Consider the following 230,686-nt stretch of genomic DNA (forward strand, 5'->3'; position numbering starts at 1 on the left):
AAAGGGTTAAAATCAATTAGCTAAAATTAGGATGTGACAAATGACACACCACCTATATGTGTATAAAATCAAAGATTTTTTCCCCATCTGAATTTCCCAATATTTTTAAAAATATCAGATTAATAAGGTTACAAGCAATGTTTTGAGTATAAAGAGAATATAAAGTTCTTAATTGATAGAGAATTGTTGATACATTTATTTTTATAATAATTAAAGTAAATGATATTTTTCGTATTTTGTTGATTATTAACCTATAACATCGTACATGCACATCGAATTACTTGTTCCTCCTTAACAATAAAATATTGAGTTATTTTATAATGATTTGCCTAAAATCCAGACTTTGCAGATCATATTTACAAACTAATTAGTAATTCGTATCATTTTTAAATTATAATATGAAATGGAAAATAAAGAATTGTTCAGACTGCTAGCAGGAAAGAATTCTTTGCGTTTAGAGTTAGAATTAAAACTCAACGAAATGATTAAGAGGGAGTATTATGCTAAAAGTCAGATTATCTTAAAGCCAGGACAAATCCCTAACCGGGCCTGGTTTATTGAAAAAGGATCTGCGATGGGATTTGTTTTTAAAGAAGAAAAGAAAGTACCTTTTTGGTTCTGGAATGAGAATGATATTATGGTGCCGCTCAACAGCTTTTTTAATCAGATTCCCTCAGAGACTTATATAGAACTTCTGGAACCTAGCGTCCTTGTGTCCATATCTTTTGATGACGTACAAGAAATATTGCTTGGTTTCCCGGAATCGAACGACTATGTGCGTAAGATTATGCAGGACTATCAGCAAATGAGCGAAAAAAGAATTCTTGAATTCGCTGCTTATACACCCGAAGAACACTATTTGCACTTAATGAGAGACTGTCCTGCAATTTTCAGGAAAGCATCAGTAGAAAGTATTGCCGCCTATCTTGGCATATCCCGAAAAACATTAAACCGCATAAGATCCAGAACAAGGAGATTTTAGATTTAGCAGTTTAACCACGCCGTTCCCTTTCATACTTTCTTAAGCTATTGACCAGCTGGTATATTACCGGCCTTTTTGAGCTGTACCCCTTTCCCCGGGGGTTACAGCTTTTTTTTTGCACTATAAATTTAATCCTTTTGGGACATTTGTCCCTTTTTTAGAGCAAAATCCATCCGTAAATTGCCTTCATCAAACAAGATAAATTAACGCGCTCTATTAATTGCAGGCTGACAAAAATATGTCCTTACGTGTCTTTCCTTAGAATGACTATTTCGTTCAGTCCTGCAATTAATTGATTTGGAATTAACCTAATGTATAAAATTATGAACCTACATCCTTTTATTATCATCATTACCGGAGTGCTCGTTTTATTATGGGCCTATGCAGCTTTATCAAAATTATTCAACCTGCATCAGTTCCATCATGCGCTTATGACTCAGGTCTTCCCCAGATGGGTTGGAAAGATCCTGCTTTATGCTTTGCCTTTATCTGAACTTATATTAGTTGGATTATTGATTATCCCACAAACCAGGTTAACAGGCATGTATTCGTCCCTGTTAATGATGGGCGCATTTACACTCTATGTAGGTGGAGCAGTTTTTAAGATCTATGACCAGTATCCTTGTGCTTGTGGTGGATTATTTGCCAGATTAGGCTGGTACAACCACTTTAAAGTAAATATTGTACTTACACTTATTGCCCTTGCAGGCGTAATATTGATGGAAATGTAAGAAATCAGTCCTTAAGTTCCTCTAACCTGTCCTTTAACTGATGTAAACGATGAATAAACACTTCAGCAGATCTCAACTCATGATTTATCTTTATATAGGTTAAATGTGACTCCAAAAAAAGAGGTAAATTCATGACCATGACACCACGTTCCAGTTCAATCTGCTCAGGTAAATTTATTCCAGTAAAATAGGCTTCTAATTCTTCTATTGACATCCTGCGAAGTTAAAAGAAATATCTAAAAAAACAGCCTTCATAATTATATGAAGGCTGTTTTTTTAGATATAAATAGGAAGATTAGAAATTAGGGTCGTCTGCACTTGGCCCATAGCTACCTGGAATAGGTATATCCAGTAAACGAAGATAAACTCCTAACTGAGCACGATGATGGACAATCTGACTTATAGAATGCCGGATAACCTCACCCTTAGTTTTTAACAGGAGCACCTGTTCCCCATTTTTCAATGTCCAGTTTGGCAGCAAATCTTCTTCTTTTGCAACCTGGAGTGCTGCTGTTGCTTCCGCCAATGACTTTTCAAAGATTCCGAGCAGCTCTGCATTGGAACTCCATGCAGGAGCTTGATAAGTCTGGTCCGCAAAATTTAGTCCATCAGTTTTCAAAACCATGCTCACCCAGCCCGGTAATTCAGCAATATGTGCAGCAAGGTTCCTCATAGGCATACTTTTTTCATGAGGTCGCCAATCCTGCTGAGCAACCGGAACAAGTTTCAGCATTTTACGGGTAACTACCGATTCTTCGGTTATCTCTTTTAGTAAATTTTGAATGGTTGACATTGTATTTTGTTTTATTTGTTCAGTCAAAGAAACAAATGCCAGGTGACAACCCTATGTCAGCAGCTCTATTTATTGCGCGAGTTTTTTACCAATACCGGAATAAATACATTTCACTTTAGCCAGTAAAGCCTCCGGTTGTAAAATAACAGCATGATCAGCGAAGGCAATAAACCAGCGGGCAAACCCCTCTAAAGAATTGGTGAGAAACTGTATTTCAATACCATCTTCCAGATGAGTTTCAGTTACATATCCATGATAATACTTTTGCTGTCCAAGATGCGGGTAAGCATACTGATCTACTTTGATAAGTACTTCTTCCAATTTAACTTCTTTGAACATATCACGAAGATAATCCTTCAGCGATGGATGACAGTCACTATAGATTTCCACACACTTACTGATGTCTGTAATCCTGTCAAAACGAAAATCCCTATACGCTTCTCTTTCTCTGCAATACGCAATCAGGTGCCAGTAATTATCAAGATAAAATACCCCAACCGGTTCAATTAACCTGAGTGTATGTTCCTGCCTGTAATAAGCGAAATAATTTAACTGCATTACATTTTTCCCTGCAATGGCATTCAGAATAGTTTGCAAAGGATTGTGATGCGAATGAAGTGCAGGAGAAACATGTGTAGCCTTCAACACCTCTATCCTGTCATCGAGATTTTCGAGATAATCCTTATCAGCACTTTTTAAAACAGCTCTTACCTTATAAAGTGCATTGCTATAAGAATTCCCATTGGCCGTATCAGTCAGATTTACCACCAGTTTTTCTGCAGTAATGAATGCTGTGGCTTCCTCACGGGTAAACATAATCGGTGGTAACCTGTAGCCATCTGTCAGGGAATAACCCACTCCTGCCTCCCCAATAATTGGTATTCCGGCTTCTTCCAGCGACCTTACGTCTCTGTAAACAGTTCGCAAACTAATCTGAAAACGCTCAGCAATATCCTGTGCTCTGATCGTTCTGCGTGATTGTAATTGAATAAGTATAGCAGAGAGGCGGTCTATTCGGTTCATAGCTCAAAGCTATAAATTTAGCTAATAAAATTAGCATACCAAAGACAACTATTGTCCACAGATGCACAGTACCTGTTCATTTACGAACAATTATTTTTTACTTAATTTAGAAAACGCGGTTTATTGCTACTCAATTAACATTTTTTTTATTGGCATATCCTTAGCTAAACGATCAATTCATAACCGGTCCTTATTTAACACAAGATATGTTTAAACTGAATTTCAAAATAGCACTTCGTAATCTCTGGAAAAACAAGGTATTTACCTTTATTAATATTGGTGGTTTAGCAATTGGTCTGGCCAGTTGTCTCATTTTATTACTGTATGTCGCCTATGAAATGAGTTATGATAAGCAGTTTACCCAGCGGGAGAAAACCTATATCGCGATCGATAACATCACTGCCAATGGGCAGATTACAAGCTGGTCATGGACTCCCGCACCAATGGCCAGAGAAATAAGAGATAAAATACCCGGAGTAGCTTACACTTCGCACTATAACCCTGCTGGACGCACATTAATCAGTTATAAGCAGAATAATTTCAAGAAAGCAGCCACTTATGCCGAACCTTCTTTCCTTAAAATACTGGACTATAAATTTATCAAAGGTAATCCAGCCAGTGCCTTACAACAAGTAAACACAGTAATTCTGACCGAAACACTAGCTAAAAGTCTGTTCGGCAGCGAAGACCCGATCAATAAAATAGTAAAACTCGGAAACACTGAAAACCTGAAAGTAGAAGCTGTTATTGAAGATATTCCTATGAACAATAGTATCAGGTTCGACTACCTGTTACCCTGGGCATTAAATAAAAAACACAACCCATCGCTCAAAGAATCAAACTGGAAAAGCAATGTCTGCATGACCCTGGTACAACTCAAAGACAATCAGTCCCTTGATCAGGTTAACAGCCAGATGAAAGGGATTTATAAAAGAAACAGACCCATATCTTCCAGTGAAGCCTTTTTGCATCCTGTTTCTAAAATGCACTTATATGATAAATTTGAAAACGGAAAATCCACAGGTGGTAAAATTGATCAGCTCAGGATCTTCCTGATGCTCGCTTTTTCTATTTTGCTGATTGCCTGCGTAAACTTTATGAACCTCTCTACCGCAAGGTCTGAAAAAAGGGCAAAAGAAGTTGGTGTGCGTAAAGCCATTGGCTCTTCCAGAAAATCCCTGATCAGTCAGTTTATGCTGGAATCCATGTTATTAGCATTTATTGGCATGCTGATAGCCTTTACCTTACTGGAAATCAGCCTCCCATATTTTAATGGACTACTTCATATTGAGCTGACTATTGACTATAAAGACTGGAAATTCTGGTCAGCATTGGTTAGTTTAGCCCTATTAACCGGATTTGTAGCAGGCAGCTACCCTGCATTTTATCTTTCTTCTTTTGAACCAGTTAAAGTATTGAAAGGATTTAATGTAGCAGGAAACTCTTCACTTTCAATCCGTAAAATACTCGTTGTCTTTCAGTTTGTCTTTGCCGCCTGCCTGATAATTTGCACTGCAGTAATCTATCAGCAATTGAATTATGTAAGAAATAAACCGATCGGATATAATAAGGCCGGACTCATAGATATAGCTGTTGAAGGGAAACTAAGGACTAAATCACAATTACTTTTAATCAAAGATCAGCTCCTTAAATCCGGTGCAGTCACTGAGGTCACTTATTTCAGTCAGCCACTCGACCAGGGAGGGAATAATACCAGTGATTTTAGCTGGGCAGGCAAAAAACCAAATGATGTATTCGTCTTTAATTATCGGCAAACAGGTTATGACTTCACTAAAACTACGGGTGCAAAAATTCTGTCAGGAAGAGACTTCTCCCCTGAATTTAAAGACTCAGCAACAATTATTCTGAATCAGGCAGCAGTCAAAATAATAGGCCTCAAAAACCCTGTAGGCAGCATAATTCACTATGAAAAACGGCCGCTTACAGTTATAGGTGTAATGGAAGATATGGTGATGGAATCACCCTATAAAAGTGCTGAACCGATGGCTATTAGTTACAACATGGAAGAAATCTATACACTCATTGCCCGGTTAAACCCTAACGAGAATATAAGTAATTCAGTCAATAAGATAGACCATATAGTAAAAATGATGAATCCGGATTTCCCGGTTGAAAGACACTTTGTAGATGAAAGTTTCGAATTGAAATTTCAGAATGAGAAGCTATTAGGTACTTTATCCAATTGGTTTGGAGGATTTGCCATTTTCATATCCTGCCTTGGGCTTTTGGGGCTGGCTTTATTTATGGCCGAACAACGAAAAAGAGAAATAAGTATTCGTAAAGTACTGGGAGCAAGCAACCTGAATATTATAACCCTATTAAACAAAGATTTTATTAAGTTGGTAGCTATAGGTAACTTAATCGCATTTCCAGTTGCTTATCTCCTGATAAACAACTGGCTGGACTCCTATAGCTTCAGAGTATCTATCTCTATTTTACCATTTGCCATTGCAATTGGGCTTTCGCTGATAATTACCATCCTGACAGTAAGCCTTCAATCCATTAAAGTGGTGAAATCAAACCCTGTAGATGCCCTTAAATACGAGTAATTATGGCTTGTTGAGCGGCTTAAATTATCGGTTCTTTTTAAGCTGCTCAAGCCTTTCTTTTTGTTCTTTAATACGAATCTCAAGGCGCTCCTGTTTTTCTTGTGAGTGAGCCTCTAAAGTACCCCTGTCCGCATTATGCTGATGATGGTTATCTACCCAGCGCGACAATTGATTTTCCCGCAGTGCAACCAATTTTGCCGGCGCAGCGATAAAGACCTCATCATCTACACTTGTCCTGGTAATATCCTGGGTTAATGGCTCTAAAACAGTGTTTACAGGCGTTTCCCAATCTTCCCAAATATGAACAATCAGCAGAAATTTACCCTTGGGGATATTTACAGATACTTTATCCAGATAATCTGAAACCCCTTCTGCCCTCACTGTATCACCAACCGATCCTGCAACCATACCAGAACCTATACCAACCAGTAAACCAAGCGGTCCGGCTAATAAACCGATCAATCCGCCAATTATCCCTCCCCCTATTGCGCTGTAACCTTCCGCTTCATCTTTAGCAGAACGAATTGCCGTATTGCCATCCTCATCCTTGCTGAGGATATAAGACTCACCTAAAGAAATTTCCTGTGAATGATCTAATTCTTGTATAGCCTTCATGGCATTAAATGCCTCTGGTTCAGTGCTGAACAGAGCCTGTATTATCTTTTCCATAATTGATAGTTTATTGAGTCAAACCTATACCTATACCTATACCTATAAAAGCAATCAAAAAGTCGTTTTGTTTGGTACAGAAGGTTTAATATATAACATATCAACCATTTAATATAAATTTCTTGAAGAGCCTGAAGCCACTGCTTAAGTTTATAGTATGAGATACTTAGCTATTAACATCAATTACAAACTAAATCAGGATTGGTACTGCAGATTAGGATCTATAGTAGACTGTCATAAATACTTTAGCGATCTTGGACCAGCACATGGCCCGGGTATTGCAATTTATGATACAGAAATGGGCAAATATATCTGGCTGAATGAGGCATACAAAGATGATAACGTCCGTTTAAATGAAATTATACAAGACGCAACCAGAGCTTAATTGCTTCAAATCAATTATCCTAAAGGACAATTATCGCAGCGTTTCCCCTTTTTATACTTTTCACAGCATTCCTTTTTCTTTTTAGAATTCGATTTGGAATGCTTTTTATCTTTATGTTTTTTCTTATCCACGGTACAGATCTTACAGCCCTAAAAACAACAATAAGATACAAAATTACAATTAATTAATGGAAAGATAATCAGACAAGTTTAATACTGTTAAACCACTTATCATGAATGGAATCATAAACTCCATTCTGTCTTAACAGATCAAGCGTTTCATTAATCTGATGCTGGAGTGCAAGGTCGCCTTTTTTCATAGCGATAGCATATTCAGACTCGGTTACCGGCATAAACATACCGATCTTTAAACTTTGATGTTTCGCTAAAAAGCCGCCTACAATCGGGGAATCGTCTATCAGCACATCTATTTTATGCGCAAGAAGTTTTTTATAAAGCTCATCATTTGTGTCCGTATGCACAGTAGCATTACCAGGAAACTGCGCCATTACATACTTTTCTGCTTCTGTAGCTGTCCTGATTCCTATTTTTTTATCCTTAAAACTACTCAGATCTATCAGACCGTCCCCCCCGTTAACCACAGCACACAATTGAAATTGTAAATAGGGCTTACTGAATTCCAGAATCATTTGTCTGGAAGTAGTCATGGTTACCGCTGAACAAATCATGTCCAGCTCACCTTTATATAATTTTTCGAGGATAGTTTTCCATAATGAAACCTCATAATGTAATTCGAGGTCCAGAACTTCAGCAACTGCCCGGATCATATCTACCTCAAATCCTTCAAATACAGATGAATTATAATCGCTGTGTAAAGGAAAAGGCGCTGCAGAATCCAGTCCTATCTTCAATATTCGTTTCATTTATTTATTGTTTTTGTCAGACGAGCCTGACATAATTTATTATTTCAATTCTCAGGGGCTGTATATTTGTATCAATCCCTTCTTTTAATCATTTTTTTCCATTGAAGATTAATAACCCGGGCCAACCCGTTATTTATACTGACAATTTTAGTTAATTTTAAGGGTCTTTTTCAATAATCTCCAATATAAATATTTCATTTGACGATCAGAAAATTAAAACCATCAGAAAACACTGATTAATAATAGAGTTATGCCCGCAGCAAATAACGTACTTAGAAAATTTACCCCATCATTACTCAGAAAATTGCGGCGTTCTAAACTCGCACCCAGCACTGAATCTGAAAAATTCCCTGCAAAACCTGCAAAAACAAGAATAAGCACATACGCGCTATCTCCTGTAAACAATCTGTGAATTAATGCAATTAATACCGCTCCGGCCACACCTATCAATGTGCCCTCCAAACTGATTGCCCCGTCAAGCCCCTTTGCCTCTTTTCTCCAGCTCAGACAATTATAAAATCTTTTGCCATACAATACCCCTAACTCAGAGGATAAAGTATCTGCTGTAGCAGATGCAAAACTACCAGCTGTCATTGCCAGTAAAACCGCTTTATAGTCAGGAAAAACTATCACTGCACAAGAAAGGATTGTTGCTGTTCCAGCATTGGCCAGTACCTGTCCCGGCTTCCTTTGTATAGAATCGCCCGGCTTATCCAGTTGAATTTTTGCTTTCCTGCCCCAGATTGTGGCTAGTGTTCCGCATAGAAAAAATGCAGCCAGTAAAGCAAGGCCTGCATCACCAATTCCAAGATAAATAAGTATTCCGCAAAGCACTCCGGTAATTGCTGCACCTACCGTTAATTTCCGGAAGCGGACACTAAAATATCCGCCAGCCATCAGTAAAATAGCAACAGAAAGAGCGGTACGTTGAATCAACATGGCTAAAAGTAATAAAATTTATGAGACAGCATTGACAAGATTGAAGATATTCTTTGTAATTTTAAAAAATATATGTCTCGTTATTTTCTGGTTGCTTTATTTCTTTTTCTGAGTACTCCCTATGCATTATTCGCACAGGAAAAAATGCCTTTAAAAGACACTGTAGCCCAACAGGATGTAAACGATATATTCAGGATATTGTTTAAAAAAAACACAAAAACAGATACAACTTCCAAAAAGACAAGCAGCCTGGCGATACTCCCTTCCATTGGTTATACCCCAAGTACAGGCTTTATGTTTGGCGCGGATGTGGCGGTAACGAAAGTATTTGGCAATCCTAAAACAACCACAATATCAATCTTTGATGCCTTTGGAGCTGTTTCCACAAACCAGTTAGCTTTAATACAATTGAAACATAATGTCTATTCAGAAGCCAATAAATGGTACCTGGAAGGCAGCTGGGAATTTGGAAAAACTGTTGTCCTTGACCATGGTATTGGCACTGGGAAAGATGACCCCGGAATATCCCCTATCAAGTATACCTATGCAAAATTATACGAAAACATATACCATAAGATATTTGATAACTTTTACGCTGGTGCAGGTTTTGCCTTTAATTACTATACTAATATTGACGACGAACGTGAAAATTCGGCGAAGTCAAAAACCAGGAATCACTTCTACAGCGTTAAAAATGGTTTTCCCACCTATGGCTATACTGCCAGCGGATTATCGGTGAACCTGCAATATGACACCCGTGACCAACCCTTTCGTGCCTATAAAGGGGTTTATGTCAATCTATCATTCCGATCAAACAGACAATGGCTTGGAAGCGACCAGAATGGTACACAATTAAAAACAGAATTAAGGAAATACTGGTCACTCTCTAAAAAGAACCCTGAACATGTGCTGGCCTTCTGGTTATGGGGCTCTTACCTTTTAAAAGGAAATATCCCTTATTTAGAATTACCAGGTACAGGAAGTGATAACTATCAGCGCCTTGGCCGCGGTTACACCATCGCACGTTTTAAAGGCCCCTCTTACTTTTACAATGAACTGGAATACCGGTTCCCTATTACAGCCAATAAATTAATCAGTGGTGTGACCTTTTTCAATATGCAAACTGCCAACAACCAGTTCCGCACACGCCTGTTTGAATATTGGGAACCAGGCGGAGGAGCTGGATTACGTATCTTATTCAATAAACATACAAGAACCAACCTGTGTCTTGATTATGGTATTGGTAAAGGATCAAACGGCGTTTTTGTTGGCATCAACGAAGCCTTCTAAAACTCAAACTGAACTTTTGCCCTTAACCCATACTTAGAAATCCCCGGATTATCCAGATAATTGAATCTTCTTACTAAATCCAGGCGAACAACCTTAAAGATATTCCCAATCCCTATACTGCCTTCTATATAAGGCAATTTACCCAATGAATAGGTCGTTTTAACACCCTCGTTATTGACAGGAAACTGTAATAAAGAAGCATCATGATTTGGGTCATTCTCTTTTCTCAAACCACCATATAAACCTTTGAAAGTAATATATTCCCTCAATTTCAACTTTTTGATCAATGGTATTCTATTTAATATCAATCCATTGAAATTATGATCAATATTCAAACTCACATAATGATCACTCACAAACTCCATGAAATTCATCAAATTATAAGCGTAAATCTGGTAAGAATAACTTTGGTTTGCCCTATGAATATCCAGCAAAGGAAAAGGAACCTTGCCCGCTATATAACCACCCTCCACACGTACATCTGAACGCCCGAACTGTGAAAAATAGAAACGCTTATCAATGCTTCCCATGATATTATGATAATTGTATTGTCCACCAAATAATCCCTTTACCCCTCTTGAATAATTCAGGTTAAATACCGGGTATTTTTCGATAATCCTTTCCCGGAAAGTTTTACCCTGATAAAACTTCTCATATGGAGCATAGCGAAGATCCAGACTCAACTCAGAACTAGTCACCTGATCAGTCAATATCGCTTTATTGTCTACATAATTGGCGAATATCAGCGATCCGGCCGGAGTTTGTGACCATTTCTTAAAGCCCAGGTTAAAAGAAAAGTGATTGCTGTACTCCTGCATATAATTGACTCTGTAATAATCACTATATAAAAACTGGTTGCTTTCTCCACGTTTAAAAGAAGCGACAAAATTATCTTCCGGAATTATATTTTTCGCCCCATCACCCGGAATATCCACATCACGCTGGAAGCTCGCCCTGATAAAGCTCTGCGGAAAAGTATAAATAGATTTATTATTAAAGGCATAAGCAGCACTCAGATACCCCTTCATTTTTTCATCCTTAAAACCATAAGCAGCATAAGTATCAAAATAAAATCTTTTGCTGAAGTCTGTAGTTGTACGGCCTCCAAACCTCAATCTGAAGCCCTCCAGGCTATTGAAACTATAAAAACTATAAATAGGGCCAACTTCTGTCTTTCCATACTTTTTATAACCTATAAAAAGAATAGAAGCCACATCCATCAAACGCTTAAAAGACTTCATTTGACCCAGACTATCCATATTATGATAGATTTTGATCTTTTCCTTCGCTAAAGTATCCAGCCTGTTATTTGCCCAGAATTGATCAGATCTGCTCTCTGCTTCCGGAACCACAACCAGACTTTCCCCTTTATAAATGGCATCCGGCTGTACAACATTCGTTTTATAATCTTTGATTACAACTGTCCGTTCCCCTTTAAAGCCTCTTCCTCCATCATTTCCTAATCCGAAATCCACCAACAAATGACTTTTACTAAGGTGGAATTTGCCTAAAGAATCTTGTTCAAAATTCAGCTTCACTTCCATAGCCCGGACGAAATTTATGTTTACATCCTTAGCCGTTTTCAATAAAGCATTCTGGACAGCGTATTTTCCATCCATGGTGATATAAATCTTTCCCTCAAATAATAACGCATTCTTATTACGCGGGACAAAAGAAAGCTCAATTAAATTAGGTTTGGAAGTTTTGATCGTATCCGTGATAAAAAACTTATAAAACGTAGGCGCGCCATCAGCAATAGGGCTCAAAAACTGGCTATTTGTAAAAATGATATTATTATCATAAATATTTACATCCGCATACATTCTTTCGAAATAATTACCAATCGCATTATTATCCACAAGCCCGTTATCAAAATTCACATGCTTATCAGCCAGCATAATCACCTTTTTCTTCTCAGGATTTTTACGGTAGTAATTTTGAGAAAACCGTTCACGAAGATAAATAGGCAAAATATTCTTTCCCCCTATCTCAGATGAATCCTGCTGATCAAATAAGAACTGATACTTGCGGAAAAGCTTTTTATTTTTGAATTTCTCTGATAAATTACTCAGTGAAAACTGCATCCAGTCATACTGCTGATATTGTACCTCATTGGCACTTTCAAGCCTGTTCATAGCCTTATGCTCGATCACTTTCCTGATCAGTTCTACAGCCGGATTACCTTTATTCTTGTAAGGAGCCTTTTTATTCGAGCTGATCTTTACTTCGTTCAGGTTCTGTGACTCTTCCTGTAATTTAATATTCAGTACTTGCGACTGGCCGGCAACTACAGGAAAAAAGCGTGTTTTAAAGCCAACATACTCCACTTGTAACTGGGTATAAGGCTCAGTCGTACTGATCTCATATTTCCCGTCTATATCCGTTCTGGCCATTACTTTAGACCCTTTGAACAAAACCGTAACATAAGGAATAGGAGTTCTGTCCTTACTATTTGTTATAGCTCCTGAAATTACGGTACGCTGGGCCGCAGCCTGGAGTGTAAAAAGAAAAACAAGTACAGTCAGTACACAAAAAGACTTCTTCTGGATATTAATCATAATCTAAAACGCCTGGCCTAAGTCTTTTTGTTAATATTTATGCAAATAACTGCTTAATCATACACTGATCAGCGCTGTATTATATGATAACTACGTGTATATCATATAATAACTCTAATTAACCAAATGTTTCCCAATTAAGATGTTAATGTATGTTAAAAATCATACCAAATCATGATCATCAAATAAAAAAAATCAAAAACATACGTTTATAAGCATACTGCAGGGCTATAGGCCGCAGCGAAACAACACTAACTTAAGCCAATTGTTTTCTCACGGAATGCTTTTGGTGCAGCCATGGTCTGGCGTTTGAAAAAAAGATTAAAATTTGCAGGATATTCAAAGCCCAGGCAATAGCCGATTTCCGAAATATTCCATTCCGTATGTTTAAGCAGGGCGATGGCCTCATTGGCGATACGTCCTGAAATATGCTCAGAAGTAGTTTTACCAGTCACTTCCTTCACCGCATGGTTCAGATGGTTCACATGGATAGACAACCGTGCAGCAAAATCATTCGCAGTACGCAGCGGTAATACATGATCAGGAGAATAAATAGGGAATTGTCTTTCCAGCAATTCAAAAAACAAAGAAGCAATACGGGAAGACGCATTATTTGACTTAACCTGCGCCTCACAAGGCTGCATTTTCATAGCCTCATGAATAAGCAAATTGACATAATTACGGATCAGATCATACTTATAAGTATAATCACTTTCCATTTCTGCCAGCATTTTTTCAAAGATCCTGGCCACATGTTCCTGCTGCTCCTTATCGATATAAAACACAGGATTATCCTGTATCCTGGCCAGCAGAGAATTCTTTAGCGGTTCTGTTCGCTGGCGCATGAAATTTTCGGTAAACAAGCAAAAGTAGCCTGATTGAAATTCAGAAGTTGACTGCCACGAATATGGGATAGTCTGGTTGGTAATCATCAATGCACAACCATCAATCTCTATCTGCCGGTCTGGATAATGAAGTACCCCTTTACCAATGATATAAGCAATTTTATAAAAATCTCTTCTATTATAAGGAGAAGGATTTAAGGTGCAGTAACCGAACCTTTTAAATACATTAAAATGTCCGGTATGTGCATCAAGTATTGTATTGGGAATAGTGACATCTGGTCGGTTAACAGCAAACATCTCATAAAACTCCTGAAGGGACATACTTTTTTTCACGCATTAAAATTGCATAAATTTTAAGATGTCCCTATATTTTTATTGTAATATTATGGTTTGATAGCATCTCCAGGATGAATTTCTTCATTTGCCTGACTAACCAGCACGTCCCCTTCCTTAATATCACCGAAGATCTCTATCCTGTCATCGGTTTCACGGCCTTTTTTAACCGTTATCTTTTCTGCTTTTCCAGCATTAGAACGGATCACATATATACCTTCAGCACTCTCCACCAAAGCGGCTTTTGGCACAGTAAAAGTACTCGCATTTGCTGGCAAAGGAATCGAAACATCTGCTACCATTCCTGGTAAAAGCTGCTTTAATAAATTAGGTACATCCATTTCCACTCTCTCTGAACGTAAACGCTGATCCAGCGCACCAGATAACCTTTTTACTTTGGCAGTAAACAATAGATCAGGTTGTGATTTTACGGTAAAAGTAACCGCATCCCCTTCTTTAAGATAACCCGTATATAACTCTGGAATAGAGATCGCCAGACGCAAATGCTTCTGCTGCTGTAAAGTGAATAAAGGAAATTCAGATCCTTTTCCCGAAGGCCCTACATAAGCGCCCAGATTCACATTTCTCGAAGAAATTATCCCATCAAAAGGAGCACGGATTTCCAGGTAATTCTGAATAGACCCTACTTCTTTATAAGCGGCCTTTGCCGCGTTAAACTGCGCAAGATCTGAGTTTCTTTTAGCGATTGCCTGATCCAGGTCATTCTTTGAAATTGTTCCGGGAGTTTTACTGGTTTCAAACAAACGGTCATAATTCGCTTTACTCGCCGTATAAACAGCTTCCTGAGATTTCAGACGGGACTCCGCAGCAGCAAGCTGTGAAGCCAGTTCTGGTGCTTCCAAAGTCATCAATAACTGTCCCTGCTTAACCTCAGATCCAATATCTGCTTTTAACGTTCTTACAAAACTGCTTACCTTAGCATAAAGATCAACCTGTTGATAAGCAATCAGCTCACCCGGCATTTTCAGGGTAGTCGCCATTTTCTCTTTACTCAGCACAAAAGTCTTGAGCTCTGCTTTTTTATCAGCAGCTTTATTTTCTTTTTTCTCCTCGTGGTGGCAACTGCTCAGCAAGGCGGCCAATGCAATACTGCTTAAAAAAAAGGAAGTCCGGCGGAATATGTCTTTGTTCATTATATGAGATGCTATGTATCTGTTTTTAGTTGTACTTAAGGTGTTCAACACCTGATTATGATTATTTACCTTCATGTAATCCTCTAATAAAATGTGCACTTTCTTCATCTTCCGGATCTAAGGATAGGGACTGCGTAGAAACTTTACCCTGTACCCAGGCAAATACCAGCGGTAAGATAATTAATACGGCGAAAGTAGAAGCAATTAATCCTCCAATTACCGCTCTTCCCAATGGAGATACCTGATCACCACCCTCTCCATGACCAATAGCCATCGGTAACATACCCGCTACCATCGCCACACTGGTCATAATGATTGGACGTAAACGTAACCCTGCAGCCTCTCTGGCAGATTGCAGTGCATTTCCATTGTGTTTTCTTAACTCTTCAGCATTTGTAATTAACAGAACCGCATTGGCGATAGATACCCCTACTGACATGATAATTCCCATATAAGACTGTAAGTTAAGCGTAGAACCCGTTAGCTTTAACAATAACAACGAGCCTAATATTACTGCCGGTACTGTTGCCAAAATAACAAGCGGTACTCTGAACGATTGGAAATTAGCCGATAACATTAAGAAAATAACTATAATAGCCACTAATAAACCAGTCTGCAAACTGCTCAGCGTTTCATCAAGCACCTTGCCCAGGCCAATTTGTTCTACCACAACTCCCCTTGGCAATTCACCTACATTTTTGATAGCTAAAGCAACATCTTTATTAGCTGATCCCAAATCTTTATCATTCAGATTGGCAGTTACTGATAAGTATGGTGTAGCCCCAAGGTTATCATTTTCACCATAGGTCGTATCAGCCTTGATCGTAGCCACATCACTTAATACAGGTCTGCTGCTATTCTTAAGCAATGGGATCTCTCCAAGCTCATCCTTACTGTTCATTTCATTTAAAGGGACCTGCACCTGAACACCATAAGATAACCCGATCTTTTCATCTACCCAGTTATTCTTATCTGTATAACGTGAAGACGAAGTAGAAGCAATCAGTGATTTAGAAATATCATTTAAATCAATTCCAAGCTGCGCCGCACGTACCCTGTCAATATTAATATTTAAAGAAGGATATTTAATCGGCTGTGCAATCTGAACATCCCTCATATAATCGATTCTCTTTAACTCAGCAACGATTTTACCCGCATATTCTTCATTTATCTTTTTGTTTTTACCCGCAATCCTTACTTCAACCGGAGTTGGAGAACCCTGACTCAATACCTTATCAGTTAATTCGATAGGCTCAAATGATAACTTTACATCAGGAATCTCTTTTTTAACCGCATCACGCAACTTATCTTTCAACTCATCCATGTTCACATGATAATCTTTCAATGCGATCTGGAAAACAGCCTCATGAGGCCCGCCCATAAACAGATAGATTGGATTCACAGAGAAAAGCGCAGGATGCTGACCCACATAAACAGACGTAATACCCACATGCTCAGGTCCTACTAATTTTTTCAGCACCTTCAATATCATGTTTGCTTTTTCTTCCGTCCTTTCTAAACGTGTACCATCAGGAGCGCGCATCCTCAGCTGAAACTGACTTGAATTCACTTTAGGCAATACATCACGACCGATATTAGACAACATTAAGATTGCAGAACCGATAATAACGATCAGATAAATGATAACTACCGGCTTGCGGATCAGGAATAAACGATCAATGAAACGCATAAACCTGTTTCTGAACTTATCAAATAAGGTCACTTTTCCACCTTCATCATAACACTCACGCTCTACCAGAATTTTCTTCTGATTCAGAGTTTCCTGCTCAGATTCCAACGTCAAACCTGTCTGGTTAAAAGCATCCTCATCCTCAGTAATTGCAGGATCAGTTTTTACATGTTTGTGCGGATGCGCTACCATCAGCCAATTGGCCAGGATAGGTACAAAAGTCTGAGACAATAAGAACGAAATGATCATGGAGAACCCAATAGCCAGCGCTAAAGGTAAAAACAAAGCTCCAGGTATACCTGTCATCGTAAAAGCAGGCGCAAATACAGCCAGGATACATAATAAGATCAGCAACTTAGGAAAAGCGATCTCCTTACAAGCATCCCATATCGCCAGCGCTTTAGGTTTCCCCATATCAAAATGCTGGTGAATATTCTCTATGGTTACCGTAGACTCATCTACCAGGATACCAATGGCCAGTGCCAGCCCTGAAAGTGACATGATATTAATCGTCTGTCCGAATAATTTCAGGAACAATACACCTGCAATGATGGACGTAGGGATCGTTAGAATAACAATTAAAGCTGCTCTTTTATCTCCCAAAAACAACAACACCATTAATCCCGTCAGAATAGCACCAATAGCCCCCTCACTGATTAAACTTTCTACCGCATTAATAACCGATACAGACTGGTCAAATTCATAAGATAACTTTACGTCTTCAGGTAATGTATTTTGAATTTTCGGCAAATTAGCTTTCAAATTCTTTACCACATCCCATGTCGAAGCATCCCCCGATTTGGCAATACTCAGGTAAACAGAACGCTTACCATTAATCAGCGCATAACCATTCGTTACATCCGCACCATCCTTTACACTCGCAACATCACGTAAATAAAGATTCTGAACCCCTCCTTTAAACAATGGGATATTTTCAAAATCTTTGATTTCTTTAATCGTATAATTAGTTGGTGTAATATAATTTTTATTACCTATACGCACATTTCCCGAAGGGGCCGTTTGGTTATTCGTACTGATTGCACTTACAATCTGCTCTACCGTAAGGTTATGCGAACGCATTAAACCCGGATTCACATTAATCTCTACCGTACGCGGACTACCCCCAAAAGGTGCCGGAGCCAGTAAGCCTGGAATAGCAGTAAAAGAAGCACGAACATAGGTATTCGCTAAATCCTGCAATTCATTATTACTGCGGGTTGGACTGCTTAATACCAGCTGCCCAATAGGTAATGACGAAGCGTCAAACCTGATAATAAAGGGGGGCTGGGACCCGGGGGGGAAGATGGCCTGGGCCCGATTGGACAGCGCACTCAACTCTGAGGCTGCCTGTGCCATGTTCGTTCCCTCATAATAGGTCAGCTTCATCAGCATCAACCCCTGTGTATTTTTAGTTTCAATGCTTTTTATACCATTTGCAAAAAGCAGGATATTGACATAGTTTTTAGCAAAATAAGACTCCATTTGAGTTGGTGTATATCCCCCAAACGGGTGGGCAATATAAATAACCGGCAAATTCATCTGAGGTAAAATATCGACCTTGATACTGGTCATGGCACTGATACCAAAGAACAGTAAACCGGCAACAAACACCATTATTGAAATGGGTTTTCGCAATGCAAAACGTATTAAATTCATATTCGGGTAGCAGCTTAAAATTCGTTAATAAATAGATTATAATCACCCATTGCAGCTGATTTCAATAATAAAGCCTGCCATACATTGGTATAAGCAATATCACGATCGGTTTCTGCCCTGTTCAGCGCATAAAGTGCCTGCGTTAAATCAACAATCGTTGTCAACCCATTTTTATACAAAGTACTCTTCTGCAAATACGCCTCACTCGCTGCCTTCACTTGCACAGGAGCTTCATTATAATTGTCCATTGCATTTTTAATCTTGGTTTCAGCCAGCGCCAGCTGCGCATGTAATTGCTGATCAACCAGCTCATACTCATTCTGCAGACCACTGGAGATATAGCGCTGCGCTTTAACCTGCGGAGAATTGCGCAGGATCGTTGTTAAATTCCAGGTTACCCCAACACCGAATAAATAATTACCCCGGGTTGGATTCACACCATCGCCATAACTATGAGAATAAGCATTCAGGTTATTTGGATAATTAGCATCAAAACCTGACCCTCTGCCCTGTAAAATCCCAATTAAAGAAAAAGTCGGGTACGCCAGCTTTTTATAATAATTCAATTGCTGATTACTCACCTCTATCCTGTTCTTATAGAACTTCAAAAGCGGATGTTCATTGAAATTTACGTTCGTATCCGCTACTAAAATTGATTTCGGAACATGGTTAATCGAGGCCGTATCTACTTTAAAATCAGTAGCGGTAACTCCCATCAAAACACCCAGCTTATTTGCCTGCTCCTGTTCCAGGTCAATGGACTTGGTTAGCGAAATCTTGGCATTAGAAACTTCAGCGGCAGCTAATGCAGAATCTACACCAGCGATCAGTCCGTTTTTTGCGCGCAGTGCAGCATTGTCTTTAAAAATCGTTGCTCTTTCCAGGTTCTTCTGCTGAGACTTGGTTAACCGCTGTGCTGCGAGCAAATTCAGATAAGCTGCAGACACCCGCACCTCATGCTGGAATATCTCCTGGCTCAGGTCATTCTGGTCCCTTTTGAGGATTTCTTTCGAAACTTTGATCTTTTCACGGATTCTCCCGAAGCTGAAAAAATCCCAGTTTATATTACTGAGATACAACGCTCCAAAAGCAGCATTCCAATTTTGCTGGGCGAGCGCCGGGCCAGACGAAGCCGTGCTTAATCCGCCTAAAGCAGAAAGCGGTCCGTTCTGACCATTAATTGTTCCATAATCTTGCTGTGCAGCAAGAGTGAAATTTGGGAGATACTCCCTTCTGGCCTGTTCAACTGATTGTTTAGAGGCACTCACGTAATTGCCTTTTGCCTTTATCGTTCCATAGTTTGTAATTGCCGCATTCACCGCGTCCTTCATATTTAAGGTTTGCGCGTCAGCGGTTATAGCAGTACACAGGAAAGAGGAAAAAAGAATGGTAGAAAATGATAATCGGGGCATTAGATTGATGTTAAATTAAATCTATAATCTACTTAGTGTTTGTTGTACATGACAAAAGTATCTGTTAGAACATCAACCGGAAATATTCAGTTCAAATCAATACTTATTAAATTCAAACAATTAACCCAAAAACTGCTTATTTAAGGCTATTTAGAACGAAATACGGGCTTCGCAGTGGAAATAAAGGAGCAATTACGCAGCTATCAGCTTTAAAAATCTTTTAAATGACAATAGACTGACGCTCAAAGCCGCAAAATCAGCCCCTTTTCTCGCTTTATGGCCCATTAGACCTATAAATCGACCATAATCTGACCAGGTTTCTGATAAATGATTGTTTTAATAAAACCCCCATAATAAAAATCTGTTTTTAAGATACTATAGCGCTGTTCTTCAAAAAAATGCTCCGTATTTACCAATGTTTTTGCTTCTACGGATGAAATCTTACTGAAAAACAAGTACATAGACTTTAACAATAACAATTGCCAATGTTTACCCGCTTTTTCCGTGTAATAAAAATCCGCAAAAAGCCATTTTCCTCCAGATTTAAGCAAACCATGGAGCTGATTGAAGATCAACTGGATACTAGCCGCCGAAAAATTATCAAAAAAGAAAGCAGTGATCAGCACATCATAAACCCCTGATGGCTTAAAATCTTCCATTGCCGCATGAATATATTCTACTTTATTCCCTTTGACCGCTCTTTTTTTTGACAGCTCAAGCATTTTGGATGAAATCTCGATATAGGTAATACTTAAACCAGAAGAATGAACCTTAGCTATTTCCTCCAGAATCCACCCTGTCCCCCCCCCTGCTATCAAAACAGTACTGTTTGCAGGAATTGCACTCAACTGCTGAATCTGTGCTTTGACCTGTGACCGGAAAAAGATCATCCTGCTCAGTACATCGTAATACCCCGCAATACTGTCGTAATTATTCTTCATTTCCGTCTGTTAAAAGCAAATTAAATAAACTGCATGGCAATAATACCACAGATCGCCTTCACCATAATCAGCCCGTCGATGACGATAAGATAATAAAATATTTTCTTTCTTTTGTTCATCGAATAAGCAACCCATGCAGTTAAGAAAAAAGGAATCAGGTTAAAAATGATCCTGGATGGCGGAAAATGTTCAATACGGGCAAAAACCAGCAGCGATATTATTCCCGTTACCAGCAGCGGAATGAGTACATAAAATATTGTTTTTTTAAGCCCAATTCTAACCACAAAGGTCTTCAGCTGATTGTTTGAATCAATTGCATAATCCTTCATATCAAACATGATCGCGTTTACCGTACAGAACATCCAGTTTTTTACAAAAAGAAAATACCACAGCGTGGTTCTGGTTACATCAATGCCGGACTCTATTTTCAGCAAGATCAGCGGCAATAAATTTGCAGTGGCCGCCCATACAAACCCGATAATGAAAGGCTTCAGCCAGCCCGTATTTCGTAAATTGAGGTTAAAGAAAAATACAGGCACTAAACCATAGTATAAAATAGCCATGGCCAGGATGATACCAACAACCATCCAGTATTCAAACGGTAAATGTAAAATTGCCTCAAAATTACTGAGTACCATATAGAAAATCAGTCCTCCGCAAACCATACTCAGCAAAAGCTGGCTTAACCGTATAAAATTACGATGTTCCCCATACCATGCCGTTCTGGGATTTTGAGTTTTCTGACTATTGGTCGCCCCCATATACGCATAAGTATAATAGATTATTGGAGCAAGAAATAACAAAATGTAGTAATTTAAGGAGTTAAAAGGTACTTTTAACTGTAAAGTCGACTCTATAGTTAAGGCTACGGCCAGTAAACCAATAAAATAATTGCCAAAAAATATAAACTTTATAATTTTTAAACCCATTATAAGATTTCCTGAGCTGGTTTGAGAATCTGCATTAATTTGTAATTGCTATTTAATGGTATTTTTTAAGAATATCTTCTATTCTGGCATCAGGAACGAGATCCGTTACTGCAATTAACTTAATCTTTTTAAAATCAGGATGTAAAGTATTGATTACATAATTATTGCACTCGGGCATTACAGCCGATGGGACTTTCAAAACAGGTACCCTTAAATCATCAAACCACTTATTGCCAATCGGCTGACAATGACTATAATCATAAGGATCACGCCAATCCGGGTCCAGTTTACTTTCTTCGACCGTACTGATCAGCAAATCATCAGGAATTTCAATAAAAACAGTTCTAAAGTCCTGATTGAATCCCACTCCCTGTCGTCTTACCATATTTTCCATGAAAGCCAGCGGAATATTTTCTGCGCAGTAAATTACAGGCTTTCCTGTAGAAGCCCACCGCCCATTGGCACCAGAAGCAGTAAGTGAACCCGCATAATTTTTATGCCCTATTCTGAATACGATCATTTGTCTACTTAAACAGCGTCACCATAAGCCATTTTCAAGAGTTCATCTGCAACCAGATCTACCCCACCCGGAGTTGTTAACCAGTCCATAGGACGCTCTTTTGAATTCCAGAAAGGCTTATTTAACCAGTAGCTAAACTCGTCTACAGTGCCAAATAACTCCACTCCTTTTTTATAAAGGCCTATGAGTTTAAGCAAATGCTCCCCATAAACAGGCTCTAATAATTTCTTCTGCTCTTTATAATTGCTGATGGTCCGGGATGATATATTAATCAGGTCTGCCAATGATTTATTTGAAATATTAATCGCTTCCGCAAAATCATAGAATAAACCGGGTTTTAATCCCTGTCTCGCATATTGAAAGACCTTCATATCATCACTTACATCGATGGCATTAAACTTAACGCGAAGTGTCTCTGTACGTTTATCCGAAAGTAATACACTTGTAGCTGACATATCCTTGAGTTTTAGAACACTAATATACGAATTTTTTCAATATCAGTGTTGAAAATATTCGTACATCCATTTAGCTTCTGCACTAAACAGTCTTATTTACTTCGCTGTGACGATAAACGCGCTGCCCGGGCTAAATTATCCGTTGCCTGTAAGATTTTCGCCTTCAGACGCGGATTATAATCCGGATGATTTTTAAGAAAATCACGTACTATACCCGCAGCTGCTGCACTTTGATAATATCCGAATGTAGCTTGTAACCACGACTGTGGAAAGAAAATATCACCAGTAGCCTGAATTTCCGCTAACAACTCGAGGCTTTTCTCTAAATAAACGACACTATGCTGCTGACGCAAAGGATGATGCAAATAGTATAAAGCAGCCAGCACATTAGACTCTTTTGCCCTGTTTGCAGGAAATCTCAAACTATCAAAAAAATCATCCCTCACCCCTTGTTTTGCCGAAACAGCCGGCATAATGAACTCAAAGCGCTTTTTACGGTCAGGATTTGTAATTCTGGACTCCTGTATCGGTAAAATGGCAATATCAGCATCATCCCTTACCGCCAGAGAAAGTGCCAGGCTGGTATAATCATCCTCAGAAAGCGTGATGCCCGGAGGTGCTTTCTGGCTTTTCCAGATCTGATACAACTTATTTCTTGCCGCCGGACTTAGAAAAATGTCCTGATAGGCTTTAAAAAGTTGTTTTTTATTGTTGCTGCTTTTTTGCTGCAGCATCGCATCCCATAATTTATTTTCCAGCGCAGCTGATAAAAGCTGTCTTTCTTTAACAGCACTGAATTGCCAGTAAATTGTGCTGATATAATTGCTGAGCAACCTGACATTCAGCTCCTCCCCCTCTTTAGCCAATCCCTGGCTAAACAGCGTTAATAAAGCAGCAGGCTGAATATTTTTACCACTTAACATCTGCTCATATAAAGAGATATAGGCAACCGCGCGATGCAATGGCTTTTCCAGACCAAACAAATACTGCTGAACAGCAGGATCAACCGGCCACTCTCCATACCCATCACCAGCCGAGTTAAAAAGAATAAATAATGGCTTATCTAACCCTGCAGCCTCTTTAAGTTCCAGCTGTGCCGTTACTAAATCCGCACTGATCACTTTAACACGGTCAGGATAAAACAAAGTTACCTCAAAACTTTGCGGCCATACCCTTTGCGCTCCCAGCTCAGCTTGCTGGGTAATGATTAAACTGCTGATTTTATCTCCCTGGTAAATGATCTTATAATCAATTACAGGTCTGCCGTTCTCATTTACCCATACTTTATTCCATTTCTCCAGATCAACAGGCGTATGGCTATCCAGAATCCGGATCAGGTCCGGCCATGAAGCATTGCTATTTGCAAATTTCTTTAAATATTCTCTGACCCCTTGCTGAAACTTATCTTTTCCCATCAGCTTTTCCAGCTGCTGCATCATAATCGGAGCCTTATGGTAAATGATATTCCCATAAAGTGTGCCCGCATCCTTTAAATTATCCAGCGGCTGACGAATAGGATTAGCGCCTGCAGTACGATCAACCGCATAAGCTGCAGGAAAATGATCAATCAGGAACTTAAGCGCATAATTATCCTTCCCATCTGCTTCCTCCGCACTTTTATCTGCCATAAAATTGGCAAAAACCTCCTTCATCCAAACATCAGAAAACCAGTCCATCGTGACCAGATCGCCAAACCACATATGGGCAGTTTCATGTGAAATCAGGTTATTACGCGCATTCAGCTGATCTTTAGTTGCACCAGCATCCAAAAACAAACTAGCCGCTTTATACTGTATGGCACCCGGATGTTCCATTCCGCCAAACTGAAAATCAGGAATAGCTACAAATCCGAATTTCTGGAAAGGATAAGGAATCCCGGTCCAGTCTTCCAGGTATTTTAAAGCCGCAGAATGAATCGCATATATTGCAGGCAAACTGGGTTTAATTTTGGCAGCATCCGTTTCCCGGTATAGAAAACTTGCCCGTTGTGTATTTACAATCCCTTTGTCAAGCTGAAACTTACCCGCTGCAAATGCAAACAAATAAGTACTTAACAGATCAGAAGTTTTATAATGGTAAGTTTTACGCTCCTGTTTCTGCACCGTATCTTTCAGCTCCGCATTCGCTATTGCTTTCCAATCTTTAGGTAAATGAAGCGTTAAAGTATAAGTAGCCTTCAAATCAGGCTGATCAAAACAAGGAAAAACCGTTCTTGCCCTGTCCGGCACAAATAAAGTATACAGATAATCAGTATTCCTGTTTAATGCGCCATCACCTGCCCGGAATAGAATCCGGACCTCATTGTCCCCTTTCTTTAAAAACTCAGGAAGAAGGATCAGATGTTCTTTACTATGGGTTACCGGAGCTGTTTTACCGTTAATAGTCAGTAAGCTGATTTTTGCAGGATCTTCTTTAAAATCAAGCTGCAAAGGTGTTCTGACACTACTCAGCTTAAAATTCAGAATTTCATGTGCAGCAATCCCTTTATTCTTTTCAGCTGGAATATCAAGTTCAAGCGTATAATGAATAGCCGTCAGCACAGCTTTACGATAAAGTGCCAGTGACCTGCTCACCCCATTTTCCACTACAGGGACCACAGGCCCTGCTTTTCGCGAAGAACAGGAAGTCAATACAATAACCAGGAATAACAATATTTTGTAGCGAAAAACCATGCCGGCAATTTACTATTTTAGTTCAGATTCAGAATATAAACAAGTACGAAACATTTTATCGAAACCGAACACTTTAAGCCCTTTCCCAATCACAACAATCTTTGTTTCTTTAATTTCATCAGGTAACCAGTTCTCTCCAAGTGTGATAGAAAGTGATTTTCCTACAGTTTGCAAGATGATCCTGCTTTGAAAAAGATGGCTGTAAATAACTCCCTTGATCCGGTATACATTGGCCGACTGTACAATCAGAAAAACCATCATCCGATGCTCCAGCTCTTCAATATTTAAACTCTCTTTATACTTTAAAAGGATAGTTTCAATATCACTATGCTCATGTTTTTGATGAGAAGCAGTAAAAGCCATCAGAGGCTGCTTTTCATCCGTGCCATTACTCAGACTGAACATTCCTTTTGGCGTTGAAACAGGCTTTGGATTGCTGTAGAAATTGGCAAAACGCTCTCTGGCAAACAGTTTACGTACCTGGAAATCATCCTGGGTGGCAATTAATATCTCTGCAAACGGATTGATAGCTTTCAAAACAGCCTGCAACTCTTTCAGATAATCCGCACTCACCCGCTCTATCTTATTTAATAAGATACTATCACTAAAGGCGATCTGTTTAATCGCTTCCGGGCGCTCCTTTAACTGATCTTCAATCAATTCCGCATCGACAATACAAATGACCCTTTTTAAATCATATCCCCTTTTCACCTGGTCCATCGTTAAAAAAGGATGCGCAATATTTGCAGGGTCAGCAATTCCTGTAGCCTCTATAATCAAATGATCCCAGGAATCCTTTTTATCCCATAAATTATTTAAAATCTCAAAAAGGTCATCATTCAGCGTACAGCAAATACACCCATTATTCAATTCCACGATCTCTTCGTCCCCTTTAATAATCAGTCCGGCATCAATACTTTCTGAACCGATCTCATTCTCAATGATCGCAAAACGGGTATCCTTCATCTTTGAAATTACCGCATTCAGGACTGTTGTTTTTCCCGCACCTAAAAATCCTGTGAGGATCGTTACTTCTTTTGCCTTCATATAATCATTGAAATTTGAGCTGCCTGCTGATTTACAAACTTACTATTTACACCCTGTTTTTGCCAAATAAAATAATGTTCCATACTGCACTTTGTAAATTTTATGTGGTTCGGGATATTTTCCCGGTAATATTTTTTCAATATTGCCTAAAAGATGTACATTGCCAGACAAAGATACGCAAATGCAATATTGTTGCGAAATAAATATTACGTTGAATACTAATCAAACACACAATAATGAATAAATCAATATTTAAACCTTTAGTCTTCGCCTCAGGACTATTACTAACATCCACTTTTGGATTTGCTCAGGATAACCTGGTAAATTCTTTAAAAAACAATCAATCTGCAAACAGTACTTCAGGATTTAAATTCACAGATGTGATTAACCTTGAAAATACTTCTGTTAAAAACCAGGGGTCTTCAGGAACTTGCTGGAGCTACTCTACAAACTCTTTCCTGGAATCAGAAATGATCAGAATGGGTAAACAGCCTGTAGCTTTATCAGAAATGTTCTCCGCACGTAACGTTTATGTAGAAAAAGGTAAGAACTACGTACGTATGCACGGTGCAGTTTCTTTAGGAGACGGTGGTGCTTTGCATGATGTAATCAATATGTACAGAAAATACGGTGCAGTTCCACAAGTAAACTACACAGGATTAAACTATGGTACTAAAATCAATAAGCTGAGTGAAATGGGTTCAATCACTACCGGCATATTAGAAGCTGTAGTTAAAAACAAAACCTTGACACCAAACTGGCAGAAAGCTTATACAGGAGCAATTGACTCTTATTTAGGCCAGGTTCCGGAAAAATTCGATTACAAAGGTAAAAGCTATACCCCGCAAACTTTTGCAAAACAAGTAGTAGGTATTAATCCTGATGACTATGTAGAATTGTCTTCTTTCAACGATTATCCTTTTTACAGTAAATTCACTTTATTAGTACAAGATAACTGGTCATTTGACCAGGTTTACAACGTTCAAGTAAATGAAATCACTGACATCATTGATAACGCATTGAAAAACGGTTACTCTGTAGCCTGGGCTACTGATGTAAGTGAGAAATCTTTCTCTTACAAAAATGGTGTAGCTTATGTTCCTGCTAAACCCTATGAAGAAATGAATGAGCAGGAAAAAGCAACAATGTTCAGTGAGCCAAAACCAGAAATGGAAATTACTCAAGAGAACCGTCAGTTAGCTTTTGACAACTATGAAACTACAGATGATCACGGTATGCACATCGTTGGATCAGCTAAAGATCAAAATGGTAAAGAATACTATATTGTTAAAAATTCATGGGGCGTAACCAATGACTACAAAGGTTATTTATACGTAACCAAGAACTATGTTAAATATAAAACTACTGCTTTCTTATTAAACAAAGGTGGTATACCAGCAGCAATCAGAAAAAACCTGGGTATTTAATCCATTATAACAATACATAAAAAAGGGGTTAAAAGTATCATATGATACTTTTAACCCCTTTTTTATGTATTGTTATTAACCCTTGCTGATCACCCGCGTTCCACCCGATCCGGCAATTACCGCTTTAGCAGCCATTCCATAAAACAGCGAATGATCCACCACACCCGGGATCATTTTTATCGCCACATTTAAGGCACTTAATTCAGGCAGTTCCGTAAAATGAATATCTGCCAGTAAATTACCATGATCAGAAATCAGCGCCCCATCTTTTTGACTGCTCATTCTTAATTTTACAACTGACTCCGGATAAACTGAATGAATATGTTTCAGAACAACCGGTAACGCTTCCTGCAGAATTTCTATAACCAAAGGATAAGTATGATCCAGCTTAGTGACCATTTTACCCTCATCCCCTATTAAAATAAAGGTGGAAGCCATGGAGGCAAGGATCTTTTCACTCGTATGGATCCCCCCGCCGCTTTTCAATGCGTTCAGCGCAGAATCAAACTGATCACAACCATCAAAGTAAATATCCAGCTTTGACAATGCACTGGAATACAATACATTCAAACCTTTTTCAAGCAGGTAAGCGCGCGTTTTAAACGAAGAAGAGACAAACTTCAAAGATGCGGCAAATTCCTGCTGCGCGCTGATTACATTCACTAAATGTACAATCGTACTGCCAGCGCCTAAACCAATAGTTTGTCCCTCTTTTATAAAATCTAAAGAAGCTTTAGCAGCTTCCAATTTGTAATCAATCATCTGAATCGAATTAGTATCCGCGCTAAATTTAATATATTTATCCATGCAAGAACCTATAAAAACAGGCATATTATCCTTTGGAATGTCTGGAAAGTTATTTCACGCCCCATTCGTCGCTGCACATCCCGGATTTGAATTGTACGCAGTAGTAGAAAGATCAGAAAAAACAGCGCAGCTCCGTTTTCCGGAAATCAAGAGCTATAACACTGTAGATGAACTTATTGCAGACCCGTCCATCGAACTGGTCATCATCAACACTCCAAACTACACCCACTTTGAATTTGCGCAAAAAGCCCTTCGTGCCGGTAAACATGTTTTAGTAGAAAAACCATTTACAGTGACCGTAGCAGAAGCCAAATTGCTTTTTAAAGAGGCAAAAGAACATAACCTTCATATCCTTCCCTACCAAAACCGCCGTTACGACAGCGATTTTTTAGCCGCAAAAGAGATCGTAGAAAGTAAAAAACTAGGACAACTCGTGGAAGCGCATATCCGTTACGACAGATACCGGTATACCATCGGGCCTAAAGTATTTAAAGAAACACCAATGCCAGGCAGCGGTTTATTATATGACCTTGGCCCTCACCTGCTGGATATGGTATTTGCCCTGTTCGGAGAGCCATTATCCTGGACTAAAACATTAGGCTACTACCGTCCTGGCACACAAGTAGATGATTATGCCTGTCTGCATTTAAAATATTCTGATAACCTGCAGGTATTTATTACCATGAGTATGCTCGTTGTAGAACAGCAGCCCGCATTTGTGATCAACGGAACAAAAGGTTCTTATTTCAAACACCGTTCAGACATACAGGAAACGCAGCTGTTAAAAAACATGGACCCTAATGATCCTTTATATGGTATTGAATTGCCAGGAAAAGAAGGTATTCTGAGTACGATTGATGCAGGTGGCCAAATCACAAAAATCAGCATTCCGCCAGGCAAAGCATCCTATCTGAACTTATTCGAGGCAGTTTATCAAACCATAAGGGCAAATCAACCCTATCCCGTACAACAAGAACAGATTATCCGCCAGTTGACCATACTGGAAAGTAAATAACAACAAAAGGGCCGTATTATTCAAAAAATACGGCCCTTTTTACGAAACAACAATAAAACTTATTTAATAATTGCTGTAGGTTTTTTATGTTCATCAATCGCTACAAAGGAGAATTCACCAGTCACCGCTTTTTCACGATCCTCACAATACATCTGCTCCACATAGATCTCCACCTTTACTTTCATACTAGTATTTCCAATATGACTTACCGTACCAACCAGTTCAACAATTGTTCCGGCAGGAATAGGCATTTTAAAATCTATACGGTCACTGCTTACGGTAACCATTCTCTGGCGGCTGAATCTTGTGGCGGTGATAAAGGCCACCTCGTCCATCATGTGCATGGCTGTTCCGCCAAATAAAGTATCATAGTGATTGGTAGTATTAGGGAATACGGCTTTAAAAATTCGGGTTTCTGATGCTTTAATCTTTTCTTCTATAGTCATTTTTGTATTTTATATATATTAAAAAACGGATGACCTGCAAACAGACCACCCGTTTAAGGCTACAAACTTACTGGTTCTTTTACAGATAAACGCAATTCTTTTGCAGCTTCAACCATTTCGATCAAGGCTTTTTTAGTTTCATCCCAATGGCGTGTTTTTAAACCACAATCCGGATTAACCCATAACTGGGCAGCCGGGATCACAGCTTTTGCTTTTTTCAGTAAATTGACCATTTCTTCCTTCGAAGGAACCCTTGGCGAGTGAATATCGTAAACGCCCGGGCCAATTTCATTCGGATAATTGAAATCTGCAAAAGCATCCAGCAATTCCATTTGTGAGCGTGAACATTCAATTGTGATTACATCTGCATCCATGTCTGCGATATGCTGAATAATATCATTGAACTCTGAATAACACATATGCGTGTGAATCTGTGTTTCATCACGTACCCCGCTTGCAGAAATCCGGAAAGCCTGAACTGCCCACTTCAAATAGTCCTGCCAATCTGATTTGCGCAAAGGTAAACCCTCACGAATTGCAGGCTCATCAATCTGAATGATCTTAATACCAGCAGTTTCCAGATCACAAACCTCATCACGGATAGCTAAAGCAATTTGCTTACAAGTCAGTGAACGCGGCTGATCGTTTCTTACAAATGACCACTGTAAAATAGTTACAGGCCCCGTTAACATCCCTTTAACCCATTTACTGGTCAGCGACTGCGCATAAGAAGACCACCTTACGGTCATTGGCGCAGGGCGATACACATCCCCAAATATAATCGGAGGTTTCACGCAGCGGCTGCCATAACTCTGTACCCAGCCATTTTTAGTGAAAACAAATCCAGCAAGCTGTTCCCCAAAATATTCAACCATGTCATTCCGCTCAAACTCCCCGTGAACAAGCACATCAATGCCCGTATCTTCCTGAAAACGGATTGTTTCTTCGGTTTCTTCTTCAATCAGCTTATCATATTCTGCCTGCGTTAAATCACCCTTCTTGAATTTAGCTCTCCAGCTGCGCACCTCAGGAGTCTGCGGGAAAGAACCAATTGTAGTGGTTGGGAATAATGGCAAGTTTAAAGCCTGCTGTTGTGCAATTTTACGGTTTGAATAAGCAGTTAACCTGTTCTCTTGCTTTTCAGTTACTCCAGCAACACGGTTTTTCACCGCATCATTATGAATTAAGGCTGAAGTTCTGCGGCTTTGATTTGCAGTTACATTAGCCTTTAAAGCTGTAATTGCAGCAGCAGCAGGATCCTGACCGGCCAATTGTTTCAAATGAACAATTTCGTCCACTTTCTGACGGGCAAAAGCAAGCCATTGTTTAACCTCAGGTTTCAGCGTTTTCTCATTCGTCTCTAAAGTTAAATCACATGGAGAGTGAATCAACGAACAAGAAGGAGAAACTAAAATCCTGTCCGCCCCTATTTTTTCTACAGCCAGATTTAACTGTGAAAGTGACTGCTGGAAATCATTTTTCCAGATATTTCTTCCATCCACTACCCCCAAAGACAATTGTAAATGGTTAGGAATAGCTGCCAGCACACGCTCTAATTGCTCAGGAGCTCTCACCAGGTCAATATGTAATGCAGTAACCGGCAATGACGCTGCAAGCTCCAGGTTATCTTTTAAGCCTTCAAAATAAGTAGCTAAAAGAACCTTCACCTTTGGAAACTGTTTTTTGATCTCCTGATAAACATAAGTATAAGCATCTTTTTCCTGCTGCGTTAAATCCAGCACAAGGAAAGGCTCATCAAACTGTACCCACTCTACCTGCTGGTCCGCTAACTCTTTTAAGATTTCCAGGTATACTGGTAACAGGTTTTTGATCAGTTCAATTCTGTGGAAACCTTCTTGTTTTTCTTTACCTAAAAGCAAATAAGAAACAGGGCCGATAATTACCGGTTTGGTTTTTATACCCAAACGTTTCGCCTCATTATATTCATTGATGATTTTCTGAGAAAAAAGCTTGAAGGTCTGATCCTTATGGAATTCCGGCACAATATAATGGTAGTTGGTATCAAACCACTTGGTCATTTCCATGGCAGTAATATCAATACCATCTTTCTGATACCCCCTTGCCATGGCAAAATAAAGATCCAGCTCCGTATTGGCCTTGTTTAAAATAACTTCCTGATAGCGTTTTGGAATTGCGCCTACTGTTAGAGAAAGATCCAGTACCTGGTCATAAAAAGAGAAATCATTGGAAGGAACAAGATCTATTCCTGCTTCCTGCTGAAGCTTCCAGTTCGTGGTACGGATTTCTTTTCCTGCTTGTAACAGGTTTTCGATAGGTGTTTTGCCCGACCAGTAAAGTTCACTGGCTTTTTTGAGTTCTCTGCTGCTACCTATTCGCGGATAGCCAAGATTGTTTGTTAGCATTTTCATTGCTTTTTAAATGATAAAAAAATCAGTTAAAAGCTCTTTAAGCTAAATGTTCACAATGTTTTACAAAGAAGGAGAGATTAAATATATACGCACCAGCAACCATTAAACGTAATACATACGCTGACAGCAGCAATTAAAAACGCATCATATCTGATCAAAAGCTTCAATTCGCGAAAGCATTGTCAATTCGAAACAGGCAGGTCTCCTGACTTGTAACATTTTTGCCATCCTTCCCATCTTTAAAAGACAGTGGATATTATTCCGGCAAAAACTGTGAAGTTACTTACAGTTGCGCGACAGCTCGTGATTTGCACACGATTCCCTATTAATCTGCGTTAAGCAGAACCTTTTCCGGTTGATGAAGAAAAAATAGTAAAGAACTTAATCAACTCAAATATAAATGAAATTAGATTGCGTTGGTCAGGAAAATCAGTTTTTCTCTGAATTAGCTAAAACACGTTCAATCAAACTTAACTCATCTGCGCTAAACGAAAGCTGATCAAGACATTTAATTGAATCCGCAAGCTGTTCAGGTCTGCTGGCCCCTACCAAAACAGAAGTGATCCGCTCGTCTCTCAAAATCCAGGATAGTGCCATTTGTGCCAGGCTCTGTCCACGTTTAACCGCGAGAGTATTTAATTCCTGTAACTGCTGAAGACGTTCGCCAGTAATCTGATTTTCCTGTAAGAACCCATGCGGTTTTGCCGCTCTTGAATCTTCAGGAATACCGTGCAGGTATTTATTGGTCAGTAAGCCTTGAGCTAATGGCGAGAAAGGAATACATCCTACCCCCTGTTCACCCAGCAAATCCAATAACCCACCTTCTATCCATCTTTCAAACATAGAATATTTAGGCTGATGGATTAAGCAGGGTGTACCCAGCTCTTTCAAAATGCGTAAAGCTTCAGCCGCCTCAGCTGCAGGATAATTTGAAATCCCAACATAGAGCGCTTTGCCCTGGCGCACCATCAAATCAAGTGTACCCATGGTTTCCTCCAGTGGTGTTTCAGGGTCCGGACGATGGTGATAAAAAATATCAACATAATCAAGCCCCATACGTTTTAAACTCTGGTCAAGGCTGGAAACTAAATATTTTTTAGAACCCCAGTCCCCATAAGGGCCATCCCACATCGTATAACCCGCTTTAGAAGAAATGATCAGTTCATCCCGGTAAGCCGGGAAATCCTGTTTGAAGATCGTACCGAAGTTTTCTTCTGCCGATCCCGGAGGCGGGCCATAATTATTGGCGAGGTCAAAATGTGTGATTCCACTATCAAAAGCGAGTTTCAGAATATTTCTGGAATTTTCCAGCTGATCCACGTATCCGAAATTATGCCACAATCCTAAAGATATGGCAGGTAATTTTAAACCGCTTTTACCGCAACGGCGGTATTGCATTTTGGTATAACGTTCAGGGTTGGCAATATATGGCATAAAAAAAGGGTCAAAAAAAAGAGGGTAATGAAACCCCCTCTTCCGGTAAGGTTGTGCTAAATTTATTTAGCTGTGTTTTTTTTCTCAGTTACTTCAGCACGAATGTCCTGAGCAAGAACTTTTAAATCCTGCATCGCTTTACGTACTCTTGTCCCTGCTGCACTGTTACCTGCAGAATAAAACTTCTCAGCATCAACTTCAACAGAAGCAAGCAATTCTTTTAGTTTTGAAAATTTTTCCATGTTTTAATTTTTTATACAGCGCCAAATATATAACTTTTGAGAAATAAACACATAGAACATCATTTTAATTGCCATTATATTGATAAATAAGCTATAAACGTCTTTTTCAGGTATCAGAAAAATGACGCTGTAATTTCATACCATTCACATATTGTAGCTATTTTTGTTCACAGAATAATCAATGATCTTCAACAAAACAAAGAACAGGATATAAAGCCTTATGAATAAAAAGATATTAGTATTGGAGAAGAACAGAGATATTCTTGAACTGATTAATATTGTGCTTACTGAGGAAGGTTATGATGTTGACTTATTGTCGTCAGAAAAAGAAATATTTGACCATATCAGAGATTTTCAGCCCGATATTATTCTGCTCGATGTGATCAGCCCGACCGAAGAAGGAACAGCCTTATGCAAGACTATCAAAGCTGCAGAAGCTTCCAGCCATATTCCTGTCATCGTTTTATCGACTCATCCTAAATCAGAGGTAGTGAAAGAGATATGTGCAGATGAAGTTGTTGCTAAACCTTTTGATATCTCTTTCTTACTCTCTACTATAGAACACTATTTGATCAGTGCCTAAAGTTTATGTTGTGTTTTAAGGAACTCCAGATATTTCTGCTCATCCTCAAAAAGCTCAGCACCTTCCATTTCATAAGCAGCCAGTAAATTTGCAGTTGCATTTTTATGATCTTCAAGCTCAAAATAAGTCTCTCCCAATCTCAGCAATACAAACGGATTTACTTCTTCCTCACTGGTATAGATACTATGTGCAACCAGTAAATGTTCCAAAGCTTCCTTGTACTTACCTGCACTGAAATAGGCATCACCGCATGAAGCTGAAACCCAGCCTGCAGCTTCCCAATCTTCTTTAGGCGCAGGTAATACATCCAGTGCTTTCTGGAACCATTCCGCAGCTTTATCGAAATGCTCTGCATCCATTTCCAGGTTTCCCTGATCACAGTATTCTTCCATCAGATCCTGCTGCTCATCAGTCAGTTCTTCCTGTTGTGAACTATCCACAGGAACGAAATTCTGTTTGAATTCTTCAAATTCCACATCAGATGTGACTGCCATATGCAGGAAATCTGCATTAAAATCGTGGAAAATACTGTTTTTCCCTAAACCATGGGCAATTTTAAAATATACTCTCGCTTTGTCAAGGTCACCAAGCGCATAATAAATGCTGCCAGTGGTAATAAAATGACCAGAACTTTTTACAGTTTCCGACTTCATTTTTTCCTGCAGGTACTCAGTTTCTTTTAAAAAATAAGGCAATGCCTTTTCAACCTGACCGGTCTGCTCATAAAAAGAGAAAATACTGTCCAGCAATATGCCGCCAACACTGCAATTTTCTTTAGGATGAGGGATCGATTCATTAATCTCTAACAAAAGCTGTTCAGCTTCTTCTAAATTTTGTGACTCAGTCAGTGTATAAACCTGATCAATCTGATCAAAAAATACTTCTTCTTCTTCTGGACTATAAACTAACATGGCTGATTTTTTTTTAAATTAAACGGTGGACGAAGGTAACTATAAGGGTTGGTTTTCCATCTGCTTTATAATTTTGTTGACTTCAGTCTCAGTAGACCTTAATTTTGTCTGACAAAAAGCAATCAGTTCGGAAGCCCGTTTTACTTTTTCGGCAAGTACATCTACGGAAACCGCTTCAGTTTCTATTTCCTGGGCAATTTGTGTCAATTCACTATAAGCCGCTTCATAATTCAAATTCTTTTCCATTGCGGGATGTTTTAGATAAAACTTTTGTATTGATCTCTGCTGAACTCAAAGCTATGGTCAGCTCCGTTCCAGGTTCAATCGCATCGGCATTACTTACAATCTGACCATTTATTTTTACAATGGCAAATCCTTTGTTCAAAATATTCTCAGGGCTCATGATCCGCACCACAGCTTCGAAATGACTGATATACCGCGCATGGTTCACAAAATACATCCGGTTAAAGGATTTAAAGTTTGCCAGCAGGTTTTTCAGGTCTTTGCGCTTATTGGAGATAATAATTTTAGGATTGGTCAGCACCATGCCCGAAAGATTCAGGATGTCCCTGTGTTTTTCGTGCAGCAGATTTTTCGATGAATTGATAATAGTCTGGTTCAGCCTGGTCAGCAGTTCCTTATGCTGATTCATCATTTGAAAGGTCCTGATCACCAGATGCTGCTGAACCGATAATACAGCTTCTTCAAAATTCCTGTTGTGTGCAATCAGCATTTCTGCCGCCTTTGTTGGCGTTTTTGTAGAAGTATGTGCCATTAAATCGGCAATCGTTTCATTCTTCTGGTGGCCGATTCCAGTGATGACAGGTATCGGGAACTTCGCAATCGCACGATTCAGTTCATAGTTATCAAAAATAAGAAAATCAGTTTGGGCACCTCCACCCCTGATTATCACTAACGCATCATACGCTTTGCCTGAACCAAATACCTGGATAAGCTTGGTTAAAAACTGCCCCGCATTACCTTCCCCCTGAACCAGCGCAAAATAATCATCCACTTCAAAATGATACCCGAAAGTATTATTCTCCAGTGTATGCCTGAAATCATGATAACCAGCAGAAGTATCAGAGGAGATCACTGCGATATGCTGCAATACCCTGTTCAACGGCAACTCATTGTTCCTGGTGCGGTATTGCCCGTCTGTTAAACGAATAAATGAAGGATTATCGCGTACCAGTCTGTCCAGCGTTTCTTTGCGCTGCTGTTCAAAACGGCCTAAAGTAAACGTGGTATCAATATCCAGCAGATTCAGCTGTAACCCAAAAGAAGGATTATACTGCACTGCAACCTGGATCAGCACGTTAATATCATTTTTAAACTGCTGCCCTGTGGCCTTTTCGAAATTAGCAATATTCACGGAAGCATTCCCCCACGCTCTCCCGCCAATTTTAGCCAGGATCTTTGCAGAGGACTTATCTTTTTCAACCAGTTCAAAATAATGGAAATTACTTTGAGGTTTATAAGTATAATTTGTGATGTCAGCAATTACCCAAAATGTTTTCGAGCCAAATACACCGTTGATCGTATCATGAATCTGACGGGTAAGTTCGGATAATTTTATAGCGGGTATTGCTGCCAATTTTTCTGGGGTGTTACAAATAAGATCAGGAAGTAACCAGGTAATGGGTAAGCGCCGAAAAATCTTTAATTTCCTCATCAGCAACGACACCATTCGTATTAGACGCACTCAGGTGGTCATCATCTTCCCAGCCGATACCGTTAAGCCATACCGTGCGGCATCCAATTTCTTTAGCGGGAATAATATCTTTGCTGAAAGAATCTCCGATCACCAGGCATTCCTCCGGCTTAAAACCTAAAGCTTTTACACCCAGTCCATAAATTGCAGGATCAGGTTTCCTTACCCCTACCACAGCAGATTCCACAACCTGTGCGAAAAGATGTCTGATTCCAAAGTCTTCCAAAACTGCATTCAGATTTCCATAGAAATTGGAAACCATAACCAAAGGATAGATAGCAGCCAGTTCTTCCAGCACAACTTTGGCATTTTGAACAGTCTGTTTTGCAAATTCGTTACAATCAGTGGCAATCAGTTCAATGTATTTTTTGTCAATTTGAAAATCGTTCTCTGCTAAAAAAGCAAACTGCTGCTCAATTTTTGAACGTAATACCTGTAAAAAGGTAAAAGAAGGCTGTACAATCGGATGAATAGCCAGGCTTCTTTCACCATAAGAATAAGCCTTGAAGAATAAATCCTTTGGTATTTGTATATCGAATTTTTGATAGCTATTTTTTAATACTACTGCCCAATGAAGGCCATTGGTATCAATCGTCCCGCCGTAATCAAATAAGAGTCCTTTTATCATATGATTGAATATTTTATTCCTGACAAAAGTACATGATATTTTCAAATTATCTTTTTGAAACTCTCATTAAAATAAAGCCAAAGATAATCCATACTATTTCTCTGATCCTCATGATGATCCCTATGAAAATACCCGCTTCTGCTGGTAAACCCACACTTCGAAGCGCTAAGGCCAGCCCGCCTTCTCTTACCCCAAGCTGCATCGGGAAGAAGAAAATGATATTTGCAAATAACGAAGAAGCCGAACTGATAATCAGCGCCTGCGAAACCGTCATATCCAGACCAATCGCAACAGCTGTAAAATAAATCTCTGCGCAGGTGACTACCCTGGCCAGGATTTCATAAAGAAGCGCCATCAAAAAACGCGGCTTCCGCTGCTCATATAACATTCTGATCTGATCATCCACCTCATGCAGCGATTCAGATTTTTCCTTTAAAAAGTTAGTCGCAAATTTCTTTACAAAAGGAAGCTTTTGCAAGAGCAGGAAAGTATTGACCGTGAACCCTTTTTTATAGATACTTAAAAACCATAAAATAATCAGGATACCTGCAATAAAGCCCACAATACATCCGATAACCATCGTTGATTCCAGCGGCAATACTGCAAGGATCAGCAAGATCGAAAGCACCCAGAAAACGATGTGTGAAAACACGTGCATCATCCCATATAACAAAACAGAAGAAGTTGCTTTATGGATGCCCATAAACTTTTTCAATTCCATGATCCGGTAAGGCTCACCACCCAAGGCCACAAAAGGCGTAACGTAATTGATGGCATACCCGGTAACCGTTAACCGCAATACCGTTGAAAAAGGCAAATTGCTCTCAGGTAATGCAGGCTCCTGGATAATCTGACGAAATGCAAGCGCATTCAGTCCGTAAATAACCAGCCAGCTCCCTATAATAGGGATGAACCAGCCGCCTGTTTTCTCTATATTTCCAAGAATTTCCTGGAAACCCAGTTTGTAGATCATAAACCCGAGCGTAACAATGCCCAGTGCCATGAAAATCACTTTATAAGCCTTACTGTTCATTGAATTATGCTTTAACTGAAAGACGTTCGAAAAACATGCGGCTTATTTTTTCCTGTCTGTTCACCATGTAAATTAAGATCGAGTTTAAAACAACCAGGTCAAATACGAAATAAACCCAGGTTTCATTCATAAACAACCACAGAAACAAAAAGATTACCCGGGTATTGAACTGGATAATATTTGTATACTTCATCAATGGCTTATTCAGCGTACGAAATTCACTGATTAAATCTGCAGGTAACTCAGCAGCATATTTTTTCTTGACAAGCTTGAGAAATTTCTGCAGATAAGGAGAACACCTTTCCTGCAAATGCGTATAATTGATATATCCCTTACCGACGATCCGCAAAAACAAACTGGTTTGTTTAGCATCCCTGTCGTACTCTCTTTGTAAATCGGTTGTATTATCCAGCTCACTGCCAGACACCCCTTTAATAAAGAACAAATGAACATTGCGGTAATAATCTGCCATAGCAGACTGGAACACATGAGAAACACCTGCACCAACCCCTAATACCCAGATCCATGCAGGCCAGCCTTCATTCTGCAAACGAAGACAAATGGCAATATGAATGGATGCAAACCAAAAGTCTCCCGCGAAACCATCAAGGATCCTCCCCAAACGGCTTTTATTATTGGTAATCCTGGCCAGTTGTCCATCTGCACTATCCAGGGAATTAGCAAAAACTAACAGGCCCATTCCGATTACATTCAGCCATAAGCTTGGAAAATAGAACATGATCCCCGCCCCTACACCAAAAAAGATACTTACAATCGTAACAGTATTTGGGGTGATATTCAGCTTTGCACAAAAAAGTGCGATCTGATAACCAATAGGACGGTAAAAGTATATATCTATTTTTTCTTCTGTATCATTGGATTTCAGTGTATTCTCAAATGATACTTTTGACTGTTCTTCAGTCAGGTTAAATTCTTTCATCAACTTTTAATGTAAAATTTTCTATCAAACAATTTGCGATAAAGGGCGCAGCTTGTTCTCTGCAGGGTGCAAAACTAGGCCAGTCATTAAAATCAATGATACGAAATGTTCCATCCTTGCTCACGATAGCATCACCACCGTAAACAAATATGTTTAAAGCTTCAGCAGCAGTATTGGCTACATTTTTCAACAGCTCCTGATCAAAAGGATAATGGAAAGTTTTTCCATTGGTTTGTTCATATTCCGCATACTTATGGTGGTTATGGTCATAAGGATAAAACAAGTAGAAGAACTCACTTCCCCTGATTCCGTAAAACTTAACGAGATCACCCAGCAAATTCTGAGAAATCAGCGCATTAGGTATTCCACGCAAGCTGAATTCTTTTAAAATATATCTTCCCTGCTCTTCAGATTCAACGTAAGTTACGTCTTCTTTATGAATGGCATGGAAATCACCTCTTTTGATCCAGAATCCGTCTCCGGGTAAATCCTGAAACAAATCTGCTGCAGGTGCATCAGTTGTGGTAATTTTACTTTTAGGATAAGGTACATTTGCCTTAATCAGGGCATTTGTCATATTATTCCTGAAACAATTCTCAATACCAAATCCAGAATTGATCACCGTTTTCCCGGAACGTTCCAGTACTTGCAGCTTTAAGATCACATCTTTTTCCCTGGCCATTGTAAAAATAAATTCTTCCTTCACCTCAGTCATGGTCAGAAATTCATTCTCAGTACAAACTGTAACCTGGTGACCCAGTTTTTGCAGTTCTAAAAGGGTAAGATTAAAGATTGCCTCATCATTACCAATATGGTTAGGAGAAAATATACTTCCTCTTTTAACCCCAAGAAGGGTCATTTTATTTACGTTTTCGTCCACTTATCTCTCTACCTCGCTTAAAAAGTGTTCAGCTTTCTCAATATCTGAAACATGATCAACATCCATAATTTTATTAAAACTATGCGCTCTTACCACCAGGTTATTTTGTATTAAAAGTCTTTGAAAATTTCTCATCCGGTGAAGTCCGCTATTAATTGCTACAGGAACCAGCTCAAGTGCTTTCTTACGCAGGCAATAGATCCCGCCAGAAACAAATGATTTTTCCTGAGTTGCCTGGTCAGTAATTTGTTTAATTACATTGTTATCATCAAAATTAATATACAATGGGGTCTCGTCATCAATGAATGACGTAACTGCTAACAGCCCATCGTCGTTTTTGTTTGCTTTAAAATCTTCGATGTAATGCTGAAACTCCTCTTTTTCAAAAACCGAATCCGTTGTGGTGAGGCATAATTCTTCTATATCCTTAAATTCATCCAGCAATTCATGGAAACTGTGTAAAGAGCTTTCCGTGGTTTTGGTAACGATTTTAAGCGGTACTGCAGAGACATAATTTTTTAAATATTCAGCTAGTTCAGAAGAATTTTCATTAATTATAATATAGATTACCTCCGCGTCGTTATTAATAAAAATCCTTATCAACCGGTCAATCAGCATTTCTCCATTGATTCTAACCATAGGCTTTAAACCTATATAGCCTTCATTGGAAAGGCGGGAGCCTTCTCCTGCAGCGATTATTGCATATAACATAAAACTTATCGTATTTTTTATTTTATCAAATTAAGAGGCACTAAGTAAATTTAACTGAAAAACTTCAAAAATTAAGAATTCCTTATTTACATTCTATACAATTCAAAAACAGTACTTTAAATAAAAATTAAACCGCCAGAATTTAAATTAACAGACGAAATTAGTAAAATAGTCAGGATTATAGCGTGTTAAGAAAATATTATGGCAATAATAAGACAGATTTTATTGAATTAATATTAATATAAAAAGGCATCCGGATAACCAATTATCACCGATGCCTTTTGAAAATCAGTATTTTAAAAACAGGCCGTTAAGTATTTACTTTCTTGTCAAAATCCGAACCTAAAACCTTATCCCATAAGGCCGAGCTTACCCCGTAACCTTTAGTAGAATCAGAATAATGATGCAGCATATGATGTTGTTTCAGCTTCTTCCAGAAAGGGTTTTTAAAGTTAGCATGGTGTAAAGCATAATGCGCCATATCATAAACCAGGTATCCGATTAAGAACCCTGCAAAGAAGGCGTATATAGTGCCCTCAGGCAGCAGATATAAAAACAAGTAGTAAAGTGCCAGTGCCATAGGAATACTCGCTGAAGGAGGCATAACCAGGCGTTTGCTGTCATTTGGATAATCATGGTGAACACCATGGAAAATAAAATGTATTCTCTTCCCGATACTGGACTTCGGATAAAAATGGAAAATATAACGATGCAGAATATATTCAGCAATAGTCCATAGAAACAGCCCCAGGGCTACCCATCCGATGAAGCTGAAAAAATTCATATGCACTTCAGCAAAAGCAAACCAGCATAGATAGCCGATAACCGGGATATAAACAATCAGGGGCACGTAAAAATGAACTTTTGACAAGCTCTCTAAAAATCCGCTTTTGAACATTCTGATAGATTCAGAAGAGTTCGAAATAAAATTTTTCTTCATGGCAATATAATTAAGAGTATTATTTTTAAATTTTGATTCGTTCAGTAATAACCGTATTTGTTGAAGTATTGATCCCTTTGATTTCGGCGTACTTCACATTAGGTAACCAGAACGATCCACCTTCTATCCGCAAAAATATGCGTTCTATTTGTATTTTCTTATTATTCACTGTCACATAAACATGATATTTCTTATCTTCTTCAGATTTCACCAGGTACATCGGTAATTTCTTATGGGAAACAAAACGTAATTCATACTGATCTTTGCCGATTGCTTTACTGCCAATCCCATAGGCAAATTTGCGTTGTACATAACCCAATTCTTTTTTCCCGCCATCTTCATCATAACGAAGCCAGTATACCAGAATAGGCTCATCTTTATTCACCTGTCCTTTAGCATCGACATTTAATTCACAGATAATGGTATTGGTATTCGGGTCCCGCTGTAAATAGAAAAGCTGGTTGCTGATTCCTTTAGGCACCGGGAATTTCAGCGGCGAAGGGTTACTTTGATCCTGAGTTTGTGAAAAAGCAGTCGCAACGCTACTTAAAGCTATTGCTGCTGACAGAAAAAACAAACGAAACGATAATGCTTTCATAATTAAAATATATACGCTATTTCTTTTTTTTTAAAAATCGAATTTAACTCTCGCACGAAGACCCCATTTCGATACACCAGGGTTATCCAGGTAATTAAATCTTCTTACCATATCCACGCGCAGTAACTTAAAGATATTACCCACACCGACACTTCCCTCAATATAAGGAGTACTGCTTAATCCGTTTGTTGTAGCTACTCCCTGGTCATTTTTAGGGAACTGGAACTGCGAAGGATTAAGGTTTGGATTATTCTCATTTCTCAAACCACCATACAAGGCTTTAAAGGAAACCAGCTCTCTGAATTTCAATTCCTTAAGCAAAGGTATTTTATTAAAGAAGAATCCATTGAAATTGTGGTCGATCATGATACTTGCATAATGATCACTCACAAACTCCAGGAAGTTCATTAAATTGTAGGACATCAATTGATAAGCATAAGTCTGGTTCGCTCTGTGGATAGTCAATAAAGGAAAAGGGACCTTTCCGATGATATACCCGCCCTCTGCGGTCACATCTGTATAGCCTAATTGCGACAGATAGAATCTCTTATCAATACTGGCTACGAAATTGTGATAATTATACTGACCGCCCAATACGCCTTTCAAGCCTGCAGTATAACGCAGATTGAAAATAGGATATTTATCAATAATGGGTGTTCTGTATACTTTTCCCTGGTAAAACTTCTCATAAGGCGCATAACGCAAACTTACAGTCAGCTCAGTGGTATTGATTTTATCAATCGGGGTAATCACATTGTCTGCATTAAAGCTATTAAAGCCTAATGAACCTGCTGGTCTTTGTGTCCATTTACGGAAACTAAATCCATAAGAAAAATGGTTTTCAAACTCCTTGGTATAATCAATCTTATAAATATCATTATAAGTCATCATATTATTCTCCCCGCGTTTGAAAGACAGCAGGAAGTTATCCTCCTGTACAAACTGGAGTTCCTGACCAGGGATCTTGGTGTCTCTCTGGAAACTTGCGCGGACAAAGTTCTGAGGAAAGGCATAAATTGACTTATTGTTCAGAGAATAAGTTCCGCTTAAGAAATACTTCCACTTCTCATCTTTAAAACCATAGGCTGTATAAGTCTCAAAATAATATCTTTTACTTAGTGCAGGAGTGGTACGCCCGCCCAGACGTAAACGGAAACCCTCTACACTGTTGAAACTGTAAAACGTATTGACAGGTCCCATTTCGAATGGTCCGAAATCCTTGTAACCTGCAAAGAACAAAGTAACAATATCCATCGTCCTTTTAAAGGATGGGATGGTTTGTAAAGTATCAATATTCTTATAAATTTTCAGATTGGCCCCTACTAAAGTATCACTCTGTCTCTGGCTATCCCAGAACTGTTCCGAACGTAATCCGGCCTGTGGATTAACCACCAGCGCTGCCCCCCTGTAAACAGAGTCTGGCTGAGGGTTATTGATCTTGTAATTGTTAAACTTGACCGTACGCTGCCCGGTAAAACCTCCGCCTCTTTTCTTATTGATACCAAAATCAATAATCAGGTTGGTTTTGGACAAATGATACCTGCCGTCCGGGTTTTTATCAAAATCAAGTTTAGCCTCCAATGCCCTCACGAAGTTAAGATTGATATTTTTATTCACCGTCAGAAAAGCATCCTGAACCGCATAATTACCATCCATAGTGACGTAGATCTTACCTTCAAATAAAAGATCTGAATTGTTCCTTGGAATAAAAGAAAGCTCAATCAGCTGAGGACTATGTGTTTTTATAGTATCAGTAATAAAAAACTTATAAAAAGTAGGTGCAGAATCAGCAATCGGACTCAAAAACTGGTTACTTACAATAGAAATATTGCTGTCATAAATATTAATGTCTGCATACATCCTTTCAAAGTACTTGCTCAGTCCTTCGGTGTCAATAAATTTACTATCATAATTCACGTGCTTATCACCAGTAAGAATCGTCTTTTTCTTATCCGGAGACTTCTGCAGGTAAATCTGTGATACCTTTTCCTCCATAAAAACAGGAAGTGTTAATTTACCGCCAATCTTGGTAGAATCCTGTTTTTCAAAAAGGAACTGGTAGTTTTTGAAAATACGTTTGTTCTGGAATTTTTCAGACAGATTACTTAAAGAGAACAGCATTTGTTCATATTGCTGATATTCTACATGATCATAATTCTTGTTCTGATTCTTAGCTTTATTTTCAATTACTTTTCTGATCAGCTCTACCGCCGGATTATTCTTATTTCTATAAGCAGGTCTTTTGTTAGAACTGATCACAACCTCGGTCAATTTTTGAGATTCTGATTGCAGCTTAACATTAACCACTTGTGTTTGTCCAGGCTTGATAGTCACGTAAGAGGTCTGATAACCTACATAACTAATTTGTAACTGCGTATGTGCTTCACTGGTGGAAATGGTAAACTTACCATCCACATCCGTTTTAGTAATGATCCCTGTTCCTTTAAACAGAATGGTAGCATAAGGAACCGGGTCTTTATCTGTAGCATCAGATACTATACCTGTAATCACGGTACGTGAAGCAGGTACAGGTTGCTGAGCCGCAGCTTTAAATGCGAAAAATGGCATTACCAAAGCACAGATCAGTATGATTTTTTTAAGGTGTGGTTTCATAATTATATAAGAGCAAATTTCAAAAAAAATACCTGCGGACGGACTAATGCAGTAAAAAAGTCAATAATTAGAGCAAAAAAAAGATCCATTTTATATTCCACAAACACCTTCATATCAACAAATAACAATTTAAAACTAATATTATAAATATTTCTGTTTAACTATCGCAGCTATTTATAGCCATTTATTATTCTTGTACCAATCTACCGTTTCAACTAATCCTTTTTCCAGATTATAAACAGGTTTGAATCCAAAATCTTTCTGGAGCCTTTCAATACTGCATGCCCAATTGATGGCAGTCAGCTCATTCATTTTTTCTTTATTCAAGGTAGGTGCACCTGCAGCATTTTTATAAATCCATTCCATCAATGCTGCAAGGGCAGCAACTGCAGGAACAGGCAGGTGAAACTTCCATGTTTTTTTATGCAGGGCCTTCTTCACCCCTTCTGCTAAAGCGTATCTGCTATAGATACCACCATCAGACACATTGTACTGTTTGTTTGTTACAGCAGAGAACAATGCTTCTACAATAATCCTGGCCAGATCTTTCACATAAATGAAACTGATCTGTTGTTTAAAGCTGCCAATATGCGGCTCCAGTCCTTTGTTAATAGTTTGCAATAAGATAAAAATATCCTTTTCCCTGGGTCCGTAAACCGCTGTCGGGCGGATCACCAAAAGCGGCAACCCCTTAATCTCTTCCAGGTACTGCTCTGCCAATAACTTGCTTGCGCCGTAATTAGTGACCGGATGAGCAGGAGAATTATCCTCAATCAAACCAGCCAGGTCCTTTAAAGGTCCCAGCGCCGCAAGACTGCTCACAAAGATGAATTTCTCCAGCTTAATATTTGCCGCTATGGCTGCCAAAGCAAGATTCTGAGTATATACGGCATTAACCATATTGTACTCTTCCCTGGTTTTGGCACTGGTAATACCAGCAGCATGAATGATGTAACTGTATTGTTTTTCTTCTAATTCTTTTTGAAGTGAATTGGTATCACTGAAATCAGGATGCGTATATTGTATACCAAATTCCTGAAGATGTTTAATATCACTAGTTGGCCTTACCGCTGCAAAAACCTCTAAATCAGAAGCTATGGCTGCAGCAATCAAATGGAATCCAACGAAACCACTTGCCCCAGTTATCAATACACGCTTTTTCATATCGCTTTTTCAAATAACTGCGAATAATAAGTAATACCGCTTTTTAACGCTTGTTCCCCAAAAGGATGCAGTCCGGAACTCAGCATATGTTCCTGAGTTATAAATAAGTCAGGAACACTACTAAAATCCTTTTTGCCATTACGGGCAACGCTCTGTTTCATAGCTTAGATACTAACCTTAACCGGGGTTAGCTGAACCTCTTTAAAAGCAGCATAAAGTTTATCTACCGCCTCCTCAATCTGAGCAAAGGTATGTGTAGCCATCAGAGAGAATCTGATCAGAGACGAATCTGAAGGTACAGCTGGTGAAACAACAGGGTTAACAAATATCCCGTTCCTGTGTAAAATATTGGTGATCAGGAAAGTTTTATCGTTATCTCTGATATAAACCGGTATGATTGGACTATCGGTATGACCAATATCAAATCCCGCATCTAAAAGTAGTTTTTTTGCATAGTTCGTGTTATCCCAAAGTTTATCAATACGTTCTGGTTCTGATTCTATAATATCCAATGCAGCAATTACACTTGCAACTGCAGAAGGAGTCATACTTGCACTAAACATCAATGAGCGTGCTCTGTGTTTAATGTATTCTACCGTTTCTTCCGTTCCTGCAATAAATCCACCTAACGAAGCAAATGATTTACTGAAAGTACCCATGATCAGATCTACATCATCGGTCAGGTTAAAGTGAGAAGCCACTCCTGAACCGTTAAAGCCGATCACGCCAAGACTATGTGCGTCATCCATCATGATATTCGCTCCGAATTCTTCTGCAAGCTGTACAATCTCCGGAAGTTTGACAATGTCACCTTCCATACTGAAAATACCATCTGCAACAATCAGTTTTGCAGCATCTTCAGGTAATCTGCTTAATTTCTTACGCAGATCGTCCATATCATTGTGCGCATACTTGATTGTACGCGAAAACGACAAGCGGCTACCATCAATGATAGAAGCGTGGTCATATTCGTCCAGAATCAGATAATCGTTTCTTTCCAGTAAGCAGGATATAACCCCAAGGTTAACCTGAAAGCCTGTACTGAATAATACAGCAGCCTCTTTACCTACATATGCTGCAAGTCTTCTTTCCAGTTCCAGGTGAATATCAAGTGTTCCGTTCAGAAATCTTGATCCGGCACAACCAGTTCCGTATTTATCAACAGCAAGTTTTGCAGCTTCTTTAATCTTCGGATGGTTAGTTAACCCCAGATAAGAATTTGACCCGAACATCAAAACTTTTTTCCCTTCAATGATGACCTCAGTGTCTTGTGCCGACTCTATCGATCTGAAATAAGGGTATAATCCTTTTTCCTTAATTGCATTTGCATCTTTAAATGCCGCAATCCTATCGCCCAATTTTTTACGCATGCCTGAATTGTATAATGTTTACTTCAGATAGATTCATAATTTATTTTATTCATACACAGCTTAATACAAAAAATACCGCAATGAAACATGATCTAATATATTAAAAATATGTTAATTTTAAGATAGACAAAAGTAAATTATTCTTAGACCATAACCGTATTTTAGTCTATAATATTATTGTCAAATAAATAATTACACCTTTTATCTCTTATTTTATTGTTTAAATCTTCTTTATATTTCCAGTTAAAACAAGAAATACCTTTCAGATTAATTGCTCTCCGTCTTCTTTTTTAAAGCATCCTTACCTATCCCTGTAATTAGCATATCGATCATTTCATCAAAATATTCATGTGTCCGCTGTTCAGAAAGTTCTATGGATAAAGGGAAATGCAGGCCGCGAAAAACGGTGACCATCACAAAAGAGATTTTGTTCATTCTTTCCAATGTCATTTCTTTAAATTCGCCCGACTGGCTCCCTCCAAGGAGGATTTCCGTAATCATATCTATCTGAATCTGCTCGTACCTTGATTTGATACAAATCAGCATCCTCATGCTATCTAAAACATCATCAAACAAAACCTCTCTAAAGCTATGAAAACCTATTATAGAGGTGATTTGTGCTTGTAAATAAGCTTTTAGTTTTTCTTTGGCAGTTAATGAAACATTGACAGCTTCGCGTATCCGCTTCACTACGTTTTTCATTTCATCTTCAACAACTGCCTCGAAAATCTCAATTTTACTTGGAAAATAATAATAGAGCGTACTCTTTCCTTTACCAGCTGCAGTAGCTATCTCTTCCATGGTTGTTTTTTTCAATCCATGTTTTCCGAATAACTTCTTTGCCCCTGATAATATCTCCTCTATTACAATCTCATCCTTTTCCATTCAAAACTGCTAATAAATAATTAGACCGAAATTCAATTATGGTCCAAAAGTATTGTAATTTTTTCATTCCGCAATCTTTCCATATCAAATCCGACATTGAAATGATAATGATATTAAATTAAAAATAAAAGTGGCTTTAAGGTTTATCTCTTATTTTGACTGCCCTGGTTTAACGCGAAGGTCTTCTTTATCGTAAAGATCGATTAATTTACTCTGCAAACGGATTACACTTGTTTCCAATTCTGTAACTTTTTGTTTTAAGCGTTCGTTCTCTTCTCCTACCTCGCTTTTATCGTCCTCGCCTGTATTCAATAATTGTCTGATGTCCAAACCATGTACTTTCGCAATCTGGTGGATCCTGCTAAAATTCGGATCAGTAATACCTGTTTCCAATTTTGAGTATGCAGGAATAGATACCTTTAATAACTCGGCCATAGTTTTTTGATTAAGACCTCTTTTTTGACGGAGAATTTTGAATTTCTGTCCCAGTGTTTTCATTGTATGATATTTATGTGTGTGAGTTTGTTTTGAAATAAAAATAGAAATTATTTAACATAATTTTTACATTATATAGTGATTTTTTAAGCTAAAACATTATAGTATATTACAAATAATGATAAATAAATACATTTCGCAGAAAAAAGAAAATGATTTTCGCAAATTTCCAGAAATAGCTACCTGACAAGCAAAATATATTGCTTAAACAATTTGAGAGGAAAGGTAGTTAAATGTACTGCCCCTTACACGTCAAACATCAGGCCATAAAATGAATAAATCAGAAAACTATCAAAATGACAGTTGAAACTTGATACCACTATTTGTTAAATTCAAATCCTCTGAAGAAAGTTTACCCACGGGGATTTTAATAAATGGTTCGATGCGGACTTTGTATTTATTAAAAATATGCTGTTGACGGCCAACCGAGAAATTAAAATAACCGATATAACTATTTCCCTTTAAATGTTTTTCTACAGTAGGTTCTTCTACGTGCTCCACTGCTACTGCCTTAAAAGTAGAAGGGCCGCCAGTTTGAAAGTCATAACCGTTCAGATCTACCTGCGATGTTTGTTCAAAAGTATTATTTCTTTTTTCACTGAGTACGCTGAAAAAAGAAACACCTGCACTCGTGTAAAAACTTTTATTCAATTTATAGACCAGTGCAATCGGAATATCTATAGCTTTCAGATTAGCGTCCACAGAGACTAATTTTTTATTAGAAAATGAGCTTACCCCCACCCCGCTGTTCCCTTGTCCGGGAACCGCACCGGCTGCCTGCATTTGCAGGTATGAAATTCCGGAGCTTAAAGAAAACTTATCAGAAAGCCTGTAAGCAGTGGTCAGCCCTCCGCCTACATTCATTTTATCACTGGTAGCGGTAGGCATCACCTGTAATCCAAAATCCCAGTCAGATCCTTTTTCTTCTTTCTTTTTTAAAGTTTTACCAGAGTTCCTGGATTCAGCCAGCAGGAATTCTGCCGTAGTCAATTTTTCATGCGGTATGTGGTTCGCTGTGTCTTTAGCACCCGCAGCAATAAAAGGTTTAGTTTCTTTTTGAGCATATTGCTGTACCGGTTTTTTCTGCTGTAAACTTAACTCCTGCTGCAATTGCACCGGTTGCACTTTTCCGGCAGCAACCCCATCAGCAGCCCGTTGTGTGTTAATTTCAGTAATTACAGGTACTGCATCTGACCGGAGTATTCCCGAAGGATGACTATTGTTTACTGCAATTCTGCCAGCAGACTGCGGAACAGCAGCAGACTGGACCTGTTCAATAACCAGCCCTTCATTACCGGCAGCCCCGCCTCTCGAACCGGCAATGGCCTGCCCGGATATAGCTGGAACAGGCGGCTTCACTACAGCTACTTGCGGAACAACGGATTTCACAATACTTCCCTGCGGAACAGCTGACTTCACAACAGCCACCTGACCCGTCTTTTGCCGCGGAAAAAATTGCTTGAATACAAAAGGCAATACAGAAGCCATCAGTACAAATACTGCTGCAATTCTGATCCAGTTTGCCAAAAACGGGTACTTCTTCTTTTTAACCTTCGAAAATGACTCCCATTCTCCCGGCACATAGGTTTCCTGATAATCTTCGAAAAGATCAGCAATCTCCTTTATCAGTTCTTTCTTAGGATATTCCATCAGTAATTTCAATACTTTTTTTATAAAGTTCCCTCAACTTTTGCTTTGCCCGGGTAAGATAAGTCCGGCTCGAGCTGACCGGGATCGTTAATAACGAAGCTATTTCATCATGACTGAAGCCCTCTATCTCATAAAGATTGAAAACTGTACGGTGTAAATCAGGAAGACTATGAAGGAGCCTGAGAATATCCTGTGCAAACAGTTTCTCCTCTACTTCCACATATCCTACAGTACCATCTTCATATTCATCTACATAGCTCAGCACAGATTTACTGGCCCTGAGCTTATCCAGCGCAGTACGAACAGTTATTTTGGCCAGCCATGCTTTAAAAGTTTTTTGAAAATCCAGAAGGTTGTGGTCATGCCTGAAGTCGTACATGGTTTTAAATGCCTTCATAAAACTATCGTTGACCACCTCCTTAGCAGCGTTTCTATCCTTAAAATAACGTGTTGATATACCCATCAGATAACCCCAGTAGTGGACATAAATACGTTCTTGTATGCGCTCATCACGCGCACCAAGACCCGCAATGATCTCCTGGAACATTGTATTTTTATTATCCACGCTTCGCTAAACCTATCTTATAAGTCAATATATCTATTTTTATACTCTGCCTGAACACAGATTGCAACCATCTCTATTTATTTAACAGAACCGGATTAACAGGATAAACGCAGCTCACCGGCATAACGCTACAGCAACATTCAATAAAACTATAAATATCGGCTTTTTCTTTCATTTTCAATATTTATCTAAAATCGTTGTAGCGTTTTCTATTCCAGCTACGTTTTACCTCCAAAAACACATAATAAATCTTATCAAAACATTTAAGACATGAAATTTAATCTTACTTCATTTTCGAAAAACATCAAAAGAACTTTAGTAGTTACGGCGGTTGCTGGTGCTGTTCTTTCTTTTAATGCTTGTAAAAAAGACACTCCTATTCAGCAGGACCGTTCAGCATTATCAATTACCAATGCTTCACCACTGAATGATTCGGTTGACTTTATTCTGAATAACAGAAGAATAACCTCAGGTTCTTTACCTTTTGGAAAGAGCTATAATTATTTTACGCTGACTTCAGGAACACAATTGGGAGCTTTAGCAAAACCGGGTTCAGTAGAAACTTTTTACAAGGCTAATTTTGACCTGGCTACCAACCAGTATCACTCGCTTTATATCACTACCCAGACGCTTGCTAAAGCGGATAGTTCTGCTTTCCTTGTGATTAAGGATGACTTTACTGCACCGGCTGCGGGAAATGGTAAAATACGTTTTATCAATCTTTCTTCAGATTCTCCTGCTTATGACCTGGTGATTGAGGGCGATACAACTTCTTTCAAAAACAGAGCTTTCAAAGAATATACCGTGTTTAAAAATCTTAAACCAGCTAAATATAAAGTATCTGTAGTGAATACCACAACTAAAGCAGTTGCTGCTACCCTGGCAGATGTGGAGATCACTGCAGGAAACTTCTATACGATTTATGCTAAAGGCTTACTGGGAGCAACAGTTCCTGCGAAGCAATTAAGCATCACTTCAAGCCTGCACAGGTTCTAAACCTGTACCCCTATCAGTTAATGTTTAAAACCATCTGCGCTTTAACAGCCAGGTGGTTTTTTTTTACCTGCTTCCCTGGCGTAAGATAAATGCGCCCAGCATTAATGCCACTGCGACACCAGATATACCCGGAAACAAAATAAAAAGATAAAGTATAGCACTAATCCCTGCAACGGCAAGAACAAACAGCAACCCTTTTAAAGGGGTTTCCATTTTAAAAGCGGCTATAACTGTAAATAAGTAAAACGTGGCAGCGAGTATCGGTAAGAACATTTACAAATATGCCAACCTAATGTTAAGTTAATGTTAAGCATTCTTCATAATTTCATTTCAATGACAATATAGAATCGCTATAAGCTAAACCAATAAATAAGGCCGCTCCTGGTATATTTTCCATAAAAACTCTGCAAACAGGCTATTAGCTCTCGAATAAGGAGAACCAGTGAACTGTTTTGGATTATCAGGGTCAAAAGATTCATGTAAAACGCCGGTATCTCCATGACATTTTTGCAGCATTTTCAGGCAAAGTTTAATCTCCTCGTCATCCGTACTGGTTAATCCCCTGGCAATAATACTCATGGGCCAGATCAGATGTTTAGTGACCCGCGGACTTCCTATACCTTCTGCCAGGCTGCCTTTATAAAAAAACGGGTTATCCGCTGAAAGTACCATTTTGCGTGTATTCAGGTACACCGGATCAGTCATCGAAATTGCGCCCAGGTAAGGCAATGCCAGTAAACTGGGTACATTTGCATCATCCATCAGGTTGTAACTCCCCATTCCATTTACTTCATAGGCGTAGACCTTACCATAGGTGGCATGCTCTACAATCGCATATTTTTGTAAGGCCTGTCTGACTTCCAGTGCAAGCGCTTCCATTTCTTTAGCCACAGCCTCATCCGCTTTAATAATCCTGAATAATTCTGCAGCCTGTCGCAGACTCACTACGGCAAAGAAATTCGAAGGAACCAGGAAAGAGAAAACGGTCGCATCCTCACTTGGCCGGAAAGCTGAACAAATCAGCCCGACGGGTTTTACCGGGTAACCAAAACCCTCCATTGGCAAACTATCAGTGGCCCATAAAGTGGTACGCTGGAAGTGATAAGGTCCAGCATTTTCTTTACGCTGCTGTTCTTTAAAAGTTTTCAGAATAGTTTTAACCGCGTCCTGCCATTTGGAATCAAAAAAACTGGTGTCTTTGGTTTGCTGCCAGTACCGGTAAGACAAACGAATAGGATAACACAGGGAATCGAGCTCCCATTTGCGTTCATGCACACCTGGCAGCATGGTAGTCAGGTCATCTTTCATAGCCCCCACCTTCGTTGGGTCATTATAAAAAGAACTTGCATAAGGGTCTTTAAGTACATAAGAAACCTGTCTGCTGATGACTCCCCCAACCAGGTTTCTCAAGCCTTTATCTCTTCTTAAAAATGGCAAATAAGTCCACATATGCACACTGCTGTCTCTCAGCCACATCGCATCTACGTCTCCGGTACTTAAAAAAGTATCTGGTTTTCCATTAAACTCTGTATAAGTAACCAGGTTGTCCAGCGCATTTGGGAAACAGTTATTAAATAACCAGCCCAACTCTTTATTTTTCACCTTATCGGTAAACTCGATAATCGCATTTTCAACCGATCTGCTGGTGAAACGACGTAGCTCGATTGGTTTTCTTACGATTGGAAACCCGGTATCAGCAGCAAATGACAACATTTTTCCCGACACCAGGGCGGCTGTTAAAAGCCCCGCTTTCTGCACAAATGATCTTCTCTTCATTAATTATCTATCAGATTAACTTCGTGTCTGTAAAATCAGGCAACGGACACTTCAGGTTAAAAGCATTCAAACAATCTGCCAATATTATATATTTTTTTTTAAATATCGGAGTGTCTTTGTATTTTAATATAAAACGGTACAGCATAAATGTCTAGTATTTTAATAGTCCTTTTATCTCAATAAAAACTATATTAGCCCTATGAACAGCTTCTATAAGAGTTATAAAGGGATTATCTGGCTGATAGCTGGTATCATTGCCGGTAGTTTAGCCGGCTTAATATTCGGCGATCGTGTTAAAGTTTTAAAACCCATAGGGGAAATATTCCTTAATCTTTTATTTACCGCTGTAATCCCTCTGGTCTTTTTCTCTATTTCATCAGCCATTGGCGGACTGAAGGAAACTAATAAGCTCAGTAAAATGATGGCAGTCATGGTATTGGTGTTTTTATCTACCGTACTGATTGCTGCCTCTTTAACGATTCTGGCGGTCAGGATTTTCCCGGTTCATGAGCACATGACCAGTGCCCCGCTGACAGAAACTATAGTTAAAAAACCTTTTGGAGATCAGATTACCCAATTGCTGACCACCAGTGAATTCTTTGAGCTGTTATCCAGAAAAAGTATGCTGGCGATGATTATCTTTTCTGTGCTGACGGGTTTTGCGACTTTACGCTCAGGAGCTTATGGAACAGCCTTTTCGAATTTCCTGAATGCAGGGAATGAAGTCTTCAAAAATGTGTTCATTATTATCATGAAACTTGCTCCTCTAGGGCTTGGGGCTTATTTTGCTTACCAGGTGGGTGTTTTTGGCCCCCAGTTATTCGGCACCTATGCCAGGTCCCTCGGACTCTATTATGGAACAGGAGCTTTTTATTTTGTGGTTATTTTCACCCTTTACGCATTCGTGGCCGGGGGGATGAAAGGTATTAAAAAGTATTGGAACAACAACATTATCCCATCGGCCACTGCCATAGGTACCTGCAGCAGTATTGCCAACATACCTGCCAATTTAGAGGCAGCAGAAAAAATAGGAATCCCTTCTTATATTGCAAATGTAACTATCCCGCTGGGCGCGACGCTGCACAAAGACGGCTCAAGTATTTCTTCCATTATCAAAATGGCGGTTGTATTCGCGATGTTCGGTAAGGGTTTTGATAATATAGAAACGATAACCATCGCCCTGGGGATGACAGTACTGGTCAGTATTGTGGAGGGAGGTATTCCAAATGGCGGTTACGTAGGTGAATTGTTATTCATTTCCGCTTATGGCTTCCCCCCTGAGGCTTTACCACCGGCGATGATCATCGGAACGTTAGTAGATCCGATGGCCACCTTGTTAAATTCTACCGGCGACACCGTAGCGGCCATGTTAGTGGCACGTTTTACGGAGGGAAAAAATTGGTTAGCTACAAAGGCATAAAACCATTTTCAATATTATCATCATGTAAACCAATTACAGAGTAGTGTCTTGGCAGATACCAGGTAACGGTTTGCATCATATTTCTATAGTGAGTTTCCGTCTCAAAACGATCCGGGGTAATATTAAATGCCAGATCCTGTTTAAGTTCCTCACCTACTGTGCGGGCCATTAACAAAACTTTAGGGCCTTCAATACCATTTAGTTCAAAGAAATCTTTCAGGAGTTTTCTTGTGGAAGACGGAAGGATAGTTTCGGCAGGTTGTCCAACCATAATCTCTTCCCCTTCAGCAACGACCTCTTCGGTGTTGCTGCTAATGCTGAACTGGCTGTCTTCGGCTGTAAAGAAACTGCCATTCAGGTTATAATTTAAAAGATCTCCGTAAGAAAGTACCCAATCAGGTTGTCCTTCTCCAGGATTAATCACGACACCGTATCCTCTTTCCAGCAAAAAATCAGTAATCATTCTTTCAATATAAAAAGATTGATATTCTTCACCAGGTTCAGGAACAAATAATTGAAAATAAGGGAACCCATCAGGTCCGGCTATAATTTGCGGTGTTCCGCAACGTAAGCTGGCCAGAGGCAGATCGGCCAAAAAGCGGCTTACCCATTCCTCATCTCTATGCTCCATTGGTACAGCTAAAAGTATAGCCAGCATCTTTGTTTTTTCTAAATCTCCAAGATACTCCTCAGGAACCTGTTGTTTTCCTGCTCCGGCAACTGACTCATTCTTAACCGTTTTCCCAGTTTCCGTTTCCTTTGCTGTCTCAGTCTTTTTGAAAATATCGAATAATCCCATGTAATATAAAATTGCTAACCCGTCCGGTGTATCCTTTAAGCGCAACCCAAATTTAGCAAAATATAGATAAATAGGGCGTTAATTGTACATATTGTGTCAATATCTCATTTTTTACTTTTAAAAAATCATTTAAAAACCAGATAACCAAGCAACTAATATGCTTTAAAAATGCCATCCAGAATTTCATTGTTTTTTGGAGCTGCTGACTGAGTATTAGCGCGTAATTGTAGAATTAAAAGATTGGCAATAGAATTAAGAGCAGCCTGTAGATAAATCTGGATGGCAATAGCAATTTACGCACAAATCTTTGGAGAAACCAGGGTCAGCTGTCTCAAAAATACAAATCTCGAAACAGGTAGTTTTATTACAAAAACAAGCCAATATTTAAAGCTCAGGACATGTCTGCAAACAATGCTGCTAAGTCTGTGAATATGAAGCATGCCATTAAAGGGGAGTTTCCTGAGCAACAGATTAACTGGGATACTATACTGGTTGCAGACGGAGAACTGGTTAAACCGGAAAATGTAGTGGTAAAAGTCGCAAACAATACCTTTAATTTTACCTGGGATGAAGATAAAACAGGTTTGGCTTCTCCGAATGACAGAACCATGATCCTGTTATATAACCAGGAATACCAGCATTTCTTTGCCAATTATAGCCTTTAAAGATGTCATGAGCGATGAGGTTTCAAAAAGCATTTATTGCGGAAGCTTTTTAAACTAAGTACAAATTAAACGCTTTGTGCTTCAGGAAATAGAAAGCCTGAAAACCTCTCCCATTTCAATTTTTAAGCTAAAAGAATCTTTTAGAGCGATCTGGCGGTAATGTGCCAGAATGACTCGGATTACCCCACCATGAGTGACTATTGCGACCTTTTGAAAAGGCTGTAGTAAAACTTCCTTCAGGAATGACATTACCCTATGCTCCATTTCCAGCATGGTTTCTCCATTAGGTGGAGCAAGGTTTACAAAATCTTCCATCCAGATCCCGCATTCAGTCCGGTCTATGGTATCCCAGGTATCCCCTTCCCAATCTCCAAAATTCAGTTCATATAAGGCTTCATTTTGCACATAAGCTGCCGAAATCTCAGCAGCCATTACCTGGCACCTGAAAGAAGGACTCGAATACACTTTATCCAGATCAGCTGGAATTTGCTGCAGCACTGCCTGCTTCTCCTGTGCAAAGCTTTCGGCAACTGGAACATTCATCCGGCCATAAATCAATCCTTTGGAAATGAGCGGAGTGGTGTGCCGGATCAGATAAACTTCCATATCAAAATATAAGTTAAGTAAACTGTCACTTCAGTAAGCTGCTGTACTGCGCCCAGACAATCACCAGTATATCCGCCAATCCATTTGTTAAAATAAGCGCCCAGATAAAAACTAAAAAGCAGTACAGGGATTACCAGCAGTAATAGCAGAGGCTGACCCAGGTAAACTGTTAACCCAATCAGTGGGATCAGGGTAAAAACACCGGCAATAACCAGGTTCATCACGCTACCTTTAGCTACTGCGCCGCTTGCTTTACTTTCTTCAATACGGGCATAGTTATGGTTAAAAACCAGTGTGATTGCCGCAAATCTGCTCAGGGAGTGTGCCACTATAAATAATCCGGCAATAGTGATGACATTTGCAGCGATGAAGGTTTCGGTAAATAACTGCATTAAAGCAGCGAATTTAAGCCCCATTAATAAAATCAAACCGACCACACCGTAAGTACCTAAACGGCTGTCTTTCATGATCGTCAGAATTTTCTCTTTTGCCCATCCGCCTCCAAAGCCATCACATACGTCCGCAAAACCATCTTCATGAAAGCCTCCCGTTAACAAAACAGAAGCTACCATAGCCAGTAAAATTGCTAAGGCCTCACCAAACAGGTAAGTTGCGCCAATAAAAACACCCGCAGTAACCAGCCCGATAATCCAGCCTACAACAGGTAAATAACGGATCGAATCTGGCAGGTTATGGGAGTTGTCCTGATGTACGTAAGCTGGCCCGGGTAACCTGGAATAGAAAGATAAGGCAGTAAAAAAGAGTTTTAGTTCTTGATTCATCAGGATTTATTAGAAATCGCCGCACTTTGAAAACTAGCCATTTCATTTAAAAAGTTCACCGCACTTTTAAGCAGCGGATAAGCTAGTGCGCAACCAGTACCCTCTCCCAAACGCAGATGAAGGCTTAACAAAGGCTTTGCACCAAGGTAAGATAATAATAAACGGTGTCCTTTTTCCTCAGACTCATGGCAGAAAACAGCATTGTTTTTTATACTTTGATCTATATGATAAGCACAAAGATAAGCTGCCGTTGCAATGAACCCGTCTATCATGACGATCATTTTTCTTTTCCCTGCGGCCAGTATAGCACCTGTCATTTCCAGCAATTCAAATCCACCGAAATAGGCCATCAATTTAAAAATGTCATGATCTCCTTTATAGTTAGCAACTGCCTGTTCCAGAATCTGCTGTTTTTTAAGCAGCTGCTCATCATTTAATCCTGTACCTCTGCCAATACAATCTGAGAGTGGTAAATCACAAATTAAACTCATCAGTACCGCAGCGCTGGAAGTATTACCGATGCCCATTTCTCCGAAACCGATCACATTACATCCTTTGGCAGCTATCTCAGCCACTACGGCCTCCCCTTTTAATAAACAAAGTTCTGCTTGAAAGTTAGTCATTGCAGGGCCGTGTAAAAAGGACGAAGTCCCTTTGGCAATTTTTCCGTCACCCAATGGTAATCCATCTTTAAAATCATAATTCACTCCTGCATCAACCACCTGGAGAATGATCGCATGCTGTTTACAAAAAACATTGATTGCAGCCCCTCCGTCAAGAAAATTAAACACCATTTGCCGGGTTACTTCCTGGGGAAAGGCACTGACTCCTTCTTTAGCAATTCCATGGTCTGCTGCAAAAACAACCAGGTGAGGTTTGAGGAGTTGCGGGCTCGTTGTTCCCAATACTGAGCCTATTTGCAAGGCAAGGTCTTCCAGTACGCCCAAAGATCCCGGAGGCTTCGTTTTGTTATCTATTAATATTTTTAAATCTTCAATGATCATATATTTTTATCAAATTGGCAATTTCCTGTTTTAAGCATTTTTAATTTTAAAACAGTTTCCAATATACTTAGTATTGTTTCAAAAACAAAGGAAGTCCTGACACCATAAATACGGCCTGATCGGCTTTTGCTGCCACATATTGGTTTGCCCAACCTTGAAGATCAGCGAATTTACGTCCTATCGGAGTATCCGCATGTAACCCCATCCCGAGTTCATTGGAAATTATAAAAAAAGTACCGGGCATTTCAAGCAGCTGATCAATTTCCTTTTTGAAGTCAGCCAGTGCAAGATCAATATCGTTATTGTGGTCCATAAAGAAATTAGTTAACCATAACGTTACACAATCAATCACTACAAAACGTCCCTGCAAGGGTAAAAGGTGTAAATCACGGTAAGCTTCAAAATTTGTCCATTCTGGCCCGCGGTCATCCTGATGCCGTTTTACTCTTTCCTGAAAATCATCATCCCATATTTTAGCAGTCGCCACATATACCGGATCGGAACAAAGTTCTTTTACCCGCTGCTGTGCATAGCCACTTTTACCGCTGCGCACTCCTCCTGTGATAAAAATCAGCATAGGTTAAGGTTTTACGGCTGGATCAGTATTCTTAAATCGCTTATAAAGAAATAGTTGCCATTTCTCTTCTGCTACACCCGCCTTATCCATTTCAGCGCGTGACAGCGTAAAAAATAAATCAGATAAACGGTTGATATACGCAGGAATAGTGTCATCAACTTCATCTGTTTTAATCAGACTGACCAATCTTCTTTCGCCTCTTCTCATTTGTGTTCTGACCATATGGCAAAGCGCAGAAATCTCGTTCCCTCCAGGCAGAATGAAATAATCTGAAGGATGGGTCATTGCGTTTTCCAGTTCATCAATCCATGTTTCACAAAATACCGGGCCATCGGCAGGCATTGGATTGGTATTGATTTTTGCCGCATCAGACGGACGTGCCAGGTGGGACATCATATCCATCAGGTCTTTCTGAATTTTATGCAGGTTAGTTTGCCATTCATGGGTAGTACCGAGTTTCACTCTGAGCATGCCTATAGTAGAATTGACCTCATCAAGCGTCCCTACACATTCTACCCGTACATCGTCTTTATCTACACGTTTCCCTCCAAAAAGCCCGGTGGTTCCCTTATCTCCTTTTTTAGTATATATCTTCATGAGTTTGTTTTTAATGGTGACAAGCTATCCGGATAATCTTCCGGCTGATCAGCAGCACAATTTTAACAAATAAAATCCAGAAAGCGTCCTTCGGTACCCGGGCATTGCAAATTGAACAGAAGTCCGCAAGGAGACAAATTGCCTGAAAAAATTATTTATTCACAATTAAGATATTTATTACCTTTTAAATATAAAACAGAGGTAGCTTGCTTTAAATCATTAAGAATTATGTCAGCTAGTACAAATAAATACATTGATCCATTATCAGATTTTGGATTCAAACATCTTTTTGGCGGTGAACCTAACAAAGAGATCATGATTGCCTTTTTAAACGCACTGTTTGAGGGAGAAAAACACATTACCGATATTGTCTATAACCCAACTGAACTTGCCGGGGAGGACAAGGCGCATAAAAAAGTCTTCTTCGATTTGTTATGTACCGGGGACCAGGGCGAGCAGTTCATTGTAGAAATGCAGCGGGCAGACCATGATAATTTTGAGGACCGCTGCATTTTTTACCTGAGCCGCCTGATCCACCAGCAAAAGCGAAAGGGTAACCGGCAATGGGATGTGAAACTGAAAGAGGTTTTCCTGGTTGCAATACTGGATTTTAACATGAAAAACTGCCTGAGTGACCATTATTTGCAAAGCATTTCACTGATGAACACAGGGACTGGTAAAGTATTCCACAATGGACTGGGATTTAAGTTCCTGGAACTGCCTAAGTTTGAGAAGAAAGAAGATGAACTGGAAAATGAACTGGACAAATGGGTTTATCTGCTTAAACACATGCACAGCCTGAATCAGATTCCTAAGTATCTGGATAAACGTGTTTTTGAAAAAATCTTTAATATCGCTGAAATGAAAAAACTATCACCAGAACAACAATTTATACACGACTCGATTTTACAGCGGGAAGAAGATGATTACGGCCGGATTAAATTTGCAGAACGCAAAGGGACGGAAAAAGGATTGGAATTGGGTTTAGAACAAGGTTTAGAAAAGGGTTTACAACAGGGTTTGGAACAGGGAAGGGACGAAGGATTGGAAAAGGGGCTGCTGCAGGGAAAACACGAAACTGCACTGGCTATCGCAAGAAAAATGAAAGAAGAAAATTTTGATCCGGATAAAATTGCCGGTTTTACTGCGCTCTCCATGGAAGAAATAGAAAGCCTTTAAAACACAAAAAAGGATACTATGATCAACATAGTATCCTTTTCAACAGCAATTATTTTAGAAACTGATATTATATCTCAGCGCAAAATTCCTGCCTGCAAGATTAAACCCACGTTTTTCATAATAATTCTCATCTGTCAGGTTATTCACAAGAAATGTAACCGTATGTCTCTTTTTATAAGTATAACTGGCTGAAAAATCTGCCGTCATAAATTCAGGATAAACAATTTCAGGAAATTGAGGATCATTAAAATCAGTGTCCTTACGTTTACCAACGTATCTGCCGCTTAATCTTAAGTCAAGTCCTTTCAGGTTGTTGAACTCAAAACCATAACTTGCAGTGAAGTTAGGTACGTTATAAATATCCTTAGTCGATTCAGTACCATTTGCTGCAATAGTAACCTCTTTAGCTTTTGATGACTTAGTCGCATTACCAAAAACTTTTAAAGAATAGTCCTTTGCTGTCAGTGTTCCGAAATCCCATGCCACCTCAGCTTCAAATCCATTGATATTTGCTTTGTTTGCATTGATATAGGTCATACGGCTGCTGATCGGAAAACCGCTTGGTGTAGTTTCAGTTGGCACCGGTACGGTAGTCTGCGTGGTGATCCTATCCTTAACATAGGTATTATAATAAGTAAAATCAGCGGTCAGTCCCCAGTCTGATTTATTGAATCTCAGACCTGCATCCCATGAAATACTATTTTCATTTTTCAGGTTAGCATTTCCCTGGATCACACTCGCTTTACCAGCATTAACTTTTTCAGAGTAACCAGCTACATTGTAAGCATCCGGCGTTACAAAAGCACGTCCTGTGGTTGCATGTACAGTAAATAGCTTGTTGAGCGAATATTGAGCAGCCAGACTCGGACTAAAGAAAGGATTTGTTTTTTTACCAGCTGCATAAGTAGTTAACAATGGAGTTTGTTTCACGTCATAGGTAATCAGATCTAAACGTACACCTGGGTTAATGATTAATTTATTGTCCAGGAAATTTAATTGTCCCTGAATATAAGCCGCAGCAGAGGAAAGACTATAATTTGGAGAATACGGAGCAGATTCAGAGCCATTAGGGTTAAAAGACTGGGAGCGCGTTGAGGCATTGCTGTAATCCAGACCAAAAACGACGGAATGATTTCCTAACTGATAAGCATCTTTTGCTTGTATACCTTTCCAGCTGGTCGTACTTTTATAAGAAGCATAAGGTGCCACAAGTCCATTTACAGTCAATAAAGTATTGTTCAGGTTATTTTCTTGTGAAGTATAGCCTTTCAAAGTTAAATGGTGCTGATCGATAGTACCCGAAAGCGTTGCCTCCTCATTGTGACGTTCAATATCTTTTGTACTCGGTTGTCCGTTTCCAAATTGTATATCACTTGGAGATTCTACATTTTTCGCTACAAAGCGTTCTCCGCGAACATCCAGTCTCCAGTTGGCATCAAACTGATAACCTAATCTCAAACTTCCTGTATTGTAGTTCAGTTTCGTATAGTCCCTTCTTAATCCATCAGAACGTTTATCATCCATTTCAACAGGACCAGTGGTATAATTATAAAGTGCAGAATTGGCACCCAGCATCTTTCTGAATAAATTGCCATTCCCTAATTTCATGTTTTTAGCTCTGTCGTAATTCAGGAAAGACAGATCAAAGTCTAATTGCTTCGTGATATTTCCTCCCGCTGAAGCGCCTAATTTAGTCGTTTCATAAGATCCATATTCAGCAAAAACATTTCCATGAATATCTCCTGAAGATTTTTTAGTAATGATATTCACCACCCCGCCCATAGCCGATGAGCCATATAAAGCAGAAGCAGGCCCTTTTAGTACTTCAATACGCTCAATATCTGATGGATTGATCGTGGCAATACTTACTGTACCTGCCGGGCGGCCGTCTACCAATAATAAGGAACGCTGATTCAGACCGCTTGTTTGTGGCCTGAAACCACGAATACCAATTCCAGAAGACAAGCCTGGATATTGTACAATACTGATGGAAGAATTCTTTTTCAACAGATCAGTTACTTCCTGCGAAGAGGTCATGTCGATAACGGCTTTATTGATTACCGTCATACTTTGGGGTACATGCCGTCTTTTAATCTCTGTCCTTGAAGAGGTGACCACCACTTCATCAAGGGCGTTTGTTTTAATGGAATCAGCTTTTTTTTCCTGCGCCATCGCAGAACTGCTGAGTAAAACCGTGCCTATCAGCAGGTTTCTAAATGATAAAGGTAAATTTTTATTCATATAATTAGTCTTGGTGTGTTTTCGAAAGAAAGGATCGGAATATTATAGCGTATGGAGAAACCCACGCAACGAAGTATAAGCAACTAGCTCCTTATTTTTTTGTACGGTCCAAAGCGTATCTGCTCCTTCACCGCTCACAGTAACCATCAGATCATCAGCTGCTGCAGATATACTAAAGCCATTTCTGACCAAAGCTTTTTTAGTCCAGAAGGCAGCAACGCCCTCCCCTGTCACTTTGATATTGCGTTTCCCTGCATGATGAATATTAAAGGTGCCGCTCGCCGCATCAAAGGCAATCCCGTCCTTATCAAAAGCATGCTGGAAAGCTCCGTTCAAAACCAGTTCTTCTGGTAATCCGGCATCCAGCTGTCCGCCTTTGCTCATCAGCCAGATCTGGTCGGCAACCTGCAGAGCTAAATCAAGTTCATGTGTAGAAAGCAAAATTGCTTTGTTAGTTTCTTTGGCTAACTGGTGCAGCAAACGCATCAGTTGTATCCGGCTGGGTAAATCAAGGTGAGCAGTAGGTTCATCGAGGATAATCAGCGGTGTATCTTGCGCCATTGCCCTGGCCAGCATCACTTTCTGACATTCTCCATCACTCAGGCTGTCCATTTTTCTACCGATAAAAGCTCCGGTATCTGTAGCTTTTATAGCCTGATCGATCACCTGTTTATCTTGTTCAGTCAAAATACCTAACCATCCTGAATAAGGATAGCGCCCCAATGAAATGAGCGAATAAACATCCAGGTTACCAGCTCTGACGTTATCAGTTAAGACCAGGCTTATTTTTTTTGCCACCTGCGCTGGTTTCAATTGGTGAAGTGCCGCTCCGTCTAAGTTAATTTCACCCTTCAGCGGATTTTGTAATCCGGATATTGTTCGCAGCAGTGTAGATTTACCGCAGCCGTTCGGCCCTAAAAGGCAAATGAGCTGCCCTGCATGAAGTTCTAAATCCAGGGGTCCGGAAATGACTTTAGTCTTCCCTTTTCCTGCCTGGTAACCGATGGTTAAGCCTGAGGTATATAACAAGGTAGTTTGCGCTTCCATTAGAATCCTCTTAATTTAGTAGGCCCTGCAATAATCCAGATCACAACAGGTGAGCCTACTAATGCAGTAATTACATTAATAGGTAAAACAGTCTGGCTTCCTGGCAACTGCGCAACCAGATCACAAATCAGCATCAGGACAGTTCCGATCAGACAGCAGGCAGGAATTAAAATACGATGACTCGAAGTATTAAACAAAGCTCTTGCTAAATGCGGTACTGCTATACCAATAAATCCGATTGGGCCGCAAAAAGCAGTGATCCCTCCTGCCAGAATACTTGTACTGCCAATAATGAGAATCCGCGCACGTTTTACGGTCAGCCCCATACTCCTGGCGTAATTGTCGCCCAGCAGTAAAGCATCAAGTAATTTAGAAGACAAAAATGAAATTAGTAAGCCTGCAAAAACGACTACCGCCAGTATGAGCAACTGCGAGCCTGTTACCCCGCCCAAAGAGCCAAAAGTCCAGAGCAGGTAGTCTTTAATCAGTTCGGGCGAGCTAAAATACTGCCAGATACTAATTACAGAGAGGGTGATATTGCCAATCATTACCCCAACAATCAGGACGATCACATTGTCTTTTAAAGAAGAGGAAATGGAGACGATCAGTATCATAATCAGTGCTGCGCCTAAAGAAGAAGCTACAATAATTAACCAGCTTCCGGAAATACCCAGCTCTTTAATCGTATATAAACTCGTAATACTTCCTGCGGAAAGCATAACCAGCGCCACGCCTAAACTAGCTCCTGCGGTTATCCCTAAAACAGAGGGGCCTGCAAGCGGATTACGGAAAAGTGTTTGCATTTGTAAGCCGCTTACCGATAACCCACAACCTACAATAATAGCTGTCAGCGCTTTAGGAAGCCTGATTTTTTCAATGATATAAACCCAGGTATCATTTCCGGCATCCGGGGTAAATAAAACTTTAATCACGTCCTTCAAAGGAATATGGACGGAACCGAGGGCTACATCAAGCAGGAAAGCCACAAATAATATGACTAACAGTACTAAAACTTTTATCTTGTTCAATTTCTTAAAGAATTAATTCAATTGCTTGTAGTAAACCAGCTGGTGATCCGGTAGTAATCCGGGATGAAAGATCTTGATTAAGTCACCTAAGATCAGCTGTGGATTAACAGCTCCGGATTCCCAATAATCATTGGAACCAATGTCATTTACCTTTTTATTGAAGTTAAAGATATGGCTGTCCTTGAATGGCTTAAAGTCTGTGTAACGGCTGTCAATTGCTTTAATATCATTTTTACTGTCTACTGTTCCCACGTTCAGCCAAAAATCTGCCTGAAGTGCAACTGGAGCAACAGTTTCAAAATTAAGTGGTAAACTGCCTTTTCCGTGGACATTTGCCCATTTATAATTGGTACCGGCATCTTTCAGAAATTGAACCATATAGCTATCACCATCTGGCACATACCATGTCCCTTTATAAGGCATACCGCAAACCAGACTAGGTTTAGTGACCGCTTTTTTACCTATAGCTGCCAAACGGTGATATTCTTTCTCGACTGCATCAAATTTAGTATTGACGTACTCTTCTTTGTCCATCAGGGCGGCCATTAATTTAACCCATTCTGCCCGGCCAAGGGGCGTGGTTTCCAACCATTCAGAGTTCAGCATAACAGGTACGCCTGCCCCGGTCAGTGTTTCGTATTTACTGAATTTAGCATCCGGACTTCCCATCACCATCACCAGCCCCGGTTTCATACTAATCAGCATTTCATCGTTCATAGTGCCGTCTATGCCGACTTCTTTGACTTTACCCGCAGCTATGTTCTTTCTTACCGTTGGTGAACTTACATATTGTAAGCTCCCTAAACCTGTGATTGCATTTGCTGCACCTGCAAAATCAGCCAGTGCAATGTGCATAGATGACATGGCTATTAAACTTTGAACGGGAATTTGTATCAGCTGTGCTTTTTTAAAACCTTCAGGTGCCTTCGCCCCTTTAGCTAACAATACGTATTGAACGGTATCTGCATGGGGGCCCATCCCAGAATAGATGCTGACCAGTTTATAGTCATCATAATAATCGATATTAAAGCCTTTGGCATACTTGATCGTTGCACTGCCGGTTTTTGCGGAGGTATGCTTTTGACCAGACTGGTTCTGCTTGCAGGAGGTAATCAGCAACAGAGAAACTATCAGACAGGGGAATATCCCTCTGAATGAACGAGAATTCATTTTTTTCATCATAAAGTTTAGCCTTTCTTCCGAAAGCATTTAATAACTATTGATAAGGCAGGTCTTCTGACTTCCTCAAACTGGCAACCTTCCCTTCTTTACGAAAGTGGCTTTTATAGCAGTTCAATAACGAGGTTTACAGCAGCGGAGACTGTTCCGGATTTGCGCCGGGATTCCCTTAAAGCATTTTTACTGGCGACTGTTCAGGTTTTAATTTGCCTGAAACAGGTGCTTCGCTAAAATGCAGCCTTAAGAATGCAAACCTAGATAAAATCGAGGATAAATGCAACGCGCTCTGTCTGTGAGTTTTTGGGAACATCAATAAGCTCAAATCCGCAGTCCAGATAAGCCTTCCGGATAGCCTTATTAATGACAACAGCCTCTTCAAAGGTTTGCCAGCGCTCGCTGTCATTCACATAAATAGCTTCCCATGGCGGGAGTATAAAAACCTGTTTGTGGTAAGGATAACTTGCTAAAGCGGAATAATATTCTGCTGGAACTGGTACTTCAGCAACCTGCAGATAGGCGATAATATCAGGGATAGCACGGTCGAAAAAAACCAAGTTATCGGTAGGGGCCTGATTCCAGGAAACAATCATTTCCTGCAAAACTTTCGCTGAAAAACAGGAAATATCAATCCAGGGTAAACAGAATGATCCCTTCGCTGTTTCCTGAATAATCATTTTTCTGGATATTTCTTCAGCACAAAAATATCCTTGTTGCTTTAATCCGTTTATTAAAGTCGTTTTCCCTGAACCCGGGCCCCCGCTAATAATATATTTTGGTGCTGAACTGGTCATGGTATAATTAGAGCTGAAAGAAATAAATGCTGATGGACAAGACCATGAGCAAACAAACACCTTGATTGATGCTGCTCACTATTTTAAATTCTTCATGTTTAATCTCCCGGCTATTGCTGCCGATCAGTGGTTTGTTCACCAATATTCCATGGTAAACATTCGGGCCGCCAAATTGCACGTCCAGAATACCGGCGAGTGCCGCTTCAGGATAACCCGCATTCGGGCTTTTATGCTGATGTCCGTATTTTAACACATATTGCCAGCCCCGCAGACTAAAAGTTACCATCAGCATCAGTATTGTTGTGATCCTTGCAGGAATAAAGTTTGCCACATCGTCCAGACGTGCTGCAAATTTCCCAAAATACTCATATTTTTCGCTGCGGTAACCAATCATAGAATCCAGCGTATTAATCATTTTATAAGTCAGCATACCAGGAACACCGGCTATAAAGTAGAAAAATAAAGGGGCAATAACGCCGTCACTCAGGTTCTCTGACATGGTTTCAAACACGGCCACACGGATCTGTTGTTCGTCCAGATTAGAGGTATCTCTCCCTACAATACGGGATAAGCGCTTCCGCCCGGCTTCGAGCCCTTTATATTTCAAAGTATCAAAAACTTGCTTACCTTCTGTAATGAGCCCTTTATTTGCCATGGCATAATAGACAAAGGCAGTGGCAAAAAGGAAGTATACGGGCACGCTGTGACTCAGCATAAAATGAATTGCGCCGTAAAAGACTAAAAATGTTCCTGAGCATAAAACCAGCGTCAGGATCATTCCTTTAATAAACCGGAACTTCCCCTGATTGAAGTGTTGCTCGCCGAAAGTAATCAGGCTGCCAAAAAACCGGACAGGATGTGGTAACCCTTCAGGGTCACCAAAGATCAAATCCAGCAGATAACCTGCAAGCAAGGGAATTACAATGATTATATAGGTTTCCATTCGGCTAAAGCATTGAGCAGCAATTGATTTTTATTTGGATTTAAAGTGGCGATACGGATATGTTTTTCGGTAAGCCCTCTGAAATTTCCTGCATCACGGATCAATATATTAAATTCTTTTAGTAAAAACTGTTTTAATATCGCAGCAGTATGCTGATTTATAGTGGCCAGAAAAAAGTGAGTATGGCTGGGATAGACTTTCAACGGACTGCCTTCCAGTTTTTTAATAAATTCATCCCGGTCTGTTAACAATTGATTTAGCGGGATTTGTAGGGTATGAATATGATCAAAAATAAAATGACCGGCTGCTATTGCCATTGCATTCACTGCCCATGGTAATTTAAAAGTTCTTAACCGATCAATCAGGGCAGCATTGGCAGCTATATAACCTAACCTTAAACCCGGAATAGCATAAGCTTTGGTCATAGAGCGTAAAACAATCAGGTTGCTATATTTTTCAATTAAAGGGAGCACTGAAGTAATCGATAAAGTAAATTCAATAAAAGCTTCATCAACAACAAACAGCACCTCAGGATGTTTAAAGATTAAGGTTTCCAACTCTTTAAAAACCGCTCCGGTAGGATTATTCGGGTTACAGATAAACAGTAATCCGGTATCAGCAGAAATCCCGGTTTGCAGTTCCTCCCAGTGCAGCAGATTTACATGGTGGCCGAACATTTTGCAAGCGTCTTCATATTCTGCAAAAGCTGGAATGGTTATCGTGGATTTCCCATTTTTAAAAGCCTGGGCAACCAAATAGATACTTTCAGTACTGCCATTGGTGACTAATATATTTTCGGCTTCAAACCCATAGCAAGCAGCTATCTTTTGAGTAAGGCTTTCTGCCAGGACTTCAGGATAGCGCTGTACGTGGTCCCATTGTGTAAAAAGGTGTTCTTTTAAACCTTTTGGCGCTCCTCCGTACCATACGTTTGTACTAAAGTCGGCTGCTAATGTTTGCTGATGTAAATATCCATCGTCTCCGTGTCCCTGAAACATTTGATTAATCTTTTATATGCTGATATACCTGTTCAATATCCAGATTTTCTCTTAACAATACAGCTAATTTATCATATTGTTCACTGCGGAATTCCAGATAATCTACATAGGGTACTTGCAAATCGGTATAAGGGGCAACCAAATCATTGATGACTACCTGGTTATCCAGAATGCCGTGAAGGTACGAGCCCCAGCATTTTTCTGATAAAAAATAACCATCAGTATGGTTTTCTACTAAATAAGCGACAGGTTGTGGTGCTCCCTGAACTTTAGTCTCCCCCATGTGGATCTCATATCCTATACAGTTTTCAGCGAAATTACGGTACGTAAAACTACATTGCCTGGTGGTTTTTTCTCCAAGTATTGTGGTTTCTACGGGTAAAATACCCAGGCCTTCAGCTTCTCCTGCAACTGACTCTATTTGCCCGGGGTCTTGAATAGTTTTACCCATCATTTGATAGCCTCCGCAGATGCCAATTACCGTTTTTGCATTTTGATGCGCCAGGATAATCGCTGTTGCAAGCCCGTTCTCCCGGAGCTCAATCAGATCTTCAATGGTATTTTTACTGCCGGGCAGAATCACAATATCTGCCTGAGCAATTCCTGCTGCAGTATGGGTATAATAAAGATTGACGCGGCTATCTTTATCCAAACGGTCAAAATCAGTAAAATTAGACATCCTGCTTAGCAAAACTACCGCAATATTGACTTTACCTGCCACAGGTTGATTTCTTTTCAGTTTCAGAGAAACGGCATCTTCTTCTTCGATAAAAATATCCTTGAAGTAAGGAATAATTCCGATGACCGGAACTCCGCACAAATCTTCAATCATCTTTTTCCCCTCTTGGAAAAGATCCGGGTCGCCTCGGAATTTATTGATAATAATACCTTTAATACATACTTTTTCTTCTGGTTCCAGCAATTGCATCGTTCCATAAAGACTGGCAAAAATACCACCTTTATCAATATCTGTAACCAGGTAAGTTGCTGCGCCGGCTGCTATAGCCATCCTCATATTGGTAATATCCCTTTTTTTGAGGTTCAATTCAGAGATACTCCCCGCTCCTTCCATCACGATAGGTGAATAACGGGAGGCCAGCCTTTGATAAGCGCGTTTAACTTCTTCAAAAAGCGTAGCACGATCATTTGATAAAAAGTATTCTTTTGCGCTTTGATTGCCTATTGATTTTCCGTTCAGGATCACTTGTGCAGTTTGATCATTTGTGGGTTTAAGCAACACAGGGTTCATATCAGTATGGCAGGGAATCCCGGCAGCTTCTGCTTGTACGGCCTGTGCGCGCCCTATTTCCAGGCCCTCGGGAGTAGCATAACTATTAAGTGACATATTCTGCGCTTTAAAGGGTGCTGGTGTATAGCCGTCTTGCTTAAAGATCCGGCAGAATCCGGCAGTAATTACACTTTTACCTACATCAGATGAGGTTCCAACAAACATAACTGGCCTGAGCTTCCTTTGATTTTCCATGGATTGCAAGCTTACACAATTTATCAGAGCTTAACAATGCAATTTATTCTCCTCAGCTGGCAAATCCTGATACTGCTGATCAGTAAAATCTAATTCCTTTCCATTATCTTAATGTTCAATTAACAACTACACCTGATACTTGAAAAACAATAATTTAACCATGAAAAGATCAATTTTAATGATGACTCTGCCAGTCTTACTGGCTTTATCCTGCAAGAAGGACCATGTACTGCAGCAGCAAAAAACCAGTTCAGTAAAAAATGATGCAGTAGAAATTGCCAGGGATACCGCGGATATTACTTTGTCCTGGGATAAAACCTACCAAAAGATAGAAGGATTTGGTGCATTTGGTGGCAGAATTACTCCTTTTTTCGAATCTCCAAAACGCGATAGTATCATGGATCAGTTATGGGGACAAAAGGGTCTGCAGCTGACGATCATCCGCGGAAAAATTATCCGCAGTTATCCTTTTGATAAACAGAATGGCGTGGTGAGCATCAAACCTGCTGGTGCTGATATTGATATGGATGTAAACAGCGCTGCTTATCAAAAGCTGACAGCAGATGAAAAGGAACAAATCGGTCAGTTATGGATCCTGAAAAAGGCTAAAGAGCGTTATCAATTGCCAATTATGTTTGCGAGTGCGTGGACACCACCGCTTTATATGAAGACTAATCCTGCGAGTGAAAGCGGCAAAAATTTTAACGGGCTTAATTTTAAATGCTGTTCAACAGATTTCGCACGTTATTTGTCCGGGTTTACTAAAGCTTATCAGAATGAGGGCATCAATTTCTACGCGATTTCGCCAACGAATGAACCTGAGAATATATTTTCAGACTGGGATGCTTCTTATTGGGATGCAAAACATCTGGGCGAATTTGTTTCCGGCAACCTCCGTCCTGCTTTAAATGCCGCCGGATTAACTGCTACAAAAATCATTTCTTCTGAGAATGCAGCCTGGGGAACAGCAAATTCTTTTCTTTCAGGGATGGATAAAAGTAATGTCAATATTTTAGCGGGACATGGATACGTGGAAATAGGAGATCTTATTTTTGGCAAACGCGGACTCAACCAGGATCCCAAACCCTGGTCTTTTGCGACGGGCAATAAACCGGTCTGGTTAACAGAAACATCGGATGATGGGGGCACTTATGATGGAACAATTACTGGTGGCCTTAAATTAGCAACGAGTATACATAAGTTTTTGGCAGAATGTAATATCAATGCCTTTGTGTATTGGCTGGGGATGCTCGCTATTAAAAATAATGAGTCACTGATCGGAACCAATAGTGATGGCAGCCTGGAGTTTCCTAAAACCTACGAGGTAATGGGCCAATTTTCAAGGGCCATTCATCCTGGTTATGTTCGTTTTGATTCCAAACTGCAGAATAATTCAACGTTAAAGGTATCAGCTTATAAGGACCCTGTGTCTGGAAAGTTCAGTTTGGTCGCCATCAATCCGGGTCAGCAAGCTGTGGTTTGTAAAGTAAGGTTAACTGGTTTTAATGCCGGACTGCTTAATTCTTATCAAACAACTGCCGGTCATATCAGGTGGCAGAATGGTGATGCCATTGCTGTAAAAGCCAATGGTATTTTTGAAGTACTGGTTCCTGCTTCAGGTGTGATTACTTTTACGGGTATTAAAGGATAACCAGAAATTATCATTATGTTACCTACTGTAATACCCTGATCAAAATGCCTTTTAAAAAGATAACCACAGAAAGACTTTATTTAATTCCTTTTACGCGGTCCATTTGCGAAGGATTATTGCATGATGATTTGACCAGTTTAACAGCGCTGGGTATAAAACCAGCTCAGGGATGGCCGGATGAAGATATGCTGGATACGTTGCCCAGAATCATGAATAAACTGAACCTGGTCCCCTCACCGTCTGGTTTTGAATCGTGGATGATTATTGAAAAGCAAAATCACACGATCATTGGGGATACGGGTTTTAAAGGTTTACCTGATTCAAATGGAGCAGCCGATGTGGGTTATGGAATAATAGAGAGTGCAAGGCGTAACGGCTATGCAACAGAAGCAGTGAAAGGCTTGATCAACTGGGCATTTCAACAACCTGGTTTACTGGTGATAACAGCGAGTTGTGATCCCCTGAATACAGGTTCACAACAAGTATTGAGCGCTATTGGGTTTAGTTTTAAAGGAACGCATGAAGGCTTTTTTCAATGGGAACTCAGGCCGTCTGCCTGATAATTTGACGATATTGTTACTCTACAGAGTTAGTAGATTTTAATTACATATAGTATATTCGCCGTATTATGATAACAATTGATCCAAAATTAATTATGCACAGGTACAAAAAGGTCCTTGCAATAGGTTTATTCACTCTTTTATCTGTTGGCGCTTCTGCGCAGACTTCTCTTCAGCATGGTGCATGGCGCGCTGCACTGCTAAGGAATGATGGAAACAAGATTATTTTCAATCTTGATATTCAGCAGCTCAAAGGAAAAACGGTATTCTATATCGTCAATGAGCCTGAAAAAATGCTGGCCGACGATGTGACTATTGTTAAGGATTCTGTATTTATTAATATGCCGGTTTTTGAATCTGCTTTCAGGTTAAAGATAATATCAAAAGATAGCCTGTCGGGAACATGGATCAGAAAGACAACTTCAAAAGATATTGTTATGCCTTTTACTGCTACCACTAAACAAGCTTACCGCTTCCCTGCTGTAAAGGGAAATGCAACCGAAAGTGCTGATGGTAAATGGAAAATTGATTTTACAAGAAGTAACAATTCTGAGCGGGAAGCAATCGGACAGTTTTCACAAAAAGGAAACCAGGTGACCGGGTCTATCCTCACCCCTTCTGGTGATTACCGCTATCTTTCGGGAATAGTAACGGGTGATTCACTTCAAGTCTCTACTTTTGACGGTATCCATGCGATGGTATTCACTGGAAAGATCAATAAGGGCAAGATTACAAATGGTAATTTATATAGCGGCCCGGTTTCCAAAGAGGTATGGACTGCGCAAAAAGATGATCAGGCAGCTTTATCTGCTGAGCAGGTTACCAAACTTAAAGATGGGGAAGATGGCCGTTTAAATTTCAGCTTTCCTGATCTTGACGGAAAACAGGTTTCTATTACAGACAAAAGATTTAAAAATAAAGTGGTGATCATACAGTTAATGGGCTCGTGGTGCCCGAACTGCATGGACGAAACAGCATTTTTGAGCGAGTATTATGACAAGAACAGCAAGAAAGGCGTAGAAGTTCTTGGACTTGCTTACGAATACACGACGGACTTCAAACGTTCTGCGGCAAGTTTGCGTAAATTTCAAAAAAGATTTAATGTAAAATACCCTTTGTTGATTACCCCGACAACGGTTTCTGATTCTTTACATACGGAAAAAACGCTACCGCAGCTTACAGCAATCAAAGTTTTTCCAACTACGCTGATTTTAGATAAGAGCGGAAAAGTAACGGAAATTACCACAGACTTTTACGGTCCGGGAACCGGAGATTATTATACCAGGTATAAGGAAGCTTTTGAGAAAAAGATTAATGAGCTGCTTGAAAAATAAGCGCTCGATATAGCTTCAGCACCGGTGCTGAAAAATGGGACACGATGTTTTTACATCGTGTCCCATTTTTTTTAGAGCTACAGGGAGTTTTTTACCACCTTCAGGAATATCGGCCAAAAGTCTTTTAGTCCACATTTTTGTAGAATCCAAATTACTATAATGTTTTAGCATTTATTTACAAGGACAGACATCTGAATTTTACACCATAAAAAACTACAAATGAGTGTATTACATACAAATAATATTGATGAATTTTATCATTAGATTCGGTCAGATTTAGAAAAAAAGGACTTGAAAGCTGTACAATTTTGTGGATTACCAGGATATAAATTTATCTATATTCTTCTTTTATATTGTAGTGTAAGTTTACCACAAAAAGTATTTTCACAGATCTGTACAGGCAGTTTAGGTGACCCTGCGGTAAGTATTGATTTTGGAAGAGGAACGGATAATTTCGGCCCGGCTTTAGGTGCGGCTACAAATTATCAGTATGTAGCTTCATTAAATCCGGGCGATGGTTCTTATACCATTGTAAAAAGTATTGGTGGCGGGGCATGGTTTAAGACAGTCAATCATACGCCAAATGATCCGGATGGTTATATGATGATGATCAATGCCAGCTACCAGCCAGGGGTTTTCTATGAAACAGCCATTCAGACAGACCTGTGCCCGAACACGACTTATGAATTTGCAGCCTGGGTAACAAATTTACTGACCTATTCAGGTAAAAAGCCGAACCTGACTTTCTCGGTGCTCACACCAGACGATCAGCTTTTAGGGACATACACGACCGGAGATATTCCGGAAAACCCGGTATCCACCTGGAAACAGTATGGCTTTTTATTCACGACCAGCAATGTGAACAGGGTCAAGATCAGAATCGTCAATAATGGACCGGGAGGTGATGGAAATGATCTGGCACTGGATGACATTACTTTCAGAGCCTGCGGACCTAAAATCAGCACTATGATAGACCATACGAATCAGGCGGAAAAGACAATTTGTAAAGAAGATGGGGTAGTCTTGTCTGCAGATGTCCAGGGGTCTGCTACTTTGCAGTATCAATGGCAAAAAACAGTAAATGGCCAGTGGACAGACCTGAATGGGGAAACCTCCACACAATTAAACCTGGCTGCGGGATCTTTACAGACAGGAGATTTTCAATATCGCCTGGTGGCAGCTGAAGCTACCAACTTTAATTCACCGGCCTGCAGAACTGCATCACAGCCCATCAGCATTCACGTAAAAACTTTATCAATACCTGTTGTAACGTCCACATTAGCTATTTGTGAAGGGGGTACGATCTACCTGGATGTAACGGGTACGGATGGCCCCTATTTATGGACTGGCCCGGGTAATTTTAGTTCAACAGAAAAATCACCAGTTATTGCAAACGCTGTTTTAACGCAGAGTGGTGATTACCAGGTAACGACTATGCTGGGTAATTGTACGGCTTCTGCAAAGACCAAAGTGAGCGTACTGCCTTTTCCTGTTCCGGTTGTTGATCCTGCCGAGCCGATCTGCAGCGGGAGTTCGGTCATGCTCCATGCTGCCGGGGGAACGCAGTATAACTGGACACCGGCCACTGGTTTATCAGCTACTGATATTTCCAATCCGGTTGCCAGTCCTGTTCAAACTACTTTATATACAGTGACTATTTCTAATGGGACCTGTGAAAAGCAGGCGAATGTTACTGTAGAGGTATTAAAAAAGATAACGGCAAATGCGGGACGTAACCGTGTAATCATTGAAGGACAAGCGATTACGCTTGAAGGAGAAATTTCCGGGGATCATGTTAAGTATCTATGGTCACCTGCTGATGGGCTGGACGACCCGGCAAAGCTGAACCCTGTAGCTACCCCTGTTCAGGATGTAACCTATACTTTGACTGCCTGGTCAGCAGATGGTTGTACGGGCGCATCGGCAGATGTTACGATTAAAGTACTGAAGAAAATCGTGATCCCGAATACCATCACTCCAAATGGGGATGGCGTGAATGATTTATGGAACATTGCGGCACTGGATAACTACCCTGCTGCTGCGGTTATGGTTTTTAACAGGTATGGAGAGAAAGTTTATACAGGAACTGGCGATGGAAAGAGCTGGGATGGGAAATACAAAGGTACGTATGTGCCTGTAGGGGTTTATTATTATGTAATTGATTTACACGACGGGCAAAAGATAATGTCGGGCTCTTTAACGGTTTTAAGGTAATTTATGAGAAAATTTTTCCTGATTGCAATGGGTGTTTTTTTATTTGAGGTCAGCGATGCGCAGCAGCGTCCTCAGTATACGCAGTATATTTTCAATAATTATCTGCTCAACCCGGCACTTTCAGGAATAGAAAATTATACGGATGTAAGAGTGGGTTCAAGGGTGCAATGGACCGGAATAAACGATGGCCCGGTTACTTCTTTTTTTTCTGTGAATGCGCCGTTAGGTAAGCAGTATTTGTATGGAAATGCAAATTCTTTTGCTGAAAAAGGGGAAAATCCTATGGAACGAAGTTATCTGCAGAATTATATGGCTGCTGAACCGCATCATGGGATTGGCATTTCCGGAACATTTGACAAAACCGGCCCCATCAAAACAATGGATATAAAGGCCAGTTATGCTTACCACCTGGGGTTAAGTTCAAAAATGAACCTGAGTTTGGGAGTAGCTGCGGGAATTTCAAAAATATCACTGGATGTTTCGAAACTAACTTTGGAAAATAGTCTTGATCCTGCAATTAATGCGGATTATAATACCAGAACACAGCCTGATCTTGATGCTGGGATCTGGTTATATGGTCCTGATTATTTTGCAGGGGTATCGGTTCAGCAACTGCTGAATAAACCAATTAGTTTTTCTGATGCACAAGCAGCGGTTGAGGGCAAACAGGTGCCTCATTTGTTTGTGACGGCTGGTTATAAGTTTTTTATCAGCGAGCAGGTGTCGGTAATGCCTTCGGTAATGTTTAAAAAGGTACAGCCTGCGCCTTTATCAGCAGATATAAATTTTAAAGTAGCTTTTAAGGATAAGTTATGGATCGGTGGTAGTTATCGCCCGCAGGATGCGGTATCTGCGATGGCTGGTTTTAATATCAGCTCACTGTTTGTGTTAAGTTATGCCTATGATTTCACAACTTCCGAACTGCGTTCGGTCAGCAATGGTACGCATGAGATTGTATTGGGTATTTTACTGAATAACAGGTATAAAGTGACTTGCCCGCAAAGAAACTGGTAATTTCACAGACATAAAAAAACCGCTTAAACTTAATGGTTTAAGCGGTTTTTTAATAGGTATAATTTCTATTTTTTTAATTGTTTTCTTGTGGATGCTGTAAGCTCACGTTTAGCTAAGGCATGACATTCATAAATAGCATCACTGAACATCATTTGCTCTGGCGGAGTTTTCTGAGTAGAGGCTGATGGTCCTCTAAGGGCACCTACCAGGCCTAATTCTCTGGCCACATAAACGTATCTGATCGCATCAATAACCACACCTGCAGAGTTAGGGGAATCCTGAACGGAGAGTTGTGCGTCGAAGATTACAGGTGCCCCCATAAAGCCTTCTAATTCCAGACGGAAGTTCGCAACTTTATTGTCTCCGTAATAGGCGATATATTCTGATGGACCTGCATGAAGGAAGCTGTCTTCGGTAGAGATACCTCTGATGTCATTCTGTGCACGGATTACATTTTCTTTAGAGATCTTTTTAGATTTCAGACGATTTTTGTCTTCCATGTTAAGGAAATCTGTATTTCCGCCAACATTTCTCTGAATGTGGGCTTTGACATGGTGTCCTCTTTCGAAAGCTAATTCCTGAAGCATCTGAGAAACGATACTTGCGCCAAACTGACTACGCATGTCGTCTCCGATAATCGGAATACCTGCATCAATAAAACGCTGCTCCCATGCTGGGTCTGAAGCGATAAATACTGGGATACAGTTCACTAAAGAGATACCTAATTCAATACAGATTTCTGCATAGAATTCTGTAGCCAGCTGTGATCCAACCGGAAGGTAATTGATCAGCACTTCAGCTTCGTGTTTACGCAATTGCGCAACAATTTCAGCACGTAAGGCAGTTACCTGAGCCTGATCGTAGGTTACACTATCAATCAAAATATCAGTATTCTTTAATTCGTCTTTGATAACGAACCTGTTAGCTTCAGGATAAGCGGTCATCTGTGGAGATACACCATCAATAACTGGTGATCTGTAGATAGGAGCTTCTGATTCTATGTCAGCATTCAGTATAATCGTACAATTTGGCTTCGCAAAAATGGCATCCTTTAATGGCTGGCCGATTTTTCTTTCATCTACATCAAATCCGCAAACGAATTCAATGTTAGCTGCTTTATATCCACCGATGTCATTAGCCATCAATCCTGATGTCTTTTCTGCGTGTTTAGTGTAAAATTCTACGCCTTGTACTAATGAGCTGGCGCAATTACCTACGCCTAAAATTGCAACTCTGATTTTCTTTCCTTGGTTATGCATTGTTTGAACTTGGGTTATTCTAATTTTATGAGACGGAGAGCTTAAAGGCAGAATTCATCCATCTAAATCTCCGCAAAAATAGAAATCCGATTATTATTTCCAGTATAGTTTTGAGCAATATAGAGATAATTATGGTAAGATGATTAAATTTTACATTCTGACAACTTTAAGAACATAGTCAGTTTTTAGGAAAAGACCAAAAGCTGTTGGTTTCTTATGGTTATACATTTATATTCTATATGATTAAAATCATATTTTTTACACGTATATTAAGTTATTAATAAGATTTCAGGCTATTGGCAGGAATAAAAAACTGCTGGTCGCCTTATTTGTTAACTTATCATCTTGCCAATTTAAGAACAGCAGGTATAACGAAAAAATTACGTCCATGAATAATTATAAGGATCAACATACGACTCTCCCTTATCTGATGCTCGAAAATGCAATAGAATTTATTGAATTCGCCAAAATTGTTTTCAATGCGGAGATAAATTCGCTGAACATGGCGGAAGACAACAGAACAGTTTTATCTGCGGAAATTAAAGTCGGACATAGTATTTTACTTCTTTCGGAGGCGGCGGACAGGTATGGAAAGGCAGTGGGAAATCTTTTTATATATGTGGGGGATGCGGATGAAACGTTTCAACGGGCTATTTTTCACGGGGCTTCTGTGGTGAGTGAGGTAGCTGATATGGATTATGGAAGATGTGGAGGTATCCAGGACCCTTTTGGGAATACCTGGTGGTTAACCTCCACGCCTTAATTTTATTGGGGCAGTTTTTTGAAAATATTACTGATAACATTGGGGATTTGATTGATTGCTTTTTCAGGGTTATCGACTTCTCCTTCTGCCCAGCCTCTCCAGATTACTTTAGATGATTTACGGTCGATAATATCAATCATGATACTGTTGGCTTTAATTCTTATACTTCTTTCTCTGTCGCCTACGTAAATTGGCAGCGGGTTATAGTAGGAGTAGTAATAAACCCTCCTGCCTCCGTAATAGGATACGCGTGGTAATATTCTTGATGGTGGGTTGTAATAAACGGGATCGGTGTAATCTTTTATTTCTTTATTGACAACCGCGGTATACCTGAGTAACAGGTCAGGGTTATCACTTTGCAGGTTAAAGCCTCTGTTTTTCATTTCCTGACTTGCGGATTCTACAATTTTATCGGTAGCTACGTCATTGTCGTATATGGAGGTTGATTTTGATTTTCCTTCGGGAATCCAGGCGAAGGTTTTATATTTTGCGGGGTCAAGTGGTTTATGAGCGACCGCGTAATAGTTGTATGAGGAGCATCCTGAAAATTCAACGGCTGTAATAAACAGCATTAAAATTAGCTTTTTCATGTTCATATCATTTAATATCAAACAAATGTTATGTTTAGTGATATGGACAGTGAAAAGGCGTTATAGTTTAATGTCATTTATTGCTACGGGCTCAGGGATTGGTGTATATTTTTTAGTACAGTTATTTTTGCAAATCTCAAATTACTCCTAATAGTTTTAAATATTTTTTAATAGTGTTATAAGTAGCTGATTATCTGATAAATATATTTGATGTATTAATTTTTTATTTTTTAGGTCTGGTTTGCCGGAGTAATTGTTGCCAAGGCTAAATCGTAACAATAATGTTATTAAAATTTATTACCTATTTAATTGAAATCAGTTTATGAAAACAAGTTCATTTTTAAAAAATTTAGTGAAGGGCGCAGCTATTTTATCTGTTGCTGTATTGGTAACTTCTTGTAAGAAAAACGATGTTGATAGTTCGGGATCGGCAAATGTTAAGGTGGTCAATGCTTCTCCAACTTCTCCAAATCAGGGTTTTTACCTGGCAAATAATGCTGTGGTAACTGGTGGGTTAGCTTTTGCAAATGCGTCGGCTTATATTTCTACTAATTCTGGTAATAACCTGGTTACTGAGTTTAGAAGTGATGGTTCTTCTACGGCTTTTGCTACGGGGAAATCGGATTTTAAAAACGGTTCTAGTTATACTGTTTTTTTAGCCGGTGATGGGCAGTCTGCAAGGGTAAAGGTTTATGAGGATGACAGAAGTGCGCCGGTTAGCGGACAGGCGAAAGTAAGGTTCGTTCATTTGAGTGATGCGGCTCCGGCTAATATTGACATCAGACGTGCGTCTGGTGAAAATCTGGCGGCAAATCTTGGTCGTGATGTGGCTACGAATTTTGCAACTATTGCGCCTGGGATTTTATCGCTGCAGGTTTATGGTGCGGGTCAGTCTACGAGTTTAGGGAATTTTGATTTAACAGCGCTTGTGGCGAATAAGATTTACACGGTTTATATTACTGGATCTACTGCGAATTCAATTTCGGTTCGCCAGATTACGCAGGAGTAATTTATTGTGTGTTTGATGGCATGAGTGTTTGTTAAGAGGAGAAGTGTTTGTTGAGAGCACATTTTTTAAAAGCATGAATGTTTGTTAAGAGCACAAATGTTTGTTAAGAGCATAGGTGTTTGTTAAGAGCACGAATGTGGGTTCCTTCGAAGAAACTGACTTCGTGCTTTTAAATAAAACAGGCTAAGCTATTTCAAGTCGACGCCCGTCTGAAGGGACGGCCAATGTCTTGAAATAGCTTAGCCTGTTTTATTTAAGATTGGTCTGGTGCTATAAGAATGCGAAAATCTTAGAAGAAGTACTTTAAGTTTAGTCCTGCATACCCGTTTCTTTTGGGCGAAGGGTTAAAGTAGGCTGGTTGCGCACCGCCGTAACCAATTGCATTTAATGATAGAATTGAGCTGTAGGATTCATTAAAAAGATTATCAATACCTCCGTAGATATTCACCTCGAATGCTTTTCCTAATTTTTTCTTATAGCCAGCTTTAAGCCCGACTACCTGATATGCAGCGTTATAGTCTGAGTTCTTATCATTTAATGGCATTTTATCATTGTAGTAATAATTCAGATAACCATATAATCCAAAACGAGTCTCCAGATCAAGGCCGGCACTGATCACCCATGGGGAAATCCCAGTTAGTGCATTTCCATTGTAGGACGCTGTTACTGCATTATTTGCATCCAGAATTTGATAGTCCTTGAATTTAAAAGCTGAATAGGTCAGGGCAACGAAAGGTCTTAGACTGGCTATTTCCTGGTTGTCTTCTGGTTTTAGAATTTGCCATGATAGGGCAAGCTCTGCTCCGTTATGGGTTGTTTTTCCGGAATTGTTATAAATGGTAATACCTTGTTGTACGGATTGCCCGATCAACTCCCCTTTCATGTCCATTTTAAATAGGGAAAGGTCATAGCTGAAACGTGAATTCAAGAGGTTCCCTTTGGCGTTGATTTCATAATTTATTGCTTTTTCTGCTTGTAGGGTTGGGTTGATCGAGCCGTCAACGTTCTTCACTTCTGAGCTGGATGGTGGAGAAAAACCGGTACTCACACTTCCATGTAAGCTTAGGGCTTCAGAAAAGTTATGACTGATGGCAATCCTTGGGGTAGCTTGTGGCTTAAAGTCCTTGATCCCGCTTTGTGCTGGCACGAGATAGTTTGAGACATCATATTTCAGACTGTTATAGCTTAGGCCTAAGGTAAGCAGGGTCTTTGGTCCTAGTTGTGTCTCGGATTGATAAAATAAGGAGTATAGTGTATTACGGTAATCGATATTTCCATTGAGCGCACCTTCTGTCCCTTTGTTATTGACGTATTGCGTGCCTTTAGTCAGGCCTTCGTTAAATTCTGCACCTACGATAAATTTAGTTGGTAATTGGGAGAAACCAGGGTTATAGGTGAAGCTGGTCCTTCCGCCGTAACTTTGATAGTAGTTTCTCAGGTAGGCATAGGGTAAGGGGTGACTGAGGTCATAGGAATAGGTAAAGACACTGGTGCTGTTAGACAATTGATCATTGATTTGATATTGTTGTCCTAAGCCGACACGAGTCCAGGTTTGATAGCGTCCGGCTTGTTTATCAAGGTTACTTGCGTTGGCTTGCAGGGGATTTGCAGCCACCTGGTCTGCGGTTAGCGATCCTGGAATTTGTGAGTATTGTGTTGTTCTGTTGAGTAGCAGGGTAATGATGCGTTTGTCGCTTGGAAAAAGCTGGAAGTTACCGGACAGGAATCTGCGCATGTCATTGCTGTGGTCCCTGTAGCCGTCATATTCCTGCCATCCGTAGGAAACATAACTGTTAATTTTATCTCCGCCGTTACGGTAAGTGGCCGCCAGTCTATGTAGTCCGTAGCTTCCTGCCATGCCTGAGGCTTCCAGACTTTGTTCCTGGTAGGGTGAGCGCTGTAATTGAAAATTGATTACTCCACCGGTTCCTGCACCATAAATGCTTGATGCGGGCCCCTTGATTACTTCGGCCCTGCCTATGCTGTTTACGTCCAGGGCTTCAATCCGGGTTGTTCCGTCGGCCTCAGTAATTGGAATATCATTGAGATAGACTTTGATGTTTCTTAGGCCGTAAGAGGATCTGACCCCGTTCCCGCGGATTGCTATTCTGGCTTCAGAGAGGGTACTTTGATCCATTCTCACGCCGGGAATGGAGTTGAGGGCAGATTGAAAGGAAAGCCCGCTGCCACGGTTGAGGTCTGCACTGGTGATCATCCCTATAGAGCCTGCGGTTTCTTTTTTGGTACGGTTGCCGGCAAAACCTGTTACGCGTACTTCATTCAGGCTGGATTCATCGGCATCAAGCTGGATATTCAGACTTCCTTCTTTTTTGCTGTAATCGACTTCTTGTGGTTTGAATCCGACCAGGGTAAATTTATAGTGCTGGTCGGGGGTTGTATTTTCAATTTTAAAGTACCCGTTTTTATCGGATAGGGTCAGCAGTTTGTTATCGGATGTTTTAATACTTACACCGGCAAGGGCCTGCCTGGTTTGAGAGTCGTATATGGTACCTGTTATGGATATGGGGTTTTGCGCCTGAACATTCTGCTTAAAAAGGGCAAGGCAAGCCAATAGCAGCATTAGTCTGAAAAGTTTCATTAATTGGGAAATTATAATTCATATAAATATTGCCCGTATCAATATGCTCCTTCGCTATAATTTGAAATTATAGTTATCTCATTATAGCGTTATAGCGTTATAACATTATAATTATATAATGCCATAATGTTAAGCGTCATAATGTTAAACGCTATAGTGATAATGTTGTAACACTATGTGCTCGAAGGATGTACTGATCGGAATGTCATACCGGTTCCCTGGATTTCTCTTTGAAATCATCGGGGTTTCGGTTCAATAAGAATAGAGTTATAGACGGGGCGGCTGAAAGATGTCAGCGGCGTAGGCTGGCAGACGGAAAGGTAATTCTTCCTGGTACTCCGGCATCACAAGGGTGGTGTCAGGATTAAAAGATAGTTTTTCAACGACTACACCCAGTTGGTGCATACCCCTTTGGGTTTCGCGTTCTCTGCTTTTTTCCTTTTGCTCGGCTTGTTTTAGTTTACGCATCAGGTAACATTTACCGTTGCAGTGCATTTGCGGCTTATCGCGGTTAATACAGAGTTTGGAGACGATATAGTTCTCGTTCAGCTCAAACCCTGCCTGCACAAAGACCTGGCTAAAGTTAGCGGTCAGTGTGGTTAGAATCAGCAGATGTACAAGAATGCTTCTGAACATTTTGCAAATATAGAAATCTTGGGGGCTGTTTAGAGCTTCTGCTGCAAAATATCTCAGGAACTGATGGAACGGTCAAGGTGAACATAACCTCCGTCAACATAAAGGAGCTGGCCCGTGGTATGACTTGAGCGTGGGGAAAGCAGGAATACGACGGTATTTGCAACCTCTTGGGCGGTGGTCATGCGCTGTTCAAAGGGGATTTTAGCGGTAATGTCTTTTAGCTTTTTTTCGGGCTCAGGCAGTGTGCTGATCCAGGTTTGATATAAGGGGGTGTAGCATTCTGCTACAATTACTGCGTTTACACGGATACTGTAAGGCAATAGTTCCACAGCCCATTCTCTGGTGAGTGCGTTTCTTGCGCCGTTGGATGCGGCATAGGCCGAGGTTCCACCCTGCCCTGTATCGGCCACTTTTGAACCGATGTTTACAATTGAGCCTTTGCTTTTCTTCAGGTAAGGGAGTGCATGATGGGCCATCAGGTAATAGTGGATTACATTTTTATGCAGACTGGCCACAAAATCCTCATAGTTCCCGCTCTCCAGCCCTACCCCATCATTCACTCCGGCATTATTCACCAAACCGTCTATCCGGCCAAAGATCTGGATAATGGTATGGATGGCCTGTTCTGCAATTAGTGGATCTGTCAGTTCTGCAACGACCTGGAAGGCTTGTTTTCCTTCGCTGGTAATTTCATTGACGAGCTTCAGGTTATCGGCTTCTTTCCTGCCGATGATGATGGGAATTGCACCTTCATTTGCCAATTGACGAACGATTGCTTCGCCAATACCTTTTGCGCCGCCGGTAACAATGACTATTTTATCTTTTAATTGCAGATCCATATTGTTTAGTAAATGATATTAATTTTTGTTTTTGACGTAGGCTTTAACTTCTTGTCTGGAGGTTCCAAGGCCATCTATACCGAGTTCTACGACATCACCTGCTTTCAGGTAAATTGGCGGGTTAAATCCAAGTCCGACTCCGGCAGGCGTTCCTGTAGAAATAACGTCTCCGGGAAGCAGGGTCATAAACTGGCTTACGTAAGCGATGACGAACGGAATGTTAAAGATAAAGTTGGAGGTGTTGCCGTCCTGCATCATTTTGTCGTTTACTTTCAGCCACAAGCGCAATTTGTTGAGGTCACCCAATTCATCTGGGGTCGCCAAAAAAGGGCCCAAGGGGGCAAATGTATCACAGCCTTTGCCTTTATCCCAGGTTCCGTTCCGCTCAATTTGAAATTCACGTTCGGAAACATCATTGTGTAAGGTATAGCCTGCAACGTAGTCCAGGGCCTCAGCTTCTTCAACGTAGGATGCTTTTTTACCAATGATCACCGCGAGCTCAACTTCCCAGTCTGTTTTTACGGAGTTTTTAGGGGTAATGATTGCATCGTTTGGCCCGGCCAGTGCTGTAGTCGATTTCATGAAAATGATAGGTTCAACTGGCAGCGCGGCATTGGTTTCTTTAGCGTGGTCCGCGTAATTTAATCCTATACATATAATTTTAGAGGGCCGCGCAATGGGTGAGCCCAAGCGTTCTGAGCCTGGAATTTCAATTAGTTTGCCTGCATTTGCTTTGACAAATTCGGCTAGTCTGGCCAGCCCGTTATTCTCAAAAAAAGCTTCATTGTAATCGCCTCCGAAAGCAGAGGTGTCATATTTAATGGCATTGATAATCACGCCTGTCTTTTCCCGGCCGGCTTCGCCCCATCTTATTAATTTCATAAATGATCTTTAGTTGTTAAGTTTTATAAATCCTCCGTCAATAGGGTAATCATTTCCGGTAATAAATCCGGATTCTTCTGCGCACAGGTATAAAGCCAGCGCAGCTACTTCTTCGGGTTTGCCCATTCTTCCGATAGGCTGGCTTTTAGATAATTTTTCAAATACTTCTTCTTCCTGTCCGGCATAATTCTTTGAGATAAAGCCGTCTACAAAGGGTGTATGAACTCTTGCCGGGGAAATACTGTTGCATCGGATACCGTCTTCCAGGTAATCACGCGCCACAGACATAGTCATGGCATAAATCGCCCCTTTACTCATGGAATAGGCAAAACGATCGGTGATACCCACTACGGCAGCTATCGAGGCCATATTCAAAATCACCGGGCTTTTACTTTCTTTGAGTAAGGGAATAGCTGCGAATAAAGCGTTGTAGGCTCCTTTCACATTTACGGCAAATACCTTATCAAAGTCTACTTCGCTTGTGGTACCGGCCTTTCCGATGTGGGCTATACCTGCGTTATTCACCAGGATGTCTACTGAACCAATCTGATGAAATATATCAAGGACGTGGTTTTGATTACTCACATCACAGCTGTGACCACGGGCCTGCCCTTTATTTTGCTGGATTTCAATAACAGTTTCTTCTGCTGCTTCTGCGTTGAGTTCGATAATATGTACAGTTGCACCTTGTTTGGCGAACAGTATAGCGATAGCTTTTCCTATCCCACTTCCTCCTCCGGTAATAACGGCTATTTTTCCTTCTAGACTAAACATATATTAAATTATAATGAAACACCTCTTTTCCATGGTATAAAATCATCCTGGCCTAGTTCTACAGCCTTAGGTTTGATCAGCCCGCTGGCCACATCAATAACATAATTCAGGATGCGCTCCCCTGCTTGTTCGATACTTTCAGTGCCTTCAATGATAGTACCGCAGTTAATATCAATAATATCAGGCATTTTATTAAATAAAACTGTATTTGTAGAAAGTTTAATCACGGGCGCAATCGGATTTCCTGTTGGTGTTCCCAAACCTGTAGTGAAAAGTACAATATTTGCGCCGGAACCCACCTCGGCAGTAGTACTTTCGACATCGCTGCCTGGTGTACACAGGAGGTTCAGCCCTGGCTTGGTTACTTTCTCCGGATAATCCAAAACAGCAATTACCGGAGAGTTACCGCCTTTTTTTGCCGCTCCTGCAGATTTGATAGCATCTGTGATTAAACCATCTTTTATATTTCCGGGAGAAGGATTGGCATAGAACCCTGAACCTGTAGCTTCGGCAAGGGCGTTATAGGTGCTCATCAGGCCCATAAACCGATTGGCGGTATCAATGTCTATACAGCGGTCACTGAGTTCTTGTTCAACTCCGCATAGTTCTGGAAATTCAGCCAGAATAACACTTCCGCCCATCGTAACCAGCAGATCTGATAGATGACCCAGTGCGGGGTTCGCCGAGATTCCGGAAAAACCATCTGATCCGCCACATTCCAGACCTATACAGAGTTTAGATAAGGGTGCGGGTGTTCTCTCTTCCTGGTTTGCGCGGATTAAACCGGTAAAGGTTTGTTTAAGTGCTTCTTGTAATAGTTTACTTTCGGTACCTAATTTTTGCTGTTCGAGCACAACCAGAGGTTTACTGAATCCGGGATCTCTTTTTTTAATTTCTGCATCCAGAATACTGATCTGTGCATGCTGACAACCTAAACTGAGCACAGTTGCCCCGGCCACATTAGGATGGGTAATATAACCGGCGAGCAAACCACAAAGTGCATCGGAATCCATCCTCGTTCCACCGCAGCCCATGTCGTGGTTCAGAAACTTAATGCCGTCTATATTCGGAAATAGTTTATTAGCGGGTGCTGCTGCAGCTGTATCCTGCAGGTCTGCCTGCAAAATGTCTTCTATACTCTTCCCGGTTTTATAGAGCGCAATCAGCCCGTCTACTTCATTTTCATAACTTTTAGTCTTTTTAAAGCCCAATTTATCAATCAGGGCCTCTTTAAGAACTTCTACGTTGCGGTTTTCGCAAAATACAAGTGGGATCACAATCCAGTAGTTGGCGGTCCCTACTGAACCGTCTTTCCGGTGGAAACCCATAAAGGTCTTATCCCGGAAAGCAGTGGAATCTGGTTGTTGCCACGAGGTTTTTCTTTCTCCTAATTGATAGTCCCCCGCTGCATGTTTTACGTTATTTACGGTAATGGCCTGCCCGGCAGGAATTGCCTCGCTCGCTTTACCCACCAGCACGCCATACATGAAAATGCTGTTCCCTTCAGACAGATCATGTATGGTAAATTTGTGCTTGGCGGCTATCGGTGCGATAATATCAAAGGTCAGCGCATTAAACTTTACTTTAAATCCTGCGGGCAAATCTACCAGCGCAACCAATACATTGTCTGATGGATGGATCTGTATAAAGTAAGTTGTTTCTAAAAACGCCATATTATTCAAGTTCAAAAATTTGAGTCATTAACATCCATTTCTCCCCGGGCTTTGCGCCTGGCAGGGCTTGCTGATATTTCCACATCAGCTTTTCCCATTCTTGTACCCGTTCATTTTCTGCATCCAAAGCTGCTTTGTATTCAAAGCTGAAAGTATCATTCACTTCCATCCGCATGACCAGCCGGTTGGAAAAACGATAAATCTGCATTTTGGTTATTCCCGAGTTTTTAATACTGGTATAGATTTCAGGCCATATTTTCTGATGACATTTCTCGTATTCCCGGATTAATTCCGGATCATTAATCAAATCAAGGGTTAAACAATAGGTCTTCATTTATCTATTTTCAATTTTTAGAGCGTGGGTATGTTTGTTTACTCAAAGGAAAGTATTTTTGATTTTATTTATTTTATCATTTGAACGAAAGATTAAATGATTTTGGCATATTTACCTTTCATCAGCCATCATTTGTAACAAAAAAATGAAACCTCAACTTTTAAAAGCATCCCCGAACCCAATTCATTCTTTCAATGCGAGGCAGGATAATGTGCCTTATATCAATAACCGATGGCATTATCATACGGAAGTAGAGTTGATTCATTTTAAAAAAGGTAATGGTACTCAGTTTATTGGAGATAGTATTAAACGATTCCGATCGGGTGACGTGATTTTAATCGGCGCGCACCTGCCGCATTACTGGAGATTTGATGATGTCTATTTTGATGAGCAGGTAAACACGAGTGCTGATGTACGTGTAATCCATTTCAATGAGAATTTCTGGGGTGATGTTTTTCTCAATCTGCCGGAAAACAAATTGATTAAAAATACACTGGAAAAGGCCAGAAGGGGTATCCAGGTTGGCGGGCAGATGAAAAACAATATCGCAGAGTTACTGGAACAGCTTTTACAGGCGGAGGGCTCAAAAAAGATCATTTTGTTAATGGAAGCGTTAACTGCAATCGGTAATTGCACAAAAACAAGATTGCTTTCTTCTATAGGCTTTAAACATAATTTTGAAGACTCTGAAAATGACAGGATACATGCGATCTATGAGTTCTCTTTAGCCAATTTTAAACGTAAAATACAAACGCAGGAGGTAGCGGATATTGCGCATGTGAGTGTAAATTATTTTTGCAGATATTTTAAATCAAGAACAAGAAAGACCTATTCTCAGTTCATTAATGAGATCAGAATAGGTCATGCTTGTAAGTTGTTAATTGAAAATAAGATTAACGTGAAGCAGATTTGTTATGAGAGCGGCTTCTATAATTTCGCCAGTTTCCATAAGTACTTCAAGGCTATCACAGCCAAAAGCCCGCTGAATTATCAGCGTGAATTTTTAAGCGACCGCCAGGCATAGTTATTTCTTTTCAGGTACTTTGGCACCCGCTTTTCTGGCTTCAGAAAGCCCGATAGCTACTGCTTGTTTTTTGGAGGTCACTTTTGCTCCGCTTCCTGATTTCAGTTTGCCTTCTTTCAGCTCGTGCATAGTTTCTTCAACTTTCTCGCTTGCTTTTTTTGAATATTTAGCCATGATCTTAAAATTTAAATTTAAAACAGGACTATAACCGATAGGCTGGAATTTAGTTTAAAAAAAATTCCCGGCTGTAGTATAGCCGGGAATTTCAGGACAAAATTTTATGCAAATTATTTTTGCATGCTTGTCAGGGTCGATTTTAGTTCTTTAACGATGGCTGAAGAATTGTCAGCTGCATCGAATATTTTATGTGCGGACATTGCTTTTCCATAAAAACCAGTGTTCGATGGCGCATCGATAGCCAGGGAAGCCCCATTTAAAGAAATCCCCGCGAAAAGACCTTTACTACGGGAATAGGAATAAACTTCAGCTTCTAATTTATAGTCTGTATTTGCAGTCGAATTCCTGCCTACAGGGCCAGCAGCGACAGAAAGGTCACCACCAAGTGTAAAACTGCTCTTTTTAATATCGGTCAGGCTATTACTGTGTTTGAAAACTAAAACAAGGTCCACTGATTGTACACCAATCTGTGCACCTATACTGCCTCCTGTGATGGTTACAAAAACAGGATTACTCCAGGTACCATCAGCGCGTTTAACCATCGCAACGCCTTTACCTCTTTTTGCCCCGATTACAAAACCTGCATTAATTAGTTTAGGCACTACAATAATCCCCTGTGTAACAGCCAGTAATTCTGAGGGAATCGATTCCTTCATCTTACTAAAATCTGCAAGAACTGTGGTTGCATCTTTTACTTTCTTTTCTTCCTTTTCCTGTGCATTAACCGAAGCGCTTAAGAATAAGCCTGCACATAAAAGAAGCGCAACTTTTAACTTCGATAATTTTATCGTTTTCATAATAGACTGGGTTTGATTTGAGTTCATAATTAACTATAAACAGGTAATCAAATTCAGAGCCAAGATTTAATTTTAGCCTATAAAAAAAGAACACCAATGCTTATTAATTAATAAGCATTGGTGTTCTTTTTTTAAGCGTGTAATCTATACTATAAAACAAGAGTATTTATCACTGGTTTTAGAAACTGTTAGTCCAGATAATAGTTGCAAAACTATCAGTAGTTGTCGAATTTACCTCGGGAACCGGACTTCCATTTGCTTTTTTAACTGTGCGCATTTGATATACAGGTGTTAATTCTGGCTTCAAAAGATTTCGTTTAATTTTTTTCATAATATTAAATAGCGTTTGATTTGCATCAATTTTAGGCCTATCATTTCATATTAAAAAAGTTATTACACCAACTCCGATAATGTCGGGGTAAATCCTCATATAATCTCTTATATTTGAAATAATGATTTCCGCATCAGCCTCAAATAAATTCAAATTTTACCGTGCACATATTTTTGTATGGACGCTTTTTATTGTATATGAATTGCTGCTGATATTCTTATTGCACATGCCTGCCGCTTCTATCATTGATTATATTCTGATCTATGGTATTAATATAATTCTCTTTTATTTCAATACATACATTGTATGGCCATTAATTTATAAAAAGCCTATATATATTGGTTTAGTATTTATTTTGCTTGAATTGGCTGGCTATTTACTGCTAAGGTATATTATTGCAGCAATTTATCTTTTCCTGGATGTCCCGACAACTGTTCCTTTTATAACCAGTCTGGATTCTATTTCCAAGATGGTTTATCGGTTTATTTATTTTTTCGGCCTAAGTTCAGCCTATTGGTTTGCTTTAAATATCATAACCCAGCGTAAAGAAATATCTGACCTGGAGAAAAACATATTATTGGAGCAGCTCAATCAACAATTACTGGAAAAGAAATTAGTGGATTCTGAGGTCGCCTATCTGAAATCACAAATTAATCCTCATTTCCTATTCAACAGCCTGAATTTCCTGCATAATTCTGCTATAAAGGATGCTCCTCAATTGACTAAACCTATACTTTTACTTTCTGATATTATGCGCTACGCATTAACAGAAATACCACAAAATGGGAAAGTTGAGCTTTCAGAAGAAATAGAACAGATAGCTTCTTTTATAGATTTAAATCAATTTAGGTTTGATCACAATTTACAGTTATCTTTCACCATTATAGGGAATACTGCTAACCTTCAGATACTTCCCTTAATTTTATTAACACCTGTTGAAAATATTTTTAAATATGCTGACCTTAAAAATCCAGAACATCCTGTAAAAATAAACCTTGAGATTAATGATAATGAATTGCAATTCACTATAAATAATAGAAAAATAAGAACCAGAAAACCTATTCCCAGCCACGGTATAGGTCTTAAAAATTTAAAACTAAGACTTGATGCCTATTATCCGGATAATCATGAAATTCAAATCATAGAAACTGCAGAAAATTATACGTTCAAGCTTCAAATAATCTTATAACCTTTATGTATAAATGTTTTATAATAGATGATGAATCCCACGCCATCGAAACACTAAAAAAATATGCTGCAGATAGTGCACAGCTGGAAATAATTTCCTCCTCGCAAAACCCACTGGAAGCGGTTAAATATATTAATGAAAACAAAGATATAGATATTACCTTCCTGGATATTGATATGCCGGAAATGTCTGGTCTGGACGTAGCGGACCTGATTTATAAAAACACGGCAATTATTTTTACAACCGGACATGCCGGATATGCAGTACAGGGTTTTGAAAAGAATATTTCGGATTTTCTGCTAAAACCTATTTCCTTTGAAAAGTTTGTAAAATCAGTAACCAAAGTTATTGATAAAATAGAAGGGCAAAAAAACCAAAGCATAGCTAAAAATGAAAGCTACTTCTTTGTTAATCCTGGTATTAAAGGTAAAATGCTTAAAGTCAACTATGATGATGTAGAGTATATTGAAGGATTAAACAATTATATTGTTATTCATACTCCTCAGAATAATCATATTATCTACCTGACCATGAAAGAGATTGAAGCAGGGCTACCGACAACTAATTTCATCAGAATTCACAAGTCTTACATTATTAATATTGACAAGGTAACCATGATGGAGGGCAACAAAATTATGATCGATAAAATGATCCTTCCCATTGGTTCCTCCTTTAAGGAACAATTATTAAAAAAAGTAAATAATAACGTCATCAAAACTCATCGTTAGTGGTATAATTAAGGTAAGCCTGGTGTTTTTTCATAAAGTGATAAGCCAGGCATTCGTATTCCCGGGGATGAGATTCAAATATTCTGTTCATGTGCATATGAATCAGACTTGCAACTAATCTATATTTATCTTCGGGTTGCCAATTGAATAGTTTTTCACTCAGTGAAATAAGTATTTGATTAAAACCAGGATAATTTTTGTTATTTTGAAGTATTGAAAATTGCTCGTTCTCAATCAATTCCGGTTGAAAGTTCCGGTACTTAAGATCCATTTTATGCCCGGTTTCCTTATCTCTGTTGTTAAATTCTGCTGAAAAACCATCCAGTACTACATTAAAAAAATCAATTCTATCTTTTTTGTCTTTAATAAAATACCTGATCATTAAAAGTGTGGAGTGAATGGCAAAATTCAATTTAAATCTTATAGCTGTTCCACCTCTTTGTAATGCAGCAAGAATATATTCACTATCATGATAGAAAAAGGTTTCTATTTCCTCCATCAATTCCACAGAATACCTTTCCAGTTCCCGTTGATAAGTATCCAGTAAAACCTCTCCTATTTTCCCTGAATGATATAAGGATTTCAATTGTAAATTGAGTTCAGACAATAAATCAGCAGCGAACTTATCCTGAGTAAAGAACCGAAGCCTGATATGGCTTTCAGGGTCATTATACCTTATAAAAAACCATTTGAACGTTGAATCCTTGTGCTTATATTTTTGAATCACAGGTAGAATATGATGGATTAAAATAGCATCAGTCAGAGAATCATGACTATAAAGTTTAAGGTATAACCAATGATCACCGGGAAAAAAAGCACGTTTGACTTTGAATTTTTTAATAGCACTATTGATATTAACCTTTGATGGAGGGACAGCATATGATTTAGATTTATTGAGCACGCAAGCTAAATATTGACTCATATAAGGTCTGTCCTCTGCATCTGTTAAGTCTGCTTTTTCCGGAAAAATATATTCTTTCAGTGTTATAATTTTTTTATTCTTAATACATTTTCTAAACACAGCCAGATCATCTTTACTATTCCTGTTAAAGACAAGAAAGTTATCACCTTCATTGAGTGTGAAATAAGCAGGTAAATGCAGGTCTTCTGCAAAATCATGATCCTGTGCCACTATTTTATTGATTTTATCCTGGTTAATAATCCATGTAGCGGGGCAAAGAACGTGTTTATCTAATTGGACACGTGGATAATAGTTCAAATTTGGAAAAAGTTGAGCCAGAGAAAAAGACAGCTTGGTTTTAATCCCCTGATATTGTAAATCCCAAAGAAACCTGAAGACAGCAATACCAGTTAAGGTTACATTATAGGCAGAGGAAAGCCTGGGTATAATAAATCTATTCAGCCTGATAGATCTTAATAGAATAGTATTTCCAACAATCGATATAACCAGATCATCTAATCGGATAGTATTTTTCTCAGACCGCGTTGAGTGAGTAAGTATAGGGATTTCATAAGGAAAAAAGTGCGCTCTCTGATTGATATTTGAAGCTTTACTCGCTGGTGAAAATGCAATTTCAGCAAATATAAAATCATTATTTATTTCCATTTCCTGCTCACATATATTTTTAAGTTTCTGATTAACTACTGTATCCCTGATTCCAAATCTGCCTGCCAGTTCTATCCCTGATACCCCACCAATTTGGTCTATCCATAATTCCTGACCTACTTTTTTGCCCAAAATAAACATTCCCGGCGCTAGTAAAGACTTGCTTTCGGGAAGTAGGTCCATATCATCCTGTGAGAGCACAATTTTATCTGAGCCTGATTTTGACAGATTGTTCCATTTTTCAAAAAGCATCCGCTCCGTCTCCCCCCAATACACCCTGCTTACTGAATCGGCTGGCTTCTTCAGATCTTCTATAAATCCATCATTTTGATTATCAAATGCAGAGGCCAGGTTTTCATATCCAATACCTGCCCCCGGATCCATGACTTCCATTAAAGAAACTTCCCGCTGGTCGTATTTTTTTATAAAAGCTGCCTTAAATGCGTTCATTCCTCCTTCATTAGGCTCAGTAGTCAGCTTGTTCAGATTTTTAAGGAGTGAAATAAATTCAGGATGTATCTCCTCACTTAGTCCTCCTGAAATTTCCCGCTGATACAAACCATAAGGAGCATTCTTTTCATTTTGGCCAATGACTTCTTCTAAATGTGTATTGAGTTCAGGTAAGGCCTGATTTTGATTATTAATGTCAATGGAAAAAGTTTTGACAGGGCTTAAATTAAGTGAAGTGTACGCTTGCAGTAAGGCTGAACAGCGCTCACTGTACAACGTGCCTGTCACATTAGGCATCAATTCTGAAACAATGACCTGACCATTGACTAAATGATTAAAATAGTCTTCCGCTCCGGCATCTTCCCCGTATTTTTCGATCAGATAGTTCAAAATAGCCTCCCTTGTTTGCCCGCGGCTAATGAACTTTAACAATCCTTTCAAGCCTGGCACTACTTTCAAATGCACAATCACATATTTAGCTTGTTCTGCATAAGCCTGGCTGACAAAATATAAATCACCAGCCACGGTGTACATAGAATTATTAGTATAATACCGGACAGAGGGCAGCTCTTCTTGTTTTAGTGTTTTGATATAATCAAGCACAGCTACAAAGTCTGGTATTGCAGTAAACTGACCCTTTCCGCTAAAGGACATCGGCTGCTGTTCAGTGGTCCACTTCGCCAGGGAAAAAGAAGAAAAAAGACCATAGGGTAATGGTCTGAAACACATGCGGTTTAAATATTTCCACAGCGTAATTTTTACGTGTTCATTGAATTGAGTATAGTCAAATTCCTTTTTCTTTAATTCAATATATAGCGTCTGACTCGCAAAAAATAAACTGGCTCTGAAGAAATCAGTAGTTAATGCCTGTTGAAGAAAAGATTCGTTAAAATTTTCATAGCTATAAGCTGGGGCCCGGACAAGTAAAAATGGGTCTACAATAAATTCAGACATTTTGAGCAGTAATTATATTTGGCAAAATTGGGAGCAGCCCCAAACGCTCGAAATTTATCAAAAAATCTACACCTATTGTACATTTATGAACAGTTTTTGTCTGAAAGTTGAATTTAAAAAACAACAATCAGAATAAAGAACTGATAGTCAGGACAATAAAAAAAATATAAATTATGATTTAGCTGCGGAGATACGGTAGGCACATCTTCTGCCCCCGTCAACAATGTACTCTATACGTTTGATAGGTACATCTTCTCCCATAACGGTTTGCAAAGTTTTGAACTCTGCGCTGCATATGGCAGGATTTGCATGAGCTGCAGCACCGATGGGACAATGATTTTCGATAAAAATGAACCCTTCTTCATCTTTGATTACCTGGGCCATATAACCCTCTTGTGTCCGGATAGAGACAAAACTATGAATCCTTTTTTCCAGGTCAGATACGCCTTCGAGTTCTTTTAAATATTTATTGGTCCCCTTCTCCCCATTAGCAGTTATCAGCTGTGAAACAGCCCCCTCTCCTAACAATTCTTTCATCACCTCCATCAACTTTACCGTTAATGCAGCATGCGTATCAGGAAACCGGGATTGCCCCATACTGGTCAGCGACCATAATTGCTGTGGCCTGCCCCTTCCGGTTACAGTTTTACTGGAAGTGACCAGCCCTTCTTTTTCCAGCCGGAGCATCTGAAAGCGTGCGCCTTCTACGGTTACCTTAAATTCCCGGGCAAGCGACAATAGAGACTGCGGCCCGCTGGTTTTCAGCAGGTTCACAGCACCTTCCCTAAATGGCACTTTACTTTCTTCCATTATAACCAGCCTAATTCTAGTCTTGCTTCATCACTCATCATATCTCTATCCCATGGCGGATCAAAAGTGAGGCGTACCTCAACTCCATTTACACCTGCTATGGCTTTCACCTTATTTTCTACTTCTTCCAGAATTTCTCCGGCTACAGGACAGGCTGGCGCAGTCAGCGTCATATAAATATGTACGTTATTATCTTCCAGCATATCAATTTTATAGATCAGGCCCAGTTCATAAATATTAACTGGTATCTCCGGATCATAAATGGTATGCAAGACTTCTTCGATCTTATCTCTCAATAGTGGTTCGTTCATCATCTTATCTTTTAATCTTGTGATTTAAAGGCCACAGCATACATCTTCATTTGTTTTAGCATAGCCAGCAGTCCGTTGGAACGGTTTGGAGACAAATGGTTTTGTAAACCTATGGTATTTATAAAATATAAATCTGCGTCTATTATTTCCTGCGGGGTATGTCCGGATAAAACCCGCACCATCATACTGATTAAGCCTTTAGTGATAATCGCATCACTATCAGCTGTAAATAATATTTTACCCGCCGTATATTCAGGATGCAGCCAAACGCTTGATTGACATCCCTTAATCAGGTTCTCCGGAATTTTATATTGTGCATCAATTAAGGGAAGTTCTCTCCCCATATCAATGATATTCTCATATTTATCCATCCAGTCTGAAAAGAGTTCAAACTCTTCTATAATCTCGTCCTGTTGTTCGTTAATTGTCATCTGTAAAAATTATAGGAGTATAGCGGCAGCCCTTTTAATTCCGGCTACCAGTAAATCTACTTCTGATTGGGTGTTGTAAAAAGCAAATGAAGCTCTGCATGTACCAGGTATCCCAAAAAAGTCCATCACTGGTTCAGTACAATGATGTCCGGTACGAATCGCAATGCCTTGTTTATCCAATAATTCACCCAGGTCATAAGGATGCACTCCATCAATTAAAAACGAAATTACGCTGGCACGCTGCGCGGATTTACCAATAAATTTAAGATTGGTTATACCAGCCAATTGCTCCAGCGCGTAATGTAACAATTCATCTTCTTTTGCCTGTATCGCATCCAGGCCAATAGCAGTCACGTAATCTACAGCCGCTCCCAGCCCGATCGCTCCGGAAATATCCGGAGTACCAGCTTCAAACTTATAAGGCAAATCATTGTAAATCGTCTTTTCGAAAGTGACCGTTTTGATCATATCTCCACCTCCCTGATAAGGCGGGATCATATTCAGCCATTTTTCTTTACCATATAGTGCACCGATACCAGTAGGCCCGTAAATTTTGTGTCCGGAGAAAACAAGGAAATCGACATCCAGTTCTTGCACGTCGATAGAAAAATGTTGTATAGCCTGCGCAGCATCAAGCATTACAGGAATATTTTTCGCATGTGCCTGCTGAATAATCTCCCTGATCGGATTAATTGTCCCCAAGGAGTTGGAGACATAAGTAACTGATACCAGTTTTACAGTTTCGTCTAAAAGTCCGGGTAAAGCATCCATTTGCAGCACGCCATTTTCATCCATAGGAATAACCTTTAAGGTTGCTCCCCGCTCTTCACAAATCATTTGCCAGGGCACAATATTGGAATGGTGTTCCATCGCAGAAATCAGGATACTGTCTCCCTGATGCAGGAATTTTTTCCCAAAGGAAGAAGCGACAAGATTAATCCCGTCAGTTGTCCCTTTAGTAAAGATAACCTCATGTGTATAAGCAGCATTTATAAACTTGCCCACCTTCTGGCGTGCTTCTTCGTAAGCGGCTGTTGCCTGCTGACTCAGCAGGTGTACACCGCGGTGTACATTACTGTTGCAAGTTTTATAATAGTCTTCTACAGCAGCTAAAACTGCTGTAGGTTTCTGTGTTGTTGCTGCATTATCAAGGTATACTAAATCCTTTCCATATACTTTGGTATGCAGTATAGGAAAGTCTTCTCTGATATTTTCTGCTATTGATTTGCCCATTTCCACCCTCTTTTTAAATGATTGTTGCTAATGAATTTTCCATCCTCTTATAAATTAAAGACTGAACAAAATCCTTTATTGCTTCATTCTCAATTTTCTGAGTAACATCAAACATAAATGCTTCTACTAATAATTTACGCGAAGATTCTTCAGAGATCCCTCTTGAACGCAGGTAAAACAATGATTCAGGATCAAATTGTCCGACTGTACAGCCATGACTGCATTTCACATCATCCGCAAAAATCTCTAACTGCGGTTTAGCAAAAACTTGTGCTTTATCACTCAGCAAAAGGTTGTTATTTTGCTGAAAAGCATTGGTTTTCTGAGCCGGACGTTCTACAAATACTTTCCCGTTAAATACGGCTTTACCTTTGTCTAACAATACTCCTTTATAAATCTCATTGCTGTCACAGTGCGGAAAACGATGATGAATAGCAGTATGGTTATCAGTCAATTGATGACCAGCTACCAGGTATAAACCTAATAAATGAGTTTCAGTTGCGGAACCGTTCAATACAACTTCCAGGTTATTCCGGATCAGTTCTGCTCCAGGTAAATTAAACATGAAGTTATCATAACGGCTATTACGTTCTTGAGTAATGTGGTTATAGTTGATCAGCCTGTCTTCTGCTGCATTATCCTGAATCACATATTGGATCAGGTTTGCATTTTCTTTCACGGTTACCTGCGTCACGCTATTCATTAATACACGTTGTGCATTCCCTAAAGTGACAGCGCTATCAATTAATTCTGCTTTTGCACTTTCATTGACCACAATTAAATGGCGCGGCTGAAAAAGCATATTTTCTGTAGCGGTGTAAAGATGAATAATCTGTACTGGCTTATCTAAAACTACATTTTTTGGAACTTCAAGGAAGTATCCATCTGTAAAAAATGCAGTGTTTAATGCGTACATTCTATTGCTTTCTGCTTCTTTACAGGTAATATAGTTTTTATAGCTTTCTGTATTGATCACACTTTCCAATGGAAGTACAGTCAATTGATCAGCTTCTGGTAAAACTGATAAGTCAAATTGGATCTGACCATTCAGCAGCACCAGTAACCAGGCATCCAGGCCAGGTATAGTTGCTGCAGTTATCGCTTCTTTAACCTCTTGTTGATTGGTGTCTCCTGTAGTTAAGGAGAAAGTATCAGTAAGAAACGGTGTCAGGTTAGTGAATTTCCAGTCTTCATCTTTTGATGTCGGAAAACCTTTAGCTTTAAACAACTCAAAGGCGTTTTCTCTTGACTTTGATAAATCGCCGTTAGTGTTTTCACCTTTTGGCGCATTTTCAAACTCAGCGATCAATTGATTATAGAATGGAGTGGTTAACTGATTTACCATCTTAAATTTTATTTATTGATTCATTGCCATGGAACTCTTCTTTCAACCAGTCATATCCTTTTTCTTCCAGTTCCAATGCTAGTTCTTTTGTACCTGAACGCACGATCTGACCGTTGTACAATACGTGTACAAAATCTGGCACGATATATTCTAATAAGCGTTGATAGTGTGTAATCAGTACGAAAGCATTGTCTGCTGAACGCAGTTTATTGATACCGTTAGATACGATACGTAAAGCATCAATATCCAGTCCTGAATCTGTTTCATCCAGAATTGATAGTTTTGGTTCCAGCATGGCTAACTGAAATACTTCGTTTCTTTTTTTCTCTCCTCCTGAAAAACCCTGGTTTAGAGAACGGTTAGCCAATTTGGCTTCAAATTCTACTAAAGCTTGTTTTTCCTTAGTCATTTTAAGGAATTCTTTAGCTGAAAGCGGCGGAAGATTACGGTGAATCCTGATCTCACTTAAAGCTGTTCTTAAGAAGTTAATATTTGATACTCCAGGAATTTCTACAGGATATTGAAATGCAAGAAAAACACCTTCACGTGCACGTACTTCAGGTTTCATGTCCAGCAGGTTTTTACCGTCAAGCCAAACTTCACCTTCAGTTATTTCGTAATTTTCACGACCTGCCAGCACAGATGCCAATGAACTTTTGCCCGACCCGTTAGGTCCCATAATCGCATGTACTTCACCGGCTTTCACCTCCAGGTTAATTCCTTTTAATATTTCTTTTCCTTCAATATTCGCATGAAGATTTTTTATTGATAACATAGTATTCTTTATTTTTTTTATGGTCTAACCTACGCTGCCTTCGAGTGTAAGAGAAAGTAATTTTTGAGCTTCTACTGCAAATTCCATTGGCAATTGATTAAGTACATCTTTTGCATAGCCATTCACGATTAACGCGATAGCTTGTTCTGCATCAATTCCACGCTGGTTCAGATAAAATACCTGGTCTTCTCCAATTTTGGAGGTCGTGGCTTCATGCTCTATGGTTGCTGTATTATTTTTAGATTCGATATATGGGAAAGTATGCGCACCGCAAAGATCACCAATCAATAAAGAGTCACATTGTGTAAAGTTCCGTGCATATGCTGCTTTAGGGCCCATTTGCACTAAACCACGATAGCTGTTCTGTCCTTTTCCTGCTGAAATACCTTTAGAGATAATTCTGCTTTTGGTATGGGCTCCAAGATGATATATTTTTGTACCTGTATCTGCGATTTGCATGTTATTGGTCACCGCAACAGAATAAAATTCGCCTGAAGAATAATCACCTTGTAACAGGATACTTGGATATTTCCAGGTAATTGCTGAACCAGTTTCTACTTGTGTCCATGAAATCTTAGCACGTTCACCACGGCAAGCACCACGTTTGGTTACAAAATTAAAGATCCCTCCTTTTCCTTCTTTATCTCCAGGATACCAGTTTTGTACGGTAGAATACTTAATCTCAGCACCTTTCATGGCAATCAATTCTACAACAGCAGCATGCAGTTGATTTTCATCACGCATCGGGGCAGTACATCCTTCCAGGTAACTTACATAACTATCTTCATCAGCAATAATCAATGTACGTTCAAACTGACCTGTATTTTCAGCATTAATTCTGAAATAAGTAGATAGTTCCATCGGACATCTTACGCCTTTAGGAATGTATACAAAAGATCCGTCTGAAAATACTGCAGTGTTTAAAGAAGCAAAAACGTTGTCTGTATGCGGAACTACCGAACCCAGATATTTCTGAATCAGCTCAGGATGCTCTTTAACGGCATCACTGATAGAGCAGAAAATAATTCCCAGTTCATTCAGGTGTTTTTTATAAGTAGTAGTTACCGAGACACTGTCAAAGACAACATCCACAGCAACGCCCGCCAGGTGTTTCTGTTCTGACATCGGAATACCTAATTTCTCGAAGGTACGCAGCAATTCAGGATCGACTTCATCCAGTGAGGCGTACTTTGCTTGTTGTTTAGGAGCGGCATAATAAGAAATAGACTGGAAGTCAATTTCGGGCATCTTAAAGTTTTGCCATTGCGGCATTTCTTGCTTCTGGAAAGCTTTGAAACCTTTCATGCGCCAATCGAGTAACCATTGGGGTTCATTCTTTTTTGCAGAAATAAACCTTACTGTATCTTCGTTGAGTCCGATTTCAGAAATATCCATATCAATCGCTGTAACAAAGCCAAATTCGTATTCACGGTTTGCCAGTTGTTCGAGCATCAAATCATCTTTTTCCATCATTATTCAGTTTAGAAACTTTATCTGCAGCATTCGGATAGCTGGAGAGATAAAATAGACCACAAAGATAGGCAACAAGGATAATAAACAAAGGAATTACTTTGTTTATTACAAATAAATGAGTTTCTCATGATTTTTTTGAGGTCCATAATCCATTACTGCTCGTTAATTATCAAAAAGATTACACACATTTTCTGTTTTTCCACTTAGATTTACACGAATATTTTAAAGATTTTAAAATGATTATAAAACCATTACCTTACAAACGCGCAGTTTTACAGACGATGTTCTTTATCGCCTCAGCAATTGCAATGCCCGCGTTTGCGCAGCAAAAACCGCAGGACCCTTTATTAAATATTTACAGAGCCAGTGCGGAAAAGATCAATGATTTGATTCATACTAAACTGGATGTCCGGTTTGATTACAAGAAACGTTATTTATATGGTAAAGAGTGGGTAACGATCAAGCCTCATGTTTATGCAACGGATAGTTTAAGACTGGATGCAAAGGGTATGGACATTAAAACTGTTGCTGTAGTGAAAAATGGCAAAAATATCCCCCTTAAATATACTTATGACAACCTTTCTCTGGCGATTAAATTAGATAAGGTTTATCAGCATACAGAAAACTATACCATTTACATTGATTACACAGCAAAGCCTGATGAGTTAAAAATTGAGGGTGGTGCAGCAATCACTGATGCTAAAGGACTTTATTTCATCAATCCTGATAGCACCGAGAAAGGTAAACCGGTACAAATCTGGACACAGGGTGAGCTGGAAAGTTCTTCTGCCTGGTTTCCTACGATTGACAGGACTAATCAGAAGACTACCGACGAAATCAGCATGACTGTACCTGCCAAATATGTAACCTTGTCTAATGGCAGGCTGGCTTCACAGAAAAAAAATGCGGATGGTACAAGAACGGATACCTGGAAAATGGAACTCCCCCATTCTCCTTATTTATTCATGATGGCAGTAGGTGATTTTAAGATCTACCGCGATAAATGGCGTGATAAGGAAGTTAGTTATTACCTGGAGCCAAAGTATGCTGCGTATGCGAAAGACATATTTGGGTTCACTCCTGAGGCAATCGAGTTCTATTCTAAAACTTTAGGGGTAGATTATCCATGGAATAAGTATGCTCAGATTGTAGTAAGAGACTATGTAAGTGGTGCAATGGAAAATACAACAGCCACACTGCATGGGGCTTATGTACAAGGGACTGCGCGCGAACTGGCTGACAGATACTATGATAAAGGAAGAAGCACGATAGTTCATGAGCTCTTTCACCAGTGGTTTGGCGATTATGTGACTGCTGAAAGCTGGAGCAACCTGACTGTGAATGAATCTTTTGCAGATTTTAGTGAGACAATATGGGCAGAACATAAGTATGGACAGGATACTGGTGATGACCATAACAATGAGGCAATGGAAGTTTACCTGGAAAATCCTGAAAATGCAAAGAAGGACCTGGTACGTTTTCATTATCATGATGCAATGGACATGTTTGATGCTGTGTCTTACAAAAAAGGCGGCCGTATCCTGAATATGCTGCGTCATTTTTTAACACCTGATGTATTTTTCAAAGGATTGAATATTTACCTGAAAACCAACGCCTTTAAGAATGGCGAAGCGCAGCAATTGCGTTTAGCTATGGAAGAAGCAAGTGGAAAGGACCTGAACTGGTTCTTCAATCAGTGGTATTATGGTGCCGGACACCCTGTACTGGACATCAAATATAAATGGGATGAGGCTACAAAAACGCAATTTGTTTACCTGAATCAAACGCAGGAAGGAAAAGCGTTTCAATTACCAATGGCTGTAGATTTATACAATGGGACTCAGAAAGAGCGCCAACAGGTCTGGATGCGCGGTAAATCAGATACTTTAACTTTCAAGCTTGCTGCTCAGCCTGAACTGGTGAATGTTGATGCAGAAAAAATTACATTAAGCAAAAAGACAGATCATAAAAGTATTACAGAATTCTTATTCCAATATCAGCACGCGCCATTGTATATGGACAGACTGGAAGCGATAGATGCTGCTACTGCCCAGCAGAAGACCCCGGAAGCCCAGCAAATATTAGTAGCCGCTTTACAGGATAAGTATTACGGGTTACGTATCAGAACAATGAACAGCATAAATCCGGAAAATACAACCCTGGTGAATGCAGCGATACCTTTTATTCTTAAAATAGCAGAGCGTGATGATAACAACCTTGCAAAAGCTCAGGCATTGAAAATCATCAGTATGACTAAAGATGCAGCGCAACAATTACCGCTTTTCACAGCAGGCTTAAAAAGTAATTCTTATGCAGTACAGGGTGCTTCATTATTTGCCATGGCCAATTTAAAACCAGCGGAATCATTAGCTATGGCTAAAGCTTTTGAAAATGATAACAAAGGAGATTTAACCAAGGCTATGGTTACTGTTTATGCCAGAAATGGCAGTGACACCGAATGGCCTTTTGTTTTCAAAAACTTTGAGGAAAGCGATCCGCAGACAAAATTTGACATGCTTAAAGATTTCGCTTTGATGACTGCTCACGTTAAAAGTCCGGAATATGCACAGCAGGGTATAAAGGCGTTAACAGAAATAGGGGTCAAATATAAAAGCCAGGGTGCAGCCCCGGTTATTTTAGATGTGCTTAATCAGCTTAAAAAAGTACGTCAGGAGCAAAATGACAGTTCTTCGGTGAAATTGATCACAACAGGGCAACAGCAAATTAACGATAAGAAATAAGTAGTTTATTAAAAATTCAAGCCCCCTTTAAAGCGTTAAATCTTAAAGGGGGCTTTTTGTTAAAGGACTTGTTCTTCCAGCAACAATATTATTTTTTCACTGGCATCCTTACAAAATCCGGGATGTACCCTGGAAGTCTGGAGCACAGTACTCCGCATTGCAGTAAGCCAGCGAAATCGTGAGGCCAGATCAAGCTGACCGATCGGCCCGCTCTGTTTTGTACCTGCACAAATCTGTTTTAAAGCCTGAAGGTTATCCTCAATTTCCTGAATATCGGCAGTTTTAGAAAAAGCACTCAATTTTTCCTTATTTAAAAAGATCTCTGCCTGTAAAAATTTCTGTTTAGCGCAATACAGGATAACACCTGCATTCATAAATTCATCGCGTTCCACCCTGGGTACAACGCGGATTATCGCATACTCAAATAAGTGCTTGTCTTGCATTTTGTGCTTCTTTTACAAAAATTTCTGACTTCGCAATTCTCAGTTCCAAAAACCGTGCGTAGGCATTGCGGTGTTCTTCTGCAGAACTGAAAGTTTGCTCTTCACCTAACCATTCTGCCGGGATCAGCCCTACTACAGCATGAATCAGCTCTTTAGTAATTAATGAACTGAATTCTGCATCTACAGCTTCTAATTCTGTAGCCCAGGGCAGTAATACATGGTCTTTAATCAGGGCAAACGGACGTTGTGCCTGTTCTTCCCAGTTCTGCCATGAGTGATGGAAATAAAGAGAAGCGCCATGATCGATCAGCCATAATTCTTTATGCCAGATCAGCATATTCGTATTACGGGCGGTACGGTCCATATTGGTCAGCAAACAATCCAGCCACACAATTTGCGAGGCTAGTTTAGCATCTATAGTAGTCACGGTCGGATCAAAGGTAATTGCTCCTGACAGATAATGAAGCGCAAGGTTAAGGCCTACACTGGCTTTAAGCAGATCCTGTATTTCTTCATCAGGCTCTGTCCGGCCAAAGGCCTCATCTAAATTAGCAAGTACAATTTCCGGCACTCTGAATCCAAGTGCGCGGGCAATTTCGCCACCGATAATTTCCGCAATTAATGCTTTAACTCCTTGTCCGGCACCGCGAAACTTAAGGACATAGAGAAAATCATCATCGGCCTCTGCAATAGCAGGCATAGATCCCCCTTCGCGTAAGGGTGTAACATAACGCGTTACACTGACGGTTCTGAGTTGAAGTTCGTTAGTATTCATCATAAAAAAACTTTGGATAGAGAAGGCTTGAAATTTAGGCAAATTATTTCAATGGCCTCATTTAAAAACCCGGAAAGTTTTTGGATGTTGATGGTGAGGCTTCTCAGCGCCTACATTTTGAGGGATGAGAAGAAAGATGATCAGAAGAAAACGAAGAGATGTCTCTAAGTCCATAATTGGTAGTTTATAGTGCATTAAGTAAAACAGATGAAGGGGATAAAAGGGGATTGGTGGCTGAAGCGCCAATATAAATTTTCGATCTCCAAACAATGAAAGTACAGCTGCTAATCAACTTAGTATAATCAAGATTACCGAATTTATCCAGCCCCTGTCCAAAAATCAGGGTATAGGTTTCAAAACGACCTAGTCCCTTTGGTATATTTTTCATAATAATACTTCCTGAGTATTGATAAGGAGCTGCCTTACTGGTAGCGATCATATTTGTTCCATCATAAAAACCTGGGTTAAATTCTCCCTGGAACAATGCAATCCATTTTTTGTTTGCTTTTATTTGATTACAGCATGGACTTGAAAAATGTGCAATCAGAAAATCTGTCCCAATATTATCCGCATTCACACTTATATTACTGCACACCGCAGGGAGTGGCTGATTGAGTATCGCGGATGTACTTAAGGAAAGTGTAGCTACAATTGTTTCTGTAGTTTTCCCTTTATCAATACCCAAACCAATTATGTAATTTTTCTTCCCAATAGAAAGTGCTCCGAACAGGTGTTCTCCAAATAACTCACCGCTGATTATTTTCCTGGTTTGCAGTGCTTCAGAAGTTGAAAGCGCTCGTGTTCCTTCCCAAATTGCAAGAAAGCACCCCATAGCTACCGGATCTGAACCAGGTAATAGATTAAACGAAATGGATGCCTGCTTTTCATTTACAGGCTTTCCGATGAGTTGAATAACGCCTTGCGTACACATAATCTGTAGTGATTTAAGAACAAATATTTAAATCAAATATCCAGCTGACAGCTCAAAAAGAGCAGGGTGAAAACAGCTTTTCGGCTTCAGCATTTTAGCTTTATTAAAAGGCAAAACGCAGTTTACTGTAAGAAATATTTTACCTAGGTTAGCATAAAAAAACACCCAGATTATGAAATTAAAATTTACTATTCTATTTACTGCATTAATTGCAGTGAGTGCTGTTGCTTGTAAACAAAAAGAAACATCAGCCGAAGAAACCACAGCGGCCGGCAGAGGTGTAACTATACCTGATTCGGTTTTGGTTGATGTGCGAACTGCAAGAGAATATGTCAATAATTATGCTGCACATGCAGGTTTTGTAGACCCAACTGAAGAGGAAGAAAGAGAACGTAAACCTAAGAAACCAGATACACGATGCGTTTGGTTCAGTAAAACAAGATTACAGCAAATGCTGAACAAGCTGGAGAAGGAAGACGGTGATGGTGTACGTTTCTATATGATTACTTATAATAAAAAGTATGATACTACCCTGGTAGGTAGAAAAACGTTGATTCCTGAAAAAAAATATTGGGGATATAATACCTTACTTATGGTTTCAACCAAACCTGTTAAAACTGGTGATGAAATATTGCATTTCGATTATTATGAAAACATGGTTAACCAGGAAGGTATGGCACAAAAGAATGCGAAATCAGAAAAACCAGGCTTTATTGTGACTTTCGTTCCTGAAAACCGAGGTGAATTATGTCCTCCACCAGCAACCTGCGAATTCGAAGGAGCAACTTTGCTTGACCCAATACAAAAAACTGATACCTCAAAGAAATAATATGCACGCGTTTTTCACTGTCAATACTGTTACGGAACTTATTTGCCTGTTAATAAGTGTGATCTGCTTATATAAAGATAAAAATGTATACTGGAGATCCTTTATGCTTTATCTTTTAATGGTCTGTATCGTAGAAATGGTTGGCATCAGTTTACGCCTGGAACATAAACCAAATTACGCTCTCTATACTTGGTTCCTGGTGATTGAATGTACTATGATAAGTTGTTTTTTCTATCATTTGTACAGGAAATATCACCACAAACCTGGCCAGCTTTACAGCTGGTTAGGTTTGTTTATCTTAGTCTTCCTATTGGAATTGTTTACGAATCATTTTAGTAATTTTGCATCTAAGACAGCCGCTTTTATGTCGGTCGTTTTCGTTATTGCCAGCTTATATTATTATGTGCTGATTCTAAAAGATGAACATTTCAGAAAACTAGAAACTTACCCTCCTTTCTGGATAGTCAATGGTGTCTTGTTTTTCTACTTTGGCAGCACCGCATGTAACGTCTTTTTTGACTATCTTTTGCAAGAGAAAGCCCATTCACTGAGTTTATCTACAAGGTATGTTACTTTTAATATTCTGAATGTACTTTTATATAGTTGTTGGTCTTACGCTTTTATATGCAGATATCGTCAAAGGAATTAATTCTATTAATCGCCATAATCACGTTCATTTTCCTGATTGCCCCTCTTTTCCTGATTATTTATATCTTTTTATACAATAAAAAGAAAGCGAAACATCTTGAAGAAAAAGAAGTACTGAAGAAAACATTTGAACTGGAATTACTAAAAAGCCAGGTAGAAGTGCAGGAACACATTCTGCAAACTATAGCGGGTGATCTGCATGATAATATAGGACAACTATTGAGCCTGACCAGTATGACATTAAGTTCTATAAAAGCAGATCATTTAAGAGAAGAGAAGATTAATACTGCCGCAGAATTAACACATCGTGCAATTAAGGAACTGCGGCAGCTCTCCAAAAAGATGAACGGACAGGAACTGATTAAAAAAAGTCTTGGTCACGCTATTGCTTACGAACTGGACTGGCTCAAAAAAGGCCTGGCTTACGAAATTCAGTTCACCGACAATACGACACATTCTATTTCGGCACATGCCGACAAAGAGTTAATTATGTTCCGGTTGTTCCAGGAAATCCTGAGCAATATTTTGAAACATGCACAAGCTACCCGAATCAAAATCACCATCGATCAAACTAAAGATTACTTGTCTCTTTTTGTACAAGACAACGGGAAGGGTTTCATCCTGGCAGATAAATTAGAAGCCGGCGATGGCTTAGGTCTGGGCAATCTTCAGAAGAGAACATCGATGATGGACGGAAATTTCACCATCAACTCTACCCCTGGTAAAGGCACGGATATACAGGTTTCAATTCCTTATCAATAAGTCTCTTTAGAATTTATCTTATACTACTCCTGTTTTATCAGATTATCATTGTATAAAAATGTAATTACCTGCTATTTCTGTATTGTTTCACTAAAAAAAAGCAATAAATGCTTTTAATTTATAAATTTATGCCTTGTTTAATTGAGCTTATCAGCTAAACGGATTTTTAAGGGCGTTCAAATGGAAGAAAATAAAATAGCTATTGCAATCGTTGACGATCATACTTTATTTAGAAAAGGAATGGTTAGCTTATTAGAGGAATCAGATGAAATTAATATTCTTTTTGATGCCTCCAATGGAGTAGAAATGATCAGCATAATTGCTCAGCATGCGCTTCCACAGGTAATCCTGATGGACATTAATATGCCGCAAATGGATGGATATGAAGCTACGAAATGGCTTTCCAGCAACCATCCTCAAATCAAAGTCCTTGCTTTAAGTATGTATGATGAGGACAAACCCATTATTGAAATGCTTAAAAGCGGTGCGGGGGGCTATTTGTTAAAAGAGTCTAAGACCTCAGATCTGATTACAGCGATCAAAACTATAGCCGCACATGGCTATTTTATGAACAACCTGGTTTCAGGGAAACTAATCAGGTCTTTACAGGAAAATAATCCTGCAAAAACCCTTTTGCAGGAAATCTCAGTAAATGAACGTAAATTTTTAGAACATTGCTGCTCTGAATTTACTTATAAGGAGATTGCTGACAAGATGAATCTTAGCCCGCATACGATAGATAATTACCGTGAATCTCTCTTTCAAAAATTTGAAATAAAATCACGTACAGGACTCGTGTTATTTGCACTTCGCAATGAGCTGATTAAACTATAGCAAATTAGCTTACCAGCTTCCTCCGCCCCGGGTAAGCATTTGCAAGCATTATGATTAAAGTTCAGGTCATCACGATGTTTTTCCTTGAAATGCTGATCGCATAAAAAAAAGGTTAACCTGCAATACACAGATTAACCTTCTTTATGGGTTTAGTTGCTATTAATATCCAGCATTCTGAATATAGTTAGGATTAGTTAATTGATTATCCGGTATTGGAAAAACAAGGTTTCTTGGATTATCAACTGCTTTCTCTTGCCACGGAGTTAAGAATTTTCCAAAACGGATCAAGTCTTGTCTTCTTACACCTTCCCAGAAAAACTCACGTCCGCGTTCATCCAGTAAATTGTCAACCGTTAAACTTCCGAAAGCACTTGCTCCTCTGAAAGTTCTGAGTGAATTCACAACAGTCAATGCAGGGCCTGTTAAACCTGTTCTCAGCTGCGCTTCGGCTTTCATTAATAAAACATCTGAATATCTGTAATATACCCAGTCATTCTCCGCTTTATCAGTGGCTCCATTTACATAATCAATTGGGTATTTAATCACCCGGATACCTGCAACTTCAAGGTGATTGGGATCAGTTTCAACGTTACTTACTTCTGGAGTAAAGATCAGGTTATTGTTACGTCTGTCTTTAATTGCAATTCCTTTTTCATTGTATTGCTGACCAATCAAAAAGCCCACTTTAACACCAGATATATCAGTTACTCCGGCATATGCACCCCCTATCCGCTGATCAGCTGCTTCAAACTTTTTATAAAAATCGGATAATGTAGCAAATCCATTGTAACCATTTGGATTTTGATTGTAGTGCAGAGGTGGCACCCACATATTTTTCACATCCCCTGCGTCAGAACCACCAATATTTTGAGCCGTAAAAATATTCTCTTTTGATAATTTATCATTATTTGGCGCAAAATTATCAAAGTAGTTTGTTGTCAGCTGATATTTACCCGAATTGATAATCTCATCTGCAAGTGCAATCACTTTTGCCATGTCAGCTGCATCAAAAGTAGGTACAGCCCGGTTCAGAAAGGCCCCTTTATTCAGGTAACATTTCATCAGCAACATTTTTGCTGCATCTTTATTTGCAAAATAATTAGGCCCGTCAGTTAACAAAGGAATAATTGCAGTTAATTCTGAAATCAGGTAATCAATCTGTTCAGGTGCCTTTCTAACTTTCGATGGTAAACTTACATCTTCTCCTGGCTCACGGTAAGGAACCTGTCCCCAGCCGTCTAAGATAGAAAACTGTGCAAATGCACGAAGAAATCTTGCCGCAGCACCCTGTACAGGAGTGGGATTATATAGCAATACATTGGTCGCTGCATAACTTACTCCGTTTAAATCTCTGAAACTACTTGAAATACGGGTATGGTCCGCTTCCCAACGGTGTAAGTGTAAAGCACGCCACGCTCCGTTATCATCCCAATCACCAGCTCTTGTAGGCACAATAGCCTCATCAGAAGGAAATTCCTGCAAAGACCAGAAACCAAATGGCCCTTGATATGGGCTTCGCATAGCCTTATAACTTGCATTTAACAGATCGGCAACGTTCCCGCTGTTAATCCCGCCATTACCAATCTGGCCATTCAACTTCTCATCCAGTTTTGTACAGCCCGACAAAGATATTGTCAGTACCATAAAAGCGATTATATATTTATTTTTCATGTTCGTTATCATTATGTTAAAGAGAAAAATTCACACCTAAATTGAATGTTCTGGCACTTGGATATGGAATATATTCTACTCCTGCAGAAGGCACCCCATTTACGCTCTTGTCTACATTCACCTCCGGATCAAAACCTGTATATTTAGTAATTACGAATAGATTCTGTCCGTTTACAAAAATGTTCATCCCTTTGATTGACTTCCCGATATTACCGATCGAATAACCGATTGTCGCATTGGCTAATTTCACGTAACTTCCATTTTCAATATATCTTGAAGAAGCAGCAATTGGATTTGCCAAAGATTCCTGGATCGGAGAGTTCAACAAGTTAGAAGCGATGTTTTTACCAATTCCAAGATTAGAGATAGGCAATACTGAGTTCGCTGTATTGTTGTAAATTTTCTGCCCTAATGATCCGTTAAAATTCGCTCCGAATGTTACTTTTTTGTATCTCGCATTCAAACTAAACCCAAGGATAACATTTGGGTTTGGATTTCCCAGGTAATAAGATTTATAACCATCTTCAGTATATTGAGAGATTCCAGTCGAACTTAAACCCGTAAATTGTCTGGTTACCATAGCAAAAAGAGGTAAACCATCCTGAATAACCTCTAAAGTAACATCAGTCAATCCCTGGCCGCTCAATGATCCGGTTTTAATAATACCTACAACATTTTTTACCTTATTTTTAATAAAAGTAGCATTACCGCCTAAAGAGAAAGAAACATCTGGTTTATCAATAATATTGGCATTCAAGGTAAGTTCAACGCCTTTATTAACGATTTGTCCTGGTAAATTAACCCATGTTACGGTCACACCTGGATTTGCCGGCTGCAGTGGTATTTGAGGAAATAAAAGATCGGTCGTCGTTTTATTAAAATAATCCACAGATCCGGTAATCTTATTGTTAAACAAGCCAAAGTCAATACCAATATTGGTCTGCTTATCAGATTGCCATTTCAATTTTTTATTTTCATTATTTACACCTACTAAGGATTGACTGCTTCCAGAATAAACGATGTCATAACGTTGTTGAGCTGAACCTGATGGGAACTCCTGATTACCTGTTTTACCATAGCCAGCTCTCAATTTCAACTGATTCAACCAGGTAACACTGCTCATGAAGCTTTCATTTTTAATATTCCAGGCTGCAGCAAAGGAAGGAAAATAACCATAACGGTTATCAGAACCAAATTTGGTTGAACCATCTGCTCTGAAGGTTGCAGTCAGCAAGTACTTATTATCATAATTAAAGATTGCTCTTGCAAAATAAGATTGCAATTGCGTGGTTGGATCGTAATAAGAATTCGCAGTACGGTTAGCTGGTGCAACAGCGTGAAAAACATCTGTATAATCAACATCAATGTCACCAAAGCCCCTGGCCGTCATATTCTGACCCTTATTAATATAATTGGTAAACTCATAACCAACAATTGCATTCAGGTTAAGCTTACTTGCAATTTCTTTATTGAAATTCAAGGTGTTGGTGAATTGCTGGGTAATCAGCTCAGTGTTTGAATAACTAGCTACCCCGCCAATAAATGGAGGTTTAACCTCTACTCCTGCCAGATTCAAAAAGCTGCGTGAAGAAGCTCTTCTGATACCAGTACTATAATTGATACTGGCTAACATTCTGAATTCTAACCAAGGTGTAATTTTATAATATGGTGATACACTTCCCAATATGGTGGTTACTTTTGATTTATCACTCGAAGCCGCCAACATCACCATTGGATTTATTGTAGTTGATTGTTGCTCAATGAATAAAGATCCATCTGGATTATACATCGGACGTGTCGGGTTCCAGGATAAAGCCTGTCCGATTAAGCTACCTGTAAAACCTGCATCCGTAGATATAGGAGGAAGACTCTCTAAATATTGATTACTGATCATATTTACATCTAATCCTAATTTCTTGCTCTCCAGAAATTTGAAGTTTCCATTAAATGATCCGCTATATTTTTTAAAATCACTTTTTTTGATAATCCCTTGTTGATTTTGATAACCTAAAGAAGCGCGAAAAACATTTCCATCACTACCACCGCTGATTGCAACAGAATAATTTTGATTATAACCAGTACGGGTAATTTCTTTCATCGCGTCAACGTTACTGCCAAAATCCAGCCCTGTTAATCCATATTGGTTTAAAGCATTACGGAATTCATTACCATCCAAAGTTTTAAGTCTTCTTGCCAATGTACTTACTCCGGCTGATGCACTTACATCAATCTTTGTTTCACCGCTCTTACCTCTTTTTGTGGTGATTAAAACCACACCATAAGCAGCTCTTGAGCCATAAATAGCAGTAGCCGACGCATCTTTCAGAATCTCCATTGATTCAATATCAGCTGGATTGATGAAGTTTAGTGGATTTCCCTGGGATGAAGTACCCGAAGCAGTTAGCTTATTGTCGCCGGGGGCCGTGGCAGTTCCACCATTACCAGTTGGTCTGGCAGATCTTCCATCAAGTGCAACCCCATCTACAATATATAATGGTTGTCCTGAGCCAGTCATTGCGGTATTACCCCTGATCCTAACTGTAGAGGCACCACCTGGTTGTCCGCTATTGCTAATCATCTGTACGCCAGCAACCTTTCCCTGGATTAGCTGATCAGGTGCGATAAGTGGTCCTTTATTGAAATCCTTTGCGGAAATTGTAGTTGCAGCGCCTGTTAAATCGCTCTTTTTTACAGCTCCATAACCTACAATAGTTACCGCCTCCAGGTCAGTACCTGAAGATAAAGTGATGTTAACCGTAGTCCGGCTATTGATTTCTACTGTTTGCGACTGAAGCCCGACATAACTAAAGGTCAGTGATTTTCCTGTTGCCGGAACATTGATCACGTACTTCCCGTCAGCATTTGTCATTGCTCTTACGTTTGTACCAGTAACAGAAATGGTCACGCCGATTAAAGTATTTTTTTCGTTATCCGACACCACTCCTTTAACTACGGATTGTGCATAGGAAGAGAGGTTAAAGCTGAGTAGCGCAAGACAACAGAAAATTGTTTTTTGCAGCAGCTGAGATTTGGGTTTATCTAAAAAGACAAACCACTTTTTTTGTAGTAAAAACTCGTTCATAATTATTTGGTTTAGTTGATGGTTGATAGGAAAGGCTTTCTGTTTTTTGATGTGTTTTTTAATTAGACAATGGACAATTCGATTTCACAATATTACGAGCCTTTCTATACTGGCTGGTCAAAGCAATATATGTGTAAATAATCTTTCACGTTATTGATTCTGTATCAATTAAAACTAAAATAAATTTATCATTTAATAAATTATAAAGCATTACAAAACAACACATTACATAGATAAAACATTAATATATCAGCTAAAACATTTAATTTTTTCTTCATATATTTAGAAATTGTAACATTATAGAGACGAATGCAATAATGATTGATTCATAAATTATTACCACACATAGTGTATTGAATACAGTATGACAAAAAAATTATATACCTTGTTATCAGCTTATCACTACCTACCCTAACCTATGCAAGCAGACCAAAAGAGAGCTATGCTTTTCACCTCTATTGCCATATTGATGACAAGCACTTTCATTTCCGGATGTTCCCCGGAAAAAAGAATTAATTCAGCTTCAATGATTCAAAGAACTAAGCCAGCTTCCCTGATTCAAGAACCTATACCGCACATACAACAAGACAGTTTGAACTTTTTGGTGACTGCGCTTATACTGACTACCATCTTCGCTTTTATTGCCTGTTATTTACTTTATCAGAACTACAGGAAAAACAAACAATTAGAATTAAAAAACAGAGAGAGTCTGAAACAACAGGAAGAACTCATTGCTTTATCAACAGCTACACAAGCAACCTCAGAAGCAAAATTCAGCTTCTTTACGCATATCTCTAATGCGTTCAGGGTTCCGCTTACCTTGATCCTCCTTCCATTAGATGAAATGCTGGACAATAAAAACCCGCTGAACATCCCAAAACAACAATTGAACCTGATTCATAAAAATGTACAACGTTTGTTACTGATGGTCAATCAACTTACAGACTTCAGAAAAATAGAGTACGATAAAATGAAACTTGAGCTGACCTGCCAGGATTTTGTCGCTTTCACCAGAGATATTATTTCCTCATTTAAAGCGCTTGCGCTAAGAAAAAACATAGAATTAAAGTTATCCAGCTCCGATAAAGAAATCATGGTCTGGTTTGATAAAAACATGTTTGATAAGGTATTATTTAACCTATTATCTAATGCCATTAAGTTTAGTCCCGAAAATGGCAGGATACAAATAAGGCTAAAAAGCGACCCCGCTGATCAGACCGTGGAAATTGCTGTATCAGACAGCGGTAATGGAATGACTGAAGAAGAAGTTAAACATGTATTTGAACTATTTTACCAGGCAGACAAGGGCAACTTCTTTGGTTCAGGACTTGGCCTTTCGCTCTCTAAGGAAATTACAGAATTACATCAGGGTACCATAAATATTCAGAGTAAAAAAGGATATGGAACTACATTTTATATTAAACTTCCTTTACAGCAAGAACAGGCTTCTGAAAAACTTTTAATTAGCACTGATTTCCCTGTAAATCCTAATCAGTTAAGCCAGTACACTATTGGCATTCTTCCAGATAACTTATCAGTACCGGTAGTTGCTGAACAAGACGGATACTTAAATGAAGAAACCTTACTCATTATTGAAGAGAATGAAGAACTGCTGGACTATCTGAAAAACAGTTTCAAGGAAGAGTATGAAGTATTAACCGCCAGCAGTAACTCTGTAGGGTTAAAATTAGCTTATGAAATGATACCTGACCTTATCATTACTGATATAACTTTAAATGAGCAGTCTACGCTGCAAATCACTCCGGCTCTTAAAAATGATGACAGGACTTCACATATACCTATTATCATATTAACAGCAAATGGTGATGAAGCGCACAAGATCAGTGAACTCAAACAAATGGCGGATCTTTACATAACTAAGCCCTTCAACTTCCTGCTGCTTAAAGAAAGTGTAAAAAGTTTACTCTGGAACAGGAAATTACTCAAAAGAAAATTCACGAATGAAAGTCCCGCAGCGCAGCATACTGTTTCATTAAGCAGATCAGATAAAAAATTTATGCACGATTTCACGAGTGTCATTGAACAGAATATAGCAAATGATAAATTTAATGTAGACGATATTGCCAGTTCACTTGGAATATCAAGAATTCAATTATACCGGAAAACAAAAGTACTTCTGGATTGTACCATCAATGATTATATCTTAAACAGGAGATTAAAAAAAGCAAAATATCTTTTGATCAATGAAGACCTTTCTATTTCCGAAATCACCTACCAGGTTGGGTTTTCCTCCCCTACTTATTTTTCTACTGTCTTCAAATCAAAATATAATTGCACTCCATCATCCTATAAAAAACAAATAGGCGTAAATACCTAAAACCTGTCTGGACACTCTCCGGATTTGAGCAATTCATCAAGCAACAAGTTCGTGATAAAACAGCAACTCAACATTAATTTCTTATATTGATCCATCAAAATAAACGTTAAAAGAAAACTAAATCGTTATAACATGTACTTACAAAAAGCAATGATTACCTCAATACTGATCGCTGGAATAGGGCTGGCAGCAGCAAATGCTCAGGCTAAGCATGAGGATACAGAATTTTACACCCCTGTACCAAAGAAAGTAACCCCGGGAAAAACAATAAATGCAGCTCCTTCTGATGCTGTAGTTTTATTTGATGGTAAAAACCTGGACTCCTGGGTAATGACCGATGACCGTACAAAACCTGCACAATGGACAGTAGCCAATGGTCAGCTGACGGTGAATAAAAAAGTGGGTAATATTGAAACTAAACAATCGTTCGGTAATTACCAGTTACATATCGAATGGCAAGTACCAAAAAATATCACAGGAACAGGACAGCTTCGTGGCAACAGCGGTCTTTTTCTGGCTTCTATGGGTAAAGGTGATTTAGGTTATGAACTTCAGATTCTGGATTCGTATGACAATAACACTTATACCAATGGTATGGCCGGAAGTATTTATAAGCAGACGACTCCGCTGGTTAATCCTTCTCTAAAACCAGGAGAATGGCAAACTTATGATGTGATCTGGACTGCACCGACCTTTAAAGCAGACAGTACAGTAAACACACCAGCAAAAGTGACTGTCTTATACAACGGTGTATTGGTTCAGAATAACTTTGAATTAAAAGGGCCAACTCAGTATGTTGGGCAGGCATCGTACACCAAAGCACATGGCCCGCTTCCTGTTAAACTGCAGGCGCATGGTGACAAGAGTGAACCAGTAAGCTATCGTAATATCTGGATCAGAGAACTTTAATCCAGTAGTGTCAGTAAACAAAAAGCCGCTTTCATTAAATTGAAAGCGGCTTTTTAAATTTCTTAAACTTTTTTAGGAGGAAGATCAAATGCAATAGCCTCATGCTCAAAATGGCCATTATGTGCACCATCACAGAAAGGTTTATTTTTTGACAATCCACAACGGCAAATTGAAAGTACTTCTCTGCCCTGCAGGCCATACACATTACCACTTCTGTCAACGATTTCAAAATCGCCTTCGATCTTTACAGACCCATTATTATTGATTGTAAGTTTTGTCTTCGACATCTATTTGTTTGTTTGCAACAAAAGTAGAAGTATGAACGGAAAGTGGGAAATCTCATTTCTATTTAGAAACATTATCCAATAAAAAAGGAGCCCCTGTTGAAACTCCTTTTCTCCGCACAAATTAGCGAGAACCTATATTTAGATTTTAAACAACGACAGTTATAAAATCAAAAGTCTTGGATTGATTTTCTTTTGCATACTTGAAGGCATAGATCTCTTGATATTACCCATGCTTTTGAAGGAAACTGGTGTAGCATGTCCTTGATTTTGCAATTGATCTCCAGTAAAAAGACCTTCTTCGTTAATTTTGCCGCTTGTAGTTTGAATCTTAATTTGATCTTTCATAATAATGGTGATTTGTCAACTAATGAACAACGGTTGTGCCATAAAGTTTACCTAAAAAAATAAATTTTACACTAAATCGTTTATATGACAAAAAAAAGTCAAACTTATTTTTACAATTACTCTTTTTAAAGATTTTGTTTAATTTTATGGCATCATGGACAAGGAGAAAAAGGACTCAAAAAAGGACATCTTCCTAAAATGGATTCGCAGAATTGGCATATGGGGATTCCTGTTCTTTCTCGTCAAGGGAATGATCTGGCTGGCTGTGGGTTATTGGGTAGTCAAATAAAAATCTTAAACATTTCCGCTGCTTAACCGTTAAAGGATAAAAACGCGATGAAAAATCAAATTCCAAAGCAACAAGAAGGCGGTCAACTAGATACCACTGCAAAAACTGAATTTTCTTCTATGGAAGAAGCTAAAGCATTCTATCAGATTGCAAAAAGCAGGTTGTTAAATGTGTCCTGTTGGGCAGAAATCTGCAAAGTCCCGCTATCCACTTTTACCCTAACGGACGCGAATGGTCATGAAGTAATCAGAGAGGCTGAAGAAGGTGATTATCTAAAGATTAATATTCCCGGACCAGCAACACATACCGGGGATGGTTTTGACTGGGTGCACATTGAAAAAATCGAAGAAGAAACTGCAATTCAAGCCTCAGTTATCACTATACAGGCAAGACCTGCACCAAATCCTACACAACAAAATCCGGAAACCGCACATTTTTTTAGTCAGCAGGCAACCTCAACTTTCCAGGTCAAACAATCAGGCAATACCGTATCTGCAGAAGAACATGGCAGAAATGAGGTGCCCAATACAGACACCTCAAACCTGACCGATAATATAAGAAATATCCTTGTGGGCTGGACTGCAAAAATTGGCCTCTCCTATCCGCAATGGAAAAGCCTGGTCAAAGGTATTGTAGAAACAGCCGCTACTAAATAATTATTGAGGCTTAGAAATTTCCTCTTTTATTCTTTCCAGAATGGCTTTCGTTTCCTCAAAGCTGGTATGGTGATAAGCGTGCATCCCCAGGCTCTTAGCTGTTTCCACCTGGAATATACGGTCGTCAAAGTAATAACACTGCTCAGGTCTGGCCTGTGCAATCCCTAAAGCCAGTAAAAAGATATTTGGATCTGGCTTACGCATTTTTACATCACAAGAAGATACAAAAGCATCAAAACACTCATGTAATTTGAATTTCTTCACCCGGTAAGTATTCAGTTCTTTCCCTTCATTGTTGATGGAAATTACCCGGAAACCACAATCTCTTTTCCATTCCTTCATCCATTGTAATAAACCAGGGAGTTCTTTGGATCTGGAATAGACAAACTCTTTAAAATCTTCCCTGGTAAAATCTCTTGGATGATTAAAAATAACCGTATCTAAATACTCATCCAGTGTAATGTTGCCGATTTCAAAAACATTGAAAATATAATTGTGTAAGGTATTGAGCTCATCATAATTGAGTCCGAATCTTTCGGCAGCCAATTTGCGGGAATCGTGTCCCCAGCCGTTGGTCAGTAATACGCCACCGATGTCAAAAAAAAGTATTTTAGGTTCTGAAGTTTCCATAATGTCTGTTAAACAAGTTATTTTACTAACGTAAACTTAGCTAATTGCCTACAAAAACCCCATATTTTTATTTTACGCCACAGGTCATTTTAATGATTACCTCCACAGCGCTGCAATCAGCGCACCGGCCATAAAAAAACAGGCTATCTTTTGACGATAGCCTGTTTTTTTATTTAAGGAGTAATGCCTAGTTAAAGATATACCTTACGCCAATTTGTGCTTGCCAGCGTGAAACCTGGTCAGTATTTACTTTAGTAGAATTCGTTAACGGGACCAAATTATCCTTGTCCAGATAAGGGAAGGAATAATTTGCTTTACCACTAACCGGATCAGTCCCCTGGTATTTAAGAACAGCTACCGAACCTGTATTAAATCCATTGAATGAATTTTCATACAAACCCCAGTTGCGGTTTAAGAAATTACCAAGATTGATGATATTAAATTCAACTCTGATTGTATTTTTCTGACTTCTGGTTTTCCCGGATTTAACAAAGAAATCCTGAGTAATATTTAAATCAGCACGTTGAAAATAAGGTAAAATCACCCCATTTCTTTTCGTGTATTCTCCCCTGTGCTGGCTTAGATATTTATCCTGACTGATAAATAAATTCAATTGATTCCAGATTTGATCCGGTGTTCTTGTATCCCCGGCAAAGTCAGCAATTAAATTAATATCTCCCTTATTTTTAGGTACAAACATCAAATCATTTGCCGCGCCATCATTATTTGGGTCGCCGCTGGTGATATACGAAACTGCCCCATTATTAGCAGCTTCAAAGAATAAACCAATTGAAGTTGCATAATTCTTATGGTATTCCTTTCTGTAAGCGAGCGAAGCAATAAAGCGGCTTGGCATTACATAAGTGCTATTCGATAAGCTCTGGTCATTAGGATTACCAGTTGTTGGTCTGCCTGCCCAGATGATGCTTGCCGTAGATCCGCCATCATTCACATCTTTAGACCCTGTATGCGTGTAGGCGATGTTTGCGTAAAATCCGTTCAGGAAGCTTTTCTGTAACTGAGCAGTAACAAAATAAGAGTAACCTTTATTTGTATTGGTCAGGTAGTACAAACCTGAAATATTTGGATTAGCAGCACTAACGGGTGCGCCATTGTTAGAAGTTCTGTTATTAGAAGTATACCGGATCTGGCCCTCAACACCAGGTAAAGTAGTATAACTATCAGGAAGAACAAGATTCTGATGATAAATAGCATTAATATCTTTCGTAAAAGATCCTTCTAAAGTACCAATAATACCAAAAGGCAACTGTTGATCCACGGCAAGATTAGTTCTCCAGATTTTCGGATATTTTAAATTAGGATCTGTAACATCCAGCTCATAAGAAGTATTAGCAGCAACTGCCCCCGAAGGACGATTGCCATTCACATCCGGATTATAAATTAAGCGCGGATCATTGGGTGTTTTCGTTCCATTCACAGTACCAGAACTAAATAAAGTTCCGGTATTTGATGCCTGATTAGAAATCCATACAAATGGAGTTAAACCAGCAAATAATCCAGTACCCCCACGAACCTGGGTGGTATGGTCACCGTTTACATCCCAATTAAAACCTACGCGCGGCGATAACTGGATCCTGCTTTTAGGTAATTTAGAAACATCCACCTGTATACCCTGCTGAAAAGTTAATGCAGCGGCATTCGGATTCGGGTCAAGCTTAGTAGGATAATAATTATAATCAGCTCTTAAACCATAAGTCAGTACAAAGTTATCTCTTACACGGAATTTATCCTGCGCATACAGACTAAAATTATAGGATTTAATGCGAACCAAAGGCAGCTCGCCACCATTTGCAGCGTTGCGGTAATTATAAGAAGCAGCGGGAAGGTTATTGATAAAATCTGAAGCAGAGTTATAAGTATACAAACCATTATAATTAGGCGCAAACCCATTCAGAAAACTCTGAGACTGGTTACTCGTCCCTAAAGTGATCTCATGCTTACCTGCAAAAATTGTCAAATCATCAGAAAGCTGGCCAATATTTGAACTTAATAAGTTACCAGCGGTATATAACTCATAACCAAAACTTGTTAAAACACCACTTGGAGCAGTAATAATTTTGCCAGTAGCATCAGTTACCCCATTATCAATATCTACCATTGGTACATTTTTAGAAGATAGCGGCTCACGGAAATCGCGTAAAGCAGAATAGCCAACAGTTAATTTATTAGAAATGGTATTGCTGATTTTACTGTTCAATTCCAGCATTCCGATATTAAAATTATTATTAATCGTGTAACCTGCACCAAAAAACGGCAGAGAACCAGGACCAGCACCACGCGTCGATCCGACACCTACTTTATCATTAATAATTCCTCCTGCACTATTAGGAGGTTGATTTTTGGATGATTTAAGATAAAAATACTTCGCACTTAAAGTATTATTCTTATTAATATTCCAATCTAACTTTACAGTGATTTTATCACTCTGTGTCTTATAGCTGTAATTCTCATAAGCACCCGGATCATAACCATATCTGGATTTTAAGGTATTGGCAATATCATCTAAAACTGACGCACTCGCTTTTGAAACTGTTCCTCCACTTAAACCAGGTCTTGAAGCAACAAATGTAGTACCCGGATTACTGATCCTTTCCTGCTCACCCGATACAAAAAAGAATAATTTGTTTTTAATAACCGGCCCTCCTATACTCAGTCCCCTGGTATTGTAATCAAAAGGAACCTGAGTCACTTCAGAAGTACCTGCTTTATATCCAGTTAAACCAGTTCCGCGGCCGTAATAATAAACAGACCCTTTAATATCATTTGTACCTGATTTGATAACCGTATTTACACCCGCACCAGTGAAAAATCCCTGGCGTACATCATAAGGGGCCAGATCTACCTGTATCTGATCGATTGCATCCAAAGAGATCGGCTGTGAATTTGCCTGTCCTCCCAGCGTACCCGAAAGGCCAAAAGAGTTGTTAAATAAAGCACCATCAACCGTAATATTGTTAAAAGTACTGCTCCTTCCTCCAAAGCTCATCGCACTGGTTGTACTTGCAGATGGAGTTAATTTAGTAAAATCTGCCAAAGATCTGTTAATCGTTGGTAAAGCATCAATCTGTGCCCGGGTAATCGTTTCCCTTGCACCAGTACGTGAAGAGTTCATTACTTTACCCTGTGTACCCACCACCTTTACCTCTTTCAGATCAGTAGCATTGTCATCCATTTTAACATTAATTGCCTGATCCTGTCCAATAGAAAGCGTCAGATTATCCTGAACATAGGGTTTGAAACCGATATAAGATATTTTTAAAGTATATGGGCCACCGATTTTAACATTAATCAAATTGTAACGTCCATTACCGCGGGTCTCCACCGCATAAACTGTTCCCGTGGGTACATGTGTTAATACTACAGTTGCCCCAGGTATCGGCGCTTTTCCGTCAGTGACCACTCCGTTGACAGAAGCAGTCGTTACGCCTTGCGCAAAAACAGAGTTTCCGGCCCAGACTAAGGTCAGCAGCATTAATAATAAAAATAGATTTTTTTTCATATAGATAGTTTTGTTTTGAATTAAACCTGCACAAGGCTGTGCTGAATTAGATTGAACCTAAAGCTTATGCAGATTCTTATTTGGTTAAATGTTTTAGCTTTCTGAATTAAAAGCAGCACGAAGGTAAATGTCGTGCATTAAGTCAAGGTTAACAACATGTTAACTACTTAAAATCAGGACAAAACAACTCAGGGTTCAGAATTATTATCAAAAAAAAAACTCCGGAGCAGGGCTCCGGAGTTTTTCAATCCTTTATAAGATATTAGTTTTTATGTTTTTTATCCACATTAGGTAAATCATCACCTTTAGGCCCTGTGTTTTTTAATTTAACCAATGAATCAAGTCCAATAGCCATTCGGTTATGCTGTTGCAATACAGGCAAGATCTTCAAAGCAAAAGACTTTAATTCAGCATGATCAAATCTGCTTGCCCCATTAAATAAATCAATAGTTTTAGCATGATCATTCACCATCATGTCCATATAATTCTGATCATATTCATTACCCATCATCTGCTTCATCGCATCCAGATGACTTTGTTCTGCTGAGGGTAATGCGCCAGGCAACTTAATTCCCATACCAGAAGCCAGGGTTTGCAATTCATTATTTGCCTGCGTATGATCGTTGATCATTTGTTTAGCAAATTCTTTTACCTGGTTAAGTTTCGTTTTTTGGAGTGTCAGATTACCGGCTTCAACTTCCATCAGTCCACCTATTGCAGCCTGTTCCATAAATGAAGCCTCTTCAGGCTTCAGCTTTGATGAATGATTTTGCTTTTCATCAGCAGTATGCGTATTCAATACCGTATCAGCTGATAACGTTGATGTGCCCTGGCCTTCATTTTTAGCAGACTGGTTACAAGCCTGTAGTACAAATGCTGTACAGACACTTAAAATAATTGTCTTTTTATAATTCATCCTGTTATTTTTTTATTTCTATCCTGTAAACAGAAAAACAACAAGTACCTTATGAAATGGTTTTTCTTAAATAAAAAGACTATTTAGTCATCAGACCGGAGATAATATTAATACTTAAAGCAACGATGACTGTATTAAAAGCAAAAGAGACTAAACTGTGCATTAAAGCAAGACGGCGGATTCTTCTGGAACTGATTTCAACATCAGAAACCTGGAAGGTCATACCGATAACGAAAGAGAAATAAGTAAAATCAAGATAGTCGGGAGTTCTCTCTTCCGGAAATTCCAAACCTTCTTTGTACTTAGAGGGATCTTCCTCTTTTACTACAGCATCAGATTTTTTTGCAGCTGTTCCATCCTTAACGGATTTAGCTGCTTTTTTCTCCTTAGACTCGTAATAAAGATGTGCATACCTGAATACAAAAATAGTATGGACTAATGCCCATGCACACATTACAGCTGCTATTGATAATAAAATATGTAAGGTAAGTGCCGGTCCTGTAAGATGCTGAGTTGATTTTAGCAAAAGAACCACAACAAAAAGACTCATTAATGCGGCCACCAATACGAACATAAAAATAAGGGTGCGGTTATTATCCTGTACTTTTGAAATCTTCTTCATTTCAAGCGGATGTACAGTAAAAATCGTTGCCCATGAAAGACCTAACTGGGTTACCGCATAACCAATCCACACTAAAATGAATTGTGTTGAGGCCGTCATCTTTCCATAACATAACCCAAACACAAGCAAAGCTACAATTAATGACAGGTACAATTTATGATGAGCGTCTAGCCTGGATATATTCATGAAGATGTGAAGCTGATAAATGATTTTAATTGACTACACAATTGTAATCAAATTAAAAATAAAAGCAGCAAGGATATTGCTGCTTTTATTTGATCACACACCACGAAGCTTGTTAAATTTCAACCGATAAATCTTAAACAGCTTTCCGCATAAAATTATCACTGTGCATCTTTAAACTTTTTTTAAGAAGCTGTCTTGCAATATGTATTCTTGTTTTAACCGTACCGATTGGAATTTCCAGCTGCTCGGCAATTTCATGATATTTAAAACCTTCAAAATATTTGAGAAAAGGAATATAATACTCAGGTTGTAGTTTTGAAAGTGCTTTATAAATGTCTTCCATAATAAACTTCCCATCGCTATCATTTACCGAGGCACTGAAATGTAATTTATCAGAAGTGATCTCATCAGTCACTGTCATGATAGAATTAGTTTTTGTTGCCCTTCGGTAATTATTAATAAAGGTATTTTTCATTATGGTATACAACCAGGCTTTAAAATTTGTCCCCTCCTTAAAATGGTTGGAATAATTAATGGCTTTTAACATAGTATCCTGTACCAAATCATTCGCATCTTCCATATCTCTGGTAAAAGAAATAGCAAATGATTGTAAAGAATCCTTGTAACTGTAAAGTCGAAAATTAAAGTCGTTGCTACTCATAGTGTTTATGTTTTTCTGATTATATATAAACACAAATACAAAGTGCATACCAATTATTGGCATCTTTAGCTGACAGTTGACTGACACAGGCGAAAAATGAAGTTATATTTCAATTAATACATTTATATATGTAATAATATTTATACCAAAAGACACATGTCCCAAAAACCATACACATTTGTCTAAATTATTAAGAATTATATTAGACAAATGGATCAAAAACACCTCAGTATCAATTTTAAACTATAATCACTTAATTTGAACGATTTAGAGTCAAGTCATAAACTTGTGGAGCAGGCTCTTTTTTCAGGATAAATTTTGACACGCTAAACAGAAAGTCTTTGATTTCACGGATGCCGTTATGCCTCTGGCAGTTGCGCTGAAAGCTTTCAATTTGCATGGGAATGACTCAGCCGAAACAAGGCCGGGCTGTTAGTAAATAAATTCAAAATAGCTTAATAATAGATCTATATCGGCCGGGTACTGCCCGGGTACTGTCCGGGTACTGTCCGGGTACTCGTTAGGGTAAGTCCAAGGTAAGAGTACCCTGAGTCCATGGCAAGTCCAAGTCAAAACAACTAGTTGAAACAACATGGACTTGCCATGCTTAAAGCCTGTTCTCAACCTGGTGTCATCCCGACCACCACTCAGGCACAACCAAACCATAACTAGTTGAAGATTAATGAAATTATAATTTTCCCTTTGACTAACCTATAGACAACAGCGGACAATTGCAGACAGCTGCGGACAATTACGGACATTTTTTACGCATCAGGATAATCTTTAGCGCTAATAGCCTACATTGGTGGAAAGGCATTTATTTATTATGGGAAATTTAACGGGTAAATTTTCAAAGGGAATCCTGGGCGATTTCATTTTTAAAGCAGCAGTTTGGAGTACAGGTTGTTTCAAAAGTTCTGTAAGGGGCACAATGAAACAATCAATGGAAACCCAAAGGCATCAGAGAACTTTCGTAAAAGTAGCAAGCCTGTAAAAATCAGGAAGTAATTAGCTTATTAAAGAATCGTAACCATTTGCTTTGAACTAAGAAAATATCAAACCCAAAATTTGAAATTTAATCTCTAATCCACAAGTTTATGATTTGATCCTATTTAAGAGGCGAAAGCAGAAACGCTATAAATAACTAAAGGGGAACCTAGATTCCCCTTTAGTATATCAAACACACCAATTTGAGGGCTTAGTTTAAAAAAGTACAAAGTCAAACCTTAATTAAACCGAGCTTACCGATAAAGCTAAGGAAGAGTTTTTGATCTTAAAATATTTTTACGTCAACAAGTCATTGACCTACGCCAACAACAACATCTGGTCATTTTTCAGCTGCTATTTAATCTATTTTAAGGGACAAACAATCAATTCGGAAACCCCTAAAACTAAGATACTCCAGGTCATCCAACCTGGAGTATCAACAAAACAAAACTTAGATCTAACCAAAATCAAGTACCGTGTGCAATCCTAAAGATTGCAATTGACGTCATGGGCGGATTCGAACCGCCGTTAAGGGTTTTGCAGACCCACACCTCACCACTCGGCCACATGACTATTTTGAGAGAAAAGCAAGACTAATCTTCTTTTTTATACCTTGTAAATCCTTACAATTCTTTCTTTCTGATAGCAAATATAATAATGTCTACTTAAATAGTAGAATTTATTTGAAATATTTTTATTCTTTCTCATATTTTAAGCATCCGGCAGAAAGCCTTATATTTATCGGCTACACTATGGCCGACATCCCCAACCTATTTGAAACTGCTAAAAACCCCTCTGACACCTATATAATCGCTGATTTTAAGCCTATCCTTTTCAATACTGTTTTTATATTAAAACACAGTTCTGCTCAGGCCGACACCACAGCTCCAGATTATTTTAATCTTGCACCCCAGCACATTTCTATAGGTTATGCCTCTTTTATAAATAATAACACTGCTATTAAGTTTCCGCAAGTCGATGTGCGGCTTCATCAAAACGACTTAATTTTGTCCTGCCGCTGCCCTGCCCTTAAAAGCAGACTATGTGAACACCAGATGCAGGTACTCTTTAACCTCATCGAACGACCAGAACTCCGTGTCTTCTTTGATCAGCAGCTCAGACATGAAAAAATAAGAGCATTTGCAACTGCCTATGGACTGGAGAACGAAAGCCCTGACGATTTGTTCACTCTTGAATACGCCAATAAAAAATTTGAGATCATTCCCGTCATTAAAGACCTCCTTCCTATTACAAAGGAGAGCAATACGCTACTTAAGGAACTTCTTTTACCAAAACCCGGGCTTCCATTCTTAAAACATAACCCAGTAGAAGAAGACACCAATAAAATCCTGGTTTTAAAACAACACCGCTATTACTCACATTTCCAGGCCGACTTGCTGGAATGCACCTTAACAGCGACCGGTAAAATAAAAAACCCATTGAAGCAATTGAATGCGATGGATTACATATGGGCAACAGAGAATCCAGAAGAACTAAAATTCTATACTGCAATCTCCAAATTCCAGCAGAATTATGAAACCGCTCAGGCGGAGGCCGATATTAATGGCTTGAAGGCCCTCGTCAAAAATCCTCTTGAATTAGACGTTTTTTACCACGACCCAAAGATCTCCCCTAACCTGACTATCAGTTCGGTCATTCCTGTCAAACTCAAAAGCCTTCAACTGGATATTCGTCTGGCTGTAAACCTAACCAATGGCTTCTATACCATTTCAGGTGAATTGATTTTAGACAATAAAGCTTACGACCTTAAGCTGCTTAACATAAAATTCAGCTACTTTATCTTTTACAACGGCACCCTGTACCTCATCGATAACCCGGATTTCCTGAGAGTTGTTGACTTCTTCAGGCAGAACAACAATCATCTGGTGATCCACGAATCAAAATATGCGGAATTCAAAGAAGACATCCTTTCCAAACTGGAAAACAAAATCCATATCAATTACTCCTACCTGAAACCCGCTACCCACGAACAATTAAAAGAAACCCACTTTGATCAGTCCACAGAAAAGATAATTTATCTCTCAGACTCTGAAAATTACGTTTTAATTACTCCCGTGATGAAATATGGCAACGTTGAGGTTCCCGTCCTGTCCAGAAAGCAAATCCATGCCGCAGATCATGCCGGCAATATATTTACCGTAACCCGGGATGAACAAGAAGAGCTACAATTTATCTCTTCCATGACCCATCAGCATCCCCACTTTGAAGAGCAGCTCGACAAAGACTGCTTTTACCTGCATAAAAAACGTTTCCTGGACGAAGGATGGTTCCTGGCCGCTTTTGAAGAATGGCATCAGCAGAACATCACCATCTTAGGCTTCAACCAGCTTAAAGGCAATCACGTGAACCCTAACAAGGCAAAAATAACCATAGCGGTCAACAGTGGCCTCAACTGGTTTGATACCGCATTTGAAGTCGCGTTCGGCAACCAGAAAGTGCCGCTCAAACACCTGCACAGATCAATCAGGAACAAAAGCAAATTTGTAAAACTCGGTGACGGCACCATGGGCCTGCTCCCTCAGGAATGGATTGACCGCCTGACTAAATACTTCAATGCCGGAGAAGTCGTAGACGAATCCATCCGCACTCCAAAAGTAAACTTCACAGAAATCACAGACCTTTACGAAGACGAAGTATTATCTGCAGAAGTTAAACTCGAATTATCTGCCTACAAAGCAAAAATTGCTGACTTTAAGAACATCAAAAAAGTAGAAATTCCAGCTGCCCTGAACGCCACCCTGCGTGACTACCAGAAAGAAGGCCTGAACTGGCTGAACTTCCTCGATGAATTTAATTTCGGTGGCTGCCTGGCAGACGACATGGGTTTGGGTAAAACCATTCAGATCATTGCATTCATACTTTCTCAGCGCAACAAAGGCCACCAAAATACTAACCTCATTGTCGTGCCCACCACCCTGATCTTTAACTGGCAGGCAGAAATAGCAAAATTTGCCCCTGACCTTAAAATCCACACCATTTATGGCGCAGACCGGATAAAAGATCACGAAGACTTCAGCAACTATGAAATCATTCTGACCTCTTACGGAACCCTGCTCTACGACATCAGCTGGCTTAAAAACTACTTCTTTAATTACATCTTCCTGGATGAATCCCAGACTATAAAAAACCCCGATTCCCTGCGTTACAGCGCAGTTCGTCTGCTGCAATCCAGAAATAAAATAGCTATAACCGGCACCCCGATAGAAAATAACACCTTTGACCTTTACGGACAACTCTCTTTTGCCTGTCCCGGACTACTCGGCAGCAAACAATACTTCAGGGATCATTACTCCTCCCCGATAGATAAATTCAAAGACACCAGGGCCGCAACCAACCTCAAAAAAAAGGTAAGTCCCTTTATCCTGCGCAGAACAAAAAAAGAAGTCGCCTCAGAACTCCCGGACAAAACCGAGATGGTGATCTACTGTGAAATGGGAACCACTCAAAAAAATGCCTACGATGCCTGCAAAAACGAATACAAGAAATTCCTGCTATCCGAAAAAGACGATCACGCAGAAAAGCACACCCTGCATATCCTCAAAGGCTTAACCCAGCTCAGACAGATCTGCAACTCTCCAGCGCTGCTGAAAGACAATCTCCTTCACGGTGCTACCTCTTCTAAAATCACGACGCTGATGGAAGAAATAGACAGTCATTCACCCCAGCATAAAATCCTGGTATTCTCACAATTCGTGACCATGCTGGACCTGATCAAAAAAGAACTGGAACACAAGGAAATACCCTTTGAATACCTCAGTGGAAAAACGACAAACAGAGAAAAGAAAGTAGAAAACTTCCAGCAGAACGACAACATACGTGTTTTCCTGATCAGTCTGAAAGCTGGCGGAACCGGCCTAAACCTTACACAGGCAGACTACGTATACCTCGTAGACCCCTGGTGGAACCCCGCTGTAGAAAACCAGGCCATTGACCGCTGTTACCGTATCGGTCAGAAAAAAAACGTAGTGGCTATCAGATTAATCTGTCCAGACACCATCGAAGAAAAGATCATGAAACTTCAGGAGACAAAAAAGGAACTCGTTAACGACATCATACAAACCGATACCTCCCTATTAAAGTCACTATCAAAAGCTGACCTTATCGAACTATTCAGCTAATCCCAGTAATCCTGAAAGCTATCCAGAGGGTACCTAACATTTTATTTTCCAACAAGCAATCCTAATAACAATCCAACAAGTAAACCAATAACAATCCAACAAGTAAACCAATAACAATCCAACAAGTAAACCAATAACAATCCAACAAGTAATCCTAATAACAATCCAACAAGCAATCCTAATAACAATCCAACAAGCAATCCTAATAACAATCCAACAAGCAAACCAGTAACAATCCAACAAGTAAACCAATAACAATCCAACAAGTAAACCAGTAACAATCCAACAAGTAAACCAGTAACAATCCAACAAGTAAACCAGTAACAATCAAATCGTTAGTTTAGAGAAATAAAAAAAGCCATATATGTGTTTTCCAGACCTAATTCCCGTTCGGGGAATTCCAGTCGGAAAACACATATATGGCTTTTTTTATTTCCCTTTTACAAAACCCTTTACACAGCAGTAAACTTATACGTTAACCCTTCCCCTTCACTAGAAAACGCCAACCCATACTCCCCCCCATCCTCACTCACATAAACCTTTCCCTGCGCAAAACCAGGCAACCCCTTCTTACTCACCTGTTCAAAATAACTCTGAAAATCCTGCTTCAGCCCCTCCTCACTCTTCGGCCCGCTTGCAAGCGTCTGTTCAGGAAGCGAAGACGACCTCATCTTATCCAACCCTAACATCATAATATCAAAATACCACGAATCTGTCAACTTCATAGCCTCGATAGCTAACCCATCTACAAACCCCAGTAAATTATGTCTGAAACTCGTTCCCTCATCCATAAAAAACCTTAACCCCGTAGACTTCGTCCACTCCGCACGCTCTCCCACATCCCCATTACCACTCACCCCGTAAAAAGCTACCAAATACTCCAGCGACCCCGTTACAATCTTCTCCTCATGATTTATATTTTCATCCAGCACCTGCTGAGAAACACTGCTCATTAACCTGTCAAAATACGTAGAATCCCCAGTAAAGCTCATTCCGGAAATCTTCACCCCTGGTAAACCACCACAACCCCTTCGGGCCAGGATTCCACTCTTATAAATTTTTATATTCAGTGCCTCTTCCGTTCCAGACTTCACTGTAATTAATACCTGCTCAACCTCAGACTTATCCATTTTCAAATAAAATAAATTATAACAAGCAAACCGCCCGATCCGCGAAATTACAATTAAAATTTAGCTATCGCAGTTAAATTAGTAGACTGGCAAGCATTAAACACCCCCAAAGCACCACCAGAAATATTGCTCAGCGGATTTGCAGGATTATCAGTCTCCTGCCCGATTGTTGCATTTAAAGTCCTGTAATAATCATAAGTCCCCTTATCAATACACTGTAACTCCACCCGCATTAAATCACCATTATTGATCAGCGGATTACCAAACTTCTTATCCGTCTCATAATAAAGCTCATTATCGAAAGTCCTGCCATCCGTCGCATCATCATTGCGTACAAAAGAACCCTTTACCAACACACTGTTTACCCACTGTCTGATTCTGTAATAATTCCCCTTACCCACCGGATCAGTAAACACAGGCACCATAAAAATCTTGTCCTTATCCAGCTCAAAATGCTTCGCATAAAGCTTATCCACCTTAACCGCCTTCAAAGGAATCGTTGAAGTTGCCACATAAGTCTTACCACTCAACTTTACAGTCATCTGGTAAGTATGTCCAGCTATCCCCTGCAACGCACTCGTCGCATAAACACCAGCACTCTTATTCGTTAAATTTTCAGTAACCCCAGAAGTTAAATCCTTAATTTCGACTACCGCATCATTGCGGCCTACAAAATTATTATCACCACTAAAATCTTTTGTTTCCGAAACACTCACCTGATAAGGACCTGCATTTGCAGTAACCTCACCCTCAATCACAATTTGTATAGCCGAACCATCCAGCTTTATATCAATCACTTTTTCACAAGCACTGAAAATAAACGGTAATATCAATAAACAGAAAACACTAATACTGCGTCTCATCATTTTAAAATTTAAAGTTGTAAGAAAAAGAAGGAACGAACCTGAATAAAGAAGTCTGTACAGCCTGTGTACGAGAACGATCATCAGGATTATCACGGAAAGTAATCGCATAAGCATTCTCACGCCCATACGCATTATACAACCCAAAAGCCAGCTCAGAAGAGAAATTCTTACGCTCCTTTAACTTGCAAGTCGCACTCAGATCCAGCCTGTGGTAAGCAGGCATCCGGTAAGCATTACGCTGCGTATACAAGAAAACCACCTGATTATCCGAATAATACTTGCCACTCGGAAAAGAAACCGCGTTGCCCGTATAATAAACAAAAGTTGCCGAAAGCGACCACTTCTTATTCACCTCATACATTCCCACAACAGAAAGATCATGCGTTCTATCCTGTCTGGCAGCATACCAATCCCCATCATTAATCCCATCGATCATTTTTTCCGAACGAGACAAAGTATAACCAATCCAGCCCGTCAAACGGCCCGTCTTTTTACGCAATAACAACTCAATCCCATAAGCCCTGCCCTTACCAAATAAAAGCTGAGGCTCAATCGGATCATTACTTCTGATATTCGCCCCATCCCTGTAATCCACCTGGTTGTTCATCACCTTATAATAAGTTTCCGCACTAAACTCAAAAGCATTATCCTTCAGATTACGGAAATAACCCAGAGAAACCTGATCAGAAGTTTCCGGTTTGATAATATTATTTGTTGCTACCCACTTATCAGTCGGGCTGCTCGTTGCAGAATTTGACAACTGGTGTAAAGACTGCGTATTTCTCGCATAAGCAGCCTTGAAAGAAGAAACTGAATTCAGCTGATAAGCCGCAGAAAACCTCGGTTCTACATTTAAATAAGTCTTTACAATTTTGCCCTTATCATAATGAAGCGTGTCTGCGATTCCGCCAGCAGCATTCAGCGTATAAAACTTATTATCACCACCTAAAACTGAGAAAGCACTTACACGTACCCCATACTCAACCTTCAAACGATCAGAAGCCTTCCACTCATTGCTCGCATAAGCAGCATTTTCCCAACTATGTGTATAAGGCTGGCTCTCCAAAGTAAAATCACCACTATACTCACCCGGTTTAATCGTATGGTAAATAGAATTTACCCCAAACTTCCATGTATTATTAGTATTCGGATAGAAACTGAATTCCTCCTTTAAATTCCAATCCTTGATCTGGGAAGTAATTTTTCCATTGAACGAAGAAGAATTGGTCAAATCAATATTATAACGATAATCACTATAAATCAATGAAGTATTAGAAAACAACTTAGGGCTGAACTGGTGATTCCACCTTAAAGTAGCCGTTTTATTTCCCCAGTCCAGGCCAAATAACCCACCAAGACCTAACTTATCCTGTCCAAGATAACCAGACAAGAAAACCTTATCATTTTCACCAAACTGGTAATTAGCTTTCAGATTTAAATCATAAAAGTACAAAGCACTCTTTTTGATAACCGTGTCACTGCTCGCTTTTAAAAAAGCATCTACATAAGTACGTCTGGCACTAATTAAAAAAGAACCCTTGTTCTTTACAATAGGCCCTTCAACAGTCAGCCTTGAAGCGATAATTCCAATTCCGCCATTCACACTCAGCTTCTGGTTATTTCCCTCATTCATCTTCACGTCCATCACCGAAGACAAACGTCCGCCATACTGCGCAGGCGTATTTCCCTTATATAAGGTTACATCCTTGATCGCATCCGAATTGAACGTAGAAAAGAAACCCAGTAAATGGGAAGGATTATAAACAATAGCCTCGTCCAGTAAAATCAAATTCTGATCCGCAGCGCCACCCCGTACAAAGAAGCCGCTGTTTCCTTCACCCGCCGATTTCACACCCGGTAAAAGTTGTACAACCTTAATCAGATCCCGTTCCCCAAAAAGAACAGGGACCCTGTCAATCTCTTTCATGCTGAGTTTTTCAACCCCCATTTTTGCCGAACGAACATGTTCATCCTTAGGCGCTGCCGAGATCACTACTTCAGAAAGATTGTTATCCTGAGGTACCAAAGAAATTTTAAGCTGTATATTTTTGTCGAGGGTAATTGTTCTGGTGTCCACAACATAACCCACAGAACCGATCAGTAATTTATAAAGCCCGCTTTGTGTAGTCAGGGAAAAAAAACCGTATTCATTGGAAGTTGTGGAGACATTGGACGTTCCCTCCACTCTGATTGTCGTGCCAATTAATTGTTCACCCGTCTGGGCATCTTTTACATAACCGCTAATGGTATGTTTCGTTTGCGCGCTGATCTTAAAAGTAGTTAGAAAAATCAGCAAAGGTATAAGGTACAGTGCTTTTATAGTCATTTAATTTAAACGGTTTCTGGAAATATGCGCTAAACTAAATAAAATTGCATGCAGAACTTGTTAAATCTGCAAATAAATATTTCCTATTTGTTAAATACCATCTTAAAGCATCGTGAATTCAAGTACCGCTACATCGGCCAGAATGATCTGGTCACCCGTTTTTAAAGTATAACCAATTTGCGTTGAATTTAACTTATGTGTAGTTTCATCCTTCGCCGCTCTTACTTTAGTTTTATTTCCCGGAGGAACACCGCCCTCATCAGCATATAACTTAAAACAACCCTGCTGCTGGTCCCATTCCAGATGCGCATGCTGTCTGCTGATATATTTATTACTCTCCTGAAACTCTGCCGGAAAAGCGATCGTATTGATTCTGAAACTGCCATCGCTTCCCTGAACATTACTTTCTCTGCCCATGTTAATCCTGCCCGTTCCCGCCTCAATCTCATAAACCTCCTGTTCAGCCCGGCCGGTCACTAACTTTAAACTTGCCTTTAGGCTAACTGCGGCAATAACCGGAGTACCAGAACTCTTCAATACCAACCCAACTTTCAGCTGTGCACGCTGAATAACCCCTTCAGGGAACTCATTTACATAATGTACCATTAACTTCCAGCCTTCAGGAAGATCCAATGCAAAATTATCAGCAATACGCTGCACCTCCTCCTGAAACTTTTCAGGCGCAGCACTATATAAAGCAGTCTCATAGCTGAACAATTCTTCAGTCTTTACGCTTACAAAAAGTTCCAGTGCTTTTAAATACTTTCCTTCTCCGCCATCCAGCTGCTGCAATTCCTCTTTAATAAACTGAAAAATCTCTTCCCTTAAACCCTTCGCATCCAAAGGCGCATTCTCTTTATTCTTCTTAAAAAAATCAAACATCTTTCTCTAATTAATTTATACTTTTCATATATCCCTTACGCACCAGCAAAGGAATTACTGTTTCTGCAGCGACCCTTACCGCCTCCGAAGAACCCCTTGTTGCTTCAACCCGGATACAAACAACCGTATAACCCGCTTCAGCTGCCTTAGGCGCAAAAAACACATACCAGCCATCATTGACTTTCTTCTTTTTAATAATCCGCTCAGGCGTACCCGTTTTACCTGCAACAGCAATTCCAAATACCCCGGCCTTGCGCGCACTCTGTTCAACCATATACTGCTTTAACAAAGCCGCAGCCTCAGGATTTTTAGCCAATACCACCCCATCCTTCTCTTTAATGGTCGAATCCGCCAATTTCAAAACATAACGGTTAGGAACTAAAATCCCGCCATTCGCAATAGCCGAACCTAAACGGGCCATAGCAGCAGGTGTAGAAATCAATTCCCCCTGTCCCCAGGCCATACCAGAAATACCCGTTGCCCGGTTTCTGTAAATATTATCCGGATTATAAGCGCTGCTGAATTCGGTTTTGCGCCATAAGTCAAGCCAGCGTTGTTCCTGTTCCTCATTTACAGATTTGCGGCCATAATAATAACCACCAACCCCATGCAAAAACATACCCGTTTTCAAATACAGTTCTCCCATTTGCTCTTGCAAATGCTGCTGATTCGCCAGCTTGATAAAGTAAACATTATTCGATTTCACAATAGCCTGTTCCATATCAATCAGACCAGTTTCATCCGGCTCAGCACCACGGGTACGGATTCTTTCATTCGCTTTGACCAGGTAAGTTTGCTGCGCAGCAGCCAAGCCTAACTTATTAAAACCAGCCATTGCCGTCAATAACTTGGCTGTAGAACCGGGTTGAGTGGCAATTGCGAAACCCGGATCTGCCGTAGTTGTCCAGGCATCCAGTTTATTCTGATCTGAAAGGCTCATCGTCAACTGCTCCCAATTCTTAACAGCAGGCAAAGGAAAAGCCGCCGAAGCCAGTACATCGCCCGTATTAGAGGACATGACTACTACAGAAACCCTGTTTTTGCTCAACTTAGGGTCATTAGCCAAACCAGCCTGCAAATGCGTCTGTAAACTCGCATCCACACTTAATCTCACTTCGCGGTTACGCTTTTTAAAAGTCTGGATTTCTGTACTGTCCAAACCAGAAATCAATAAGGCAGTCAAGGCCGAATAATCCTTTTTAAGTACCGTCATTTCCTTTGGCCCTCTTGGCAAAAAACGATCCTCCTTATAACGCGAAGCGATCATGGTATAACTTGTCAGGGGCATTTTAAAACCCCTTAACTCTGCTGCATGCTCATACTCCGCAAAATATCCGTTGATACCACCACTAAACACACCAGTATTTGCATCGCCCGTCCAAAAGAACATTTGCTCTTCAAAAGGATAATAACGCGTCACCCTTTTATGCCTTGCAGAATCCAGTTTATAATCAACCGCACCCGCCTCACGCAATTCCTGCATTTGCTTTTTCACCAATTCGGGATCACTCGTTGCTAAAATAAGTCCCGAACGATCATATATAGTTCCCGCTTCCAGTTTTTTCATTAATATTCCTATCCGGGGGTTATAACTAAACATCCGGCTTCCGCTTTTATCAGCCACTAAAGCAGGCTTGACTACCCATGCAGGTGTATTAAAGCTATAACGGGAAACATTAATCACTAACAATAAGATAGCCGCACAAGCCGCTAATAAAGCCGGAACCAGGTTTTTATCCTGTTGCGCGGTCAAATATTTCATTTGTACAGCCGTTCCCCTCACCGAAGAAGCTGATAATAAAAATCCTGCAGCGACCAGGTTAATCACCAGAGAAGACCCGCCGTAACTCTCAAAAGGAAGCGATACCCCAGATAAAGGCAGTGCGCCAATCGACCCTCCGGCAATCAGTAAAAACTGGATGAAAGTACAAATCCCGATCCCTGCACAAATATAAAACAAGAATGGAGTTCCAGTCCGCCTGCCAATAATAATCGAGCGATGTAAATAGATTAAAAACAAGATGAAAATACAGGTAATCCCAGTCCAGCCAAACTCTTCCCCAATTGCAGGGAGAATCATATCTGTATGCGCCTCAGGGATGGTTTTCGCAAAACCCTCACCTGTTCCCTGTCCGGTGACTCCGCCAGTGGCAATACCCCAAAGACCATTTGCAACCTGATCGCCTCCATAAACTTCATTATTCCACGCATCCTGCCAGATTGCTTTTCTATCAGTCAAACGCGCTACCGGCCCTGGAACAATCTTGTCCAGATAAGGGATCTTATCAATCGTTAAAAAGGCCGTAATCACGATTAGCGCCATCACCGCCGACTCGCTCATAGACTTGCGTTTCAACACATGATATAACGCTAAAACAGCAAAAGTAATCAAAGCATCCAGCCAGACATTCTCTACAAACCAGGCCACCAGTACATACAGCAGCACAAATGCAGCCATTTCCATAAAGTCGCCTCTTGAAAAAGAGAAAAGCAGGATAAAAGTAAAACAGATAACAATTGCCGGCCCAAGATCACCTAACAATAAAAACAAGAACAGCGTAAATAAAATGGCTGCCAAGGCAAAAGAGAAAAATGACCAGCGCTTTTTCCAGCTCGAATACGTAGCAATAAACTGTTCATTCTGCGCAAAGAAACCCGCCAAAAACAATACTACAATATATTTAACCACTTCACTCGGCTGTACACCCAGCAAATTCACTTTAACACCACTACCCTCCGGTCCACCACCAAATAATAAAGTACCTGCTAAAAGCATGATCGCTAACGCAATCCACGGCCATCCATTTGCAGCAGAACGATCTTTAAAAACCAGTAAACGGTATAGATCAGAATCAGCCGTAAAGCGTTTGATATTTAAGAACAATAACACACTTAAACCAGCAACTCCAAAATATAAGAACCACAAAGAATCAACAGCAAGGAAACGATCCCTCACCGGGTCTTGCAAACTAAGTAAAGTCAGAAAAGACAGCCCGGTCAACAACATCAAAAGCGGCAAAATCAATTGATCAGCCTCCGGAAATTTAAAAGACAGCAGCAAATGTATCAGCACAAAAGCCAGCAGAAAACCACCCGCCACGCACCAATATCCAACCTTAAACTGTTCTGGCGTACGTACAATTAATGCCCCATCATTTTTCAGCAGTGTAAATTCACGCGAAGAAAGTAATCTGACCATGTGCGGCGATTCACTAAAATTAAGCCGTTTGGAACCATTGAGCTCCTGCACCCCTTTAACCTGCCCAAATTCAGCACCTGGCTTTAAAGGAATTACTTCATAAGCCTTTCCTTCCGGTAATTGCGTAAAAGAATATTCACCAGACGCATCTGTACGCGCATAAGCCCTGAATGATTTAGCTTCTAAACTATCCGCAGGAAGAACAGTTGATAAACGTACCAGGACCCCGGCCACTACATCCCCTTTATGTTCAATCCTACCTTTAATCACCCCATTGCCCATCCCTAAAGACTTAACCGCAGGCATAGCCGGGGCATTATTTTTTTCCTGCACAAAACGAACTTCGTCATCCCCTGTAAACCCAAGCAGTGATCTTGATACCGCTACGCGTTTCTTAAAAGCAGATCCACCATTACGATCAGCCTCATCTGCCAGTACATTAAACTTCCGTTTATTCAGATCACCAACATTGGTAAAAGACAAACCTTTTGCTTCTTGTGCAGCAATAGAATTGCTAATAACCTCTACATCAAGCGGATCTTCCAGATAATAGCCTTTTGTCAATAATCCCTGAACAGCCTTAGCAGGTTCAGGTGCATTTAAATTCACCACCGTTCCATCTTTCAGGCGCTGGTCAACATCCTTTATCCGTCCCTGCAATACGCCAAATAACCTGACGAAAAGCACCACCAGTAAAATAGCGATCAGCCCTAAAAACAGGCGTTCCTGCCCTCTCCCTTTAGCTTCAGTATCTCTTTTATCCATAATTATTTCTTAGCCAGTGAATCAGCTGCATAATTCCGCTTGGACAACCTGCCATTTACATAATACTGGTCTGGAAAAACAAACCTGACCTCCAAAGGATAATTAACTTTATTAAAACGTATATTTTTCAAATCCAGCGTATTATTATAGCACACTACCCCTGTTTCAAAATTCTCCAGTACCAGCTGATCTATCTTCACATACTTACATTTTGGAGAGAGAATCAACGCAGGTCCCTTGTAAGCCGGGTCACTTTGAAAAACAATATTTCCTTTAGTCTTCAGGATAAGCGTATCCCTGTCAACCATTAACGCCTGGCTCAAACGAACCGGGACTTTAAACACTGTATCTGAAAGTAATAATGTATCCCCTTTCAAACTTAAGAGCATATCGCCGATCTTTTTTTCCTGAGGATTTAATCCTGGTTTGATAGGCGTAACTAAAACCGTTCCCGGCTGCTCCAATTTTGTTCCTTCAGCAGTATGGTATAAAAATAACCAGATTGTAGTTCCTAAAAACAACAAACACAAAGCAGACAGTAAAAAAATCAATCCTTTACCCCGCTTCTGCTGCACCCTATTTTCTTCAGGCAAAGGGTTAGCCGCTTTCTTTAAAGGCACAGCAGACGGTTCAGCTGCAGAAAAAGGCTCCGGAGCTACAGCACGCTTAACAGGCTCCGATTTCGAAAACTCATAAGATGCTCTTACCTTATCATTTTTTGCCAGTACCACTGTTACATTATCCTTACCACCAGCCAGGTTTGCTTCCTCCACTAAACGCGCACCCTTTATCGCAAGCGTCTCCGGTCCGTTCAACACAGCCGTAATCAATGCCGCATCTACCATATCCGTTAAGCCATCACTGCAAAGCAAGATCAGATCGTCCGGTAAAAAAGGAGAAGAACCTGTTTCAAAATAAGCATCGGTCATTCCTTCACGACTTGTTAACCCCAAAGCCTGGTTAATCTGGTTCCGCTTAGGATGCTGCATCGCCGCTTCTTCAGTCAGCCTGCCGGAATCTTCCAGAAAACCTACAAAAGACTGATCATGTGAAATTTTGACCAGCGAATGATCGCGGAACAAATACAACCTGGTATCCCCCACATGTACATAATGCAATAAATTATTTTGTCTGTCTATCACAGCGAGTGTTGCTACACAAGCCATATCCATTAATTCCAGATCACCCTGCTTATGCGTAGCAATCTGTTCATTAGCGAGGTAAAAAACTCTGCTTAACTGACTGATCGGATCAGGCTCAATCGTTTCCAGTTCCCTTAAGATAACTTCTTTAGTTAATGCAGCTGCAATTTCACCACCAGCATATCCACCCACGCCATCAATTACGCCAGCAATCATGAACTTGTTCTGCATCACCTCCTGGGTAATGAATTCATCTTCATTGTTCTCTCTTACCCTGCCTGCGTCAGTAATTCCAAATAGACGATCCGCCATTATTTCTGTGATTTTTTAATATCTGTAAAATGCCATATCAGCAATAAAACTCCTAAAGCCAACAACCCGATTGATAAATAATTTCCCATCCGGATTTAAGGTTTGAAAATGTTGATCCCGATAATACCGTTCAGCAATATCTTTGAATTAAAAGGAAGCGCCACCCAATCCGGCGCATCTACCGAACTCCGGTATACCTCCACCTCGTTTACCATTGTTTTCTCTCCAAAAGAAGCGAGGTAAAACTTACCCTCGGCCTGTACATACCGGATACTTAAATGAGGCGTATTCACCCAATCCGAAGGGATACTAAAAATATAAGGCTCTTTTCGCTCTTCATCTTTTCCAGAAACCAGTATTTCTTGCGTGGTCATCAAATATTCCAGTTTTTTACCCCTGAAATTCTGATCCGGCATAATCGTTTCAAAACGCGCAAGCACTTTATCAGATTTCCCCTTAACCAATTTAGCATTTTCAAGATCCATCGCATAAGGCAGTTCATAATAACCTTCACTATAATACGTGAAGCCATTTAAAATATCCTGATTCACATCAAGCGTTTCTGCAATCCCCGTCTGTCTTGGAATAAAGGTAACTCTTAAATTTTCTTCCTTTTTAGTACTGCCAGGCAGTAATTTCCCGATAAACCCTTTATCCCCACGCTCATAATCCGGGTGAGAGGCCAGTCTGAAAACCCATTTAGAACTCGAAGGCTCTACCGTTTTACCGGCTTTACGGTATTCCTTTAAAACTTCATAAAACTGGTTCACCGACTCATGTACAATGATTCCGAACAAGCCCTGTTTATGATCCAGGAACTCTTTATAATCTTCCTCATTGAAACAAATAATATATTCATGATAAAAAACTACCCGGTTTGCAAAAGAAAGCTGACCAATAGACTCTTTAAACTTATCCAGTATATATTTATAAACTTCGTCAGGCGTTAAACCTTTGACTACTTTTTTAGCTTTACTTTTTTCTGTTGGAAGAAACCAGTCCTGAAGACCCGTCTTTTTCCAGAAAGTTGACTTTTCTGCCATTATATTCTTTTTTATATAGGAAAAACCTAATTAATCAATGCTAGAAATGAAGTGTAGTATCCAAATTCATCGTTGTTGTATCACGCGGAGTTTGAGGAACAGGCTTCAATTGTACTGGCTGCGTTTCTGTATTTCCACTATCTTGTAAAGAATCACGCTCTTTATCCCAGGCATAACCCTTATCCTGATCATCCGGATTTGCAGTAACCGGAGTTGTGGTTGTTTTCACCGGAAGCTCCTTCTTAACTGGCTTAACCGGCTCTTTAAATAATAAAAAGTAACTCAGCAGCGCAATCATGAAAACCACTCCTGCCGATAGAACATAAAATACAGGCTTAGAGATCGCAATGATACCAGCATCGCGAACAACAGGTTTTTCATCCTGTGCTTCCTGATAATGCCTCAGTAAAGTCTGCAACCGCTCGTTCTCCATTTGCAATAATGCAGTACCCTGAGCATCAACGTCAGTACTTCCCGCATCAGCAATACTGCTGTGGACAATCGCATACTGTAACGCCATTCCACTTTTATACCTTGCTGACGGCGCTTTCTCCAGACATTTACTAATTACCGATAGTAACCAGGCCGGAACTTGCATTTCATGTGTTTTTTTCTCCGCTGACCAGCTTTCAGGCAAATTCTGCTGCCTTAAAGTCAGCAAATCAGGAACTGGCGACTCCAAATGACCTACCAATACATCATTCCTTGACTTTTGCCCGTTATCCAATAAAGGAAAAGGAACCTGCCCGGCCAATAACTCATATAAAATTATGCCGTAACTGTAAATATCAGTTTCCAGTAACATCTGTCCTTCACTCTGCTCAGGAGCCATGAATTCGATAGCACCCGCATGGCGGATGCTTGTTCGGCGCTGCTCATCAGACATTGCCGACAAACCAAAATCGAGCAAGACATAATTGCCCGTATGAATATTAAACTTAACATTATTGCTCTTAATATCCCCATGTTTTACCGTCACCTTATGGCAATGCGCTAAAGCATTCGCCAGATGATCTGCCACCTTAATCACTTCCTTTATCGGAAATATTTTATCATGAGGCTCTTTCAGTAATTCTTCCAGATCAGGCCCGTCAATAAACTCCATTTCTATAAATGGAAATGAGCCGCTTTCTGTGATCCCCGAATTTAAGATCTTAACTATATTAGGATTAGGCTCCTCATTTACCTTTTTCAATTTCTCCACTTCATTCTGGAAGCTCCTGAAGTTTTTATCTTCTGTACTTTCCGTATGAACCGGTGTTGGCAGTAATTTCACTGCCGTTATAATAGGACCAAATCTTCTTCCTTTGTAAACTGAACCCTGGCCTCCGGTACGCAATGCGCCCATATTTTCCAGACCTTCAGTAATCGTAAATACTTTACTCATTTAAGCTAATTCAACTCTGTGTGTGGTAAAATTACTACAATTTTAGTTCCAATGTTTATTTAAAATCAGGAACAAAAAAAAGGCTATCAAATGATAGCCTTTAATTAAATTATTTCAAGATCCAGAGCGGATTATTTCAAGATCCACATCAGCTGGTTATTATCATCACTTCCATTGTACTGACCCGCAATGGCCGCGGTCACATTGGCCGCATTATAATCCAGCTCTGCCGAAGGATAAAACCAGCGAACCGGAAAATTAGAAGAAGGAATATTTAAACTCGTTGAAGCATTGAGTTTAAAAACCGGGTATCCCGTTCTCCGGTTTTCAAACCAAGCGATAAATTTACTTCCCTGTAAGAAATTAGCCAGGTACTTCTGCGTGATAATCTGCCCGATCTGCTGCTGATCTGAACCACTTAAAACCACCTCTGCCGAAGCAGGATATGTATTAATATAAGCATCGTCCATTTTCATATTATGATGATAATCTGCAAGATCCGGTGTATTCACAGCAACAAACTTCATGGAATTGGTAATTCCCGCAGCATAATAAGTCTGCGCAGCAGTACCGCCAATCCAGCCCCTTACCGTCGCCTCTGCCAAAACAAATTGTAAATCCCAATAGCTGAAAACACTAACTGGCTCGGCATTTACCAGTTGAGGATACCTGTTATTCAAATCAGAATAATCCTTACTGCCCCTGGTTGTTTGCAGTGTAGTAAAAGCATTTGAAGGCTCTACCCCTACATAAGCATTATAATCTGAAGCCGCTAAACCAGCCGTTAATTTCACAGGTGAAGGTTTTGCAAAGTAGAACAACCTCCTGTCTTTCAAAGCCTTCAAAGGATCAATCAGCACATTTGTTAACATCGTATAATTTGATTTCACAAAAGGATTTCCTGAACCAGCCGGAACATCAGACCAAGGATAATTCTGACCAGCCATTCCTGTATAACTTAAAGCAAAATTGTCTTTATAATCACGCATCAGCGGACGGTTAGTTACAATATCCTTAAAACGTTCTATAACTTTCAAATCCGCGTCACCTGTTTTTTTGTATAAATTCAACAGCACATGGAGCTCAAAACTATTGGCCAGTCTGCGCCAGCTATCAGTTTTCCCTCCATAAACAGGATCACCCTCAAAATTAGCCCCAGCAGCAAACAGCTCATTCGCCAGATCCAACTCTTTTAATATACCTATGAAAACCGCCTTCTGCGTATCATATCTGGGTTGTAAAATACGATCCGACTCTCCCTTGTTTGCCTCAGAATATGGCATATCGCCCACTTGCATCGTATTGATAAAAAACTGATAGGCGCTGATAAAATGGCCTAATCCCTCATAAGACTTTTTCAGTCCATCGCTCGTTGCATATTTAAGCATCGGCGGAATATTTCTCAGCACCTTCACCGAATCAAAATCAGTTCTGCCTAATTTATTATACTGATAACTTTCCTGTCCTTCACCCCAGGTTAGGTATTTACCTAACAAAAAAGGTTGCATAAAGGACTTCTGCGTGCTGATTGAATTCCTGGTAATGTTCAAAATCAAGGTTGTAGCCAACATAGACGAATTGACCTGGGTCGTCGCGTTCGGATTGGTGTTGATTTCTTCGTACTTCTGGCAACCACCGGCAACAACAGTTAAACCGGCAAATAATATCATATATTTTAAAATCTTCATGCTATCTTTCTTTAAAAAATGTTCCTTAAAACCCTACTCTTAAATTAAATCCAACCATTCGCATAGAAGGTGAATTCAAATCTTCTTTATTGACATCAGGATCTGAATATTTGAATTTAGTCCACATGAATAAATTCTGTCCTGTCAGCGCTAGAGAGGCTGATTTAACACCCAGTTTATGGGTAAAAGAAGCCGGAACTTTATAGCCTAATGAAACTTCCCGGAGCTTGATGAAAGAAGCACTTTGAATCCCCATATCGCCACCTCTGTAATTCTGCGCAAAATCCTGGTAACCTACCTGCACATCATTTGGCGCGTACTTCCGTGTATCACTCGTTATATTTCCATACTTATCATAAGTAGCTGCTCCGGAAATAACCTTTACACCTTTGCCTACATAATTATTTAATCCATTGACTACCTGATCATAGCGGTATTTATTATCAGATTCCGGATTCGTACCAGAATCCCACATTTTATCATAGATATAATTGTACATCAATCCACCGATCCTGCCGTCAATATTGATACCCAGCATCCAGTTTTTATAGGTAAAATTATTGATGAAACCGAAACTGAAATCAGGCTCACTATACCCATATTTTTTATCATAATCACTGCTCACAGGAATCCCGTTATTGTTGATTACATTGCCCGAAGGATCTGTCAGCCAGTAGCCAGCTGTATAAGTATCTAAACGCTGCCCTTTTTTCACCCACTGGTTATCTTTTGAATAAACAGGATCCAACTGATCATAATACCGGTGCTGGTTCGCCCAGTTCACTGTAGAATACCATTCAAAATCCCTGCTCTTCAACACAGAACCATCCACTGTAATTTCAAGTCCGCGGCGCGTGAAAGTTTCCTGCGTATTCACCAGAGTCGTTGCAAATCCAGAAGTAGCTGGCAATTTTGCATTGGTCTGCTGGTTATAATAATACTTATTGAAATAAGCTACATCAAAATGTAATCGTTTTTTAAACAGATAACCCGCAGCACCAATCTCCCAGGTACGCTGAGAACTTGGCAGGATATCACTCGCTCCAGATAACTTATACGGATAACTTGCACTATTTAAATTGCCCCATGCAGCACTGTTAGTCTTGTAAACCGTATTGGTTTCAAAAATACCTGCTGGTGTTTTAAAGACTGCAAACGACCCCCTGATTTTAAACATATCTATTACTTCCGGTAATTTGGTCAGCTGTGAAATAACAACACTTGAACCTACTGAAGGATATAAATAAGAACCCGTAGCCTTTGGCTGTGTAGAGATCCAATCATTACGTCCCGTAAAATCTAAAAACACAGCATCATTCCATCCTACCGCTGCCCTTGCATATAAGCTGCTCGATTCTTTAGGTGAAAAATACGGTGTTACACGGGGGGGTTCAATGGAACCGTTCAAAGAAAAATAAGTTGGTGAAATTAATCCGTTCTTAGTTACCGCATATAAACCTTCATCCTCTTTATGGAAAAAGTTTCCACCGGCGAGTGTTTCAAAAGAGAATTGATTAATTCTTTTATTATAAGATAAGATCAAGTCATTACTCGTACTGTATCCCTTTGTATTATTGATACTATACATTCCTTTAGCATCCCATCCCCCGCGGGTAGAGTAAATATTTGCCGTAGGGTTACGCATTGTTTCGCGGTTACTGTAATTGTCGTACCCCAGGCGAAGCATTAAATTCAGGTCTGATGTAATCTTATAATTTGCAGTCAGACTCGCATTTACGGTATTCTCCTGAATGGCATCCAGCTTCTCATTCGCAATCAAATAAGGATTATCATACCAGTTCGTATACATCCAGTTTTGAGTCTGATTAGGTACTTTCCAATAATCTTTATAATCCCTGATATCATATTCGGTACCCGTCCACATGACCAGCTGATATAAATATCCCTGATTTTGATAACCTCCACCCCATACCTGCGGAGCTGTACGGCGGCTCAGACCAAAATGACTTTCTATCTTAAACTTATCATTGATCTTAATTTCACCACCAGAAGTTAAATTGATCATATTCAAAGTCTGATTTGGAAACTGTCCCTTATTGTAAACATGGTTCAAACCAATTTTAAAACTTCCATTTTCACCGGTCTGTGCAATCGTAATATTGTTATTGGCAATAATTCCTGTACGGGTAAAATTCTTCAGGTTATCCTTACCCACAGAACGTAAAGGCATATTATCTTCAAACTGTTTGGTCACCGGATTCCAGTCTCTTCCTGTTTTCCCGATATCCAGCTTTGGCCCCCATACATAGTCATTGTTTAGATTTCCATTATCACCACGCGCGTAAGAACTCTGAACTTTTGGAATAGCCAGATAGCCCAGCTGGAACATGGTATTGCTGTTCACATCTACAGAAAATCCTTTTCCAGCAGCACCTTTTTTGGTTGTAATCAAGTATACCCCACCTTTTGCTCTTGCACCATACAAGGCTGAGGCCGTAGGGCCTTTCAAAATATCTATACTTTCGATATCGTCCGTAGGAATATCCCGCAGGGTTAAATTATCATAATCCACACCGTCAACTACCAGAATAGCAGCCTCCCCCCGAAGTTCAAGTGTCGGTCTGGCATTAAACTCTGTAGAATTTTTCACGACTAAACCTGCTACTCTACCCGTTAAGGAAGTTCCAATATCAACGCCCTTAACCGTTTGCAGCTCTTTACCAGATACTTTTTGAACGGCATAGCCCAAAGACTTTTCAGAACGTTTGATCCCTAAAGCAGTAACCACTACCTCAGTTAACTTATTTTCTTCTGGTTTCAGCAAAATTGTGTATTGCTGCGCATTGCCCACAACGATCTCCTGTGCACCAAAGCCAATAAAAGAAATCACAAGCGTGGCTCCTTTTGGCGCATTAAGGCTAAAATTACCATTGCTATCTGTCATCGCCCCTACTTTGGTTCCTTTGATTAAAACACTTGCGCCAGTAATCGGCAAGCCATTTTCATCCGTAACTTTTCCTTTAACAGGATCTGAAACTACATTTTCAATCACCTGTACTTTCCCTTTGAGTACAATGTTTTTTTGAAAAATCTTATAGGTTAAAGGTTGATTTTTCAGGCAGGATTCCAGCACCTGTTCTATCGTACCCTGGTTGATATCGATAGAAACCCTGGCAGTGCCGGCAACTTCAAGATTATCATATAAAAACAAATAATCACTTTGCTTTTCTATCGCTTTCAGTACAGTTTCTATAGAAACATTTTTTTGCCTGAGTGTGATTTTTTGGCTGTAAACATTGGCATGAACCTGCATCAGGCCTGTAAACAGCAGGATTACAAATAGTTTCATCACTAATAAGAATTGAGAAGATTTGAACTGTATTCGTGGTACAGTCTTAAAGAATGCACTAAAATTCATAAATTGCGCTTGGGTTTTAAATCATTATTGCTTGGATAATTTTTTTACGGATATGGACCTTTGGTCCATAAGGAGTTAAGCCCGATATTTGGCGGGGAGTGGTTCGAACACTTCCCGCTTTTTTATGGGTTAACCGTTTTAAAGAAGATTCAGAGTAATCCTATTTCATATAGCGGGGTTTAAAAGAGGTTCATTAATATTTGAGCTGGTAATTTTTTTAGCGTTGACTAACTACAATTTTATTGTTTTCTATATGGCAGTGAATGCCAGAATACGCAAGCATATCCAGTAATGTTTTCACATTAACACTTCTTGGAATCTTACCTGAATATTCTTTTTTAGGCATTGTTCCCTTATAAATCACATCGGTCGCATACCATCTTGAAATTTGCCGCATTAAAGAATGGAGATCAGATTTTTCAAACTGGAAATATCCGTTTTTCCATGCAATTGCCTCATCCGCATTTTCAAGATCCCGTACACTGATCTGACCCGAAGAACCGACTGTCCTTGCCTGTTGTCCAGGTTTTAATATTGATTTTTCGATCCCTTTACTCAATTCAACTGATCCTTCCAGCAAAGTAGTCTGCTGAGCATTCTCTTCTGCATAAGCCATAATATTGAAATGTGTTCCTAAAACCCGAACCTGCGTTTGCGCGGTTTCTACAAAAAATGCTTTGGACTTATCCTTTGCCACTTCAAAATAAGCTTCCCCTTTCAGTTGAACTTTACGTGTAGCCCCCGGAAATGCGGTAGGAAAAGTCAAAGAAGAATTGGCATTCAGCCATATTTTTGTACCATCAGCAAGCAGCAGCTGATATTGTCCGCCACGTGGCGTAGAAATGGTATTGTACTTAGGAGCTGTTGGATCGTCCCCGGTAACCCGGTAAACTAAACCGCCATTTTTCGTTTTCGTCACCATTACTCCAGCCTGTTTAGCAAGCTGGCCGTTTCCGGCATCAGAAAGGCTGATTTTACTGCCATCGGCTAACGTTAAGATAGCCTTATTTGTTCCTGGATAAATCTGATTGATTTGTTTTGAAGAAACTAAGTTCTTATTGATGTGTGTTACGGGTTTCAAATAAAGAACAGCAATACTAAATACGATACACAGCACCGCAGCTGAGGCAATCCATGGATATAATTTTCTTCTTTTTAATAAAGTTAAGGATGCCTGGACTGGCTGCTGATTAGCTGCTGTGTGTTTTTTAATCCCACGATAAAGCTGTTCCTTTAAATCAGCCGCTTCCGGCGAAATTTCATTATCACTGATTTGTTCATACCAGTTTTCCACCAGCGCTCTTTCTGCTGCTGTTGCTGTATTGCTGTTGTATTTGGCGATCAGAATTCTAAATTGTTCCGGGTTCAAAATAAGCTTTGTTTCTTATCTATCCGTTCAGGAACCAGAAAGTACTATAAGGATTTAAAATAAAATATGATTTTTATCAAAACAACCGATAAGCCCACTAAATTCGGGTTGTATTCTCTTAATTTAGACCTTAAACGATTATATGCATTTTGCAACTGGTTCTTAATTGTTTGTTCTGAAAGCCCCAATTCTTCTGCAATCTGCTTAATGGAGAAATCATCATCCTTCTTTAAAGCGTAAATCTCTTTCATTCTCGAAGGCATCCGGTTTACTTCACTCTCAATAATTAATTGAAGTTCTTTACCTAAAAGCATTTCATGTGCGCAAAAATCTACTGGAAAATCTACAGGACAGCTTTCTAAAGCATATTTTAAACGCACGGCATCTTTTTCAAAAACCTTAAGCGTTTTGTTCCGTAAAATACCATGCAGATAAGCCGGAATGTTATAATCAGCTGTTAAGTTATCCAGGTTATCCCAAAAGGCTATAAAGACTTCCTGTACTAAATCCTTTGCCAGATCTTCAGACTGCACCTTACTATAAGCCTTTCTATATAAAGGCTGCCAGAATTCTTCAAATAGTTTTTCGAATGCCTTATTTCTGTCTAAGGCAAGAAGATAAAAAAAATCACTTTCAAACGGTTTGGTCATTTCCTGAATGGCTTAAAGTAACTGACATTTTAATCTTCTCTTATTTAAATGGTAACTGTGCGTGGACTAATTTTAAACCGCAAAAGTAGGCTCCTGCGATTAATTGAATATTAACTTATCAATAAAATTCGCACCTCAGATACCGTTCATACAAAGACCTGATTTATACCTAATGTATAGATATTTAAGTACTGTAGAAAGAGGAAAAATAAAAAAAGACTACACAAACGTTTGTGTTAATTATCCAGAAGGATATTCACTGCTATTCATTACCTAATGAATAGATAACGAATGGAATTCCAAAAATGAGTGATCAAAACTAAGGGATAATATGGCTTGTTTAAATTCCTCTGAAACAATCATATTAAATGCACCATCCCATTCTTTTAAACGGAATACATGCAGTTGTTCAGGGATTTTGTTCCGAATCAGCACAGGCTTAAAAAAGAATTTGCCTCTTGGATTCTGCCAATCTTTTACTTCCTCCGCTTCGGGCCAGGGCTCGTAATCAGACAAAGTCCAATCCACACAATCAATATGATTAAAAACATGCATCAGTATATACTGATGTTTTAGCTCTTTGTTTAATAAAGGCAAATATTGCACTCCGGATGTATGCAGGGTTTCAAGTCTGGGAATTGTTCCATCAAACACCAGAAATTCAGCTCCTATTGTATTTACAGGAGAAATTTTCCCGGCAACCAACACTTCATAATGCAATGGAGCTAATGTGATTTCTTCTTTTTGCTCAGCAAGTTCAACCTCATCCAGCTCCTTATTTTTATAACGCAACTCACCAATGTTGACAATTCCTTTCCATTTTTTACTGGTAACGTTTGGATTTAACTTAAAATATCTCATAAACGGAATAATCTGAAAATCTAAACTTATCAAATAGCTGGCAGAAATGGAAATCGTTTAAGAAGACTTCCCGTTGAGTATTCTGAATTGTAAAGGGGACAATCCTGATGCTTTGCGAAACGAACGGCAAAAATAAGAGTAATCCATATAGCCCAATTCCTGTGCGATTTGTTTTACAGTGGCATCCGTATGGTACAGCAAACGTTTGGCTTCACTGAAAATTTCCTGTTGAATCCAGTAAGTTACCGTTGATCCGGTAACACTCTTTATAGCTTCATTTAAATAACCTGGTGAAACGTTAAGCTTTGAAGCATAAGCTAACGGATTCTTGATGGTATGGCTATGTTCCGCTAACAAGTCTTTAAATTGACGGGCAAGTCCGGCTGACCGGGTATGTTTATTTGCGACCGGTTCCAAACCATCATAAGTACTCGCCGCCATTGCCAAAAATGATTGGACAAGGGTATGAATAACCGGCAAATAATATTTATCATCTGTGCGTTCAATAAATTCATTCCGCAAAAGACCGAGCAGACTAGCATACTGCTTTAATTCGTAATCCGTCAGATCGCAAGGAACTTGTAAATTTTGCCCCCGCTCAAAAACAGCTTTGAAATCCGCAGCAATTAATGCGGTATCTATTGCAAGAAACCATCCTTCAGCCTGGTTAGCTTTGATCCGGTAGTGTATTTGCGAAGGTAATATATAATAAAGTTGCCCCGCGGTTACCATTATATTTTGCAAATCGACCTTTACAGTTCCCGAGCCTTTTGTCAGCAGGAAAAAAATATAATGATCATCCCGGTGGGCAACTTGTGCGTTATTTTGCTGTTTATCATCCGACAGGAAAACCTTGACCTGCACACCTGCACTGGTCTTATGTTGTAACTGATCTACCGGAATACTTTTCATCCCTGTAAATTACGACGTTAATTTCAATAATTTATCTGCATTACCATGCGCAATTTTCGCTACCTGCTCCTGCGGAAGGTCAATCCCCTTCAAAAATTCAATCCCCATTTCGTTTGTACTAAACGGATAATCGATAGAAAACATGATATGATCAATCCCAAAAGTATCTAAAGCAATTCTTAATGGGGGCTGCGTAAAAAAACCACTGGTCGTGATATGGACCTGCTGGTGAAAGGTATCCGTAAGCGAACGCTGGTTAGCTCCTCCGTTTCCCGGTTTAAATGCTTTCTCGGATCTTGCCATCATCATGGGCAGCATTTCTCCCATATGGCCAATAATCAATTTTAACTTAGGATATTCATCGAAAATACCTGAGAATAACAAACGTAAAACATGCAGCGCAGTTTCTGAGTGCCATCCCCAACCATAACATGCCAGCGCTTCTGCCATACCGGAATGATTGGGCAACCCGCTATAATAGATATCAGCTATTCCTTTTGGAGGTAATCCAGGATGAAGATAAATTGGAACATCCAGCTTCTCTGCCCGTTCAAATATTGGTGCAAATTGAGGCTGGTCTAAAAACTGGTCTTGTGTCAGTCCCCGAATCATAGCGCCACGAAAGTGATGTTCAGTAACTGCCCGTTCTAATTCATCAGCAGCTGCAAGAGGAGCTGTCATTGGCAAATGGGCAAATGCTGTAAACCGATCCTCAAAACCCGCAATCCTTGCTGCGATCAGGTCATTATACTGACTGGCAAAAGCGGGGCCTGCCTGTGGACTTAAGAGATTAGCACCCGAACTATCCACAGATAGTACCTGCATTGTAATCCCATGATCATCCATTGACTTCAAACGATCCTGAGTAATATCTGCCAGTTTTGGCGCAAGGCGCTGCATCACTTCCGACTGACCAAAATTCCCTAAAGCATCTTTAGGTATCTGGTCTGCCATTTCCGGAAAAGAAATGTGTTCTTCAAGTGTAACTATCCTCATATACTTTAGATTATAGACAAAGGAAGATATTAAATATTTAGCCCGCAATGCATTATTAATGGCAACTATAGCACTATTCAGGCTTATTTAGATTTTTATTTTAGATAATAAAACTTTTAATAAGATCAATAATCAGAGTTAATCATTGCCTATATTTGTAATCGACTTACAAATAATAGGAAAAAATCATGATTTCAAGCTTTTCCATAACAAATTTCAGAAGTATAAAAGATAAAGTTACATTATCTTTTGAAGCTGAGAAATCTCAGGATCTGGAGAAATACTTTGTTATTGAACCTGCTCCAGGGCAAAGATTATTAAAGCTGGGGTTAATCTATGGTGCAAATGGCTCAGGAAAAACTACCATACTAAAAGCTTTAGATTCCTTAAGATCGTTAATTATCGAATCACCCTCTCAGAAACAAACCTTATTAAATCATATTCCATTTTTATTTAATGCATTAACTCCGTCCCAGGAAACAAAATTTGAATTGATCTTTTTCCAAAACGGAATCAAATACAGTTATGAAATTGCTTTCACGAAAAAGGCCGTTACTTTTGAAAAGCTTGAATTTTATTCTCCCAACAAATCTTTGATTTATAAACGTAAAACAAACATTGAGAAACAACTAACTGAAATTAAATTTGGTTCTAAAGCAAAACTGAAACGGACCCAGGAGGAAATTCTAGAGGCAAATACATTATGGAATAACCCTGTATTAAGCGGCTTTCTAAAGTCAAACATAGATTCTCCTGAACTCAGGGATGTAACTGACTGGTTCAGTAAAGTACTTAGAAAGATGATTACCCCTAAAACAGACCTCAGTGATTCTATCAATGAAGGACTTGAAGATAAAGGGATTAACAAAGATCACATTGTTAAATTTCTTCAAAAAGCAGACTTTAAGATTACTGACTTAGCTATTGAAAAAAGAAAAACGGATTATGATGCGAGCATGCTTGGAGTCATTAGTATTCTCCGTAAACAAATTGGTAATAAGCTAATAAACTCTACTTTTCCCGACTCTCTGGATCAACTTGAAATTGGGTTCTGCCATTCAGTGTTGAATGGTGATAACACTGATAGTTATATATTGCCATATACACAAGAATCAGAAGGGACGCAGCGATACTTTCAATTCAGTGGCCTATTAGATCAGATACTTGGAAAAAGTAGTGTGGTCTTAATTGATGAGCTGGAATCTTCACTACACCCAGAACTATTAAAGCATTTTCTTCTGTTATTCCTGGTCAATGTCAAGAATTCCCAAATCATAGCGACTACCCATTACCGGGAACTACTGATGGAAAGAGATATATTTCGGAATGATGCCATATGGTTCACAGAAAAAAAATCAAATGGCAGTATGGAACTTTACGCATTAAGTGATTTCGATTCAAGTGTTATCCGGGATACTACATCTGTATTCAATGCATACAAATCAGGCAAACTTGGTGCAGTACCGCAATTGGAGGATTATTATCTGGATTTCGATAATGAGAGTTAGTGGTACAAAAAAGGCTTAGGGAGAAAGACCTTTTCCTTCGTTGTAGATGGAGAAACTGAACTTTGGTACTTACAAATGTTGAGGAAAAATGAGACACTGCACGGAATATCTATTCAGCCTGAACTTCCCAAAAAGAAAACTCTTTTCGAACAGTTTGAGTTGGTAAAGACGAATGCCAGGATTTATGATTTATCAATTTGGATCGTTGATCTTGATGTAGTTATCTCCGAGGGAAAAATCCCAGAATTAAAGAAGTATCAAAAAGAAGCTGCAAGCATTGAAAGAATCCACCTTCTGATCAACACCCCTTGCCTTGAATTTTGGTTTTTGATGCATGTGAAGAATAGTGGCAAGTATTTCAGAGAATGTGATCCTGTTGGAAAGGAACTAAAAAACAACGATCCACTAAAAACCTATGAAAAGTCAGAAAAATATTTTGTGCGCAGCAATCCCGATATATACCAAAGACTAAAACCTTATTTGAAGACAGGAATAAACAATGCAACGAAAAGAGGTAATTTTGATATTGAAACCCCTGAACAAGCAAAAGTTGAACTTTATAAGATATTTAGTCTTCTGGGCATCAACATCTGATAAGAGCTATTAATTAAGCTTTCCTTTTTTTGATCTACATCAATGTTTTACAAGTAAACACCACTGAAATTTGCCTCAAAACAAATTACAGTTATGAATAGCTATCTAACCTATTTTGGTAAAGATCATAAAGAAAGAGTAAACAAAGCAATCACTCATTTACAAGCAGGAAAAGGAATTTTACTAGTTGACGACGAAAACCGGGAAAATGAAGGCGATTTGATTTTTTCAGCAGAAAAGATGTCCGTTAAAGATATGGCACTCATGATCCGCTCCTGCAGTGGGATAGTGTGCCTATGTCTTACCCCCGAAAAAGCCGGTTCACTGGAATTAACCCCCATGGTAACCAAAATACAAGCCGTTATCAAACTGCATTTACAGTCTCCATTGAAGCAGCCACCGGAGTCACTACAGGCGTATCCGCAGCAGATAGGTTACATACCATTCAAACCGCTATCCAGCCTCATGCCCTACCAGAAGACCTGTCCAGACCGGGTCACGTATTCCCTTTAATAGCCAATGAAGCAGGGGTATTTGGCAGGCGCGGCCATACCGAAGGCAGTGTAGATTTGATGCAGCTTTCCGGGCTAAGCCCTGCTGCAGTACTTTGTGAGCTTACGAATGCCGACGGTACTATGTCACGCCTGAGAGAAACTAGTGAATTTGCCATTTCTCATGAGTTCACAGTCGTTTCAATTGAAGATATAGCCCAGTACCGCAGCCAATCGGAATTACAACCTGAAAAACAAGCCATTTTATATTAACCTGTTTAAAGAATATGGAGAATTCAACATAAATCAGTTAAAAGTTGCGACTTTTGAAAGTATATCTAATCCATAACGATGTACAAACAAGCCCTGTCCGACTGTATTTTAAAGAGAATAACCATTAGCCAACCTAATCTGGATACTGTCCTTTCCTATTTCAAAGAACAGCAAGTAGATAAAGAGGAGGTTTTACTCGCTGAAGGAGAGTCTTCTAAAAGGATGTATTTTGTAAAGAGTGGCTGTCTGCGGATTTATTTTCTGCAAGCCGATGGCGCTGAAGCGACCCGTTACCTGGCTTTTGAAAACAATTTTGCCACTGGTTTAACAGGCTTTATCAGTCAGCAACCTTCGCAGGAAAACATTCAGGCACTGGAGAAAACAGAGGTATTATATATTGCGAGGGAGGATTTCTATACCCTGCTCGATCAGGTTCCAGAGTGGGGGAAATTTTACAGAAGTTACCTCGAAGCTGCCTATGTAACCAATACCAAAAGGCTGATGAGTTTTATTACAATGGATGCTACAACAAGATACCAGTCGCTGATTGCCGAATACCCAACCATTTTGCAACGTCTTTCCAATCGAATGGTTGCGAATTATTTAGGCATTTCTCAGGAAGCCCTGAGCCGCCTTAAGCACAAATTATTAAACAGTAAACAATGAATTCAGCAGCAGAAGAACAAACGCCACAAAAACAAATTATACGTACACTTACCAAAGTTACCGCCATCAGAGATATTACTCCGCATTTAAGATGTTTCACCTTTCAGGATGAGATCTTCAAAACTGCCGTTGATATGGAACCTGGTGTTAACCTTAAAATACTTATTCCGCAAAAAGATCAGGAGCCTGTCCGCCGGACTTATACCATCAGAAACCTGAATATAGAAACAGGAGAACTGGAAATTGAATTCTTGCTTCATGGAGACAATGGCCCCGGAAGTGCCTGGGCCATGAAAGCTAAAATCGGAGACGAACTTGGTATCGGTATGAAACCAGGCAGAGGATTTAATCCCGCCGACTGGTATCTTTTAGCCGGGGATGAAACCGCAATTCCGGCTATTGCCGCTATTCTGGAGGCCTTACCAGAAAGTACCAGAGGATTCGCCTTTTTAGAAGCAGACAGCAGTGCAGATATTTTTACTATCCATACCCGCTCTGCTGTCCGTATTCAATGGTTGACCAGGAAAGGCATACCCGCAGCAGAATCAACCTTACTCTTTGATGCCATTAAGGCAACCAGGCTTCCGGCTCCCGGCTTTGAGCCCCGGTTACTTTGGGCGGCTGCAGAATCAAACATAATTAAAGACATCCGCACGTATGCGAAAGACGAACTACAATTAGATAAAACTGAATTAAAGGCAACAGTTTATTGGACAGCAGGTATCAGTGAAAGCTAGTTTAGCTTTTGATTTTCCAGCCCCCTAACTGCTGCTGAATTTCCATCGGTGCTGAAATCACCTTATGAAATAGACTGTATCCATTATGCCAGGGAATACCTGACTAAAAACATTCATACCCCACCTTCCTTAGCAGAACTGGCCAAAATAGCCGGGATTAATGAATTTAAGTTAAAGAATGGCTTTAAGGAATTATTTGATACCACGGTATTTGGATACCTGAGTGAAGTTAAACTTACGGAAGCAAAAGAGCAGTTACTTTCCGGGCTTGCCATCAAAGTGATTTCAGAAAACATGGGTTATTCTTCTGTACAACATTTCAGTACTGCTTTTAGTAAGAAATTCGGGATCTCTCCCGGAAAGGTCAAAATGAATTAGCCAGCTTGATTGACCACACTATTCATAAAAAACGGCTGCCTGTTTTTAAGCAGACAACCGTTTTATTTAAAGGCTTTAATTATAGTTTGCCAGGCCGGTTCTTACCAGCCTTTAACAGCACCACCTTTGAATATCTTAGCAGCAGCTTCCGCTACCTCGTCCGATTGAAAGGCCTTTACAAATTTCTTGATCTTTTCCTCATCCTTGTTATCTTCTCTGGATACAATGATATTTACATAAGGTGATTTCTTATCTTCTACAATCAGCCCGTCACGGTCCGCAATTAAGCCTACGGAAGTAGCGAAAGTATTGTTAATGATTGCAATGGTCACATTCTGATCATCCATTGCTCTTGGCAATTGAGGGGCTTCCAGCTCAACAATTTTCAACTTTTTAGGATTGTCGATGATGTCATTTACAGTAGGCAACAGTCCTACGCCATCTTTTAATTTCAGTAAGCCTGATTTTTGTAAAAGAAGTAAAGCGCGGCCACCATTAGTTGGATCATTAGGAATGATAATCGTATTTCCTTCTTTTAACTCTTCTATTTTCTTAATTTTTTTAGAATAACCTGCCAATGGGAAAACGAAAGTATTGCCCTGAATTGCAAATTTATAACCACGTTGCTTAGTCTGTACATCCAGGTAAGGTTTATTCTGGAATACATTTACATCCAGATCACCCTGGCTTAACGCTTCATTCGGCATGACGAAGTCATTGAATTGTACCAATTCCACGTCCAGTCCAAATTTCTCTTTGGCAACTTTCTGAGCAGCCTCAGCCACTGCAAATTCCGGTCCTGATTCTACACCTACTTTAATATGGTTCGGGTCGCTCTTTTTAGCACCTCCGCCGCAGCTGAACAAGGATACTGAAGCGATTATAGCTACAGCTGCCAGTAAATTGATTTTCATTTTCATCAGTATATATTGTTGTTTTTTTTTGAAAGTATTAATTATTCTTTAATGCAGACTAGATTCTTAAGGCCGTAATCCTGACTTATTTCCTGTGGTCTACACGTTTAGCCAGGAAATCTCCGGTAAACTGGATCGCAAAAACCAGCGCAACCAGCACGATCAATACCGTGTTCATCACCAGTACATCATACCCCACATATCCATATTGATAACCGATCTGTCCTAAACCACCCGCACCAACTGCACCACCCATTGCTGAATAACCAACAAGCGTGATTAAAGTAATCGAAGCTGTATTAATTAGTGAAGGCAGCGCTTCAGGTAATAATACCTTATAAACGATTTGAAAAGGAGTTGCCCCCATCGCCCTTGCAGCCTCAACCAGTCCACCCGGTACCTCTATTAGGCTATTCTCTACCATTCTGGCAATAAAAGGTGCTGCACCAATACTTAAAGGCACTAAAGCAGCTTCAATTCCAATAGAAGTTCCAACCAGCATTCTTGTAAAAGGGATCATCCAGACAATCAGAATAATAAACGGAATAGAGCGGAAAACGTTTACGAAAACCGATACAACATTATTCAGTGTTCTGTTTTCCAGCACCTGACCTTTTCGGGTCAGAAAAAGCATGACCCCGGTTGGCAGTCCGATTACAAAACCAAAAAAGCCCGAGACAAATGTCATCACTATAGTTTCCCATGTCCCTTTGAACATCATTAAAATCATCGCATCAGACATACCCTAAAACCTCCACTTTGATCTGTTTTTCTTCATAATAAGCTATTGCCTTCAGGTTATCTTCCTGTGCGCCGGAAACTTCAATTACCATGGCACCAAATTTAACACCTCCCGCATATTCAATTTGTGCGTAAATAATATTGTTGTTGAGATTGAATAACCTGCTCACCTGTGAAAGTACAGGATCATCTACCGACTGCCCGGTAAATTCAAGTTTTAATAACGGCTTTTTATCTGCTGTCAGCGTCGGACTCAATCTTTCCAGATACGTTTCCGGAATGTTTATTTTTAAAGATGACGCGATAAATTCACGGGTCAGTTCTGCTTTTGGATGTGCGAAAATTTCGCTGACAGTTCCCTGTTCAATTAATTTACCCGCACTGATCACCGCAACTTCATCACAGATATTTTTCACAACATCCATTTCGTGGGTAATCAGTAAAATCGTAATGTTCAGCCTTTTATTAATATCTTTTAATAAGGTAAGGATAGACTTTGTAGTAGCCGGGTCCAAAGCACTTGTTGCTTCATCACATAACAGTACTTTTGGATTACTCGCCAGGGTCCTGGCAATCGCAACCCGTTGTTTCTGTCCACCGGATAAATTAGCAGGATAATCTTTCCCTTTATCTTCTAACCCAACCAGGGCCAGTAATTCCGCAACTCTTTCTTGTATTTGCGCCGCAGGCATCTTATCGAGCTCCAAAGGAAAAGCAATGTTTTCAGAAACCGTTCTGGAGGATAATAGATTGAAATGCTGAAAGATCATACCGATCTGTCTTCTTTCTTTAGCCAGCGCTGCCGGTGATAAATCAATCAGGTTCAGCCCATCTACGATAACCTCACCAGATGTTGGTCTTTCCAACAAATTCACACAGCGGATCAAGGTGCTTTTTCCTGCGCCTGATGCCCCGATCACCCCATAGATTTTACCTTTCGGCACGGTCAGAGAAACGTCCGACAAGGCCGTAATCTCCCTGTTTTTCTGATGAAATTGTTTAGTTATATTTTTTAATACAATCATGTTCGGCGCAAAAGTAATAATAATCATCAATAGTCTATTATATTTATAGACTTTAACTGTCAGGGAGATATAAAAAAAGGCACTCTAAAAGTGCCTTTTTTCTATTTATTATTCAAATTACCAATTCCTAATTCAAGGAGGCCATATCAATCACAAAACGGTAATGAACATCACCGGCAAGCGTACGCTCATAAGCTTCGTTGATCTGATCAATATTGATCATTTCTACATCCGAAGTGATATTATGTTCCGCGCAGTAATCCAGCATTTCCTGAGTCTCTTTAATTCCTCCTACTAAAGAACCAACCAGACTACGACGGCCACCAATCAATTGGAAGGCCTGCACATCCGAAGGTTTAGGCGGTACACCTAACAAGACCATTACCCCGTTGGTGCGTAATAGTGCCAGGTATTCATTGTAATCATGTTCCGCAGATACCGTATCAATGATATAATCAAAGCTATTAGCCAGCTTTTTCATTGTTTCCTTTTCAGTAGTGATCTCAAAATGATGTGCACCTAATTGCTGTGCATCTTTTTCTTTACTTTTAGAACGGCTTAATACTGTTACCTCCGCACCCATTGAAGCGGCAATTTTCACAGCCATATGTCCTAAACCACCCAAACCAACAACTGCCAGTTTATCTCCTTTTTTAACATTCCAGTGCTTCAACGGAGAGTAAGTAGTAATTCCTGCACATAATAACGGGGCTACTTTTTCAAGAGGTAATTTATCAGACACACTTAAAACAAATTTCTGTGTCACTACGATATGGCTGGAATAACCACCATACGTAATTGTTTTTTTATCCTGTAAAAGCGAGTTATAGGTTTGTGAATGTCCATTTTCACAATATTGCTCATTGTCTTCTTCGCAGTTTCTGCAATGGCCACAAGAGTCTACAAAACAGCCTACACCAACAGTATCCCCAACTTTAAAACGGGTCACCTGGTTTCCGACTTTTGTTACTTTCCCAACAATTTCGTGTCCTGGAACAACAGGGTACATCGATCCTCCCCATTCATTTCTTGCGGTATGTATATCTGAATGGCATACACCACAGTATAAGATTTTGATTTCTACATCATCAGCACCTGGCTCACGACGGTCTAACTGATAGGGAGCAAGTGGTTTATCAGCGCTCTGCGCCGCATAGGATTTTACTGCTTTCATCGTTTTTCAATTATTTAGTGTTACAACAAATATAAAGACAAAAGTTACCGCCATTTTGTTCATTATATTTTTGTTCGCCTCGCGAGAATCAGCAAGATGCCTTGATCTATTAAATAATAAAAACTGTTTTGCCCAGTGCTTTTCCCGTCCGGCTTTTAGCAATGGCCTCTGGGGCGGCACTCAACGGAATTGTTTGAACAGGGATCTCAATTTGACCAGCTTCGATCATTTCACTCACTCCTTCCAATAGCGCGACGCTTCCTTTAACTTCAAAATTACCACCGCGAATATTCCTGGTTTTTAGTTGCTCTGCATCAGCAGATCCGATTGTTGTTAAAGCAATTCCTGCTGGTTTAACCAGTAAGGTAAGCTGATCAAATGCTTCCGGAGAACTTGCCAGGTCTATTAAAGCATCAATTCCTTCAGGATAAGCTGCCTTAACTTGCGCAACCAGGTTTCCTGCTGAATAATCAAAGGTAACAGCTGCCCCTGCTTTTTTAATGCTGCTTTCTGCTTCGCCACCTCTGGCTGTGGCCAAAACCTTAATGCCGTTTAAAGCTGCAAAAACAGTAGCAAATGTACCCACGCCACCTGTAGCGCCAACAATCAGTAAGGTTTTGTCTTTAGCCAGTCCGATTTCCCTGACCAGTTGAAAAGCAGTCATACCGGCTACCGGAAATGCTGCTGCCTGCTCAAATGATAAACCTGGAGGCATTTTAGTCACAATAGCTTTTTCAGGTACTGAAATATATTCCGCGTAAGTCCCTTCCCCTACAGGTTCATGCAGCATTTGCCCATATACTTTATCTCCAACTTTTAAACGGCTAACACCTTCACCAATCTCTTCAATCACTCCTGCCCCATCTACACCTAATATCATAGGAAATATATGTGGCATTTTCCCATCAAGCATTCCATCAGCAATACGCCAATCCGTTGGGTTAAGCCCTGCTGCTTTTAATTTAATCAGGAGGTATCCGGGTTTTACGACTGGCTTTAAAGTTTCTATTAATTCCGGAGCATCTTTAAATGCTTTGACTACAACTGCTTTCATAGATAGATGAATTGTTATTTAATGATAGATGAATTGTTCCTTAGTTAGCCATATATATCGTGCCATAAGTTCAAAAACGAGGAATTTATTAGGATGTGGAAAAAACATGGCATCATAAATGTTAAATTTAAAACAATCTGCAACAATGGCTTTACAGCTATAAAAAACAACATATGAATAGAATAGAACTCAATTTAGAACGTTTGCTTGATACATTTATCAGCAAACTCCCTACACTATTACTGGCGCTGATCACTTTATTAATAGGATTCTGGTTAATCAAATTCTTAGTCAGATTTTTGAATAATCACCTGAATAAAGGAAAAATAGATCTTTCACTTTCCAACTTTTTGATCAGTATTTTAAAAGTTGTGCTTTACATTCTTTTATTGGTAACCGTTGCCTCCACTTTAGGCATTGAGACTTCTTCTTTTGTAGCAATTTTAGCTGCTTCTGGTCTGGCTGTAGGTCTGGCGCTTCAGGGAAGTCTTTCTAATTTTGCAGGCGGGGTATTGATCCTGTTGTTCAAACCTTTTAAAGTAGGCCACTTTATTTCATCCAGTAACAACGTAAATGGGACAGTACTTAAAATTGACATTCTTTATACCACTTTAAAGGCGGGAAACGGAACTACAGTTTATGCACCAAATGGCCCGCTGGCCAATGCAGTCATCAACAATGTTTCTGACAATATAAACCGGATGCAGGAGTACAGTATCGGGATTTCTTACGATGCTAATATAGATACCGCGAGAAAAGTTATCCTGAATGTACTGACTAATGATCAGCTGATTTTGAAAGATCCGGCTCCGGTTGTTTTAGTGTCTTCCCTGGGAGATAATGCAGTCAACCTGACGATCAGGTCGTGGTCTGCGAATGGAGATTTCTGGCCAACTTATCACCGTAATTTTCAATTACTTAAAGAAGCACTGGATCAAAATAATATTGGCATCCCTTATCCGCAGCGGGAGATACATATTATTCCCGCCAGTTCGGATTTACCGGGTTAGCCCTGCTTACAAGCACACGAACAAATCCGAAAAACAAAAACCGTGTTCCTGCAAAAGACGAGCAGGAACACGGTTTTTCTCCTGAATACTCCGGCATCCAGTTTTTTTAATCGTATTTAAAAGTAGTAGCTTTACGCGATGAAGCATTTAACTTTCCTTTTATTATTTGTTGCCTTGTTCGGCAGCGTTTCCAGAAGCCAGGATAAAACCACCAGCATACAGACTTCAACCAAACCCTTTTCATTAGGGATAACTGATGAAATTCAATCTGCTGAATTAACAGAAAAAAGAATATTAAACATCTATTTACCTGAAGATTATGACCAGGATACAAAAACCACTTACCCGGTTATTTATCTTTTAGATGGATCTGCCAATGAAGATTTTATCCATATAGCAGGTCTTGTTCAATATTGCACCATGATACAGACCATGCCTAAATCAATTGTTGTGGGTATCGCAAATATTGACAGAAAAAGAGATTTCACTTTCCCTACTACTGTTCAGCAGGATTTAAAAGATTTCCCAACGACAGGAAAATCAGAAAAATTCATGACTTTTGTAGAGAAGGATTTACAGCCCTACATTCAGCAGAAATACAGAACCAATGCGTCAAAAACCATTATTGGCCAGTCATTAGGCGGTTTATTTGCTACTGAGGTATTGCTGAAAAAACCTGAACTTTTCAATAATTATGTCATCATCAGCCCAAGTTTATGGTGGGATAATGAATCCCTGCTTGCAAAAGCACCCGGCCTGTTAAAATCAGCCTCAGCTAAAAATATCAAAGTATATCTTTCTGTAGGTACAGAAGGTAAAGTGATGGAAAATGATGCAGCCAGCCTTGCAGCAGTCTTAAAAAAATCGGCAAATCAGAATTTCCAGGTTACCTTTAACCCAATGCCAGCAGAAAACCACTTAACCATTTTGCATAATAGTACGTATAAAGCATTTGAAGTATTGAATGCTAAGAAATAAAACCAGGTCAGCGATAACAATGACCTGCTGCTTTACGTTAATAAATACAGCAACAAGCCACTAAATGCAGGTATCCCCTTCCATAGATTTATCAGCGATAATTAAGCATTATCTCTTTTTAACTACCCAAAGTGAAGAGGTGAAGAAGCTGCGTTTGTTTTCTGACGGAAATACAGGAATGGTTTTCTCTTTTAAGCATCCATTGATTTCGCATTTTAACGGATCAGATATTCCTGTGGAGCTTCCGGATTCCTTCCTATATGGACAGCTCGATGCTTATCAGGATTTATATTGCAAGGGAGAAACTTCTTTAATGATTGTTGTTTTTCATCCTCATGGGCTGAGTCAGCTGCTGGGGGTTCCCTCTCAGGAGCTCAAAGATCAGCGTATAAAAACAGAAGACCTCTTTGGGATTAAGGGGGCCGAACTTTATGAAAAGTTGTCGGACAGCACTGCGATCACCAGTAAAATTACTTTGGCCGAAGACTTTTTCAGGAAAATGATTGCCGGCAGACAGCATACAGATCAGTCATTAATCCTGGCCTCACTCAATTTTATCACTCAAAACAAGGGCTTAATGCCGGTCAGTAAATTGGTGGATTTCACAGGGTATCATGAAAGAAAACTAGAGAGGGCTTTTATAGCCAATATCGGGCTCAGTCCAAAAAAGTTCAGCACGATTGTTAAACTGCATGTATTTCTGAAACAGCTCCGGGATAAATCAGTTCAGGAAAATTTTACTGCAATAGGCTATGAAGCCGGGTATTACGATCAGCCGCATCTGATCCGTGAATTCAAAAAACATACCGGATTAACCCCTCGTCAATATAGCAATATCGCTGATCCGCTGGCTATCAATTTTCTGAGTTACTAAATGCGTTTAATGCGTTAGTAACTTGATCAATCTGAGTAACCCAGCTGATTAATCTGTTGTCGGATTTGTACATTTTTTCGAAATTCCCGCAATCTATCTTTGTTTAAAACAGATAAAGATGGAAAACCTTAAAATTGCTACAGCACAATTTGAGCATAAAAGCGGAGATAAGCAATACAACCTTTCGATTATAGATGACCTGGCCGGGAAGGCTTCAAAAGATGGCGCACAAGTCATTGCTTTCCATGAATGTTCAATCACTGGTTATACTTTTGCCAGAAATCTTTCTAAAGCACAAATGCTTGAACTTGCAGAGCTTATTCCTTCAGGAGAAAGTATTTTAGCGCTTACCTCAATCGCAGCTAAATATAATATTGCTGTACTGGCTGGTCTTTTTGAGAAAGATGAAGCAGATAATTTATTTAAAGCCTATGTCTGTGTAGATAAAAATGGCCTGGTTGCAAAATTCAGAAAATTGCATCCTTTTATAAATCCTTTCCTTACCCCGGGCGATGAATACTGCGTTTTTGAGCTTTATGGCTGGAAATGCGGAATTTTAATTTGCTATGACAACAACATCATTGAAAACGTAAGAGCGACCAGGCTTTTGGGTGCAGATATTATTTTTATGCCGCATGTAACCATGTGTACACCTTCGACCAGACCCGGTGCTGGATTCGTAGATCCGGCACTCTGGGCCAATAGAGAAACTGATCCTACCTCGCTGCGCCTTGAATTTGAAGGAATGAAAGGCCGCGACTGGCTGATGAAATGGCTGCCAGCCAGAGCTTATGACAATGCAATTTATACGGTGTTCTCTAATCCGATCGGAATGGATGATGACCAGTTGAAAAATGGATGTTCCATGATTATTGATCCTTTTGGCGATGTTCTTACCGAATGCAAAACTTTAGGTGATGATTATGTAATAGCGATGCTTACCCCTGAAAAATTGATACAAGCAGGGGGGCATCGTTATATCCAGGCCAGAAGACCTGAGCTTTATAAAGATATTATCGGAGGCCCGCATCAATCCGAGCAAAAAGTAGCCTGGCTTTAGTGAATAACCAGCATATACCCCACCCCTCTGATATTGACTATTTCTATATTAGGGTCTGATTTAAGATAAGAGCGAAGCCTGGAAATAAAAACATCCAGGCTTCTTCCGGTAAAAAAGCTTTCGTATTCCCACAATTCAGAGAGGATGTCGGCTCTTTTTACAATTTGTGTCTGATGATCTACTAACATCCTTAAGAGTTCTGATTCCCGGTAGGATATTTTTTTTTCTTTACCATTGATCGTAAGTTTACTGTATACCGCATCAAATTGATAAGCTCCGATAGCATATACGTTCGAACTGTTTTTTTCAAGGCGCTTTAACTGCACTTCCATTCTTACAATCAATTCCTCAATGCTATAAGGTTTTTTCATATAATCACTGCCACCAATATCAAAACCTTTTAGCACATCGGCCGTTTGAACCCGGGCAGTGACAAATATGATAGGGATCTGCTCGTCTATTTCCCTGATTTTACGGGCAAGATCAAAGCCATCCAGTTCAGGAACCATCACATCTAAGACTACAATATCTGGTCTGGACTTTTTAAAATACAAAAAGGCATCTGCGCCGTTGGTGTAATGAGTGACCCCATACCCTTTAAATTGCAAACAGTCTGAAACAATCTGAGCCAGATCTGTTTCATCTTCCACGAATAATATATCGGTCATGTTTTTAAGGGTTTAACAGGGATTAAAATAGTAAAAACGCAGCCACTGCCTTCCTGGCTATAGAGTGAAATCGTCCCCTGATGTTTTTCTGCAACTTGTTTAACATAAGCCAGTCCCAAGCCAAATCCTTTAATACGCTGCAATCTTTTATCAGGAACCCGGAAAAACTGATCAAAAACACTTTTCTGATAGACCTCAGGAATTCCAATCCCGCAGTCACTCACAGTCAGTGCCCACCCTTTTTTAGTCAGGTAACTTCTGATGGTTATCTTTGGCTTGTTTAAAGAGTATTTAATCGCATTATCAATGAGATTTCTCAGCGCATTTCCAAGATGAACAGGATCAGCAAGAATTTCCGGGAAGTTATCAGCATATAACTCTATCGTAGCCTGGTCATCCACCAGGGCATATTTTGCAATAATTTCTTCTATCAAATGATTCACATGTATCGGTTCTTTAAACAAGACCATTTTATGATGTTCAAAAACTGAAAGTTCCAGAATCATTTCTATCAGCCTGGAAAGATGATCTAATTCATTTTTTGAAACATTTAAATACAAGCTGGTCTTATCTTTATCTTCAAGTACCTCATAGTTCCGCATGGCTTCAATGGCAACAGACACCGTTGAAAGCGGTGTTTTCAACTCATGGGTCATATTATTGATCATATCATTTTTTACAACTGATAATTTTCTTTGCATAAAAATGGTGATCAGCATATAAATAAAACAAGAAGTGGTAAACAGGATCAGTAAAATGGAGGCTCCAAATTGCCATTTCATCTTTTGCAATACATGTAATAAAGGTGCTTTATAAGGAATTGCCTGGAAAACTTCTGCTTTACCATTTTCTGTAACTTCATAATTTCCATCTGCTCTTTGAAGTTCAACAGTAGTGGCCCGGGGTAATGTTTGCAAATTATCAGGTGTTATTCTGTGGGCTGTTTGAAGATTAGCGGGTATTGTTCGGTGTACCCTTTGCAGCTTAGCAGGTGCTGTTTTATGCGCTGTCCCCAGATCAGCACTTGTTGTTCTTCGCGCTGTAACTGCAATCGCAGGCACTAACGCCCTCATGCTGTCATTTTTCGGATAATATCTTGGTACTACCTTCATTGCTATACTTGCCGGATAAGCGACAATAGTTGGCAATCTTGCAGTTGTACGGGCAAAATCCTGGCTTGCAGATCTGTCTACGGTGGTTGAATAAGCAATAATAGATTTTGTATTCAGATTTACTGAAGGGGCATCAGCAGGTAGAAATACATCAAAGTCTGTGGAAAAAAGTGGTTGTCCACTATAATAAGTATAATCTTTATACAACCAAACCCCTTGTGTTACGATTACCCCAAGGATACAAAATGTCATGAAGCCTAAGATATATTTAATTCGGTTGGTCATATTCCTTTTGCGTTGCTCATGCCAGCAAATGTAATTTTCATCTGTTAAGTAATCGTATCACTTAACGTATTTTAACATATTGTAACTTTCATTAACACTATTCCAGCTCATATTTGACCAAATAATTTTAGTTAAAATATGAGAAATACTGTTACTATTACCAGGTTAATCTGCCTGCTGCTTTGTCTCCCCTTTCTTCTTGCTGCTTGCAAAAAGGGGCAGAACATCAGCCCGGGAGATCAGGGTGAGCTCCATGTAGAAACGGTCGATACTGTTACAGTAAAGGCTTCCACCTTTCTGCTGGATTCCGTACCTACTTCAAATCAAACAGTCCTGCTGATTGGCCAAACAGACGATAAAGATTTTGGAAAATTAACAGCGTCTTCCTATATACAGTTTATCCCGCCCGCGTTAAGTGATGCCGTTATTCCGAAAAATGCAACTTTCGACGCTTTTACTATTGTATTAAAGTATAATAAATATACTTCAGGAGACACCCTCGCCCCACAGAAACTTACTGTTCACCGGCTTACAGAAGACATGATTTTACGTAAAGTTCCCGGACCGGTAGAAAGTGAAGAAGTGCCGGTTTATGTAAAAGGACAGGCTTTATATAGTACAACAACATTCAAATATGAGCCCGCACCAATCGGAAATCTGGATTTTCAATCCAAGCCTGTCAGCGGAGATAGCGTAATTATTACCCTGAATGAAACCCTGGGAAAGGAATTTCTGGACTTAATGGATAAAAAAGATCCACGCTTCGCCAGTGAAGGGGAATTTATTAAATATTTCAAAGGAGTAGCCTTCAAAACCATACAAGCTGGCAGTATCACCGGGTTTAAAGCAGATCAGGTTAAGCTATATGTAGGTTACAATTATATCGATGGATCAGGATTTTCAAAAAAAGGTAAGGTAACTTTTACAGGAAAATCTACAGACTATCAATTCAATCATTTTGATACCGACAGAAGCCAGACCAAGCTTAAAGCACTGAGCCGTACCAACCGGGAAATCAGTTCAGAACATACAGGTCAGCAACTTTTTTTACAGGGAGGTACTGGTTTAGTGACTAAACTTAAGTTTCCAACGCTGGTAAATTTCATGAATGAGAGCAAAAAAGTAATTAATAAAATAGAGTTGCAAATCGAAACTAAGCCTACCTATTATTCAATTTTCAAAGCACCAACACCGCTCCAGCTCTGGGTCGCTAATTCAGCAAATGTGCCCAAGGCTATCTTGCCAAATAATTATAAGGAAGGGGATCAGCAGGCGGCATTTGAAAAAGGTAATGATATAGGCTCACCAGGAAAATACAGGTTCCTGCTTACACAGTATGCTGATGAATTGAAAAAAGGAACTTATAAGAATACCTCTTTGATGCTCAGTGTTCCGGCAGACCAGCTATTGGGCACAGTAAACAGAGGGCAGTTCTCTACCAGTGAAACAGCCATATCTATCAAGCTTATTATTACATACACTAAATATTAAATTCTAAAACAATGATTAAAAAATTATTAACTGCTTCCCTTATGCTGACCATCCTATTATTTGGGAGCTGTAAAAAAGACAAAGATGATGAACCTAAGGAATGGGTAAAAGGATCTGACTTTGAAGGCCCTCCCCGCAGTGCGGCAGCGAGTTTTATTATAGATGAGAAAATTTATATAGTCGGAGGATTTAACGGAGAGAAGCGATTGAAAGACGTTTGGATGTATGATCCTAAACTCACGAACTGGTTTAAAATTGGTGAGGTTGACTTTCCCGGTGATGCCAGAAATTACGCAGTTGGTTTCAGTGTAGCTGGAAAAGGTTATATAGGGACAGGTACGGATGGTACGAATTCTTTCAAAGATTTCTACCAGTTCACACCGGAAACCAAACAATGGAAAAAGATTGCTGATTTCCCGGGTGATGCGAGATATGGTGCAGTTGCCTTTTCAGGTAGCGGTAAGGGTTATGTAGGCTCTGGTACATCCATCAATGGTGACCTGAAAGATTTCTACAGTTACAATCCTACCGCAGACAGCTGGACGCAAATAACGAGTTTGCCAGGTACAAAAAGAGCCTATGCTTTCATTTTTACGCTTGGAGAACTAACCTATATCGGCAGTGGATCAAATAACGGGGCCAATTTACGGGATCTATGGAGTTACAACACAGCCAATGATACCTGGACACAAAAGAATGATATTTTCAGGGATGCTCAGAATGAGAGCAATAAGGATTATCATTATGACTTGAGCCGCAGATCTGCTGTGACTTTTACCATTGGCAACAAGGCTTATTTAACAGGGGGAATAACCAGCGGTATAACCGGAACAACCTGGGCTTACGATCCGGGGATAGATCTTTGGAAACAACACCAGGATTTTGGAGGAGTTGCACGTGAGGGAGCAATCGGTTTTGAGATTGGTAATAAAGGCTACGTAACCATTGGTAAAAATGGAAGTTATTTCGATGACCTCTGGATATTTACGCCTAACAAATAATCAAATCATTGTTTAATTCATTATTAACCGGCCGCAATTAAGCTTGATGGCCGGTTAATAATGTAATATTGATTTCATTCAAACGGTTATATCTATTAAAATGCAGGTATTCACAAATAATTCTTGCAGGATTAAATCTTTATGTTTTACTTTGTATCTCAAAGTTCTTTTAAAATGCAAGAAAAAGATATTTATTCAGAGCTGAGTTCCATCCGTAACCTGATGGAACGTTCTTCCAAATTTATCTCCCTAAGTGGTTTATCAGGGATTATGGCAGGAATATATTCACTAATTGGTGCGTTTATAGGCTATAAAATAGTTTATAATGCGCACGGAGTTTTGCAATATAGGGACAGTTATATCAGTGAATCACAGATTTTATGGCAATTGACTAGTATTGCTGCTGGCGTTTTGGTACTTTCTTTAGTTACAGGGATTTGGCTGACGATCCGCCAGGCACGTAAAAAGGGAGAAAATTTCTGGAATCCGGTTAGTAAACGTTTGCTCGTGAATATGACCATTCCCCTGGTAACCGGCGGGTTGTTCATTCTGATCCTGCTGATCCGTGGTGAATACGGAATTATTTCCTCAGCCTGCCTGATCTTTTATGGTCTTGCATTGATTGCCGGAAGTCATTATACCCTGTCTGCTGTAAAATGGCTTGGGTTTAGTGAGATCATCCTGGGTTTAGTTGCAGCTTTAATCCCGGGCTACGGAATTGTCTTCTGGACAATAGGTTTTGGAATCCTGCATATTCTTTATGGTTCAATCATGCACTTTAAATACAATTAGTGAAAATTTCCCTGGAATCTTTCGATAAAGCTTTTGAGAACCGGTTACGCCTGCAAATTATGAGCGTACTGGTTGCCAATGCCTATTATGATTTCAATTCTTTGAAAGAACTGCTGAATGCAACAGATGGTAATCTTGCCTCCCATCTTAAGGCTTTGGAGAAGGAGGAATATATTACCGTAACTAAAAGTTTTATCGGCCGTAAGCCTAATACACAATATACTGCTTCAGCAAAAGGTACCCTTGCGTTTAAAAAACACCTGGAAGCACTTGAAAATTTAATTAAACAACAAAAGAAATAACCTTTTTTTTAACCTTATACTTTGAATTTCAAAGTACTTTTAAATAGCTTATGAATTATCAACAAGAAAAACAGAACAATGGATTCAGAACTTGGTTCTCAGAATCTGTCATCGTAAAATTATGCCTTATAGGCATTTTAACCCTGCTTTTGCTCATTCCTTCGAGCTTGGTACAGAATCTGATTGTGGAAAGGCAAGCCAGACAACAGGAAGTAAACAATGAAATATCAGATAAATGGTCCGGGAGCCAGTTGGTAGAAGGTCCTATTTTAGTTATTCCTTATAAAACTACAGTTAACCATAAAGACAGCGCAGGCAAGGTGACCACCAAAGAAGTGTTAACCAATATTTATATCCTGCCTGAAACTTTAAATATTACGGGGAAGGCGGAACCGCAGTTACTGCATCGCGGAATATTTGATGCGGTAGTTTACAATTCAAAGATCAGTGTAAATGGGAAATTCAGTGCGATGGAACTCCGGAAATCTGGTATTAATCCAGATATGGTTCAATGGGACAAGGCAAAAGTGGATATTGGATTGAGTGATTTGAAAGGTTTAAAAAACAACCCGGTCATTAAGTTAGCGGGTAAAGATTATGCTGTTGAACCGGATTTCACCACGCTTTCTTTATTTACAAATAACCTGATTATACAGCCTGACCTCAGTGCCGGCAAAAATACGGCATTGGACTTCAGCTTCGACCTGGATTTAAGAGGTAGCAATGAGCTTAGTTTCCTGCATATCGGAAAAAGCACGACCGTGAAAATTGACGGAAGCTGGGGCAACCCGAAGTTTACAGGTCGTTATCTTCCCGAGCAGCGTAATGTAGCTGCGACTGCATTTTCAGCAACCTGGAAAATGCCCTATTTTAACAGGCCTTTTTCACAGCAATGGATCAATGAGAATTCAACTTTAGTGACCGCGGCAAGTAAAGAAAATCCTTCAATGGAAACTAATGTTCAGGCACCTTTAAGGGATGGTGCTTTTGGTGTCCAGTTTATTCTGCCCGTAGATCAGTACCAAAAAACAATGCGTTCAGGCAAATATTCGATTCTGATTATTATGCTGACTTTCATTTCCCTGTTTTTCACAGAACTGCTGAATAAAAGGAAAGTACATCTTTTACAATATGTGCTGATTGGTGCGGCAATGATTATTTACTACACGTTATTGCTTTCATTTAGTGAACGTGTTGGTTTTAACCTCGCCTACCTGATCGCCTCAGTTGCCACGGTTTCATTGATTGGTAGTTTTATCGCTGCCTTGCTGAAGAATAAAAAACCAGCATTGATATTTGTTGGAATTCTGACTGTTTTCTACGGTTTTGTATACGTGATCATTCAATTGCAGGATCTGGCCTTACTGTTCGGAAGCGTTGGTTTATTCATCATTGTTGCTGCGCTGATGTATTTATCTGCTAAAATAGACTGGAACAGAAATCCTTTAGCAGAGGTTCCGGATTCATCACAAGGTGATTATCAGGAAAGAACAAATCAAACTGGACAGACCACAACAGTACAAACCGGGCAAACAGGAACACAAGAATATTAAACCTTTTAAAATTAAGGAAGCCTGGTTATCCGGGTTTCCTTAGCTCCAATCCCATCCATATGTTTAATTTTAGCAAATATTACTTCAGGCTTACGGTGCTGTTATTTGGCACAGAAGTCCTGATTGCCTTGTACGCACACGACCAGTTTATCCGCCCCTATGCAGGCGATTTCCTGATTGTCATCTTTTTATTCTGCCTGGTCAGAACCTTTTTAAACGTCCGCTCACATTGGGTAATCAGCAGTGTATTAGTATTTTCTTACCTGATTGAGCTCAGTCAATATTTTAATCTGATCCATCACTTAGGGCTGGATCAGTCAAAAATAGCGCCTTTGCTTTTAGGCAATCATTTCAGCTGGATAGATATGGTCGCCTACACCTTAGGTGCAGCAGTTATTTTCATGTTACAATCATTTCCTGAGGCCTCACGCCCAATACGTTGAAAAACGTATTGCTGAAAGTAGAGACACTATCATATCCTACTTTGATAGCTACACTTTTCACGTTTTCGCCCGAAACTGATAACAATTCGACCGCTTTAATGATCTTATATAATTTGATATAACCAGCCACGGTAATTCCAATATCCTGTTTAAATAATCTTTCCATAGTCCGTGCAGAAAGATTAAACTGAGCGGCTACAACAGGTATTTTTATATCCTCAGCTACATTTTCTGTCAGATAATCAATCATGCTGGCAATCCTTGGATTTTGAGGAACAGGTAAGACCAGCGGCAAAGAAGTATCAAATGTTAGAGGAAGTATACCAATCAGTGCTTTCAGGAAATCAAATTCCAGCTGATCTTCTTCTTCCAATCTTGACCACTGTTCGGTAAAAAGGATCATTTCTCTTACTACTTTAGGCGTATGAAAGATATTGAGCTCTTTAAAAAAAGGATGATCAGCTGTTTTACTCAGGAAAATACAACGCAGGTAAACCGGGCTTACAGGAGCAGAAGTTTTATGCAAAAGTCCAGGGGGTATCCATGCGCAATGGTGTGTTGGCAATAAATACGTTCTTTCAGGCGTGTGAAGGTATTGCACTCCTTTCTCCACGAAAATCAGCTGGCCCATATGGTGAGAATGCCACTCGTCAGAGAACTTCCAATCGGCTTCATGCCATACGTAAGCTTCCTTTTCTACACTATCAACTGTAAGGTGGCAAAATCTTGATCTTTCCATTTGTCGTATTATAACATGCTATTGGCAAATATAGACATTTAAAGACATCGGGCTTTCCCTACTTTTGTCATCAATTAATAAATACAACATGAATTCAATAAATACAATGCGTTTTAAAACAAGCTTTTTGATTTTATTTTGCCTGTTTAGCGCTTCATTTTTAAAAGCACAAAGCAAAATGAAAGATGAACATTCAACTTTAAAGATCCTGGTACTGTTTAATACTGTCAATGGTGGTACTTACAAAATGGCTCAGGAAATTGCTGCAGGAATTGAAGATTTTCCAGGTGCAAAAGCAGTCTTAAAACAAGTTCCAAGAATTAAACCACTGGAGAATGAAGTAAAGCACCCTTTTGCAGCTGTTCCCTATGCAGCTATAAATGATTTACCTGAGTATGATGCAATAGCTTTAGGATCTGCCGTTCATTTTGGAAATATGAGTGCTGATATGCGCTATTTCCTGGATCAATCAGTGAGTATCTGGACTTCGCGCAAACTGGAAGGAAAACCTGCTACGGTATTTATGTCTGCGGGCAGCGGGGCCGGAAGAGAAGCAGCTATACTTTCCTTCTGGAATACTTTGGCTATTCATGGGATGGTGATTGTACCTACAGGAATTATGGGTACGAGTGAAATTGACAAAGCCATTCCCCAGGGAAATACAGCTTTTGGTGCTTCTTCACTGGCGGGTATTCCAAATAGTGTAAGGCCTTCAAAAGGAGAATTACATATTGCCAGATTACAGGGATATGCACTGGCCAAAGCTGCAAAAGGTTATCAATTGACAGGAGGAAATACCGGTAGTCTGACTGCTGTAGTATCAAAAGATATTGAAAGAACAGGTGTGATAGCGGCCCGGCTGAAGGAATTAAATATCGTTCTGCCAAAAGCACCTGCGCCTGTTGGTAATTACAAGCCCTACCGAATTTCAGGAAAACAGGTTTTTATTAATCAGATTGCTTTAAATAATGGTAAAGTAGATCATCCGGGTTTAATTGAAAAGGAAGTTACCGAGGAACAGGCAAAGTTAGCTGCAAGGCAGACGCTGTTAAATGTACTGGCAGTTTTGAAAGAAGCGGCCGGGGGTGATCTGGATCAGGTTAAACAAGCCGTACAATTAACGGGTTATTTTTACACTTCAGCTGGTTATACTAAACATGCAGTTTTAATGAATGAAGCTTCTAATCTTTTGGTACAGATTTTTGGAGAAAAAGGAATGCACACCAGGGCAACTGTTGGCGCATCTTCCCTGCCCATGAATTCATCAGTAGAGATTCAGGCTGTTTTTGAGTTAGAATAATAAAAAGGTTCCTTCAAACAGGAATAAAAGCCTTCGATTTTCATCGGGGGCTTTTTGCGTTTTAATTATTGGTCTTTAACAATTGAGTTCTTTGCTTTTCGAAACCCCGTCAAACTTATATTTCTATGTTTCTTGAAAAATTTGTTCAAATGGCTTTCATCAGAAAAACCAAACTCATTTACAATTTCATTAATCCTCCTATCGCTGAATTTTAACCGATGTTCTATCAAACGCATTCTATAATTAGCAATAAATTGCTGAACAGTTTCACCACACTGATTTTTGAAATAGCTTCCCAGATAAGTAGCTGATATATCAAATTTATCTGCTATGAAGGAAGCCTTTAAACTTGGAGGTGAAAAAATATTTGACTGTATATGATTGATGATTTCTAATATACGTTTATCTGCATTCGCCTTAATCCCCAATGGTTTCATTTTGGAAATATTCCGAACGGCAATTACAATTAATGAATTTACATAATGTGCGGTTAAATCTTCCTCATAAATATCCCTATGCTTAATAGTATGCAGCAGACATTCAACTATCGACTTCACAAGAAATTCATCCTCTTTTTGCTTTAAAATACAGCCAGATAAATGCGAAGCATAGTACAATAGACATTCGATACAGTTTATATTTCTAGAGCTGTATTCTTTAACATAGTCGCTATTAATTCTAACCAACAAGAATTCTGTCGTATCAGTTATATCAAAGTTATGACAATCATTAGGGGTCATTAACATCAGATTGCCAGCCTGGTAAGCTATACAATTGCCATTTACATGAAGAAATCCTGTTCCGGAAATAACATAGGCCATCTGGAAAAAGCTAAACTGTAAATCCCTGACAGGACATTCATCGACCTTACGATAAACAATTTCGAAGGATTGGTGCATATTCTCCCTTTTCATAGGGCAAAAATACTTTTTTATCATTAAAATGTACCGATCTGTACGTTATATTCAGTTTATTTTTGTTAAATATTATTAACGTGAAAATGAAAAATCAAAACTATCCGGATAAGAATACTATTGCATTAATCGCTATTTGTATGGCTACACTAATGTTTTCATTGGAGATTTCCAGTGTACCAGTCATACTCCCAACCCTTGAAAAGGTATTAGGTGCTAATCTTAACGATATGCAATGGATAATGAATAGTTACACGATCGGTTGTACAACAGTGCTGATGGCAGCAGGAACATTGGCCGATAAATATGGCCGTAAGCGAATACTCCTGATTACCCTGGTTTTGTTTGGCATTGCTTCTTTGGTTTGTGGTTTGGCGCAAAATACAGCTGTGCTGATTGTAAGCCGGTTTTTCCAGGGAATAAGTGGAGGGGCAATGTTGATTTGCCAGGTATCTGCTCTTTCACACCAGTTTCAGGAAGGAAAAGAGCGTAGTAAAGCCTTTGGGATATGGGGTATTATCCTGGGACTTGGATTAGGTTTTGGGCCTATTATAGGTAGTGGTATTGTCGGTTTACTATCCTGGAAATGGGTTTTCCTGATACACACACCAATCGCTGTTCTTGCTTCAATTCTTGTTTACGGCAATGTAGCAGAATCCAAAGACCCCCTGGCAAAAAGACTTGATATTTCAGGAATGGTCACTTTATCTTTAGCCGTTTTCGGCTTAACCTATTTTATTACACAAGGCGGTGAAACTGGATTTACCAGTACTATTGCCATCTGTATCTTCATTGCCACTGCAATAAGCTTTATTCTATTTGTGTGGGTTGAAAAAAACAATGCCCACCCTATGTTCGATTTTTCGGTATTTAAGATACGTAATTTTTCGGGTGCTGTTTTTGGTTCTATTGGGATGAACTTTAGCTTTTGGCCATTCATTATTTATCTGCCTATTTATTTTCAGGGCTGTTTGGGTTACGATGTGCTAACTGCAGGCCTTTCTCTGTTAGCTTATACGCTCCCTACCTTAATTATACCTCCCCTGGCTGAACGTCTTTCAGTTCGGTATCGCCCGGGTATTGTTATTCCTTCAGGACTGTTTACGATAGGTCTGGGATTTATTGTCATGAGATATGGAAGCCTGGCAGAGCATCCAGATTGGATAACAGTGCTCCCTGGTTCCATCTTGGCAGGTATTGGACTTGGCCTCACGAATACACCTGTAACCAATACTACAACAGGCTCGGTTTCAAGCAATCGTGCAGGAATGGCTTCTGGCATAGATATGAGTGCCAGGCTGATTACCTTAGCAATTAATATCGCATTGATGGGATTTATTCTTGTCGAAGGAATTTCATCTTATTTAGAAACTGTATTAGCACATCAGTCTCCCCACAGCTTAGCATTACGTTCTCTGGCTGAAAAAATAGCCTCTGGGAGTTTTGATACGCTCAAACACGATTTTCCGCAATTAGCTGTTTTAGATCCTTCCGGAACTATTGTACACGCAGCACTCGTACATGGTGTTGACTGGATCATGTTATATAGTGGTATTGGGGTCTGGATTTTATCCCTCGCAAGTTTTATCACCTTTGGGAAGAACAAGACACAAAAAATCTTATAAATACCTCATTAAAAATTGAGAGATCGAATCTGGCCTTCGTTATTCATATTTTAAAGCATCTACCGGATTTCTTGTAGATGCTTTATAAGACTTAAAAGCTGTGGTGACTAAAGTGATCGTTATAGAAAGTATAAAAGCCAATGCAAATGGCCATATATCCAAGTTGACCCGATAAGCGAACCCGGCTAACCAATGCGAAGCAAACAGGTAAGCCAAAGGCCAGGCGATGAGATTAGCAACCAGAACCATCACCAGGAATGAACCATTTAACAGGCCGATTATTTCTACTGTCGAAGCGCCCAATACTTTTCTAATTGCCACCTCACGCGTACGCTGTGCTGCAATAAAAGAAATTAAGCCAAATAAACCCATAAAAGAGATCAGCACAATAACAACCGCCGCTGCCTTAAAAAGCACTCCGGTAACCTGTTCATTTTCATAATAACTATTAATATCATCATTGACAAAACTGGCAGAGTGAATATAATTGGGAAACGTATTGTTCCATAAAACCTCTATTTTCTTCATCACAGGCATCAGTTGTTCACTGTTTATTTTAATGGCCACTGCATAATAATTGCCTTTCTGAGGATAAAGAATCAAAGGTGAAATAACCGCTTTAAGAGATAAATCATTAAAGTCTTTGACTACACCCTCAATCTTCATATCATATCCATTGGACGTTAGCATTTTACCAATAGCGTCTTCCGGGCGGGCAATATTCATCTTTTTCAAAAAGGTTTCGTTAACCACACATCCCGCGGTGATTTCACTGTTTTTGAACACCTTACCTTCAACCAGTTTCAAGTCAAACAATTTAAAATAGTTTTCATCCACATTCATGCTTCTAAGCTCAAAATCGGTGTTTTTTCTTCCATTATAACTAAACTCACTGGTGTTAACATTATCAGACATTGGAGCCGACTGACAAAAACTGATCTTATCAATTCCAGCTATGCCCAATGCCTGCTGTTCAAAAGTTTTATACTTAGCCTGGCTTAAACTATCACCTGGAATATTGACCATAGCGATTGCTTTTGCATTAAAACCTAGTGGTTTCTTACGTAAATAATCCATTTGGCCTACAATGACCAATGTAGTAATCAGGAGTATGACAGTGATAGTCAGCTGTATGACCACCAGCATTTTACGCAAATTTAAACGATCTGTGCTGATGCTGATCCTATTTTTAATTGCTAATACCGGACTAACCCCAGATAAAACCATTGCCGGATAAAAACCGGCTAAGAAGCTCACCAGGATCAGCAGACCAACCATAAATACAAAAATTACAGGCTGCCCGAAAAAGCTGAAGATGATCTTTCCTTTAAATAGATTTTGTAAATGCGGGAGTGCCAGTTCTGTCCATACACAGGCAATAATCATGGCGATAGTCGTGATCACCAATGTTTCGGTGAGGAACTGCCAGATAAGCTGTTTACGCTGACTGCCCATAACCTTGCGCACCCCTACCTCTTTTGACCTGTTAACAGCCTGCGCAGTAGCCAGGTTAATAAAGTTTATTCCCGCTGTCAAAATCAGGAACACACCGATAATACTTAAGCCGTAAATTTCTTTTTTGGTGATAGAGACATCCGAAAAACTGCCATAACGACTATCAAAGTGAATATCTTTTAAAGGCTGCAGCGAATTGTTCTGATGACCAGCCATATGCGTATCAACATAGTATTTCTTGTTAAACTGTGCTAAAGGCTTTTCCATATCAGCCAGGGTCACGCCACCTTTCAATAACACATAACATTCCATAGCTGAATTTATTCCATCCCAGTAAATGTATTTTTTACTGTTAAAAGTAGCATAACTGATTACAATATCTAAAGGGAAACTACTGTTTGCAGGCATATCCTTAAATACACCCGTTACTTTCAAATTGGCCTGGTTACCAAACGTTAAACTTTTGCCAACAGACTTTTCTGCACTAGTGAATAGCCTTTTAGCCATACTTTCTGACAGTACGACTGTATTAGGCTCAGCTAAAGACTTTTGAGGATTTCCATATAACCATGGGATATTAAAAATATCAAAGAAATCTGGTTCAATATAGTAAACAGGGTGTTGTGTTTTTATCTTGTCTTTTCCACTTTCATCCCTTACATGAATAATACCACCTCTTTTAATAATGGCTCCGGCTTTCTCGATCCCGGCAAGTTCATTTCTTGCAGCGGCAATCAGGGGAACCGGTATTCCTTTAGAAAAATCATTGTAATCAGGATATTGCCAGTTGGTTACTACCCTGAAAATCCTGCTCTCATTTTTATACCCTTCGTCAAAGCTTAACTGATAATGAATAAAAATGAAGATGAGGATGCAACTTGCCAATCCAATTGACAGCCCGAAAATGTTGATTAAAGTATAACTCTTATTTTTCCAAAGGTTACGCCAGGCAATTTTGAGGTTCAATCTAAACATCGCATCTAATTTAGCGATCCTCTGCGAATAGTTGTGCCAAAGATCAAATTGCTTATAACAGCATACTATTAAGCATTTTAGTGCTTGTTTAATTTTCCTTTGTTCGTTTTTGAACAGCGGTTGAGCGATAATGTACACTGAGGAGCATTATTACATCCGGTCTAAAGCCTGTTTCTGGTCAGATCACTCAAAAAATCTATTTTTCATTTAAATTTAGAAAATAAGGGTACAAACCTTAGTACAGTGATTGTATCCGCGTTTGTACCCTTATTTTATGGATTTTTATTAATCAATAACCATCACAAGCTTTTGACCACGAGTCCGGTTGGCTTCCATCAGCTCATGTGCTTTTCTCACCGTTGCAACGCTTAAATCACCAACGATATTTACTTTCGGAATATCTATTTTCCCGGCCTCAATTAACTCTGAGACCGTCTTAAGAACCTTATTACCAGAAACTTCCGAATACACTGCAATATTCAGAATATTAGCTGCTTTGTCGAATAAAATTTCGCGGGTGATCTGAGTACCAAAAAAAGTAACATCCAGGTAATTGCCATTTACTTTTAAAACGCGCGCTGTTGTCTCAGAAATTTCTCCGCCAACAAGATCTACAACATGATCAAATTCCTTTCCTTGATTAGCTCTCAGTATACGCTGTTCAAAATCCGGACTATTATAGTCTATGATATTTTTCTCCAAAATTCCCAAACTTTTTAACATAGCTATACTTTCAGGATTTCCTGCGGTAACAACAATATTGGTTATTTTGTAGTGCATAAGTAAAAGGATCAGAAAGCGGCCCGTCCCTCCCGAAGCTCCACTAATAAAGATGCACTCATCCGTTTTACAATTCATCCTGTTGTAACATACCCATGCAGTCATTCCTGATACTGGTATGGACGCTGCTGTTCCAAAATCAATATTTTTAGGTTTGTGTACCAGCTCGTGAAAAGAAAGTGCCATAAATTCAGCATAGCTACCATTCGATCCTTTTTGTATAGAGCAAGCAATAACTTCATCACCTTCTTTGAAACCTTTCGTATCCTGTCCTGCCTGGATAACAATTCCTGAGAACTCTACGCCCAATATCCACCCTGCCATCAGTTCTTTTTCCCTAAGACCTTTTCGCATCTGGTAATCAAGCGGATTAAAAGCCGTAGCCATGATTCGTATCAGCACTTCGTCACTTTTAATCATTGGCAGGTCAACTTCTTCAAATTCAAAATTATTTACCTCTCCAAACTCCTTTAACACTACTGTTTTCATCTTTTTCATCTTCGTTATAAGTATTTTTGTAAAGGTAAATAACCCCCTAAAACGATTACTATGCTCACTAAATTGGGAGTTACTCACAAAAAAAGAAGTTCATATGAGAAAAGAGAATTCATCTAATGCAATAAATAAAGAATTTCTGCATAGATCTTGTAAAGTCAATGAAGCCATGGATTTGATCTCAGGAAGATGGAAAGCGCTGATCATTATATTTATAGGAGAAAAAACAAATCGCTTCAGTTTGCTCAAAGCTGTATTAGGCAATATCTCTGATCAGACACTGGGACGTCAGCTCAAAGAATTAGAGAATGCAAAATTGATTACCAGAACTATAATTCCCGGTGTACCTGTCAGGGTAGATTACGAACTTACTGAAAAAGGTAAATCACTGCTGCCCATATTAGATGCACTGGAAGAATGGGGCATAACTTAGTACCCCGGATACTTGAAAACAGATATTAGCATGGAAAGGATCCAACTATTTAAGCGACTGAATCTCTTAAATGAACTTTCAGATCATTTTTAGATTTATACCTCGAGATCCCAACAGACTCATACCCTTTTTCGGCCATTAGAATAGCTTCTTCTATATTTTCAGCAAATACAATCAACCATTTCAGCTCTCCTTTTTTTGTACAAATCCGGTCTACATGGAAATTCCTGATCTCCATCGGCTCAGGAGAATGCGCTTTACCTTCAGAGAAATACACTTTAAATAAATTCATAAGCAGATTAAGACCTGGTTAGCCAGCCTTACCTAGTATAAACGTAAACTAAAATGTTTTAGATGTCATTGATTTGTCATTAAGAATAATTTTTAAAGCCTAAGCTGCGTAGCAATAGCTGCCAGATCCTTCAGCCCCTTATCGAGTTGATCGTTCCATGGCATCCCAAAGTTTAACCGCATACAATTGGCAAATTGATTTTGTAAAGTAAACAGCCTGCCCGGCGCAATGCTAACTCCTTTTTTTATAGCCAATTCATACAATTCAATCGTATCTATTTTCTGATCAAACTCTACCCATAAAACCATTCCTCCCTGTGGTCTGCTTACTTTAGTTCCTTCGGGAAAATAATCATTGATAGCCCGTATATATTGCAGGCTATTGGTATGTAAGGTATTTCTTAGTTTACGTAAATGATGCTCGTAACGTCCGGTTTCCAGGAAATTTGCAATTACTTCCTGGGTAATATTTGTAGAAGTAATAGCATGAAAGAGCTTCATCCTGAGAATCTCTGACTTAAATTTGCCGGGTGAGATCCACCCTACCCTATAACCCGGAGCCAGCGTCTTTGAAATGGAACTGCACCAGAGCACCAGTCCGCTTTCATCATAAGTTTTGCAGGTATTAGGACGGTTAGTCCCAAAATATATATCCCCATAAATATCATCTTCTATCAAAGGGATATTATACTTTTGGATCAACCTCACCACTTCTTTTTTATGTTCATCGGGCATTAAACTCCCTAAGGGGTTACTAAAATTACTAACCAGCAGACACAGGTTAATCTTATTACCTTCCAGTGCTTTTTTCAAGGCCCCGATTTCAATTCCTGTTTGCGGATGAGTGGGCAATTCCATCACTTTCAGCCCCAGGCTTCTGGCCAATTGTAAAACCCCGAAATATACCGGACTTTCCACTGCGATCGTATCCCCGGGTTTACTCATCGCCATCATGGCATAAGAAATAGCATTAATGCAGCCACTGGTCGTAATAATGTTCTCATGACTTAAATCAGGGATAGTAAAGGCATGTCTGGCAATTTGCTTTCTTAATTTCTCATTTCCCTGGATTTCCCCATATGCAGTACCGCTTCCTTTTAATTCCCGCATGGCCTGGATAAGCCCCTTGTTTAATTTGGCAATAGGCAATAGTTCATCGGCAACAACCGCATGTGCCAGCGTAATACTCATCGGAGCAGCGTTATTGTATACTTTTTCCAGTAAGTCTTCGATCTGGATCTGACTGCTTTCACTACTGGGCTCACTGATTTTTGGCAGGGCTGGAATTCGTTTTAAGGAACCACTTATATAGTATCCGGATTTTGGCCTGGTTTCAATAAGCCCCTTACTTTCAAGTTCGTAATAGACCTTAATCGCAGTACTCTGACTTGTCCCATACCTTTTACAAAACTCACGGAGCGAAGGAAGTTTGTCGCCTATGGCCAGTACATTATTTTTAATCTGCTGTTCTAATCCATTTGCTATCCGCTGGTACAAATGATCCCTTTGAGCTAATTTATCCTGCATAATCTTCAACTGCTATGCTCAAATATATCAAAACTGCATCTGCATTCATAGTAGTATTTACCTTAACTTTGTTTCAATTCATAAAGACAGAAATTTAATATGGAAATTACACATAGCACAACCAAAGACATTGACGCAATCTTCGACCTTTACGATCAGGCAACTGAACATATGAAAAAAGTAGGTCTTCTATTCTGGCAAGGGTTTGAAAGATCACTTATTCAGAAAGAAATTGATGAAAACAGGCATTTTAAGATCTTAGTTGATGGACAACTGGCCTGTACTTTTTGCATTACACATCATGATCCGGCCATCTGGAAAGAAAAAGACAAAGATCCGTCAGTTTATATTCACCGTATCGCCACAAATCCTTTGCTAAGAGGAAATTCTTATGTAAAACATATCGTTGCCTGGGCAACTCAATTTGCAAAGGACAATCAACGTTCTTTTGTCAGATTGGATACAGGAAGTGGTAATGATAAATTGAATAATTACTATATCAGCTGCGGCTTTAACTACCTCGGTGTTACACAGCTGGATGATGTAAGCAGTTTGCCTGCACACTATAAACATGGTTCTTTCAGTTTATTTGAAATTCCACTTAACTAAGCAAAATGAACGATCAGACGAATTTAGAAATCCTGCCTCCGGGTTTACCTGTTCCCAAGGATGATGGAGCTTGTCATCATTTATCAGGATTAATGATCCCTGATCTGGCATTACGCGGTACTCATGGCGAACTCGTGCAGCTCACTTCAATTAAAGGCCGGCTGGTTATTTATTGTTACCCGATGACCGGGCCTGCAGAGGTTCCGCTTCCTGAAGGCTGGGATGCTATTCCGGGGGCCAGAGGTTGTACACCGCAAGCGTGTTCCTTCCGGGATCATTACCAGGAATTGAAACAACTGAATACACAGGTTTATGGAATGAGTACGCAATCAACTGCAGATCAGCTGGAGTCCAAAGAACGGCTGCATCTTCCTTTTGATTTGTTAAGTGATGAAAATCTGGAGTTTACGAAGGCTTTAAACTTACCGCTTCACCTGGTAGATGAGCTTAAATTTCTGAAACGGGTAACCCTGATTTTTGAAGACGGAGTAATCACTAAATATTTTTATCCGGTTTTTCCTCCTGATAAAAATGCAGAGGAAGTACTGGCATATTTAAGATAAGAGTGGATTAAATCCACTCTTATCTATTTGATAAACCAAACCCGGCTCCCCTGCAAAATCAATTGTTTTAAGAAAGCTAAAGCCCATTTTCTCTAGTACGTGTATGGACCTGGTATTCACTTTCATCACCCGGCCAACAACTTTTTCTATTCCGGATTTCTTAAAACCCAAATCCAGACAAGCAATAGCCGATTCTGTTGCATAGCCTGTATTCCAATTCTTCCTGAAAAAACGAAAACCAAGATCATACTCCGCTGTCTCCTCAGTGTATTTCAATCCGCACCAACCCAAAAATTCATTATTTGTCTTTTTAATGACCGCCCACCTTCCAAAGCCATATTTCAAATAATGATCGTAGTTTCTAAGAAAATCTTCAGCTCCTGCTATATTTTCAAAGGCCTGATCACCAGTATACTGGATAACTTCAGGATCAAGGTTTAAATTAAAAAAGTCTGGTGCATCGGTCGTAACCAATTCCCTTAATATTAATCTATCTGTTTCTAATATATGCACCATAAACTATTCAATTATTGCTGTTCATTAAAAATCAACTTTTTCCATAAACTCTATAACTTCTCCATTCGGACTATAAACCAGGGAATTACGTACTGTAATAGCCGGATTGCCTAAATGAAGTATCATTGGCTCATGACAAGGCGTTGCTCCCCCTGCAATAGCCATGTCATAAGCTATTTTTGAATCTTTAACAGTGAGGCAGATATGCAGTAAAGCGGTTTGAACGAATGCTTCATGCGCTAGTTTTTGCCTTCCCTGCGCCGGAATATCAGCCTGGTTATCATATATTTCAAGATAACTTAAGCCATCAGGAGATTTTAACATCGCAGCCTGTTTAAGCTTAAACGCCGGTAATGACCAGGTATGCCCCACACTATACCCTATTACTTCAGTATAAAACCGGACAGTCTGTTCAAAATTTTCTGCCCTGATTGCTATATGGTGTAAGCCTGTGATGCCTATATCATTTTTTAGTATTGCCATAATTTAAGAATTTATCTTCAAATTTACAGCTGGAAGCGCTTAGAGTAATGAACTTACAAAATTGTAAGCGATTAGCTTTCCTGCCAATCAGATGAGAAAAACCACTTCAACAAATTATATCAATGCCACGAAATTACATGGATTATGCGATGCAGCTTATACTTTATCGCAGCTGAGCGGTCGCTGGAAACTAACACTATTGGTGAAATTGGGTGAGGGCAGTAAAAGATTTTCTGAGCTTAAAGGCGAGGTTCCTGCCATTACTGAACGTATACTGGCTTTACAGTTAAAAGAACTGGAGAAAAGCGGGTTAATTAGTAAACAGGAGTCCACTTTGAAAAAAAAGCAATATAGTTACGAATTATCACCCTTAGGAAAGTCAATGGACCAGGTGATCCAATCACTTTCAGCCTGGGGTAAAATCAATAATTTACAAGCGGAATTGTAAGGTTGTTCTGATGGCGAAATTTGACGGCTCCAGTCCTGGCTCACTTAAGTGTTCTTTTTGAGTGAGGCGGTGCAAGAAATCGATACGGATAATCTTAAAAATATTTTCCACCCCATAACCAACTTCTACGTAAGGCACATTATTTAAACTCCGGTTCAGATTTGTACGTCCCCTTAAAAAGGCCTCATTATTTTTGTTGGACAAACTGCCTTGCAACACATTTAAAACAGCAACAGTACGCACGTTCAATGATTTCAGCAACGGAATACTGTTCGTAATCAGCCCTTCCATATGCTGGGTATAGTTAAGGGAAATAAACCGGTCGCTTGTAAATTCCATAAAGCGCATCGTATTAAAACTATAGCGGTGATTTTCAAGTAAAGGATAAGGGATTGCACTTGGAATATAACCTGCGGTCAGGGAATAATCCCCTATTCCTAAAATACCCATACGCGGTCTTTGACTAATATTGAAATAGAATTTATTGTAGTCAAAATCTCCGCTTAAAGCCTTAGTTCCCCTGATATACCTGAAAGTTAATATAGGATTACTGTTTCCATTACCAATAATTAGTCTTTTGTTTATTTTAGAGGATTCCAGCAAACGTCTGCCGGGTGTCCATTGTACCTCCGTTGCAATTTCAGAAACTTCGTACCTGTTATAGATCCGCTGATCTGCCTGATCATGGTAGTGGAAATTAAACAAGGGATCGAAAGTACGGTGAACTAAAGTGACTTTACCTCTTATAGTCGGTGTAATATCGGTTTGAATATATGCCTGACCTATATTCTGAGTAAATGGCCCTCTTCTGATTACCCGGCCATTCCGGATAGAAGCCATAAATACATTGTTCGCTTTATTAATAAAATTCTCGAATTGATAACCTGTCTGACCAATATCGTGCTGAAAGGAAACTCCTGCCTGTACCCATGGTTTACGGGAGAAAATATAATCGACAGCAGCGTTATATTTAAAGCGCTCATCCCGGAATCCATAACTTAAAAATCCACTTAGAATTAGCTTATCACTAAAATTGGTATTGGTGGTTGCCCCTATTCTGAGTACATTTCCTTCCAAATCGTTATAGCTATAGGTGTAAGGATAAGGTCCAAAACTTATCTTTCCAACTTTATAATAACCATTGATTAACATACCCGCTATATCTGCATAGGTTTTCACCAAAGGCAGGTTCTTAACCGTATCTATCATTTTATAAACTGCCTTATCCGCAGCGGTTAACGAGTCTGCACGGTTTTTGACCCAATACTGATCATCCTTCTTATTGACATCTTTACTCATCACCAGGCTCTCTTTAAAATCAGAAACCGGGTAATCTTTATTAACTTCAATATTTTTATTGGATAAATAGAACTTGGCAATAAAGCCGGACAATTTCTTTTGTGTAGTCCCTACGTTAACGACAATACGGGTTTGTCCCGGTAACCATGCCGTTGTTCCGCCTGCTTTTACCATCGCTTGCTGTATCCTGATCTTGTTCAAAAAGTTCAGGTTAGCATCTTTTGAAACCTTACAATCAATCTGAAATAACGCATAGCTGTCACGTGTAATCCACATCACCCCTTCAAAAGCCAGATCATGCGATCTTTTAGGCTTGAATTCAATTTTATAACACTCTCTGCCATTTATCTTATCATAAGCATCAATCAGCTCATAATTATAATGCGTTTTCCAGTTATCACTGGTAGGAGAAATGAAGTCTTTGTTAGCGAGTTTTAAAAAGTTATTGTAAAAATTATATTGCAAAAATGTAGAGCCAACTAATTGAGAAATCAGTGTTTCATCCTCTATTCCTACCCCGCTAACTTTGGTGCGCAGTACATTTTCTGTTTTGCGCTCCGGACTCGTGGTATACTTATAATCAGAAACTGTTTCAGACATAAATATGGGTAAAATAGGTGTTCCTTCTTCTCCGGCAATCTTTTGCAGATTCTCCATTAAAGGTAAAACCTGTTTAATCACCTTATTCTTCTTCATTTTCTCACTGATATTAGTGACTGATATTTCAATACGGTTATAGCTTTGGTATTGATAACTTTTCAGATACTTCTGATCATTGATAGGTTTATTTTTAACCAGGTTGTCCATGATCTCCCAGGCCGGGTTCACATAACTTTTAGGACTGATGGTCACCCCATTTAAAATACGTCCGTTTACGGCCAATTGAAAATCAACTATCGTTTTCGGGGCTTTAGGCAACAGTTTTTTACCCGGCAAATAGCTAACATAGGCTGTATAGATGGAATCATTGGCAATATCATGGGGAATAGCTAAATGATATAAACCATCAAAATCGGAAGCAGTACCTTTAATTGTCCCATTTTTCAGCTTTACAAAAATGGTTGCATAAGGAATGGCTTCACCTGTTTGTCCATCAGTTATCTTTCCCGTTATCACTACAGGTTGCTGTGCGTATACAGTGTTTACGCCCAAAACATTTACAATTAATGCAAGCAGTAAAATGTATAAGTTTTGTTTTTTGCCGGGAAAATGAAATAAAAAGAAGATGAGTTCTTTAACCTGCATAGCGTAATAAATTGTTAAAGCTGAGATTTGCGTTTAATTGTTGCGAATTGTAAATACAATGTAAAAACTATTTACATCATGTCAATACACAAAAAAGAGGAATTATAAAATAATTTTCAACTGCGCCGTGAAACCTTTAGAAAGGCAGGAATTGATTTACAGAAATATAGACTTCATTGAACAGTATTAAGATGAGCATCAAATGGTTAGGCGTAATGAAACAAACCTGTTACAAATATAATATTTGAAGCGTCGATTTAGCATAAAAAGCTATTTGTTAATATAGATTTAACAAATTTTAACTAAAATCCATTTACTGATGCTGTTCTGACCTTCTTTGATCCCATTCTGTTCTGGAAATTTCAAACCAATCATGGTCAATCCCGCCCAAATCAAATTTCTCCAGGTAACGCATTCCTACTTTTTCCAGCACTACTCTTGAAGCTTTATTTCCGGAATCTGCCATCGCATAGATTTTGTCAGGCATTAATTCACTGAAGCCATAGTCTATAGAAGCCCGTGCTGCCTCTGTTGCATAACCCTTTCCCCAATATTTTTGAATAAACCGATAACCTACTTCATAGTAGTTGGTGTGGTCATTATAACTTCCAGTCACATATTTTAATCCTGCCCAGCCTATAAACTCATTCGTATCCTTTTTGATCACGGCAAGCCGGCCTGTCCCGTTAGCGATGTATTGTGCCCTGATAAACTCAATAACTTCCTCTGCCTGCTGAACATGAACAAATGGTTTTTCGCCTAAATATTGAAGCACTAAAGGGTCAGTATACATTTCATACATACTACTAGTATCAGACGATAAAATCTCCCGTAAAATCAACCTGTCAGTCTCAGCTAATATATTCATGCTATATTTTTACTCAAAAGTTAATAAATTATTTTAAAACACAGCTATTAGAATAATAACAGCTGTGTTCTCCTAATTTTACTTCAGTCTGAATTTGTCTCCGGCTCCATAAAGACTAAATCGCAAATTTTCAAAAGTAATCAGATGATTTTCCCGGATCTTCACCTTTTCAGGATCAGCTACGCGGAGTACCTGGCTGACTCCGGCTACAGTAATGTTCTTACCTTGTACAATGATGGCTGTTCCTTCATCAATTCCAATACAATCATATCCCGGATAAGCCGTTACCGCAGATAAAAGACGGTTATAGCGACTGCGTTTTATAAAATGCTGATCAATAATTACCGAGTCCAATAAGCCCATTCCACTTTCAAACTCTATGTTACCGGCTCTCAGTTTATTAAAGGTTTCCCTGTAATTGGTATCGAGCAACTGGTTTCCGGTAATCATATGTTTACTCATCACCGCAGCTCCCGCACTTGTTCCGGCAATCGTCGCCCCGTTTTGATATGCCTGATGAATTGCCCCGTAAACCGGAGTATTTAAAACGACTTTCATAAAACGGCTTTGATCACCACCTGTGATAAAAACAAGCCTTGCCCCTGCCAGAGAGTCCAGCCATGATTGATCGCGGACTTTTTCACCGGCAAAATTGAAACTGTAAATATTGTTTTTAGCGGCTGCTGACAACTGTTTTTTAATCGCTTCAAAAGAGGCTTCCGGCTCAGCTGTTGCCATGGGCAAAACCACGATATAATCGTTTGGCCTGAGATTAGCCGTTTTAATCAGCGTACTGATCAGTTCAGGCGAACGATCACCACCTCCAATAATAAACAGGCTTCCTTTTGGTAAAACCGGAACTGCGGGCTTAGTTTTATATTGTGCAAATGATGGATTCACGACAAATAACAAGAACAGCGAAACCAGGCAGTAAATGCGCCAATGAGTTTTATAAATCATCATCCCTGTTATTTATAAATTAAAACTTCAATTTTACCATTTTCAGTTACTGTTCCTCTGTACATTCCTTCGGTATTGAATGGCATGCTTACGTTACCTTTTGCATCCAGCGCAATCAGGCCACCATCCCCTCCCATTTTACCTACTTTATCCAATACCGCGCGGGAAGCATCAGCTACAGACATATTTTTATATTCCATCATGGCAGAAATATCATGAGCGACCACATTACGGATATAAAATTCTCCCCACCCAGTGCAGGAAATACCAGCAGTTGCATTATTCGCATAAGTTCCTGCCCCAATAATTGGTGAGTCACCTACACGGCCATATCTTTTATTAGTCATTCCGCCAGTAGAAGTACCCGCAGCCAAATTTCCATTTTTATCTAAGGCTACCGCGCCCACAGTACCAAATTTATAATCAGGATTAATGGTCCCTAATTTCATCGATTTTTTATTGCCATGGTCTAAAACAGACTTCGTAGAATCTTCTTTAATTGCTTGTTGTAAACCGTCCCAGCGCTCTTTGGTATAAAAATATTTTGGATCAACAATTTCAACTCCGGCCTGTTTAGCAAACAATTCTGCGCCCGGACCAACCATCATTACATGCTCAGATTTCTCCATGACTGCCCTGGCTGCCGATATAGGATTTTTAATCGTTGTTACCCCTGCTACTGCTCCTGCCATCAATGTTTTTCCTTCCATAATTGCAGCATCCATTTCATTTTTACCATCATGGGTAAATACAGCGCCTTTTCCTGCATTAAATAATGGAGAATCTTCCATGATATGAATCGTAGCCTCCACCGCATCTAAACTGGTCTTGCCCGATTTTAACACGTCATATCCTGTTTTTAATGCTTTGGTCAATGCTGCAATATAAGCCGCTTCCTTTTCAGGGCTCATATTTTTCCTGGTGATGGTTCCCGCTCCTCCATGGATAACCATTACATATTTTTCTTGTCCGTAGGCCAGGTTAGCTACCAAACAGAACAGCAGTACAGCTATTGTTTTTAAGTTCTTATTCATCATTTTGGTTTTTTTATTTTGGTTGAAGGTGATTTGAAATATAATAACAATTTTTGAGTGGAGCGCATTTACAAGTCTCCACTCAAATGATTATTAATAGTTAGGATTTTGAACAGTATTTTTATTGACCGAAATTTCCAATGCAGGTAACGGAAGGGAGTATTGAGCTTTTGAAGGCAACAATTTAAGCGCTCCAGAGGTATTTATGGCATCTTCTGGTAACCTTTCTACTGGTAAATTTCTGCGTTTCAAGTCAAAGAACCGATGACCTTCAAAGGCTAATTCTTTAAAGCGTTCGGTATAAATTGCCTGAATCAAATCATCCTTACCAGCAAAATTTGCTGCGGCATAGTCATTAATTCTTGCAGCGCGCAAAGCATTCAGATCTCCAGCTGCATTACCTGTACTTTCGGCTTCAGCCTCTGCCCGGATTAAATACATTTCTGCGGTACGGAACATTTTCAAATTCGCCAGTCCCGGGGATACCGCAGTACCAGCATATTTGTTAACCAGGTACTGAGATTTCTTCAACCCTCTTGTAGTATCAAACTTGATATAAGCCTGATAACGGATATCATTTTTCTGATCAAAAGAATTGATCAATTTAAAAGAAGGCGCATATAAAACTATATTTCCGGTCTGACGGTAAAACAAGTCACCTGTCCTTGTTTCCTCAGGCATTCTTTTTAGCTTCCAGATAACCTCATTATCCAGCGAGTCAGTCCATATGCCCGGAAATTGGGCAGCTGTTGCCAATGGCACTGAATTGATCACCTCCGTAGAATAGGTTATTGCCTCTGCCCAGTTTTTCTCATACAAAGCCAGTCTTGCCTGTATCGCTGAAACCGCGATTTTAGTAATCCTGGTTTTATCATCAAAAGATAATGGGATCAAAGCTTTAGCCGCGATAAGATCAGCTTTAGCAGCAGCGACTACCGCTTCAAAAGAATCTCTTGCGGGATAACTTACCACTGAGGTTTTCATGTACGGAACTCCCAAAGCACCATTTTGATAAGCTGAACCATACATTCTGAGCAATTCGAAATGACAAAAAGCTCTGAGTGCCAGTAATTCTCCACGGTAACGATCCCCCGATGCTTTATCAGTAATAGTGAGTTTGTCCAAACCTGTTAAAACACGGTTTACCCTATCTATAGCTACATAATAGTCACTATAAGAACTGGTAACAGACCCATTATCGGCAGTATAAAGCCATCTGTGGGCATCTGTATTACTCACTGTATTTTCTGCAGGCAGCATTACTTCATCCGAAATAATAGCATTTACGCCTATCAAAGTATAATTCAATTGTCCATAAACTCCGATCAGTCCTAAATCGACATCATTCAGGTTTCGGTAAGCTTTCTCTGCGTCTATGGTATCCGTAGGCTTTAAATCCAGTTTGGTACAGGAGTTAAGCAGAAGAAACAAAGCGCAGACTATTGTATATTTTAGAGGATTAATCATGGCTGTAATTTTAGAAGTTAACACTAATTCCTGCGGTATATGTTCTTGCATTCGGATATTGGAAAAGGCCCGCAACGCCGTTATTTTCAGGGTCCAGCCCTCTCCATTTAGTCCAGGTGACCAGGTTCTGTCCCTGCACAAAAACCTTTAAGTTGCTGAATACCTTTATTTTTTCCAGCAGCGTTTTAGGTAAGGTATAACTGATATTTACATTTCTTAACCTCAAAAATGAAGCATCCTGAATATCTTTTGACGTGAAATTTCTTGGAATATCAAAACGTTGCAAGGTTTTCACATCACCGGGTTTCATCCAGCGGTCGTCCAGCATCCTGATCGATTGATTACTGGTTGCATAACGCTGATTTTCATTGTAAAAATCTTCATTGTTCCAACGGGAAACACCAGATACAAAAGAGAATAGCGCACTTGCTGTAATTCCTTTCCAGCTTAAACTGGTATTAAAACCTCCTGTAAATGAAGGATATAAACTTCCCGATTTTGCCACACTTTGCGTATTGGAATTATAAGTGGTCGTAATGCTTCCATCCAAATTATAGTACTGTGCTTCACCAGTTTGCGGATTCACGCCTGCCCATTGCGGCGCATAATAAGATCCATAAGGTAAACCAACCTGTAAGATCCTTGTATCTCCATCAGGGTAAGAATCTGCAACATCGGTTACATGGAGCACCACATTTTTATTATAACCTGCATTTACGCCAACCGTCCACGTGAAATCTCTTGTTTTTATAATATCCCCACTCAAATCAAACTCTACTCCCCTGTTTCTCATCTTTCCGGTACTCAAACTCAGCAGTGGAAAACCAGCAGTCGCTGATGGCGGCTGATCGATAAACATATTATTGGTGATTTTATTATAATAATCGGCAGACAGGCGTAACCGGTGACTTTTAAATAAAGCGAGCTCAAAACCAGTATTGAATTCGTTCACATATTCCCAGTCAAAATTGGGGTTACCGGCAGAAATCGGGCTGACTCCTGGTTTACCTCCATAAGTTACATTTGCACCATAAGTTGGCAGGTATAAGAAATCTCCCGCTCCAAAAGGACTTGCTGAAGTACCATAGCTAATTCTGAAGCTCAGCTCTGAAATGAGTGCACTATTTTTCAGGAAATCTTCATTTTTAGCATTCCAGTTGGCCCCTACAGAGTAAAAGCCATGCCATTTATTTTGAGGGGCAACTTTCGTCGATCCATCATAACGGTAACTTCCGGTCAGCGTATATTTATTGTCATAGGTATACCTGGCCACACTCATCAAAGAAGCCAATGCACTACTTGTTTTTGAACCACCAACATTAGGCAGATAGTCCACGCTATTTGTAATTCCGGCAGGTGTTTCGGGTAAACGCCCGTCTAATCCAAAGCCTGTAAAACCAAATGAATTGTAATTGTTATAGACATATTCGTAAAAAGCAGAAGCTTCAAAATCATGTTTTTCATTGAACGTTTTAGCGAAAGTCAAACCCGTAGTAGAAATAATATTGAAATTCCTTCTCGTTCCTTCATCAAATCTTCCCTTTCCACCCAATGTATTGGTATTGTTCGTAGATCCATAGTAGGAATCCGGATTGATATAAGCCTGATCGGTTGAATTTCTATAATCTATACCTGCTCTGGTGGTAATTTTCAGTTCTGGCAGAATTTGATAAGCTAGTGCAACACCAATAATAGATTTTAACTGATCCGTTTTGCTCGATGAGTTTAATAAACGCTCTAACGCCTGGCTGCCCTCCCGCTGATCCGCAATAAAATACTGATCCTGGTTACCCGGATGAATCAAGGTTCCATCAGGCGCGTAAGGATTTTCGTAAGGAAGCGCGTAATAAACCGCAGACATGGCCGTTCCGCCTCTGCTACTGCCTTCCCCTTCAGTAAAACTCTGGTTAGAATAGCCAATATTCAAGTTTACATTTCCAGAAAACTTGTCTGATTTAAAATCAAGATTACTTTTCAGCGCATATCTTTCCAGTCCTGTACGTTTAGCAACCCCATCTTGTTTGTAATAGTTCAAAGAGTTATAAAAACGTACATTCTCATTACCGCCACTTACACTAACCTGTTGTTCCTGGAATTTGCTTTGCTGATAGAATTCATCCCGCCAGTCAATATTGATATTTCTGATACTATCTAAAATATGATCTGCACTTTGTCTGAAAGCCGGTGTTCCGGAAATATAATCAGGGTTTTTAGCAGAATAGGTCCATCCCGGCCCAAGATCTCTTCCAAAGTCAAGACCTACGCCTTCTTCAAATGATAAGCGCTGCGCAGTATTCATCATCGTAAATTTAGGATCAGTCAATTTCGAAAAACCATATTGAGAGGTATACTGTACTTGTATTTTACCTGCTTTTCCTTTTTTAGTGGTGATGACAATTACCCCATTAGATCCTCTTGATCCATAGAGTGCTTTGGCAGAGGCATCTTTTAATACCGTTACATTCTCAATATCGGCAGAATTGATAGTTTGGAAGAAACTGGCTTCAATTGGTGTTCCGTCCATAATATATAATGGTGCGGAAGATCCGTTCACGCTGCCCACTCCGCGGATCACCACTGCAGCACTTTGCCCAGGCTGTCCTGAGCTGGAAATAACGCTCATTCCTGCAACCCTGCCCTGTAAAATCTGGTCAAAGGTTAGTCCTGCCACATCGTTAATTTTCTCTGCCGTGACCAAAGTTGCCGCACTCGCCGATTGTGTGCGTTTATAATTTGTATAACCTGTGACAACCACTTCCTGTAAGTTCCGGTTATCACTTTTTAAGATCACATTCCTGGTATTTCCACTGGCCGAAAGCGTCTGTTTGATATAACCTACATAAGAAAATTCAAGGGTTGCCGACGCATCAGGAACACGTATCGCATAATTCCCTTTTGAATCGGTTGTTGTAGCCACAGTTGATCCGCTTAGTTTAACTGATACCCCGGGCAATGGTAAACCTGCCTCATCTTCTACGCGACCAGAAATTACCTGATCATTTTGTGTTTTTACCGCCGGATAAATAACCACAAGATTGTTTTCCTTCAGGATATAGGTGAGACTTGTTTCCCTTAAAATAGATTTCATCGCTTCATCGAGTGAAACCAGGTGAAGGTTTAAGGATGCTTTTTCTTCTTTTGATAAGATTTGATCACTGTAAACAAACCGGTAATCGGTTTGCTGTTCGATAGTTTTCAGCAGATTTCTGATACTGATATGGTCTGCATTAATGGTAATTTTCTGTTGTGCAAAGCTTGTGGCCGAAACCTGCATACACATGATCAGTAAAATGAAGCCTGTAAGTTTTGTGAGCAGCAACATCCTGCTGTTGATCAAAGACTTACCAGCTCTTTCTAAGAGTAAGGTTTTTCTCATATTGGTTAGTTTTAAGGTGTGTTCAGGTATAAATTGTAAGGTGGTTCTGATTTTATTTACTCAGGATAATCCTGTTTTGTTCCGCTTTAAATTCAAACGGATAAGCGGTTTGCAAGGCTTCAAGAGTTTTTATAATACTCTCATTTTCAAAGGTTCCCGAGTAACGGTAAGTTTTAACCTCAGGGTCAGCGATATAAATTTCGATGCCGTACCAGTTTTGTAATTTTTCAGCAATTGCAGCTAGTGGTTCATTGTCAATAAGCATCGGGTGATGGATCCATTGAATCTCTTCAGATTGATGAGTCTCCGTATTACGGTTAAGAGAGGAAACTATAAATATATTTTTAAGGCTTTCATCTTTACTGGCAGGGGCACTATAAAATGATAGTTTTTCATCAGGCTTCAGCAAAACCCGGTATCCGGGATATTTTTTGGATTCTACCTGTACACTGCCATGAATCAAAGAGGTTTCAACCAGACCTGAATGCGGATAAGCTTTGACATTAAAACTTGTTCCGAGTACTTTAATATCATTGAAAGGAGTGTGTACAATAAAGGGATGTTTTGCGTCATGTTTAACCTCAAAAAAGGCTTCTCCTGTAAGCCAAAGTTCACGCTGCGCAGGATTGAAGTTTTTAGCCAGTTTGATTTCACTATTTTGATGCAGGGTAATGACTGTTCCGTCTATCAGGGTCACTGTTTTTCTGGGTACCTGACCGGAAGAAAAAACAGAGGCAGCAAAAGGATGTTCAACCTTAATATTTTCGGAGACTGAGTAACTCTGCTGTATAAAATAAAGAGAAACCAGGATAATTACAGCAGCAGCGGCAAAACTGATATATTTATAAAAGCCAGAGGATGATTTTAAGCCAGACTTTTCATTGAAATCTACCTGTTTTCCAGGAATACTTTCATCAGAAACAGTATGTAATAATTGCGCTAATGCTTCCTGCTGTTTAAATCCGCTTTTTAAGGCTTTAACTTGTTCCAGCCTGCTCCCCTGCTTAATAGTCAAAATATTTACCATTTTTTTCGCCTGCGCAATATCAAATGCTCTTTTAGGCATACTATTTATCCATTCTTCCCATAAAACATGGTTTTCAAGACTTATTCCAAGACAATATTGCTGAAAAGAGTCATTGCAAACTAATTCTTCTACTAAAAAATCGTGATCGGGAAACTTCATATATCCGTTTTATCTTATAGACGGAGAAATCACCTGATTTTCCTAAGAAAAATTCAGATTTATTTTCAAAAGAAGCAATTATCTTTATTTAAGGATCTTCCTTAGTATTTTTATCGCATCGTAAACGGTGTTGTAAGCCGTTTTTATGGTTTGAGAAGTCCGCTCTGCGATCTGTTCATAACTTAATCCTTCAAAAAACTTAAGCTGAATCAGTTCTGATTGTCTTGGCGTAAGTTGTGCGATAGCGACTCTTAATTTATTTTTAAGTTCTTCATCCTGCTGTACGCCAATCATAATGTCTTCGTAGGATAATTCGTTCTCTGCTTCACCATTTACCATTTTATTAACCGCCAGATTGGTCCGGTCAATATAAGCCAGCTGATCCAGCATACATCTTTTGAGGGAGGTCATCAGGTAAGATTTCACATTTTCCACCGGATTAAGCCGGGTTCTTTTATCCCATAGATTGAGGAACACCTGATTTACGCAATCTTTGACAAGCTCATCATCAGGATTAATCTTTAAGCCAAAGCGGATAAGATGGAAATATAGATTGTTATATAAGCCAAATAATGCGTTCTTGTCCCCAAGCCGCATTTGTTCCCAATAATTCTTATCCTGTTCTGTGGGTAGCATAAATCGAACTGAATATATGAATTTAAGGCAAGATATATTTATGCAGTTTGAATTTCGCAACTAATGGGTTGAATTGTGCAAACTGCTGCCCTGGTCTCCGGGGTACATTTGTCTTACAAAAAGACACAAATTATGGAAAATCAAAAAGTATGGTTCGTAACCGGAGCTTCCAAAGGGTTAGGACTGACGTTAATTAAACAATTATTAGCTCAGGGACACCTGGTAGCTGCAACTTCCAGAAGTATCGAAGAATTAAATGAAGGTGTGGGCGCTACCGCATCCGAGCGTTACCTGCCATTGAGCGTTGACCTGAGAGTTGAACAGAGTGTTGAACAGGCGGTAGAAAAAACAATGAATCAGTTTGGCCGCATTGACTTTGTAGTAAACAACGCAGGATATGGCCTTGCTGGTAGTCTGGAAGAGTTAAGCGATGAAGAAGCAAGAGGAAATTTTGACATCAATGTATTCGGTTCCTTAAACGTGATCCGTAAAGTAATGCCGCATTTACGCGCACAACAGTCGGGGCACATTTTTAATATCTCTTCTATTGGTGGTTTTACTGGGTATTTCCCAGGATTCGGAATTTACTGTGCTACAAAATTTGCCGTACAGGGTTTCACTGAAGCATTAGCGGCAGAGGTAAAGTCTTTCGGGATTTATGCAACGATTGTTTCTCCCGGATATTTCCGTACGAACTTCCTTTCTACAGGCTCTTTAAATGTACCTAAGCATCAGATTGAGGCTTACAAAGAGGTTCGCGAAAGTCAAAATCAGCATCAGCATCTTATTGACGGTAATCAGGCAGGAGATCCTGAAAAAGCAGCTGCAGCAATTATTAAAGTAGCGACTGAAGAAAATCCACCGCTGCATTTATTTTTAGGACAGGATGCTTATGATCTTGCTTATGCAAAAATGGATGCCGTAAAAGGGGATCTTGAAAATCTTAAGGAAATGATTACTTCAACAGGCTTCTAATGGCTTCCGGTATAAATCTGGCCCTCCCGTCATTCCAGTTGTTTGACGGGAGTATCAGATTTCAATAGATGAATTTTTGGATTAACCTGAATTGTTACTTCATTTTTTCATCCAGACGATCTAACCTGAATTTCGTAATCAGGAAATTCAAAAACGGCTCAGTAACAGCCGAACGCACTTTTTCTATCAGTGTACCACATATAAATAATAATACAGCAATTAAAAACAAGGTGATATACACGTTTCCTATGGTATAAGTTGTAGCGATCCTGTTCAGGTTATCGGTCAGAAAATCGGCAGATCTGGGATGTTCATGAATCAGGTAAATAGCTAATACCGAAGAAGAGAAAAAAGAAATTCCGGTATAAGAGATTTTGAGTTTTTTAAAGAAGAAGAAGAAAGAAATGGCAGAGATTAAGACCAGGGGATTATTGTAGAAAAATGCCCGCCACGCCAAACTTATGTTCAGATATTTCATACTGGTAAAAAACATTCCAAAGATCAGCAGGGAACAAATCACATACACAGCAAGATAGAAAAATTTCCCTTTTTTAAAGTCAATATATAGGCTGAATGCTTGTCCATAGAAGTAAATACAGATAAAGCTGAATAAAGAATAGCCGTTCAGCACGCCTAATGAATCCGGATTAAGTGTAAAACCAATCATAAAGTTAATCAGCGTTAATATACCCAGAATATATAAGAACTGAAATTTAGACAGGTGTTTAATGGCCAGGTTAAGAAAAGGGCTTAACAGGTACAAGAAAAAATAAGTAGTGATAAACCACCATTGACCATTGGGGACAGAAAGAAATCCGTTCTCTATAATATCAAAAGATAGACTTTCTCCATTCAATAAACTAAAAGCAATATCAATTCCAATGCTGTAGGTAACAGCCTGTATGAATAAGCTGAGAATTGTTTTTATCCGGAATTTTATTCCATAATAGCCAGAAATAAATATAAAACAGTTGACTGTCATGATCAGAAAACTATCAATAAATAGTCCCTGCAATGCATCATGATTGATATGCGTGCTTTCTGAGGTATATAAAAGATGGAGGCCTCTTCCACGCATCAAAAAGTGATGACAAACAATCATAATCATCAGCACGATCCTCAACAATTCGACATTGAGTTCTCTGGGTTGCTTCACCTTGGTATTCATTTCCAGTCTGCCATTATTTAGTAGCGAACTCAAAGGTATTGTTTTTAAGACCTGCTTTTGATATTTTCATTTTAAGAAGCACTGTTTTTAAAGCAGTGCTTCATTTAAAAGAACCTCTGCTATATAGTATACCAGAGCTTTTTAAGGATTTACCAGGATAAACCCGCCAAAAAATTCAATATATCCTGGCTGATTTCCTTCGCATGGGTTTCTAATGCGAAATGCCCCGTTTTATAAAATTTAACACGCACATTCGGGTTATCTTTTTTATAGGCTTCCGCCCCTGCTGGTAAAAAATACGGGTCTTCACTTCCCCAAACAGCCAGCAATTGTGGTTTATACTTTCTGAAGTAAGCTTGAAATGCTGGGTAAAGGACCACATTTGTCCGGTAATCTTTCAACAAGTCCATTTGTATTTCAACATTTCCCGGGCGATCAAGAAAATGCTGATCTAAGGTATAAGTTTCCGGTGCAATCAATGATGGATCATTCACCCCCTGGAAGTATTGAAAATGAGTAGCTTTCAAACTCACAAATTCTTTCAGGTTATCCCGGTTTTCAGCCGATGGATCTTGCCAGTATTTCTGAATAGGGTTCCAGCCTTTGCTCAACCCCTGTTCATAAGCATTGCCATTTTGAGAAATAATCCCCGTAATCTTTTCCGGGTTAGCGAGCATCAATCTGAAACCTACCGGTGCGCCGTAATCAAACACATAAATGGCGAAATGTTTTAAAGCCAGTTCGTCAATCAATGCCTGCATAGTTTTAGTCAGGTTATCAAAAGTATAGTCGAACTGATCGTGTGCAGGTGCATCAGAATATCCAAAACCAGGTAAATCTGGTGCGATCACATGATATTTTTCACTCAGTTCAGGTATTAGATTTCTGAACATAAAGGATGAGGTCGGATAGCCATGCAATAGTAGAACTACCGGAGCATCTTTGGGGCCGGCTTCACGGTAAAATATATTTAATCCGTTGGCTTTGATGTTTTGATAATGGACTTCTTCTGTTTTCATGTTTGTTTTTTTTGAATTAACCTTGTGAATGGACTGACTTGAAAGCTGACTGCAGGATAAGGTGATAAAGCAGACCAGTAACAGGTATAAGCAGCGTCTATTGGTATTCATAAATCTTTTGTATGGTTTTATAATTCAAAAGTAATTCATATATTTAATCTTTAAAAACGATTAATAAAGATATAAACAATCATAATTAATGATTCAATATGAATACCAATGATTTCAAAATATTCGAAGCTGTAGCAGCAAATGGAAGTTTTACCAAAGCAGCCCAGGCGATGTTTACCGTTCAATCTAATGTGACAGCGAGAATTAAAAGTTTAGAAGACGAATTTGCCGTTTCACTATTTACCAGAACGTCAAGAAAAGTTGAATTGACTGCCGCGGGTGAAACATTAATGTATTATTTCAAACAGATAGGACAATTAATAGAAGAGGCTAAAAGAGAGTTATCTCAAAGTGATCAATTAATTGGTCAGCTTACAATTGGCTGTATCGAAACAACAATGGCATTGAAAGCACCTGATATTATCAATAAATTCAATGAAATGTATCCGGAGATCGAACTTGAATTTAAAGCTGATATGTCTTCAAATCTGATCAATGATGTGCTCAGCTATAAACTGGATGCTGCTTTTGTAGCTGCACCGGTTTCGGTACCTGAGCTGGCACAGCAAACCATTAAAGAAGAACAATTAGTAATCGTAACCTCTACCCGGTATAAAAAGATGGAAGAGATTATCCAGGATAAACAAGTGAAAATAGTTGTATTCGATCAGGGTTGTAATTATAGAGCAAGGCTGGAATCATGGCTCAGTTTTAAAGGGATCGTCAATTATAAAAGGATCGTGGTTAATTCTTTAGAAGGCATTATCAACTTTGCAGAAGCTGATCTGGCCATCACTATATTACCTGCTGAGTTAATTGAACAGTATTATCAAAACAGAAAATTAAAGACTTTTTCTATTGGTAAGGAACTTGGAACATCTGCAACTATCCTTGTATATAGAAAAACAAGGGTAAATGATAAGTTATTATTGGCTTTTCTGGAAATGTATTCATCATTGTAAGCGATCATATGCACATAGAAATTAACGAAGCAACTATATTCCTGTCCAAGAAATTTGATGACGTAACCCATCTTCGGCATCTGGCTGAGGGTTGGTGGGCTCAGGCATTTTCATTTAGCTGTAAAGAAGGGAAATTCGTCCTGCGGGTCAGTGCACATCCACAAGATTTTCTAAAAGATAAGTTTGCCTTATAAAATTCAATACCTCAACTATTCCAATAGCAAGGATTCTGGAAACGGGCCTGTTTAATCAGAAATATCGGGTTAGCTGGCAGGAACCCGGTCGTAAGTCCTGGCTAGATTCCGTGTTATTTAGTAAATTGCATCATAGAATGCAAGAGCTTTTCCCCTATCTCCCTAAACAAAAAAGCATATTACATGGTGATTATGGCTATGATAATTTATTACTGAATACACAGCATCAGGTAACTGCTGTACTGGACTGGGGAGAAATGCTACTATTATAATCAAAGCCTGCCTGGTACGCTATACAAATATTCTTGTGCGATAACAATGCCTTTCGTTTTACGCTCTGCTTCCATCGCTCTTAATTCTATCCTTCTGATTTTCCCACTGATCGTTTTTGGTAACACAGTGACGAATTCAATCAGACGTGGCATTTTGTAAGGAGAGAGCTTTTTCCTGCAATACGAAAACAGTTCATCTGCCAGTTCTTTACTGGGTTTATAATTTGAATTTAAAATCACAAATGCTTTTACTTCCAGCCCCTTAACAAGGTGAGGACTACCGACTACTGCTGATTCCAAAACGGCTTCATGCTCCAGCAACACACTTTCTACTTCAAAAGGGCCGATCCGGTAGTCTGAAGATTTAATGACATCATCATCCCGGCCCACAAACCAGATATATCCCTGATCATCCTGATAAGCTTTATCACCAGTATAATACAAGCCGTGTTTAAAGACCTCTTTTTTCTTTTCAGGATCTTCATAATAAGTATCAAAAATACCATTTGGCCTTCCAGTATCCATTCTCACACAGATACTTCCTTCTTCGCCGACTGGCAATGTTCTCCCCTGGTCATCAGCAATCACAACCTCATAAAGAAATGTTGGTTTGCCCATAGAACCAAATTTCACCGGATCACCGGGCAAATTAGCCACCAGGCAAGTGCTTTCTGTTTGTCCAAAACCATCCCGCAGCAGTATACCTGTACCCTTTTTCCAGGTTTCAATGACTTCTGGATTTAAGGGTTCTCCAGCTGCCACACATTCTCTTAAATTGAAATGATAAGCTTTCAGCTCTTCTTGAATAAGCATCCGTAAAACCGTAGGCGGTGCACAGAAGGTCGTAATCTTATATTTTTCTATCAGACTTAGTGTTTCTTTCGCATTGAAGCGCCCGGTTTGGTGAAAAGCAAAAATACAAGCGCCTATATTCCAGGGCGCAAAAAAACTGCTCCAGGCAAATTTTGCCCAGCCCGGCTGTGAAATATTATAATGAATATCCTCTGGCTGCAGACCAATCCACGAACTGGTGGTCAGATGTCCAAAAGGATAGCTCAGATGCGTATGTATTACGACTTTGGGCATGCCTGTAGTTCCGGAAGTGAAGAACAAAAACAAGGGATCATCCGCTTTGGTTATTGCGCCGGCAGCTTCCTGATTTTCCTGTTGCAGATCTTCCAGGTTATACCAGCCTGGTCTTTGTCCTTCGGCAATGATTTTAACCGTAATATTTTTTCCAATTAAGCGCTCTGCCTCTTCAATTTTAGCCGCATTTTCTGTGTCTGCAATGACCACCTGGGGCATTAATTTTTCAAACCTGTAACACATATCTGCAACCCCTAAAATATTGGCCGCAGGAATCATCCGGAAACCGCCTTTAATTGTAGCCAGTATGCTGAACCAGGTTAATGGCTGCAAGGATAACTGCGTTAAGATGACATCATTTTGTTGTATTCCCTTTTTCCTGAGAAAATTAAGCAACTGGTTCGCTTGCCTGCTGATTTGCAGGAAACTAAAATGATTCACCAGGTTTCCGTCTGTCCACAACAATGCGGTTGCAGCAGGCCGCTCTTTGACATGGATTCCTTCAAAAATATCATTGGCCCAATTAAAGAATTCCGGTTTATGCAGTGTTATTGCTTTCAATGCTCCGGATTGTTTGTCCGCTATCAGCTGGCGTACTTCTCTAAATGTCCTTTCCATATTTTAAGTATAGTAAACCTAAAACTAGTTAAAGTTTTCCGGCAGTCAGGTAATCCCAGCTGACTTTAGTTAATTCGGCAATGATTAAATCATTTGTTTTTTCGTCTTCTTTAGTCATTGAAACAAATACAGCAACGGCGAAATGTTTTCCATTCGGCAAGGTTACGATACCAATATCATTGGTACCTGTTGTTAAACCAGCTGCATTTGCCCCAGAGCTCCCCGTTTTATGCGCAACTAAAGTACCGGCGGGCAATAAACCTTTGATCTTATTTGCCCCGGTAACTGTTTCAGTCATTACTTTCCATAAGAAATCGTGTGAAGTTTTAGAAAGGACCTTTCGACTGTAAAATAGTTTCAACAGTTCTGTCGCCGCAACAGGGGTCGTCCAGTTCGTGAACTGCACATTTTCATCTTTGTGCATTTGTTCTTCTGTAGCCACAATAGCTACTTGTTTAATACCCAAACTATGAATATAACGGTTAACCTTTGCCGGACCACCCATTAACCTGAATAAAATATCACAACCATTGTTATCACTTTGTGAAACTGTATAACTTAAAATTTCCGATAAAGGTATTTTAACTTCTCCATTTGGGTATTTCTCTCTCAGCGGACTCCAGGTATCGGGCAGCAAATCGCTCTTTTTAACCAGGATTTTTTGATCCAGCTTAAGTTTTCCCTGGTCTACCTGGTTTAAAACTGCCAAAGCAAGGTGGAATTTATAGACGCTTTGCATCGGCAGGTGTTTGGTCCCGTTCACTGTAATTGTATCTCCATTTTGTAAATCTGTTAATGAAAATCCAATGGTCGCAGCATGTGAACTTACAATTGCCTGAAGCTTTTTCCGCAGGTCATTTTTTTGTGCGAAACCATTTACTGAAATAGTTAGTAAAAGTCCGCCAATTATCATTGTTTTTAACGTAATAAATCCTTTCATATGACAAAATAACGGATAATTTACCTTTAATGTATGTCGTGCACTGACATAATTTATTCACACAATTTAACAGGCAATTCCTATTTATATTCCTGACAGATCTTAACTTCCTCAGTATAAAATGCCTGAAAATTAAAAAAAATACTAAGTCACCACTTTTGAATAAAATATCCACTATATTGCCTTTTAGGAAACATCATTAACTACCTTCTATGAAAATTATTTTACCTTTAGCTAATTTTAAGCGGATTTTCCCAAACCTGACTTACATTATGTTCCGGGCTCATGATTATTGAAAACTAAGAATGGATTATTCATATCCCGGCCATGGAAAGTAAAGATAATGTCAAACACAGAAATAAAGAACAGACCAAAAGAAAACTTCTTCAGGCCGTAGGGGAAATTATTATAGAAAAGGGATATGCTGGTTTAGGGGTGAATAAAATAGCTAATAAAGCAGGTGTAGACAAAAAACTCATTTACCGTTACTTCGGAGACGGGAACACTTTGGTAGAAACCTATATTCTTGAAAAAGATTACTGGCTTGGTTTTGCAGACAAACTACAGGAATTCAATGACATCAAAACTCCCGATCAGGCCAAAGAGACTATATCAACCATGCTGGAACGTCAATTTAACTTCTTATATGAAGAAGAAGCTATGCAACATATGATTTTAGAAGAATTGACTTCCAAAAGTCCCTTAATGGCAAGTATTTGCAATATCAGGGGAACTATTGGTGCAAGCCTGCTCAAACATACAGACCCGCATTTTAAAAATTCTGAAGTGAACTTCAGAGCAGTAAGCGCATTGCTCGTCTCTGGTATTTATTACCTGGTTTTGCAGGCTAAAATTAATGGGGGGACTATTTGCGGAATTGACATTAACAGTACTGAAGGAAGAAAAGAAATTACAAAAACCATCCGTCATATTATTGAATGGGCTTATGAGGTTCCAAAAGGATAAACTAAAAAACTAAAACACAATTTTTCAATAAACGCCAGAAATACCATGAAATATGAACTGCAGGAATTCAAGTCACTGGTCGATGCCTTACATGAGAGTGAAGGACTTGATGCCTGGGTGACTGAGCAGCGTAATCCTATTGAAAATATAGCCATAGAGGCTGTACGTATTTGCCAGCTGTTCAAAGATGTAAGTCTGCAAAAAGATGCTGTACTGCTGACCAAAGATTTCCATCAGCATCAGCATGACCTGGTGATTATGGCCGAACAAGTATATAATTTTTTAAACGTTCAGCATAACGAAGACAACGAAGATAATGATGGGGAGCTTACTTTACAGCGTCTCTATAATGCACTGGTAAGTATTTTGCAGTTTATGCAGACACAGCTCAGGAATTTTTTTAAAACGGATGGAAAGGTTCCTTATAGTTTTATTGAGCAGCATCAGTATCAGGAGGAAAGAAATCATCATTTCATAGAAAAAACACTATTGGAAAGAAGTATCAATACAACTATTGTTACCCATTTGCTAACCGTGCTGAGATTTGAGGATCAGCAGCCCAATGAGGAAATATCTTTTGCCGTATATACCTATGTATTAAAAGTACAAAAGGAATTACTTTTCTATCTGCAGGGACAGGACGATGAAACCAATAATTACAGGATACTTAAACTGCTGACTACTTTAAACTTAAACAGCATAGGGATTTATGAACACTTTCATGGTGTAATTAATGATAATCAATTACCTCACTTTAAAATCCCCGGCTTCCAAAAGCCAACTGATCCGATTAAAATGTCTTTATTACTATTCATCATCACCGAAATTAATTCTTTGCATGCCTTGAAATTAATAGCAAAAGAGCTGTACCCTTTAGCCAATTAAAATAAAGAGCATTTCTCAACGTCAAAAATACATGTATGTAAAATTCCTGTGAAAATCCTTATCTTGATAGGGTATAATTCATGGAAACACAGGAACTGATGATGAATAAACATAGAAAAAAGTACTTATTGATATTTCTTTCAATTACAGGGCTCTTTGCTTGTGTTAATATAGATCACAGAAGAGCTTTGTTTGATGCGCAGCTTGACGTTTTTAAGAAGAATGACATTTATCATGAAGTTCAGATTGCCGCCAATAAAAGTCTGAAGAAATGGCTCGCCGAAGATCTCAGGGACGTTCAGGTACTCAAAAAAAGCAATTGGCATTTAGATGATGCTGTATTTTTCAACAGCAGAAAAGACAAATGTTATTTACTGCTGCTCATTCAGGATAAAGATACGCTGGCTAAACTGGATTATGTTTACCTGATGTATGGCGCATTGGAACATGAAAAATGGAATATTTATTTTACAGGACTTTCCACTATGGCATTTCCCAGGGATAAATATAGTAAAGATGAACATGAACCAGTCCCTATGGCCACGCTTTCCCTGTTAAGCAGAGAAGAAGTACTTCAAAACTATTATAAAGCGAACAGACGTATTAACGATGAATATGTAAACAAGGCCTATACGCAGGAATTAAAAAAGAAGCAGAAAACATTTCTTAAGAAAAAGAATTAGCACAATTAATTAAAAGAATGATTTATTGTTTTTTGAGCAAACAATTCTTAATTATTATTGTTGGCGCATACGTACCAAACAATTAAATAATAGAAAAATGAATAAAACTATCTTACCTCTCGCTTTGCTGGGCTTAACCCTTTCTTTTGGGATACATTCTGCTTCAGCACAAATTAAATTAAACAGCAAAGGTCTTGGAGCCTTGCAAAAAGGAGCAAAAGCAGTAACCTTTTCAGACGCTGATGCAGCAAAACTTGCTGGTGAAGCTGTAACCTGGATGGATGAGCACAATACCGTTGCCGCTGCTAAAGATCCTTATACCGTCCGGTTGAATAAAATCTTTTCAAAACATGAAAATGAAGGCGGACTTAAACTAAACTATAAAGTATATAAAGTGAAAGACATCAATGCTTTCGCCTGTGCAGATGGTAGTGTACGTGTATTTTCTTCGCTAATGGATATAATGAGTGATGATGAATTGTTAGGAATTATCGGTCATGAAATTGGGCATGTTGCCAATAAAGATACCAGGGATGCGGTAAGAAGTGCCTATAAAAGAGAGGCCATATCGGATGCGGCTTCTTCTCAATCGGGTGTAGTGAATTCACTTTCACAAAGTCAGCTGGGAAGTTTCGCCAATGCACTTTTAGATAGTAAGTATAACCGTAAACAAGAGAGTGAAGCCGATGATTACTCTTATGAGTTTATGAAAAAACACAATTATAAGGTAACTGCTCTAGCAAGTGCATTCCAGAAATTCGCTGATATGGAAAAATCATCTGGTGCTGAAAAAAGTAAAACTGAAAAGATGCTAAGCTCACACCCTGATAGCGGTTCACGTGCGGCAAAAATCTTAGAAAAAGCTAAAAAAGACGGCTTGTCAAAATAAGAAATTTTAAAATGCCGGGTCTGGAATCCGGCATTTTTTATACGTTCTCCTGTACCACTGCTTTCCTGGTGGTTAATGTGGCTCCTGCACTGGCAATAATTACACAGCCGACCGCCAGCCACTGGCTAAACGTCAAAACTTCATGCAATAAAACCAGTCCGTTCAAAGCGGCCACAGCTGGCTCCATACTCATCAAAATACTGAATGTACGTGCAGGCATTTGCCGCAGCGCATTAATTTCAAGTGTAAAAGGTATTGCACTGGACAAAAGTGCCAATGCAAGTGCCATTAAAATAAGAGTTGGTGTTAAGTGAGTTAATCCTCCGCTTCCAATTCCAAATGGCGCGACAACCAGGGTAGCAAACAACATTCCTACAGTCACTACGTCCCCGCCTTTCATAATTTTGGAGATTTTCCCGCCCATCACAATATAACCTGCCCAGAAACCTCCTGCGGTCAGTGCCAGTAAAACACCAATCAGATCAATTCCTTTATCAGTCCAGGGTGCAATAAGTGCAATCCCTATCCCGGCCAGTAAAATCCATAAATAGTCAGTGATACGTTTAGATCCGAATATGGCTACAATTAAAGGGCCTACGAATTCAAGTGTAACTCCTAAACCAAGCGGTATTCTTTCAATCGCCATATAGAAAATCAGGTTCATTAAACCCAGTGATACTCCATAAGGAATAACTGCTTTCCATTGTTTGGCAGTAAGCTTGGTTAAGTTTGTCCGGTTAACAGCCATCAGGATAACGGCCGAAAGACCAATCCGGAGAAAGGCTGTACTTTGAGCGCCTAAAACAGGGAATAAGCCTTTGGCAATTGCGGCTCCGCACTGTACACTAATGATAGATAAAAGAACGGCAGGAATTGGAGGTAGTGTAAAAGATTTATTGTTATTCATTTGCGCCGCAAATTTAGCTATTATTTTCCTCAATTAAATCAGAGTTGAGAAATCAAGTAAACAATAGTGTAACGCTTTAAGGATTGTTAGTGGTCGGTGTTGAGAAGGGGTTGGTAAGGCCAATGGCCTTACCAACCCCTTCTCAACACCGACCACTAACAGATGCGGAACAGACCTTCCTTAAGCTTCAGCGATAGCAGTATAAGGCTTATCTTGTTTCATTACCTTTTTACGGTAAGCCCAGTAAAATACAATCGGGAAGATAAACAGGTTAAATACAGTATCAGAAATCAACCCTCCTATCACTACTGTAGCCAGTGGTTTAGAGGTTTCAGAACCAATACCTGTTGACATCGCTGCTGGCAATAATCCAATAGCTGCCATCATCGCAGTCATCACCACCGGACGAATCCGGGATTCCACACCAATTCTAAGCGCATCCACAAACGTCCATTCAGGATGGCTATGCCGCATTTCCTTGATGTTTGATTTAAACTTGGTAATCAGAATAACCCCATTCTGCACACAAATTCCAAATAGAGCTATAAACCCGATCCCTGAAGAAATACTAAAGTTTATTCCCGTGAGCAGCAGTGCAAATACTCCTCCCACAATAGCAAACGGTACATTATTTAAAACGAGCAATGAATCTTTGATAGTTCCGAACAAGATAAACAGGACAAAGAAAATCAATAATATACTGATCGGCACCACCTGTGTTAAACGTTTGGTTGCTCTTTGCTGATTCTCAAAATCCCCTGCCCATTCGATATGATAACCTTTAGGCAGCTTAACCTGTGCATTCACTTTATCCTGAGCTTCTTTAATGGTACTGCCCATATCACGGCCACGAACAGAAAATTTGATCGCACCATATCTTTTGTGCTTATCACGGTAAATCAAACTCGGGCCAACCAGTTTTCTGATATTAGCGATTTCCCTTAACGGAACTTTATTTCCCGAAAGCGTTGGTACCCGCAAATCACCGATTGCAATCGCATTATTCCTGAAATTTTCAGGATAACGTATCCGCAGGTCAAACTTACGTTCGCCTTCGTAAATTTGTGTAGCCGCTTTCCCGCCAATAGCGGTTTCAATCACTGCACCAGCATCTGCTGTAGTCACGCCATAAAAGGCCATTTTTTCCTGATCCAGATCAATCCGCAACTCAGGCTGTCCGAGGTTCCGCATAATACCCAGATCCTCCACGCCCTTCACCTCTTTCATGATCTTGAAGATCTTCTCTTCTTTCTCTTCGACAAATTTGAGATCATCCCCAAATAGCTTCACAACAATAGATCCTTTTACCCCAGATACGGCTTCTTCTACGTTATCAGAAATTGGCTGAGAGAAGTTGAGATCAATACCAGGAAAGAACTTCAGTTTCTCCTGCATGCGCTGAATCAGTTCAGGCTTGCTTTCTTTGCTTTTCCATTCATCTTGTGGGTAGAGATCCACATGAAACTCTAAATTATAGAATCCTGTGGCATCTGTTCCGTCATCCGGGCGACCTGTTTGTGAGATCACCTGTTTAACTTCAGGGAAGCTTTTGAAGGTTCTTCGCATATCATTGGCCAGTTTCACCGATTCACCAAGCGAAGTACTCAAAGGCCCGGTTGCCCGCACATAAATAGTTCCTTCATTGAGTTGCGGTAAAAACTCTGTCCCCAAAAATTTAAAACAGAAAAGGCTAACTGCCAGCACCACCATTGCAATTGTAAAGGCAACTTTCCTTCCTTTGAAACAGATATTGAACAGTCGCATCGAATTGCGTGTAATCCACTCGACAAAGAAATTGCGCTTTTCACGGACATTTTTGTTCAATAACACACTTGCCATAACCGGTACTAAAGTAAAGGTCAGAATAAGTGCGCCTAATAAGGCAAAACCCAATGTCCAGGCTAATGGAGAAAACATTTTACCTTCCACCTTTTCAAAACTGAAGATTGGCAGCAGACCGATAATGATAATCAGTTTCGCAAAGAAGATACCTTTACCATTGATCAGACAAGCTTCTTTGATCATCCCCAGTTTGCTGAGTTTGTTGAACTTCTCCATCCCCTCTTTCTTCGCCCGATGATCCAGTACCACAAAGATACCTTCCATCATCACAACCGCTCCATCTATGATAATCCCAAAGTCAATCGCCCCCATCGAGAGTAAGTTGGCAGACATGCCTTTAAATTTCAGACAGATAAATGCAAAGAGTAAAGCCAGCGGGATCACAATAGCCACAATAATTGTCGTTCGCCAATCGGCCATAAACAAGAACACGATAACAGTCACAAAAATAATTCCTTCGGCCATGTTATGCAGCACGGTATGTGTTGCAAAATCTACCAGATCTTCCCGGTCATAGAAAGCATTGATTTTTACATCATCCGGCAAAATACTATTGTTCAGTTCCTCAACTTTTGCTTTAAGGCTTTGAATTACATCATTCGTATTTCCACCTTTCAGCATCACTACGATACCTTCTACGACATCAGGGTCACCATCGCGGCCAACCTGTCCAAGAGGCGGCAAACTTGATTCTGTAACCTCCCCGATATTTTTCACGAAGATTGGCGTACCTTTTACATTGTCAACGATGATATTTTTAATCTCATTGATATTATTCAGCAGCCCAATTCCCCTCACCACATAAGCCTGGCCGCTTTGCTCAATCACATCACCACCTACATTGATATTACTTTTGGAAACAGCATCGTAAACTTCCAGTGGTGTAACGCCATACTGTACCGCTTTTTCAGGATCAATTGTAATCTGATAAGCTTTAGTCGGCCCCCCGAAACTATTGACATCTGCCACACCGGGTACTGAACGTATTTCGCGCTCTACTACCCATTCTTCTAATGTTTTAAGTTCCTTAACAGAAAGCTTGCTGCTGGTTAAGGTGTACCTGAAAATCTCACCTGTTGGCCCGTAGGGTGGTGAAATTTCAGGCTTGGTCCCTTCTGGTAAATCGGCATCACCCAGGTGATTATTTAATTGCAAACGTGCATAATCATACTCGACATTATCCTCAAAAGTGACTTTGACTACCGAAAGGCCAAATAAAGACGAAGATCTGATGGATGTTTTTTTCTGCGCCGGATTCATTGCGATTTCCAGCGGCCGGGTTACAAATTTCTCGACCTCTTCAGCACTACGGCCGGGCCACTGCGTAATAATGGTCAGTGAAGTATTGGTTACATCGGGAAACGCATCAATCGCGATGCTTTTAAAACTGAAGTATCCTCCAACCAGGAGCAGGAACGTCATGAAAAATATAAAGAACTTATTCTTAAGAGAAAAAGCCAGTACTGATTTAATTACTTTATTCATTGCTTGAATTTAAACAGGTTAAGCGGATCATGTTATTTCAGAGATTCGTACAGGAACAACTGTCTTGAGGCAATAATCTGATCGCCGGGTTTTAAGCCTTCACTGATATAAGCGCGGTCTTCTACACGTTTGGAAACCGTGATCGGCTGTATACGTACCTGCGATTTACCATCTTTGACGACCACATAATTCCGGTCATTATCCAGCACAATAGAACGGGTATTGATCAACGGCAGGTTCTCTCCCGATTTTGCCTGTACTACGACATTGGCAAACATTTGCGGCTTCAGCAAATTCCCGGGATTACTGATTTTCACACGGGCACGCATTAATTTGTTGTCCTTGTCAATCATATTGTACACTTTATCAATTTTCCCGGTGAAGACTTTCCCCGGATAAGCCAGTGTAGTAATTTGAACCGGGTAACCTGTTTGTACACTTGTAATGTCAGATTCGTAAATATTAACGATGATATAAACCGAAGAAAGATCGGCGATGGTAAACAGGTTTTCTGTATTGTCTGCTCTCACCTGCATGTTACTGGTGATGTTTTTCTCTACAATATATCCGCTGATCGGGGCTTTGATCAGGTATCCCCGTTTGTCACTTTTATTGATTGACATCACAGAATTTGCCCGGCTATTTTCTGCTGATGCCTTTTGATAGTCTGATTTTGCCTGTTCCAGATCTTTGCCCGAAGCCAGTCCGCTCTGGTATAGGTCTTTGGTAGCTTCCAGTGTTCTTTTGGTATCCCTTAAATCTGCTTCTGCACTAATCAGGTCTTTAGAGTAACCAGCAACTTCCACACTGTGCATACTGGCAAGCGTTTGTCCTTTGCTCACTACATCTCCTAAAAGTACATTCACATTTTCTGTGATCCCGCTCACCATAGGATAAATTTTAGCGACCTTATTTTCATCAGGTTCTATCGTTCCGGTCAGGGTAATCTGAGAAACCGCGCTGGCCTGCTGAACGGTATCTACCAACAGACTGCCCAATAAACTATCTGTGACCTTAAACTTATTATCCTCAGGTTTTGAGGCTGCATCATGACGTGTGCAAGACGAGAATAATAAAGTGGCAGTACCAAATGCAGCTGCCAGCGTAAATATTTTATAAGTGTGCATATAAAGAGGTTATTGCTGATTAAAGAATGGAGTACCTGTAACGAAATTCAACTGTTCTAACGAGCTGATGCGATTAAGCTGCAGATTGTTCAGCTGGATTGCATTGGTTTTATAGGAATCATAGAAATCAAGAAATTCAAGCAGGCTGATGTTATGTTTTTCATAGCTCTTATAAACTTCTTCGATCAGGTGGGTAAAGTCTGTTTTAAACTTAGGGTCAAAGCTGTTATAAAGCCTTTCCAGTCTGTCTGCAGCCTGATAACTATTATCCAGATCGCTTTGCAGCTGATCTTCTTGTTGCGCTAAAGCATTTTTACTGACATCAATTGCAACCTTTGCCTGCCTGATATTTCCCTGGTTCCGGTTAAAAAGAGGAAGCGGTATACTAATTCCAAGCCCGGTGTAATTGGGGGTATAACCTGCAAAACGGTCATAAGTAATCGACATGGTAACATCCGGTATAGCCATCGACTTTTGAAGCCTGAGGTTCAGGTTACTGGATTCAATAACAGAATGCGAAAGTTTTAAATCGTACCGGTTAGTATAAGCAGAATCAAGGAGTTTTTTATAGGTAACCTGCTGTAATACGTCTTTACCGTCCAGATTGAATTCAAGCTGAGGGATGATATGTACGTTGGCACTGGTACGGGTTAACAGTTTAAACTCACTTTGTACATCATCTATGTCGTCTTTTAGTTCATTGAGTTCTGATTGAAGCGTGTACAATTGAGATTGAATCCTGAGTACTTCTTTCAGTGCAATATTCTCTTTGGCATATTGCTGTTTGAATCCAACCAGTGTTTTTGATAGGGAGCTGATCTCTTTGGCATATACTTTTGCAGATTGCTCTTGATAGTAGATCTTATAAAAATCTGTTCTCAAAGTATATTTAAGGGTACGCAAAAGATCAAAAAGCTGAAATTCTGCCTGCTGCACGCCCATTTTGGCCAAATGGATATTCTTGTTCCGTTTACCTGCGGTTTGAAAGAGCTGGGTGATACTTGCCGCGCGCTGCCCGGTTTGTTTGCTGACATCCAGGATCCGCTTATTTTCGGAATTGTATAAGATGTTCTCATAGGATACTTCCGGGTTATCAAATAGCCTGGCAGTAATCACCTGCGCCCTGGCATCGTCAATATTATATTGACCGGCAATTAAACTCAGATTATTTTTGAGAAACAGATCTTCGGCCTGTTTGATTGTGATATTTAATGAATCACGCGTATCATTTCTGCCGTCATCCCTTGCAATTACTGAATCAATTCCGGTAAAACCACAGAGATTTACCAGCAATACAGGGAGCACAAATTTCAATTGCATAGCTTTATTATTTTAACAACAAAGCTATAGTATGCGTATTAGGGAGTACTTAAAGGTAGATTATACAGGCATTAGAAGTTCATTAGAAAGACTTAATGTGAGCATCAGGCACTCCAAATCCCGAGTCTCTGGAAAAAGAAATTATATTTATTGGATTGACAATTGTAAATTATAAAACATTACAATTCACCTGTACAATTCCATGAGCTATTCCAAGACATCTTTTATTTTAAAAATAGGCTTCTCCTTATTTTTTTTTATGAGCCTAATGTTTTCCTCTAATCCAGATCTGACTGTACCCATCAAAAGTTTAATCGCAGTGATTTATATTGTTCTATTGTATTTTGCGGCCAAAAAGGAATTGAGAAAGGTGCAATAGGTTGAAACTTTAAGAATTATGATCAGCCTAATTTATTGGCAGGTAAACATAAAATATAGTGCCCTGGCCCAAAACGGATTCTACTTGTATAGAACCGTTGTGCTGCTTCACAATATTATTGGTTAGAGAAAGACCAATACCATAGCCTGAAAAATTCAAAGCATTGGCTGAACGGTAAAAGGGCTGAAATATCTTTTTAATATCTGCTGCACTAATACCAATACCAAGGTCTTTAATCGCGATAACCATCTGTTGATTCTTATAACTTACTGTACATAAAACTTCCTGACCTACAGAGAATTTAATCGCATTTTTAAGAATATTATTAATGGCAATAAATAACAACTGCCTGTTTCCTTGTAAGGTTCTTTTAGACTGATCGGCTGGTAAATCATAAACAATTTTAATAGGATCAGTATTCGTTTTAAAGGCCAGTTCATCTGCAATTTCCCAGATCAGCTCGTCTATTCTTATACTTTGAAAGTCTTTGTTATCTAAATTGGTTTGCATCAGCTCCATTAAACTATTGATGATATAGTTTAACCTTTCCACACTGCCTACAATTTCCTGTAAAGCATGCTTATACTCTTCAGGACTACGCTCTTTCATTAAAGTGATTTCAGCCTCTCCTAATATGGAAGTAATCGGTGTCCGCAATTCGTGGGAAGCATTCGCAACAAATGACTTCTGACTTTCAAAAGATTGCTCCAGATGTTCCAGCAATTGATTAATAGCGGAAGATAAATTATCTGTTTCGTCAGTTTTTGAATGGTTAACAGCTAACCTGTGGTGTAAGCTGGATGCCCTGATCCTTTTCAGGTTATCTGTAATGGAAACGATAGGCTGCAAAGAAATACGCGCAAATATACGCCCTATGAAAAAAGTGATAAATAAAGAACTGATAAAGAAGGCAGTCATAATCAGCCGGAGCTGCTCCATATCATGTAAGCCGCGGTCATCAATCGCAGAAACTACAACGATAAAATTACCCGAGTTATCCGGATAGTAAATACCTGTGATCTGTGTTTCTCCCTGCCTTAAATGAATGGATTTCTTTTTAACGATCTGTGCCAATAAATCATGTTTCCAGCTAATAGAGTCTTCCCTGGTGAATTTAGAGTTAAACTTATCGTCATAAACCCGGATAGATTCATGGGTGAGCGACTGCGGAAATTTTTTGGCTACCTGCCGGAATATATCTTTTGATAAGTTGTCTTCTGCAAGGTAAAACTGCGCAACTGTTACAGCCCTTTCATCGAGCTTATTCATAAAAGATTTTAAACGATTATGTTCTACCAGGACATAAATACCTGTTAAGACCACCAAAAGTAAAATGGCGAACATAAAGGTAAATTGCAGTGACAGTCTGTTTTTAACTTTCATCGGGACAGCTTTTGCTTCATTAATTATCCTTTGATCACATAACCCATTCCAATCACAGTATGGATTAGTGGCTGATCAAATCCTTTATCAATTTTAGCACGCAGGTAATTAATGTAAACGTCAATCAGGTTGGTCCCCCTGTTGAATGAGATTCCCCAAACTGCTTCCGCAATATAAACTCTGGATAATACGCGCTCTTTATTAGCCATCAGGACTTCCAGCAGTGTAAACTCTTTAGCAGATAGAATGATATTTTTGCCGTTACGGGTGACTGTCTTTTTATAACAATCCATTTCCAGATCGTGAATTCTAAAGATAGTTCCTGGTAATACCTGGTCTCTGCGTCTGCCTAAAGCTTTGATGCGGGCCAGTAATTCTGCAAAGTGAAAGGGTTTAGTTAAATAATCGTCGGCACCGTTTTCCAGTCCCTGTACTTTATCACTTACTGTATTTAAAGCAGAAAGCATCAGAATAGGAACTTCCTTTTTTAACTGCCTGATTTGCTTGCAAACTTCCATGCCATTCAGATAAGGAAGGATAACATCCAATATAATCAGTTCATAATCATTCTCCAGGGCCATTTTACATCCCATATTTCCATCGTAAGCGACGGTTACGGTATTCAGTTGTTCCTCCAGCCCCTTTTTAATAAATGCAGCAACCTTTGGCTCGTCTTCAATCATTAAAATATTCATTTTCCTGGTAATTATGAGTGCATATTGATTGCCTCAAAGATACCCCTAACGAATAGATTTTTAACCTACATTAAAGGATTTTAATGTTGATTATCAATTTATTAGCTAAAATAAGGGTTGAAAGTTGAATAGCTCTGAGAATGAAGCTTATGGAGATTAAAACAACATTAAAACAGAGGCCGGGAAATGAGGCGGCCCCCGGAAAAACCAGGAGCCGCTAAAAATTTACTCCATATAATCAGCCTGGCGGCTTAATAAAGCACGGTATTTATTGAATACCGCAGTTTTGGAAACAAAGCCAATATATTCTTCCTGTTCATTCAAAACAGGTAACAGCCACGCATTCTCTTTTTCCATCTTTTTCAATACTATTTTCATAGAATCAGTGATGAATACAATAGAAGGTGCGGTCTGCATCAAATCGTGTACAGTTAAGTCCGGATTAGCCGGATTGTTGATTGCTTTTTTCAATACATCTTCTACATAGATCAAACCTTTGAATGATTTGTCCTCTGCAATGACCGGGAAGATATTTCGTTTAGACTGCAGAATTTCCGGCAGCTTCTCAGCAATAGTTTCTTCCTCATTCAAGACCAGGTAATCTTTCTCTACCAGGTATTTTAACTTCATCATGTGCAGCACTGTAGTGTCTTTGTCTTCATGAGACATCAGTTCGCCACTTTCAGCAAGAGGTTTAGTATAGATAGAATATTTGTTTGTACTTCTGTTGATCAGATAAGAAATTGCTGAAGTGATCATTAAAGGAACCATCAGCACATAACCGCCCGTAATTTCTGCAATCAGGAATATTCCGGTAAGCGGGGCGTGCATAATTGCACTCAGCGAAGCCGCCATCCCTGCTACGATAAAATTAGAAACGTTCACATGGGCAATTCCTAAAGTATTAATCGTGAAAGCGAGCAGGAAACCAATTAATCCGCCCATAATTAAGCTGGGCGCAAAAATACCCCCGTTACCACCGGCTCCAAGTGTAACCAAGGTAGCCGCCGATTTTGCAAATACGGTAATCGCAGTGAATATAATAACAACAGTAGGGATATTACTATAAGCAGAAAAAATACTGTTCGTAATGACAGCCGTGTAATTCCCGCCTAAAAGATTTTTAATCGTCACATATCCCTCTCCGTACAAAGTAGGAAACAGAAAAACCATTGCCCCCAATACAAGACCACCAACCGCAACCTTTTGATAAGGATGTTTGATCTTATAGAACATGCCTTTGATAAAGTAATTGGCTTTGGTAAAATACATCGAAAACAGACCAATCAGCACAGCCAGTACAACATACCAGACCAGCGAATTGAATTTCCATCCTTCGGTTACCAGAAAGAACAATTGTTCATTGTAAAAGAAACGTGCCACCACTGCAGCTGTAGCTGAAGAAAGTAACAAAGGTATAAATGCCGGAATCGTAAATTCAGGTAACAGGATCTCAATCGCAAAGACAATTCCCGCAATAGGGCTGTTGAATGCGCCCGCAATACCTGCGGCTGCACCACAGGCCAGTAACATCGTAGTTTCGCGGTAAGAGAGCCCTAAAAAGCGTCCTACAACAGAACCTATACCTCCACCACTGGTCACAATTGGCGCTTCCAGTCCGGTTGATCCTCCAAAGCCGACTGTTAAAGCCGCAGTGATAATCTGTGAATAGATATTATGGGGTTCTACCCTGCTTGATTTCCTGGAGATCGTATAGAGTAAAGGTGTTAAACCGGTTTCAAATTTCCCTTTCCGGATAAAACGCCTCACATACATCACAGAAAGCAGTATCCCTATAAATGGAAACACCAGGAACAGGTAATACTTATATTGCCAGTGAAAACCGTCTTGTAAAAAGTCTTCAATATGATGGGTAATGGTTTTTAGCAGTGCCGCAGCAAGTCCGGCCAAAACGCCAACTATCATGGCCGCTATAACGAGGAAATTTCTATTGGAGATTTTTGTCCTTCGGTATTGATTTACAGCGTCAAGATAGTTGACCAATCTTACGTACATTTCTTAGGAGTTTAGCAGTCGAATTTATCTAACAATTTAATCAGTGTAGCAAAGTCTTTTGGGTATGGTGCATCGATTTCGATGTCTTCCCCATCCAGGCCTTTAAAGATAACGTGTTTGGCATGCAGTGCGAAACGCTTCATGATCGGAAGCTCTTCATCATCTTTTGCAATCCGGTACCCTTTTTTGATACTGGATAAAAATACAGGTTTACCTTTATATAGGGTATCTCCGCAAATCGCAGCACGCTGTGTAGCCAGGTGAATCCTGATCTGGTGCATACGGCCTGTAATCGGCTTACATTCTACTAAAGTATAATGTCTGTAAAATTTAATAGAATTAAAAATGGTTTCAGCACGTTTACCTTCCTTACGGTCAATCGTAACGCTCCTGTTTCCATCATTTAAGATAGGCAGGTCAATAAAAAGCTCTTTAAACGTAAACAACCCGTCAACAACGGCATGATACGTCTTTTGAACTTTACGCTTCTCGAATTGCATCGAGACTGAACGATAGGCTTCCGGGTTTTTAGCAATGATGATTGCACCTGATGTTTCTTTGTCTAAACGGTGACAAACCTGGGCATCAGCTGAATACTGTTTTGCAAGGCGAAGTATATTAACTTCGCCGGAGCCGCCACGCTCGTCTAATGAGGCAACAAATGGCGGCTTATTTACAACGATATGGTTATCGTCTTCGAATAGAATGAGGTCTTTAAATGAAGGATATTTCAATGGTGTGGATTTATAAAACAGTACAAAAGTACAATTTCATCCTTTACCATTTGAAATAAGAATGTAAATGATTAAGAAAGTTCGAATTTATACCCTACTCCTTTGACAGTTGCCACGTAAGTTTCGCCCAGTTTCTCTCTCAGTTTACGGATATGCACATCTATAGTCCGGTTAGTGACTACCACAGAATCTTCCCAGATATTTTTAAGGATCGACTCTCTGGTGTATACTTTACCTGGTTTGGAAGCCAGCAAATACAGCAATTCAAATTCTTTCTTTGCCAGTACTACTTTTTGTCCGCTCTGATAAACAAGATAAGCTTCTCTGTCGATTACTAAATCGCCAATTTCAACTTTGTTCTCAGAAACCTCATCATTACTTACGTTTCTTCTCAATATTGCATTGATACGGCTTACTAAAGCACGTGGCTTAATTGGTTTAGCGATATAATCATCTGCACCGACATTAAAACCAGCAATCTCTGAGTACTCTTCACTTCTTGCGGTCAGAAAAACCATGAAAGTATTTTTGAACTCAGGGATAGCACGCATCAGACGGCAGGCTTCAATCCCATCCATCTTAGGCATCATGATGTCCAGAATGATCAGATCAGGATGCACTTTTTTTGCAACTGCGATCCCATCCTGTCCGTTGCTGGCCAGGTAAACCTGATAACCTTCTTTTTTAAGGTTATATTCAACTAACTCTAAGATATCAGGTTCATCATCAACTATCAGTATCTTTTGTTTTACGGCGCTCATGTCTTTAAATATTTGTTACGAAATTAAGTAATCATTTGCATAACCAGGTTAAAGGTAAGTTAACAAATTGTTAATGACACCTGATAGTTTAACATTGAATTAGGGTTAACGTAAAGTCTTGGCCAAAAACGTATCCAGCTCTTCAGCTCTCAGGTTTTTAGCAATGATTTTACCTGTTGGATCTAATATAAATGAGCTTGGGATGGCTTCTACCTGGTACATTCTTACTGTAGGGCTTTCAAAATCTTTCAGTTCACTGGCATGTGTCCATGTTAATCCGTCTGCAATTACCGCTTGTTTCCACGCTACAGGGTCTTTATCCAGGGATACACCCAGAATAGTGAATTTTCTGTCTTTATATTTATTATAAACCTTTACTACGTTTGGATTTTCCTGCCTGCAGGGCTGACACCAGGAAGCCCAGAAGTCAAGCAAAACATATTTACCTCTTAAATCCGATAGTTTAACTGTTTTACCATCAAGTGTATTCATGGTAAAATCTGGCGCAAGCTGACCGATTTGTACAGATTTCAGTTTAGCCATTCTCACTAAAAAGTCAGTTACTGCTTCGTTTTTATTGAAATTACTCTTAATTTTTTCTGAGTAGGCGATCATTTCCTTTTCATAATCACTTGGATTTAAAGAGTTGATGGCATAAAATCCAGCAAGGGAGGTGGTATTGTCCATGGCAAATTTCAGGATATAGTTCACCAATCCTTCATTTTCTTTAATCAGGGCTGGTCGCATCTGGTTTGCAATGGCATCCCTGTTGTGTGGCTGATTGGCAACATTTTCTTCAAATTGTGCCTGTAAAGCTGCAAGCTTCGCTACATACTGGTTTTTATTTTTATTCAGTTCTTCCAGTTTATCAGCTTCTGCTGCTCCTGATAATTTATAGGCCAGGTTTTTATCTTCAAGATCTGCATCTAATTTAATGACATCACCATTTTTAGCAATCAGCATATATTCGCTGTTATCAATCTTCACTCTGAAAAAGTCAACTTCAGGTGTACTTCTGCTGAACTTAAATTCTCCTTTATTGGATAATACTGTAGAATCGAGTGGTGTTTCGCTTGCTTTATTAATTCCGTATAAATAAACCTTTGCTTGTGGTTTAGCATGTTCAAATTTCCCGCTGATCTCAAATTTACTTTTGTCATTACAAGCAACAAACGCAACGCATACGATTAATAGGGTGGCTATTCTTTTCATATTTATATACTCTATAGATTAATCCTTATTTTAATTTTTCCAATAACAGTTCATTAATTTTTGCGGGGTCTGCTTTCCCTTTTGCCATTTTCATGACCTCTCCGACAAATAAACCCAAAACTCCTTTTTTACCGGTTTTATAGGCTGCAACCTGTGGTTTGAATTTTTCCATCACCTGATCCACAAAACCAGCTAACTCACCATCGTTTTCTACAATCAGCAGGTTAAGCTTTAAAGCGAGCGTTGCAACATCCGTGTCAGCATCCTGAGCTGATTGAATAGCCGGTAGTAATTGCTGTAAAGCGATCTGTTGCGTGATTTTCTTTTCGTCTACCAGGTTAACCACGGCAGCAAGCTGTGCAGGGCTTACTTTAAAAGTAGTAATCGTCAGATCCTGTTCATTTAATAAAGCTCTGATCGGTCCTGTGAGCCAGTTAATCAGGCTTTTAGGGTTCTTTACTAAAGCTAAAGCAGCATTCAGATAGTCCAGCAGTTCTTTATCCTCCGTAAATATGGAAGCTTCTGAATTATTCAGGCCGAAATCTGCCATCAGCTTTGCGGTAATTTCACGGGGTAATGCTGGCATCCTTGCTCTTAAAGCAGCAAGCCATTGATCTGTGATCACTATCGGCGGCAGATCCGGATCAGGGAAATAACGATAATCGTTTGCCATTTCTTTAGTCCGCATCGGCGCTGTGGTTCCAAGGTCAGCGTCAAAGGTTAAAGTGCTTTGAATAATTGAGCCTCCGCTGGTGATCACTTCGATCTGGCGGTTAAATTCGAATTCCATCGCCCTGCGTACATTACGGATAGAGTTCAGGTTTTTGACTTCGCAGCGTGTACCAAATTCTTCGGTTCCGTTTTCACGGATAGAGATATTGGCATCACAGCGGAAACTTCCTTCTTCCATATTTCCATCCCCTACGTCAAGATGCCTCACCAGCTTCCTCATTTCGGTTAACAGTACAGAAGCTTCTTCGGCAGAGCGAATATCAGGTTCCGTGACAATTTCTATTAAAGGCACTCCTGCCCTGTTCAGGTCTACAAAAGAATAATTATCATCCTGGTCGTGCATGCTTTTACCTGCATCCTCTTCCATGTGGATCCTGTTGATCCCGATACGCTTTTCTGTACCATCACTTAAAACAAGGTCGATATATCCATTCTGGCAAATCGGTTTATTATCCTGAGTGATCTGGTATCCTTTAGGCAGATCGGCATAGAAGTAATTTTTACGGTCAAAATAGTTGGTTTGATTGATCGTACAGTTCAGGGCGAGCCCCATTGTGATCGCTTTTCCAATTACTTCTTTATTCATTTTCGGCAATGCACCAGGCAATGCCAATGAAACCGGAGAGATATGCGCATTCGGTTTTGCACCAAAAGCTGCGCTATCTGAAGAAAATATTTTCGATTTTGTATTTAACTGAACGTGAATCTCTAAGCCTGATACCAATTCAAATGCTGTGGGAGAAATAGCAGTTTTCGTACTCATTTAAGGGCAATAAATTAAACTAATGTCGTGAATTACTGTCTCACAAATATAACCAAATAAGTTTATGACCATGGGTTTAGGACGCATTTATAATCATGGCATAAACTTTGACAATTTACATACACACACAAATTTGAAACGTTATGAGAAAATTACTTTTAATTGCTGCGATCGGAATTGCTTCCCTGGCAGCTGCACCGGCGGCGAAAGCCCAGGTGAGTTTAAGTATAAATATTGGATCACAACCCCAATGGGGCCCTAGAGGCTACAATCACGTCGATTATTATTACCTGCCTGATGTGGATAGTTATTATTATGTGCCCACACGCCAGTTTGTTTATTTAAGCGGCAACAGATGGATTCATGCCCGTTCTCTTCCTTCCAGGTATAGAGGTTACGATTTGTATGGCGGCAGAAAAGTAGTAATTAATAACTATGCTAATCCATGGACCAGGCATAATTATTACAGAACACAATATGTAAGCAATAACTATTATAGCAGACCATCGCGCGTAGTAGTCAGAAATAATTACCGTAACGACAGAAGAGATTACAACAGCGGAAGAAATAACAATTGGGGAAAAGGTCATGACAGAGGGAATGGCTGGGGAAGAGGTAACGACAGACATGACAACGGCAACAGAGGTAATCATGGAGACAGAGGTAACCATGGCGGAGATAGAGGTAATCATGGCGGCGACAGAGGCGGACATGGAAGAGGCGGCCGTAATTAATAGATATTACCAATAAATTACTGATATTTTATTTCAGTATAGTAAAGTATCACGATCTTTGGATTGTGATACTTTATTTTTATAAGCTATTTACTGTTTTGTATTAACCTGATAAACGATGACTGAAAATATAGAAGAAATGCTGACCCGGAAAGACATTAACCCTACTGCTATGCGGTTACTGGTGCTGGATTTTCTGTTGAAGCAGTCTTCAGCAATTAGTCTGACCGATCTGGAAAAAGGGTTAGATCCTTCAGACAGAATCACTTTATACCGCGCGCTAAAGAAGTTTGAAGAAAAGGGACTGGTTCATAGTATTGACGATGGTTCTGGCGCTACTAAATATGCGCTTTGCGAAAATGATTGCGAAGCCGGACATCACCACGATCTGCACGTTCACTTTTTCTGTAATACCTGCCGGGAAACTTCTTGTTTGCCTAAACACCATATTCCTCAAATTACCTTACCTGACGGTTTTAAAACTGAAGAAGTTAACCTGATCGTTAAAGGCGTTTGTAATAAGTGTGTTCAATAGTTTGCAATACCATTGCGCTATAGTTTAAAGTACCTTTGTTTTAGAGCATCGAAAAAAAGCTTAGCTTAATAGATCTCTTTGATTTAAGATACAATTATGGCCACAAAAAATATAGATACCTGCTGTGATACAGCAACAGTTCCAGAGAAAAAACCTGCCGCAGCGCAGAAGCCACATACGCACAGTCATGAAGGACATACACATGATGGTCATAGTCATGATGACCACAGTCACGACGATCATGACCACGATCATGACCATGGCGATGGTGAAAGTTCAGGCTGGAAAGGCCAGATTCCGTTATTAGCTTCCCTGGCAATACTTGCAGTGATGCTGACACTGGAATATGGTTTTAAAATCATACCAGCCAAGCCTTTTTCCCTGGCTATTTTTGGGGCTGCTTATCTGCTGGCAGGATATAACGTATTGAAGTTAGCCTTCAGAAAAGCAATGCGTCTGGATTTTTTCAACGAATTTTTCCTGATGAGTGTGGCTACAATTGGTGCATTCTCTATCGGATCTTACAGTGAAGGTGTTGCCGTGATGGTCTTTTATTCTATTGGAGAATGGTTCCAGGATGTAGCGGTATCTAACGCAAAACGCAGTATTAAAGCTTTATTAGATATTCGTCCGGATACAGTAGATGTGATCAGGGATGGAAAAATCACCACTGTTAAACCTGCTGATGTTGAAATTGGTGAACTTATTCAGGTTAAAGCCGGAGAAAAAGTAGCTTTAGATGGTGAACTGGTTTCTGCTAAAGGGACGTTCAATACTTCTGCGATGACCGGAGAAAGCAAACCAGATTCCAAAGCAAAAGGTGACAGCGTACTGGCCGGCATGATTAACCTGAATACGGTAATTGAGGTTAAAGTATTGTCGCTATTTAAAGATAGTAAACTGAACAGAATTCTGGAAATGGTACAGGATGCAACAGCCAGAAAGTCTAAAACCCAGCTGTTCATATCCAGATTTGCAAAAGTCTACACCCCTATTGTATTCGCTTTAGCAGTACTGGTAGTCGCACTGCCTTATCTATTTGTAACCAATTATATTTTTGCAGAATGGTTATACCGTGGTCT

Annotated in this window: 202 protein-coding genes, 1 tRNA gene, 2 pseudogenes and 2 riboswitches (1 of these 207 only partly in view); of the genes and pseudogenes, 63 read left to right on the top strand and 142 right to left on the bottom strand. The window is 39.5% G+C overall.

Annotated features, from left to right (window positions below):
• Positions 1–403: 403 nt before the first annotated feature.
• Both LY11_RS03435 and LY11_RS03440 read left to right on the top strand, forming a co-directional pair.
• Complete coding sequence (locus LY11_RS03435) at positions 404–982, top strand: Crp/Fnr family transcriptional regulator (RefSeq protein ID WP_111632343.1); 579 nt, start codon at positions 404–406, stop codon at positions 980–982.
• Positions 983–1,305: 323 nt separating this feature from the next.
• Positions 1,306–1,713: a MauE/DoxX family redox-associated membrane protein gene (locus LY11_RS03440; protein ID WP_170132615.1), complete on the top strand. Its 408-nt coding sequence runs from the start codon at positions 1,306–1,308 to the stop codon at positions 1,711–1,713.
• Between the two features lie 4 nt (positions 1,714–1,717).
• On the opposite strand, the gene LY11_RS03445 is transcribed toward LY11_RS03440, so the two are convergent.
• The 3 genes from LY11_RS03445 to LY11_RS03455 form a co-directional block, all read right to left on the bottom strand.
• Positions 1,718–1,927: a DUF6965 family protein gene (locus LY11_RS03445; protein WP_111632345.1), complete on the bottom strand. Its 210-nt coding sequence runs from the start codon at positions 1,925–1,927 to the stop codon at positions 1,718–1,720.
• 81 nt (positions 1,928–2,008) lie between these two features.
• Positions 2,009–2,506: a DinB family protein gene (locus LY11_RS03450; protein WP_111632346.1), complete on the bottom strand. Its 498-nt coding sequence runs from the start codon at positions 2,504–2,506 to the stop codon at positions 2,009–2,011.
• A 69-nt stretch (positions 2,507–2,575) separates the two neighbouring features.
• Positions 2,576–3,529 carry a helix-turn-helix transcriptional regulator gene (locus LY11_RS03455; RefSeq protein WP_111632347.1) on the bottom strand — a complete coding sequence of 318 codons (954 nt, stop codon included), beginning with the start codon at positions 3,527–3,529 and terminating at the stop codon, positions 2,576–2,578.
• Positions 3,530–3,735: 206 nt separating this feature from the next.
• Between LY11_RS03455 and LY11_RS03460 the strand changes: the two genes are divergently transcribed.
• The gene (locus LY11_RS03460; protein WP_111632348.1) at positions 3,736–6,099 is read left to right on the top strand and encodes an ABC transporter permease; all 2,364 of its coding nucleotides are present in this window, start codon (positions 3,736–3,738) and stop codon (positions 6,097–6,099) included.
• 24 nt (positions 6,100–6,123) lie between these two features.
• Here LY11_RS03460 and LY11_RS03465 read toward each other — a convergent pair whose 3' ends face one another.
• Positions 6,124–6,768 carry a DUF1269 domain-containing protein gene (locus LY11_RS03465; RefSeq protein WP_111632349.1) on the bottom strand — a complete coding sequence of 215 codons (645 nt, stop codon included), beginning with the start codon at positions 6,766–6,768 and terminating at the stop codon, positions 6,124–6,126.
• Positions 6,769–6,925: 157 nt separating this feature from the next.
• On the opposite strand from LY11_RS03465, the gene LY11_RS03470 reads away from it, so the two are divergent.
• Positions 6,926–7,153, top strand: a complete 228-nt coding sequence (locus LY11_RS03470; RefSeq protein ID WP_111632350.1) for a hypothetical protein — start codon at positions 6,926–6,928, stop codon at positions 7,151–7,153.
• Between the two features lie 199 nt (positions 7,154–7,352).
• On the opposite strand, the gene LY11_RS03475 is transcribed toward LY11_RS03470, so the two are convergent.
• Positions 7,353–8,036: a substrate-binding periplasmic protein gene (locus tag LY11_RS03475; RefSeq protein ID WP_111632351.1), complete on the bottom strand. Its 684-nt coding sequence runs from the start codon at positions 8,034–8,036 to the stop codon at positions 7,353–7,355.
• A 222-nt stretch (positions 8,037–8,258) separates the two neighbouring features.
• Entirely contained in the window at positions 8,259–8,975 is a 717-nt protein-coding gene (locus LY11_RS03480) for a DUF92 domain-containing protein (protein ID WP_211321474.1), read from the bottom strand.
• 72 nt (positions 8,976–9,047) lie between these two features.
• On the opposite strand from LY11_RS03480, the gene LY11_RS03485 reads away from it, so the two are divergent.
• Positions 9,048–10,265: a BamA/TamA family outer membrane protein gene (locus LY11_RS03485; protein ID WP_111632352.1), complete on the top strand. Its 1,218-nt coding sequence runs from the start codon at positions 9,048–9,050 to the stop codon at positions 10,263–10,265.
• Here the strand turns inward: LY11_RS03485 and LY11_RS03490 are convergent.
• From LY11_RS03490 to LY11_RS03540, 11 genes are all read right to left on the bottom strand, one after another.
• Positions 10,262–12,823: a DUF5686 and carboxypeptidase-like regulatory domain-containing protein gene (locus LY11_RS03490; protein WP_111632353.1), complete on the bottom strand. Its 2,562-nt coding sequence runs from the start codon at positions 12,821–12,823 to the stop codon at positions 10,262–10,264. The two genes, LY11_RS03485 and LY11_RS03490, sit on opposite strands and share 4 nt — an antisense overlap.
• Positions 12,824–13,074: 251 nt before the next feature.
• The gene (locus tag LY11_RS03495) at positions 13,075–13,989 is read right to left on the bottom strand and encodes a helix-turn-helix domain-containing protein (RefSeq protein WP_111632354.1); all 915 of its coding nucleotides are present in this window, start codon (positions 13,987–13,989) and stop codon (positions 13,075–13,077) included.
• Between the two features lie 62 nt (positions 13,990–14,051).
• Positions 14,052–15,155, bottom strand: a complete 1,104-nt coding sequence (locus tag LY11_RS03500) for an efflux RND transporter periplasmic adaptor subunit (RefSeq protein ID WP_111632636.1) — start codon at positions 15,153–15,155, stop codon at positions 14,052–14,054.
• Positions 15,156–15,216: 61 nt separating this feature from the next.
• Positions 15,217–18,501: an efflux RND transporter permease subunit gene (locus LY11_RS03505; RefSeq protein WP_111632355.1), complete on the bottom strand. Its 3,285-nt coding sequence runs from the start codon at positions 18,499–18,501 to the stop codon at positions 15,217–15,219.
• A gap of 14 nt (positions 18,502–18,515) precedes the next feature.
• Positions 18,516–19,913, bottom strand: a complete 1,398-nt coding sequence (locus tag LY11_RS03510; RefSeq protein ID WP_111632356.1) for a TolC family protein — start codon at positions 19,911–19,913, stop codon at positions 18,516–18,518.
• Between the two features lie 290 nt (positions 19,914–20,203).
• Positions 20,204–20,854, bottom strand: coding sequence for a class I SAM-dependent methyltransferase (locus LY11_RS03515; protein ID WP_111632357.1), 651 nt, complete (start codon positions 20,852–20,854; stop codon positions 20,204–20,206).
• Between the two features lie 20 nt (positions 20,855–20,874).
• On the bottom strand, positions 20,875–21,783 hold the full coding sequence (locus LY11_RS03520; RefSeq protein WP_111632358.1) for a UbiA prenyltransferase family protein: 909 nt from the start codon (positions 21,781–21,783) through the stop codon (positions 20,875–20,877).
• Positions 21,784–21,835: 52 nt separating this feature from the next.
• Complete coding sequence (locus LY11_RS03525; RefSeq protein ID WP_111632359.1) at positions 21,836–22,303, bottom strand: RES family NAD+ phosphorylase; 468 nt, start codon at positions 22,301–22,303, stop codon at positions 21,836–21,838.
• An 8-nt stretch (positions 22,304–22,311) separates the two neighbouring features.
• Complete coding sequence (locus tag LY11_RS03530) at positions 22,312–22,758, bottom strand: antitoxin Xre-like helix-turn-helix domain-containing protein (RefSeq protein WP_211321476.1); 447 nt, start codon at positions 22,756–22,758, stop codon at positions 22,312–22,314.
• A gap of 92 nt (positions 22,759–22,850) precedes the next feature.
• Positions 22,851–25,430: a M1 family metallopeptidase gene (locus LY11_RS03535; RefSeq protein ID WP_111632360.1), complete on the bottom strand. Its 2,580-nt coding sequence runs from the start codon at positions 25,428–25,430 to the stop codon at positions 22,851–22,853.
• A 12-nt stretch (positions 25,431–25,442) separates the two neighbouring features.
• A complete protein-coding gene (locus tag LY11_RS03540) occupies positions 25,443–26,477 on the bottom strand; it encodes a CobW family GTP-binding protein (protein WP_111632361.1) in 1,035 nt (344 codons plus the stop codon).
• 236 nt (positions 26,478–26,713) lie between these two features.
• On the opposite strand from LY11_RS03540, the gene LY11_RS03545 reads away from it, so the two are divergent.
• Complete coding sequence (locus LY11_RS03545; protein WP_111632362.1) at positions 26,714–27,904, top strand: C1 family peptidase; 1,191 nt, start codon at positions 26,714–26,716, stop codon at positions 27,902–27,904.
• 75 nt (positions 27,905–27,979) lie between these two features.
• On the opposite strand, the gene rpiA is transcribed toward LY11_RS03545, so the two are convergent.
• Positions 27,980–28,711, bottom strand: coding sequence for a ribose 5-phosphate isomerase A (gene rpiA / locus LY11_RS03550; protein ID WP_170132616.1), 732 nt, complete (start codon positions 28,709–28,711; stop codon positions 27,980–27,982).
• On the opposite strand from rpiA, the gene LY11_RS03555 reads away from it, so the two are divergent.
• Positions 28,710–29,726, top strand: a complete 1,017-nt coding sequence (locus LY11_RS03555; RefSeq protein ID WP_111632364.1) for a Gfo/Idh/MocA family oxidoreductase — start codon at positions 28,710–28,712, stop codon at positions 29,724–29,726. The two genes, rpiA and LY11_RS03555, sit on opposite strands and share 2 nt — an antisense overlap.
• A 59-nt stretch (positions 29,727–29,785) precedes the next feature.
• Here LY11_RS03555 and LY11_RS03560 read toward each other — a convergent pair whose 3' ends face one another.
• The 4 genes from LY11_RS03560 to LY11_RS03575 all read right to left on the bottom strand — a co-directional run bounded on the left by LY11_RS03560 (position 29,786) and on the right by LY11_RS03575 (position 34,238).
• Positions 29,786–30,172, bottom strand: coding sequence for an acyl-CoA thioesterase (locus LY11_RS03560; protein ID WP_111632365.1), 387 nt, complete (start codon positions 30,170–30,172; stop codon positions 29,786–29,788).
• Positions 30,173–30,231: 59 nt separating this feature from the next.
• Positions 30,232–32,556, bottom strand: a complete 2,325-nt coding sequence (metE, locus tag LY11_RS03565) for a 5-methyltetrahydropteroyltriglutamate--homocysteine S-methyltransferase (RefSeq protein WP_111632638.1) — start codon at positions 32,554–32,556, stop codon at positions 30,232–30,234.
• Positions 32,557–32,740: 184 nt separating this feature from the next.
• A riboswitch (cobalamin riboswitch) is annotated at positions 32,741–32,927 on the bottom strand.
• A gap of 64 nt (positions 32,928–32,991) precedes the next feature.
• Positions 32,992–33,996, bottom strand: a complete 1,005-nt coding sequence (mgrA, locus tag LY11_RS03570) for an L-glyceraldehyde 3-phosphate reductase (protein WP_111632366.1) — start codon at positions 33,994–33,996, stop codon at positions 32,992–32,994.
• Between the two features lie 62 nt (positions 33,997–34,058).
• Positions 34,059–34,238: a histone H1 gene (locus LY11_RS03575; RefSeq protein WP_111632367.1), complete on the bottom strand. Its 180-nt coding sequence runs from the start codon at positions 34,236–34,238 to the stop codon at positions 34,059–34,061.
• 220 nt (positions 34,239–34,458) lie between these two features.
• On the opposite strand from LY11_RS03575, the gene LY11_RS03580 reads away from it, so the two are divergent.
• Positions 34,459–34,821, top strand: coding sequence for a response regulator transcription factor (locus tag LY11_RS03580; RefSeq protein ID WP_111632368.1), 363 nt, complete (start codon positions 34,459–34,461; stop codon positions 34,819–34,821).
• Here the strand turns inward: LY11_RS03580 and LY11_RS03585 are convergent.
• The 18 genes from LY11_RS03585 to LY11_RS03665 form a co-directional block, all read right to left on the bottom strand.
• Positions 34,818–35,732 carry a tetratricopeptide repeat protein gene (locus tag LY11_RS03585; RefSeq protein WP_111632369.1) on the bottom strand — a complete coding sequence of 305 codons (915 nt, stop codon included), beginning with the start codon at positions 35,730–35,732 and terminating at the stop codon, positions 34,818–34,820. The genes LY11_RS03580 and LY11_RS03585 overlap by 4 nt on opposite strands.
• A gap of 39 nt (positions 35,733–35,771) precedes the next feature.
• Positions 35,772–35,978, bottom strand: a complete 207-nt coding sequence (gene xseB / locus LY11_RS03590; RefSeq protein WP_068396816.1) for an exodeoxyribonuclease VII small subunit — start codon at positions 35,976–35,978, stop codon at positions 35,772–35,774.
• Positions 35,956–37,329, bottom strand: coding sequence for an exodeoxyribonuclease VII large subunit (gene xseA, locus LY11_RS03595; RefSeq protein ID WP_245952588.1), 1,374 nt, complete (start codon positions 37,327–37,329; stop codon positions 35,956–35,958). Before xseA ends, xseB begins: the two co-directional genes overlap by 23 nt.
• Positions 37,330–37,354: 25 nt before the next feature.
• A complete protein-coding gene (locus LY11_RS03600; protein WP_111632371.1) occupies positions 37,355–38,074 on the bottom strand; it encodes an HAD family hydrolase in 720 nt (239 codons plus the stop codon).
• Positions 38,075–38,120: 46 nt separating this feature from the next.
• A complete protein-coding gene (locus LY11_RS03605) occupies positions 38,121–39,107 on the bottom strand; it encodes a lysylphosphatidylglycerol synthase transmembrane domain-containing protein (RefSeq protein WP_111632372.1) in 987 nt (328 codons plus the stop codon).
• A gap of 4 nt (positions 39,108–39,111) precedes the next feature.
• Positions 39,112–40,047, bottom strand: coding sequence for a CDP-alcohol phosphatidyltransferase family protein (locus tag LY11_RS03610; protein ID WP_111632373.1), 936 nt, complete (start codon positions 40,045–40,047; stop codon positions 39,112–39,114).
• Positions 40,034–40,906, bottom strand: a complete 873-nt coding sequence (locus LY11_RS03615; RefSeq protein ID WP_111632639.1) for a hypothetical protein — start codon at positions 40,904–40,906, stop codon at positions 40,034–40,036. Before LY11_RS03615 ends, LY11_RS03610 begins: the two co-directional genes overlap by 14 nt.
• Before the next feature lie 21 nt (positions 40,907–40,927).
• Positions 40,928–41,638, bottom strand: a complete 711-nt coding sequence (locus LY11_RS03620) for a nucleotidyltransferase family protein (protein WP_111632374.1) — start codon at positions 41,636–41,638, stop codon at positions 40,928–40,930.
• Between the two features lie 310 nt (positions 41,639–41,948).
• Positions 41,949–42,578 carry a sterol desaturase family protein gene (locus tag LY11_RS03625; RefSeq protein ID WP_111632375.1) on the bottom strand — a complete coding sequence of 210 codons (630 nt, stop codon included), beginning with the start codon at positions 42,576–42,578 and terminating at the stop codon, positions 41,949–41,951.
• Positions 42,579–42,603: 25 nt separating this feature from the next.
• Positions 42,604–43,176, bottom strand: coding sequence for a DUF4833 domain-containing protein (locus tag LY11_RS03630; RefSeq protein ID WP_111632376.1), 573 nt, complete (start codon positions 43,174–43,176; stop codon positions 42,604–42,606).
• Positions 43,177–43,206: 30 nt separating this feature from the next.
• A complete protein-coding gene (locus tag LY11_RS03635; protein WP_111632377.1) occupies positions 43,207–45,789 on the bottom strand; it encodes a DUF5686 and carboxypeptidase-like regulatory domain-containing protein in 2,583 nt (860 codons plus the stop codon).
• 174 nt (positions 45,790–45,963) lie between these two features.
• Positions 45,964–46,953: an NAD-dependent epimerase/dehydratase family protein gene (locus LY11_RS03640; protein WP_111632378.1), complete on the bottom strand. Its 990-nt coding sequence runs from the start codon at positions 46,951–46,953 to the stop codon at positions 45,964–45,966.
• A complete protein-coding gene (locus tag LY11_RS26620; protein WP_170132617.1) occupies positions 46,950–47,114 on the bottom strand; it encodes a hypothetical protein in 165 nt (54 codons plus the stop codon). Before LY11_RS26620 ends, LY11_RS03640 begins: the two co-directional genes overlap by 4 nt.
• Before the next feature lie 3 nt (positions 47,115–47,117).
• On the bottom strand, positions 47,118–48,323 hold the full coding sequence (gene spt / locus LY11_RS03645) for a serine palmitoyltransferase (RefSeq protein ID WP_111632379.1): 1,206 nt from the start codon (positions 48,321–48,323) through the stop codon (positions 47,118–47,120).
• 267 nt (positions 48,324–48,590) lie between these two features.
• Complete coding sequence (locus tag LY11_RS03650; protein ID WP_111632380.1) at positions 48,591–49,208, bottom strand: TetR/AcrR family transcriptional regulator; 618 nt, start codon at positions 49,206–49,208, stop codon at positions 48,591–48,593.
• 150 nt (positions 49,209–49,358) lie between these two features.
• Positions 49,359–49,706 (bottom strand): helix-turn-helix domain-containing protein, encoded by a 348-nt coding sequence (locus tag LY11_RS03655; protein WP_111632381.1) that lies wholly within the window; start codon positions 49,704–49,706, stop codon positions 49,359–49,361.
• 288 nt (positions 49,707–49,994) lie between these two features.
• Complete coding sequence (locus tag LY11_RS03660; RefSeq protein WP_111632382.1) at positions 49,995–51,353, bottom strand: hypothetical protein; 1,359 nt, start codon at positions 51,351–51,353, stop codon at positions 49,995–49,997.
• Positions 51,340–51,900 (bottom strand): RNA polymerase sigma factor, encoded by a 561-nt coding sequence (locus tag LY11_RS03665; RefSeq protein ID WP_111632383.1) that lies wholly within the window; start codon positions 51,898–51,900, stop codon positions 51,340–51,342. The genes LY11_RS03660 and LY11_RS03665 overlap by 14 nt, the downstream gene beginning before the upstream one ends.
• 288 nt (positions 51,901–52,188) lie before the next feature.
• On the opposite strand from LY11_RS03665, the gene LY11_RS03670 reads away from it, so the two are divergent.
• Entirely contained in the window at positions 52,189–52,914 is a 726-nt protein-coding gene (locus LY11_RS03670) for a DUF4397 domain-containing protein (RefSeq protein ID WP_111632384.1), read from the top strand.
• A 63-nt stretch (positions 52,915–52,977) separates the two neighbouring features.
• On the opposite strand, the gene LY11_RS26625 is transcribed toward LY11_RS03670, so the two are convergent.
• Together LY11_RS26625 and LY11_RS03680 are read right to left on the bottom strand one after the other, a co-directional pair.
• The gene (locus LY11_RS26625; RefSeq protein WP_170132618.1) at positions 52,978–53,127 is read right to left on the bottom strand and encodes a hypothetical protein; all 150 of its coding nucleotides are present in this window, start codon (positions 53,125–53,127) and stop codon (positions 52,978–52,980) included.
• A 144-nt stretch (positions 53,128–53,271) separates the two neighbouring features.
• Positions 53,272–54,690, bottom strand: coding sequence for a glycoside hydrolase family 125 protein (locus LY11_RS03680; RefSeq protein ID WP_111632386.1), 1,419 nt, complete (start codon positions 54,688–54,690; stop codon positions 53,272–53,274).
• 199 nt (positions 54,691–54,889) lie between these two features.
• Here LY11_RS03680 and LY11_RS03685 point away from each other — a divergent pair, with 199 nt between their 5' ends.
• Positions 54,890–56,110 (top strand): dicarboxylate/amino acid:cation symporter, encoded by a 1,221-nt coding sequence (locus tag LY11_RS03685; RefSeq protein WP_111632387.1) that lies wholly within the window; start codon positions 54,890–54,892, stop codon positions 56,108–56,110.
• Here the strand turns inward: LY11_RS03685 and LY11_RS03690 are convergent.
• Positions 56,097–56,909 (bottom strand): hypothetical protein, encoded by an 813-nt coding sequence (locus tag LY11_RS03690; RefSeq protein WP_111632388.1) that lies wholly within the window; start codon positions 56,907–56,909, stop codon positions 56,097–56,099. The two genes, LY11_RS03685 and LY11_RS03690, sit on opposite strands and share 14 nt — an antisense overlap.
• A 398-nt stretch (positions 56,910–57,307) precedes the next feature.
• Here LY11_RS03690 and LY11_RS03695 point away from each other — a divergent pair, with 398 nt between their 5' ends.
• Entirely contained in the window at positions 57,308–57,574 is a 267-nt protein-coding gene (locus LY11_RS03695) for a DUF6266 family protein (protein ID WP_111632389.1), read from the top strand.
• 81 nt (positions 57,575–57,655) lie between these two features.
• Here LY11_RS03695 and cobC read toward each other — a convergent pair whose 3' ends face one another.
• From cobC to LY11_RS03720, 5 genes are all read right to left on the bottom strand, one after another.
• Positions 57,656–58,180, bottom strand: coding sequence for an alpha-ribazole phosphatase family protein (gene cobC, locus LY11_RS03700; RefSeq protein ID WP_111632390.1), 525 nt, complete (start codon positions 58,178–58,180; stop codon positions 57,656–57,658).
• A complete protein-coding gene (locus LY11_RS03705) occupies positions 58,165–58,962 on the bottom strand; it encodes an adenosylcobinamide-GDP ribazoletransferase (protein ID WP_111632391.1) in 798 nt (265 codons plus the stop codon). Before LY11_RS03705 ends, cobC begins: the two co-directional genes overlap by 16 nt.
• Positions 58,962–59,966 (bottom strand): nicotinate-nucleotide--dimethylbenzimidazole phosphoribosyltransferase, encoded by a 1,005-nt coding sequence (gene cobT, locus LY11_RS03710; protein ID WP_111632392.1) that lies wholly within the window; start codon positions 59,964–59,966, stop codon positions 58,962–58,964. The genes LY11_RS03705 and cobT overlap by 1 nt, the downstream gene beginning before the upstream one ends.
• A 67-nt stretch (positions 59,967–60,033) precedes the next feature.
• Complete coding sequence (locus LY11_RS03715; RefSeq protein WP_111632393.1) at positions 60,034–60,543, bottom strand: bifunctional adenosylcobinamide kinase/adenosylcobinamide-phosphate guanylyltransferase; 510 nt, start codon at positions 60,541–60,543, stop codon at positions 60,034–60,036.
• Between the two features lie 3 nt (positions 60,544–60,546).
• Entirely contained in the window at positions 60,547–61,140 is a 594-nt protein-coding gene (locus LY11_RS03720) for a cob(I)yrinic acid a,c-diamide adenosyltransferase (protein WP_111632394.1), read from the bottom strand.
• Positions 61,141–61,368: 228 nt separating this feature from the next.
• On the opposite strand from LY11_RS03720, the gene LY11_RS03725 reads away from it, so the two are divergent.
• The gene (locus LY11_RS03725) at positions 61,369–62,319 is read left to right on the top strand and encodes an Rpn family recombination-promoting nuclease/putative transposase (RefSeq protein ID WP_111632640.1); all 951 of its coding nucleotides are present in this window, start codon (positions 61,369–61,371) and stop codon (positions 62,317–62,319) included.
• A 54-nt stretch (positions 62,320–62,373) separates the two neighbouring features.
• On the opposite strand, the gene LY11_RS03730 is transcribed toward LY11_RS03725, so the two are convergent.
• From LY11_RS03730 to LY11_RS03765, 8 genes are all read right to left on the bottom strand, one after another.
• Positions 62,374–64,560 carry a TonB-dependent receptor gene (locus LY11_RS03730; RefSeq protein WP_111632395.1) on the bottom strand — a complete coding sequence of 729 codons (2,187 nt, stop codon included), beginning with the start codon at positions 64,558–64,560 and terminating at the stop codon, positions 62,374–62,376.
• Positions 64,561–64,602: 42 nt separating this feature from the next.
• Entirely contained in the window at positions 64,603–65,607 is a 1,005-nt protein-coding gene (locus LY11_RS03735) for an ABC transporter ATP-binding protein (RefSeq protein WP_111632396.1), read from the bottom strand.
• Positions 65,607–66,635, bottom strand: a complete 1,029-nt coding sequence (locus LY11_RS03740; protein WP_111632397.1) for an iron ABC transporter permease — start codon at positions 66,633–66,635, stop codon at positions 65,607–65,609. Before LY11_RS03740 ends, LY11_RS03735 begins: the two co-directional genes overlap by 1 nt.
• A gap of 12 nt (positions 66,636–66,647) precedes the next feature.
• Positions 66,648–67,817, bottom strand: a complete 1,170-nt coding sequence (locus LY11_RS03745) for an ABC transporter substrate-binding protein (RefSeq protein ID WP_211321478.1) — start codon at positions 67,815–67,817, stop codon at positions 66,648–66,650.
• A 27-nt stretch (positions 67,818–67,844) separates the two neighbouring features.
• Positions 67,845–68,024, bottom strand: a riboswitch (cobalamin riboswitch).
• Between the two features lie 44 nt (positions 68,025–68,068).
• Positions 68,069–68,605 carry an AAA family ATPase gene (locus LY11_RS03750; RefSeq protein WP_111632398.1) on the bottom strand — a complete coding sequence of 179 codons (537 nt, stop codon included), beginning with the start codon at positions 68,603–68,605 and terminating at the stop codon, positions 68,069–68,071.
• Positions 68,606–68,612: 7 nt separating this feature from the next.
• On the bottom strand, positions 68,613–69,548 hold the full coding sequence (gene cbiB, locus LY11_RS03755) for an adenosylcobinamide-phosphate synthase CbiB (RefSeq protein WP_111632399.1): 936 nt from the start codon (positions 69,546–69,548) through the stop codon (positions 68,613–68,615).
• Positions 69,533–70,546, bottom strand: coding sequence for a pyridoxal phosphate-dependent aminotransferase (locus LY11_RS03760; protein ID WP_111632400.1), 1,014 nt, complete (start codon positions 70,544–70,546; stop codon positions 69,533–69,535). The genes cbiB and LY11_RS03760 overlap by 16 nt, the downstream gene beginning before the upstream one ends.
• A 4-nt stretch (positions 70,547–70,550) precedes the next feature.
• The gene (locus tag LY11_RS03765) at positions 70,551–72,029 is read right to left on the bottom strand and encodes a cobyric acid synthase (RefSeq protein ID WP_211321479.1); all 1,479 of its coding nucleotides are present in this window, start codon (positions 72,027–72,029) and stop codon (positions 70,551–70,553) included.
• 160 nt (positions 72,030–72,189) lie between these two features.
• On the opposite strand from LY11_RS03765, the gene LY11_RS03770 reads away from it, so the two are divergent.
• The 5 genes from LY11_RS03770 (at position 72,190) to LY11_RS03790 (ending at position 78,802) form a co-directional block, all read left to right on the top strand.
• Positions 72,190–73,680 carry a glycoside hydrolase gene (locus LY11_RS03770; RefSeq protein ID WP_111632401.1) on the top strand — a complete coding sequence of 497 codons (1,491 nt, stop codon included), beginning with the start codon at positions 72,190–72,192 and terminating at the stop codon, positions 73,678–73,680.
• A 44-nt stretch (positions 73,681–73,724) separates the two neighbouring features.
• The gene (locus LY11_RS03775; RefSeq protein ID WP_111632402.1) at positions 73,725–74,240 is read left to right on the top strand and encodes a GNAT family N-acetyltransferase; all 516 of its coding nucleotides are present in this window, start codon (positions 73,725–73,727) and stop codon (positions 74,238–74,240) included.
• A gap of 68 nt (positions 74,241–74,308) precedes the next feature.
• A complete protein-coding gene (locus tag LY11_RS03780; RefSeq protein ID WP_211321480.1) occupies positions 74,309–75,574 on the top strand; it encodes a peroxiredoxin family protein in 1,266 nt (421 codons plus the stop codon).
• 291 nt (positions 75,575–75,865) lie between these two features.
• A complete protein-coding gene (locus LY11_RS03785) occupies positions 75,866–77,788 on the top strand; it encodes a gliding motility-associated C-terminal domain-containing protein (RefSeq protein WP_111632403.1) in 1,923 nt (640 codons plus the stop codon).
• Between the two features lie 3 nt (positions 77,789–77,791).
• The gene (locus tag LY11_RS03790; RefSeq protein ID WP_111632404.1) at positions 77,792–78,802 is read left to right on the top strand and encodes a PorP/SprF family type IX secretion system membrane protein; all 1,011 of its coding nucleotides are present in this window, start codon (positions 77,792–77,794) and stop codon (positions 78,800–78,802) included.
• A 65-nt stretch (positions 78,803–78,867) separates the two neighbouring features.
• Here LY11_RS03790 and LY11_RS03795 read toward each other — a convergent pair whose 3' ends face one another.
• Positions 78,868–80,061: an inositol-3-phosphate synthase gene (locus LY11_RS03795; RefSeq protein WP_111632405.1), complete on the bottom strand. Its 1,194-nt coding sequence runs from the start codon at positions 80,059–80,061 to the stop codon at positions 78,868–78,870.
• Positions 80,062–80,449: 388 nt separating this feature from the next.
• On the opposite strand from LY11_RS03795, the gene LY11_RS03800 reads away from it, so the two are divergent.
• Positions 80,450–80,824, top strand: coding sequence for a VOC family protein (locus LY11_RS03800; protein WP_111632406.1), 375 nt, complete (start codon positions 80,450–80,452; stop codon positions 80,822–80,824).
• Positions 80,825–80,826: 2 nt separating this feature from the next.
• On the opposite strand, the gene LY11_RS03805 is transcribed toward LY11_RS03800, so the two are convergent.
• On the bottom strand, positions 80,827–81,414 hold the full coding sequence (locus LY11_RS03805) for a DUF4136 domain-containing protein (protein WP_170132619.1): 588 nt from the start codon (positions 81,412–81,414) through the stop codon (positions 80,827–80,829).
• 322 nt (positions 81,415–81,736) lie between these two features.
• Between LY11_RS03805 and LY11_RS03810 the strand changes: the two genes are divergently transcribed.
• Complete coding sequence (locus LY11_RS03810; protein ID WP_111632408.1) at positions 81,737–82,423, top strand: DUF4397 domain-containing protein; 687 nt, start codon at positions 81,737–81,739, stop codon at positions 82,421–82,423.
• A gap of 289 nt (positions 82,424–82,712) precedes the next feature.
• Here LY11_RS03810 and LY11_RS03815 read toward each other — a convergent pair whose 3' ends face one another.
• The 7 genes from LY11_RS03815 to LY11_RS03845 form a co-directional block, all read right to left on the bottom strand.
• Complete coding sequence (locus tag LY11_RS03815) at positions 82,713–85,022, bottom strand: TonB-dependent receptor domain-containing protein (protein ID WP_111632409.1); 2,310 nt, start codon at positions 85,020–85,022, stop codon at positions 82,713–82,715.
• A gap of 267 nt (positions 85,023–85,289) precedes the next feature.
• Positions 85,290–85,658, bottom strand: coding sequence for a hypothetical protein (locus LY11_RS03820; RefSeq protein ID WP_111632410.1), 369 nt, complete (start codon positions 85,656–85,658; stop codon positions 85,290–85,292).
• Between the two features lie 53 nt (positions 85,659–85,711).
• Entirely contained in the window at positions 85,712–86,497 is a 786-nt protein-coding gene (locus LY11_RS03825; RefSeq protein WP_111632411.1) for an SDR family oxidoreductase, read from the bottom strand.
• Between the two features lie 18 nt (positions 86,498–86,515).
• On the bottom strand, positions 86,516–87,379 hold the full coding sequence (locus LY11_RS03830) for a fumarylacetoacetate hydrolase family protein (RefSeq protein WP_111632412.1): 864 nt from the start codon (positions 87,377–87,379) through the stop codon (positions 86,516–86,518).
• A gap of 9 nt (positions 87,380–87,388) precedes the next feature.
• Positions 87,389–88,153 (bottom strand): SDR family NAD(P)-dependent oxidoreductase, encoded by a 765-nt coding sequence (locus LY11_RS03835; protein WP_111632413.1) that lies wholly within the window; start codon positions 88,151–88,153, stop codon positions 87,389–87,391.
• A gap of 8 nt (positions 88,154–88,161) precedes the next feature.
• Entirely contained in the window at positions 88,162–89,826 is a 1,665-nt protein-coding gene (locus LY11_RS03840; protein ID WP_111632414.1) for a UxaA family hydrolase, read from the bottom strand.
• Between the two features lies 1 nt (position 89,827).
• Positions 89,828–90,160, bottom strand: a complete 333-nt coding sequence (locus LY11_RS03845) for an L-rhamnose mutarotase (RefSeq protein ID WP_111632415.1) — start codon at positions 90,158–90,160, stop codon at positions 89,828–89,830.
• 145 nt (positions 90,161–90,305) lie between these two features.
• Between LY11_RS03845 and LY11_RS03850 the strand changes: the two genes are divergently transcribed.
• Positions 90,306–91,184 carry an AraC family transcriptional regulator gene (locus tag LY11_RS03850; RefSeq protein WP_111632416.1) on the top strand — a complete coding sequence of 293 codons (879 nt, stop codon included), beginning with the start codon at positions 90,306–90,308 and terminating at the stop codon, positions 91,182–91,184.
• Here the strand turns inward: LY11_RS03850 and LY11_RS26630 are convergent, their stop codons facing one another.
• The 3 genes from LY11_RS26630 to LY11_RS26635 all read right to left on the bottom strand — a co-directional run bounded on the left by LY11_RS26630 (position 91,185) and on the right by LY11_RS26635 (position 92,489).
• Complete coding sequence (locus LY11_RS26630; RefSeq protein ID WP_170132620.1) at positions 91,185–91,358, bottom strand: DUF6496 domain-containing protein; 174 nt, start codon at positions 91,356–91,358, stop codon at positions 91,185–91,187.
• A 113-nt stretch (positions 91,359–91,471) separates the two neighbouring features.
• A complete protein-coding gene (locus LY11_RS03855; protein ID WP_111632644.1) occupies positions 91,472–92,158 on the bottom strand; it encodes a lipid-binding SYLF domain-containing protein in 687 nt (228 codons plus the stop codon).
• A 178-nt stretch (positions 92,159–92,336) separates the two neighbouring features.
• Positions 92,337–92,489, bottom strand: a complete 153-nt coding sequence (locus LY11_RS26635) for a hypothetical protein (protein ID WP_170132621.1) — start codon at positions 92,487–92,489, stop codon at positions 92,337–92,339.
• A gap of 577 nt (positions 92,490–93,066) precedes the next feature.
• On the opposite strand from LY11_RS26635, the gene LY11_RS26640 reads away from it, so the two are divergent.
• Positions 93,067–93,678, top strand: coding sequence for a sensor histidine kinase (locus tag LY11_RS26640; protein WP_170132622.1), 612 nt, complete (start codon positions 93,067–93,069; stop codon positions 93,676–93,678).
• A gap of 5 nt (positions 93,679–93,683) precedes the next feature.
• The gene (locus LY11_RS03865) at positions 93,684–94,406 is read left to right on the top strand and encodes a LytR/AlgR family response regulator transcription factor (protein ID WP_111632418.1); all 723 of its coding nucleotides are present in this window, start codon (positions 93,684–93,686) and stop codon (positions 94,404–94,406) included.
• Here LY11_RS03865 and LY11_RS03870 read toward each other — a convergent pair.
• The 8 genes from LY11_RS03870 to sufB form a co-directional block, all read right to left on the bottom strand.
• Positions 94,390–97,377, bottom strand: a complete 2,988-nt coding sequence (locus LY11_RS03870) for a lantibiotic dehydratase (protein ID WP_111632419.1) — start codon at positions 97,375–97,377, stop codon at positions 94,390–94,392. The two genes, LY11_RS03865 and LY11_RS03870, sit on opposite strands and share 17 nt — an antisense overlap.
• A gap of 171 nt (positions 97,378–97,548) precedes the next feature.
• The gene (locus LY11_RS03875) at positions 97,549–98,187 is read right to left on the bottom strand and encodes a helix-turn-helix transcriptional regulator (protein ID WP_111632420.1); all 639 of its coding nucleotides are present in this window, start codon (positions 98,185–98,187) and stop codon (positions 97,549–97,551) included.
• On the bottom strand, positions 98,187–98,501 hold the full coding sequence (locus LY11_RS03880; RefSeq protein WP_245952590.1) for a DUF59 domain-containing protein: 315 nt from the start codon (positions 98,499–98,501) through the stop codon (positions 98,187–98,189). Before LY11_RS03880 ends, LY11_RS03875 begins: the two co-directional genes overlap by 1 nt.
• Before the next feature lie 8 nt (positions 98,502–98,509).
• Positions 98,510–98,929 (bottom strand): SufE family protein, encoded by a 420-nt coding sequence (locus tag LY11_RS03885; RefSeq protein ID WP_111632421.1) that lies wholly within the window; start codon positions 98,927–98,929, stop codon positions 98,510–98,512.
• A gap of 9 nt (positions 98,930–98,938) precedes the next feature.
• Positions 98,939–100,162 (bottom strand): aminotransferase class V-fold PLP-dependent enzyme, encoded by a 1,224-nt coding sequence (locus LY11_RS03890; protein ID WP_111632422.1) that lies wholly within the window; start codon positions 100,160–100,162, stop codon positions 98,939–98,941.
• A gap of 13 nt (positions 100,163–100,175) precedes the next feature.
• The gene (gene sufD / locus LY11_RS03895) at positions 100,176–101,507 is read right to left on the bottom strand and encodes a Fe-S cluster assembly protein SufD (RefSeq protein ID WP_111632423.1); all 1,332 of its coding nucleotides are present in this window, start codon (positions 101,505–101,507) and stop codon (positions 100,176–100,178) included.
• Between the two features lies 1 nt (position 101,508).
• The gene (gene sufC / locus LY11_RS03900) at positions 101,509–102,282 is read right to left on the bottom strand and encodes a Fe-S cluster assembly ATPase SufC (RefSeq protein WP_111632424.1); all 774 of its coding nucleotides are present in this window, start codon (positions 102,280–102,282) and stop codon (positions 101,509–101,511) included.
• 24 nt (positions 102,283–102,306) lie between these two features.
• Complete coding sequence (gene sufB / locus LY11_RS03905) at positions 102,307–103,755, bottom strand: Fe-S cluster assembly protein SufB (RefSeq protein WP_211321481.1); 1,449 nt, start codon at positions 103,753–103,755, stop codon at positions 102,307–102,309.
• Between the two features lie 236 nt (positions 103,756–103,991).
• On the opposite strand from sufB, the gene LY11_RS03910 reads away from it, so the two are divergent.
• The gene (locus tag LY11_RS03910; protein WP_245952592.1) at positions 103,992–106,496 is read left to right on the top strand and encodes a M1 family metallopeptidase; all 2,505 of its coding nucleotides are present in this window, start codon (positions 103,992–103,994) and stop codon (positions 106,494–106,496) included.
• Between the two features lie 59 nt (positions 106,497–106,555).
• Here the strand turns inward: LY11_RS03910 and LY11_RS03915 are convergent, their stop codons facing one another.
• The 3 genes from LY11_RS03915 to LY11_RS03925 form a co-directional block, all read right to left on the bottom strand.
• Positions 106,556–106,939 carry a DUF3037 domain-containing protein gene (locus LY11_RS03915; protein ID WP_111632425.1) on the bottom strand — a complete coding sequence of 128 codons (384 nt, stop codon included), beginning with the start codon at positions 106,937–106,939 and terminating at the stop codon, positions 106,556–106,558.
• On the bottom strand, positions 106,917–107,714 hold the full coding sequence (locus LY11_RS03920; RefSeq protein ID WP_111632648.1) for a HipA family kinase: 798 nt from the start codon (positions 107,712–107,714) through the stop codon (positions 106,917–106,919). Before LY11_RS03920 ends, LY11_RS03915 begins: the two co-directional genes overlap by 23 nt.
• A gap of 184 nt (positions 107,715–107,898) precedes the next feature.
• A complete protein-coding gene (locus tag LY11_RS03925) occupies positions 107,899–108,645 on the bottom strand; it encodes a hypothetical protein (RefSeq protein ID WP_111632426.1) in 747 nt (248 codons plus the stop codon).
• Between the two features lie 172 nt (positions 108,646–108,817).
• On the opposite strand from LY11_RS03925, the gene LY11_RS03930 reads away from it, so the two are divergent.
• From LY11_RS03930 to LY11_RS03945, 3 genes are all read left to right on the top strand, one after another.
• A complete protein-coding gene (locus tag LY11_RS03930) occupies positions 108,818–109,474 on the top strand; it encodes a hypothetical protein (protein WP_111632427.1) in 657 nt (218 codons plus the stop codon).
• Positions 109,475–110,098: 624 nt separating this feature from the next.
• The gene (locus tag LY11_RS03940; RefSeq protein WP_111632429.1) at positions 110,099–110,884 is read left to right on the top strand and encodes a sensor histidine kinase; all 786 of its coding nucleotides are present in this window, start codon (positions 110,099–110,101) and stop codon (positions 110,882–110,884) included.
• A gap of 180 nt (positions 110,885–111,064) precedes the next feature.
• Positions 111,065–111,718, top strand: coding sequence for a response regulator transcription factor (locus LY11_RS03945; protein WP_111632430.1), 654 nt, complete (start codon positions 111,065–111,067; stop codon positions 111,716–111,718).
• Between the two features lie 159 nt (positions 111,719–111,877).
• On the opposite strand, the gene LY11_RS03950 is transcribed toward LY11_RS03945, so the two are convergent.
• Together LY11_RS03950 and LY11_RS03955 are read right to left on the bottom strand one after the other, a co-directional pair.
• Complete coding sequence (locus tag LY11_RS03950) at positions 111,878–113,389, bottom strand: RagB/SusD family nutrient uptake outer membrane protein (protein WP_111632431.1); 1,512 nt, start codon at positions 113,387–113,389, stop codon at positions 111,878–111,880.
• A gap of 16 nt (positions 113,390–113,405) precedes the next feature.
• Positions 113,406–116,471: a SusC/RagA family TonB-linked outer membrane protein gene (locus LY11_RS03955; protein ID WP_111632432.1), complete on the bottom strand. Its 3,066-nt coding sequence runs from the start codon at positions 116,469–116,471 to the stop codon at positions 113,406–113,408.
• 526 nt (positions 116,472–116,997) lie between these two features.
• Between LY11_RS03955 and LY11_RS03960 the strand changes: the two genes are divergently transcribed.
• Together LY11_RS03960 and LY11_RS03965 are read left to right on the top strand one after the other, a co-directional pair.
• A complete protein-coding gene (locus LY11_RS03960; RefSeq protein ID WP_170132623.1) occupies positions 116,998–118,809 on the top strand; it encodes a hybrid sensor histidine kinase/response regulator transcription factor in 1,812 nt (603 codons plus the stop codon).
• Between the two features lie 132 nt (positions 118,810–118,941).
• The gene (locus LY11_RS03965) at positions 118,942–119,718 is read left to right on the top strand and encodes a 3-keto-disaccharide hydrolase (protein ID WP_111632434.1); all 777 of its coding nucleotides are present in this window, start codon (positions 118,942–118,944) and stop codon (positions 119,716–119,718) included.
• A 62-nt stretch (positions 119,719–119,780) separates the two neighbouring features.
• Here the strand turns inward: LY11_RS03965 and LY11_RS03970 are convergent, their stop codons facing one another.
• Both LY11_RS03970 and LY11_RS03975 read right to left on the bottom strand, forming a co-directional pair.
• Complete coding sequence (locus LY11_RS03970) at positions 119,781–120,005, bottom strand: CDGSH iron-sulfur domain-containing protein (protein WP_068396593.1); 225 nt, start codon at positions 120,003–120,005, stop codon at positions 119,781–119,783.
• A gap of 159 nt (positions 120,006–120,164) precedes the next feature.
• Positions 120,165–120,350, bottom strand: a complete 186-nt coding sequence (locus tag LY11_RS03975; RefSeq protein ID WP_111632435.1) for a hypothetical protein — start codon at positions 120,348–120,350, stop codon at positions 120,165–120,167.
• 336 nt (positions 120,351–120,686) lie between these two features.
• On the opposite strand from LY11_RS03975, the gene LY11_RS03985 reads away from it, so the two are divergent.
• Positions 120,687–121,295: a hypothetical protein gene (locus LY11_RS03985; protein WP_111632437.1), complete on the top strand. Its 609-nt coding sequence runs from the start codon at positions 120,687–120,689 to the stop codon at positions 121,293–121,295.
• On the opposite strand, the gene LY11_RS03990 is transcribed toward LY11_RS03985, so the two are convergent.
• From LY11_RS03990 to LY11_RS04015, 6 genes are all read right to left on the bottom strand, one after another.
• Positions 121,296–121,925 carry an HAD family hydrolase gene (locus LY11_RS03990; RefSeq protein ID WP_111632438.1) on the bottom strand — a complete coding sequence of 210 codons (630 nt, stop codon included), beginning with the start codon at positions 121,923–121,925 and terminating at the stop codon, positions 121,296–121,298.
• Between the two features lie 187 nt (positions 121,926–122,112).
• Positions 122,113–125,445, bottom strand: a complete 3,333-nt coding sequence (locus tag LY11_RS03995; RefSeq protein ID WP_111632439.1) for a TonB-dependent receptor — start codon at positions 125,443–125,445, stop codon at positions 122,113–122,115.
• A gap of 262 nt (positions 125,446–125,707) precedes the next feature.
• On the bottom strand, positions 125,708–126,361 hold the full coding sequence (locus LY11_RS04000) for a DUF4142 domain-containing protein (protein ID WP_111632440.1): 654 nt from the start codon (positions 126,359–126,361) through the stop codon (positions 125,708–125,710).
• 79 nt (positions 126,362–126,440) lie between these two features.
• Positions 126,441–127,169 (bottom strand): DUF1345 domain-containing protein, encoded by a 729-nt coding sequence (locus LY11_RS04005; RefSeq protein WP_111632441.1) that lies wholly within the window; start codon positions 127,167–127,169, stop codon positions 126,441–126,443.
• A gap of 133 nt (positions 127,170–127,302) precedes the next feature.
• Complete coding sequence (locus LY11_RS04010) at positions 127,303–127,830, bottom strand: RNA polymerase sigma factor (protein WP_111632442.1); 528 nt, start codon at positions 127,828–127,830, stop codon at positions 127,303–127,305.
• 1,489 nt (positions 127,831–129,319) lie between these two features.
• Positions 129,320–129,390 (bottom strand) — tRNA-Cys (locus tag LY11_RS04015).
• A 179-nt stretch (positions 129,391–129,569) separates the two neighbouring features.
• On the opposite strand from LY11_RS04015, the gene LY11_RS04020 reads away from it, so the two are divergent.
• Entirely contained in the window at positions 129,570–132,956 is a 3,387-nt protein-coding gene (locus LY11_RS04020) for a DEAD/DEAH box helicase (protein ID WP_111632443.1), read from the top strand.
• A 452-nt stretch (positions 132,957–133,408) separates the two neighbouring features.
• On the opposite strand, the gene LY11_RS04025 is transcribed toward LY11_RS04020, so the two are convergent.
• The 15 genes from LY11_RS04025 to LY11_RS04095 form a co-directional block, all read right to left on the bottom strand.
• Positions 133,409–134,086: a hypothetical protein gene (locus LY11_RS04025; RefSeq protein ID WP_111632444.1), complete on the bottom strand. Its 678-nt coding sequence runs from the start codon at positions 134,084–134,086 to the stop codon at positions 133,409–133,411.
• 53 nt (positions 134,087–134,139) lie between these two features.
• Entirely contained in the window at positions 134,140–134,952 is an 813-nt protein-coding gene (locus LY11_RS04030; protein ID WP_170132624.1) for a DUF4249 domain-containing protein, read from the bottom strand.
• A 1-nt stretch (position 134,953) separates the two neighbouring features.
• A complete protein-coding gene (locus LY11_RS04035) occupies positions 134,954–137,278 on the bottom strand; it encodes a TonB-dependent receptor (protein WP_111632446.1) in 2,325 nt (774 codons plus the stop codon).
• 102 nt (positions 137,279–137,380) lie between these two features.
• A complete protein-coding gene (locus tag LY11_RS04040; RefSeq protein ID WP_111632447.1) occupies positions 137,381–138,160 on the bottom strand; it encodes an FHA domain-containing protein in 780 nt (259 codons plus the stop codon).
• A 10-nt stretch (positions 138,161–138,170) separates the two neighbouring features.
• Positions 138,171–142,124: an FtsW/RodA/SpoVE family cell cycle protein gene (locus tag LY11_RS04045; protein ID WP_111632448.1), complete on the bottom strand. Its 3,954-nt coding sequence runs from the start codon at positions 142,122–142,124 to the stop codon at positions 138,171–138,173.
• 2 nt (positions 142,125–142,126) lie between these two features.
• Complete coding sequence (locus LY11_RS04050; RefSeq protein ID WP_111632449.1) at positions 142,127–143,578, bottom strand: PP2C family protein-serine/threonine phosphatase; 1,452 nt, start codon at positions 143,576–143,578, stop codon at positions 142,127–142,129.
• 95 nt (positions 143,579–143,673) lie between these two features.
• Positions 143,674–144,621: a hypothetical protein gene (locus tag LY11_RS04055; RefSeq protein ID WP_111632450.1), complete on the bottom strand. Its 948-nt coding sequence runs from the start codon at positions 144,619–144,621 to the stop codon at positions 143,674–143,676.
• A 40-nt stretch (positions 144,622–144,661) separates the two neighbouring features.
• On the bottom strand, positions 144,662–146,008 hold the full coding sequence (locus tag LY11_RS04060) for a serine/threonine protein kinase (protein WP_111632451.1): 1,347 nt from the start codon (positions 146,006–146,008) through the stop codon (positions 144,662–144,664).
• 131 nt (positions 146,009–146,139) lie between these two features.
• The gene (locus tag LY11_RS04065) at positions 146,140–147,696 is read right to left on the bottom strand and encodes a SusD/RagB family nutrient-binding outer membrane lipoprotein (protein WP_111632452.1); all 1,557 of its coding nucleotides are present in this window, start codon (positions 147,694–147,696) and stop codon (positions 146,140–146,142) included.
• Between the two features lie 25 nt (positions 147,697–147,721).
• Positions 147,722–151,075 (bottom strand): SusC/RagA family TonB-linked outer membrane protein, encoded by a 3,354-nt coding sequence (locus tag LY11_RS04070; RefSeq protein ID WP_111632453.1) that lies wholly within the window; start codon positions 151,073–151,075, stop codon positions 147,722–147,724.
• A 217-nt stretch (positions 151,076–151,292) separates the two neighbouring features.
• Positions 151,293–152,444, bottom strand: a complete 1,152-nt coding sequence (locus tag LY11_RS04075; RefSeq protein WP_111632454.1) for a FecR family protein — start codon at positions 152,442–152,444, stop codon at positions 151,293–151,295.
• A 44-nt stretch (positions 152,445–152,488) separates the two neighbouring features.
• On the bottom strand, positions 152,489–153,094 hold the full coding sequence (locus LY11_RS04080; protein WP_111632455.1) for an RNA polymerase sigma factor: 606 nt from the start codon (positions 153,092–153,094) through the stop codon (positions 152,489–152,491).
• A 273-nt stretch (positions 153,095–153,367) separates the two neighbouring features.
• Entirely contained in the window at positions 153,368–153,955 is a 588-nt protein-coding gene (locus LY11_RS26870; RefSeq protein ID WP_211321482.1) for an imm11 family protein, read from the bottom strand.
• A 57-nt stretch (positions 153,956–154,012) separates the two neighbouring features.
• Entirely contained in the window at positions 154,013–154,867 is an 855-nt protein-coding gene (locus tag LY11_RS04090; protein WP_111632456.1) for an AraC family transcriptional regulator, read from the bottom strand.
• 9 nt (positions 154,868–154,876) lie between these two features.
• Positions 154,877–155,863 carry an amidohydrolase family protein gene (locus LY11_RS04095; RefSeq protein ID WP_111632457.1) on the bottom strand — a complete coding sequence of 329 codons (987 nt, stop codon included), beginning with the start codon at positions 155,861–155,863 and terminating at the stop codon, positions 154,877–154,879.
• 188 nt (positions 155,864–156,051) lie between these two features.
• On the opposite strand from LY11_RS04095, the gene LY11_RS04100 reads away from it, so the two are divergent.
• From LY11_RS04100 to LY11_RS04125, 6 genes and pseudogenes are all read left to right on the top strand, one after another.
• Positions 156,052–157,371 (top strand): AAA family ATPase, encoded by a 1,320-nt coding sequence (locus LY11_RS04100; RefSeq protein ID WP_111632458.1) that lies wholly within the window; start codon positions 156,052–156,054, stop codon positions 157,369–157,371.
• 51 nt (positions 157,372–157,422) lie between these two features.
• Positions 157,423–157,965: pseudogene (locus tag LY11_RS04105) on the top strand (RloB domain-containing protein); the annotation flags it as partial.
• 93 nt (positions 157,966–158,058) lie between these two features.
• Positions 158,059–158,729 (top strand): annotated as a pseudogene (gene ribB / locus LY11_RS04110) (3,4-dihydroxy-2-butanone-4-phosphate synthase).
• Between the two features lie 78 nt (positions 158,730–158,807).
• Positions 158,808–159,395, top strand: a complete 588-nt coding sequence (locus LY11_RS04115) for a Crp/Fnr family transcriptional regulator (protein ID WP_111632460.1) — start codon at positions 158,808–158,810, stop codon at positions 159,393–159,395.
• Entirely contained in the window at positions 159,392–160,132 is a 741-nt protein-coding gene (locus LY11_RS04120; protein WP_111632461.1) for a siderophore-interacting protein, read from the top strand. Before LY11_RS04115 ends, LY11_RS04120 begins: the two co-directional genes overlap by 4 nt.
• A gap of 48 nt (positions 160,133–160,180) precedes the next feature.
• Positions 160,181–160,510, top strand: a complete 330-nt coding sequence (locus LY11_RS04125) for a helix-turn-helix domain-containing protein (RefSeq protein WP_111632462.1) — start codon at positions 160,181–160,183, stop codon at positions 160,508–160,510.
• A 101-nt stretch (positions 160,511–160,611) separates the two neighbouring features.
• Here LY11_RS04125 and metQ read toward each other — a convergent pair whose 3' ends face one another.
• The 5 genes from metQ to LY11_RS04150 form a co-directional block, all read right to left on the bottom strand.
• Positions 160,612–161,424, bottom strand: a complete 813-nt coding sequence (gene metQ / locus LY11_RS04130; RefSeq protein WP_211321483.1) for a methionine ABC transporter substrate-binding lipoprotein MetQ — start codon at positions 161,422–161,424, stop codon at positions 160,612–160,614.
• A gap of 85 nt (positions 161,425–161,509) precedes the next feature.
• On the bottom strand, positions 161,510–162,166 hold the full coding sequence (metI, locus tag LY11_RS04135; protein ID WP_111632464.1) for a methionine ABC transporter permease MetI: 657 nt from the start codon (positions 162,164–162,166) through the stop codon (positions 161,510–161,512).
• Positions 162,159–163,217, bottom strand: coding sequence for a methionine ABC transporter ATP-binding protein MetN (gene metN, locus LY11_RS04140; RefSeq protein ID WP_317047976.1), 1,059 nt, complete (start codon positions 163,215–163,217; stop codon positions 162,159–162,161). The genes metI and metN overlap by 8 nt, the downstream gene beginning before the upstream one ends.
• Positions 163,218–163,317: 100 nt before the next feature.
• The gene (locus LY11_RS04145) at positions 163,318–164,364 is read right to left on the bottom strand and encodes an NAD(P)-dependent alcohol dehydrogenase (RefSeq protein ID WP_111632465.1); all 1,047 of its coding nucleotides are present in this window, start codon (positions 164,362–164,364) and stop codon (positions 163,318–163,320) included.
• Positions 164,365–164,473: 109 nt separating this feature from the next.
• On the bottom strand, positions 164,474–165,418 hold the full coding sequence (locus tag LY11_RS04150; protein WP_111632466.1) for an NADP-dependent oxidoreductase: 945 nt from the start codon (positions 165,416–165,418) through the stop codon (positions 164,474–164,476).
• 173 nt (positions 165,419–165,591) lie between these two features.
• On the opposite strand from LY11_RS04150, the gene LY11_RS04155 reads away from it, so the two are divergent.
• The 4 genes from LY11_RS04155 (at position 165,592) to LY11_RS04170 (ending at position 169,340) form a co-directional block, all read left to right on the top strand.
• Positions 165,592–166,428 carry a mechanosensitive ion channel family protein gene (locus LY11_RS04155; RefSeq protein WP_111632467.1) on the top strand — a complete coding sequence of 279 codons (837 nt, stop codon included), beginning with the start codon at positions 165,592–165,594 and terminating at the stop codon, positions 166,426–166,428.
• Positions 166,429–166,566: 138 nt separating this feature from the next.
• Entirely contained in the window at positions 166,567–167,406 is an 840-nt protein-coding gene (locus LY11_RS04160; RefSeq protein WP_111632468.1) for an alpha/beta hydrolase, read from the top strand.
• A 64-nt stretch (positions 167,407–167,470) separates the two neighbouring features.
• Positions 167,471–168,280 (top strand): AraC family transcriptional regulator, encoded by an 810-nt coding sequence (locus LY11_RS04165; RefSeq protein WP_111632469.1) that lies wholly within the window; start codon positions 167,471–167,473, stop codon positions 168,278–168,280.
• A gap of 118 nt (positions 168,281–168,398) precedes the next feature.
• Positions 168,399–169,340, top strand: a complete 942-nt coding sequence (locus LY11_RS04170; RefSeq protein ID WP_111632470.1) for a nitrilase family protein — start codon at positions 168,399–168,401, stop codon at positions 169,338–169,340.
• Here LY11_RS04170 and LY11_RS04175 read toward each other — a convergent pair.
• Both LY11_RS04175 and LY11_RS04180 read right to left on the bottom strand, forming a co-directional pair.
• Entirely contained in the window at positions 169,337–170,008 is a 672-nt protein-coding gene (locus LY11_RS04175; RefSeq protein ID WP_111632471.1) for a response regulator transcription factor, read from the bottom strand. The two genes, LY11_RS04170 and LY11_RS04175, sit on opposite strands and share 4 nt — an antisense overlap.
• Positions 170,005–171,372: a sensor histidine kinase gene (locus LY11_RS04180; protein ID WP_170132625.1), complete on the bottom strand. Its 1,368-nt coding sequence runs from the start codon at positions 171,370–171,372 to the stop codon at positions 170,005–170,007. The genes LY11_RS04175 and LY11_RS04180 overlap by 4 nt, the downstream gene beginning before the upstream one ends.
• Positions 171,373–171,543: 171 nt before the next feature.
• On the opposite strand from LY11_RS04180, the gene LY11_RS04185 reads away from it, so the two are divergent.
• The 6 genes from LY11_RS04185 (at position 171,544) to LY11_RS04210 (ending at position 176,987) form a co-directional block, all read left to right on the top strand.
• Positions 171,544–172,896, top strand: a complete 1,353-nt coding sequence (locus LY11_RS04185; protein WP_111632473.1) for a DUF4270 family protein — start codon at positions 171,544–171,546, stop codon at positions 172,894–172,896.
• A gap of 11 nt (positions 172,897–172,907) precedes the next feature.
• Positions 172,908–173,897: a Kelch repeat-containing protein gene (locus LY11_RS04190; protein ID WP_111632474.1), complete on the top strand. Its 990-nt coding sequence runs from the start codon at positions 172,908–172,910 to the stop codon at positions 173,895–173,897.
• A gap of 174 nt (positions 173,898–174,071) precedes the next feature.
• Positions 174,072–174,689: a hypothetical protein gene (locus LY11_RS04195; protein WP_111632475.1), complete on the top strand. Its 618-nt coding sequence runs from the start codon at positions 174,072–174,074 to the stop codon at positions 174,687–174,689.
• Positions 174,689–174,991, top strand: a complete 303-nt coding sequence (locus LY11_RS04200; protein ID WP_111632476.1) for a winged helix-turn-helix domain-containing protein — start codon at positions 174,689–174,691, stop codon at positions 174,989–174,991. The genes LY11_RS04195 and LY11_RS04200 overlap by 1 nt, the downstream gene beginning before the upstream one ends.
• Before the next feature lie 50 nt (positions 174,992–175,041).
• A complete protein-coding gene (gene creD, locus LY11_RS04205; RefSeq protein ID WP_111632477.1) occupies positions 175,042–176,544 on the top strand; it encodes a cell envelope integrity protein CreD in 1,503 nt (500 codons plus the stop codon).
• Positions 176,545–176,603: 59 nt separating this feature from the next.
• Positions 176,604–176,987 (top strand): ribosomal maturation YjgA family protein, encoded by a 384-nt coding sequence (locus LY11_RS04210; protein WP_111632478.1) that lies wholly within the window; start codon positions 176,604–176,606, stop codon positions 176,985–176,987.
• Here the strand turns inward: LY11_RS04210 and LY11_RS04215 are convergent.
• On the bottom strand, positions 176,944–177,726 hold the full coding sequence (locus LY11_RS04215; protein ID WP_111632479.1) for an AraC family transcriptional regulator: 783 nt from the start codon (positions 177,724–177,726) through the stop codon (positions 176,944–176,946). The two genes, LY11_RS04210 and LY11_RS04215, sit on opposite strands and share 44 nt — an antisense overlap.
• Before the next feature lie 88 nt (positions 177,727–177,814).
• Between LY11_RS04215 and wrbA the strand changes: the two genes are divergently transcribed.
• Positions 177,815–179,026, top strand: coding sequence for an NAD(P)H:quinone oxidoreductase (gene wrbA / locus LY11_RS04220; protein ID WP_111632480.1), 1,212 nt, complete (start codon positions 177,815–177,817; stop codon positions 179,024–179,026).
• A 65-nt stretch (positions 179,027–179,091) separates the two neighbouring features.
• Here the strand turns inward: wrbA and LY11_RS04225 are convergent, their stop codons facing one another.
• Entirely contained in the window at positions 179,092–179,940 is an 849-nt protein-coding gene (locus tag LY11_RS04225) for an AraC family transcriptional regulator (RefSeq protein WP_111632481.1), read from the bottom strand.
• Between the two features lie 86 nt (positions 179,941–180,026).
• On the opposite strand from LY11_RS04225, the gene LY11_RS04230 reads away from it, so the two are divergent.
• The gene (locus tag LY11_RS04230; RefSeq protein WP_111632482.1) at positions 180,027–181,565 is read left to right on the top strand and encodes an MFS transporter; all 1,539 of its coding nucleotides are present in this window, start codon (positions 180,027–180,029) and stop codon (positions 181,563–181,565) included.
• A 39-nt stretch (positions 181,566–181,604) separates the two neighbouring features.
• Here the strand turns inward: LY11_RS04230 and LY11_RS04235 are convergent, their stop codons facing one another.
• Positions 181,605–183,995 (bottom strand): ABC transporter permease, encoded by a 2,391-nt coding sequence (locus LY11_RS04235; protein WP_111632483.1) that lies wholly within the window; start codon positions 183,993–183,995, stop codon positions 181,605–181,607.
• A 285-nt stretch (positions 183,996–184,280) separates the two neighbouring features.
• Complete coding sequence (locus tag LY11_RS04240; protein ID WP_111632484.1) at positions 184,281–185,273, bottom strand: quinone oxidoreductase family protein; 993 nt, start codon at positions 185,271–185,273, stop codon at positions 184,281–184,283.
• A gap of 94 nt (positions 185,274–185,367) precedes the next feature.
• Between LY11_RS04240 and LY11_RS04245 the strand changes: the two genes are divergently transcribed.
• Entirely contained in the window at positions 185,368–185,703 is a 336-nt protein-coding gene (locus tag LY11_RS04245; protein ID WP_111632485.1) for a winged helix-turn-helix transcriptional regulator, read from the top strand.
• Positions 185,704–185,752: 49 nt separating this feature from the next.
• Here the strand turns inward: LY11_RS04245 and LY11_RS04250 are convergent, their stop codons facing one another.
• Both LY11_RS04250 and LY11_RS04255 read right to left on the bottom strand, forming a co-directional pair.
• Entirely contained in the window at positions 185,753–185,995 is a 243-nt protein-coding gene (locus LY11_RS04250) for a hypothetical protein (RefSeq protein WP_111632486.1), read from the bottom strand.
• A gap of 92 nt (positions 185,996–186,087) precedes the next feature.
• Entirely contained in the window at positions 186,088–187,521 is a 1,434-nt protein-coding gene (locus LY11_RS04255; protein WP_111632487.1) for an aminotransferase-like domain-containing protein, read from the bottom strand.
• A gap of 99 nt (positions 187,522–187,620) precedes the next feature.
• On the opposite strand from LY11_RS04255, the gene LY11_RS04260 reads away from it, so the two are divergent.
• Together LY11_RS04260 and LY11_RS04265 are read left to right on the top strand one after the other, a co-directional pair.
• Positions 187,621–188,130 carry a GNAT family N-acetyltransferase gene (locus LY11_RS04260; protein WP_111632488.1) on the top strand — a complete coding sequence of 170 codons (510 nt, stop codon included), beginning with the start codon at positions 187,621–187,623 and terminating at the stop codon, positions 188,128–188,130.
• Between the two features lie 5 nt (positions 188,131–188,135).
• Positions 188,136–188,693 carry a peroxiredoxin gene (locus LY11_RS04265; RefSeq protein WP_111632489.1) on the top strand — a complete coding sequence of 186 codons (558 nt, stop codon included), beginning with the start codon at positions 188,136–188,138 and terminating at the stop codon, positions 188,691–188,693.
• On the opposite strand, the gene LY11_RS04270 is transcribed toward LY11_RS04265, so the two are convergent.
• Both LY11_RS04270 and LY11_RS04275 read right to left on the bottom strand, forming a co-directional pair.
• Positions 188,685–189,209: a GNAT family N-acetyltransferase gene (locus tag LY11_RS04270; RefSeq protein WP_111632490.1), complete on the bottom strand. Its 525-nt coding sequence runs from the start codon at positions 189,207–189,209 to the stop codon at positions 188,685–188,687. The genes LY11_RS04265 and LY11_RS04270 overlap by 9 nt on opposite strands.
• A 24-nt stretch (positions 189,210–189,233) precedes the next feature.
• Positions 189,234–189,692: a VOC family protein gene (locus LY11_RS04275; RefSeq protein WP_211321484.1), complete on the bottom strand. Its 459-nt coding sequence runs from the start codon at positions 189,690–189,692 to the stop codon at positions 189,234–189,236.
• Positions 189,693–189,783: 91 nt separating this feature from the next.
• Between LY11_RS04275 and LY11_RS04280 the strand changes: the two genes are divergently transcribed.
• On the top strand, positions 189,784–190,140 hold the full coding sequence (locus LY11_RS04280) for a winged helix-turn-helix transcriptional regulator (RefSeq protein WP_111632491.1): 357 nt from the start codon (positions 189,784–189,786) through the stop codon (positions 190,138–190,140).
• On the opposite strand, the gene LY11_RS04285 is transcribed toward LY11_RS04280, so the two are convergent.
• From LY11_RS04285 to LY11_RS04320, 8 genes are all read right to left on the bottom strand, one after another.
• Positions 190,123–192,684 carry a DUF5686 family protein gene (locus tag LY11_RS04285; RefSeq protein ID WP_111632492.1) on the bottom strand — a complete coding sequence of 854 codons (2,562 nt, stop codon included), beginning with the start codon at positions 192,682–192,684 and terminating at the stop codon, positions 190,123–190,125. The two genes, LY11_RS04280 and LY11_RS04285, sit on opposite strands and share 18 nt — an antisense overlap.
• Positions 192,685–192,997: 313 nt before the next feature.
• A complete protein-coding gene (locus LY11_RS04290; RefSeq protein ID WP_111632493.1) occupies positions 192,998–193,552 on the bottom strand; it encodes a GNAT family N-acetyltransferase in 555 nt (184 codons plus the stop codon).
• Positions 193,553–193,630: 78 nt separating this feature from the next.
• Entirely contained in the window at positions 193,631–194,515 is an 885-nt protein-coding gene (locus tag LY11_RS04295; protein ID WP_245952596.1) for a cyanophycinase, read from the bottom strand.
• Between the two features lie 5 nt (positions 194,516–194,520).
• The gene (locus LY11_RS04300) at positions 194,521–195,549 is read right to left on the bottom strand and encodes an isoaspartyl peptidase/L-asparaginase family protein (protein WP_111632494.1); all 1,029 of its coding nucleotides are present in this window, start codon (positions 195,547–195,549) and stop codon (positions 194,521–194,523) included.
• 90 nt (positions 195,550–195,639) lie between these two features.
• Entirely contained in the window at positions 195,640–197,013 is a 1,374-nt protein-coding gene (locus LY11_RS04305) for a RagB/SusD family nutrient uptake outer membrane protein (RefSeq protein WP_111632653.1), read from the bottom strand.
• Positions 197,014–197,023: 10 nt separating this feature from the next.
• Entirely contained in the window at positions 197,024–200,389 is a 3,366-nt protein-coding gene (locus LY11_RS04310; protein WP_245952599.1) for a SusC/RagA family TonB-linked outer membrane protein, read from the bottom strand.
• Between the two features lie 52 nt (positions 200,390–200,441).
• Entirely contained in the window at positions 200,442–201,575 is a 1,134-nt protein-coding gene (locus tag LY11_RS04315; RefSeq protein ID WP_111632495.1) for a FecR family protein, read from the bottom strand.
• An 84-nt stretch (positions 201,576–201,659) separates the two neighbouring features.
• Positions 201,660–202,211 (bottom strand): RNA polymerase sigma factor, encoded by a 552-nt coding sequence (locus tag LY11_RS04320; protein ID WP_111632496.1) that lies wholly within the window; start codon positions 202,209–202,211, stop codon positions 201,660–201,662.
• Between the two features lie 132 nt (positions 202,212–202,343).
• Here LY11_RS04320 and LY11_RS04325 point away from each other — a divergent pair, with 132 nt between their 5' ends.
• Positions 202,344–203,186, top strand: a complete 843-nt coding sequence (locus tag LY11_RS04325; protein WP_111632655.1) for an SDR family NAD(P)-dependent oxidoreductase — start codon at positions 202,344–202,346, stop codon at positions 203,184–203,186.
• A 94-nt stretch (positions 203,187–203,280) separates the two neighbouring features.
• Here the strand turns inward: LY11_RS04325 and LY11_RS04330 are convergent, their stop codons facing one another.
• Positions 203,281–204,387: an acyltransferase family protein gene (locus LY11_RS04330; protein ID WP_146610797.1), complete on the bottom strand. Its 1,107-nt coding sequence runs from the start codon at positions 204,385–204,387 to the stop codon at positions 203,281–203,283.
• 116 nt (positions 204,388–204,503) lie between these two features.
• The gene (locus tag LY11_RS04335; protein ID WP_111632656.1) at positions 204,504–205,373 is read right to left on the bottom strand and encodes an alpha/beta fold hydrolase; all 870 of its coding nucleotides are present in this window, start codon (positions 205,371–205,373) and stop codon (positions 204,504–204,506) included.
• A gap of 209 nt (positions 205,374–205,582) precedes the next feature.
• On the opposite strand from LY11_RS04335, the gene LY11_RS04340 reads away from it, so the two are divergent.
• From LY11_RS04340 to LY11_RS04350, 3 genes are read left to right on the top strand one after another with little or no spacing between them, the layout of a single operon-like run.
• On the top strand, positions 205,583–206,446 hold the full coding sequence (locus LY11_RS04340; RefSeq protein WP_111632498.1) for a LysR family transcriptional regulator: 864 nt from the start codon (positions 205,583–205,585) through the stop codon (positions 206,444–206,446).
• Between the two features lie 8 nt (positions 206,447–206,454).
• On the top strand, positions 206,455–206,640 hold the full coding sequence (locus LY11_RS04345; protein WP_111632499.1) for a hypothetical protein: 186 nt from the start codon (positions 206,455–206,457) through the stop codon (positions 206,638–206,640).
• A 17-nt stretch (positions 206,641–206,657) separates the two neighbouring features.
• Positions 206,658–206,912 (top strand): phosphotransferase, encoded by a 255-nt coding sequence (locus LY11_RS04350; protein WP_394340909.1) that lies wholly within the window; start codon positions 206,658–206,660, stop codon positions 206,910–206,912.
• Here LY11_RS04350 and LY11_RS04355 read toward each other — a convergent pair whose 3' ends face one another.
• Both LY11_RS04355 and bla read right to left on the bottom strand, forming a co-directional pair.
• A complete protein-coding gene (locus tag LY11_RS04355) occupies positions 206,913–208,616 on the bottom strand; it encodes an acyl-CoA synthetase (RefSeq protein WP_111632501.1) in 1,704 nt (567 codons plus the stop codon). It lies immediately after the preceding gene.
• A 28-nt stretch (positions 208,617–208,644) separates the two neighbouring features.
• The gene (gene bla, locus LY11_RS04360) at positions 208,645–209,529 is read right to left on the bottom strand and encodes a class A beta-lactamase, subclass A2 (protein ID WP_211321493.1); all 885 of its coding nucleotides are present in this window, start codon (positions 209,527–209,529) and stop codon (positions 208,645–208,647) included.
• A gap of 354 nt (positions 209,530–209,883) precedes the next feature.
• Between bla and LY11_RS04365 the strand changes: the two genes are divergently transcribed.
• From LY11_RS04365 to LY11_RS04380, 4 genes are all read left to right on the top strand, one after another.
• Positions 209,884–210,522, top strand: a complete 639-nt coding sequence (locus LY11_RS04365; RefSeq protein ID WP_111632503.1) for a TetR/AcrR family transcriptional regulator — start codon at positions 209,884–209,886, stop codon at positions 210,520–210,522.
• A gap of 45 nt (positions 210,523–210,567) precedes the next feature.
• Entirely contained in the window at positions 210,568–211,407 is an 840-nt protein-coding gene (locus LY11_RS04370) for a hypothetical protein (RefSeq protein ID WP_111632504.1), read from the top strand.
• A gap of 80 nt (positions 211,408–211,487) precedes the next feature.
• Positions 211,488–212,090: a hypothetical protein gene (locus LY11_RS04375; RefSeq protein ID WP_111632505.1), complete on the top strand. Its 603-nt coding sequence runs from the start codon at positions 211,488–211,490 to the stop codon at positions 212,088–212,090.
• 97 nt (positions 212,091–212,187) lie between these two features.
• A complete protein-coding gene (locus tag LY11_RS04380) occupies positions 212,188–212,979 on the top strand; it encodes a M48 family metallopeptidase (RefSeq protein ID WP_111632506.1) in 792 nt (263 codons plus the stop codon).
• Positions 212,980–213,016: 37 nt separating this feature from the next.
• On the opposite strand, the gene LY11_RS04385 is transcribed toward LY11_RS04380, so the two are convergent.
• From LY11_RS04385 to gatB, 11 genes are all read right to left on the bottom strand, one after another.
• Positions 213,017–213,886 (bottom strand): EamA family transporter, encoded by an 870-nt coding sequence (locus LY11_RS04385; RefSeq protein ID WP_111632507.1) that lies wholly within the window; start codon positions 213,884–213,886, stop codon positions 213,017–213,019.
• Between the two features lie 180 nt (positions 213,887–214,066).
• Entirely contained in the window at positions 214,067–217,213 is a 3,147-nt protein-coding gene (locus tag LY11_RS04390) for an efflux RND transporter permease subunit (RefSeq protein ID WP_111632508.1), read from the bottom strand.
• Positions 217,214–217,245: 32 nt separating this feature from the next.
• Positions 217,246–218,340 carry an efflux RND transporter periplasmic adaptor subunit gene (locus tag LY11_RS04395; protein WP_111632509.1) on the bottom strand — a complete coding sequence of 365 codons (1,095 nt, stop codon included), beginning with the start codon at positions 218,338–218,340 and terminating at the stop codon, positions 217,246–217,248.
• 9 nt (positions 218,341–218,349) lie between these two features.
• Positions 218,350–219,660 carry a TolC family protein gene (locus LY11_RS04400; RefSeq protein ID WP_111632510.1) on the bottom strand — a complete coding sequence of 437 codons (1,311 nt, stop codon included), beginning with the start codon at positions 219,658–219,660 and terminating at the stop codon, positions 218,350–218,352.
• 406 nt (positions 219,661–220,066) lie between these two features.
• Complete coding sequence (locus LY11_RS04405; protein ID WP_111632511.1) at positions 220,067–221,422, bottom strand: sensor histidine kinase; 1,356 nt, start codon at positions 221,420–221,422, stop codon at positions 220,067–220,069.
• Positions 221,423–221,445: 23 nt separating this feature from the next.
• Positions 221,446–222,117, bottom strand: a complete 672-nt coding sequence (locus LY11_RS04410) for a response regulator (RefSeq protein ID WP_111632512.1) — start codon at positions 222,115–222,117, stop codon at positions 221,446–221,448.
• A 225-nt stretch (positions 222,118–222,342) separates the two neighbouring features.
• Complete coding sequence (locus tag LY11_RS04415; RefSeq protein WP_111632513.1) at positions 222,343–224,133, bottom strand: chloride channel protein; 1,791 nt, start codon at positions 224,131–224,133, stop codon at positions 222,343–222,345.
• An 11-nt stretch (positions 224,134–224,144) separates the two neighbouring features.
• Positions 224,145–224,867 (bottom strand): RluA family pseudouridine synthase, encoded by a 723-nt coding sequence (locus LY11_RS04420; RefSeq protein WP_068396435.1) that lies wholly within the window; start codon positions 224,865–224,867, stop codon positions 224,145–224,147.
• Between the two features lie 71 nt (positions 224,868–224,938).
• Entirely contained in the window at positions 224,939–225,628 is a 690-nt protein-coding gene (locus tag LY11_RS04425; protein ID WP_068396433.1) for a response regulator transcription factor, read from the bottom strand.
• A gap of 105 nt (positions 225,629–225,733) precedes the next feature.
• Entirely contained in the window at positions 225,734–226,840 is a 1,107-nt protein-coding gene (locus LY11_RS04430; RefSeq protein WP_111632514.1) for a TlpA disulfide reductase family protein, read from the bottom strand.
• Positions 226,841–226,865: 25 nt separating this feature from the next.
• Positions 226,866–228,335, bottom strand: coding sequence for an Asp-tRNA(Asn)/Glu-tRNA(Gln) amidotransferase subunit GatB (gene gatB / locus LY11_RS04435; RefSeq protein WP_111632515.1), 1,470 nt, complete (start codon positions 228,333–228,335; stop codon positions 226,866–226,868).
• Between the two features lie 143 nt (positions 228,336–228,478).
• On the opposite strand from gatB, the gene LY11_RS04440 reads away from it, so the two are divergent.
• The 3 genes from LY11_RS04440 to LY11_RS04450 all read left to right on the top strand — a co-directional run.
• Complete coding sequence (locus LY11_RS04440; RefSeq protein ID WP_211321485.1) at positions 228,479–229,069, top strand: hypothetical protein; 591 nt, start codon at positions 228,479–228,481, stop codon at positions 229,067–229,069.
• A gap of 118 nt (positions 229,070–229,187) precedes the next feature.
• The gene (locus tag LY11_RS04445; protein WP_111632516.1) at positions 229,188–229,604 is read left to right on the top strand and encodes a Fur family transcriptional regulator; all 417 of its coding nucleotides are present in this window, start codon (positions 229,188–229,190) and stop codon (positions 229,602–229,604) included.
• A 96-nt stretch (positions 229,605–229,700) separates the two neighbouring features.
• Positions 229,701–230,686: the start of a heavy metal translocating P-type ATPase gene (locus tag LY11_RS04450; protein WP_111632517.1), read on the top strand. 1,048 nt of this gene lie beyond the right edge of the window; 986 of the gene's 2,034 nt are visible here — the first part of the coding sequence; its start codon is at positions 229,701–229,703; its stop codon lies beyond the right edge, outside the window.

Source organism: Pedobacter cryoconitis (genome assembly GCF_003259615.1).
GTDB lineage: Bacteria > Bacteroidota > Bacteroidia > Sphingobacteriales > Sphingobacteriaceae > Pedobacter > Pedobacter cryoconitis.

Coding starts and splice junctions, on each gene's coding strand:
- LY11_RS04285 (WP_111632492.1), bottom strand. CDS start 192,684: ATGCAGGTTAAAGAACTCATCTTCTTTTTATTTCATTTTCCCGGCAAA.
- LY11_RS04385 (WP_111632507.1), bottom strand. CDS start 213,886: ATGAATAACAATAAATCTTTTACACTACCTCCAATTCCTGCCGTTCTT.
- LY11_RS03580 (WP_111632368.1), top strand. CDS start 34,459: ATGAATAAAAAGATATTAGTATTGGAGAAGAACAGAGATATTCTTGAA.
- LY11_RS04150 (WP_111632466.1), bottom strand. CDS start 165,418: ATGAAAGCAGTTGTAGTCAAAGCATTTAAAGATGCTCCGGAATTAATA.
- LY11_RS03555 (WP_111632364.1), top strand. CDS start 28,710: ATGCAAGAACCTATAAAAACAGGCATATTATCCTTTGGAATGTCTGGA.
- LY11_RS26625 (WP_170132618.1), bottom strand. CDS start 53,127: ATGGAAACCCCTTTAAAAGGGTTGCTGTTTGTTCTTGCCGTTGCAGGG.
- LY11_RS04295 (WP_245952596.1), bottom strand. CDS start 194,515: ATGATGATTTATAAAACTCATTGGCGCATTTACTGCCTGGTTTCGCTG.
- LY11_RS03455 (WP_111632347.1), bottom strand. CDS start 3,529: ATGAACCGAATAGACCGCCTCTCTGCTATACTTATTCAATTACAATCA.
- LY11_RS04115 (WP_111632460.1), top strand. CDS start 158,808: ATGTACAAACAAGCCCTGTCCGACTGTATTTTAAAGAGAATAACCATT.
- LY11_RS03720 (WP_111632394.1), bottom strand. CDS start 61,140: ATGAAGATATATACTAAAAAAGGAGATAAGGGAACCACCGGGCTTTTT.
- LY11_RS03630 (WP_111632376.1), bottom strand. CDS start 43,176: ATGAAAGCATTATCGTTTCGTTTGTTTTTTCTGTCAGCAGCAATAGCT.
- LY11_RS04215 (WP_111632479.1), bottom strand. CDS start 177,726: ATGGAAAGATCAAGATTTTGCCACCTTACAGTTGATAGTGTAGAAAAG.
- LY11_RS03745 (WP_211321478.1), bottom strand. CDS start 67,817: ATGATGAAAAAAATGAATTCTCGTTCATTCAGAGGGATATTCCCCTGT.
- LY11_RS03760 (WP_111632400.1), bottom strand. CDS start 70,546: ATGTTTCAGGGACACGGAGACGATGGATATTTACATCAGCAAACATTA.
- LY11_RS03445 (WP_111632345.1), bottom strand. CDS start 1,927: ATGTCAATAGAAGAATTAGAAGCCTATTTTACTGGAATAAATTTACCT.
- LY11_RS03435 (WP_111632343.1), top strand. CDS start 404: ATGGAAAATAAAGAATTGTTCAGACTGCTAGCAGGAAAGAATTCTTTG.
- LY11_RS03460 (WP_111632348.1), top strand. CDS start 3,736: ATGTTTAAACTGAATTTCAAAATAGCACTTCGTAATCTCTGGAAAAAC.
- LY11_RS04145 (WP_111632465.1), bottom strand. CDS start 164,364: ATGAAAGCAGTAAAATCCTATGCGGCGCAGAGCGCTGATAAACCACTT.
- LY11_RS04415 (WP_111632513.1), bottom strand. CDS start 224,133: ATGTACGTAAGATTGGTCAACTATCTTGACGCTGTAAATCAATACCGA.
- LY11_RS04160 (WP_111632468.1), top strand. CDS start 166,567: ATGAAGCATTTAACTTTCCTTTTATTATTTGTTGCCTTGTTCGGCAGC.
- LY11_RS04065 (WP_111632452.1), bottom strand. CDS start 147,696: ATGAAGATTTTAAAATATATGATATTATTTGCCGGTTTAACTGTTGTT.
- LY11_RS04320 (WP_111632496.1), bottom strand. CDS start 202,211: ATGCTACCCACAGAACAGGATAAGAATTATTGGGAACAAATGCGGCTT.
- LY11_RS03535 (WP_111632360.1), bottom strand. CDS start 25,430: ATGGTTTTTCGCTACAAAATATTGTTATTCCTGGTTATTGTATTGACT.
- cbiB (WP_111632399.1), bottom strand. CDS start 69,548: ATGGAAACCTATATAATCATTGTAATTCCCTTGCTTGCAGGTTATCTG.
- LY11_RS03600 (WP_111632371.1), bottom strand. CDS start 38,074: ATGATAAAAGGACTCTTATTTGATTACGGCGGGACGATTGATACCAAT.
- LY11_RS03655 (WP_111632381.1), bottom strand. CDS start 49,706: ATGAAAACACTGGGACAGAAATTCAAAATTCTCCGTCAAAAAAGAGGT.
- metN (WP_317047976.1), bottom strand. CDS start 163,217: ATGATTATTATTACTTTTGCGCCGAACATGATTGTATTAAAAAATATA.
- LY11_RS04380 (WP_111632506.1), top strand. CDS start 212,188: ATGAATAAAACTATCTTACCTCTCGCTTTGCTGGGCTTAACCCTTTCT.
- LY11_RS04400 (WP_111632510.1), bottom strand. CDS start 219,660: ATGCAATTGAAATTTGTGCTCCCTGTATTGCTGGTAAATCTCTGTGGT.
- xseB (WP_068396816.1), bottom strand. CDS start 35,978: ATGGAAAAGAATTTGAATTATGAAGCGGCTTATAGTGAATTGACACAA.
- LY11_RS04155 (WP_111632467.1), top strand. CDS start 165,592: ATGAATAGAATAGAACTCAATTTAGAACGTTTGCTTGATACATTTATC.
- gatB (WP_111632515.1), bottom strand. CDS start 228,335: ATGAGTACGAAAACTGCTATTTCTCCCACAGCATTTGAATTGGTATCA.
- LY11_RS04430 (WP_111632514.1), bottom strand. CDS start 226,840: ATGAAAAGAATAGCCACCCTATTAATCGTATGCGTTGCGTTTGTTGCT.
- LY11_RS03440 (WP_170132615.1), top strand. CDS start 1,306: ATGAACCTACATCCTTTTATTATCATCATTACCGGAGTGCTCGTTTTA.
- LY11_RS03465 (WP_111632349.1), bottom strand. CDS start 6,768: ATGGAAAAGATAATACAGGCTCTGTTCAGCACTGAACCAGAGGCATTT.
- LY11_RS03490 (WP_111632353.1), bottom strand. CDS start 12,823: ATGATTAATATCCAGAAGAAGTCTTTTTGTGTACTGACTGTACTTGTT.
- LY11_RS04260 (WP_111632488.1), top strand. CDS start 187,621: ATGGAAATTACACATAGCACAACCAAAGACATTGACGCAATCTTCGAC.
- sufC (WP_111632424.1), bottom strand. CDS start 102,282: ATGTTATCAATAAAAAATCTTCATGCGAATATTGAAGGAAAAGAAATA.
- LY11_RS03680 (WP_111632386.1), bottom strand. CDS start 54,690: ATGAAGAGAAGATCATTTGTGCAGAAAGCGGGGCTTTTAACAGCCGCC.
- LY11_RS04185 (WP_111632473.1), top strand. CDS start 171,544: ATGAGAAATACTGTTACTATTACCAGGTTAATCTGCCTGCTGCTTTGT.
- LY11_RS04265 (WP_111632489.1), top strand. CDS start 188,136: ATGAACGATCAGACGAATTTAGAAATCCTGCCTCCGGGTTTACCTGTT.
- rpiA (WP_170132616.1), bottom strand. CDS start 28,711: ATGGATAAATATATTAAATTTAGCGCGGATACTAATTCGATTCAGATG.
- LY11_RS03495 (WP_111632354.1), bottom strand. CDS start 13,989: ATGTCCCTTCAGGAGTTTTATGAGATGTTTGCTGTTAACCGACCAGAT.
- LY11_RS03855 (WP_111632644.1), bottom strand. CDS start 92,158: ATGAAAACGATAAAATTATCGAAGTTAAAAGTTGCGCTTCTTTTATGT.
- LY11_RS03770 (WP_111632401.1), top strand. CDS start 72,190: ATGAAAAGATCAATTTTAATGATGACTCTGCCAGTCTTACTGGCTTTA.
- LY11_RS04035 (WP_111632446.1), bottom strand. CDS start 137,278: ATGACTATAAAAGCACTGTACCTTATACCTTTGCTGATTTTTCTAACT.
- LY11_RS04230 (WP_111632482.1), top strand. CDS start 180,027: ATGAAAAATCAAAACTATCCGGATAAGAATACTATTGCATTAATCGCT.
- LY11_RS03815 (WP_111632409.1), bottom strand. CDS start 85,022: ATGAAACTTTTCAGACTAATGCTGCTATTGGCTTGCCTTGCCCTTTTT.
- LY11_RS04070 (WP_111632453.1), bottom strand. CDS start 151,075: ATGAATTTTAGTGCATTCTTTAAGACTGTACCACGAATACAGTTCAAA.
- LY11_RS04370 (WP_111632504.1), top strand. CDS start 210,568: ATGAAATATGAACTGCAGGAATTCAAGTCACTGGTCGATGCCTTACAT.
- LY11_RS03990 (WP_111632438.1), bottom strand. CDS start 121,925: ATGGAAACTTCAGAACCTAAAATACTTTTTTTTGACATCGGTGGCGTA.
- LY11_RS03940 (WP_111632429.1), top strand. CDS start 110,099: ATGCAGATATCGTCAAAGGAATTAATTCTATTAATCGCCATAATCACG.
- LY11_RS03450 (WP_111632346.1), bottom strand. CDS start 2,506: ATGTCAACCATTCAAAATTTACTAAAAGAGATAACCGAAGAATCGGTA.
- LY11_RS04340 (WP_111632498.1), top strand. CDS start 205,583: ATGAATACCAATGATTTCAAAATATTCGAAGCTGTAGCAGCAAATGGA.
- LY11_RS04375 (WP_111632505.1), top strand. CDS start 211,488: ATGGAAACACAGGAACTGATGATGAATAAACATAGAAAAAAGTACTTA.
- LY11_RS04080 (WP_111632455.1), bottom strand. CDS start 153,094: ATGACCAAACCGTTTGAAAGTGATTTTTTTTATCTTCTTGCCTTAGAC.
- LY11_RS04335 (WP_111632656.1), bottom strand. CDS start 205,373: ATGAAAACAGAAGAAGTCCATTATCAAAACATCAAAGCCAACGGATTA.
- LY11_RS04005 (WP_111632441.1), bottom strand. CDS start 127,169: ATGAATATATCCAGGCTAGACGCTCATCATAAATTGTACCTGTCATTA.
- LY11_RS03775 (WP_111632402.1), top strand. CDS start 73,725: ATGCCTTTTAAAAAGATAACCACAGAAAGACTTTATTTAATTCCTTTT.
- LY11_RS03525 (WP_111632359.1), bottom strand. CDS start 22,303: ATGATCGTATTCAGAATAGGGCATAAAAATTATGCGGGTTCACTTACT.
- LY11_RS04255 (WP_111632487.1), bottom strand. CDS start 187,521: ATGCAGGATAAATTAGCTCAAAGGGATCATTTGTACCAGCGGATAGCA.
- LY11_RS03685 (WP_111632387.1), top strand. CDS start 54,890: ATGAACAGCTTCTATAAGAGTTATAAAGGGATTATCTGGCTGATAGCT.
- LY11_RS03715 (WP_111632393.1), bottom strand. CDS start 60,543: ATGCTGATTTTTATCACAGGAGGAGTGCGCAGCGGTAAAAGTGGCTAT.
- LY11_RS03725 (WP_111632640.1), top strand. CDS start 61,369: ATGTCAGCTAGTACAAATAAATACATTGATCCATTATCAGATTTTGGA.
- LY11_RS03560 (WP_111632365.1), bottom strand. CDS start 30,172: ATGACTATAGAAGAAAAGATTAAAGCATCAGAAACCCGAATTTTTAAA.
- LY11_RS03965 (WP_111632434.1), top strand. CDS start 118,942: ATGTACTTACAAAAAGCAATGATTACCTCAATACTGATCGCTGGAATA.
- LY11_RS26620 (WP_170132617.1), bottom strand. CDS start 47,114: ATGAAACAGAGCGTTGCCCGTAATGGCAAAAAGGATTTTAGTAGTGTT.
- LY11_RS04275 (WP_211321484.1), bottom strand. CDS start 189,692: ATGGCAATACTAAAAAATGATATAGGCATCACAGGCTTACACCATATA.
- LY11_RS03835 (WP_111632413.1), bottom strand. CDS start 88,153: ATGTTTAGTCTAGAAGGAAAAATAGCCGTTATTACCGGAGGAGGAAGT.
- LY11_RS03610 (WP_111632373.1), bottom strand. CDS start 40,047: ATGAAAGAATTTAACCTGACTGAAGAACAGTCAAAAGTATCATTTGAG.
- LY11_RS03635 (WP_111632377.1), bottom strand. CDS start 45,789: ATGAAACCACACCTTAAAAAAATCATACTGATCTGTGCTTTGGTAATG.
- LY11_RS03480 (WP_211321474.1), bottom strand. CDS start 8,975: ATGTTGATTCAACGTACCGCTCTTTCTGTTGCTATTTTACTGATGGCT.
- LY11_RS04300 (WP_111632494.1), bottom strand. CDS start 195,549: ATGATGAATAAGAACTTAAAAACAATAGCTGTACTGCTGTTCTGTTTG.
- LY11_RS03925 (WP_111632426.1), bottom strand. CDS start 108,645: ATGTGTACGCAAGGCGTTATTCAACTCATCGGAAAGCCTGTAAATGAA.
- LY11_RS03690 (WP_111632388.1), bottom strand. CDS start 56,909: ATGGGATTATTCGATATTTTCAAAAAGACTGAGACAGCAAAGGAAACG.
- LY11_RS04050 (WP_111632449.1), bottom strand. CDS start 143,578: ATGGCGGATCGTCTATTTGGAATTACTGACGCAGGCAGGGTAAGAGAG.
- LY11_RS03625 (WP_111632375.1), bottom strand. CDS start 42,578: ATGAAGAAAAATTTTATTTCGAACTCTTCTGAATCTATCAGAATGTTC.
- LY11_RS04165 (WP_111632469.1), top strand. CDS start 167,471: ATGCAGGTATCCCCTTCCATAGATTTATCAGCGATAATTAAGCATTAT.
- LY11_RS03520 (WP_111632358.1), bottom strand. CDS start 21,783: ATGGGTTTAAAAATTATAAAGTTTATATTTTTTGGCAATTATTTTATT.
- LY11_RS03975 (WP_111632435.1), bottom strand. CDS start 120,350: ATGAAAGATCAAATTAAGATTCAAACTACAAGCGGCAAAATTAACGAA.
- LY11_RS04090 (WP_111632456.1), bottom strand. CDS start 154,867: ATGAAAAGTATTCCGGTAGATCAGTTACAACATAAGACCAGTGCAGGT.
- LY11_RS03915 (WP_111632425.1), bottom strand. CDS start 106,939: ATGCAAGACAAGCACTTATTTGAGTATGCGATAATCCGCGTTGTACCC.
- LY11_RS03995 (WP_111632439.1), bottom strand. CDS start 125,445: ATGAAAAAAAATCTATTTTTATTATTAATGCTGCTGACCTTAGTCTGG.
- LY11_RS03780 (WP_211321480.1), top strand. CDS start 74,309: ATGATAACAATTGATCCAAAATTAATTATGCACAGGTACAAAAAGGTC.
- LY11_RS04010 (WP_111632442.1), bottom strand. CDS start 127,830: ATGAGTAGCAACGACTTTAATTTTCGACTTTACAGTTACAAGGATTCT.
- metQ (WP_211321483.1), bottom strand. CDS start 161,424: ATGAAAATCAATTTACTGGCAGCTGTAGCTATAATCGCTTCAGTATCC.
- LY11_RS03880 (WP_245952590.1), bottom strand. CDS start 98,501: ATGATGAACGAACCACTATTGAGAGATAAGATCGAAGAAGTCTTGCAT.
- LY11_RS04355 (WP_111632501.1), bottom strand. CDS start 208,616: ATGGAAAGGACATTTAGAGAAGTACGCCAGCTGATAGCGGACAAACAA.
- LY11_RS04325 (WP_111632655.1), top strand. CDS start 202,344: ATGGAAAATCAAAAAGTATGGTTCGTAACCGGAGCTTCCAAAGGGTTA.
- LY11_RS04345 (WP_111632499.1), top strand. CDS start 206,455: ATGCACATAGAAATTAACGAAGCAACTATATTCCTGTCCAAGAAATTT.
- LY11_RS04100 (WP_111632458.1), top strand. CDS start 156,052: ATGATTTCAAGCTTTTCCATAACAAATTTCAGAAGTATAAAAGATAAA.
- metE (WP_111632638.1), bottom strand. CDS start 32,556: ATGCTAACAAACAATCTTGGCTATCCGCGAATAGGTAGCAGCAGAGAA.
- LY11_RS04180 (WP_170132625.1), bottom strand. CDS start 171,372: ATGACATTTTGTATCCTTGGGGTAATCGTAACACAAGGGGTTTGGTTG.
- LY11_RS03950 (WP_111632431.1), bottom strand. CDS start 113,389: ATGAAAAATAAATATATAATCGCTTTTATGGTACTGACAATATCTTTG.
- LY11_RS03575 (WP_111632367.1), bottom strand. CDS start 34,238: ATGGAAAAATTTTCAAAACTAAAAGAATTGCTTGCTTCTGTTGAAGTT.
- LY11_RS03890 (WP_111632422.1), bottom strand. CDS start 100,162: ATGGGCAAATCAATAGCAGAAAATATCAGAGAAGACTTTCCTATACTG.
- LY11_RS03505 (WP_111632355.1), bottom strand. CDS start 18,501: ATGAATTTAATACGTTTTGCATTGCGAAAACCCATTTCAATAATGGTG.
- LY11_RS03650 (WP_111632380.1), bottom strand. CDS start 49,208: ATGGAAAAGGATGAGATTGTAATAGAGGAGATATTATCAGGGGCAAAG.
- LY11_RS03670 (WP_111632384.1), top strand. CDS start 52,189: ATGAAATTTAATCTTACTTCATTTTCGAAAAACATCAAAAGAACTTTA.
- LY11_RS04025 (WP_111632444.1), bottom strand. CDS start 134,086: ATGGATAAGTCTGAGGTTGAGCAGGTATTAATTACAGTGAAGTCTGGA.
- LY11_RS03830 (WP_111632412.1), bottom strand. CDS start 87,379: ATGAAATTAATAAGATGGGGCGAAGCCGGCCGGGAAAAGACAGGCGTG.
- LY11_RS03585 (WP_111632369.1), bottom strand. CDS start 35,732: ATGTTAGTTTATAGTCCAGAAGAAGAAGAAGTATTTTTTGATCAGATT.
- LY11_RS03695 (WP_111632389.1), top strand. CDS start 57,308: ATGTCTGCAAACAATGCTGCTAAGTCTGTGAATATGAAGCATGCCATT.
- LY11_RS04040 (WP_111632447.1), bottom strand. CDS start 138,160: ATGTTTGATTTTTTTAAGAAGAATAAAGAGAATGCGCCTTTGGATGCG.
- wrbA (WP_111632480.1), top strand. CDS start 177,815: ATGAATTCAATAAATACAATGCGTTTTAAAACAAGCTTTTTGATTTTA.
- LY11_RS04365 (WP_111632503.1), top strand. CDS start 209,884: ATGGAAAGTAAAGATAATGTCAAACACAGAAATAAAGAACAGACCAAA.
- LY11_RS04310 (WP_245952599.1), bottom strand. CDS start 200,389: ATGAGAAAAACCTTACTCTTAGAAAGAGCTGGTAAGTCTTTGATCAAC.
- LY11_RS03765 (WP_211321479.1), bottom strand. CDS start 72,029: ATGGAAAATCAAAGGAAGCTCAGGCCAGTTATGTTTGTTGGAACCTCA.
- LY11_RS03845 (WP_111632415.1), bottom strand. CDS start 90,160: ATGAAGACCTATTGTTTAACCCTTGATTTGATTAATGATCCGGAATTA.
- LY11_RS03515 (WP_111632357.1), bottom strand. CDS start 20,854: ATGAAGAATAATTACGACAGTATTGCGGGGTATTACGATGTACTGAGC.
- LY11_RS03470 (WP_111632350.1), top strand. CDS start 6,926: ATGAGATACTTAGCTATTAACATCAATTACAAACTAAATCAGGATTGG.
- LY11_RS03805 (WP_170132619.1), bottom strand. CDS start 81,414: ATGAAAAAGCTAATTTTAATGCTGTTTATTACAGCCGTTGAATTTTCA.
- LY11_RS04210 (WP_111632478.1), top strand. CDS start 176,604: ATGTTTAATTTTAGCAAATATTACTTCAGGCTTACGGTGCTGTTATTT.
- LY11_RS04245 (WP_111632485.1), top strand. CDS start 185,368: ATGAGAAAAGAGAATTCATCTAATGCAATAAATAAAGAATTTCTGCAT.
- LY11_RS26635 (WP_170132621.1), bottom strand. CDS start 92,489: ATGAAAAAAATTAAACGAAATCTTTTGAAGCCAGAATTAACACCTGTA.
- spt (WP_111632379.1), bottom strand. CDS start 48,323: ATGCGTAAAAAATTGGGCGATAGGATTGCGGCATTTAAAGATGCAAAT.
- LY11_RS03735 (WP_111632396.1), bottom strand. CDS start 65,607: ATGGAAGCGCAAACTACCTTGTTATATACCTCAGGCTTAACCATCGGT.
- LY11_RS03875 (WP_111632420.1), bottom strand. CDS start 98,187: ATGGAAGAAAGTAAAGTGCCATTTAGGGAAGGTGCTGTGAACCTGCTG.
- LY11_RS03730 (WP_111632395.1), bottom strand. CDS start 64,560: ATGAATAAAAATTTACCTTTATCATTTAGAAACCTGCTGATAGGCACG.
- cobT (WP_111632392.1), bottom strand. CDS start 59,966: ATGATCATTGAAGATTTAAAAATATTAATAGATAACAAAACGAAGCCT.
- LY11_RS04235 (WP_111632483.1), bottom strand. CDS start 183,995: ATGTTTAGATTGAACCTCAAAATTGCCTGGCGTAACCTTTGGAAAAAT.
- LY11_RS03545 (WP_111632362.1), top strand. CDS start 26,714: ATGAATAAATCAATATTTAAACCTTTAGTCTTCGCCTCAGGACTATTA.
- LY11_RS04095 (WP_111632457.1), bottom strand. CDS start 155,863: ATGAGGATAGTTACACTTGAAGAACACATTTCTTTTCCGGAAATGGCA.
- creD (WP_111632477.1), top strand. CDS start 175,042: ATGAATTATCAACAAGAAAAACAGAACAATGGATTCAGAACTTGGTTC.
- LY11_RS04055 (WP_111632450.1), bottom strand. CDS start 144,621: ATGGCAGAAAAGTCAACTTTCTGGAAAAAGACGGGTCTTCAGGACTGG.
- LY11_RS03970 (WP_068396593.1), bottom strand. CDS start 120,005: ATGTCGAAGACAAAACTTACAATCAATAATAATGGGTCTGTAAAGATC.
- LY11_RS03885 (WP_111632421.1), bottom strand. CDS start 98,929: ATGACAATTAACGAACAACAGGACGAGATTATAGAAGAGTTTGAACTC.
- LY11_RS03705 (WP_111632391.1), bottom strand. CDS start 58,962: ATGAATCAAGAACTAAAACTCTTTTTTACTGCCTTATCTTTCTATTCC.
- LY11_RS03840 (WP_111632414.1), bottom strand. CDS start 89,826: ATGGCGTTTTTAGAAACAACTTACTTTATACAGATCCATCCATCAGAC.
- LY11_RS04020 (WP_111632443.1), top strand. CDS start 129,570: ATGGCCGACATCCCCAACCTATTTGAAACTGCTAAAAACCCCTCTGAC.
- LY11_RS04030 (WP_170132624.1), bottom strand. CDS start 134,952: ATGATGAGACGCAGTATTAGTGTTTTCTGTTTATTGATATTACCGTTT.
- LY11_RS03930 (WP_111632427.1), top strand. CDS start 108,818: ATGAAATTAAAATTTACTATTCTATTTACTGCATTAATTGCAGTGAGT.
- LY11_RS03640 (WP_111632378.1), bottom strand. CDS start 46,953: ATGAAAAAGCGTGTATTGATAACTGGGGCAAGTGGTTTCGTTGGATTC.
- LY11_RS03790 (WP_111632404.1), top strand. CDS start 77,792: ATGAGAAAATTTTTCCTGATTGCAATGGGTGTTTTTTTATTTGAGGTC.
- LY11_RS04425 (WP_068396433.1), bottom strand. CDS start 225,628: ATGAGCGCCGTAAAACAAAAGATACTGATAGTTGATGATGAACCTGAT.
- LY11_RS03910 (WP_245952592.1), top strand. CDS start 103,992: ATGATTATAAAACCATTACCTTACAAACGCGCAGTTTTACAGACGATG.
- LY11_RS04410 (WP_111632512.1), bottom strand. CDS start 222,117: ATGAATATTTTAATGATTGAAGACGAGCCAAAGGTTGCTGCATTTATT.
- sufB (WP_211321481.1), bottom strand. CDS start 103,755: ATGATGGAAAAAGATGATTTGATGCTCGAACAACTGGCAAACCGTGAA.
- mgrA (WP_111632366.1), bottom strand. CDS start 33,996: ATGCCATATATTGCCAACCCTGAACGTTATACCAAAATGCAATACCGC.
- LY11_RS03850 (WP_111632416.1), top strand. CDS start 90,306: ATGAAACCTCAACTTTTAAAAGCATCCCCGAACCCAATTCATTCTTTC.
- LY11_RS04315 (WP_111632495.1), bottom strand. CDS start 201,575: ATGAAGTTTCCCGATCACGATTTTTTAGTAGAAGAATTAGTTTGCAAT.
- LY11_RS03820 (WP_111632410.1), bottom strand. CDS start 85,658: ATGTTCAGAAGCATTCTTGTACATCTGCTGATTCTAACCACACTGACC.
- LY11_RS03660 (WP_111632382.1), bottom strand. CDS start 51,353: ATGGAATATCCTAAGAAAGAACTGATAAAGGAGATTGCTGATCTTTTC.
- LY11_RS04270 (WP_111632490.1), bottom strand. CDS start 189,209: ATGGTGCATATATTAGAAACAGATAGATTAATATTAAGGGAATTGGTT.
- LY11_RS04240 (WP_111632484.1), bottom strand. CDS start 185,273: ATGAAAAAGATGAAAACAGTAGTGTTAAAGGAGTTTGGAGAGGTAAAT.
- LY11_RS03920 (WP_111632648.1), bottom strand. CDS start 107,714: ATGAATACTAACGAACTTCAACTCAGAACCGTCAGTGTAACGCGTTAT.
- LY11_RS03960 (WP_170132623.1), top strand. CDS start 116,998: ATGATTCAAAGAACTAAGCCAGCTTCCCTGATTCAAGAACCTATACCG.
- LY11_RS03475 (WP_111632351.1), bottom strand. CDS start 8,036: ATGAAACGAATATTGAAGATAGGACTGGATTCTGCAGCGCCTTTTCCT.
- LY11_RS04000 (WP_111632440.1), bottom strand. CDS start 126,361: ATGAATTATAAAAAGACAATTATTTTAAGTGTCTGTACAGCATTTGTA.
- LY11_RS03810 (WP_111632408.1), top strand. CDS start 81,737: ATGAAAACAAGTTCATTTTTAAAAAATTTAGTGAAGGGCGCAGCTATT.
- LY11_RS04395 (WP_111632509.1), bottom strand. CDS start 218,340: ATGCACACTTATAAAATATTTACGCTGGCAGCTGCATTTGGTACTGCC.
- LY11_RS04175 (WP_111632471.1), bottom strand. CDS start 170,008: ATGACCGATATATTATTCGTGGAAGATGAAACAGATCTGGCTCAGATT.
- LY11_RS04250 (WP_111632486.1), bottom strand. CDS start 185,995: ATGAATTTATTTAAAGTGTATTTCTCTGAAGGTAAAGCGCATTCTCCT.
- LY11_RS03985 (WP_111632437.1), top strand. CDS start 120,687: ATGAAAAATCAAATTCCAAAGCAACAAGAAGGCGGTCAACTAGATACC.
- LY11_RS04305 (WP_111632653.1), bottom strand. CDS start 197,013: ATGATTAATCCTCTAAAATATACAATAGTCTGCGCTTTGTTTCTTCTG.
- LY11_RS03825 (WP_111632411.1), bottom strand. CDS start 86,497: ATGGATCTGCAATTAAAAGATAAAATAGTCATTGTTACCGGCGGCGCA.
- LY11_RS03510 (WP_111632356.1), bottom strand. CDS start 19,913: ATGCCCCGATTATCATTTTCTACCATTCTTTTTTCCTCTTTCCTGTGT.
- LY11_RS26870 (WP_211321482.1), bottom strand. CDS start 153,955: ATGAGATATTTTAAGTTAAATCCAAACGTTACCAGTAAAAAATGGAAA.
- LY11_RS04045 (WP_111632448.1), bottom strand. CDS start 142,124: ATGGATAAAAGAGATACTGAAGCTAAAGGGAGAGGGCAGGAACGCCTG.
- LY11_RS04170 (WP_111632470.1), top strand. CDS start 168,399: ATGGAAAACCTTAAAATTGCTACAGCACAATTTGAGCATAAAAGCGGA.
- LY11_RS03620 (WP_111632374.1), bottom strand. CDS start 41,638: ATGTTATATGCAATAATCGCTGCAGGAGAAGGCTCCCGCCTTTCCAAT.
- LY11_RS03605 (WP_111632372.1), bottom strand. CDS start 39,107: ATGAACAGTAAGGCTTATAAAGTGATTTTCATGGCACTGGGCATTGTT.
- LY11_RS04280 (WP_111632491.1), top strand. CDS start 189,784: ATGAGAAAAACCACTTCAACAAATTATATCAATGCCACGAAATTACAT.
- LY11_RS04290 (WP_111632493.1), bottom strand. CDS start 193,552: ATGAATATATTAGCTGAGACTGACAGGTTGATTTTACGGGAGATTTTA.
- LY11_RS03540 (WP_111632361.1), bottom strand. CDS start 26,477: ATGAAGGCAAAAGAAGTAACGATCCTCACAGGATTTTTAGGTGCGGGA.
- LY11_RS04190 (WP_111632474.1), top strand. CDS start 172,908: ATGATTAAAAAATTATTAACTGCTTCCCTTATGCTGACCATCCTATTA.
- bla (WP_211321493.1), bottom strand. CDS start 209,529: ATGATAATTGGCGGACTTTTACTAACTATTTCAGTAAATGGTTTCGCA.
- metI (WP_111632464.1), bottom strand. CDS start 162,166: ATGTCTGATGCGATGATTTTAATGATGTTCAAAGGGACATGGGAAACT.
- LY11_RS04120 (WP_111632461.1), top strand. CDS start 159,392: ATGAATTCAGCAGCAGAAGAACAAACGCCACAAAAACAAATTATACGT.
- LY11_RS03795 (WP_111632405.1), bottom strand. CDS start 80,061: ATGCATAACCAAGGAAAGAAAATCAGAGTTGCAATTTTAGGCGTAGGT.
- LY11_RS03530 (WP_211321476.1), bottom strand. CDS start 22,758: ATGTCAGCTACAAGTGTATTACTTTCGGATAAACGTACAGAGACACTT.
- LY11_RS04195 (WP_111632475.1), top strand. CDS start 174,072: ATGCAAGAAAAAGATATTTATTCAGAGCTGAGTTCCATCCGTAACCTG.
- LY11_RS04445 (WP_111632516.1), top strand. CDS start 229,188: ATGACTGAAAATATAGAAGAAATGCTGACCCGGAAAGACATTAACCCT.
- LY11_RS03800 (WP_111632406.1), top strand. CDS start 80,450: ATGAATAATTATAAGGATCAACATACGACTCTCCCTTATCTGATGCTC.
- LY11_RS04405 (WP_111632511.1), bottom strand. CDS start 221,422: ATGAAAGTTAAAAACAGACTGTCACTGCAATTTACCTTTATGTTCGCC.
- LY11_RS03870 (WP_111632419.1), bottom strand. CDS start 97,377: ATGTCTGAATTTATTGTAGACCCATTTTTACTTGTCCGGGCCCCAGCT.
- LY11_RS04440 (WP_211321485.1), top strand. CDS start 228,479: ATGAGAAAATTACTTTTAATTGCTGCGATCGGAATTGCTTCCCTGGCA.
- sufD (WP_111632423.1), bottom strand. CDS start 101,507: ATGGTAAATCAGTTAACCACTCCATTCTATAATCAATTGATCGCTGAG.
- LY11_RS03665 (WP_111632383.1), bottom strand. CDS start 51,900: ATGTTCCAGGAGATCATTGCGGGTCTTGGTGCGCGTGATGAGCGCATA.
- LY11_RS03500 (WP_111632636.1), bottom strand. CDS start 15,155: ATGAACAAAGACATATTCCGCCGGACTTCCTTTTTTTTAAGCAGTATT.
- LY11_RS03955 (WP_111632432.1), bottom strand. CDS start 116,471: ATGAACGAGTTTTTACTACAAAAAAAGTGGTTTGTCTTTTTAGATAAA.
- LY11_RS04060 (WP_111632451.1), bottom strand. CDS start 146,008: ATGAGTAAAGTATTTACGATTACTGAAGGTCTGGAAAATATGGGCGCA.
- LY11_RS03750 (WP_111632398.1), bottom strand. CDS start 68,605: ATGACCAGTTCAGCACCAAAATATATTATTAGCGGGGGCCCGGGTTCA.
- LY11_RS03615 (WP_111632639.1), bottom strand. CDS start 40,906: ATGACCCTTCTTGGGGTTAAAAGAGGAAGTATATTTTCTCCTAACCAT.
- LY11_RS26630 (WP_170132620.1), bottom strand. CDS start 91,358: ATGGCTAAATATTCAAAAAAAGCAAGCGAGAAAGTTGAAGAAACTATG.
- LY11_RS03945 (WP_111632430.1), top strand. CDS start 111,065: ATGGAAGAAAATAAAATAGCTATTGCAATCGTTGACGATCATACTTTA.
- LY11_RS03485 (WP_111632352.1), top strand. CDS start 9,048: ATGTCTCGTTATTTTCTGGTTGCTTTATTTCTTTTTCTGAGTACTCCC.
- LY11_RS03865 (WP_111632418.1), top strand. CDS start 93,684: ATGTATAAATGTTTTATAATAGATGATGAATCCCACGCCATCGAAACA.
- cobC (WP_111632390.1), bottom strand. CDS start 58,180: ATGGAAGTTTATCTGATCCGGCACACCACTCCGCTCATTTCCAAAGGA.
- LY11_RS04225 (WP_111632481.1), bottom strand. CDS start 179,940: ATGAAAAGGGAGAATATGCACCAATCCTTCGAAATTGTTTATCGTAAG.
- LY11_RS04390 (WP_111632508.1), bottom strand. CDS start 217,213: ATGAATAAAGTAATTAAATCAGTACTGGCTTTTTCTCTTAAGAATAAG.